Below are 230686 nucleotides of genomic sequence, written 5' to 3'. Positions count from 1 at the left end.
CCATACCCATTACTGAGCCACCCGTGAAAGCAACTTTCAGGGCTCTGTTCAAGCTGGTTCTTGCAGCGTTAGTTGTTCTGACGTTCGCTTTTGTAGCGACATTCATTCCGATATTTCCGGCTAAAGCGGAGCAAAGTGCACCGACGATAAAGGAAAGTGCAATTAGCGGCGATGAATCAGGAACATTTGCTCCTTGTACAGCTAATAATATAGCTGCAGCAATAACGAAGAAGAATAACACCTTATATTCTGCTTTTAAAAACGCTTTTGCGCCGTCGGATATGAACAAGGCAATATTTTGCATCTTCGCATTTCCGGGGTCTTGTTTTGTTACCCATTGGGCTTTAATGTAGGTGAAAATCAGGGCTATCAAACCCGTGGCAGGTACTAAGTACAGCAATTCAATCATATTGTTGTTAAATTTGTATTATGGAACATATTTGTAAATTTACTTGCATATTTAATATAAATTCAAAATCTCAATTAAATAAAAATCAAACATTTAACTTGTCAATTGACTATAAACCTATAATTTAGAAAAATATTGTTTAGTGTGGATAATAATTTTCTGTGTTTAATCAAATTCTCAAACTAAGTGCTGCTCTAAGTTGTCTCAAAGCATCTGCACGATGGCTTAGTTTATTCTTAGAAATGCTATCCATTTCAGCAAAAGTTATGTCGTAATTATCGGGGATAAAAATCGGGTCGTAGCCAAATCCCATGCTGCCACGCTCTTCGCTAATGATTTGTCCTTCGACTTTACCGCTCGCAAAAATTGTTTGAGTGCCGTCGAAATAACAAATTACGCATCTGAAGCGTGCTGAAACAAGTTCTGAAAAGTTTAATTCTGAGAGTAATTTCATTCGATTCGCTTTGTCATCGCCGTCAACTCCGGTATATCGAGCGGAATTGATTCCGGGCAAACCATCCAATTGGTCAACTTCTAATCCTGAATCATCGGCAATAACGGGAATTCGGGCAGCTTCATAAAAAGCTCGTGCTTTGATTTCTGCATTTTGTTCAAAGCTTGTTCCGTTTTCTTCAGGATTAATATTTATTCCCAGACTAATTGGAGTTACGATTTCCAATCCGTCAATGTCAGATAAAATGGTTCTGATTTCTGCGATTTTATGCTGATTATTTGTTGCTGCTAATAGTGTCATAAATGATAGTTTTTTAATAATTCTCGAACTGCTTGAGTAGGAGTGATAATGCCATCTAAGACATTCTTTTCAATATCGGGACGCAAATTTGTGATGATTTTATTATTATAAAATTGATTTTTAATTTCTTCTTCAATCATTGCATAAATCCAATCTATAACTTGTTTTTTTCGTCTCGAATCAAAAACACCGGAAGATTTGACATTGATTAGGAACTCGTTAATTGCAGACCAAACTTCGGAAACACCTGTTTTGTTCAATGCAGAACATGTAAAGACTTTGGGTTTCCATCCTTCGGTCGCCGGAGTTAATAGCTGAGTTGCATTTTGGTAAGCACTTTGGGTCAATTGGGCACGCTCAAGATATTTTCCTTCGGCTTTGTTAATTACCAGAATATCGGCTAATTCTACAACACCCTTTTTAATTCCCTGTAATTCATCGCCCGAACCCGGCAAAAGTAAAAGTAAAAAGCAATCCACCATGGAACGAACTGTGATTTCGCTTTGCCCAACTCCAATCGTTTCAATTAGAATAACGTCGAATCCGGCTGCTTCACAAGCTATGATTGATTCTTTTGTTTTGCGAGCAACTCCACCGAGAGTTCCACCCGAAGGAGAAGGGCGGATAAATGCGTTTTCTTGGTTGCTTAGTTCCTCCATTCGAGTTTTGTCGCCCAATATTGCACCCTTAGAAATTGTACTGCTTGGGTCAATTGCCAATACTGCCACTTTGGAACCGTTGCGGCAAAGGTAAGTTCCCAATGCTTCGATAAATGTACTTTTTCCGGCTCCGGGAGGTCCGGTAATGCCGATTCTGACCGATTTTCCTGAATGAGGGAGAAGCTGCTTCAATAATGATTGTGCTTTGTCAATATGTGCTTGAAGATTGCTTTCAATCAAAGTGATAGATTTCGACAATAATACTCTATCGCCACTAATCACACCTTGAGCTAAAGTGTCAATATCAATAGCTTGTTTGCCGAGTCTTTTGTTTGTTTTGGGCGAACTATCAAGTGTAATTCCCGGCATAACCGATGTCGTAAATTCGTCACTACTGTCATCAGGAACCCATTCGGGCTTTACTTTCTTTTTCATCAATTCAATATAAGTTTTTCGCTAATCAGTTTATTTCCGTATCTCAAAATTACGTAATAAATTCCTGAAACGAAATTTTCTTTATCAAGTATGACCGAATGTGAATGATTCAAATCCAAATTAAGATTTGTTGCTTTGTATCTTACATTACCCAAGAAATCAATAATTTCAATATCTGCGTCAGTTACCATATCACTTGGGTTGATTCGTAATTCGTTAGAAGTTGGATTTGGATAAATTCTCAACCATCTAATGCTGCCTGAACTGTTAGGTTTAACAGATTGAACATTTGACAATAACTCAATAATTCTGTCATCTTCGGCTTTGGGAGAACCTCTGCCATCTCTGTTGCTTGTTGAAATGAAAATTCTGCCGTTGGGGGAGACGCAAAGATCTCGCAATCTGCCAAACTGCCCGTCAATTACATATTCTTCACTTGTTATACTTTTACCATCGGGAGATAATTTCAAAAGCACCAATTTTTGTGCTTTTAATGTTGTGAGCAATAAAGAATTTTTCCATGAGGGGAACAAATCGCCATTATAATAATCCAAACCTGCTACTGCTAATGTAGAATTTGGGTAAAGCGATTTAATTGGTTCAACGACATTATTAGCTTCGCAAAATGCAATTTCTTGTGGTGTATCGCAATAACCGTTTACAGTGGGCCAACCGTAATTGCGCCCCTTTTCTATGATGTTTACTTCGTCGTCGGTACTTGGACCATGTTCGGAGGAATATAATATTCCGTTTGCCTTAACTAAGCCCTGTGCGTTACGATGCCCTAAACTCCAAACTAAACTTCCGGCAAATGGATTATCCGCAGGTACGCTACCGTCCAGATTCATCCTCAACACTTTACCATTATTGCTTTCAAGATTTTGAGATAAGACACCATTTCCGGCATCACCAATTGTAGCAAATAATTTCAAATTATCGTCTATCCACAGTCTTGCACCGTCATGAATTGCTGCACCCGGTATATTTTCAAGTAATGTAATCGGAGATTCTAAAGCTGTACCGTTATATGTAAGTCTTATAATTTTAATTCGTGTGGCTGTATTATTATTTACACCATAAGTATAAACAACATATACATAAGGCTCGCTTGTAAAGTTTGGGTGTAATGCCATTCCCATCAATCCTCGCTCACCTCCTTGCAAAACATCACCGATAACATACATAACTTGCAAGTCGCCTGATTCTGGATTGACTCGGCTGATTCTGCCATATCTTTCGGTCATCCAGATGTAGTCATCCGGTCCCCATAATATTTCCCACGGGGTATTCAAATTAGTTACTACATCTCTTGTAGTGAAAGTTTCTTGAGCTTGGTTAGTTTCGCAAGCACAGAATACGACAATTAAACATGCAAACAATAGCGAGTTGTAAGTTTTCATAATTCAAATCTTTATTTGTGTGAACTAAATAAATTCACGTTTTGATTTGGGCATTATTTTTTTTAGGCAACAAAAAAGCCAAAATAACAACAAAAACCCCAATTATACTAATTAATAAAAATGAACTCATGTAGCTTTGAATGCTATTCCCCAGACTTGTAATCAATGCTCCCAGCAGTGCCGCGCTGATGATTTGGCCTGTTCCCGTTGAAACTGTGACTACGCCTTGCCCTGATGCTCTCATGCTACTATCGGTATTGCTATTGACTAAAAATCTGAGAGGTGCGCCCAATAATGCAGCTAAACTAAGCCCTATCAAAATTCCACCCGAATACATCCAATAAAGCTCGTCGCCTTTGAACCCAACAAGTAGGAATCCAAATGAAGTCAACAAACCTGCAATCATTAGCGTTAATCTTGGTCCAATTTTATCTGTGGCTTTCCCGGAAAGTAATGCTCCAAACAACATTGCGACTACCATCGGTATCAACATGAAACTTGCCGTTGATTCAGATACACCGAAGGTTTTAGTCAACATCGAAGGCACAAAAATCACCGCAGCTTCTGCCAGTCCGGCACATAGCCCTAAAAGAAATGTCAGTCTCAGAACCGGATTTTGGAGCAGTTCAATTTTGATTATACCGTCTTCGGCTTTTTCCTCAACTTTGTAAAATATTGGCAAAGCCATAATTGCATATAGCACAAAAGGCAAAACTTGCCAAGATACAATGCTATTCAAAAAATTATCCGATTCGATTCTGTTGATTCCGATTGATAATGCGGCGAGTGCACTAATCAGCAAAAATGTCCCAAGCAGGTCGAATTTCTTCCTGCCTTTTTTGACAAGTGAAGGGACTAAAGTCCTTGAAAAATATATAATAACAATAGCAATGGGAATATTGATCACAAAGATAAATTGCCAATTATACATCAGCAAAAGTCCGCCAACAATTGGTCCAACAATAAAAGCTAAACCAAAAACAGCCCCAATCATCCCGAGAGCGGAGCCTTGCTTTTCTTTGGGGAAAGTATCGCCAATGACTGCAGACGCAACGGGGAATATCCCGCCAGAGCCAAATCCTTGTATTGCCCTACCAATCAAAACCGTCGTGAAATCGGGTGCTAATGCAATTACAATTGAGCCGATTCCGAACAATGCCACATCAATGATATAAATAATTCGTCTGCCATGTATGTCGGATAGTTTTGACATCAGAGGTGCAGAGAGCATGTTCATCAACAAATATATATTGATTACCCAAGATGCATCTCTTGTCGAGATATTGAACGCAGATTTAATCGCCGGAAGAGCCGGTCCGATAATAGCTATATCTAAGGCGCCCATGAGCACTCCTGTAAATAGGAGCGCCATTAACTTATAATTCACCTTCGCTTCAGGTGACTTTTCAGAAAGGGACATCTTCGTTTTCAGGCACAACAATTCCGTCATCAAATGAATTTGAGACTTGGTCTGTGTTGTTTTCGATTCTCCAAGCGTCTAACATATTGAAATACATTGTATTTCCGTCCTTTTCCCATTTTCTGCCTTTTAAATTAAAGTGCACTTTGACAGAAGAACCGACACTAAAATTATCAATCAATGCACATTTGTCCTGTACTAATTGAAATTTGAGGAAATCAGTATAAGTTGAGGCATTATTATAGGAATTGACCTCAATCACGAATTCTCGCTTTTTGAATGTATCATTTACTTGTTGTTCATCAAATTTTTCTACTAATTTACCTGTTACATCAAATGACATAAAACCTCCGAATTAATAATTAATTTTATTACCACCAATCCAAGTTGACTCTACATGGTTGATGCCAAAATGATAAAAAATATCTGTGTATGAATCGCAATTACAAATTATGAAATCGGCATCTTTGCCAATTTCAAGACTTCCCTTTATCGTTGAAAGTTCTAAGGCTCGTGCTCCGTGCAATGTGGCGGCAACAATTGCTTCTTCTGCTGTCATTTTCATATTGATTACTGACAGAGATAAAATCAGTTGCATATTTTCCGTAAAACTCGAACCCGGATTCGTATCGGTAGAAATTGCAACTATAAGTCCCGAATCAATCATTTTTCTCGCATCGGCATAAGGCATTCGGATAAAATAGGCTGTTCCGGGCAACAAACAAGCTACAGTTTGGCTTTGCTTTAATGCTTCGATTGATTCGTCCGAAACAAAAAGCAAATGGTCTGCCGAAACTGCTCCTAATTCTGCCGCTAATTTTGCAGCAGAAACATCGGCAAGCTCATCAGCATGTACTTTCAATTTCATTCCGGCTTCTTTTGCCGCTCTGAGCACTTTTTCGCCTTGCTCGAGAGTATAATAACCTTTGTCAATAAACACATCGCAATATTCTGCAATTCCTTGCTCTACAACTGCCGGAATCATCTCATTGCAAATTAAGTCCACATATCCGTCGCGGTCGTTTTTGAATTCAGGTGCAAAATCATGAGCACCCAAAAATGTCGCTTTGATATTTATCGGAAGTTCATCTGCCAATAATTTAATTGCCGAAAGTTGGTTCAATTCACCAAGCAAATTCAGCGAGTATCCGCTTTTAATTTCAACTGTAGTAGTTCCATGTTTCATTGCCGAAATTGCAAGTTTTTTCCCGTTTTGGAATAATTCTTCGATGCTTGCATTGCGTGTAGCTTTTACTGTGGTTTGAATTCCACCGCCTTCTTCGGCAATTTGTTGATATGTTACACCTCTTAATCTGCGGGCAAATTCCGATGAGCGATTCCCTGCAAAAACTATATGAGTATGTGAATCAACAAATCCGGGAAGAATTGTCTGGCCCTTTGCGTCGAATGATTCAGTAGGGTGAATATTATTCGCTTTAATGAATTCTAATGCAGCTATAGTTGTCCCGACGAATCGAATTTTATCGTCAAATAATATGGCGCCATCGTGGATTTCGCCGATATTATTCATATCCGCACCGATTTTCTCGGTTTTTCCCTGAGCGTCAACAGTAACTAAAGAACTAATATTTTTAATGAATTTCATAGTATTACAAATTTATACTTAATTTCCTAACAGCAAAAATGCTTTTATAAAATCGTCAATATCGCCGTCCATCACCGCGTGAATATCGGTGCGTTTAAATTCAGACCTGTGGTCGTTGACCATAGTATAAGGCTGGAACACATACGAGCGAATTTGACTGCCCCATTCGATTCGCTTTTTGGTTCCTTCAATTGCAGCTTTTGCGGCTTCTTCTTCTTCACGATTCTTTTGATAAATGCGAGATTTGAGCATTTTGATAGCACGTTCACGGTTTTGAAATTGTGAGCGTTCTTCCTGGCAAGCTACAACGATACCTGTCGGCAAATGTCGCAATCGGACTGCAGTTTCAACTTTATTGACATTTTGACCACCTTTGCCACCGGCTCTGAAAGTATCCCAATCCAAATCCGCAGGGTTGATTTCAATTGCAACATCATCATCAACTTCGGGAAATACAAATACTGATGCAAAAGATGTATGTCGTCGGGCATTACTATCGAAAGGGGAGATACGGACTAATCTGTGTACACCGTTTTCAGCTTTAAGATAACCAAAGGCAAATTTCCCCTGAAATTCTAAAGTAGCTGACTTGATTCCTGCGCCATCGCCGTCCAATCTGTCGAGCAATGAAACTTTAAATTTTCTGCGTTCGCCCCATCTGATGTACATTCTCATCAACATTTCAGCCCAATCTTGAGCCTCAGTACCACCGGCACCGGCATTAATATTCAATAGTGCAGTTTTGTCGTCATCTTGTCCACCCAACATATTCCGTATTTCAAGTTCCTCTACAAAATCATTCGCCTTTTTGATTTCATCGTTTATTTCCTGCTCGAGCGAATTATCTTCGGTTTCATTTGCTATTTGCCACATTGTCAAGGCATCTTCAATTGCGTCAGACATTTCCTGCCAAACGTTTACCCATTCATTTAGCTCAGAAGTTTCTTGCATCAGCTTTTTAGCTTTAGCTGTATCATTCCAAAAGTCTTCAGATTCGCTTAGTTCGCGATTTGCTTCAATAATTGATTGTTTGCCGTCAATGTCAAAGGAACCTCCGCAAATTATTCGAGCGAGTTTGCAAATCTTTTATCAGTTCTTTTTGTGGTTCAAACATATCAATACACCATTTTTCATAATTTCACATTTAACATTTTCAAGACGAGAACAAGCAACTTTATTGTGATAATGATTACAATTGTCACTATTTGATATTTTTTGCTTTATTCTATAATTTGTCGGTAAGAAATTCACTTTAAATTGCGAAATATCTCAAAAAATGAGTAATTTTGTATGAATTTATAATAAAAATTGACAGAAAAAAATGATGTCCGAAATAAGAATTCATGAAGTAGGCTTGCGAGACGGATTGCAAAATGAATCAAAAATTCTACCTACACAAAATAAAATCGAATGGGCTGAAAAATTGGCTCAATCAGGCATTGACATTTTGCAAATCGGTTCATTTGTACACCCGACGAAGATGCCTCAAATGGCAGATACAGATGAAATTTTAGAATATTTCAAATTGCATAAACCCGCTATCACTCTATCTGCCCTGGTTCTCAACGAAAAAGGACTTGAGCGTGCCTTCGCTTCACAAGTGGATTTGATATGTATGGGAGTTTCGGCAAGTGAAACTCACTCGCAAAAAAACACGGGAATGAGCGTAAGCAATGCTATAGAACGAATAACCAAGATGGCAATTGATGCAAAAAGCAAGGGCAGCAATGTTCAGGTTTCAGCTCAATCAGCCTTTGGATGTGGATTTGAAGGCAAAATTAGCGAGAAAGTTGTTTTATCAATTATCGAAAGTTATTTCAATAGCGGCTTGAATAATATCTCGTTCGCGGATACAGCAGGACACGCTTATCCGCAGCAGGTTGAGCGAATAATTAAAGAGGTTTACCGAATGAACGCTGATGCAAACATTACTGTGCATTTCCATAATACCTACGGATTGGGTATCGCGAATTGTTATGCTGCTATGAATTGCGGTGTGAAAACTTTCGAGACGGCTTTTGGAGGATTAGGTGGTTGCCCGTTTACAAAGGTTGCAGCAGGCAATGTCTCAACTGAAGATTTTGTGCATTTACTACACAGAAATGGACTGAGAACTTATATTCAAATTGAAAAAATCACTGAAGTGTCGCAATTAGCCGAAGCATTTTTCGAGAAGAAATTGCAAAGCTATGTTTATAATACCGGTATAATTAAATATTAAGAGGCAAAAAAAATGAAAATTTTAGAAGGAATTCGTGTTTTAGATTTAACAAATGTATTGTCGGGACCTTTTGCAACACTTCATCTTGCATGGCTCGGCGCCGAAGTTATCAAAGTCGAAAATCCTGTTGGGGGAGACTTGGCTCGCAATCTCGGATGTGTCAAGGAATACAATGATATGCTCATGGGCACCAGCTTCATAGCCCAAAATTGCAACAAAAAATCAATGACTTTGAACTTGAAAAAAGCGAAAGCGAAAGAAATTTTTATTGAATTAGTCAAAATATCCGATATTGTTGTCGAAAACTTTCGTCCAGGCGTCATGGACAGACTTGGTCTGGGATATGATGAATTGAAAAAACATAATCCGAAGTTGATTTATTGCGCAATTTCCGGCTTTGGTCAAACCGGTCCCGATGCCAACAAACCTGCATATGACCAAATTATCCAAGGTTTGAGTGGCGTGATGGCGATAAATGGCGACGAAACGCTCAATCCATTGCGTGCAGGTTTTCCCGTCTGCGATACTGTCGGCGGACTAAATGCAGCATTTGCAATCATGTCGGCAATGTACCATCGGGAGCGAACAGGCGAGGGGCAGTTAATTGATGTAGCATTGATTGATTCCACAATGCCATTGCTCGGCTGGGTAGCTGCAAACTTAATGATAGGAGGGCAAGAACCGCCATTGTTGGGCAATGACAATTTTTCATCTGCTCCGAGCGGTACTTTCAAAACTAAAGACGGTCACATAAATATTGCTGCAAATAAGCAAGAACAGTGGGAGGATTTGGCTGATATTTTGGAATTATCGGAATTGAAGGATGACCCGAGATTTAAGATTCGTGACCACAGAAAAAAACATCGATTCGAACTCACTCCATATATTAACGATAAACTTCAAGCCAAAGAAACGAAATATTGGGTAGAACTGTTGAATAAATCCGGAATTCCGGCAGGGGAAATCTTAAAACTTGCCGATGCCCTTGACAGCCCACAAATTCGCCATCGAAATACTTTTACAAATGTAGAAATTGAGGGAATCGGAACTGTCGCAGCCTTTAACTCAACAGCAAAATTCAGCAAAACGGAATCGAATGTAACTAAGGCTCCACCGAAACTTTCTGAGCATACTGCAGAGATTTTATCATTAATTGGGCTCAATGACGAAGACGCTTCAAAGCTGAAATCTGAAGATGTAATATAGCTTTACAAGCAATTTATTATCGTTAAAAGCGTGTTCATAGCATTGTTGAAAGTTTAAAAATTGAGAGCGAATATGAAAAAAGCAGTTTTATGTGAATTCGGAGAATCTCATGACGACATATTTTTCGCTCAATTTGAATTTTTGAAGCAATCAGGTTACGAAACTTTTTTCATTGGCAATTCGATTTTTAGCGATAGATTGAAAAGGTATTCCAATATTGACCACGAACATTATTTGGAATTTGGTAAAGGGAAAATTAGCGATTTTAGGCAAATCCGTGAAACTTGGAGAATAATTAAGCAAAATGACATCAATAATATCATTCTGAACACGATTGGCGGTACTCCGGTCAGGAATTTTTGCCTATTTCCATTCGGCAATAGAAACGTTGCCGGTATAATACATAATGCCGGAAATCTGACAAGCAGAAGTTTTACTTATAATCGAATCATTAAGCCTAAAATAAAAAAAATATTCGCCTTGAATAAATATATTTGGGAGAATGTAAAAACGGATGCAAAGCTAAATAAATCATGGATTTATCCTATTTCATATCCCGATTTCACACCTAATATCATCAAGCCGAACGATGAATTTTGGGTAGTCGTGCCGGGCTTAGTCGAATCCGACAGAAGAGATTATTTTCATTTGTTAGATTCGCTCATAGCCAAAAGATTGCCCGAAAATGTTAAATTAGTTTTATTAGGCAAATCTCAGCATTCAAAAGGTTGCGGCGCTGAAATCCGAAAAATAATTGATGAAAATAATTTGCAAAAAAATATAATCATGTTTAATGATTTTGTTGATTGGGATACATTTCGCTCATATGTTACTAACGCCGATTTATTGGCGACGCTTATCCATCCTGAATATGCAAATTTCGCTAATTATTCTACAAACAAAATTAGCGGAACATACCTTTTATCATTTGGACATCAAATCCCGTTACTTAGCCACGAACACTTCATGACATATGATGATATCAAAACATCATCGCTTTTTTACAATCAGCGAAATTTAGCCGAAACGATTGATTTTTTATACCAAAATCGTCAATACATCGAAAAAGTCAAATTGCATATGAAATCCAACCCTAATTTCGATTTTGGATTCAACCAAAAAAAATATATTTCTCTTATCGAAAGTTAAAATATTTCACCTTAAATTCTCAAATTCCACCTCCACCTCACCTCCTCGACATCCCGTTTGCTGGTTTCTTCTGCTTGGTTTTTGATTCATCAGTGATTTTCATGTTTTTCAGCTCTTCCAGATATTGCAAATCTCTGACTCTTGCGGGACTATAGCCCAGAGCTTCGAAGTCCATGATTCCGTTGGGGGCGTGGCAATCTTTGCATTCAAATGCTTTGCCGGTTATTCCGTGGTTGACCATCAATGTGCCGAATTGACGCATCCAATTTGGCTCGACATTGACAAGTTTGCCATCTTTCAGCGGATATTCTGTTTTCCAGCCGTCAACGCCGAAATAGTACATGAATTCATCCATCATATATAGCTTGAAGGGTGTTTCGTACATTCGTTTTACAATTGGATGTTGAATAGCTTTCATAACTGCGTTTCTGGTTTTGCCGGTTTGATAGTATATCGGGTAATCGAATGGCAATATCATAGCTCCGTAAGGTCCTTGATTCGACATATCTTCAAACATCTGGGCATTAAACATTTTGAATGGATATATCTTGCTTTTCCCTTGTCTCATAACTGAGCGAAGGTTTTTCTCTATCATTTCTGCTCGCTTTTTCACAGTTTCGGGTGGCAGAACGCTCAAAGTATTCGTTACTCGCTCCACGTATTGGTCTATATCAATGTCCGGATATTGCTTTTTGAGTTCTATTGCGGCATTTCTGACTGCAAGTATAATTTCAGGGTCCGTGATTTTTGTCAGTTGATTCATCAATGGATTGTACAGCCCCAAACCATTCGGGTTATCGCCTAAAGCATTTGCAAGGAATGTTCCGTTGCCGTTGAACCATAAATATGTGAAGCCTTTGCCGGCTTGACCTGAACGGTAAATATCAGTTGGTGTGTACATACCTTCTTCGGGTTCATAAGTCGGATAGACCCAATCACGTAGCACAACATTTTTATTTTCAAGATGAGTAATATGGCAAGTTTCACAAGCTAAACGATTTACGTGACCGTTCAAAATCACTCTGAATTGTTTGCTGCGAGTGTGCGGAGCGTCGGTATGGCAATTTTCGCAAGCTACTTCTACACCCGGCAAATCATTCGATACGAGGTCTGTACCTTTTGTTCCGCGAGGTAATTTATGGCCCTGAGGCACGTGGCAATCTGTGCATTGCAGACCTGCTTTGTAATGTACATCGTTCTCGTAGCTGAAAGGGTTACCACGCTTTGCTCCGGGATGGAGAATACGTTGATTTTTGTAGCCCAAACTTTTCGCTGAAACGTTATTTTCGTACAAATCACCACCCATATTATGTTGGTGGCAATTCAAGCAGTTGTCGTTTTGTGGCTTACTTACTGTTAATGCGGCGCGCATAGTCCTATCTTGATTCCAACGGGTTCCATTATCATCTTTTATTACATATTTATAATTCATGTCGTAAGATTGGGAATGGCAAATGAGGCAATCAATCCCGTCTTGAACAAATGTGGGTATGTCTCCAATAGGCATCATCAGTTCTGTTGCCGGGTGATAGTTTCCGCCAATGTGACATTGCCCACAACCTTCGCTTCGCCAAACAGTTTTAGACGATTTTGATACTTCTCCATTTACGTTATGATGCTCGGGGTTGGTCTCTATTAATGCTGCCCATCCTGTCCACGAAAAGCTGCCTGGTATGCCGCAAGCTCTGTCAATTTTCCCGACAGGTATTTTAAGCAAACCTTCGTTGACCTTTCTTCCATCGTAACCGTAAGTCGAGAAACCGTCTTCTGAACTCTGGAATTTAAAGTGAACAGTTGAAAGCACGTCTTCCATTGTGTTTACCTTTTTGGTGCTACCATCAGGTAATCGTACATTCATTGTTTCATGGCATTGCAAACATGTTTTGGGTCCTTCGTACTGTCTGATACCGGCATCACGAAAGTATTTGATGTGGCTGTGCTCGTTCTTTTGCTTGTAAGAACGTGTCCGCATCAAAGTATTGATTCTTACGCTTCTCGAAAATTCATCTTCCTCGCTAATTGCCAAATTCGCTCTTTTGAGTCTCAATTCCTTAGTCAAATCTTCGGCTAATGCCTCGAATTCTGAATCTGAAAGTTCGACAGAAGTGTCGAACGTAAGCGGTGCATTGGTAACTCCTGTGTAGGCTTCAAAGATTGGATTGTAAAGAAATGTCATAAAAAGCAAGGCAAATACGCCAATTGCGATTAATGAATATGCTGCCCAAGCTCTTTTGTTTCTCGGTTTCAATGGCGAGAAGAAATTTGATAATTTTTCTGTGAATTTCATTTTATACTCTTTTAATTTTATTTTTATTAGTGATTATTCTTAGTATTATATGGAAGGCGATTCCACTCAAAGTGGCGATTAGGATGATTAAACTCAACATATCGAGTGTTGCATTCCTGGTTGAGCCGATTACATAAGCGCGACTGAGCAATGAACCGTTTACAAAACCGTAACTTTTGCGGTCTTCGCTCAAAGTATAGCGATAGAGTTTATCGAAAAGCTTTGTATCCTTTGTATGGCAATTCTCACAGTTTCTGAGTGCCTTGTCTTTACTCAAAATATTGTGTGAAAGATTTGGTGCATCGTACGAACTATGGCAATCCACGCATCTTACAGTTGCCAAATGTAGATTGATATTCGGCAACCACTCATGCGTAGAATTTATATCGGGCATTGACCTCGCAGTAAGGCTCACAAATTTTTCTGTCTGCGTATGACAATTCAGACACATATTATTGTCCGAGCTGATTTTATCGAAATTTGGCAGACGATTTCTTTCAAAAACATGAGGGTCATGACAACTAAAGCATGAAAACTGGTCGCCTAATTTTGAAAAATGAACAGAGGAATTGAACTCGGATTGAATATCGTTAAAATACAGCTCCGATTTTTTTTGCGAATATTCAGCTTTGTCGGAGAAAAATATTGAACCCGACGAATGGCATGACAAGCACGTTAGCGATTTTGTCGAATCATTTTTATGAGGCCACATACCATATTGACCTTTGTGGCAAACTATGCAATCTAATTTTGCATGATTTGACTTTGAAAATGATGATTTGTCAACGTGATAGCTTTTTTTGTAGCCAAGTTCAGGAGCAAGTACCGACAATGTAGGTGAATTGTGGCATTTGAAGCATTTATCATTTTGAACACTATCTAAAGCTACGACTTTTGTCGTTAAAATCATGAGCATTATAGTTATCAATGCACTTTTCATAAATTTATATTGCTAATCAGTAATATTAACATATGCAATATAATACATGTTACAGAAATGACAATAAAATATTTGAAAAGAATTTGAGAATTATTGCGATAGGTCAAGGTAGATAAAATATTTATATGCAGCTAAAAAATAAATTAGCTAACGAATTTCAGTTGAATACATACAATTTAAAGTGTGTTCTTAAATTTTGATTATTTTTGCTATTGAATTAGTAAAAATTTTGGAGTCTTCGAATGTTAAAAATATTTGCTCTGATAGCTATCGCCTTACTTAATATATCTGTATTATCAGCCCAACAGACAGTTGGAACCGGAGCTATGGTACTGACACGTGGCACTTCTCCAATTATAACGGGCGTGGGCGGCGCCGGAGTTGCTTTCCCGGTTGCAGATGCCACCTCATTTTCATATAATCCTGCTCATCTCGGCTCACTCATGAGAGAGGAAAATTTGTTGTTCACATTTAGCACAAATACTATCAATCTGTCCGATATACCATTTAAAAATATTGCTCTAAATATTGGCTATAATTTAGACGAGCATATCAATTTCCCGGTAACAGTAGGGCTGGCATTAATGTTTCAGGATGCTGATTATGGAGATTTTTCAAAAACTGACTATAATGGGAATATATTGGGTAAATACTTTCTAACGGAATCTGCAAGGTCATTTGCAATAAGTGCTTCGGCTGAGTATTATGCTCTATTCTCGATTGGTATGACTTATAAAATTTTCAATTCCGAATTAGAACCTCTAATATTCGAACAAAGCTATGAATCCGGAATCGGTCATGCTATTGATTTTGGTGCTTCTGTCAGCATCCCGATTATGAAAAAGGCTGAATTGTTGGATAATATTTTTGTAGATATTGGAGCAAATCTTGCTTGGGCAATGCTGAACGTAGGGTCTGAGATTGATTATCTTGATTATACAGAGCCATTTCCGAAGACTTCCTCAACAGGATATAGCTTGTCAGCCGTGCTAAATTATGAAAAGAATGATTTTGAGCTCGAATTACTGAAAATCAATTGGTCGGCTGCAACGATGGAATCGCTAACATACTACGATTCCACAGGTTTTGGGTATGATTATCCCTTTAACGAAATCAGTTTTGTAGATAATTTGATTTTGATGAGGGCAAATTCATATGTAAGAACCGGATTCGGTTGGAATATTTCCTTACTCGAAACAGTTTCAATTTTAAAGGGTTGGTCATACACAAGAAATATTATGTTGCCTTCTGATGGTGTTGTCATTTCGTCATCGGGAATGACAAAACTATTAAAATCTAAATATAATTCCAAGCTTTTGAACTTCATAGCCGAGCATATTAGCATTAATTATTATATGACAAAGATTATAATTCCATTTTCCGATGCAAATGATAAATGGATTTATGATACTTTCCAAGGTATTAATGTAGCATTCCGATTATGAGTAATAATTAACCATTTATTGATAGTATCAACATTCAATTCAAATGATTGACATACTAAGAGCTTAAAGTGATAATTTCACTTGTAAAAATCAGCTTTGAAACATTAAAATTTTGCTAATAATAAAAATATTTTTTGTTCGTGTTAAAATTATTATTAATTTTGCAAATGCAGAATAAAAATGTTTTATTTTTTGTTTCAAAAATATAGGATTCAGAGATGAATAAGCTGGTGATTGCTATTTCATTCGCATTATTAGTTTTGGTATTTAATTCATGCGAAACAAATTTGCCTGTAGATTCCTCATCTACAGATATGTCAAATTTAGATAATAATACTTATCTTGTCATTGTCGAAACTACTGACGAATTACAAGGGAATGACGGACAGAACCCGTTAATGAACATACTGAAAGACAACAATATTGATGCAGCGAATATAACTCAAACTTATACTTCGCTTTTTTTGGGGTTTGCAGCTAAATTGAATCCTGAACAGGTCAATTCCTTAAACCATGACAAAAGAGTTATCAGCATTGAACCCGACCAAGAATATAGACTGATTGATGAACTTCTAAGTGTTGACAATGAAAGCGGTAAAAGTCCGGAATTGCAAGCACAGACAACTCCTTGGGGAATAAATGCGGTTGGTGGATTTGTCACTGCCACCTCAAATACAGGAGTTGCTTGGGTTGTTGATACAGGTATTGACTTAGACCACTTAGACTTGAATGTTGACTTGAATTTAAGCAAAACATTTGTCAATAGAGGTGATGATGCGAATACACCTGACGATTTTCATGGGCATGGCACACATGTCGGCGGTACGATTGCAGCCTTGAACAACAGCTACGGAGTAGTGGGAGTTTGTGCCGGTGCAACTCTTATCGCTGTTAAAGTTTTAGATTACAGAGGCAGTGGATATATATCTGAAATTATTGCAGGATTAGATTATATTGGGACCAATTTGGTGTCAGGAAAAGCGAATGTGGTCAACATGAGTATTGGTGGCAGCGCTTCGACTACACTTGACAATGCTGTTAAATCATTAGCCTCAAAAGGGGCTTATGTTATTATTGCAGCAGGCAATTCCAGAAGACCTGCTGCTAATTATTCTCCTGCCAGAGTTGATGCTGTAAATGTTTTCACTATTTCTGCTTTTGACAATAAAGGTAATTTCGCTTCTTTTTCAAATTATGGCAACCCTCCTATTGATTATTCTGCACCGGGCGTTAGCGTCCAATCAACATATAAGGATGGAAAATATGCTACTATGTCAGGAACGTCAATGTCCACACCACACGTTTCGGGAATTGTACTTGCCAATAACGGTACAATAAATTGGAGCGGTACTGTGAAGAGGGATAGAGATAAAACACCGGATAAAAAAGCTCGTCGTTAATCATTTGTTATTAAAATATATAATGGACTGCTTGAAATTCAAGTAGTCCATTTTTTTTTGTGGAATAATCTGAACTATGATTTATGTGATTAGTATGATTAAGAAGGCTACATAAACAAAATTGTAATCATATAAATCATTCAAATCAAAAAAATCATAGTTCAGACTTTCAAAAAAATCATAGTTCAGACTTGACAAAAATCTGCGTATGCGTGCCAATTCTAATATAATAAATGCCGCGAGGTAGATGCGAAATATCAATTCTTGGTAGAGACACGACATGTCGTGTCTCTACGGTCATTACACATTCACCCAATGTATTGAAGATACGAATCTCTGAACCTTCATCAACCCTACGGTTAACCGTAGGGTTGATATCTACGGCTATTTCAATATACTCCGATGCCGGATTGGGAAAGATTTTCAAATCCGCATATTGAACATCATTTTCAACATCAGAAGCAATATTGATAGTAATTTTTGATTTGATTTCAGGTTGCTCAATTGATGAGGTCAATACAATCAAAGAGAATTCACCTTGAAAAGGAGTATAACTTGTATATAAAATTCTAATTTCTCTTTTGGAATTTGATTCCCCTTTTTTATCTAATTCAAAGTAATTATCAAGGACTTCAAAAGCATGCAAATCTGCACCTACTACCGCATCATCATTTACAACATATACGGCATAAATCAAAAGTTTTTTGGATGAGATGTTTTCAATCACCGGTCTGAGTGTATCAATCTTGTTTAGTTCAATGGTCAAAGAGGCAGAGCTTAAGGTAAAGTCCTGAGCATAGCTATTGGACTGAATTGCATACAGCAAAAGAAAAATTACTGCAAATATCGAAAATATGTAAGATAACTTCATAACACTCTCCAAAAAAATATTTTAAATTTTATTTCCTATACATGTATAAACAATCCAAAAGTCGTTTTGTCACACTTGAGATGAAAAAAAGTAAAAAAAATGCCCGACATTGATTGCCGAGCATGATAATAACTTTTCAACTTTTGACAACAAAAATTTGAAACCCTAATTACAATTTTTAATAAAGTTCAATTGCAGTGGGTTACAGATGAAAGCAAAAATATTTAAATATCGTTATCATCATCTTTTTTAATCGCCATTTCCTTTTGTTTTAATGCTACTTCCTGAACCCAATCTTGTTTGTTTGGGTCTGTAAGAGCCTTATCATAGTAAATGATAGACTGTTCAAAATTCCCAATTCTTCTATACATTTCAGCAATTAGATAGTTTATAGATGCTATAATTGATGAATCCTTGTATTCATCATTTTGTAGTGCTTTGATTAAAAAATCCTTTGTCATTGATTGAAGTTCTTTCCTAAAGTCTATTCTTTCTGAATCCTTTCTGAGTAAATAACTACCAATTAAGAAACAATTAGAAATTTCATCATTTGCCATTCCTAAGAACTCTTTAATATCACCTGCAAGTTTACACTCTAAAGCATCGTCAATTATCAATGTATCATACTTGGAGAGAAATTGCTTTAATTTGTTCTTTTCCTCTTTTGTGAAAGTAGTATCGAAATCTTGCAAATTTCCTGAATAATTGCATTTTGGACATCTGTTTATCAACTCCTCATAGTGAATTCCGATTGCACCTTGCTGCTGAAAATCGAAGTAGTTACCATGTGTTGTCATACTCATAGTAACGCAGAATTCTACCGTAGTCCCGTCGATAGGACATTCTACCTCCATTTTTGAACAAGTATGTCCATATAATACGTTTGATGCTACGATTAAAATGAAAGCCGTTAAAAAGATTATATTTTTCATAATATTTATTTTAGATTGAAAAAATTATTCAATTCTTACTTTCAAATGATAATTCAAATTTACATTTCACTTTTTATGTTACTTATCACGAATAGCTTTTGCAAACATAAAAAAGTTTTTTTTAATATCCAAATTATTTGTTAATTATTTCCCAAAAAAATTTCCAAGCATCTTTGTCTCGAATGCTCCTAAACACAAAAAACCCTTATCAAATCAAGTCTGACAAGGGTTTTTAGAGAGTGGAAAATTTTATGTTTTATCGCTGGATTACAAATCTGCCGGATTCGGGTATGCCGCCGGTGGTGATTGTGTAGTTATATACGCCATTGCCCAGACTTACTCCTGTGATGACGTGATTGATTTTGCCGGCGCTTGATACATTGACATTTTGTTTAGATACCACATTACCCGATACGTCGCTGATTGTCAATTCATATACGCCTTGTGTAGGTGCGTTGAATTCCAGATTGATGGCATCGTTTGCAGGATTGGGGAATACATTTGCATTATATCGTGCAGCAGATTGGTCAGATTTTTGGAAAAGATTGGCTTCGTCCTCAAATGAGCTTCCGTCCCAAAGCATCACTCTCATAAGTTGATGTTGCGGGTTTTTCTCGAATTTGTTACCCTTGCCATGTTTGCCCATTCCTTTGCCATTTTTAGGGCAGTCCGCCGACTTGTTTTCACATTCAAGTTTTTCGACGTTTTCTTGTTTCCAATCGCGTTTCATCGTACGCATATCATTTTGCCATTTTTCCGATTTGGGCTGAATTTCTTCTTTTAGCTTTGAGAAAAAGTCAGAATGGTTCTCGATTATAGGTAGCAGTTGAGTATGCATTTCTTTCATTTGCTCTCTCATAGGATGATTTTTCCCTTTTTTGCCGCCTTTGTTGCCTCTGTCCGGTGTGAAATTTCTCATGTGTTCGAGCCCGTCTTTCTTGAATTCTGATGCCTTTGCTCTCGCACTATTCAAAATCGCCAATTCCTCGCTATTCAATTCTTTGTCAATTTCGCTCTTCCAAATTTTCATTTGAGGGTGAATGTTTTGTTCTGCGTAAGTTCGGATGTCAGCTTTCAAATCGTCGTGATTGATTTGATTCTGCGAAAACAACAAAATTGATGAAAATGCTACAAAAACTGTAATTGCTAAGATGCGTTTCATATTGATACTCCAAGTCTAATTTAAAAATCATTTACAGAAATTAGACAATTGAGCTCAGAAAAGGTTTAATCACTTGGCAACAATCACGTCAATACTCGCTCCGAGCGGTGCCAATTCGGATTGTGAGGGGCTTTGTCCGATGACAGTATTTGAAGTGAAAGTTTCGCTTCCGATGTATTGAACATCGCCCAACACGAAGCCTTTTTCTTCCAAAATCGCTTTGACTTCTTCTAAAGTATGTCCTATAAGCACCGGAACGGGGTTTTGTGCATCCGAACCTTTGCTGACGACCAAATCAATTATTTGCCCATAGGGCATCAACTGACCCGAATTTTTGCTTTGCTTCATGACTGAGTCTTTGGGAATGTAGTCCGAGAAATCATAGGTGATTTCGCCAATTTGGAAGCCGCGTTTCATCAACTCGAATCGTGCCGTGCTTAAGTGCGTCCCTATCAAATGGGGGACGGCAACTGTCTCTTTGCCTTTGCTCACAGTCAGATAAACGGTTCTGCCGACTTTAACTTCAGTTGACGAATTGGGAACCTGCTTGATTACAGTTTCAGGAGGGAATTCCTCGCTATATTGTTGTGTAGAAACGGCGTAGTTCAATCCATTTTGCTTGAGAATGCTGGAAGCATTTCGCAAATTTGAGCCTGTCACTTCCGGCACTTTGACGAGGTCACGGTTATGAACCATCGCCGGCATTAGCCATGCATCAAAAATGAGCAACAAAAGATAGACGGAAACAAGGAAAATCCCGGTCACATATAGATAAGGCAATGCCTTTTTGGAATCAAACTTCATGTTTAATCCGGAAAATTTGTCATCGTCTTTCGGGCGATACTTGCTATATGGCTTATGTTCTCTATTTAATTCCTCGTTCATTTCAATTTAGTCTATCAAATCTCAAAATATTTACAAGTACAAATCTAATAATATTTCGTGTCACTTACGTTAATAATTCAGTTAAGAAGTAAATTTTGGAGATAAATTGCATATACCCGAAAAAGTTCGAAATCTGTTGTATCCGGCATTCGAACAAGCCCGCACAGCCATAGAAAAATCAGGGCGCATTTGGATTTCGACTCACCGCAACCCCGATGGCGACGCAATAGGTTCAGAGCTGGCTCTCTACCATGCTTTGACAGCGATTGGCAAGAAAGTTGAAATCGTAAATTGCGACCCAACACCATATAATTTGATGTTTACCGATAGAAATTCTATTGTCAAAAGTCATGAAAATTACCACTTTGATGCATCGGAAGTGGATTTGATAATAATCGCCGATTTGAACGATTCGTCACGTCTCGGAACACTTGCACCGATTTTTAACGAATCTAAAGCATATAAGCTATTGATTGACCATCATACCGAAGCAAATATAAATGTTGACTTGTCCATAGTGAATACCGAAGCTACTTCCACAGGTGAGTTGGTTTATTACTTTTTGAATTTCCTCGAAATTGAAATGAATAGCGACATAGCACAAAATCTATACTTAGCAATTATGACTGATACGGGCAGTTTCCGCTTCCCCAGAACTGATGCCAGCACTCATCAAATCGTAGCAGATATTATGCAATATGACGTGAATCCGGTCGAAATTTATGAACAAGTCTATAATACGAATTCTATTAATTCCATCCATATACTCGGTTCGGCTCTCAAAAATATCACGCTACATTATGGCGGACAATTGGCAATTATGCGAATAAGTGCCGAGATGTTGAATTCTGCCAATGCTTCAAACGACGATATTGACAATTTCGTCAATCACACCCTTTCAATTGATGGGACAAAAATTGGCGTGATGATAGCAGAGGTAATAGGCAGCGATGAATTGAGGATTTCAATGCGCTCAAAGGGAAAGTATTCAGCGCGGAAAATTAGCTCGCATTTCGGTGGTGGCGGGCATTTGAACGCAGCCGGAGCAAGAGTGAAAAATATTTCCTTAGATGAAGCATATAATCAAATAATTGAATTCGCAGAATCTGTAATCGAAAGTGCAGGAATTGAAAATGAATAAAAAAGCAGAAATCCCGCTTCCTTCCAACCCGGAGGATGCTATATCGCAATTTGAAGCATTTGTCGAAATTGTGAAAATTCTCCGCAGAGATTGCCCTTGGGACAGCACTCAGACTAACCGCTCGATTGCACATTTAATGATTGAGGAAGTTTACGAAGCTATTGATGCGATTTACGAAAATGACGATGCCGAATTTTCGAAAGAATTGGGCGATTTATTGCTACATATCGTGCTCCATGCAGTGATAGCCCAGGAAAGAAAGGCATTCGATTTAAAAGATGTCATCAAAAAAATATCAGCGAAAATGATTCATCGTCATCCGCACGTTTTCGGCGACACGAGTGTTGATGGGGTAGAGCAAGTGATGCAAAATTGGGAAGCCCTGAAGCTGAAGGAATCCGGTAGCGGAGAACGTAAATCTGTACTCGATGGCGTCCCGAGTAATCTTCCGGCTTTGCTAAGAGCGGAACGAATTCAACATAAGGCATCTCGAGTGGGCTTTGATTGGGATAATCCGGACGACGTTTGGGCAAAAGTTTTCGAGGAAATCACAGAATTCAGACATGAACTGAAAAGCGGAAATAATGAAAAAGCTGAACAAGAATTTGGCGACTTGCTGTTTGCATTGGTGAATGCGGCGAGATTTGAAGGCATTGTCGCAGAGCAGGCTTTGCATCTGACGAACAACAAATTCACAAAGCGCTTTTATTATATTGAAAAAATCGCTCGCGAACGTGGACTTGACCTCAATGATATGACTTTGGAGGAGATGGACGAAATTTGGAACGCTGCGAAAAATTTTGATAAATAAACAGATTTCCTTATATTTGTATTGTAACTTTTTGCATTTTTTAGTGTTTATATAGATATGTTGATGATAAAGTACATAATGTCGGTTATTTTGATGGTGACAACCTTAACTGTCACTGTTGGAGTCACGTTGCATGAGCACTTATGTGGCATGTCCGGCGAACTTACTATCAATATCATCGAAAAAGCTGATTGTAAATGTGAAAGCGATGAATCCTCATGTGAAATTTCGCACGTACATTCAGGAAATTGCTGTGGCGTCGAAAACGAAAAAGTCAATTATCCGGTTGAATTAAATCGTGCAAAATGTTGCAAAGAAACTATTACTGTCATTCAGATAGACGAACAGTTTCTTAGCAACACAGTTCATAAATATTTAATTAAATATCCGACTGAGTATATTCGGACTTTTGCTATTGACTTTTACGAAAAACACGAAATCAAAACTTGGGAAAAGCGACTAAAGATGCTTTACTCAGGTTTCAAAGATAATTTAATCAAATTTATTTACCTGCTTTCTAATTTCGAGCGAGAAGAACTCCCCAAGTCCTCATTGTAATTCCTTTTCTTGTATTTACAATACAATCAATTAATTTCTTTTATTAATTAGGATAAAACAATGAGAAATCATATTTTTTTAATTTTATTTTCAATATTTTTTATAAATATTAATCTTTTTTCGCAACAATTCATTACAGGTACTGTATATGGAGTTGGTGCGGATGAAGAAAAAATCCATTTGAGCAAAGCCCGCGTCACATGGATGAATTCTGATGTAGGCACTTTAACCGATGATAGGGGCGCTTTCAAGATCGAAGAAATCGAAGGTGGTCACAATTTAATCGTAAGCTATTTGGGATATATCAGCGACACAATTCACGTGCACGACTATGAAGGTTCGCTGGAAATTGTAATGGATAAATTCACAACTACTGATGAAGTCACAGTTACCGGAAGGATGACTGATGCAACAATTTCAAAATCGGATATTTCCAGCAATTTTAAAATCTCCGAAAAAGGATTGCAAAAAGCGGCATGTTGTAATTTAGCTGAAAGTTTTGTGACAAATGCAGCAGCAGATGTCGAATTTTCAGATGCCGTCACCGGCGCCCGACAGATTAAACTTCTCGGTTTGCAAGGTATTTACAGTCAGTTGATGTTCGAGAATATTCCTTCACTAAGGGGATTGGCTACATCATTTGGCTTGTCTTACGTTCCGGGACCCTGGATGCAATCAATTTCAATTTCAAAAGGGACATCGTCCGTTGTGAATGGGTACGAGTCAATCACAGGGCAAATAAATCTCGATTTCAAAAAACCTGAAGATGATAACCCTATGTTTTTTAATGTATTTGCTGAAGAAATCGGGCGATTTGAAGCCAATGTTGATGCATCCTATAGGTTATCCGATGAAATCAGTACAATGATGTTCTTACATGGTAATAGCAGCAGTTTTGACCATGATTTCAACGGTAACGGATTTACAGACCATCCTTTGGTACAGCAATTCAATTTCATGAACCGCTGGAAACTTCAGTACGACGGCTTCGAATCTGTTTCGGGTGCTCATATTATCGTCGAAGACCGCCAAGGCGGGCAACAGGATTTTCTGCGTGGAATTAATAAGGACGCTTACGGCATTGACATAAAAACTAATCGTTTCCAAGTGTTTTCAAAAAATGGATTTCTATTGGACGAGGACGCAATTTCTACAATTGGGACGATTGTTTCATTTACTCATCATAGCCAGAAATCATTTTTCGGCAAAAGAACTTATGATGGCGAACAAAATTCATTTTATGCGAATTTCATTTTCGACCATAGCTTTGCAGATTACGAAGCAGAAGAAAAATACGCCAAATTGACAAGCGGTTTGAGCTTTCAGTACGATAATTTGAATGAAAATTTAGATTTTAACCCAACAAATCGTCATGAACTTGTTCCCGGCATTTTCACAGAATTTTCTTATTCAGGACTGCAAAACTTCATATTTACTGCAGGTTTGAGAGCGGATAATCATAATTTATATGGAACTTTTATCACGCCACGATTTCACATTAAATATGACCTAACTGAAAGTACAGTTTTCAGAGCTTCAGCCGGCAAGGGTTATCGCTCATCTTATATTTATGCTGAGAATTCTGCAATCCTTGCTTCATCGCGAAATATTATTATCGAAAGTGACTTAAAGCAAGAAGAAGCATGGAATTACGGACTCAATACTACGTCGGAATTTGATTTCGCCGGTGTTTACTTCACACTTAATATAGATTATTTCCATACACAGTTTATAAATCAAGTAGTTATGGATATGGATAGAGATGTGAATTCAATTTATTTCTCAAATCTCGACGGCGAATCATACTCTAACAGCTTCCAAATTGACTTAATCATAGAGCCGTTCAGCGGCTTTACAGCATCAACCGCGTATAGAATTAACGATGTGAAAAGCACCTACAACGGTGTTTTGATGGATAAGCCGTTACAAAGTTTCGCTAAAAGCTTCTTGAATCTTGCATACACATTGCCTGACGAATCCTGGAGTTTCGATTTTACATTCGATTACAACGGCAAAGGCAGATTGCCATCTACTGCAAACAATCCTGAAGAATACCGTCTGGCAGATGAATTTCAGGGTTACTTGATGCTCCACTCGCAAATCACCAAGCGTTTCGGAAAGTTTGAAGTTTATCTCGGTGGCGAAAATCTCAGCAATTTCATTCAGCCGAATCCGATTATTGCAGCAAACGACCCATTCGGACAGTATTTCGATACTTCGATGATTTGGGGACCGATTATGGGTAGAAAAATTTACATGGGCGCAAGATACACTCTCTAATTCTTCTCTTCACTTGAAGCTAAAAAGGGTGATTGCAGTAGCAGTCACCCTTTTATTTTTTTCAAAATATCAATTTATTCTCAAAAATAAAATAATATTTTATCATTTTAATGCAAAAACAACAACTCACGATACTTGGGTAATTGCCAATATTTATCGTCCACCATTAACTCCAACTTATCTGCATGTGAGCGGATTATGTCGAACAGTGGCTTTACCTTTGTGCAAAAATGTTCTGCTTTTTCGCCATCAACACTTTTTTGGGATGCTGCTTTGCGTTCTGTTTCCAAATCATTCAAATGTTTTATCATACCCTCGAGATGATATGAAATTTTAACTAATTGATTTTTATGAGCTTCAGCTTCGGCAATTAATCCAATTTCTTTTAATCCCTGAACATTTTTAATCAATTCATTTTGATATGAAACAACTGAAGGAATTATCATTGTTTGTGCAATTTCATCAACTAATACTGCCTCGATTTCCAATTTATGAATATATTCCAAAATTGCGACATTATAACGAGAAATTATTTCATCACGACTGAAAACTCCCGTTTTTGCAAGAAACTCAATATTATGCTCTTTAATCATTTCATTTAATGCAATTGGAGTCGTCTTGAGATTTGGCAAACCACGTCTTTCAGCTTCTTGAACCCATTCATCACTATAATTATCGCCATTAAAGATTATTGGTTCGCATTCTTTTAACATTTCAATCAAAGTATTTTTAATTGCAGTTTCCTTTTCTTTTCCTTTAGAAATTAATGAATCAACTTTAATTTTAAATTCTGAAAGAGTATCGGCTGCTATAATATTCAATATTGTCATTGGGTTGGAAACATTAACCGATGAACCAACTGCCCGAAATTCAAATTTATTTCCGGTAAAAGGGAATGGCGAAGTACGATTTCTATCAGTTGTATGGAGTTTTTGGAATGGCACTAAAAGATGTTCCAATCCTGAATTTACTTGAACACTTTCATCCTTATATTCAATTCCGCTTTTGAATGCATCTAAAACTTTTTGCACATTATCACCCGTAAATACAGAAATAATTGCCGGTGGTGCTTCATTAGCGCCCAAACGGTGTTCATTTCCTGCATTTGCAATGCTGGCGCGCAATAAATCGGCGTGTTTATACACGGCATAAATCGTATTTATGAAAAAAGTCATAAACATCAAATTAGTTTCGGGGTGGTCGCCGGGTTCGAGCAAATTGACGCCCGTATTCGTGGACATAGACCAATTATTATGTTTGCCGGAGCCATTCAATCCGTTGAAGGGTTTTTCATGCATCAGCACCCTCAATCCGTGTCTTTTCGCAACGCGGTCAATTTTATCCATTAGCAACAAATTATGGTCAGCAGCGATATTTGCATACTCAAAATGCGGTGCACATTCAAATTGATTTGGCGCAACTTCATTATGGCGAGTCTTAATGGGAATTCCTAATCGTAATGCTTCTTGCTCAAAATCAATTATAAAATTGTAAACACGCTCAGGAATCGAAGCGAAATAATGGTCTTCGAGTTGTTGTCCGCGAGCTGAAGCATTTCCGTAAAGAGTCCGACCGCACAAAATTAAATCCGGACGGGCATTGAACAATGATTCATCCACAACGAAATATTCTTGTTCCCATCCGAGAGTTGGAATGACTTTGTTGATGTTGTCATCAAAATATTTACAGACGCCGACTGCAGATTTGTTAAGCATACTCATAGATTTGAGCAAAGGGGCTTTCATATCGAGCGATTCGCCGGAATATGAAATCAAAATAGCCGGAACGCAAAGGGTTTTGCCATATTTCCCGCGACGAATGAAAATCGGAGATTTCGGGTCCCAAATAGTGTAACTACGGGCATTGTGTGTGCTTCGCAAACCTCCGGACGGAAAACTTGAACCATCTGGCTCTTGCACAATCAATTCCAAACCCGACAGCATTTCAATAGCTCGCCAATGCTTGTCAAATTTGAAAAAAGTATCGTGCTTTTCGGAAGTTTTACCGGTGAGTGGTTGGAACCAATGCGTGTAGTGCGTTACTCCATGGTCAATCGCCCAATTCTTGAGTCCAATCGCAATCATATCAGCGGTATCGGAATCTAAAGCGATATCGTTTTCGATGCAATTTTCGAATTTTTCGTAAACATCAATCGCAAGGTACTTTTTCTTGGCTTCAGGACCAAAGACATATTGATTGAAGTACTCTGAAACAGGCTTGTCCATTGGTTTCAAATACGAAGTATCGTAGTTCTTCTTAGCAGCGATATTCTGAATGCTTCCAAGTCTGACGGTCATAAAATTGACTCCATATAAAATGTTTTAAAATTTATGACTTATGACGATATAAAGCAAAAATTTGAAGAGATGTGGAAAAGTTTTTGTTAAGCTAAACTTAATTTAAGGTTAAAAGAAACAATTTTCAAGTTCACCTTTGGCGATTCCTCTAAAGTATGCGTCCAAATCAAATTGATTAAGCAGGGTTGATATTTCGTTGTACTCGTGCTTTACACCAATAAGTGCAGCTTCAATATCCGAAGTTTCGGCAGTATTAAAATAATCACCGTAAATTTTGCTCTCTTTGATGAAACCATTTTCAACATTCAAATGCACTTCGATATTTCCGGCTGAAGTTCTTTCTAATTTTTCAAAATTATACTTTGCTTGATAGCCAAAATTCCAATCCCAAGTGCTATACTTTTCGGCGGCTAATTTCTGAATCGCTTCTTCATCTTCAGCATTGAATTCATACATTGTGGCATCTGAATACATTGACTGGATATGCTTCATAATCAGTTGAGTAAATTGGTCGAGAGCAATTGGATGGGGCAGATGTTCGCTAATATTGGTGACTCGTGAACGAACTGATTTTACGGCTTTATCTTGAAATTTTAAGGGATTGACTTTGAGTGCTTCGGTCAAATCTGATATTTGCGAAGTGAAAAGCAATGTGCCATGTTGGAGAACGCGATTTCGAATCACATGAACTGCATTACCGGAGAATTTTTTACCTTCGATTGTTAAATCGTTTCGCCCTTCAAATATTGCGTTTACACCGAGTGATTGCAGAACGTCTAAAATTGGTTGGGTGTATTTGCGAAAATCAACAAGATTGCTGTCTTCGCCATTGACGATAAATGTGAAATTCAGATTTCCTAAATCGTGGAAAACGGCGCCGCCACCGGACAATCTTCTGACAACTTTGATGTCGTTTTGGCGGACATGCTCAAGATTTATTTCTGCAAGAGTGTTTTGGTGTTTACCGACTACAATAGCGTTGTTATTTCGCCATAGCATGAAAATATCGTCTTGGAAATTTTTGAAAAGATGCTCTTCGGTTGCCATGTTGATATATGGCTCAATCGAAGTATTATATATACAAAGCATAAGTCTGTTTCTATCTGATTTATTGTTTATTTTATAAATGCGAAATACACTAATTTCAGCAAAATCTACTTACTCGGGTTAGCATTTGCGGCTTCTTGAGCAGCTAATCGAAAGGCATCAACCACGCGTTTGTATTTGAGCGATTCAGAGCCCTTCAACTTGGAACGCTCCAAAAATGCTACAAAATTGTTCGCTACTGCAAACGTTATTTCAAATTTGATTGGAGTATTTTCAGTTATATTTTTTTGCAAAATTTCATCAATAAAGGGCTTGAGCGTAGTTTTGACTTCGAGAAAAGAATTAACTTCCACACCGGCAATCTCTACATTATCAATTTGATTATATGCAAATAATAAGTCGCCGGCATTTACTCCGGGCTTTAGTATAACTGCTTTATTGTCGGTTTGACTATATGCAGAATCGGGGTTTATTCCGAAAAAAAGAATCGTTGTAAAAAGAAACATTACGCAAAATTTAAAAGGCACTTTCATTTTCCCTCTTAGAATAATTGTTGTACACCTAAACTAATACTGAATCTATGCAAATTAACGGCTGAACCGTATCGAGTGAAGCCATAGTCGAAATTTATCATGTCGGTTTTGACACCAATGCCACCCGAAAATCCTGTCAAGCCTTTGTCCACTTCTGATGATGTGAGCGAACGAGCTTCGTTATCATATCCAATTCTTGCTTGAATGTATTCGCCCAGATTAATTTCAGCACCTACATTGAATCTTTTGAATCTATCGAAAAAGTTATCTGCTTGGTCTGACAAATGATGCAATGATAAATTGAATAAAATCGGCAAACCTTGCAATCTGTGGTTGAAGCCTACTCTGAAATCCAAAGGCAGTGGTTCGTTTTGATTGCCAATTTTGGTGATTTGAGTGCCGATATGCAAAATTGACATTGCAAGATTTGTTCTGCCATCGGGCAACAAATACAATAAACCTGCATCAAAAGCAAACGCAGAAGTGCTGACTTCTTCAATTCCCGTGAAAATATATTTTAGCGTCAATCCATAATAAAAATCTTTGTCGAGCTCATTTGAATAGGTGACACCGAATAAGAAATCATTTGCCCCAAAAGTACGACCATCACGATTGCCCATCCCATCGGCATATTCAAATGCTCCGTAGCTTGTGTAACCAATTGATGCTGCTAAAGAGCCATTTTCTTTGGTATGATGAGTATAACTTACATTGCCGGAATTAATATCCAATACATGCTTCAAAAATGTCACCGATAGTGGTTTTGTGTGTATCGTACTGACTGTTGCGGGATTGAAATACATTGACGTCGGGTCATCTTCCATAGCAACGAACGAGCCTGAAAGTCCTGATGCACGTGCACTTGAAACATATCTCAAAAAGCTGAACGGCGAGTCAATCGCAATTCCTTCGCTCACGGCAGCTAATAATAATATTACAACGGCAAATTTAAGTTTGTTCATTTTGTCACCATATTGTTATCGAAAACGTAGATATGCGTCATAGGCAAAGTCTTTCCCCTTAATTATTATCGTTAATTATGTCCAAGAAAAATTTTGGCGGCTTCATTGGCTTTCGCGATTTTGAATTCATAAATATATGCTCTGTAAATCCATTTGTTATTATCGTATTATCTTTCAAAATATTATAATTGAACCTTAGCAAAGCACCACCTGTATATTCTAAAGCTGCCTGAATCTCCAACACATCGTCATAATAGGCGGGATTGATGTATTTGGCATATGCCTGAGTAAGCGGTAGCATAAAGCCTTCGTCTTCCATTTTGCGATAATTCATGCCATGAGTTCGCATTAATTCAGTTCTTCCGATTTCGAATAATGTTAAGTAATTTCCGTTATAAAGGAAGCCCATACGGTCAGTATCAGCATACCTTACACGAAAAGTCGCAACATTTTGAAAAGTCTTCATCCTAATACTCTTTCACTTTATCAAACAATTCTATCAATCTTTCCAAATCATCAGACGAATAAAACTCAAATTCGATAATGCCGCTTTCCTTAGATTTTGGAATTACTCTCACGTTTGTTCCGAATGCTACACGAAGCTTGTCAGCCTTATCATTCAAAATTGCTTTGGTTGATTCGGCTATTGGATTTTTTTCGGGGAATTTTGCCTTCGGTTTGTCAAATGCAATTTTACCCGATTCGATTCTCTTGACCAAAGTTTCAGTATCGCGAACATTCAATTTCTTTTCAATTATCTCATTTCCAGCCCAAATCATCTTTGCGGCATCATTCAATCCCAACAAAGCTCTTGCGTGACCCATGCTCAGACGTTTCTCGCGAAGCATTTCCTGCACTTTGAGCGGCAATCGCAACAGTCGCAAAAAGTTTGCAATTGTAGAGCGGTCCTTGTTGAATAATTCGGCAATTTGTTCTTGAGTATAATTGAATTTTTCTATGAATTCGTTGTATCCGTATGCTTCTTCCATCGGATTGAGGTCTTTACGCTGAATGTTCTCTTCCAACGCTATTACAAGCATTTGCGAATCAGATTTGACAGCGAGAACATATGCCGGAATAACCTTCAAATCTGCCTCGATAGACGCTCTGAGACGCCGTTCACCGCTCACTAATTCATAACCGTTAATTGTTTTACGGACGATTATCGGTTGCAATATTCCATGCTTTTTGATAGAATTGGTCAAATCTTCGAGTCCGTCAGGGTCGAAGTTTTTCCTTGGCTGATATGGATTGACTCTTATTTCGTTGACATTTACTTCGGCAAATAATTTGCTTTCAGCCGTTTCTTTGCCACTCAAACTGAATCCCTTATCGGTATCAAATTCAACTGAAGAAATCAAGGCTCCGAGACCTTTGCCCAAACCCGTTTTCTTTTTCGGTAACTTATTCATTATTTCTCAAAAATTTTCTGTTATTATCCACTAATTCAGTTGCAAGGTCTATATAATTTTGTGTTCCGGAGCAAGTCGCATCGTAAAGCAAGACCGGCAACCCGTGACTTGGTGCTTCCGATAGCCTTACATTTCGATTTATCACAGTTTTGAATACTTTTTTTCCAAAATGTTGTTTTACTTCTTCAGCAACTTGGTTGGACAAACGAAGTCTCGAATCAAACATTGTCAGAAGCACTCCTTCTATTTCCAAATCTGTGTTGAGTTGGTATTGAACGATTGATATTGTATTGAGCAATTGTCCCAGTCCTTCGAGTGCATAATACTCGCATTGGACGGGTATTAATACCGAATCCGCCGCGGATAGTGCATTTAAAGTCAATAATCCCAAAGATGGGGGACAATCAATAATCAAAAAGTCATAATCATCACGAATATCCTTCAAAACATTTTTGAGTATAAGCTCGCGATGTTTGATGCTAACCATTTCGATTTCTGCACCTACCAGATTGATATGCGATGGCAACAATGACAAGTAGGGCATCTCCGTTTGCATAATGGTAGAATTGACTTCGATGTCATTGACCAATACTTCGTAAATTGTGTGGTCGGAACGTTTAGTATCAATACCCACTCCGGCTGAAGTATTTGCCTGAGGGTCAATATCTATCAGCAATACTTTATACTCATTTGCCGCAAGTGATGCAGATAAATTGATAGAAGTCGTAGTTTTGCCTACTCCGCCTTTTTGGTTCGCTATTGCTATTACTTTGCCCATTGTCTATAAACCATATTTTAAAGAATAATAAAATAATGCTGTAAGTATTACCGAATGATTCAACTCACCGGATAATATCAAATTTCTAATTTCAGGAATCGGAATCGTTACCACATCAATCACTTCGTGGCTGTCGAGCTTTTGATTGCTTAATTTCTTGCAATCCAACCATACAAAACTTGTGCATTTATTAGTCAAGAAAGCAGGATTGGGGAGACTGACACCAATTTGAATCGGTTCACCTGCGCCAATATAACCCGTTTCTTCGATACATTCACGCTTAGCGGCATCAATTGCAGGCTCGTTTTTTTCTTTCAATCCACCGGGCAATTCTAAGCTGACAGAATCAGACCCATGCCTGTATTGCTTCACAAAAACGATATTTCCGTCATCAGTAATTGGAAGGATGTTTACCCAATCAGGAGAGTCAAGAACCGTAAAAAAACCTCGTTGCATACTAACGGGGTTCAATCTTTCGATGCTTTTAGCCCTGAAAATTCTCAAATCGGCTACCTGAGTTTCCGACAATGTTTCCCATTTACTAATCAATACACGTGCTTATGAATTTATACAAAATACAAATTTAAGAAAAAAATCGCTCAAGTTTTCAACTAAGTTTAAACCTGATTCCAAATCAAGCTGAATTTACACTAAAATTATAGTTTAGGAGAACGAAATTAGTGTATTATCATTTAGTTTGATGATTGCAAATCATGTCTCCGAGAATAAGATTATAATTTTTTTCTATAGTTTTCGTATTGACTAAAATATTAATTACGAGAAAGGAAATATGAAAATAATATCTTGGAATATAAATGGAATCCGCTCCTTACTTGGGCAAAATCCTTCACGAAAATATGACCAAGTCTCACGTGATAACAAGCTCTTCGCCTTCATAGAACAGGAAAACCCCGACATCATAATGTTGCAAGAAACAAAGGCAGAACCGGAACAAATCCATCCCGAGTTAAGATTTCCTCCCGGCTATGTCGGATATTTCAATCATTCACGAGCTCGCAAGGGTTATAGCGGTGTTGTTACTTACTCAAAAATTGAAGCGATTCGCTCTGAAACAAGTATTGGCATTGACATTTTTGATATCGAAGGAAGAGTCGCCGAGACTGAATTTAAGGATTTCGTTCTTTTCAATATATATTTCCCGAATGGCACTTCAGGTATGAATAGGGTAGAGTATAAGCTCGAATTTTACGATGCACTGTTCAATCACGTAGAAAGAGTCAGAGCCACAGGCAAGCCTATCATAATCAGTGGCGATTATAATACGGCACATTTCCCGATTGATTTGGCTCGACCTAAGGAAAATGAAGACGTTTCGGGCTTTTTACCAATCGAAAGAGAAAAATTAGACAAAATTGTAAATATGGGATATGTGGACACATACCGAATGTTTACTCAAGAAGGTGGCAATTACACTTGGTGGAGCCAGCGTGGAAGAGCCAGAGAGAGTAACGTGGGCTGGCGGATTGATTATCATTTTGTGACGGACAATTTCAAAAGTGCTATCCGAAATTCATATCATATGCCCGATGTGCAAGGCTCAGACCATTGTCCTATAGTTTTAGAAGTTGATTTATAAATTTTGGAGAAATCATGACTATTAAAAAAATAAATATATGGGTTATTATTGTTATTGTAGTTCTAGTCGGCATTCAGTTTATTCCCGTTGACCGTTCAAATCCGCCTGTGAATTATGAACCAGATTGGGATTCACCCAAAACTAAAGAGCTTTTTGTTCGGGCTTGTATGGATTGCCATAGCAACGAAACTGTCTGGCCCTGGTATTCTTACGTTGCTCCATTTTCGTTCATGGTGGATTATGACATTAAAAAAGGTCGCGAATATTTTAATATCTCCGAACCTGTTTTGGAACACGCTAATGATGCAGGACGCGAAGTCAAGCGTGGTGATATGCCTGTCAGGTTGTACTCACTTTTTCATTCGAAAGCACGACTAACTGAAGATGAAAAGATAGAATTCATCAAGGGTTTGGAGGCTACATTCGGCACAAGCACAAATCCTCACAAATACGAAAGCATTTACTCGCATCCCGAGGAAGATTAGTCGCTTTATTGAGTGTTTCCAACTTTGCAAGCCTGCAATCCCAATTTTCGGGAAATCATGGCTCTATTTTTTGCGATTAATCTATAAATTGGATTTGCCAATAAGGAACAAAACTTATTGGCAAATATTCCAAATATATTATAAGGGAAACGTAAAGATTTTGCAATTTCGAATATTGCAAGCGATTCTGTAAAAACCACACCTTTTTTGACCAAAATGACAGTTTTTGAGGCTAATTCAACATCTAAGTTCAGTTTTTTGCTAACTTCGTGATTTTCATCAAATGGTAAAATATCAAACTCATGTTCGTCTAATCTACGCGATAGCCAATCAGCGGAATGCGAGCAAATTCCACAATCACCGTCAAAAAATATTATATTTTTCATCAAAAGAATTTCAATCCTTTGAATCCGATGTCCTTCCTGTAAATCATCTTGTAAAAAACGATATGACTGACTGCATCATAGACATTTGCGATAGATTCGGGTAATGAATCTCCCTTTGCGGTGACTCCAAGCACTCTGCCACCATTCGTAAGGATTTTACCGCTTTCGGATTTTGTTCCTGCATGATAAACCTTTGCTCCTAAATTTATCGCATCTTCAATTCCGGTAATTTCAAATCCCTTTTCATATTCATCGGGATAACCTCCTGAAGTAAGAACTACGCAAGTTGAAAAAGTATTATCAATCACTTTAACAGTATTTTTATCAATTTTCCCCGTCGCAGCAGTATAGAGCAGTTTTGCAAAGTCACCTTCGAGCAATTCAAGCACAGCTTGCGTTTCGGGGTCACCGAATCTTACATTGAATTCGACAACACTCGGCTCGCCGTTTTCAATCATCAATCCGCAATAAAGGCAGCCGATAAATGGAGTGCCTTCCTTTTGCATTCCTTCTAAGAGTGGTTTAATTACCTTTTCCTCAACTTTTTGGAGAACAGCTTTTGTGACAATCGGAGCAGGTGCGAATGCACCCATTCCACCTGTATTTTTGCCCTCATCATTGTCGAATTGCCGCTTGTGGTCTTGCGATGCGGGAGTCAAAAAGTAATCAGTACCATCGGTTATTGCAAAAATCGAAGCTTCTTCGCCACGCAAAAATTCTTCGATTACTACTCTATTTCCGGCATTTCCAAACAATCCTGAGAACATTTCATTCAAGGCGTTATGAGCGTCAAAATGATTTTCGGCGATGATTACACCCTTGCCGGCAGCCAGACCGTCAGCTTTGAGTACAATCGGCAAAGTGTGACCGTCAATGTATTGATGTGCCTCATCGTATTGCAAAGCCGTAAAAGTCCGGTATGCCGCAGTTGGTACATTGTATTTGAGCATCATTGCCTTCGCAAAATCTTTTGACGATTCCAATTTTGCTGCTGCGGAAATAGGTCCGAAAACATTGATACCTTCGAGAATCAGCCTATCAGCCAATCCTTCAGCCAAAGGTTGCTCAGGACCAACGACAACGAGGTCAATTGCATTTTGTTTGCAAAATTTGCAAATACTGTTGAAATCTTCAACTCTTGCATTGACATGTTGAAAAGTTTTTAATATACCCGGATTTCCGGGTAAGGCGTACAACATTCCGGCAGAAGGCGATTCCGCAATAGCACGAGCCAAAGCGTGTTCTCTGCCACCGCTTCCAATTAATAGTATGTTCATTTTCATGATTTATTTTTCTGAAATTTAAAAAAAATTCAGATGCAATGTAACATTATTTAAAATAATTATCGAAATTTGCACGAAATATTTTATTTTGCTTATCTGATTTTATACATTTTCAAATAAGAATTATGGCAAAAGAAACACCTCAAACCTCTACGTCCATCAAGTTAATGGACGACAAAATGAAAGCCGTTCAAATTGCAATTGACCAAATTGAACGAGCACATGGCAAAGGCTCTATAATGCGGCTCAACGACCAACACGTCGTAAACGTAGAAGCTATTTCCACCGGATGCCTCTCACTTGATGCTGCAATTGGTATCGGTGGTGTGCCACGCGGCAGAATAATCGAAATTTTCGGTCCGGAATCTTCCGGGAAAACTACTGTTTGCTTGCACGTTATCGCTGAAGCACAAAGGAATGGCGGATTGGCTGCCTTTGTAGATACAGAGCACGCTCTCGATATTAATTATGCCCAAAGGCTTGGAATTGACCTCAACAATTTGCTATTGTCTCAGCCGGAGTTTGGCGAACAAGCACTTGAAATCGTCGAAACCTTGGTCAGAAGCGGTGCAATTGATGTTGTCGTAGTGGACTCTGTCGCCGCACTTACTCCGAGAGTAGAAATTGAAGGCGATATGGGCGATGCTCAAATGGGTTCGCAAGCGAGATTGATGTCCCAAGCTATGCGTAAATTAAATGCTGCTATCGGCAAATCCAAAACTACAGTGATTTTCACTAATCAACTCCGTAGTAAAATCGGCGTTATTTATGGCAATCCCGAAACTACAACAGGTGGTAATGCGCTCAAATTTTATGCTTCTGTCCGAATTGACATCAGACGCAAAGAGGTCATCAAAGAAGGGCAGGACATTATCGGTAACCGCGTTCGGTGCAAAATTGTCAAGAATAAAGTTGCTCCTCCATTCAAGGAAGTCGAATTTGACATAATGTACAATGAAGGTATTTCAAAACTTGGCGATTTGATGGACGTTGCTACCGAATACGGAATCATAGTCAAGAGCGGCTCATGGTACACTTACGGAACTGACAGAGCACAAGGTCGCGAAGGATTAAAGAAAATCCTAAGCGACAACAAGGATTTGCAGAAAAAGCTCGAACAAGACATGAAAGACGTTTGGTCCGGTAAGACTAAGAAAGCAGAATAATTTCAACTTTTCCCGCTTACAATTTACTATAAATAAAAAAAACCGAAGGATAGTCCCTCGGTTTTTTTATTTGAATTTCGATAGCTTAAGGCAAATAATAGGTTGGAGCGCCCGGTCCCAATGGGATGTTGAGCATAATCCAAGCTATAAACATCGGTATTCTGACGATTGCAAATGTTATAGCGAAAGGCAACATCAGCGAAATCAGCGTTCCAATTCCCACATCTTTAACATATTTTTGAGCGAATACTATCACCAATGGGAAGTATGGCAAAAGCGGAGTGAGAATGTTTGAATAAGAATCGCCGATTCTGTATGCCGCTTGAATTGTTTCAGGTGAATATGCAGGGTCCATCAACATGAACATCGGAACAAAAATTGGTGCCAAAATAGCCCATTTTGCAGATGCACTCCCAATTGCCAGATTTATAAATGATGAAACAATTATAAATACAATAAGCAGAGGGATTCCTGTAAATCCGATGTTTTGCAAGAAATCTGCTCCGCTAATAGCGACGATTTGTCCTAAGTTAGACCAATTGAAGTACGCCACAAACTGAGCCGCTGCGAATGCCAAAACAATATAACCACCCATCGACGCCATTGCTTCACTCGACATCTTAGACATTTGTTTATCATTTGTAATACTTTTAGTGACAATGCCATAAACTAATCCCGGTATGAGGAACATGAAAAACATAATTGCAACAATGCTCCTTAAAAATACCTGAATTCCACCGTCTTCATCACGTAAGATACCATTTTCTGGGATAACCATAAACATTAGGATAATTGATGCGGCTACCATAGATAAAATTGCAAAAAGCAAACCCTTTTTTTCTAACTTTGTTAACTCATTTGATTCATCTTCCAAATCTCCTTCGCGGACGTATTTTCCTAATCTTGGCTCAACGATTTTATCGGTTACCCAAGTACCGGCAATTGCCAAAACGGGAACTGAAGCTGCCATAATGTACCAATTGGACGTAGCATCAACTGTATAGCTTGGGTCCATAATGCGTGCAGCCGGTTCGGTAAAAGCTGCAATCAGAGGGTCTAAACTTGTTAAAAATATATTTGCCCCAAACCCTCCTGATACACCTGCAAATGCTGCAGCAAGTCCTGCCAAAGGATGTCTTTTCATTCCGTAAAATATCGCGGCACCAAGAGGAATTAATACAACATAACCTGCATCAGCGGCTACGCTCGAGAGCATTCCTGCAGTAACTACCGAAAAAGTCACCAATTGCTTTGGGACGCTTTTTACGAATGCTTTCAAAGCTGCAGCAATAAAGCCCGAACGTTCTGCAATTCCAATCCCCAACATGACCACCAATACTAACCCCAAGGGAGGGAAATCAGTAAATGTTTTGACCATATCTACAAAAATTCTGCGGATGCCTTCACCGGATAATAAATTAACAGCTTTAACTTCGGAGCCGTTGCCCGGATGAACAACCGTGATATTCATCATCGAAACTATCCAAGAAGCCAATAATACCAAGCCTATCAAGATTAGGAACAGGCTCACGGGTTGTGGCAATTTATTTCCAACTCTCTCAACTTTATCAAGAAAGCGTTGTGTGAAATTCGGTTTTGTACTTTTTTCTGACATATTCTCCCTATTTAATAAATTAGCATTAGCTAAAATAAAGTTTAATATTTAGAAAAACAAATTTTTGTTTAAAAAAAAAGGACTGACCCCTTAGAGTCAGTCCTATAATCAAATCAAAAAATTAATTATACAATACCGTTTCGTTTGATAATATCTCGGGCAATTACAAGTTTCTGAATCTCCGAAGTACCCTCAAATATGCGATTAATGCGCGAATCACGATAAAATCTTTCAATTGGCATTTCGCGTGAAAAGCCCATTCCACCATGAATTTGCATTGCATAATCAACGCATTTATCCAAAGCTTCTGATACAAATAGTTTTACCATCGCAGATTGGCGAGAAAGCATTTCGTGCTTGTCATATAGCACTGCTGTACGATAAACTAATGATTCGGAAGTGTAAATCAAGGTAGCCATTTCGGCAAGCATAAATTGAATTGCTTGGAAATTCGCAATCGGTTCGCCGAATTGCTTGCGTTCTTTAGCATATTTAGTCGAAAGCTCGAGCAATTCTTTGCAAGCACCCAAACAAGCGGCTCCAAGCCCAAGTCTGCCGGCATCTAAAGTTTTCATTGCAAGTAAAAATCCGCGACCTTCGCCACCAAGCATATTTTCTTTTGGAACACGTACATTATCAAAAGTCAATGACGATGTCTTGCTGCCGCGAATACCCATTTTCTTTTCAGGTGCACCGGAAGAGAATCCCGGAGCCTCTTTTTCGACGACGAAAGCAGTAATACCACGTGGAGTACGCGCAAATACCGAAAAAGTATCGGCAAAAGGACCGTTTGTAATCCATTGTTTTTCGCCATTTATTACCCAATCATCGCCATCAGGGACAGCTTTAGTACGCAAATCAAAAGCATCGGAACCTGCACGCTCTTCAGTCAAAGCAAATGCCGCTACTTTTTCACCTGACGCCAAAGGCACGACATATTTTTTGCGAATTTCCTCGCTACCTCCAAGATAAATGGCATTTGTACCAATCGAAACATGCGCACCAATGAAAGTAGCTGTCGAAAGGCAAGCTCTGCCGATTTCCTCTTGGATAATACAGTAACCAACTTCTCCGAAACCACTGCCTCCATATTCGATTGGAAAAGCAGCACCCAATATGCCGAGTTCGCCTATTTTTTGGATAATCTCCATAGGAATAGCCTCGTTTTCATCTATTTGAGATGCTATTGGCTTTAGTTCATTGTCTGCAAAGTCGCGAACCATTTCTCGCAACATCTTTTGTTCTTCAGTGAAATTCAATTCAAACATTAAATCCTCTATATAAAAATGAATAAGTTTTAGTTATTAGCCGTAATAATCGGGTAAATATGTGAAAATACTCTGCCCGCCGTCAACCATAATCGTTTGTCCGGTCAACCAAGCGGATTCCTCCGAAGAGAGTAATGCAATCATTTTTGCAGCATCTTCGGGATATGTGTTGCGTTGATATGGATTGTGTTCGCGTGCAATTTTCAGCATTTTATCAAAATCAGGAATCTTCCCTGATGCCGGAGTGGCTGCGGGACCTGCCATAATCGAATTTGCTGTGATTTTGTATGGAGCTAGCTCAAATGCTAATTGACGCACAATGCTTTCCAATGCAGCTTTTGCAACAGAAACAGTACCGTATTGATTTGTAGCTACTCTTGCACCATTTGACGACATTGCAAATAATCGCGAATTTTCAGCCAATAATTTGGCATTGAACAAATCCTGAGCCCAGTAAATCATGCTGTTAGCCATTACATTGAGCGACATTTCGATGCGTTTTTGCGTGATTTGCTTTTCTACACTTTCGTCTATAAATGGTCCCAAAGTACCAAATGCTATCGAATGAACAAATACGCCCAAATATGAGTCGTTCATGTCAAAATCCGCTCTTAGTGCGTCAACTACCGATTTGCGATTATCTGCATCAGCAGCATTCATATTGAAAAATTTCGCCTTGACGCCCAAAGCCTCAAGTTCTTCTTGGAATTCTTCTGCTTTTTTCCTGGCAGAGCCCAAATCAAGATGAACGCCATAGATATTAAACCCCCGTTTAGCGAGTTCTATTCCGGTTGCTTTGCCAAAACCGCTTGAAATTCCTAATATTAATGCGTTGTTTCTTTTCATAAAATGTATATGATTATTAGTGTGTTTCTATGAAGTTCATTATACTTTCCCCACCGTCAACACCGAGTACCTGTCCGGTTATCCAGTAGAAATTTTCATCTGCGAGTAATGCGACTGCTTTTGCAACATCATCAGGTACGGTATTCCGATTGAAAGGATTGTGCTCTTTAGCGTGAGCCAACATCTTTGCAAATCCCGGAATTTTATTACTTGCAGGAGTATCAGTCAAACCCGCTAATATTGCATTTGCAGTGATTTGGTATGGTGCCAATTCGATAGCAATCTGACGGATATAGGCTTCCAACGCACATTTTGCGGCTGAAATAGCTCCGTAATTGTTCATTGCACGGGTCGAGCCGATTGAAGTTAATCCGAATATTCGGGAGTTTGGTGCTAAAAGTTTATTGAAAAATAAATCTTGTGTCCAATATACTAATGAATTCGCCATTACATCCATCGTCATTTCGATTTGCCTCTTGGAGACACTTCCTTCCTGAGTTTCAGCAAAAAGCGGTTTAATCGCACCAAAAGCGAGCGAATGAATAAGCACTCTGAGTGTATGATTTTCGACTACGTTATAATCCTTCTGAATTTCTTGTACGATTTCCTTACGCACACCGTCATCTGCGGCATTAGCATTGAAAAATATCGCTTTTACTCCGAATGATTCAAGTTCTTGGCGATATTCCTCTGCTTTGTGCTTGGCAGAGCCCATATCAAGGTGAGCACCGTAAATATTGTATCCCATCTTCGCAAGTTCACGGGCACAAGACAAGCCGAAACCGCTCGATACTCCCAATATCAGGGCATATAATTCTCTATCTTTTTTCATCTTTTATCCTAAAAATAGTCCAAATTTGCGTATCTTGAACAAAAAATTGTATTTTTTGTACTCTATAATTCAATTTCGTAACGTAAAGAATATTAAAAATAAGCAAAATTTACATGAATTCAAATATATGAATGAATTCTCAAATAAGATTATAAATATTTATGAATTTTAAATGTCTATAACATATTTTAATAGGCAATTGAAGAACAATTTTATTTTATATAAGACTTAAAAGAGGTTTAGAATTATGAATAATCACGAATGCGACGTTTTAGTTATCGGCTCAGGTCCCGGCGGTTATGTAGCTGCAATCAGAGCTTCACAATTAGGATTGAAAGCGATTTGTGTCGAAAAAGGCGATATCGGCGGAGTGTGTTTGAATATCGGCTGTATCCCTACCAAAGCATTGCTCAAAAGCGCTGAATATATGCACTTCCTTTCCCATGCCTCAGATTTCGGCTTCGGAATTGAAAATATCAATGTTGATTACCCTAAAGTTATTGAACGCTCCCGCAAAGTGGCAGGACAAATGTCTCGTGGCGTCCAATCTCTTTTCAAAAAATATAAAGTCAATACCGTTGTCGGTCATGGCAAAATCGTATCGAAAAATACTGTCGAAGTCAGCGACCCTGAAGGCAAAGCGACTGATACAATCAAAGCAAAACATATAATAATTGCGACCGGTGCACGACCCAGAATTTTTCCGGGAATCGAAGTTGACCGCAAAAAAATCATCACTTCTACTCAAGCATTGCTCGGAACCACTTTGCCAAAATCTATCATCGTGATGGGTGCAGGAGCGATTGGTGTCGAATTTGCGTATTTCTTCAACGCTTTTGGTGCAAAAGTGACTATAGTTGAGTATATGGACAGAATTTTGCCAATCGAAGATGTCGATATTTCAAAAGAATTGGAACGCCATTTCCGCAAATCGGGAATTGAGCTTAAAACTAAAAATATGGTCAAATCTGCCATTGCCAAGGGTGATGGGGTAGAGGTAACAGTCGAAAAAGACGGCAAAACCGAAGTCCTCACTGCCGATATGGCTTTGAACGCTATCGGAATCCAAGCTAACACAGAAAATATCGGCTTGGAAGACGTCGGCGTTCATACTGAAAAAGGCTTTATCAAAGTTGACAAATATTGCAAGACAAACGTTGAGGGCATTTATGCAATCGGCGACGTTGCCGGAGCTCCTTGGCTGGCGCATAAAGCATCTGCAGAAGCTGTGGCATTGGCTGAATATTTGGCGGGTCACGGTGGCGAAGGCATAGATTACAACAATATCCCGGGCTGTACATATTGCAATCCGCAAGTGGCAAGCGTTGGTTTGACTGAGGAAAAAGCGAAAGCCGAAGGCTATGATGTTAAAATCGGCAAATTCCCCTTTACTGCAAGCGGCAAAGCACACGGAATCGGCGAAGCCAAAGGTTTTGTCAAATTGGTATTCGATGCCAAATATGGCGAATTACTCGGTGCACACATGATTGGTCCCGACGTAACAGAAATGATTGCAGAAATGGGATTGGCACGCTCACTCGGAGCTACTGCCGAAACCATCTACAAGACTATTCACGCTCACCCGACTTTGAGCGAAGCAGTCATGGAAGCGGCAGCCCAAGCATACGGCGAAGCAGTGAATATATAAGATTATGTAGAACTAAAATAAGTTGACAAACATAGCCCACGGTTTCAACCGTGGGTAGGAAAATTGATGTTGTAGATGTGCACACCTGCCCAGGTGTGCCACATCTGTATTTATTGGACAGAACGCTGTTCTATCCCTACAATATTGGGTCGGAGTGAGGTGATTTAATTATTTTTTTCACATTTCCCAATTTTTTTCCCCTACTTTTGAGATAAATTACGCTTTCATGTGTCATAGAATATATACGGAACATGTATTTCAGGGAGAATTTTTATGAAAAGAGCATTTTTATTTCTCGCTTTTGCAATGCTGTATTGCAACTTTACACTGGCACAAGAGCCTGAGCCGGACCCAAACTTGATTTGGAAGACAGAGAATTCTTATGACAGTTTTGTTATACACCCCAATGGCAATATTATTGCCTCCAAGGGATTAGAAGTTTATGAATTAAACGGAACTACAGGTGAGATCATCCGTGAATTTCCATTCTATTTTGAGTTTTATGCTTTGAGTAAGGACGGTAAGTATCTGGCAGGTGGTATTGATGGATTGATTCTAATTGATTACGAGACGGGCGAAATAGCTAAAGAACTTGACATTCCTATTACAAACCTAATGGATTTCTTGCCCGACAATAAGAACTTATTGATTAAAACCTCCCTTTTTTCTGACCCAGCAAGTCAATTTTGTCTTTATAATTATATTGACGACACAGTGAAATATTTTACTATCAATTATGAAATAGGCATTTGGAATTTTACTATTTCACCTGATGGCAAATTTTTAGCAATTGGAGGTTTCATTTACAAAACTGGAGAAGAAAATAAGACAATACTTATGCTATGCGATGCGCTGACAGGGAAACCAATTAAAAATTTAGCAACAATAGATGCTGATAAAGAAGTCAACTCAATCAAATTTTCGCCGGATTCGAGATTTGTAGGATTTGGTTTGAATGGAGATCATTTACATGTATATAATATAGAAAAATTAACACTACACAAGTATTATGATTCAGTTTTTGGTTTTGGTTTTTTCACTAATGATTTTATTACAATAGTGGGTGCGACTTTAAAACCTCAATTTTTGAAAATAGTCAAATTGGGTAATAACGAGATTATATATACCAAGAAAAAATTTTCAGGATATCCCGAACATAACGAAACTAATAATTCAATGGTTTTGCTAAATGAAAAAATACATTGCTTTGATTTTGAAAAAATCTTTATAGGTGCAAGTATAGATACCGAAAACTTGGCCCCGTTTACTTTTGAATACAAAGATAAAACGTTGCACATCAATAATCCAAATTTTAAATCTTTACAAATAACCGGTCAAATCGCAGATTTAAACGGCAAAATCATTCGTGAATTGGAATTTAACAAACCAACATGCAACCTTCCCATCCCACTTGAGTTGCTCAGCGGTACATACTTTTTACATTTAAAGGATGGTGACAAGGAGTATGTTGGTAGATTTTGGGTGGTGAATTGAAACCAATCACCTCACCCCGACCCTCACCAAAGGAGAGGGAGTAAGACACGCTCTCAGTCTATGTTTCTGTCTCTACTCAAACCTGCTTTGTGAATCGAAATTTTTCAGAATGTCTTTGATAGCATCTTTATGAACGAGGAAGCAAGTCATTTTGAGCTTGATGTAATCTTCGTGAAATAAGTAATAGCCTTTGAACTTGCCGTTATTGGCGCCACTTCCCGAATCTTTTATCAAATACCAAGTACCGCTTTCATTTTCGAACCAGCCGCAAAGGTGAATGGCGTGGTCGTCGCCTGTGCTGCCATTGCTGAACCGGAATTGACGCGCATTGTCATCAATATAGGCTGCCGGTATGTCAAAACTCGGTACTACGGCAGCATCGGCATAGGAATAAATTCCAGCTTCGGACACATCGCCGCTCAATGTCATTGAATAGCCGTTGCGAATGGCACTTCTGAGCCCCGACATGAAATCGCTGACCGCGACATTGTAGTAATCATGCGATTTCCACCAATTATCCGGCACATCATATATTGTTTTCTTCCCGAAGCCTTGCTCATATAGCGACATCATATCAACATAATCGTCCGGATTCAGCTTCACAACTTCATCGCGGAATGTCTTTGGTGTATATTTTTTCCCGTTCCAAGTGAATTCGGTTGGTGGCTCGCCCATATATTTGTTCAAAATGGATTTGATATTGTCCAAAACTTGTTGTTCGTTCCAAATGTTATTCGTTTTGCAAAATTCGAGATAGGATTTCATTTCGCCAAACATCTTGCTGTGGTTGTGATATTCTTGTCCGGGCAGCATTCCGTTATAAATTTCGTTAGGCACACAACCGTATTCCTTCCACATTGCCATTACAGCATTGGTTTGCGAACCTTCACCAAATTCCGAATCTCCGCGTTCGGTAATGAATCGCCGAGCTTTTTCGACGTACTGATACCAAACGGTGTGCATTTCCGAAAGCTTGATTTCCTTGTTGTGAATGCGTTTCAGTTCTGATTCAAAAAACGAAGTCGCTGCAAAACACCAGCAAGTACCTGTGGAGGCTTGCTTTACCGGTTCATGATGCCACACGCTTTTGAATCCGTCGAGATTATCGGGAACTTTGATATTTGAAAAATCGAGCATGAAACGTTTTTTCTTGGGCTTCTCTTTTTTCTCGAATTTTTCAATATGGACTTTCATACTGTCCCAAGTTTCGTTCTTGTGTTCAATCATCACACCTTTGTCAATTCGTGGTTGCTGATTGAATGCGGCTTGCGAGCCAATTATTACTACGAGAACTATTAAAATATACTTTTTCATTTGTTACCTGAATAGAAATTTGACTTTTCAAATATAATTATTTTTAAAATTATGAAAAAAATCAAGACATGATTATGCAATTCAAAAATTTTTATTGATTATATTTGCATGATTTAGTAATCAAAATTGATATTTTGCAGAATGAAGCAGGAAAATAAAATTTTATACATGTTAAAGCACATAAGCCTTTCAATAATATTCCTTTTGTTGTTCACTTTCAGCAGCCATGCCGATAACGGTGATACAGCTACAGATTCGTCAGCGGACAGCGTAAACTATGAACTTAAACCTCGATTTGGGCTTTATGGTCATTTTTCGTTTAATCTCCACACAGCAAATTTCGCCAAATTACCGAATGTAGCAGGGTGCTGCCCCAATTATAGCTTCGGGACAGGCACCGGGTTTGAATTCGGTGGTTTGTTCGAATATCCTTGGGATGAGAAATTGCATCTTACTATACGTTTGGGCTATTCAAGCTATGACGGAACTTTGTCCGAAGATGAACCAAGAACTATCATTATTGATGGAGTGTCTCAAATCGGAATTTTCGAACATAGCATTCAAGCCAACTACGGCACAATCGGAATAGAACCTATGGCAGGATATTATTTCATGCCTGATTTGATTGCATACGCCGGATTTCGAATCGGATATTTAGCCAATGCTCATTATATTCAAACTGAAAAAATTATCTCGCCTTCAGATAGAGGCACATATAATGATGGCACACGAGAACGGAATTTGTCTTTTGGCGATATTCCCGATGTTTCGGACATTCAATTTGGTATCAAAATCGGAGCGGGATATCATTTCCCGATGAATAAGGACAAATCATTGATTTTATCACCTGAAGTGTTCTTTACATTTAATGCGACTCCGATTGTAAAAGGGGTAAGCTGGAATGCTCATTCGATAAACGGCGGAGTTTCGGTCAAATATAGGGAACCACCACCACCGCCACCGCCACCGCCACCACCGCCATCGCCACCGTTTCCGGAACCGGAACTGCCTATAGCACCACCGGCATTGGATGCGTCAATACTGATTGTAAAAGTTGATTCTGTGGGAAATGTAGATAAAAATTTCAATATTAAAATTGAAGATTTTGTGTCGCTCAATTTGCGTCCACTTTTGACATATGTTTTCTTTGATTCTTTGTCATCGGACATTCCGAGCAGATATAAAAGGCTCAGACCGAATCAAACAGAATCTTATACAAATAAGGATTTGCAAAATTTAGATGCACTCGAAACATATTATCATGTATTGAATATAGTCGGGAGAAGGCTGAGGGATTATCCTGAGGCAACGATAAAAATAACAGGCTGCAACTCCAACATCGGTGAAGAACGCAACAACAAGGATTTGTCGAGAGATAGAGCCGTAACAGTTCGTGATTATTTACGCGATGTTTGGGGAATTGAAGGTACACGTATGCCAATTAATATGCGTAATTTGCCGTCAAAAGCAACTCGTGATGACGAACCCGGAGGTTCGGAAGAAAACCGTCGTGTAGAAATAACTTCAGATGATTGGCGAATCACTGAGCCTGTTGTAACTATTGATACTTTGCGAATAATAAGCGATTATGATTTGAGATTTATCACAGAAACGAAATCTGCCGTTGGCATCAAGGATTGGAAAGTAAATGCCAGCTTTGATGGAAATGAATTAGTTAATTTCAAAGGTTCGGGCAATCCCAAGAAGGAACTCGATTGGGAATTGAACGACAAAACACCGTATTATCCGCGTACTGCAGGAAATATTTTCTATTCAATCCAAGTTACAGATAGTTTGGGTCAGACTTTGGAATCGCCCAAAAACAGATTGCCTATTGAGCAATTAACAATAGACCGTAAGCGACTCGAGCGAATTCAAGATAAGGAATTTGAGTATTACAGCTTAATTCTGTTTGATTTCGGTAAGCATGAATTGCATTCAGAGCACAGAAAAGTATTGGACTTCATCAAAGAACGGGCAACTGCAAAATCGCAAATTTATGTTCGTGGTTATACAGATGCGATGGGCGATGACGATGTGAATAAGCGATTATCCGAACGTAGAGCGAAATCTGTAGCTGACAGGCTCAAACTCAAAAACGCAATCGTCGAAGGCATTGGCGAAGATATGTTGCTTTATAGCAATGACACCCCCGAAGGTAGATTTTACTGCCGTACAGTACAAATTATTATCGAAACACCGGTTGAAGATTAAAATCACTTGTTTTTTTTGATGATAGTGATTATATTGTGTTTGAATTTTTTAACATTAAAAATTATATTCTATGGAATTGACACTTGCTGAAGAATTGCTTTTGCTTGGCATGGATGACAAAACCGGTGAAATACTTTTGTCAGTATCAACCGCACTGCCATTTGGATTAGCAGGAGCCTTATTATTAGACCTATTTATAGCTAAAAAAATCGAGATTCGTAACGAGAAAATTTACTCAATTAGTTCATCACCTACGGGCAATAAATTACTTGATGAAGCACATGGACTGATTCAAGTGAAAGTAGAACCTGAAAATACTTCATTTTGGATAAAGAATTTCAATTCGTCAATTGATGATCTGACCGAAAAAATCATAACAGGACTTGTTGACAGAGGTGTTTTGAAGCGTGAAGAGAAGAAGATTCTTTGGTTGATTCCCGTAGAAAGATTCCCCACCCAAGACCCAATGCCCGAGGTATTGAGCCGAATCGCCATCAGACGCATCGTTTTAGAAAATGAAGAGCCTGACAACCGTACTTTGGCGTTATTGAGTTTGATAAAAGCATCAAATTTGATAGATGAGCTTTTCCTTAAAGAGGAACGTCGCCAAGCCGCGAATATAATCGAAGATTACATCAAAAATGAAAAAATAGGCAAAGTTGTTGCCGATATTAATAACGAAGTAACAGCAATTATTGCATCATCTGTAGCCGGCTCAGTAGCAGCTGCAAGTGTGGTAGGGAACTTCTGATGAAAAATATAGAAAAAGACATATTGCTAAATCCGGAAATGGCTCGTAATTATGACGAGAAATCCTTTTGGTCTAAGATTAAGATGAATGCCGGAAAATGGAGCTATAAAATTTTATCAAAAGTCTTTGTTCTATATCACGTCGTGCGAGATGAAGATACCCCAACATGGGCGAAAACAGTAATATACGGAGCTTTGGGTTATTTCATTTTACCGCTCGATGCAATTCCGGATATAATTCCTATTATAGGTTACAGCGATGACCTTGGTGCTCTCGTAGCCGCTGTATCTATAGTATTGTCTCATATTAAGCCCAAACATGTCGAACTCTCTAAGCAATCATTGAAAATGTTTTTCAAAGACTAAATATTTGAGAATCTTTCTCATTTTTTTGTAAGTATCATTAATTCAGGAGTGTCTTATGGATTATTCAGACAATATGTCCCCCGAAGTAACTGGCGGATTGTTAGCCATTTTAGCCGGCTCTATGGTGATTTGGGTGATTTTGCTTCTTATTGTAATAATCAGTTTATGGAAAATTTTTGAGAAAGCCGGAGAACCTGGTTGGGCTGCTCTGATACCCATTTACAACATAATCATTATGCTTAAGATTGTGGGTCGCCCTATTTGGTGGATAGTTCTCTTATTGATTCCATTTGTAAACATTATTTTTGGTATTATCCTGTACTTGGACTTAGCTAAAGCCTACAATAAAAGCACAGGCTTTGCTGTTGGACTTATCCTACTAGGGTTTATTTTCTTACCGATTTTGGCATTCGACAGTTCGGAATATGTAGGAACGAAAACTCAGTTCTAAATCCTTTACAGTATTAATTTATATCGGAGGGATTCAATTATGAATCCCTTTTTTTTAGTTAATGTCACCGAATTTTCATAATTTTGTAATACAGTAACATGACAAGTTTATGAAAATAAGTTTAAATAAATATTATTATAGTGCCAAAATCACGCTCGAGAAGCATCTTGGATTCGAGCGTCCTAAAAATAGAGCTTGGAAAATAAACCAATTCAAACACTATACAACTGATGCGCCGGTTTAGCGTAGCATCATACCTATTCAAGACTTTGCTTCTAAATATTTTAAAATTTTAATAAATAATATTCAAAAGGTATCATTATGACTAAAGATTTTTTAATGGTTCGTGACTTTACGAACCCGGAAATTCACGAAACTTTCGAGATTGCTCTCGAAATGAAAAAAGACAGAAAAAAATACGCAACAGCGCTACAAGGCGAAACATTGGCTATGATATTCGAAAAGCCATCTCTCAGAACTCGCACAACTTTTGACGTTGGAATCCAACAACTTGGCGGATATTCATTATACTTATCTCCGGCTGAAATCAATCTCGGAAAGCGCGAATCAGTTTACGACGTAGCGAAAAATCTCGAACGCATGGTGCAAGGCATCATGATTCGTACTTTCGGGCACGATATAGTTGAAAATATGTCTAAGTATGCTTCTATTCCGATTATCAACGGTTTGACCGATTATTCACATCCTTGTCAAGCTATGGCAGATTTTTTGACAATCAAAGAATACAAAGGCAGCTTCAAAGGTTTGAAACTTACCTACATGGGTGATGGCAATAATGTGGCTCATTCGTTGATGGATGCAGGTGCAAGACTTGGTGTTGACGTTACAATCGGTTGCCCCAGAGGATATGAACCAAACTTGATGGCATATCAACAAGCTGTTGAAGATGCTAAAGAAACAGGTGCAAAAATTGTTGTCGAGCACGACCCTGCAAAAGCTGTTGCAAATGCAGATGCCGTTTATACTGATGTATGGGCTTCGATGGGACAAGAATCTGAAACTGATTTGCGTAAAGCAATCTTTATGCCTTATCAAGTGAACGAAGATTTGATGTCTAAAGCAAAATCGGATGCAATTTTCATGCACTGCTTGCCTGCACATCGCGGTTGGGAAGTAACTGACGGCGTAATTGATGCTCCAAATTCAGTTGTATTCCCCCAAGCTGAAAACAGGCTTCATGCCCAAAAAGCAATTATGTATCAACTCATGAAGCGTGACTAAAATGCACAAGAAAGCACTAATAGCTGTAGGCGGCAATTCCTTAATCAAAGCCGGCGAACGCGGTACAATCGAAGAACAATATTACAACGCTCACCAAACTGCTAAAAGCATCGTGAAGATGATTAAATCAGGTTGGCACGTTGTTGTTACTCATGGTAATGGACCACAAGCCGGTTCTGCATTGCTCAGGTCGGAACGTGCAGCAAGCGAAGTTTACACTCATACTTTGGATATGTGCGTCGCAACAACTCAAAGCGAAATCGGATATATTATGCATCGTGCCTTAGAGTTTGAGCTACGTCAAAACGGACTCGACCATATTGTGACCACTATACCGACTATGGTAGCGGTTGACCCCGAAGATGCTGCGTTCAAAAATCCAACTAAGCCAATTGGTCCATTTTATACAAAAGAAGTGGCAATGGAAAAGAAGCGAAATCTTGGTTGGGACGTTGTAGAAGATGCGGCGCGTGGTTACAGACGAGTAGTTGCTTCCCCCGAACCGAAAAAAGTGCTTCAACTTGAAATTATAAATAAAGTTATTGAATTCGGCGCTGTAGTTATTGCTCTTGGTGGTGGCGGTATTCCCGTTATTGACAAAGGTAAAGGCGTAATCGTAGGGAGTGAAGCCGTGATTGATAAGGACAGGTCCTCATCATTATTAGCAAACAAACTCGACGTTGATTTGTTCATAATTTCGACTGACGCTGACCAAGTCTATCTTGACTTCAAGAAAAAAACTCAAAAGGGTTTACGTGAAGTCACTAGCGACCAACTCATGGAATACCACAATGCCGGACAATTTCCTGCGGGAAGTATGGGTCCGAAAGTCGAATCTGTTGTAAAATATATTCGCAACGGTGGACGCCATGCTATTATTACATCTTACGAACATTTGATGGATGCATTAGAAGGTAATGCCGGAACACACGTAAAAATGTAATTTGCCATTTTTAATGAATTGAAATTAATTAAATAATTAAGAGAAACAAAAAATGAATCTAAATCATGTAATCGAATCTCAACAGTTTACTTTGCCAAAGATAAAGGAATTGTTTGAACGCACCGAGCTGATGAAAAAAATCGTTGCTCGTGGTGGAACAAAGGATTATGAGAATAAAATTATGGCAAATTTGTTCTACAGACCTTCTACAAGAACTCGATTTTCATTTGCATCGGCAATGTACCGACTTGGTGGTAAAGTTCTGACAACTGAGCAAGCCGGAGAATTTTCTTCTGAAGTTGAAGGCGAAAAGCTCGAAGATACAATTCGAATTATCGCTCACTATTCGGATGTTATTGTTCTTCGTCACAGCGAAGAAGGTGGGGCAGAGCGTGCCGCATCTGTGTCAACAGTTCCGATTATCAATGCAGGTGACGGCTCCGGTGGACAGCACCCAACTCAAGCACTTCTGGACTTATACACCATTTACAGTGAATGCAACACACTCGAAGGTATGTCTGTCGCTTTTATCGGTGCTTTGGATACCGGCAGAACGGTTCGCTCATTGGCATATTTATTATCGAAATATGACAGAACCAAGCTTTATTTTATAGCTCCCGATGAAATGCAAATCAAACCCGACATTTTGGAATATCTCGATAAACGTAATGTAAGCTACGAATTGGCAAATACAACAAAAGGTATTGTAAATAAAGTTGATGTAATTTACCAAACAAGAATCAACCAAGATAGACTGAAATCCAAAAAGATTGATTTATCGGTTTATAATATTGATTCCGATGTTTTGAAAGTAATGAAAAACGACGCCATAATCATGCACCCATTACCGCGTTCAGTCGAAATCAGCCATGAGGTTGATTCAGACCATCGCGCCAAATACTTCCGCCAATCCGAAAACGGTATCTATGTTCGGATGGCACTTCTAACTATGCTATTTGACAATTAATAATATTATAAGGAATTAAATATATGAAAACTCAAGATTATATCAATATCGAAAATGAACTCGGCGCCCATAATTATCATCCGCTCGATGTGGTGATTCACGAAGCAGAAGGTTGCTGGGTCGTTGATGTCGAAGGCAAACGCTTTCTCGATTGTCTCGCTGCATATTCAGCAGTAAACCAAGGTCATTGCCATCCGGCAATCATGGAAACATTCATGGAACAGGCAAAAAAAGTGACTCTCACAAGCCGCGCCTTCAGAAATGACCAATTGCCGAGATTGTACAAAAAATTGAACGAACTTACAGGCTATGAAATGTCATTGCCAATGAATTCTGGTGCAGAAGCAGTCGAATCAGCTATTAAATTAGCTCGTCGTTGGGCTTATGATGTGAAAGGCGTTGCTGAAAATAAGGCTGAAATCATCGTAGCTACGGGCAACTTCCATGGTCGTACAACTACAATTGTAGGCTTCTCGGACGACCCAAGTTCCAACAAAGGTTTCGGACCATATTGCACTAAAGCTTTCCCAATGCATGAATACGGCAATGCCGAAGATTTGAAAAGCAAAATCACTCCAAACACAGCAGCCGTTATGATTGAACCAATTCAAGGCGAAGGCGGTATCGTAATTCCTCCGGACGGCTATTTGAAAGCAGTCGAACAAATTTGTCGCGAAAACAATGTGCTTTTCATTTGTGACGAAATCCAATCAGGATTGGGCAGAAGCGGCAAATTATTCGCACACCAATACGAAAATGTTCGCCCCGATATGGTAATCATCGGGAAAGCTCTTTCGGGTGGTTTCTATCCTGTTTCGGCAGTACTTGCAGACAAAAAAGTAATGCTCGTCATTCATCCCGGAGAACATGGCTCTACTTTCGGCGGTAATCCCCTCGGAGCAGCAGTTGCTGTGAAGGCTCTTGAAGTAATGGTTGACGAAAAATTGATTGAACGTTCAAATGAATTGGGCAACTATTTCATGGATAAACTTCGCGCCATTGACAGTCCGATGATTGAAAATGTACGCGGACGTGGACTATGGATAGGCTTTGTACTCAAAACAAAGGCTCGTCCATATTGCGAAAAGCTCAAAGAAGAAGGGTTATTATGTAAGGAAACTCACGTCAATATCATTCGTTTTGCACCACCACTCGTCATCACTAAAGATGAAATAGATTGGGCAGTTGCAAAAATCGAAAAAGTTGTCAAAAGCTTCGATTAATAGTATTTCAACAATTTCTAAGAAACTCCGCCCTCAAAGCGGAGTTTTTTTGTATGAATACTATTGAACATTATGACACTTATTGCAAATTTAAATAAAAGCCTTATGTTTGTGAATAGGAATATTTGTAAGAGAAAAATTAATAGTGCCATCCATTTAGAATGACACAGTGCTGAAATTTAAATAAATATAAAAAGAGGAGAACATGCAAAAAATTTTGATTATCATCAATGACGCCCCTTATGGGACTGAAAAAGCATACAATGCTTTAAGAATGGCTATGACTTTGCAAAAAGAACATAGCGAGAAAGTAGAAATTAAAATTTTCCTATTGGCGGATGCTGTTTTATGTGGTCTTCCTAATCAGAACACTCCAAATGGTTATTATAATATTGAAAGGATGATAAAATCTGTAATCCAAAAAGGAGGAGAAGTCAAGAGTTGTGGAGGATGTTCCGAAGCTCGTGGGATTGATAAAATTTCATTCATTGAAGGCGTGAAATTAAGCAATATGAAAGAATTTGCCCAATGGACTGTTGATTGCAGCAAAGTATTAACATTTTAAAATTCGTGTACATTGAATTAACCAATTTTTTGACGTTTATTGCTAACTACAAAAAAAAGCTGCCTCATTTCTGAGACAGCTTTTTTAACTTCAAGTGAATATCGTAACTCTATTTGATTTCAATCAAATAAGGCATTGACATTAATACGTTTTCTTTTTCTGACATTTGGTACATATCTAAAGCATGTTTCAAATGTGGTTGGATTGCTTTTGGCATCATTTCCATTACTGATGTGTATTGGTTTTGGCTGAATCCGAGAGCTTCAACAAAATTTGACTTATATTTTAAATCGCTATCGTTATCATCTCCCAAACCTAATAATCTTAAAAATGCGACCATTTCATCTTCGGCTTCGGGGAATGACCTGACATAAACTTTTTTATCAAGTGGAATTCCCAATCTATTTTTCACCATGTCAATTGCATCATCCAATCCACCGAGAGCATCTATGAGATTGTGTTTCATTGCATCTTCGCCTGTCCAAACTCTGCCACGAGCCAATGAGCGTACTTCATCATAAGTCATGTTGCGGCTTTGTGCGACTTTGTTCAAAAAGCGGTCATACATTGCTTTTGAAATTGTATATAATTTTTGCTTTGAAGCATCATCGAATGGATAAAGTGTATTTAAGAATTGTGCTGATTTGTTGGATGCTATTGTGTCTGTTGTGATACCGAGTTTATCCATTGTGCCTGTAAAATTTGGAATAGCGAGAACTACACCGATTGACCCTGTTATTGTTGCAGGATGTGCAATGATTGTATCGCAAGCCATAGCCATGTAATATCCGCCGGATGCAGCTACATCACTCATCGAAGCGTAAACAGGTTTCACCTTACGAGTTTTGATGATTTCTTCCCAAATTTCATCTGAACCTATTACAGAGCCGCCGGGACTATCAATGCGAAGGATAATCGCTTTCACATTTTCGTCTTCCCTGGCTTTGCGGAGTTGGCGAACATAATCACCGGAACGAATCGAATAATCATCGCTGAAAGAATTATCACGACCGGAATTGATTCCACCTACGCCATTGATAATTGCGATATGAATATTTTCGTCATGAATATCATCCTTATTTGATTTTATAGTCGAAATATAAGCCGATGGTGAAATAAATCTGAGTTTCCCTTCATAATCTATATCTGTGTAAGAATCGGCTGATTCATGAACATTCAATGGGAAATTGTATTCGTCGCCATTTGCTCTGTATTTGATAAATTCGAGCACACTCATCTCTTGAGCCATAACATCAATAAATCCTAATGCTTTGAGACTGTCGGCGGTGTAGTAGCCTGTATTTAATGATTGAATGATGAATTCCTTATCCAAATTCCGGTACTTTGCTATGGCATTGACAAAATTATCCATTCTTTGCTTGATTATCACTTCAATTTGGTGACGAGCAGAATCTGTATATTTTTTCTTTGAAAACATATCGCCCAACTGACTTAAATCTTCTTCAAATACTCTGCTGATATTTAATCCCGAGTTTCTCGAACAAACCGGTAAAGAACATAGATGTCACTGCAAAACCGTTCATTTCGACTAAGCCTTCGCTCGGCACGAAAATGGTATCAGCAGGCAAAGTGTGGAAATATTGACCTTCGCCGCCCATTTCCATAAAGGCATAAATAAATTTACCTGAGGATTTGAAATCTTCGAGAGCGTCTTGCATTTCTATTGCTTTTGCCCAACCAATTCCGGTCAAGCCGGGTTTTATATATATCCCTTTTATATTATCATCGGTTTTGGCATTTTCAATAGCGCGCAATGTTTGCAAGAATGAAGCGCCACCTTTATTGCCTGTGAATATACTAAAGGGGCTTTGTTTGCTGTATTCTTGTAATCCGTCATCAAATGTCAAATAAAGAACAGAATTTTCTTTCACTGTGATTTGCTTAGATTCGAACATTGAACCTAAAGAAGCAAACATAATTGCAATAAAAATAAAGAAAACTACTATTAAAGCACCGATTACTACGAGTGGGATTACCCAACCTGAACTACGCTTTCTTTGATATGGCGGGGGAGGATATGGTGGCATAGACGGTTGATTTGGTCTTGTTCCACTTTCTTCATTATTTAGACTCATTTTTTTAACTCCGGAAATATTTGTAAAAACTTTACATTGCATATACGTTTATTGCAAATATAAAGTTTCGTTTTGGATTGAATTGATGTAATATGACATATCAAATCTTGAATCTCAATTGGAATCTCAAATTCAGATTGTTAATTTGAAATAGGTGGAATAACAAGAGGACTTGCTGCGATTTCCTATAAATTATAAATTCTCAGATTATAAGTGAAATTCAGCAAGAAGTATTGCTGCAACACGTTCGAGCGGACGTCATCAATGTAAGAATCGGAAATGTTCCGCGTAATGGCATTATTTTGCTTAAGCACGTCAAAAGCGGTTATACGCAACTCGGCTCTATTGTCCTTGAGGAATTTTCTACCAAAACTCAGATTCCATAGGTAAACATTTGGATTGATAGCTTCAGAAAGCCCTTTGTAATACTGATGCTCGAAATTTGATTCGACTACAAATCCCCCCAAAAATATCCAATTCAATCTTAGTGAAGATTTTTGTATAAAGTAATCCGAGTTCAAATCTTTAACGAGCGAATTTGTCACATAATTTAACATTGAAGTTGTCGAAACCGTGAAATCGAGTTCTGTGCTTATGTTTGAGCTAACGACTGCGTTTAGTGAAATATTCTTGGATTCGGCAACGTTGCGTTGTTCATTTATTATGCTTGGAATCTGGCTGAAATCGAACGAACCCGTCAAATTCACATTGGATTTTAGCAAGCCCACATATTTCCCGTAACTCAAAAATGAACGCATTGAATTGAAGCCGTCAATATTTATAGGGAAAGTAAATTGACCGCCTGCAGGCAAGTTTATACCTTCGTAAAGCATCGTATCGCGAGCCGCAATGAAGGTATTTTTAGAAATGTAGCTGTCGGATTTGCCAAATGCCATCATCGCAAAAAACATGTCTGAATTTTGTTGATTTACTTTAGAATATCGAATCATCAAATCGTGTCGGCTGCTTTCGTTTAAATTTGTATTACCGGTTGATAAATTCATAGGATTACTATTATTCAAGACTACTTGCAATTGGTCTATCGAAGGCAAACTTACTCGGTTACGATAAAACATCCTCAGATTTGATTCCTTGTCGAATTCGTATCGCATGAAAAATCGCGGTAGGATATTGTTGTACTGTCGCTTTTCGTCAAAACTATTCGGATATTGCGAGGCATTCTCCAAAGTATTCCATTCATTATTCATTCGCAGTGATGCCATCAGTCCGGCATTGTTGTATCTAAGCGAAACACCTGCAACGTGAGTCATCAAATCCGATTCGTACATACTTGACAATGTTGGGCTTACGACAGGCATTAACAGAGTTTCGGGGTCATTACTTTCAATATATGTCAATTTGTCGGATTTATCTCGTCGCATAGTGTTTTCATATTCAAATTGTATCGATAAAAATTCAAACAAAGGTTCTGTATATTCGAGTTCGGTTTCTATTTCATAACCGTTTTTATCAAGTTCGCCGAATTGGCTAAGTGAATCTGAAAAAAAGTCGGAATCGTAATATTCTTCAAAAATTGACTTTTGTCTATTGTCTCCGCTGTTCTCATTGTAGGAAGTTGAAAGTTGAACTGAAAATACGCGTCCTTTTTTAGCAAATCTATGTCCGTAAAACAGGTCATTGGATAAATTCATTCCCTTCAGTTGCGAATCAAAATCAGTTTGAGTATTATTTGCTAATTGATTGTCAATCTGCAGTCCTGTATTTGTCAGAGACACTCCATCGTTAGATTGGAAGGACATGCGGGGTCTGATTATCATATAATTTGACGAATCAATATTGTACTTTATTCGCATATTGAAACGATGATTCCAGTTATAGGATAAACTCTCGGAAATTTCTTCAGACCTTTGCGATTCAGGGGTATTCAAAATGTATTCGCGTAAAATATCTTCACGACGGTCATTTTCGGTATGATTCAAAAAGTAGGAGCCAGTCACTTCAAAGTTTTCAGTCCAATTATCCGAATAATTGATACCAAAAGCATTTGTAGTGACAATACCGGATTGTTGAGAGACCATGAAATCGTTGATGTCAGCTCCACCACGTCTTAAGGAGCCACCACCCCCGGGACGACGACCACCGGGTCTGGCACCCGGAGGCAAACCTCTACCTGAAGATGCTCCCATCACGCCTAATAAATCTTCAGAAGCAAAATTTTGGTTATTCAAATTATTTGTTTGGAATAAAATCGCAAAACGCGAATCACCACTAAAAAAATTCACTATACCACCTGCATTATAGCGGTCGTCAGTCCCATAGCCCGCATATACCTTGCCGAAGGAAGCATTTCGCATGTCTGCTCTTGTGATTATATTCAAAGTCTTAGAAGTTTCGCCATCATCGTTTCCAGTGAAGGCGGCTTGGTCGCTACGTCGGTCGAAAACTTGGATTTTATCAATCATTTCAGCGGGTAAATTTTTCAGTGCGGCAGTTGGGTCGTCTCCCATAAAAGGACGCCCGTCAACCAACACCTCTTTAATAGTTTCGCCTTGAGTTTTGGTCTGACCGTCCTCAACGATTACTCCCGGCATTTTCCTCACCAAATCTTCCGCACTTGCATCTTGAGTTGTTTTGAATGCAGAAGCGTTGAATTGGGTAGTATCGCCCATCAATTCCGCAGTAACGGATTGTCCCGTAACTGTAACTTCATCAGTCATCGAGCTTGCGGGGAGCAAGAAAAGATTGCCCATATCGAGTGATTTGCCGTCGAAATCGAAAATCCTCTCTATCGGCATATATGCGACATGAGTAATTCGGATGAGATACTTGCCACGCTTGACTTCGTCGAAGCTGAAATCGCCACTTTGACTAGTTGATTGAGTGCTTCTGCTCGAATCGGGTATAGTTATAATGCTTACTGTCGCATCTCGAATAGCTTTTGATGATTCGGAATCGACCACTTTGCCCGTCAAACTCCCTTCTTGCGAGAAGAGTGACAATTGACAAAATAGAAACACTAATACAATTTTTATGGTAAATTTCATTTTCAATTTATTTAAGTTTAAGTCTCACAACTAATATTAGACAATCGAAAATGAAAAAAAGTTTAACAAAAGTTTATTTTGGGTTTAGTTATTTTTGGGGTAAAAGAATTTGCTTGTTTGGAAAATTTTTAGTATTTTAAGCTATGTTTAACTTGCATCGGTAATAAAGATGAAAACTTTGACTGAATTTGGATTTAACTATGGCACTCCATGCCAAACTTTGCCTATTGAAACAGCAGACAGCAGACAGCAGACAGCAGACAGCAGACAGCAGACAGCAGACAGCAGACAGCAGACAGCAGACATAAAATTTTAAACCTAAAAGTAAATCACTCCGGAGGACTCATGTTTAGCAAAGCACTTTTGAAAATTTTCATCGTGATGTTGATTCTCATTCCTGCATCACTTTCAGCTCAGCAACTCTTCATCAAAAATGTTGGGCAATGGGATTGTGACATAATGTATTCGGGAAGTGGTGAAGGTTACAAGATAGTTATCGCCAGAAGCGGTATATACATTAATCATCAACAAGTTAACAAAGCCGAAGAAAATCAAGATGAATTTGGAAATAAAATAAATGAAGTATTATTTAGTAGTGATAATATACGACTCAATTTTGTTAGTTCAAATATTGAAGATAATATCATGGAGAATATAATATCAGGTAAATTATCAAGTATTACAGCAGAATTTTGGAATTATGGTCCGAATAGTGATTGGTATTGGGATGTGCCTTGCTACGAAGAAATAGTGATTTCTGATATTTATCCCGATATTTCTATGAAATTTTATTACGAGAGCAATAATATTCGTTACGATTTCGAACTTGGAGCATCAGCTAACTCGAATGAAATAAAAATGTTAGTGCAGGGCGCCCAGAGTAGTGAAATAATTGACAATGAATTAATTATCAAAACAAAACTTGGTGAAATCCGAAATGGAAAAATCAAAACATTTATTAATTCAAATGGTGAAGAAATCCCTACGTCTATAAAAATGAATAAAACAGGAGAAATTCAATTTGATTTAGCTCAATATAATAAAGAAGATAAAATCACTATTGACCCTCTTGTTTATGCATCGTATGTTTATAATCCAATTAAATTAGATGCTAATTATTCTAATTATGATTTTGTGAATCATGAAGGCGAATATTGGTTGGTTCCTAATGATTATCTTTATCAGAAGCAAAATCTTTATGATTATACTGATACACTATATCATAATATGATTAATTATGAAATTAATAATTATGGAAATATTTTAGTTTACAATCAAGATTTAAATAAGATAAAGAGGTTAATATTTACAGGGAATAATTATCTTAGCTCATTAGTTTTTAAAGATGATTATTTATTTTACTTTACCGGATTAAGTCGTGAAGCTCAAAGTTTTCATTCTGTAAACAAAGTTTTCGATACTGAATTATGTATTTTAAAAATTAATTATAAAAATAGGACAATTGATAATGGCATAGCACTAAATCGTTTTCCTATAAAAATGGTGATAGATTCAAAGAATCGTATCGTTTTAACTTATGGTTATCAAAATGGTGACGATGTGTTAACAGAAAATGCTTTTTATAGTGGTTGCGATTCAGCATATAGTAAAGATTGTAAGTACCCTCATTTCGCTGTTATAAACGAAAAGATGGATTCAATTTTATACTCTACACTTATTCCCTATTCAAATAAATTAATTGCTTATGATGTTATTGATCCGGGCTTACTAATTGATTCCAAAGATAATATTTATATTATTGGAAGAGTTAATGACCATTTTATTGATAATTATGATAATATAATAGGTGAAATATATTCTAAGAAAGTTGGGATAAATTCTTCGAATATTATAACATCAGTTCATAAATTTGATAAAGATTTTAATTTTATCAAATCAACTGCGATAATATTTTCTTTAACAGCTCATTGTTTAATAAATTCTAATGACGATTTAATATTAATAGGAAATGTTCATTCCGGATATAGAGATTATTTCAAAATACATGAAGATTGTATTAACCAAGAAAATGAAACATGGGATTTCTCACGTGCCGGCTTTATGATGATTGATAAAGATTTGAATTATTTACGTTCAGGAATTATGCCCGGAGATGCAATAAATGATTTTTTTAATATTATTGGTCCTCATTATTTACCTCCCAATGGTGGTTCAGCCGCAACATTAGACAAGCAAGATAATATTTATTTAGTTTCTGAAGTTCCATATTTATACTCTTCAAAATATCCTCTTGTAAATGAAAAAAGCTATAAAGCCGTGCAAACAGGAGAAAATTATTTTCCAGACATAGGAATAACAAAAATTAGTTCAGATTTGACAAAAATATTGTATTCTACTGTTTATGGTGGAAGTTATTTAGATGCATCCGGTCATATAGATGTACAAGATTCTGTTGTTACGATTGTTGGAGTGACAAATTCCTTTGATTTATTTATGACAAATGATGCTAACATATTTTATCGAACTTCTGAAGAATATGAAAATATGTTTGTTCTAAAAATTGTCAATACCCTAACCACAGTCGAAGATTCCCCCAAAGACAAACCATACATTTATCCTAACCCGGCATATTCTTATATCGAATTGCCCGAATCACTCACAAAACGTTACTCACAGTATTCCATACACGATTTACCTGGTAGAACTCTCGTGACCAAGCGTCTCCAGGACTATCGGATTGATATTTCAACTCTTCCCAGAGGCACATACAACTTAGTCCTCACAAATACTACTAATATGGTCTCATACTTGTTTGTAAAAACTGAGTAGGGAAGGGATGAATAGGATTTTACAAAATAACTAAATATGTACACACCACAAAAAAAAGCTGCCTCATTTGAGACAGCTTTTTATCATTAGCGGAAGCTATGCCGGAAATTAATCGTTATCCGGCTTTGCGCGCATCGTCTCCCAAACGAAATAGACGACTAACAAAATGAACATCACCAAACCGAGAACTTCGGAACCAATCGCTCCTTCAGACCATAGTTTGGAGTTCAGGCTGAGATTAATCCAGCCAATGTTGTTCATGAATAGTATCAATGCTCCTAAAACGCCAAATAGTGCTGCACCTGCTATAAAGCCCGATGCAATCAATGTGCCGCGTTGGCTACGTGCGGTAGCGAGTTTTTCGTCCTTGCTACTCTTACCGATGTAGTGAGCCAACAAACCGCCGACTATTAGCGGTGTGTTCAAATCTAATGGAATAAACATACCCAATGCAAAGGCGAGAGGCGAGATTTTGAGCCAATTCACAAGAACTGCTATAATAGCACCTACGACAAATAGCATCCAATGAATTTCGGCGCCTTGCAACATCAATGGCTCAATCACTGCCGCCATAGCATTTGCTTGCGGTGCGACTAATGGGTCTGTGAAAACGTCAGTCTTTACAAAGCCATATGCTTGGCTCAAAATGTAAATTACCACGCCTACAGTCGCCGCTGAAACAAGAGTTCCCAAGAATTTCCATGATTCCTGCTTAGCCGGAGTGGAACCCAACCAATAGCCTATTTTCAAGTCTGTGATAAAACCACCCGCCATTGAAAGTGCTGTACAAACGATACCGCCGATAATCAGTGCACTAACCATGCCTTGAGGTCCTTGCAAACCAGCTTGAGCCAACACTATCGAAGAGACAATTAATGTCATCAGCGTCATACCCGAAACTGGATTCGTACCAACAATCGCGATTGCATTAGCTGCAACGGTTGTGAATAAGAAGGCGATAATCACTAATGTAGCCAAAGCAATCAATGCTTGGGTCATAGTGACAGATGTGCCCAACATTAAGAAAATGAAAATTGCAATAATTGTAAACAATGCTAAAAATATTACAAATGTCATTTTAATATCTTTTTGAGTCCTGAGAACAGCTTCTTCTTTGCCGTCTTTGCCACCAAATAGCCCAACAACGGCTAATTTGAAAGCACTGCCGATTACGCCCGACGATTTAATTATACCGATAACGCCTGCCATTGCAATTGCACCGATACCAATCGGGCGGACATATAATCTGAAAATATCTTCAGCGGACATTGCCGAGAAAAAGCCGACACCTTCGGGACCTGCAATAATATTGCCCATTGCATTCATTAGAGGAATCAAAACCAACCATGAAAGTAAAGAACCAACGACGATAATTGTCGCAAATTTGAGCCCAACAAGATACCCAAAACTGAATATAAGCGCCGACACGTTGAGTTTCATTACTATTTTTGCGTTGTCTGCCAAAGAGGCGCCAATCGGTAAAATTTTCGATGTCACAACTTCTGACCATAGCTTGACTGAATGGAACATGAAATCAAAAAGTCCACCGATAAGCCCGCTGACAATCAAGATACCGGCTTGTTTGCCACCGGATTCGCCCGTCATTAGGATTTCGGTTGTAGCTTTTGCTTCAGGGAATGGAAATTTGCCGTGCATGTCTTTGACAAAGTATTTTCGGAACGGAATCAGAAATAGTATTCCGAGGAAGCCGCCAAATAGCGACGAGAAAAATATTTGGAAGAAATTTACTTCAATTTCGGGATATTTATATTGCAAAATATACAAAGCGGGAATCGTGAAGATAGCACCCGCCACAATCACACCGGAGCTTGCACCGATTGATTGAATGATAACGTTTTGCCCAAGAGCTCCCTTCTTCTTGAAAAAAGATGATGCCCCGACGGCAATAATTGAGATTGGAATTGCGGCTTCGAAAACTTGTCCGATTTTCAAGCCCGAGAATGCAGCAGCAGCAGAAAAGATTACAGCCATCAACAAACCCATACCGACAGAATACGCAGTGACTTCGGGGAAAACTTGTCCCGCAGGCATTACAGGTTTGTACTCTTCGCCGGGATTTAGCTCACGGTAAGCGTTTTCAGGTAGTTCGCTTTTACCGGTGTTAACATGTTCCATAAAACTCCTTCATTTCTAACAAAAAATTAATTTATCAATATTGTTCATTACAAAAATATTAAATTAACTACATTGGAGTTATTAAACAAATGATTTGAAAAAGAAAATGAGGAAATTTATGACCTGAATCAGCTTATCTTAACGGTTGATTTTGGTAAATTCTTGAATGCAAATAAATTAGCAATGTGGAAAAGATTCCGATACCTAAGAAAATGTACCAAATTTTGTTGGGCGAATATAAGTCCCAAAGCATTGAAGTTGACTCTTGAATCGAAGTTTTGGTCAACATAACCACCTTATCCATAGCATTGGAATGTGTGATTTCGGTCATATCCACTTGTTGAGACTCCAAATACCGCATTGCAAGCGAGCTTTTCTCGCTATACTCATTATATAGATAGCCTCCAAGCAAGGAGCCACCCGCAAGACCAATCGCAAAAGAGATGTTGAGATAGCCCAAATATACCGAGCGACGTGATTTGGTGCCGAGCGATGCCATATATTCAAGGTATCGCGGATTTGTAATCATTTCGCCCAAAGTATAAATCAGCATCCCAAGCACTGCCATCGAACCAACTTGAGTCGCTCCCGACACAAATAGCCCAAGACTAGCGGTCGTTATTCCAAACATAATCGCATATCTAAGTTTCACACCGGACATCAGCCATGAAACCGTCACAACTCCAAGTACGATAAAACTCGAATTGAGCGTATAAAGCCATTTGAAATCAATCATAGTCCCGAGTGATGTCGTCATGAGCATATAATCCGGCAAATTTAATGCTATTGCCACTTGCGAAGTGTCCACCCAATCATAGATAAAATTGGGCAATGTTTCGTAAAACTGCATATAAATAATCGCAAAACCACCCATAATTATCACAAAACTCAAAATTTGAGGGCGTAAAACACCGATTAAAATTTCCTTAATTGTGATTGAAGGCTCGTTTTGAATTTTGTCTTTATCATCTTTAATAAAAAATAATAATGGAATAATAATTATTAAAATTGAGCCTGTCACGATAAAGAAAATTTGCCACGATATTTCTTCTAAATATTTCGATAGGGCAGGAGCAAAAAAGAATGCAACATTAATCAGCATAATATTTAATCCCCAGCCGATTGATGTGAATTTATCGCGCATCGAATTGGAAATTAATCCTTGCAAAGCAGGTTTGAAGCTACCCAACCCGATTCCTACAAAAACTGCTGCAGTCATAACTCCGGTAAATTCGCGTTGAAATGCAAATAAATAAAAGCCTATTATTGCAAAAAATATTGATATAAATATCATATTTTTTCTGCCAAACTTATCTGCCAAACCACCCGTCAGAACCGGTATTAAATTCTGCACTAATGCCCACACGAAAAAAATCATACCCTTCGTTGTGTGTTCCCAATGCAATCCGCCGACAATATCTTTTTGGGAAATATAAACTGCCATTTGCAAAACTAATGCCGAATATGCAAGTCGCTCAATCATTTGAATTAAATTAAGCAACCAAAATTCTTTGCTAAAACTGCGAATTTGAGTAAAAATATTTTGCATCGGCAATTTATTAATTAATTTCTAATGGTCGAACAATTGTAATTCCTGTAGCACTTTTACTCTTTTTGAGATATTCGGAAATTGGAGCATCAATAATTACTTTCTTTTGATTTGTGGACGCATGGAATAAATGCGCATCGCCATTTTCGGCTTTGCTGATAATCCCTGTATGCGAATAATCCAAGCCTTTTATCGAAGTTACAATGCAAATAATATCTGAATTTTGTAATTCATTTTCAATCAAATTAACATTATCTTTCGGAATAAAATAATGTTTGCGAGAATTAATTTCATCCTCGAATTTCTTAATTATTTTAACTAATTTAGGATTATTTTTCAAAGCTGCATATTTATCGGGATTTGCTGACATAAAGCCGACTTTTGGTTCAAACTTAATACCGCCCAATGACTTGGTAATATCTGTGACAACATTTTTCTTGACATTATCATGAATCCAATCCGAAGTATAATGCAAACGTGATTCATAGCCGTCAAGAATACCACCGCGATACCTGACAAAAGTCATTTCGTTCACTAAACTTTGGATGTCATAATTCCCTTTTTTGAATGAACGCGCCAGACAAAGCACAAGTTCGTAAAATGTGACACAATCAAGCCCCTCAAAATTAATCCTGCATAATTCTCCATCACCGCCTTCGAGCGTATTCCCCACGTAAGGAGTACCGATGAAGTGGTTTGCAATTTTGAACATCAATTCATTAATCGGAATATTTGTTTGATTTTCAAATTCACCGGCTAAATTCCAGAGTTTTTCGACGCCGATTACCGAGTAATCTTGATTTGCAAAAAGGGGAAAACGATTGCCCACCAACATGAGTGCAGACGCACCCAATATTGATTTTATAAAACCCCGTCGTGTATTTATCTCATTCATTTATAATCAATTTTAATTGTTCATTCAATTTTTTAACTTCTTTTCTGTCCAAAACTATCTCAATGCCACTCTTCTTAATGACGAAATTGTCATCTAAAGATATAACTTTGATTTCATCTTCATTTTTCGATTTAGCTTTCGTTGTAACTTTAGGTGGTTTGATTCCCTCATAAGCGTAATCCGGTGGCAAATTTGGCATCGAAGCCTCCGCTTTGCAAAGTTCGTCGCATCTTTCGTTCTCGGCTTGTCCTGCGTGACCTTTGACCCATTCAAACTTCACGTTTCGCCCTTTAACTGCTTCGAGCAGTTCTTTCCACAAGTCCTGATTGAGCACTTCCTTGTTGTCGCTTTTCCGCCAACCCTTTTTAATCCACGCCTGAAGCCATCTCTTATTGAAAGCATCGCAAATCAGTTTGGAATCCGTATGAATCGTTATGATATATTTCGGGTCGTTCTTCACCGCTTTCAGAGCTTCAATCGTAGCCTTCAGCTCCATCCGGTTGTTGGTCGTAAGGCGAAATCCTCCGCTGACTTCCTTGCGGCGGTTCTTGTGAATCAAAATAGCAGCATATCCACCCGGACCCGGATTGCCTAAACTCGACCCATCTGTATATATTATTACATTTTCCATATTTTCTTATGCGAAATTAAGAAATTTGTTTGTAATTTCGGCAAGAAAGATTATATTAGTCTTGGGGGAATTTAATATTTTGAACATTCTTTTTTTGAATAGCATAAAGAGGAGAATATGGAAGTGATTGAAATTTTTGGTTTCAAATTGAAAGAAAAGCAAAGAATCATGTTGCCATTCTTTGAAACATCGGTTGCGGCTGGGTTGCCGAATCCGATTGAAAGCGACAGTTGTGTCGAAATTGACCTCAACGAATACCTCGTTGACCATCCTGCATCTACATTTTTTGCGAAAGTTCGCGGATTGAACATGGTAACGCAAGGCATCCGCGATGGGGATATTTTAGTTGTGGATACTTCTATCGAGCCTGCGGAGCAGAAGATTGTGCTTGTCACTATCAATAGCTCGTTGACAGTAAAGATTTTTCGCGAAATTGATGGCGAAATCTTTCTTGAATCGCAAAATCATCAGTTTTTACCTGTAATGATGGAACCCTATCTGGAGTTCAAAATCATTGGCGTCGTGACAAAAATCATACACTCTTTATAAGCAAAATATTTTTCAATTTTGATGCTTCGATTACCGAAGTATTTATGGTTTGTACGAATGAAAGTAAACAAAATAGTAGAATTGAAAACGCAGTACAGTTTTGAAGCGCCTGTTTTTGATGCACATGGCAAAGCAGGCACTTCTCAATCTGCCGAACTGAAAAACAAGCTGGATTTGAACAGCTATTTGGCACCTTTCCCCGGAGAGACTTATTTAGTCAAGGTTTCGGGCGAAAGTATGATAAACGAAGGAATTTACGATGGCGATATTCTCGTTGTAAATAAAAAGGACAGGCCCGTGGACGGGAAGGTGGTCATCGCCTCATTGAACGGTGAAATGGCTGTCAAAACGTACCGCGACATCGGCGGTGTAATTTACCTTTTTTCGGCGAACGATAAATTTTTACCGATTGAAATTAAACCATTTTGGGAATTTGAGATTCAGGGAGTCGTCAAGCACGTGATTCATGCTGTCTAATCGTTGATTACACTCCCGAAAGCGTAATCTCCGTGGACTGATTCGACCATAACTTTGACAAAACTTTTTGCTAAGTTTTCGTCACCTTCAAATTTGACTCGGACGTAGTTTTCCGACCAACTTTTCCATGTTCTCGTGCTTTTATCGTAGGATTCGGGGATTACTGTCGCAATTTTCCCGACTCTGCTTGCATAAAATGAGCGCTGCTTGGCTTGTGATAGCTCGCGAAGTAGATTGGTGCGTTCTTTTCGGATATGAATAGGAACGACACCCTCGAAACTTGCTGCAGGTGTATTATCTCGTTCGGAATAGGTGAAAACGTGAAAATAGCTCGCAGGAAGCTCATCCAACAAATCATAAGTTTCGCGGAAATGTTCATCTGTTTCACCCGGAAAGCCGACTATGACATCAATTCCAAGTCCGCAATGGGGGATGTTTTCTTTAATTTTGTAAATCAAATCTTTGTAAAAGGATGCTTTGTAGCGGCGCTTCATATTCTTCAGAATCTCCTGCGAACCGCTTTGCAATGGAATATGAAAATGCGGACAAAATACGTCGGAAGCCGCTACAGCGCGCAAAATTCTGTCATTGAGCAAATTCGGCTCAATTGACGAAATCCTAATTCTCAAATCCGGCTTCATCGAATCCATCAATTCCACTACGTCTGCAAAAGTTTTGCCGTCCGGAGTGCTGTAATCCCCAAGATTAATCCCCGAAATCACCACTTCCTTATAGCCGGAAGCCACAATTTTATTAATTTGCTCAGGTATCAAAGCAAATGGAATACTTCTCGAACTACCGCGCGCATAGGGAATCGTGCAGAAAGTGCAAAAATAATCGCAACCATCCTGAAGCTTCAAAAAAGCACGAGTTCGTAGCTCATTATCGGTTGTGAGTGCGACGTCGAAGGGCAAATCCTCGATACACGAAACGTTTACCTGAGTTTGTTCTTTGCCGATTAGCTGATGCACGAGCGAGGGCACACGGAATTTCTCCCGTTGACCGAAGACTGCGTCCACACCTTCGATTTGCGATACTTCTTCGGGCTTTAGCTGAGCATAACAGCCCATCACACCCAAAAAAGCATTCGGCGATTGTCGTTTGGCGCGGCGAATGAGCTTTCGCGCTTCGACATCGGCATTATTAGTCACCGAACAGGTGTTTATCAAGATTATGTCGGCAGTGGTGCCAAATTCGGTTAACGAATAGCCCAACTGCTCAAACTTATCTTTGATAGCCGCTGTTTCGGCATAATTGACTTTGCAACCTAATGTATGTAACGCTACTTTCATTCAACTCATTCTTTTTCAATACAATTAAATGAAAACGTTTATCTTGTGATTTTATTCCTTTTATCTCTGCACCATCACGACTAAACTTCATTCATTATTTAAATGGATGATTCCCAGAGCATAGATTGAGAGAGTGAAATTCTTATTACTGCTTTTTAATCGTATTATCAACGATTGAATTGCCTGTGTCTGTGACTTTGTCAGGCGGAGGAATGTTGTAGATTTTGCGTCCTTTGTAAATCTGCTCCTGCTCTTCGAGTGGGAATGCAGAAATCAGTCTGGCACGAATAACTGTGGGAGTTTCGCCGGATTGAACAGCTTCAACGCCGTCCATCATCATTTGCAAAAGGTTAATTTCATTATCGTGAATCGTCCGCAGCTTGTCACCCAAAGGCAACCAGACTATGTTTGCCATTAAAATCCCCCACAAAGTAGCTATGAACGCTGTCCCAATGTGGCGAATCAAAAGATTCGGGTCCGAGCCGACTGATGCGAAAGACAGGATGAGTCCCATCACAGTCCCGATGATGCCCATAGTAGGGGAGTAGCCGCCTAATTTATTGAAAAATCCGATATTGACCATGTGGCGTTCGGAAATGTTATGGATTTCGTTGTTGGCTATTCGGTTGAAAGTGTCGGGCGTCGCACCGTCTATACATATTTCGAAGAATTTTTTCAGGTACGGATGTTTTGCATTTTTCAATTTTCCTTCTAATGCTAATATCCCGTCTCGCCGTGCTATTGCTGCATATTGGATGATTTGCTCTAAAATTTCTTTGAAATCATATACGGGTGGATTGAAAGCGATTTTAAATAATCTGGGCAATCTTTTTATCATCGCAAAATCATGCCCGGCAATGCCTGCGGCTAAGGTCCCGACGATGACTATGGTCATACCCGGAATCAGGAACAGCATATCTGGGGTGCCACCTTCGAAGAAGAATGAACCCAATATCGCTGCCAAACCGAGCAGAATTCCAAATAAAGTGCTACCTTTCATAAATCTAATGTAATCATTCTATCTGAGAAAATCAAATAAAGAATTTCGCATAATCGAACTTCCCACTTGGAGCGAGTATCTCAATGCAATTTCTTCCATCTGCAAATTGATGGCAGTACGGGCTACGTCAGTATCTTCCTTGATTGAGCGATATTCTTTCAATCTAATTGTCTCCGAAGTAGTTTGGTCAGCAATTAATTCGAGTCTGTTAATTTTAGCGCCATTTTCGCCATTTGCTTTGTCAATTTTTTCAGTATAGTCTGCTAATTTTTTTTGCAAAATATTTAATTTATCGAAATCATCAGTATTAATATTATCGAATTCTTGACGCGGAGTGCCATCAGCCTTGAATGCCAACAGATTATAAAGCTCGAGAATTGAGTCGAATAATTCAAAATCTTCGCCAAAAATATCATTTGCTTTTGTATTAATTATTTCGGTAGTTTTTCCGTCTTTATTAATTATTCTATCTTTAAAATTGCCATGAAAAACGAGTTCCATACCCGATGGATTCTCGGCAGTTGGCGGAACACTTTTTAATTCAAATGGTACTTTATTATTTTCCGGTGCTTCTGCTAATGATTCGGGTGTTGTTTTTGTCCCCGAAAATAAATATTTGCCGTTAAAATCAATATTGCTTTGTTTAACAATATCTTGCATTATTCCTTTGATGAAAACCGAGAGCGAATGTGCGTTGCCGGAGTTTCCTATTTGAGTGGCGTCCATAGCTAATTCTCTGATTTTGCGTACATTATCGGAAATAAATTCCAAGTTTTCTTCGACTGCTCTTAATTCACTTAATGAATCATGAATAATATTAAAATAATTATCATTTTGTGCTATTTTTGAAGAAAACATTTTCGCATCAACAAAATTTGTTGGATTATCCGAAAGCGACGTTATATCTTTTCCGGTCGAAAGTCTAATTTCCTCTTTGAATTTTCGGTTCTGAATCTCGTCCAAATTTCGTTGATAGGGTATAAATGTTGATTTATGTGTTACGCGCATTTTTACCTTCCTAAATTAACAATTGTGGCAAGTAATTCATTTGTAACCGAAACAATTCGCGATGAGGCTTCGAATGCTTTTTGATATTTAATTAAACTAATTGCTTCTTCATCGAGATTTACGCCCATAATTGATTCACGTTGCGAATTTAATTGGTCATTAATTAATCCCATTGTTTGGTAACCATTTTCGGCTTCGCGAGCCATTTGTCCGATTTTACCCAAAAACCCGTTGAAATATTCAATCGGATTAGCATTGTTGAAAAAATCAGGGGATTGTGCCAAGCGCGCAATTGCTTGTGCAATCGACGAATTGCCCGGCTCACCCGCACTATCTGATAGTGGAATGTCACGGGGATTATTTTTAATATCATCGGAAATTCGAATATTAAATGCGGTTAATTCCATATCGCCCGGGTCAAAAAATCGGCGCATTGGCGGAGCACCACTTGCATCATCCAAGCCATAACCGCCCATCATCATATCGTTCACTTTTTGGGCAAATACCCGAACGAAAGCATGAAAATCTTTTGCTTCCGAAAATTCATTTCCGCTATATTTATCATTCATTTTGACATTATAAATCTGCAAGTTAGCGTTAATTTCGCCGCCTTGAGGAGTAATGTCGGTTTCGAGATTTTTCTCATTATCAAATTTGAATAATCTTACAGTTTGTTCGCCAGTGACATCATTAACAACTATCGAAGCTCGGAGCTCTTTGCTGCTTGTGGAAGTCACCAAATCTATCCCATTGACAAAGACATTGACCGTCCCGTCCTCATTTTTGCCAACATTTATATCAATATATTTGGATAATTCCTCGAGCAAATTCTCTCTCGTGTCAATATACGTCAAAGCCGAATTAGCAGAATCAGTGCCACTCCCGGCGATTTGTTTGTTGATTTCGGTGATTTGTGTCGTCAGACGATTGATTTCGGTAAGATTGGAATTGACCTTTGATAATGCTTCGTTTCGCAAATCTTGCATTCCGTAAGCGATTCTATTAATCCTGTCCGTCAAAGTCTGAGACTGCGTAGTCAGGTAGCTGCGTAAAGAAATGTTCTCGGGTTTGAGAGCCATTTCATCGAAAGTTTTGAAGAAATTTGTAATCAAATCGGCAACGCCATTATCGCCGGGTTCAGCCAAAACGGTTTCGACACGCCTGTAAAAACTTGCTTGGGTGCCGTAGTTAGTGAGTCGAGCCATAGAGTTACGCACTTCACGGTCGTAGTAAGATTCGCGAAAAGACTGCAATTTGTCGAACAAAACACCGGTACCGAGATAGTTTCCGTTGATTTTGAGCGGGTTTGTTTCCTTCAAAATGGCGGCACGACGAGAATAGCCCGGAGTGTTAACATTCGCAATATTATTGCTTGTTACATCAAGCCCCAGGCGTTGGGCTAATAAAGCCCGTTTGCCAATTTCGAGGGAAGAAAAACTCATTAATTAAGGCTTCCGCTGTTTACCATCAGACTTTCAGTAATATTGTCAATTTTGCTTATCGCTTCGGAATAGTCGGCATATTTGATTTTTTGCAGTAATTCAAGATAGTCCTTGCATTCCTGCAAATTGCCAACTATTTCGATAAAACCGCGAATCTTGGCGATTTTAGTCTCTTTTTCAAAGCTCAAAGCCATTTGTTCGGGCAGTACTTCAATTATTTTACCCATTCGCGTTTGTAGCTGGTACAGTTCGCAATCGGGCATCGAAAATATGATAGACTCGATTTGTTGCTTCAAATCGTATGCTTTTTCAATCATACTTCTGTTTAAACCTTGACTTACACTCATATCCATATCCATAATAAAAAAATTATACTCTGACATTACATACATTATTTGTGCCATTTGTGAGTATATCAATCATTTCCTTCACAGAATGCCTTGCACGATTGGTCAGCACACGGTTGCTTGTGTTGATTGAATGTAATTCAGCAATTAGTAAATCCATGCTATCTTTAAGGTTCTCAATTTCTTGGGCTTCGTTTTTGTTGCACATCTTAGCAAGTTCACTTAGCTTTATTTGGGCAGCTTTCTGTTTGGTTATTTTTAGCCAATTGGCGATAATCGTCAAACGATTGTCTTCCGCTTTTCGCAAATTTCCCGAAATTTCATCCTGAAGTGAAGTGATGTCATTTATATCTTCGAGCTTCATTTTTACTAAGGCGTTTTGCTGCCGTTCAGCTAAATTGAACAAATCCTTGAGGAGTTGTTCCTCGTATTTAAGATAAGTGATTAATTTTGAAAGCATAATTGTTGCCTAAAATTGTTTTAAGTATTTATTCACTTTTCGTATGTAATTTTCAGTTTCCTTGAAAGGAGGTATGCCATTGTATTTTTCTACATTTCCGGGTCCGGCATTGTAAGCAGCTAAAGCCAGATTTGTGTCATTATTGAATTTATCTAACATTTGTCGCAAATACCGTGCACCACCCATAATATTTTCTTCAGGGTCGTAGGAATTCGACACGCCCAAATCCCGAGCGGTTCCATCCATCAATTGCATAAGTCCTTTTGCTCCGACATGAGATTTTGCATTTACCTGTCCGGCGGATTCAGCAGTAATGACAGATTTAATCAAGCTTTTATCAAGATTGAACTTATCTGAAGCATTATTGATAATTTCATCGAATTGATTTAATCTTTGTTTTACTCGATTTAAAAAGCTTCCGCCAATTTCATTAGTTGTCTCAACTGCTTTAGAACTAAGTGGTATAGTCACATTTACCGAATTAATTTGATTTAGTTCAGCCGGAACTGATTGTTCAATAATATTTTTAGTTGGAATTTCTTCGTTTGTAAAAAATTTGTAAACTTGCTCTGCGATACCGATTCCTTTGCCCGTCGAAGATACTTTATCAGTCAGCATCAAATAGGAATAATCCATCAAAATATCGCTGCCAAAACCATCATCGCTTTCGTCATCAAGTTGAGCATTGCGGATTTCTTTAAACATCATATTCATAAATATGGCTTCAAAACCGCGGGCGGCTTTTTCCAGACCAAGCTTGTCAGATTCGGTTAAAATTATTTTTGCCGAAGAACGCACACGATTTTTCAACTCATTAATTTGACTTTCGTAAATCTTGCTTGGGTCAACTTTATCAATATTTAATTTGAAATCTTCCATATTATTGAATAATTAATTCTCCTTGTAAGGAACCTGATTCTTTCAGAGCTTGAAAAATTGATATTAAATCGCGTGGATTAACTTGCAATAAATTCAAAGCATTAGCAATATCTTGAACAGTAGGACCTTGCACGACTAAAGTGCGAGATTCTCTAAGTTCTTCGCGTGTGGTAATTTCCGCTGTTTCGGCAATTTGCGGTGGTCTAATCGTAAATGGTGCAGGTTGAGGAACTATAACTTGTTTTTGTATTGAAATTTCGAGCCCTGCATGAGCAATCACAGCGGGGAGTAATTCAACATTTCCACCGACAACGACTGTGCCTGTTCTTTCATTTATTACAACTCTTGCAATTGGGTCGCTAATTACATTAATTACTTCAATTTGAGCAATTAATTCCATTGCCTGATTATTGTTAGTTCCTGCGGGTAAGGTGACTTCCACAGTTCCGGCATCAAAAATTTGTGCCGAATTAGCGAGCCCTGCCACAGAATTAACAGCTTGCGAAATTCGTGATGCAGTCGTGAAATCCGGCTCACGTAAACTAATTCTTATTTTATTATCAATAATTATTTCACGATTAAAACTAATTTCCAGAAATAATCCGTTTGGAACGCGTCCTGTTGTCGAGATATTTTTTCCTAATCTCGAGCCCAGAGCGTTGAAATCGTATCCACCAACTGAGAGCGAACCTTGAGCCATCCCGACAATCGTGCCGTCGGCAGTAGATAGGGGAGTCATCAGCAAAACTCCACCTTGCAATGAATTCGCATCGCCAATTGATGACACAACTACGTCAACTTTGCTGCCTGCTTTCATAAATGCGGGAATTGTTGCCGTCACCATCACAGCCGCTACATTTCTAATTCTTGGGTTTCTTTCGGGAACTGTCAATCCAAATCGTTTCAGCATATTTGAAACTGATTGCACGGTATATGTAGTTTGTTGATTATCGCCGCTTTGGTTCAATCCCGAAACTAAGCCATAACCGACTACTTGCACACCACTTACACCTTCGATTACTGCAATATCTTTAATTCTTGCACCAAATAAATTCGTTGCAATTAAAAAGAATATTATTATTATATTTATTTTTAACATTTTATTTTAGAATAATATTCTTAAAAATTTGGTTAAAAGTCCGGGTTCTTGAATTTCAGAAACGCTACCATCACCTTCGATTAGTAAAGTCAGTTCGAGAATTGAATAGGAAAAAACCGAATTATCAGGACGAACATCTACGGGTCGAACAATTCCTTTAATTACAACAGTTTGCGTCTCGCCGTTTACTTTTGTGGTGCGAGTTCCTTCTATTCGTAAATTACCGTTTTCGACTACTTCAACCACTTTAGCGCTCAAACGTGACCTGATTTTTTCATTTCGCGAAGTTTGCCCACGTCCTTGATGACCTGTGCCGGTGCCAAATGAACCACCCATGGTATTATTTCCCGAGCCTGTGTTATATCCTAAATTGGCATTTACGCTCGTGGAGCGGTCGTTTTGTGTTTTCGCTGAGTTATCCGCCTGAGTATCTTCGATAATCAGCACCATAATCGCGTCACCTTCACGGAATGCTTTCACATCCGAAAATAATGAGCGAGAACTGTTTTGAATAAATTGACTATAAGCATTCACATTGAACGCTAATAAAATAATTACAAAATATAAAATCTTTTTCATTTTAATCACCTTTTTGATAAACTGTTGGCATCTAAATAAACATTTCCGTCATCGCCTACAATCCCTGTTAATGTGCCGCCACTGTCTCTTTTTATTCGTATTTGTTGTCCCACAATTCCGTCTTGTAATGCTGTCCCCATAGTTCTAATTCTAACTGCACCCGAATTAACAATTATATTAACTTTTTCACTTCGTTTAATAATAGTTTCTGCTGCCAATAATGTATTATTAATTATAGTACCTTTTGAGATATTTCTCGAAGCTTGTTTGCCAATTAATTGCTTAATATCTGTAATATTTACGGAACAATTATTATCGGAAATTATTGTTTTATATGTAAAATCAGATTCTGAAAATGTTTGCCCCACCGGAATTGTTTTATCGGCTACTAAAGCATTTATTTCATATTTAATCCGAACGGAATAATCCAAAAATTTTACTATTCTATCATCATTTCTGAATTTTATCATAACGCGATTCAATCCGCAATCTTGAATATCAGCATTTAATTCTGCATGAATTCCGGTTTCGGGGAAAGAAATATCGCTGATATTTTGAAGGATATCAACTTCGGCAATTGCTGTATTTGATGTCATAATATGATTAATAATTGCCTCTTTCAATCGTTCAGCCGAAAAGCTTGATTGCGAATATGTATTTATATTCGTTGCGATAATTAATAATATTATATATATAATTCTACTCATTTTATCTCTTCAAATTAACTGCAGTTGCAAGAATTTCATCGGCAGTGCGCACTGATTTCGAATTCAATTCATATGCTCTTTGAGCATTTATCATATTTACCATTTCTTCAACTATGTCCACATTCGATGCTTCAAGATGAGATTGAATAATTTCACCTGTATTAATGGAAGCAGGTTGCTCAAAAATAGCAGCACCTGAGGCAGGAGTTTCAGCGTAAAGATTATTACCCATCGAACGCAAACCACCCGGATTAATAAATCGTGCAAGCTCTAATTGTCCCAAAACTTGTTCATCAGTAGCGCCCTCAAGCAGCATACTCACAACACCATCACGTGAAATCATTATTTCGAGTGCGTCATTCGGAATCGAAAAACCCGGCTCTAAAAGATAACCTTGACTTGTTGTGATTTCGCCGTTACGATTTAGCTGAAACGAACCGTCGCGTGTAAAGCTATAGGTGCTGTCGGGCTTGCGAATTATGAAAAATCCCTCACCGCTAATAGCCAAATCGAGTGGATTATTAGTCTGTGAAATATCTCCTTGTCTGAAAATCTTTTTCGTTGCAACGAGTTCGGTACCCGAGCCAATTTGGACTTCATTCAGAGGTTCAACTCCTGAACGAGCTACATTACCGGCTGGTCTGAGTGTTTCGTACAACAAATCTTGGAATTCGGGTCTAACTTTCTTGTAACCCGTTGTGTTGACATTCGATAAGTTGTTCGAGATGATTTCTACATATCTCTGCTGGGCTGTCAAGCCCGTAGCTGCTGTTCTTAACGTTTTATCCATTATTTATCCTTTTATATTATTTTCAAATTTTAATAAAATCTGCTCATAGCAATAGATTTTTCAAGAGTGCTGTCGTTTGTTTGAATCACTTTGCTTCCGGCTTCGAAAGCACGTTGCAATTCAATCATCTTCACCATTTCTTGAACAATATTGACATTTGAACTTTCGAGCCATCCTTGGCGGATTACAAATTCGCCATCTTCGAGTTTCATTCCGTCAGATTCCCAAGTAGCTATGAAATCTTGATTTGAAATTCGCTGTAATGTGTTTGTGTCGTCGGGGAGCATCAGCAAAATTTTCCCTACTTCATATTCGTTGAAAAAGACTTCGCCCGTTTCGGAAATCCTCAAATTAGCACTTCTCGAATCGGTGGAAATCTGTGGGTTGGACATGAATTCTTTGTTGATAGCAATCACGCCGTTTTCGCCCATCAGTTTTTTGCCGTCGTTTGTGATGATTTCTCCGGTTTCCGAAAGAGTAAAACTTCCGGCTCTTGTCAGAAATTCTTTGCCTTCGACATCTTGAACCACGAAAAATCCCTTTCCTTCAATCGCAATATCCAATGGATTGCTTGTTTGCTCCATTGCACCGTTTGAGAAATCGTAGTATGAACCGATTGGAGGGTCGTTTTGTTCGACGTCGCCTTTGACGTTGTAAAGATTAGCCCGAGCGTCTATCAAGTTTCGCTCGAAGACTTCGGCTCTTTTGAAACCGGTCGTAGAAGCATTTGCCAAGTTGTTGGCACTTACTTCTAACCTTGTCTGGCTATTCATCATCCCTAATGAAGCCGTAAATAATTCTTTTAGCATCCATGCTCCAGATTTTTATATTAGCTCATCAAGCCTTGTGCCATTTCATTTGGCGAAAAGCTCAAATCTAAAAGGATGCCTTGTAATGCCGATGTGAAGTGCGGTATAAATTGTTAACACATATTTTCGTTCAGAATATATGCATAATTTCATGATGAATATTCACCATTGGACAATATTGTCATGACCCCAAAATTTGGTAGAGGTTTTTATGATTTTGAATGAAGCAAAACGATAAATTTGAAAATTTGCTAATCGCCAATCTTATTCAAAAAATTGAACCAAGTTTGATAGTAAGTGATATTGTTCTCGAGACCTTTGATATCATGCCCCTGACCCTCGAACAAGACCAATTCAAAATCTTTACCGTATTTTTTCAAACTGTCTGCCATCCAAATACTACCTTCGGTAGGCACACGGCTGTCATTTTCACCGTGGGTCAGTAACAATTTCCCGCGTAACTTGTCAGCATGATATAATGGTGACCTATCCTTTAACTTTTCTTCTTCAGTTGCGGGGTCGCCGGCTTCGAGCAACACCCAATCCGGTATATTGCAAGTCTTATAGAAATGAATAATATCTGAAAAACCTGCATTAGACATCCCAAATCCCCAATCAAAATTTGCTTTGTAACCATTTATTTCACCGGGGAAGGTCAATAGTCTCATGACTGCATAACCACCATGCGAACCTCCGAAAGTTCCGATTCTGTTCGGCGGTATTCCCATAGTTTCATTTACATACTTTGCGGCATAAATGACATCCAAAATTTCATTTCCGCCCAAATCTTTGTCGTTCATTGCCTTGAAATCAAAACCCCAACCATCAGAACCTCGCGGAGCTGGACTTAGAACTGTAATTCCCGCTTCAGCAAGTAAATGATTTCTAAAAACGAAATTGTTATAGCCACCATAAAAGGATTGAATCAAAACAATTTGCTTGTCTTTGGGCAAGGGATTTTTTGGTTTGTATAAATATGCATGTATTAATCTTTGTTCACCGGTTTTTTCATCTATGTCAAAAGTAGGATAGTCAATTTTTTCTATCTCAGCGTGGTAAATTTTTTCCTTCAATTCATTTGGCAAATCATACTTGACATCGAATTGAAAATTATCCTCGCTTACCGTAATTTCGGACATGATAAATTTTGTAGTAGCCGATGAACCTGTGGACATGATTTTATTAGCTTTGGAATCAATTATTACATGATTTAAATCAGTCACTTGCTTGTTCAAAATTTGCCCGTCTTTAGGATTAATCAGCATAATGTTTGTGTTAATCGGGTTTGAAGAGGTGAGAGCAAGTAATTTTTTATCAGCTACTTCGACATATTCAAAGGAGGACACATTAGCATCAAGATTAGTCAGCTGAATCGTTTCGTTTGTCAGAATATTATATTTGAAAATGTTGTTTATGTCAGTTTCGTTGGAAGTATAAAGAAATTCATTGTCGCTGTACCATTTTGGGAAAATTACAGGAGTTTTGCGTTTCATAGTTTGGTTTGTTATAACTTTCGATGTCCGCTTCTCCATATCTAACAATAAAAGATTGCCATATGCACGGTCACCGTTTTTGTTAGCGGTAACAATCAATGTTTTCCCATCTTTACTTTGCAAAGGCTTTCCCCATGTGAAGAGCATCTCGGGATTATCTCTGAAGAGTATTTTTTCATTGCCTGTTTTCAAATCAAGTATTCTTACTTCACTCAACCTGTCGTCCTTTGTTCCGAGCCTTGCTACATATATTATTTTCGTTTTTGTGTGGTCGTAATTGAAGCCGAATATATAAGGTACATCGGTTAGTTTTTCAATTTTTCCCGTGTTTATGTGCATTCTATATATATTTAGCACCTCATCATTACGCTCATCACCGTTCCAATAAAAGCAAGAATCTACTTTGTTGTAGCTTAAATCAAAAACGTTACGTTTAGAAAAATCAACATCAGATATAGTTTTACCTGCCCAGAAGTCAACTTCTTCAACGAAATCAAGATATTGAAGTTGTTTGCTTGCCCCATCTTTAAAGAAAAATAATATGCCTGATTCGTAATCAATATTGATAGAAGAAAATGGGAAGCCTTCCAAATATGGTGCAAGGTCAATTATTCTATCTTGGAAATGAATAAGATTTTCATTAGATTTTGCTTTTTCACTTTCCGGTCTTTCGCATGACATAAAACACGACACGAGTATCAAAATCGTCAGTATATATGGTTTTTTCATAATTTTGTTTGATTGAAATTAACATAAAAACAAAATTAAACAAAAATGATTAATCAATAAGATAAATGTGTGATTATGACAATAAATTAATTTTTGAAATGATAAAAATACTTTTAGTTGGGTTGGGTGGTTTTGTCGGAGCAGTTTCAAGGTATTGGATAGGTTCTTATTTTGAAGGACATTCAGAAGTGTTTTCGTTTCCTATTGGTATTTTAGTAGTCAATCTGGTCGGATGTCTGATAATCGGAATGTTAGCCGGTTTGGCAGAAAGCACAACTCTGATTTCTGAAGAAATCAAATTATTGCTTTTCGTTGGTTTGTTAGGTAGTTTTACTACATTTTCAACATTTTCCCATGACACTATGAACTTGATTACCAGCGGCTTATTGCTTCATGCTATGTTGAATGTTTTATTATCGGTTGTTATTGGTATTATTGCGGTGGCAGTAGGTTTCAAAACTATACAACTAATTTTTAACTGATTTGGGTAAACAAAATGAGCGAATTAATAGAAAAATTGAATAGATTAAAAAAAGAACGAAATGCAGTAATTTTGGCGCATTACTATCAAAATGCCGAAATTCAGGATGTTGCTGATTTCATGGGTGATTCACTTGCTTTGGCTCAAGAAGCGAAGAAGGTCTCAGCTGATGTCATTTTGTTTTGCGGCGTGCATTTCATGGCTGAAACAGCAAAGATTTTGAATCCGACTAAAACCGTACTCGTGCCGGATATGGATGCCGGATGCTCTCTCGCAGACAGTGCTCCACCGGATTTATTCCGCAAATGGGTGGATGAGCACCATGACCATGTGGTGATTTCATATATTAATTGTTCGGCTGATGTAAAAGCAATGTCTGATATAATTTGCACATCATCCAATGCTCACAAAATCCTTAATTCAGTGCCTCTCGACACTCCGATTTGTTTTGCTCCCGATAAATATCTCGGACATTATCTTTCCAAAAAATTAGGTCGTGAAATGGTACTTTGGGATGGCTCATGCCAGGTACACGAAATTTTCTCCGAATCTGAAGTCATAAATTTGATGAATCGCTATCCCGATGCGGCTGTCTTGGCTCACCCCGAATGCCCTGAAAATATCCTTGATTATGCCGATTTTATTGGCTCTACAACGGCAATTATCAAAGAGGCAACAACTTCAGTGCATAATGACATCATAGTATTGACCGAATCGGGAATAATTCATCAGCTTCAAAAAATTGCACCGCATAAAAATTATATACCTGTTCCAAGTTTGGAGGGCTGTGCTTGCAATGAGTGCCCGTATATGAAATTGAATACGATAGCTAAAATGGTTTCTGCACTCGAAACACTACAACCGGAAATAATCATGGACGAATCTCTACGTTTGCGTGCCCTTCGTCCCTTAGAAAGAATGTTGGAACTAAGTTAAAATATTATGCTCGAATACCCACAATACAAGACCTTGCCCAAATCATACGTGGATAATAAAATTCGCGAATTCATTGCCGAAGATGTCCCGGAAGGCGATATTACAACGATTTCGACAGTCCCGAGCGATAAAAGAATCAATGCTTATGTTGCTACAAAATCAGACATCGTTTTTGCAGGAGCTGAAATATTAAAGCATATGTTTGAGGAATCATACGGGCTTGAACTCAAAGTTAAGGACGGCGATAAAATACGTGCAGGTACAGTGATAGCAAGAATCGAAGGTTTAGCACGGGAAATTTTGATTTACGAACGCATTATTCTGAATTTGCTACAGCGTTTGTGTGGAATAGCTACCGATACTGCAAAATACGCAGATTTGGCAAAGCCATATGGTGTTAAAATTTTAGACACCAGAAAGACCACTCCGGGTTTACGACTATTTGAAAAATATGCCGTGACTTGTGGTGGCGGATTCAACCACAGACTTAATTTATCGGAAGGAATTTTAATCAAGGATAATCATATTTCCGCAGCACAATCGGTTACAAATGCGCTGATTATGGCAAAAAACACTGCTGCCGGAAAGCCAATAGAGCTTGAAGTGGACACAATCGAACAAATCAAGGAAGCCTTATTGAATCCACCCGATGGATTTTTGTTAGATAATATGAATAGAGAAACGACTATTCAAGCCGTTCAAATTATCCGAAATCACCCTAATGGCAATGATATTTTTATCGAATCATCAGGTGGTATCAATCTAACAAATATTGAAAATTATTTCACAACCGGAATCAATGCTATATCAATCGGGGCTCTGACTCATAGTGCCAAAGCCGTTGATATTCATATGGAATTTGATTAGTCTTAATCAAATTTTATTTTCAACATCGAAAAGTCATCGTCTAAAATTTCCTTGCTCCCAAGAATCTTTACTTTGTTGAGCAATCCGTCTATTTCATCGGCATTATCGTTTTTGGTTTCATTTATAAAATCTGCCATTTCGTCAAGTTCCCAAATAGAGCCGTCATGAAGTTCGATTTCGTAAACACCATCGGAATAGACATAAAGAAGTGAACCTTCGGGAACATTGACTTTTGTTGCTTTAAACGGGAAATCAGGCAAACCTCCAATTATAAAATTATCATTCATAAGTTTGCTCATATTGCCTTGTCTATCAATTAATAGGGCAGGAGGGTGCCCGGCACTGATGTAATCAATAGTTCTTTCCGATTTATTATAAACTCCATACCAAATTGTGAAATAGAGTCCGTTATGGTCTGACATCTGGAAAGCTTTATTTAAAGCTATTGCTACTACTGCAGGGTCATGAAAATTGAGCGTTGACAAGGCATTGCTTTTTAAGAAATTCATAGCCGAAACTGATAATAATGCTGGACCTACCCCATGACCGCAAACATCAAGCAGATAGATTGCAAAGTGATTGTCATCTAACCAATGGTATCCGAATGAATCTCCACCTAATTGAGCAGAAGGGATAAATCTCCAAAATGTCGAAATACCGTCTTTACTGATTGCTTCAGGAAGCATAGAAATCACATATTCGCCCGCTTTATTCAATTCTGAAGCTAAGGCTTTTTGGCTTTTCTCTAAGGATTCGTACGCTTCATTTCTTTGCAATAAATTTATATATGCTTTGGAATGGTAGCGAATACGGGCTAACAATTCGATTTTATCAGGCAACTTTACAATGTAATCGTTTGCACCGGCTTCAAACATCTCAGCCTTTGTCGTGGCTTCTTCTTTAGATGATAAAACTATAATCGGCACATCTTTTAATTCTTGGGAAGCGCGATAAAATTTAACCAAAGTCAGCCCATCAATATCAGGCATTATCAAATCTTGCAATATCAAAGTTGGTTTGATTTCCTTTGCTGTTGGCAGTGCTTTTGCAGGGTCTTGACAAAAATGGTATTCGATATCATCGAATTGTGATAGCATTCGGCGAACTTGCTCTCCGACTATCAATTGGTCGTCAACCAAAAGCACCTTGATTTTATATTCCTTAGGTGTGATTTTTAACGGGTTCTCATTTTGCATAATTTATCCTTATTATATAATAGTTCTCTTTATTTTGTCGGCGATTTCAGCCGGATTTAAAATTTCCATTGCAGCATCTAATTCAGCAGCGACTTTCGGCATACCATAAACGACCGAACTTGACTCATCTTGAGCGATTGTCAGCCAACCGGCTTTTTTCAATTTTAGCAATCCCTTGGCACCATCATTGCCCATTCCGGTCAATACCACAGCAATTCCTGTTCCAACCCAATTATCATTGATGGATTCGAAAAAGCGGTCAACTGAGGGTCTGTAATGGTAATTTATCGGCTCGGGTGTGTATTCGAAATATCCCAACGGGTCAATAATCAAATGGTCGTTTGTTCCTGCTATGTAAACGCGCCCATTGATTGGCTTTGTTTTAGCAACGGCGATTTCGACAGGCAATTCTGAATATTTATTCAACCATTCGGCTAATCCGTCAGCAAATTTGCTATCCACATGTTGAACGATAACGATTGCTGCGTTTAAATTTGCCGGTAAATTGGACAAAATCCCTGTCAGAGCTTTCGGACCGCCTGTTGATGAGCCGATAGCAACCATATTTACTTTATTACCGGAATAGCTTGCACTTTGCTTTTTCTCAAATTGCGAAGTATAGCTGATTAATTTCCTGATTGTTTTGATTTTTTTTACTAAATTATCTCCACCAATCAGATTACCTGCTTCATCCAATACAGGAGTTGCAACAACATCTAAAGCACCGTAACCCATCGCATCGAAAACTTTAGTGCGATTAGTATTCAGCGAGGTAGTCACAATCATAATCGAACATGGATTGCTTTCCATAATGATTTTAGTTGCAGTCGCACCATCCATTACCGGCATCATGAGATTCATCAAAATCAAATCCGGTTTGTCGGCATTGAGTTTTTCAATTGCTTCGGCTCCATTGGTGGCAGTCCAAACAATTTCAGTAGCGTCTATGGATTTTATAACTTTTCGGAGTATTTCAATTTCAATCAATAAGTCATTGACAATGGCTATTCTCATTTCTTAAGGTGTCCCTATCAAATCGTAAACGGCATTAAGTAAAGTGTTATCATGAAAACTGCTTTTGGTCAAATAATATGAAGCTCCCGCAGAAAGCCCGGCTTTTTTATCATCTTCTCGGTCTTTGTATGATACAATCATAATTGGCAAATCGCGATATTTAATATCGTTTTTGATTCTTTTGACCATTTCGATTCCATTCATCCGCGGCATATCAATGTCCGAAATCACCAAGTCGTAGTTATCGCGATGCAAAGTATTCCAACCATCAATGCCATCAACGGCAACAGTAACTTTAAAGCCTTTGTTCTCGAGAAGTTTGCGCTCAACTTCACGAACTGTTATCGAATCATCTACCACGAGAATATGCTTTAGTTTCTTGTCGCCTTTTTGGGGATTGATGTCGGCTTTTTCCAATTTCCCGGATTTGATAATTACATCTATAGACCTGACCAAATCATCAACATCCGTAATCAAAACAGGAGTTCCGTCCTCTAAGATTGCTCCTGAACTGATGTTTTGGATTCGCCCTAACTTTTTGTTGATTGGAATAACCACTAAATCTGTCTGGCTTATGAATCTATCCACAGACATCCCGAATTTGCTCAATCTATCGCTTACAACAACAATTGGATATTTAATTCTTTCGGTTTTGACTCTTTGTATTCCGAAAATTTGCGAAGCATCAACAATCCCGATGTTTTCACCTTCAAGTTCGCAATAATAATGATTTTCCGCTTTTTTCAGTTCAGATGTTGAAAGATGCACTATTCGTTCGATTCTTGAAAGCGGGATAGCATAAGGTTCACCTGAAATTTCCACCAATAATGACCTCAAAACCGACAATGTCAAAGGCAATTGGAGTTGGAAAATGGTTCCTTTGTTTGGCTCCGAATCAACGCGAATCATGCCGCCAACTTCATGAACCATCGAAAACACAACATCGAGCCCGACACCGCGTCCTGAAATTTCGGTAACTTCAGTAGCAGTTGAAAATCCGGGCAAAAACAAGAAGTCGAATAATTCGGATTTTGTCATGAACTGAGCCATTTCAGCTGTTGTAAATCCTTTGTCAACAATTTTTTTGCGGATATACTCGGGGTCCATGCCTTTGCCATCGTCTTCGATAAAGACCATCAACATACCCGACAAATGCCTTGCTTCCAGCGTAATTGTCCCCGTTTCATTTTTAGATTTTGATGCTCTTTCATCCGGCATTTCAATACCATGGTCTATAGCATTTCGGATTAGGTGATTGAGCGGAGCTTCGAGTTTCTCGAGAATATCGCGGTCAACTCTGGTGCTTTCGCCTCGAATTTTAAATTCTACTTTTTTACCAAGCTTTTTGGAAATATCCCGCACAAGTCTCGGAAATCCTGCAAGTCCTTCGGAAAAAGGCTTCATTCGAGTGTCTATCGCTTCATTATAAAGCCTGTCTGTGAGAATTTCCAATCGGCGAGAAAATTGGTCGAAATCATCAATATAATCACGCAATTCACTCAACAACATATCCATTCGTTTTGAAGCGTCACGGAAATTTTCGTTAATCTCTTCGGAAATATTATATGGTTGAAGTTCTTGATAAATTGATTCCTTCAGCGTATTCAACTCAATAATTCCGTTTTTCAATATTTGAAGCTCATTTCCGAATGGGCGGAGCAATTTTGTTTGGACCAATATTTCGCCTGTCAGACCAAGTATTTTGTTCAACCTATCAGACAAAACCCGCACGAATCTATCGTCAGTCTTTTTGGCATTTGCGTCAATCTGTTCATCCTTCGCGGCGGCAGCTTCAATTTCCTCGCTCTGTGTTTGAACAACTTCGATGCTTTTATTTTCGACTATTTCAATTGCTTCTTTTGGTTCAATTTTATTTGAGCCGTTTGTAGGTGCGATGCTATCGTGCGCTTTATGAGAACCGTTTGTTTTGGGCTTTTCGCTACCAAATTCTTTTACAGGCAAGGCATTTAAACTATCAATCAGGCTTTTGATTTTGTTCGTTGAATTATTCAAAACATTAGGAATTTCGGCAATTTCATAATTTAGAAGTGATGTATAAAAATCATTGCATTCCAAAAGGACTTCAATATCGGCGGAATCAATCACACGCTTCTTTTTCATCACTGCATCGAGGATGTCCTCCATCGAATGCGCCAAATCAACAGCTTTATCCAAACCGACAATTCGTGCTGCACCTTTGATTGAGTGTGCTGCGCGCATCAGTGGTTCTACGTTTTGCGGCGAACTGTTCTTTTCGAGATTGATTAATCCAATTTCCAAAGTTTTGGTATGGGATTCCAACTCAAGCCGGAACAAATCCAGCATTTCCATGTCTATTTCATTTGACATTTGTCATCACCATTTCAATTTTGAATTAATCATATCATACAATCTGTTTGTATCAATAATACTGACGGTTTTATCCTCAATTTCAAATGTATTTGATGTCAAAGTTGTTTCCGATTTTGTGATTGTTGCGGGTGCCTTTGTGTAGTGCTGTGTATCGGATTTGAATACCCCGTAATGTTCGTCAACCGGAATCACAAAGCTATCTCCGGAAGTTTCTAAGACCAAAAGCAATTTATATTTTTTGGAATCACCGTTTTCTAAAGGTTTAACTCGATTCAGACTCAAAAACGCAGATAATGAGATGCACAAGAGTAGTTCACCGTTTACGTTAGTCAATCCCAAAAGGTAATCGTTCGTTCTTCCCGGAACGTAATGAACAAATTTAGAATCCACTGCCTCTTTGAAACAAACTGTTTTTACGGCGAGCCATTCATCTGCAATTCTGAACACTATCAATGATTCCTTCGATTCAGACTCGATTTCCTTAGGCGAGCTGATTTGTTCTGTCCATTCGTCAATCAATTCTTCTGGTATTTCACGCTTAAACAGCTTTCTACCACCCTCTGTATAAACGAGGCAGTTTTTGCAATGGTCATAATTTGCTAGCAAATCACACGAATTATCTCCGTAAATACCGATTCTGTTCCAGCATTTTGGTCCCTTGTCCGAAATTATTTTTTCTAAATTTGCCATCACTAAGAATTACTTTGTTTTATAAATACGCGTTCAGCCCGCTCTCTATAAATATTTGCTAGTTCGTGTTCGCCACTGCTTTCGTAAATCAAGCTCGTATGAACTAAGGACTCGTAATGGTCAGGATGCAAATATAGCACTTTATGAAAATAATCTTTTGCTTCGCTGATTTTGCCTGAAGCATTGCTAATTAATCCCATCACATATAAAGCCCGATAGTCTCCATTGTCGCTAATTAGCAGTTCATTGCAAATTTGCTCGGCATCAATGTATGAACCTTGATTTGCTAAAATTTTGAGTTGTTCGTAAAGCTCGTCTTTATTTTCACCCTGACTCTGATGATGTTGTTTTTCAGAAATTTTCGGAATCATTTTAGTTGTTTTAGGCGTCGCTTTTTCAGTAGTTTTGATGTTGGATTTTGTAAATAAAGTCGGCTCGGAAGTATTTGAATGAACGATTTGTTTACAAGCGAAAGCCATGTCATGTTGGACATGCTCGAAGTGATTACGCGTGAAATAAGCAGTTTCAGACAAACCTGCAAACAAAACACCTTCGCTGCGGAGCAACCTATTGATGTTTTGCAAAACTGCATTACGAGCTTCGACATTCAAATATATCAACAAATTTTTACAAAATATATAATCAAATTTTGCTTCGTTTGCTAAGAAATTGCTTTTTACAATATTTGCTTGTCTGAAGTCAGGAATTGATTTGATTCTACTATCAATTGTAAAATTATTATCATTCGTTGGTTCAAAGTACCTTTGTTTGAAATTTGCGAAATCGCTCCGGAATGATGTTCTGCCATAAATTCCGTTTCTTGCTTTATTCAGCGATACAGGATTGATGTCCACAGCTACAATGTCAAATTCCGTAGTTTTGAAGCCAAGGTCTATCAATAGCATTGCAATCGAATAGGGTTCTTCGCCGGTCGAACTCGGGGCGGAAAGTATTCGCAATTTATTGGATGATGTGTATTTGAATCTTTGATTAGATAATTCTTGCTTGAGAAATTTGAAACATTCTGAATCTCGGAAAAACCAAGTCTCTGCTACTGTTAGGTCGTTGATTAAATCTTGAACTCTGTTGCTATCCGACATCAGATGAGCAAACTTTTGATTGTCTAATTCTGCTTGACTGACGTGTTTGTTGATGGCACTTGCTACAGAAATGATACCAATTGAGTCGGTATCAATGCCCATCTCACTTTCTATATATTTGATTATTTCGCCGAAATCAGTCATAATTGTAAAATCGTTTGAAATGAAATAAAATTATAAATAATTTTCAATTGTGGTAATTAACTTTTTCAAATTGACTAAATGCACCATTTCAAAATCTATCAAAAACACCTCATCAATAAATGGATGAGCAGTGTAGCTATTGATTTTTTCCTCTTGATAATTAGAATCAAGACTAAATGTTTCCGAAACTTCCTCCGAAATTATTCCGAATTCGATTTCAGGGATTTCCGTGTCTCTTACGACGATAATTCGAGTGCTCAAGTAGATATTTGTGTAATGCTGTTTGAGATAATATGCCAAATCGAATACAGGAATTAGCGAGCCTCTGAAGTTAATCAACCCTTTAAGATGCTCGGAAGACTTGGGAATAGGGGTTATTTTGACAAAAGGGATAACTTCGACTACATTGTCTATATTGATGCAATACCTCGAATCATCAATTGTGAAAGGCAATATCATCATAAGAATTACCCTTTAATCGTAAATTTTTTCAATTCTTTGTTCAAGCCAACTACAGCGTGATTCAGTTGTCCGGTTGCGTTGTTAAATTCCATTATGGAATCTCGCGTAAATTTTGCTGCATTGTTCAATTCTTTCATTGATGAGTTGATTTCCTTTGAATTTCGTGATTGTTTTGTAGTCGAATCATACACATTTGCTATAACTTCGGGCAATTTATTGGCACTCGAAATCAATTCACCTAATGTAGATATCAATTCGGTAGCTTTATCAGTGCCGCTTTTAGTTTGTTCAGTATATTTGATAATCGAATCGGAACCTTCTTTGACGGCAATTTGCATTTCTGTAATCATATCTTCAATTTCGAGTGCAGCTATTGCAGTTTGGTCTGCGAGACGGCGAATTTCACGTGCTACAACGGCAAACCCGGTTCCGAAAGCGCCTGCTCGCTCGGCTTCAATCGAGGCATTTAGAGATACCAAATTTGTCTGATTTGCCACTTTTGTAATCGTTGTGATTACCGAACTGATGTTTGTAGCTCTGGATTTGATTGTCTCAAGTTTTTCCGAAATATCAGTTGAAGATTCGGTCAGCGATGACATATTTGTTTTCAATTGGTTCAAATTTTCGAATCCTTCTTCAGCAAATTCAGAAGTTTGCTTCGCCATTTTGTTCAAATAATCGGTTTGAACTGTCAAATTTTCAGAAGCATCGGCAATTTCGTTGCTCAATGAACTCACTTGATTAGTCAATGCGGCTTGCTCGGCTACAATCGTTTCAATTTCCTTTGCTGACGACGTAATGTTGCCTGTTGATTCAGACACTAAATCAGCTGAACTTTTAACTTGCGTGAGTAATGAGCCCAAATTGATTGTCATTTGGCGAATTGCACGAAATAATTTTAAAATTTCATCACGGATATCAGCTTTATCTTCTAAATACTTCTTGAACATTCCGATTCGTTTCGGGTCATTAATTTCATACACAGCGGCAGAAATGTCACCTTTGGCAATGAGTTCCGTTATTTCAGTAACTACTTTGATATGGAAAGCAATTTGAAGGGAAATCATCACAACCAACACGATTGCTATTGTTAATGCTAAACCCGTAACTGCAAATGCCACTAATCTCCGCTCTACAAAATAGTCTAAACGTTGCTTGAGCAGTGTGTTCAATTCCACATTTGTCGAATTCCAAAAGACCCAACTTGATTCGGTGACTTTGAGTACCAAATCCATGAAATCATCTTTGTTTACAAGGCTCACAGATTGGTCAGTGTATTGCTCGGTATGTTTGAGCAAAATTTCAAAATTACTGCTGAATTCTAAGTAATTAGGTCGTAAAACATTCGACAAATTCGGGTTAGTACCGTAATATTTGCTATCATTTTGGATTGAAGTGTTCAAAGCGGAAAGCATGTGTTCAGTATCAATAGTTAATGAATTAGCCAAATATCGCAAATAGCCTGAATGTTCTGTATCGGGGTCAGTCAGGAATTCTGAGGCTGATACCACGTAATTTGAAAATCCTGTCTTAAATTTGGGCAATGAAAGAAGAGTTATATCCATCAAATAATAAGAATCGAGGTCAGGGTCGAGTATCAAACCCGATTCATCGCCTACGAATCGTGTTAGTTGATTAATCAGGGCAAATATTGTGTTGTAAAGCTTTGATGTTTCATTGAAATGTGCACTCTTACTAATTTCGCTTAGATTTCGCCATTCAGAATGTATTGATTTCGGCGTATATGTGCGGTGCAAATCGTCATTGAGCAATTTATAAGCAAGTTTATTGTAATTAGCCTGTTCGTGGATTAAATAGTCCAATTTGTTCAGATTTTGGTCAATTTTGTTTGAAAGGGAATCTCGGCGTTTGTTAAGATCTTTTGATATTTCAAGATAGGAGTCATCATTTATTGCCATTGTCAGAATACTATGCTCACTAAGTTGACTTAAGGTCTCGACAACAGGTTCTAATAAAATGTTTCCGGAAATTTCCATTTTGACTTTTTCGATGTTAGTATCGTAAGCTGAAAAGACAAAGAACATGAGCGATGCTATCGGCAATATAAAGACAAGAGTGCTAATGAGCAATTTGACCCAGATTTTCAGATTTTTAAACATACCACTTTTATCCTTATCAACTTATTTTAAATTTTGATACTTCACTTTGCAAGCCTTTTACTGCATCGTTCAAATTTTCTGTCGCTCGTTTGAATTCTGTCAAAGAATCCTTAGTTTGTGTAGCTGTCATACTTAATTGGGACATTGCTTCGCTAATTTGCTCGGCGCTCTTAGATTGATTTTGTGTTCCGGTACTAACATTTTCAAATTCGGGAATCAATTCCTTCACTTTTTCGATTATAGAAGTCATTTGCTCACCGATTTCACCGATGCTACTTGTTCCGCGTTTGACTTCCTGCCCGAATTTGTCCATTTCCATTACACCTGACGAGACCGAGCTTTGCATTTCGCTTACCATGTATTCGATATCCTTTGTTGACACTGCCGTTTGGTCTGCCAACCGGCTTATTTCTCGTGCAACAACCGAAAAGCCCTTGCCGTATTCACCTGCTTTTTCGGCTTCAATCGAAGCATTTAAAGACAGTAAATTCGTTTGCTCGGAAATTTTGTTAATCGTGGTAACAACTGTCGAAATCTTATTTGCTTTATCATTGATTATTGATAGCTTCGAAGTGATTGAATTAGTAGCTTTTGCCAAATCATTCATTGCCTGCTCCATGTTTGTCAAACTTGATTTGCCGTCTTCAGCCAAATCTGCGGTAACATTTGCATTTGTACTGACTTTGATGATTTTGTTTGCCAATAAATATGAAGTTTGAGTGATTTCCTTGCTTGTTGCCGAGACTTCTTTCGTGGATGCAGCTTGTTCGGCGACTGTTGCTTCGAGTTCCCGAGCCGATGCAGCGATTTGAGTTGCCGATGTGGTAACTTGAATTCCAGAACGCTGTACTTGACCGATTAATGAGTCAAGATTGTTTATCATGGATTCAAAAGATTTGTACAGTTTATAAATGTCATCTTTCAGATTGCTACTTTTATCGGAAGCAAATTTTGCAGTGCTTTTGAGTTTTTCCAGATTGATTTTTGCATCGTGGATGTCGCCTGTTGCTATATTTGAAGCTAAAGTAGTCATATATCCCAATGGGCGAGTCATGCGTTTAGCAAAGAACATTGTCAGAATCAATATGATGAGCAAAGTCACAATAATCAGCACCAAATAGATGTTTTGCAAATCAGAAATCGTAGCTTCGATTCTATTTTGCGAATCGTGATAATCATCCTCGAATGCTCCTGCTCCAATAACCCATCCCCAAGGTTTAAAATATGATACAGCCGAAAGCTTCGAACGCGACGAATCGCTTCCCAAATCCTGCCACTCATACTCTTGAATGAAAAGTTCATTCGGATTCAGTTTCATTGCATTCTCAACCATGTCTTTTACAAATTTATCTCCACTTGCGTCCGTAATCTCTATAATGGTTTCGCCATCCCGTTCACCGTTTTTGGATATTATGTATCTTCCGTAATGCGGATTGAGCGCCCCGAGTACGAATACATATCCGGTTTTGCCCACTTTAATATCCATGATTGTTTTTCGGATAGATTCGATTGAGGCAATGCGCTCACCTACATAAATCATACCTTCGATTCGCCCGTTTATGTAATATGGCTCGTATGCTGTGACATACCAATCGTTGACAACAAAAGCAACACCATTGTAAACTTCTCCGTTCATAACTTTGGAAATTACGGGATTTGCTTGTCCGTCAGGATTGACAGCCGGAATGAACGTGCCAATGGCGCGTTTGCCATCGTGAGTTCGGACAGATGTAGCTACGCGAATCATATCGCCTCTTTCATTAATTCGCTGAAAGAGAGTTACAGTTCCCAAAACCTGTTCGGTGACGATATCTACCACATGAGTATTCTCGTCAAATGAGATGTTTTGACCAAGCCATTTAGAGCCTATGTTAACCGAAGGAAGGGACACTTCAGTGATTTCTCCGGTGAATTGATTTAGTGCGTTCCATTTTACAAGTGGGTTAGCGAAATTGAATCCTCCTTCGCTTTTAATCGTTTGCCGAAGGACATTCAAAGCGACCTTGTTTTTTTGCACGAAAAGTTCATTCGCCGTCTCAATAATTCCATAAGCATCTTTTGAAATTTGACTGATATTTACCCTCGATAATGAATCGAGTTCGGTTTTCGTTCTTGATGTCAGTTCAAATTGCAAGCGTGCTGTAAAAATTAAAATCAAAATAACGGGCGATAATGCTGCCGAGACAGTCAGAATCATGAGTTTGCTCTTAAATGTCAATTTCACCGGTACTTCTCCGAAATATTTTCGTCTATTGGTTTTAAAACAATCCACAAATTAACAAGAAAAATTGTTTTTTTCATATAATTACTTAGACTAAATTTGAATATTATGAAATTAATCAAAGAAAAAATGTTTTTTATAAAGATTTTCTGTGTTTTCATTTTTTACTTTTTGTTGAACACAACTCAAGCAATCGCCCAAAAAGACCTTGAATCGAGAAATAGTGTGCTGAAATCGCTCAAAGATAGTATTGATTACTACTATCACACATTTGATACAGCAGCTTTTACGAGGATTTTGAAGAAATGTGAATCGGAAATTGTTCACCACCCCAAAGGTTATTATGCGAACTATTATGCAGGAATGCTCAAACTGATACTGGGAAAAATCAACTATAATATTGATTCGGACTACGCCTACGAGCTTTTCACTGAAGGAGTAGAGAATTTTCATGTTGCTGAAAAAAGCAATCGTACCGGGGAAATTTGTGCTTTGTTATCGGCTACATATGGCAAAAGGTCATCACTTTCGGGGCTTAATGCTATTTTCTTGGGGATGAAAGCTAAATCGTGGATGTACGATGCTGCAGAAATTGAAAAGCAAAGTACTAAAATCAATCTTGTAGCAGCAACACACTTGATGCACTTGCCGGCATTTTACGGAGGTGATAAGAAAAAGGCTCGCAGACTATTAAGTGATGCTTTCGAAATTCAAAAGAAAAATCAGCCAAGCGATTCCTTAGCATTGAATTGGGCTGATGATGCCGAACTTCATGCATATATGGCACAACTCGAGATTTTGGAGAAAAACTATGAAGAAGCCAAATTTCATATGGCGGAAGCTTTGAAAATAAAGCCGAATTATGGATTCGTACTATATGATTTGAGCAATCAACTCAAGAAAATAAAGCCCTAATCTTCGTCTTTGATGTAGATGTCTAATAATTGTCGCCCATACTCGGCATAGTCTAATCCATATCCGACAACAAACAACTCAGGAATTTCGATACCGATATATTTAACGTTAATATCAACTTTTCTCGAGTTAGTTTTGGATAATAGAGTAGCCACTTCAACTGATTTTGGATTAAACGATTTGACAAAGTCCAATAAGGATTTCAAAGTATGACCTGTATCAATAATGTCCTCGACGATTATAATATCTTTGCCTCCGAAATTTTCGCCCAAAGATTTAAGAGTTACATTTCCGGAACTTTCCATCGCGGAGCCGTAACTTTTGGCACTAATCACTTCAATTTGCGATTGGAGATTGACACAGCGAATCAAATCGGCTGCAAAAAAGATAGCACCTTTCATCACTACTAAAAATAGGGGAGATGAGTCTGCATAATCCTTTTCGATTGATGCAGCCATTATTTTCATTGATTCATTAATTTGTTCTTTAGAGAACAAAATCTTGAATTTTACGCCATTTATTTCCATTATATCCATGATTGCCTACTTTAGCTGAACAATTTCAGCTTTTAAGAAAGTTTTAGTTTCACTGTCAATTTTAAATTTCTCTCCGATTCGCTTCCCAACAACCCAAACAGTTTCATATGTATTTCTGACGATGATGATGTTAGGCTTTTCGAGCAAAGAAACCTTCTCATTTGTCAAGAAATCGCTTATTTTCATCTCGCCGGGTGCTCCCAGAGGTTGGAAAGTGTCACCTTGTTCCCAATTTCGTATTTCCACGTAAGTCCCGACTTTATCATAATCAAAGTATTCAATTTCGGGGTTCTCGATAATTTTCACTGCACGTTTATCAACCAATGTGAAAACGATTTTGTAACCATTTACACGATATTCGCTCGGCAAAGAGCCAAATACTTTTACTTTCTTAATGACGGATGATTTGGATATAATTACAATGTTTCTGTCTTTTAAGGCAAAATATCCTGAGCCAATTTCTACCTGAGTGCCACTTTGTTTGTCGAAAATTGACATGATTCTATCCACCGCAGAAAGAGACAAAGGTTGCAATCTGAAATATTTCAGCCATGCAGCTTGAATGATTTCACCTTGCATGAATTCTTCATGAGTTTGCAAAATTGGTACTTTGAGACTGAATCTCTCAGGAGTGACATCCACAACTACCGGAACCATGTGCTTTTTGACCAATTCTCTAATCAAATTATCTGCGCCATAGATTAACCTTGCAGTGCGACTTATGATTTCATCTACCGCCGGATTGTAATCAGCTCTGAGTTTCGGCATCAAATCTAATCGCACCTTATTACGAGTGTAATTCAACAACTGATTGGATTCGTCCTCGCGCCATTTCAGCTTACGAAGTTCTGCATAATTTTTAATCTCTTTTTTAGTGAAAGATAGTAAGGGGCGGATTATAAGAACATTTTTTACAAATTTTCTAACTTCAGGAATTCCACTCAAACCCGTCAAACCGGAACCACGTAACAAATTAAGTATAAATGTCTCGACTGAATCATCGGATGTATGTGCTGTAGCCATCAAATCAGCATCTAAATTTCGAGTTGTACGTTCAAAAAAGTTGTAGCGCAAATTTCGAGCTGCATGTTCGATGCTAATATTATTTTTTTGTGAAAACGCTTTCACATTGCCGGAACTATTCAAAAATTGAATATTGTATTGTTCCGCCAAATTCTTGACTAATTCTGCATCTAAATCGGATTCCTTCTCGCGAAGCATATGATTGAAATGAGCAATATATATTTGCAAACCTAATTTATCGGCTACTAAAGCCATACAATCCAACATGACTACCGAATCTACTCCACCACTAACGGCAAGGACTATTCTGAAGCCCTTTTCGATATAAATTCTTGTTTTCAGAAAATCTTCTATTGCAGCTAAAAATTTTCTGATTACCGGATTTTTTAACAATCGAGGTGCTAACTGCTTCACATCAGGCAATGAGTAGGTAAGAACTTCACGAGCGATAGGCTTAGGTGCTTGTTTTGATTGCAATTCTTGATTATCGGATTCTTTCTTAGCTTTTGAATTTTTAGCCTGTGGCTTTAGTTTAGGCTTTTCAACTTTATCTTGTTGTTTCGTGTTCTGCTTCTGTTGATTCGGATTCTGCTTCTGTTGATTCGGACTCTGCTTTTGCTGTACAACGCTTGCTTGTTGATTTAGATTTGGCTCATCCTGCTCAACTTGTATTTGCTGATTCGGGTTTTGCTTTTGTTGATTCGGGTTTTGCTTAATCTGATTCGGGTTTTGCTTTTGTTGATTCGGGTTTTGCTTTTGTTGATTCGGGTTTTGCTTTTGTTGATTCGGGTTTTGCTTTTGTTGATTCGGGTTTTGCTTAATCTGATTCGGGTTTTGCTTTTGTTGATTCGGGTTTTGCTTTTGTTGATTCGGGTTTTGCTTAATCTGATTCGGGTTTTGCTTTTGTTGATTCGGGTTTTGCTTAATCTGATTCGGGTTTTGCTTTTGTTGATTCGGGTTTTGCTTAATCTGATTCGGGTTTTGCTTAATCTGATTCGGATTTTGTTTTGTTTGTTGTGGGGGAGTAGTTATGTTTTCGATGACATTTTTGATTGGAACTTTTGGCTCATCATCAGCATCTTTAGGCTCCTCGTCGGAATCAAAAGTTATTATCGAACCGAAATTAAGTGATTCAATTTTTGGTGCAGAATCTTCATTTTCCGGTTTTGTATCAACATTTGGTGTGGATTTTGTTGATTTACGTCTTGGCGAACTTGTTTTTGAATTTCGCTTTGTGTTTGTGTCATCAGATTCAACTTTAGGTTCATCAGCAAATATTTGCTCTGCAATCGGCTCCGGTGCCTTCTTTACGTCCACAACTACAGTTTCAGTCTTTGGGCTACTCTTAGCCTTCCGCCGTGTATTCGACTTTTTACGTTGAACTGTAACACCATTAATCTCAGTTTCAGAATTTTCATTAGTTGAAACCGAAGATTCATCAGTTATTTTATCAGCAATTTCTGCTTTGGTTGTTTTAGTTTTAGCCATATTAATATATTATACGAATTATGTGATGTAACATTTCTTACGAAAATGCACAATCATGTAATTCAAATATAATATATTAATCATTGTCTTGGTTCAAAGGTATCGAAAATGCAAAAGTTGAGCCTTTTCCAAGTGTACTTTTTACCCAAACTCTACCGTGATGTGCGTCCACTAATTTTTTGACAATCCAAAGCCCCAAACCGGTAGAATTTTCACCACCTGTTGGTTTTGCACTTAGTCTGGCACCTCTCTCAAATGTATGTTTCAAATCTTCTTGTGATAATCCCAAGCCGTTGTCACTAATCTCGAAAACTACACTTTCTTTATCAAAATACGATTTCAACTTAACACTTCCACCATTTTGGGTGAATTTTATGGAATTCGAGACTAAATTCTCGACTACTTCATCAATTTTGTTGGGGTCGAGCATACATTCAGGTAGGTCGGATTGCAATGCAGTAGTAAAAATAATGGACTTATTCTTTGCTGCTATCTTGTTTCGTAAAAAGACATCATTTATTATATCATTCATATTTACTTGCTCAAAATTAATCATCATTCTGCTACTTTCGAGAGCCATGATTCTTGATACTTCTTGTGATAAATTAACGATTCTTGAAGTTGTCTGGGCTATATCGTTTATGATTTCTTGTTGCTCGCTTGCAGTCAAATCATACGAAGTCAGCAATTCCACTAAGCTTTTGATTAGTGAAGCCGGATTTTTGATGTCGTGGATTATAACTGCAAAAAGGTCATCTTTTTGTTTTTGCAGGTCTTCCAATTCCATTTTGCTCTTAGAGAGCTTTTGAACCATATGTTGCAAATCGCTGTTTTGTTTTGCTAATTCTTGAGCTCGGAGTAAGACCGCATCAATTTGCCCTCGCAATGCAGATATATCAGCTCTCAGTTTGCTATTTTCTTCTAAAACTGCTTCATGTTTTTCTAAATCAACACCTTTTGGTTCGCTAATAATTGTATCCTGCTTTTCTGTGTCATTCTTTTTCCCTTTTGAAATGTAAAGTAGCAATAATATGATTACAAGTGACCCGAGCAGAACAATTACAATCATCTCAAGATTGAAAGATGATTCAGTAACGACCTCTTCAGCGACTAAAGTATCAGGTTTTGCTTCCATACCGGCAATATGTTGATTTAAGGAGTCAATTTTGACATACATCGCAGCTTTTTCATTGTCAACTATAATTTTTAACTGTGTTTCAACTGCATTCCATTGCCTCTGCAAATCGAATGCACCAATAGTCAAAACGTAATTTCTTTCAGACAGATTTTTGTAGGAGACAGATGGAGAACCCGTTGTACGGATAGATGAATCTACTCCGTTGCTGAACTTCACTCTGAAGTAAAATGGAGTAGTATTGTCACTGCTTTGCGGGGTATTTAGCTTGTACTCGACCGAAATGGAGTCCGTATCGCTTATCGTTACTCCATTGGCAAAATCACTGATTTGCGTCCCATTGACATAAATGTTCTCGAGTACTACAGTTTTACTCGAATCAATTGGCTGGCTATACGCTTGTCTGTTAGACAATATGCTGAACAGCACTATAATAGTTAATGTCGCAATAATTTTCATTTTCATTTTACTCATGTTAAAAATTAATTTATAAATATACAAAACAAAAGTTAATTACAAAATTCTATGCCAAACATTAACAATTTCCATATATTTTTAAATTAGGATAACAATAGTCCTATTTACAAATCGTCACTTGCATTGATTATAAATTATTTTGATGAAAAATGTTTCGATTGTCGAAAAAAACTGAATATGCCATACTTGCAATGCAATATCTCGCTGAAAAAAGCGGAGAGCCTGTTTCAGCAAAGGAGATTGCTACAAGTCTCGGAATATCCTTTGAATTTTTATCAAAATCCTTACAAAGTCTAATGAAAAGCGGGCTTGTCAATTCCCAACAAGGAATCAAAGGTGGCTATCATTTGGTAGGCACACCTGATGTGATTTCAGTGATGGATATCATTCAAGCAGTAAGTGAAAATGTAGGAATCGTTGAATGTATGACGGACAGCGATTGCGTCAGAAGTTGCTCATGCGAATTGAAAGACCCAATGTCAGTATTACAATCTAAAGTTAATGAAGTATTTTCGCAGACTTTTCTCGCAGACTTAGCTAACGAAACTCAAAATAGTCAATTTTTAAAAAATGATTTCAAAATTCTCAATGGAATTAATTAGGAGCGTGACGTAATGTCCCAAGATGTTAAAGATGACGACCAACTGTTACTCGAAAACCTTGCAAAAAGTGAATATAAGTATGGATTTTTCTCGGATATAGAACAAGAATTTGCACCCAAAGGCTTAAATGAAGAAATAGTTCGATTCATTTCTCTCAAGAAAAAAGAACCCGAATTTATGCTTAATTGGAGGCTGAAAGCCTTTCGCCATTGGTTGAAAATGAAAGAACCGAAATGGCAAAAAGTCAATTTCCCTCAAATTGATTATCAAGACGCATATTACTATGCGGCTCCGGTTGACAAACCGGGACTAAAAGATTTGAACGAAGTTGACCCTGATATCCTGTCAATATATGAAAAGCTCGGAATTCCGCTCAATGAACAAAAGAAATTGCAAGGAATAGCTGTTGACGCTGTCTTGGATAGTGTCTCCGTAGCTACTACTTTCAAAGATAAACTCAACGAAGCGGGGATAATTTTTTGTCCGATTAGCGAAGCCGTTCATAGCCACCCGGAATTAGTCGAAAAATATCTCGGTAGCGTGGTTCCGCACACAGACAACTTTTTTGCAGCACTAAACTCGGCAGTTTTCTCAGATGGTTCATTTGTATATATTCCCAAAGGCGTACGTTGCCCAATGGAATTATCTACTTATTTCCGAATAAATGCGTCCAATACAGGACAATTTGAGAGAACTCTCATAATTGCCGAAGAAGGCAGTTATGTTAGCTATTTGGAAGGATGTACAGCACCAATGCGTGATGAAAATCAGCTGCACGCCGCAGTGGTAGAGCTTGTTGCTCACAAAAATGCAGAAATCAAGTATTCAACTGTCCAGAATTGGTATCCCGGAGATAAAGAAGGCAAAGGTGGTATCTATAATTTTGTTACTAAACGCGGTATTTGCGAGGGTGCTAATTCCAAAATTTCATGGACTCAAGTCGAGACCGGCTCATCAATTACATGGAAATACCCAAGTTGTATCCTCAAAGGGGATAATTCAATCGGCGAATTCTACTCGGTTGCCATGACAAATAACTATCAGCAAGCTGATACAGGTACAAAGATGATTCATATCGGCAAAAACACCAAAAGTAGAATTGTATCAAAAGGGATTTCGGCAGGATTTAGCGAAAATAGCTATCGCGGATTAGTCAAAATCACCAAAAATGCTTCCAAATCTCGCAATTTTTCACAATGCGATTCGCTACTATTAGGCGATAAATGCGGAGCTCATACATTTCCATATCTCGAAATTCAAAATAAGTCCGCTACGGTCGAACATGAGGCTACAACTTCAAAAATTTCCGAAGACATAATCTTTTATCTTAATCAACGTGGTATCTCGACTGAAGATGCAGTTGCATTGATTGTTAACGGTTATGCTAAAGAAGTGCTGAATCAATTGCCGATGGAATTTGCCGTCGAAGCGCAAAAGTTGCTTGCAATTAGTCTCGAAGGTAGTGTCGGATAATTTTTTTAATCGAAATTTAACAAGAAAATTTAAAATATAGGTAATCTAAATGGCTTTAATTGAAATAAAAAACTTAAAAGCAAATATTTACGGTAATGAAATCCTTCACGGATTGAATCTAACTATTAATGCCGGCGAAATCCATGCAATTATGGGACCGAACGGTTCCGGAAAAAGCACATTAGCTTCAGTTCTTGCAGGTAAAGAAGAGTTTGAAGTTACGGAAGGCACTGTTACTTTTGATGGCATTGACTTGCTCGATATGTCTCCCGAAGACCGAGCACGTGCAGGTGTTTTCCTTGCGTTCCAATATCCGGTAGAAATTCCGGGTGTCTCAAATGCAAACTTTTTGAAAACTGCTATTAATGAAATTAGAAAATTTCGCAATCAAGACCCACTTGATGCAATGGATTTTCTCCAAATGATGAAAGAACGTGCCAAATTAGTCGAAATCGAGACTTCATTCCTTTCTCGCTCAGTCAATGTTGGTTTTTCCGGCGGTGAAAAGAAAAAGAACGAGATTTTCCAAATGGCAATGCTTGAACCAAAATTCGCTGTACTCGACGAAACTGACTCGGGTCTAGATATAGATGCGATGAAAGTTGTGGCAAATGGAGTGAACAAATTAAAAACTGATAATAATGCTTTTTTGATTATTACCCACTATCAGCGTTTGCTTGATTATATCATTCCTGATTATGTCCATGTATTATCCGAAGGGCGAATCATAAAATCAGGTGGAAAGGAATTAGCTTACGAACTCGAAGAAAGAGGATACGATTGGGTAAAAGCAGAAGCTATCGCATAATTATAATTATTACGAAAATAGGTTAAATAAATGTCAACGAATATTTCAACATCAGAATTTAAACAAAAACTTATAAATCAATTTGATTCACTTAATGGCTTGTCCGCCGAATCAAACAGGCGCGACGCTTTGGCGCAATTTGATTCATACGGTATTCCAACACTCAAGCATGAGCATTGGAAATACACGGGATTGACTTTCTTGAATAAGCACAATTTCGATATTATCAAAAAATCAGAAGTGGATTCTTCTGTAGCTGAGAAATTTGCAAATCATCCTTTGAATGAAATTGAGGCGGAAAAAATTGTTCTTGTGAACGGATTTTCAGCTTCGCAAAATTTGAAATCAAATCAAGCCGGAGTTACAATTTCGCGACTTTCAGATTTTGATGATGCTCAAAAAGCTCAGATATCTGATTATTACGGACAAAGCATCAAATTGGAAAATAATCCTTTTATAGCTTTGAATACTGCTTTTGCACAAGATTGTATTGTAATCAAAATTGATAAAAACACAGTTGTCGAAACTCCTTTGCAAATCGTTTATTTGAATTTTGCCGATACTAATGCAATCATAAATAACCCGCGATTACTCGTAATCGCCGAAGAAGGTTCGCAAGCAACTATTATCGAATCTGTTCACAGTTTTGGCAAGTATGCTTCATTGAAGAACTCAGTTTCCGAATATTACATCTCAAAAAATGCATCCTTGGAACACTACAGAGTCCAAGACGACAGCGAATTGTCGCATACTATAGATTTTACACAAGTCAATCAAGAAAGCGATTCGCATTATCACAATGTAAATGTGTCGCTCGGCGGGCAATTTAACCGAAATAATATTCACACTTTGCTCAACGGCGAAAATATCGAATCTAATCTTTCGGGAGTTTTCATTACTTCCGGAAATGAATTGTTCGACATTCATTCCTTGGCTGACCATGCTTTCCCGAATTGCGTAAGCAACGAAAATTATAAGGGTATTTTGCATGGAAACTCGACAGGAATTTTTAATGGCAAAATCCTTGTCAGAAAAGATGCCCAAAAGACTAACGCATATCAATCGAATAAGAATGTTTTGTTGTCTGATAATGCCTCAATTTTTACAAAACCTGAGCTCGAAATTTATGCAGATGACGTCAAATGTAGTCACGGAGCAACTTCCGGTGCATTGGACGAACTCTCGATATTTTATCTTGTGAGTCGTGGAATTGGTAGGAAAAAAGCTGAAGCAATGATTTTGAATGCAATAGCCGATGATATAATCGACCTAATCAAGCACGAGCCATTGCGATTGCATCTACTCGAAAGAGTCGAAAACAAACTAAATCAATAACAAAAACGGTGTCAAATTAGCACCAAATAATAATGCACACTAAAGTTATAAAAAGTATAGATGTCGAATCGGTAAGGAAGCAATTCCCGATTTTGAGTGTTACGGTACATAAAAAGCCTTTGGTTTACCTCGATAATGCTGCGACTACGCAAAAACCTTTGTCTGTGATTGATTCTATGGATAAATTCTACCGTGAATATAATTCAAATATTCATCGTGGAGTCCATAAGCTAAGTCAGCTTTCGACATCAAAATATGAAAAATCTCGTCAGACAATTCAGGGTTTTATCAAAGCTGCCGAGCCGGAGGAAATTATTTTCACAAAGGGTACAACCGAATCAATTAATTTAGTTGCATATTCCTACGGTTTGATTAATCTTACTAAAGACGATGAAATATTAATTTCGCACATGGAACATCACGCCAATATAGTTCCATGGCAAATTTTATGTCAAAAAACCGGTGCTGTACTCAAAGTAATACCGATAAACGACAACGGCGAATTGATAATGGAGGAATTTTACAAACTATTATCGCACAAAACCAAAATCGTTTCCATCGTTCATATATCTAATAGCTTAGGCACAATCAATCCGATTAAGGAAATAATTGATGCAGCTCATGCAGTTGATGCAGTCGTTTTGATTGATGCTGCTCAATCGGTTCATCATGCTTCAATAAATGTTCAAGAATTGAATCCTGATTTTCTTGTATTTTCCGGTCATAAAGTTTATGGTCCAACAGGAATTGGAGTGCTTTACGGCAAAAGAGCAATATTTGATACCATGCCTCCTTACCAAACAGGTGGTGATATGATTAAATCTGTCAGTTTTGAAAAGACGATTTTCAATGATTTGCCACAAAAGTTCGAAGCAGGCACTACAAATATTGCAGGTGCAATCGGATTGGCAAAGTCTTTAGAATTTATAGATTCGCTCGGAATTGAAAATATTGCGGCATACGAAGCGAATTTGTTGAATTATGCTACTGAAAAATTATCGCAAATCGAGCAACTCAAAATAATTGGTACTGCAGCTCATAAATCTGCAGTGCTTTCCTTTGTTTTGGATTGTGCTCACCCGCATGACATCGGAACCCTTTTAGATATGGAAGGTGTCGCTGTCCGGACAGGACAACATTGCACAGAACCTCTGATGAAAAGATTCGGTGTGCCTGCAACAACAAGAGCCTCGTTTGCGGTTTACAATACATATGAAGAAATTGACGTTTTATATAATAGCGTTTTGAAAGTAATAAAACTTTTTAGTTAATGAAATGAGCGAAATAAACGAACTATATCAGCAGGTCATATTAGACCATAACAAAAATCCGCGTAATTTCGGTGTTATGGACGATGCTACAAACACAGCGGAAGGACACAATCCGCTGTGTGGCGACCAAATTGATGTATATGCCAAAGTTGAGAACGGCAAAATTCTCGAAATCAAATTCAAAGGTGCGGGTTGTGCTATTTCTAAAGCATCTGCTTCGATTATGACCACACTGATTGTGGGCAAAACAGTTGCCGAAGCCAAAGGTTTATTTGATGATTTTATCAATATCGTTACTGCTGACCTCAGCGACAAATGCGATACACTCGAGCTCGGCAAATTGGCAGTTTTTTGTGGTGTACGCGAATATCCCGCAAGAGTAAAATGTGCAAGCCTCGCATGGCACACTATGATGAAAGCCATTCAAAAGTCCGAATTAGATAATGCGCCTGTTTCAACCGAAGATATGGAGATTACAATATGAGCGACAAAACTTTCACACCCCAAGAATTAGAAGATGCAGTCGTAGAGTCAATCAAAACAGTTTATGACCCGGAAATTCCGGTTAATGTTTATGATTTGGGATTGATTTACGACATAAGCATTACCGGCGAAAACGAAGCCGTAATTTTGATGACCTTAACAGCACCAAATTGTCCCGAAGCAGGCGTACTGCCGGGTACAGTTGAACAGAAAGCGAAGGAAGTTGAAGGCATCACCGATGCCAAAGTGATTTTGACATTTAATCCGCCTTGGGACAAAAGCATGCTTAGCGATGTTGCCCGATTGGAATTAGGACTATTTTAACTTAACATAAACAGGTAAAAACAATAATGGCATTGAAATTTTATTTGCTTAAAATTAAAAATCTGACAAGAGAAACTCACGACACTGTTTCAATTACCTTTGAAATACCCAACGATTTGAAAAGCACTTTTGCCTATAAGCAAGGTCAATACTTAACTTTGAAAGTGCCTGTTAACGGTGTAGAGAACAGGCGCGCGTATTCCATTTGCTCAAGCCCCTTTAGCGATACCGATTTGACTATTGCTGTCAAAAAAGTTGATGACGGAGTGGTGTCTCGTTATTTGAATGATTCGCTCAAAGTAGGGGATTATTTGGAAATCATGCCTCCTATGGGCAATTTCGTTGTCGAAGTTTCCCCGGATTCGCAAAAGCATTATGTGATGATTGGCGCCGGAAGCGGTATCACGCCATTGATTTCGATGATTAAAACAATACTACATGTTGAATCAAAATCACAAGTTACACTGATATATCAAAATCGAAGTACTGATACAATCATATTTCAAAATGAATTAGAAAAATTGACTGTCAAATATAGCAATCGTTTGGTGATTATTCATATTTTGAGCCGTCCGGAAAGCGATTGGACAGGACTAAGCGGAAGATTGAATGCCGAAAAAATCAAAAGATTGATTAATGATATTGCTGTCAAAAACATTTTTTCAGCACAGTTTTATTTATGCGGTCCACAGGGCATGATGCATGAAGCAGAACTTGCTCTGAAGGAGCTGAATGTTGCCACTCATCAAATTCATAAAGAATCTTTCACCGCACCTTTACCAAAGATTGTAGATGAATCTGAGCATAATATAGTACTCGAACAAGAAGAAGAACTTACAACAAGAACTGTGAAATTGAGACTTTATGGCGAGAATTACGTCTATGAAGTAGAGCCGGACGAAACTGTTCTCACTGCGGCAATGAGAGAAGGCTATGACCCACCCTTTAGTTGCCAAATCGGAGCTTGCTCCACATGCAGGGCAAAATTGGTTTCCGGGAAAGTATTGATGGATGAGCGAGATTCGCTCACAGACGATGAAATCGAGGAAGGATTTATATTAACTTGCCAATCACATCCTCTTACTGATGATGTTTTGATTGATTATGACCAAAATTAATTTGTTTTTTACAAAAATTAACTATATATTTAGAGTAAACTAATTTTCAAATTTTATAAAGGTAAATTTATGACTGCAATAATTGATGGAATCGAAGTAGAAAAAATCAACACCGGAATTTTTGGTGCTGAAGACCAAGATTCAATTTATGTAACTCGCAGAGCAATCGAAAAAGTTTTGCAAATCCGTAGCGATAATAGTGTCCCTGAGGATTATTCACTCAGATTGGGTACTCAGAGCGGTGGATGCTCAGGAATGAACTATATTCTGGGATTTGACTCAGAAATCAGCGACAACGATAGATTGATTGAATCAAGCGAATTCAATTTCCTAATTGACAACAAGAGCCTATTTTATTTGATGGGCATCACGCTTGATTTTGTTGACGATGTTCATGGAAGTGGTTTTGTGTTCAACAACCCCAACAACGCTAAAACCTGTGGTTGCGGTGGTGGCGGACATCACTAATCCCGGCTACAAATGAAAAAAGAGCTTGTCCCGAAAGGATAAGCTCTTTTTTTTTTATATATAAGTAGGGATAGAACAGCGTTCTGTCCAAAACATAGCCCACGGATTCATTCGTGGGTGGCGTTGACAGATGGTTGGGGAGTGTTGTATTTATTTTTTTTGAAATTTTTTTCAACTTTTTTATGTTAGAAATGTAACAAAACGAACTTTGACTTGTTTATTACATATATGAGAGTGTTCAATTTCAAAATGGAAATTTGATGTTGAGAATTTACGACATAGGGCATATATCGAATCCACTCACTGTTGAGAGAGGTAGGATGTGATTGTGCGATGAACACTCGAAGCACGGGGAGCTTTGGGGGTGAGCGGAATACCCAACGCGGGAAACAGTGAAAATGCATTTAGATTTTAATAATAAAATTTATAAACAAAATTGAGTATTAACATGAAAAAATTTATTTTAATAGTAGCTTTTTTATTGATTCAAATTGAATTGATAGCTCAATGTCCTACAGGATTTCAAGGTCCTACAACAGTTACAGTTGAAATTTGCGAAGGTTGTTCTATACAAGCAACATGGTGTTGCGATATACTTGTAACTATATTTGGAAATAAACCAGCGATTCATTTTTCAGATATTTTAATTATTGGTGATTGTGAGTTTTGTTTAGAATGGATGACAACTCCAAGTGGTTGGGGTGTACCGGCAATTCCTTGGGATATGCTCATCGAAGCTGTTTTGGATTCAGATACATTATGTTTTTACCCTGCACTTAGTATTCCACCTTGCGAGCCTGCTCCACCAACGGAATATAATATAATAGTAACAAATGGAGGTTGTTATACTCGTATTGAAACTATGGAAGGTGTCAGATATACACCTTGTGATACCGATGTACAAGCTTATTGTTATGAATACTACAAGATTTGTATGGAAATTGTGAATGGACATATGAAAATGAAAGTTGAAGGACAAAATAAACAACCTGCATTCAATTGCGTTGAACAAGATTGTTATCCTATGTGCGAATGATAACTTAACACGCATGAGGCAGCGACATATAATTAGACTTTTCGTCTGCCTTATGTTCTTTTAAAATTTTAGGAGCTACTATGAAAATCGCAAATATAATTCTAATCAGCTTAATCATTTTGGCGAATGCTTCAATAGTTTTAAGTAAAATGCCAGATTTGAAATTTATTACAAAATTTAATGACATAAGTTTGCAAAACAAGGTTTCAACTTCGCTCAATCTTGGAGATACTCTTTTGTTTACATACGAAGACTCTAAATTAGATGTATCATATTTGAATATTTGTTTTGATAATAAATGTCTTCAATTTACAAATCTTGAAATGGGCATTCCGAACAAAAAAAACATTAAACTTCATGATGCCGTACATGTTAATAAAAACAATAATGAGCTATGGTTTATTACTCATGATGGCTTATTTATTTACGATGGGATTGAAATTGTAAGAAATGAAAACGTGTTTAATGAATTAGATCCTCCTAGTAAAAGTCGTTATAGACATTCTTTATACAAGCATAATAATGGAGATATTTATATTTCAAGCCCATATATTAATTTGATAAAATATGATGGTATTAAATATGATACAATTATAGCTCCCATAAGCGATGAGGAAATGTATATCAAAACAAGGAGTGCTCAAACTAGTTTAGTTTCTATTGGTAACAGATTATACTTTTTTACTCTTCAATTCGATTTAGCATATTTAGATATAGAAACTCAAGAGTATCACTATCCTTTCATAAAGGATACTATAATTAATAATTTCTTAAGTGAAGAAGAACTTTTACCGTTTGTTAAGCCTATGATTAATGGTTTGCTTAAAAATGGGGATAAATTGTTTTTGCATATTGACAAACTTTTAATTTCAAGTTTCTTTTATTATGATGGTGAAAATATTGAAAAAGTAGAACTTGACAGGGATTTGATATTTCCTAATGATTCTTCTTATCAAATATATAGTATTTATATTGATAGCAAACTTAGAAAATGGTGTTATATTCCATCCCAAAGAACGATTTATCATCCCTATGATAAAAAAGAACATTTTTTTATTGTTGATGAAGACAATAATTATTTCAGGATTGACCCGGAAAAATACGGTTTTAATCAATATACTAATTTCTCTGGTCTACATGAATTTAGTAACGGCACGACATATTTGGGCTTAAGCAGTGGTTTTTTAATTGATGACCCATTTGGAGTATCAGTAACGGAAAGTGCTCCATCTTTCTTTTTGAACAAAGTTAGACCAAATCCTTTCAAAGACCGAGCACAAGTAGAATTAACCGCTACACGTGCCGCTATTGATAACATGAAAGTAGAAATATTCGATTATCTTGGTAAAAGCATCAGAGAAATTGAACCATTCATAACATATCAACCATTAAACGGACATGCAGTTCTCGAAATAGAAACCGACGGAATCCGTCCCGGTTACTACTATCTCGTACTCACAGACCATAATGACACACGTACAATGCCGATAATGATTAAGTAATGTGGATATTCGTCCCGTCATCTATAACACATGACGGGAAGATACATTTAGGTCAGAACGCTGTTCTGTCCCTACAAAATTTCATTAATTCTCTTTCTCTTCCGAGAGGGTCTGGGTGATGTGAATTACTCTACAAAAAAAGAGGCAGTTTATGAAACTGCCTCTATATTAAGTAAATATTACGATGCTTTGGTATCGGCAGCGCAAGCACAAGCACTTGTTCCGCAAGCACTCGCAGCGGGTTCACTTTTTTCAGGTGGAGAAGCTGACTTTTTGGTATAATCAGTCTGATAAAATCCGGTTCCTTTGAACACCAGTCCAATATTTTTGCTGAAAACTCTTACAACTTCACTCGGATTTTCGCAACTGCATAAGCCTTTGGGGCTATGAGTTAGCGGAGCGTCAGCGAATTTTTGCTGATACTCGAAAGTCGTTCCGCACGATTTGCATTTATAATCATAAGTTGGCATAAATCATTCAATAATTTGTTTCAAATAATAAAGCTAAGACGATAATTCAAGTACTAATATTTTATATTCCTGATGAGTAATATTACAGCATTGGACTTATGATATGTCTCCAAACAAAATACAAACCAACTGCGATAAACACCCAACCTGTGATTTTTATAGCCCAATTTTGGAATTTATTGACATTGTCGAATGCTTTGGCAATTTTGTTAGCACTGAAAGCCAGCATCACTGCAAAAATCAAAACCGGCAACGCAGTTCCGAGACCATAAACAGTCGGCAAAATAAAAATCGAATTGAATGACATGGAAACGGGTATCAAACTCCCAAAAAACAATCCTGCCGATACGGGACAAAATGTTAGTGCAAATATAAAACCCAAGGCTGTAGCTCCGAAATAGCCTGAATTGACCAATTTCCCTTGCATTTTGTCGCTCAAATTTCCGCTCAAGCTGAAATTCACTTTAAAAACGTTTAAAAGGAATAGCCCAACCAAAATCAGACCGGGACCAATTATCAGATTCATATACTTTTGGAAAAATCGCCCGAGCTCAGGAATCGAGAAGAAACTCCAAAGTATCAGAGCAGCCAAAATCACATAAGCCAAAACACGTCCGAGGGAATAAAATACTCCGGACCAAATTGTTTTGTTGGCGCCTTTGATGTTCTTTCCAATATACGAAACAGCAGCAATATTTGTAGCCAAAGGGCAAGGACTAATTGACGTCAGAATTCCGAGCCACAAGGCAGTACCGATTGCAATTAAAAAATCGGATTCCATTATAATTCCTTCAAATATTCGCGTATCTCTTTTTGAACGTAATTACTGAAATTCTTTTCATTTCGGTTAAGTTGCCAGATTTTATCTGCGGCTTTCCATTTAGTTTCTTTGCCTTTTTTTGTCAAGGAAATGACTAAAGTTTGGTTGAACAAATCATAATCTTTCACAAAATGTTCGTTCGCTTTTTCGTCGAAGTTGACAATTTCAAACTTGACTTTGTTCGACTTAATTTCATTTGCGAATGATTTATTGACAGTTTCTACAATCATTGCTTCCATTTTCGTGCATGTTACGCATCTGAAATCGCCATGGAAATAATATACTTTAACAACATTCTCCGCTTTTTGCGAAGTGCTTGACATTAGCATAACTGCCAATGACAAGATAACGAGTGACATAATCAATTTTTTCATGATAATCTCCATTTTCAATTATTTTAATAAATCCATAAGTTGATTTTTATTTAGTAATTTACCGCTGGAAATTACTTTTTCGTCCAAAACAATCCCCGGAGTCATCATGATACCATAATTCATGATATCATTAATGTCTGTTACTTTCTCCAAAGAGTAGTCTAAGCCCAATTCCTTGAGCGCTTCTCTTGTGTTTTCTTCCAATTTCAGGCATTTTGCACAGCCTGTTCCCAAAATTTTTACTTTTTTCATAAAATTGTTCCTATATTAAACTATAAAAATAACCAATAAAACTTGACATGATTATGACTAAAATCACATAAGTAGCCGTCTTTTTTCCGCCCAATACGCTATAAATCACAAGCATATTTGGCAGCGATAGAGCCGGTCCGGCGAGTAAGAGTGATAGAGCGGGACCTTTCTGCATTCCATTGCCCATGAGCCCTTGGATAATCGGTATTTCCGTCAAAGTAGCGAAATACATGAATGCACCCAAAGTCGAAGCGATGAGATTAGCTACGTAAGAATCTCCACCTACTGCTGAATTAATCCATGCCGAAGGAATGATACCTTCATCACCCGGCATACCGAGTAAAAACCCTGCTATAATAACACCATAGAACAACAAAGGCATAATTTGCTTGGCAAAATCCCAACTATTGTTGAACCAGTTTCTGTTTTCATCGCCACTAAAATAAAGTGATACGCCCAAACCTACAATGCCCAAACCGAATGCAACCGAAGGATTAGGGAAAGCATATGCTGCAATAGTCACTATCAAAGCTGTAACTGCCATATATAACACTTTCACATTGAACCAATAATACAATATCGCTCCGAAAATCAATGATAAAATTGATGTCAAAATCCATTTATATTCATAAACATAACTTGTCCATCCTACGCCCGAATCAGGATTTCCCCAATTTGAAACAAGTATAATCACTATCATTAGTACGAAAAAGATTACGTTTTGTAACATCGGGCGTTCGCTTTCATCGCTTTCTGTATCAGCCATTTGAATAGTTCTCGATTGGGCTTCTTTGATAAAAAGCCAACTCATAATCAACCCTATAACGACACTAAACACGATAGCAGTTATGCCACGAGCTATCCCTAATTCAAATCCTATAACTTTAGCCGTCATTAAGACTGCCATTATATTGATTGCAGGTCCTGAATATAGAAATGTTGTGGCTGGACCTAAACCGGCGCCCATCTTGTAAATACCGGCAAACATAGGCAATACGGTGCAAGAGCATACTGCCAGTACAAAACCTGAAACTGATGCCACTCCATAAGCCATGAATCTATTCGAGTTCGGACCCAAATATTTCAAGACAGCGGCTTGATTGAGAAATGCACCAATTGCTCCGGCGATGAAAAATGCCGGAAGAAGACATAAAATCACATGCTCTTGAGCGTACCATTGGGTCAGCTGCAAAGCTTGGTCTAATGCATTTGTAAACCGAAATTCGTTAATCGGTACAAATACAAATGCCAAAAATACTGCCGCAATCCAAGCAAGTATTTTCCATTCTTTTTTCCATTCCATAAAAACCTCGGTTTTTGTTAGAAACCATTTGTTATTAATTTATTTAACTTTTGAAAAAACATACATCATTTCAATCGAAATCTGGCGAGAACGCTCATCATACTTTTGTGATTCCAACTCAGTGCCGTCAAATGCTTTCGGGTCTTCGAATGGCAGAGCAAATCGTGCATCAACTCCAGGCACAAAAGGACATGCTTCATCAGCTTCCGAGCAAACCATTATAGCTGCAAAATTTTCCGAAGGATTGAATTTGTCGCTGAAAACTTTGGAAAATGCCGTTATCGTATTCGCAGAATTCCCGTATGATACTTTATACACAGGATTTGTGCCTTCTTTCTCGACATTAATCTCAAAACCGCATCGTCGCATCGAATTCACGGCAGTAATATTGAATGCAGTAGCTTCAGTTCCGCCCGAAAAAGTTTCAACATTCGATATACCGTAATATTCAGCTGCTACTGCCGCCCAAATCTGAGCAATGTGACTACGTCGCGAATTATGCGTACAAATAAAATTTAATTTAATTATTTCATTTTTCGAGAATTTATTCCGAATATAATCCGATAATTTTTCGAGTTTCTCTTTGCGTTCAATCGTAAATGTCGAAAAATCTCGTGATTTTTCCAAGTAATTCAATATTTTTTCATTAATTATCATATTTTTCCCTTTTCAAATAGTTTTACGGACACAAATCCGGATTTTCGATTTTTATATCTTTTGTAGATTTGAAATATTTTTCTTTAATTTTAATTGCTACACCAACGAGGGCAATCATAATCGGAACTTCGACAAGCGGACCAATTACAGCCGCAAACGCTTCGCCCGAGTTAATTCCGAAAACTGCAATCGCAACCGCAATCGCCAACTCGAAATTATTACTCGCTGCTGTAAAGGCTAATGTCGTTGATTTTGAATAATCCGCACCTAATTTCTTGCTCATGAAAAATGAAACAAAGAACATGACTACAAAATAAATTATAAGCGGAATTGCGATACGAATCACGTCTAGCGGCAATTCCAAAATCGCATCGCCTTTGAACGAGAACATTACAAATATCGTAAACAACAGTGCAATCAATGTAATAGGCGAAATTGCCGGAATGAATTTATTCGAATACCAATCTTCGCCTTTTCTTTTTTTCAGGAAAAGTCGAGTCAGTAATCCGGCAAAAAACGGAATCCCCAAATAAATCATTACACTTTCGGCAATTTGCCCGATTGTAATATCAATTTCGAGTACTTTCAGCCCGAACCACGATGGTAAAATCGTCAGGAAAATATAGGCATATAATGAGAAAAACAGAATTTGAAAAACGGAATTAAACGCCACAAGCCCCGCGGCGTATTCGGTATCGCCTTTGGCAAGGTCATTCCACACAATTACCATCGCAATGCACCGTGCCAGACCAATTATTATCAATCCGGTCATGTATTCGGGGTAATCTTGCAGGAAAATTACTGCCAATGCAAACATCAAAATCGGACCAATCACCCAGTTTTGGACAAGCGACAAACCCAAAATCTTGACATCGCGGAAAACTTTCCAGAGTTTTTCGTATTTAACTTTTGCAAGTGGGGGATACATCATCAAAATCAGACCAATTGCTATTGGAATATTCGTCGTACCGGATTGGAAAAGCTCCCAAAATGAGGAAATTCCATCGAAAATTCTTCCGCTCAAGAGCCCTAAAGCCATTGCTAAGAAAATCCAAAGCGTCAAGTATCGGTCTAAAAATGATAATCTCTTCTGTTGCATCAGATTTTCACCCCGACTACTGTTATGCTCATGATGACTTCCGGATTTTGCTTGAATGCAATGATTTCGTCCTCATTTAAATAATCTTTCAAAATCGAATCAGGCATCTCGATATTCTTTTGCTTCAAAATTTGTGCAGACGCGAAGCCATTATCGGAAATGATTTTCATGTAATCATCTTTCAACAATGCTCCTGCAACGCATCCGGCATACATTTCAGCCGATTTTTTGACATTTTCGGGCAATTCCGCACCGGTTACAATGTCAGAAACTGAAAATCTGCCACCGGGCTTGAGAATTCGGAAAATTTCCTTAAATGCTTTATCTTTGTCCGGCACAAGGTTGAGTACACAATTGCTAATCACCACATTCACACTGTTGTCGGGGAGAGGGATTTGCTCGATCTCGCCCAAGATAAATTCGATATTGTCCAATCCGATTGCAGCCTTATTTTTTTCAGCTTTGTCAATCATTTCTTGCGTCATGTCCAAACCAATCACTTTGCCTGTCGGACCAACCTCTCTCAGAGCCACGAAGCAATCGTTTCCGGCACCGGAGCCCAAATCAAGGACTGTATCGCCTTCCTTGATGCCTGCAAATTCTGTCGGGATACCGCAACCAAGCCCCAAATCGGCATTCGGATTGTAGCCCGCCAAGTTGGTATAGTTGTCACTCATAATTGTGTAATCTATGTTATCTCCGGCACAGCAACCGCAGCTACCGGGAGCTAAACTGTCGTTGAGAACGGCTATTTGACCGTATTTCTCTTTTACGACATCTTTTATTGAACCACTTTTCATTTTTGAACCCTTTTATATTTAGCAAAATAACGAAATGATTTGCGTTTTTTATGTGCTACAAATCATGTTTCTGTCTGTAGTTTGTAGTCTCAGCCTGTCATTCAACATCGTAATATCCCGTGTAGTATGTTTCTCAATCATCGCCAAACAATCGTCAATCAGCAAGCTGCGTTCTCGATTTATCCGGTAATTGACCCACTTGCCATCTTTCTCGTCCTCGATTAGCCCTGCTTCTTTGAGCAGCGAGAGATGCTTCGAGACGGTGGAAGTAGCGAGTTGGAGTATATCGGTGATTTCGCAAACGCATAGCTCACGCTCCTTCAGCATAGAGATGATTCTCATTCTGTTGCTGTCGCTCAAAGCTTTTAATATTTTCAACATTTCTTTCATATCGTTTCGTTAAATGACGAAACGAAAGTACTGATTATTTTCCACATATGCAAAATATTTTTTTCTTGCACAATAAAAATATTTTTGTATATTGCAAAGTGAATGTGGCAACTTTTGAAAAAAGCAATGAGATTTAAGATATAGTCGCATGTAGCGACAACATGCATTAATTGTCAACAACAATTTGTGGAGGTTCAAATGGCTTTTTTTAGTATTAAAATGGGGGGGGGGTAACTCCCTTAAAAGCAATGACTTACGTCAATCACTTCGCAATAGTGGTGAAAGCCACTCGCCAAAAGATGTTCAATCTTCTACTCAGAGGAGGTGTGATATGAAACGCAAATATATTGCCTTCCTTGTTCTAACTATACTAACATTTATGTTTGTGGGAAAAGGTGAAATGAATGCACAATGTATTGTAGGTTGCGAAGCGGACGAGCAATTACCGACTTTTGAATTTGATTATCCGATGTTTACACACGACCCTATAACAGATAATTACTGTACAGTAAACGTAATCGGAACTATGAAAAAATTCAATTGTCCACCACCTGCTGCTCCTTACTATGAATACGAAGTAACTAAAGTAGAAGTCTATGGTTTTTGTACTTTGACCGATACAGAAATAATGAAAACAGCTGTCAAAGGCATTGTAGCTATGAAGAATAAATATAATACATCACCGAATTATTTGAAGATGCCAAAATGCTTTGAGAAAAGTTTAACATTACCATATTATTATATACCATGTGGTTCTGAAACATGCTGTATTTATTTTGAATCACATTGGGATAGTACCGTAGCCGATTATTATTTGGATTACATTGCATTTTCTTCAGTTTCTCCATTTCATTGTCCAAGTGGAGGAGGGTGTTTTGACTATTGTAATACAAACATTTTTCCTGAAACCGGACGCCTTGACATAAGCACACAAATGCCACCTCCTTGTTTTTCATCATGTACTAAGACAAAGACATGGCCCGAGCCTTATATCGAATACACTTATCCAGACGATGATACATACATAAATGCCCTTTATACTCTCGGTATTTCAGGCTCAAATCCTTGTTTTAGTTTCAATTTCTTCCAAGTCAAGTATGCTTATTTAGACCCTGAAGAAGCATTAGAAAAATTAACCAGAATTGCATTAAGGGATATTTGGGTAACGCATGGAAATCCACAATACATAACTTTAAATTTGAGGCAATGCTGGGCACAAAGATATTATCCTCAACAAATTTACTTCCCATGCGAAGTTTCTGATTGCTGTGAAATAGTATTTGAAATATTCAATAATGGTACTGAAGCCGAAGTTGTTTCTAATTCGACTCCGGGAACTTGCGAAGGAATTTGTTTTGATGTATGTTCAATCTTCCCAAGTGGACGATTTTCAATTCCCAAATTATCAATTGATACTGATGATTTTGAGTTGAATAACGATATTAAAATTATGCCAAATCCGAATACAGGTATATTTAATTTGGAATTTAATTCAGCTAATGATGAGCAACATTCGCTCCAAGTTCTTGATTTATTGGGACAAATAGTGTATTCGAGTGATATAATGACAAATGCAGGCATTAACAATTTGAATCTTGATTTAAGTTCACTGCCGATAGGAGTTTATTATTTGCAAATAGTAAACAAAGGATTAGTTGTCTCGAAAATTAAATTCATCAAGAATTAAGATAATTGAGCTCAACTGAGAAATAGGTGAATAAACCCGAATCCATATTTTCTAAGTATGGATTCAGGAATTTATAAAAATAAATATTATCAATATCATGAAATATATTATTCTAATTATTATATTATTTTTCTCTTTATTCGCAAATCTTCTCTCCCAAAAAGAAGCATACAATTGGGATTATGGAGGAAAATGGGTAATCACATTCGATACTCCCGATGGTGAACCGAAAGTTTTGAGAGAAAGTATAAGTAGTGCAAGCGAGGGATGTTCATCAATTTCTGATTCAAACGGTAGATTTTTATTTTCAACAGGCGGTGTGTCTGCATACTCATATACCGGAATACCGGATTCTATTAAATTGAGCAATGGTTTTTATGAACCTTTTTGTACTTTAGTTGATCTAAAAGATTATGCAAGGGCAGGGCAAACAGGATTAATTGTAAAACAACCGGGAAATAATAATAATTATTATATTTTTGCATCATTGTGCAAATTTGAAAATCATAACTATTTCACAACGAGGTATAGCATAGTTGACATGGACGGAAATAATGGAGTAGGCGAAATGATTGTTACTGATAACGATTTATTCAAAAATACGGGTGAAAAATTAATAGGCATTAAACATGGAAATGGAAAAGATGTTTGGATAATTTCTCATGAACTTAATTCTCGTACTTTTCTTGCTGCTTTATTGACTGAGGATGGTCTTGAGCCCGAAATTGTAAAAAGCACAACAGGAGTATTTCATCCTCTTTATGGTCCTTTCCCAAATGCCAATAAGTTGCATTATTCAGGTCTTATGTCTTCAAATATTGATGGTGACATTATAACTCTTATAGTACGACATACAAAAATGTTGGATATTTTAAGTTTTGATAAAATGACAGGAAAAATTACATCTCTATTAAATTTTAGTATAGATAGTCTTATTAGTAATTCACTTGCATATAGTGTTGCATTTTCTCCAAATTCTAAAAAACTGTATTTAAGCACTGCTAGTGATAATAGCAAACTTATTCAATTTGATATTTCTGTATTAGATTCAAATATTATAAAAAACACATCCGAATTGATTTTATATAGTCATTATGCTGCTGGTGAAGAAATGTCACATGGGGATTTAAAATTAGCACCTAACGGTAAAATTTATATTCATAGGGCTATTCATGAACTTGGTGCGCTCAATACCCTTTCTCTATATGTAATAAATAAACCAAATCTAACTGGAGAAGCATGTGAATTGAGGAATTATGATAAATTTAATTATCTATCTTATAGATGGAATGCCGGTCTTCCCAACTTTGTGCAGGGATTAATTGATTTTTGGGTCAAAATAATTCCTGATTCTGTTTGCGAGGGCGAAGATTTGGTTCTCCGTGTTGACGTCCAACCGGACATAACGACCAATAAATACACATGGTTCGCTCCGGATGGTACGCAATATTCCGGCAAAACACTCACAATTCGCAATGCAAAACTCTCCGATGCAGGGCAGTACAAAGTCACCGTTGATATAAACAGCACAATTCGCTCCGATTCTGTGATGATTACTATTTTACCTAAACCAATTGCAAAAATTATCGGCGATACGCTTCTTTGCGACGGTGCGACATTGCAGCTACGAGCCCAACCCGGAGCTAATTACAAATATAAATGGTCAACCGGTTCCACTTCAGACAGAATTACAATTAATAAAATTGGTCAATATATCTTAACTGTTGAAAATGAAAACGGATGCATCGCTTACGACACAATTAATGTTAAAATAGGCGATAAATTGCTTTTCTCCATCCTCGCACCCGATTATATTTGTTTGGGTGATACAATTGTATTGAAAACGAGTTTGACAGGCGAAGGCTATAAATATAATTGGTCAATAGGCGAAAAAACCCCTGAAATTGTGATTACTCGAGGAGGGGAATATTCCGTTACAGTCGTATCTGATGCTGGTTGCACAGGCACCGAAACAATCACAATCGAAGAATTTGACAAGCCCGAAATTAATTTCGAGAAATATTTGTACGAACTGTGCGAAGGGGAGAGCGTCACGCTGCGCCCACTTGAAATTATTTCCGAAAATATTTACAAATGGAACGACGGGCTAAATTCCTCCGAACGCATTATTAGCGAATCCGGTGATTATTTTCTCGTGGCAATATCGCCCAACGGCTGCACAGACACAGCCTTTGCCGAAGTCACAGTTTTCGCTCTGCCCAAAGCAGAAATTCTCGCATCGTCACTCTCAGCCTGCTTTGGCGAAGAAATCACATTATCAGCGAATAATTTCAATCCCGATTATAATTATTTATGGTCCACAGGCGAAACAAGCGAATCCATCACGGTTTCCACCACCGGAAAGTATAAATTAAAAATCACAAATAATATATGCTCCGACAGCACGGAAATTGACGTAACAATTTATCCCGATTTGGAACTCGAATTAGTCTCATCGCCGCTCTCAATCTGTAATGAGGAACCGGTTGTAATTTCCTCAAAATTGAAATATGATGCATATTTCTGGTCAACAGGCGAAACTACGGAAATAATCACAGTCACTCAAGCGGGACTTTATTCACTCCGCGTCGAAAATGAGTCAGGATGCACAGATTCAGCTACTATTGACATTCGACAAAATAATATTTCTTTAATTCCGGACAAAAATTCCATTGATTTCGGCGAAATTTGCCTTGGTACAAAGGTCACTGAGACATTAAAATTAACCGTCCAAACAGATTCAGATTTATCAATTAGTGAAATAATTTTCCAAAATAATTATTTTGCAATCGAAAATATTAATTCATTTATCCGAACTTATTCTAATGGCGAAGTAATAGAATTATCAATCAATTACACTCCTCAAAATATTGCTGACTTTTCCGATATTTTAATTATTAAATCAAATTCACCTTGCGAATTCACGCTCGAAATTCCGCTCTCAGCAAGCAGCAAGATGCATTACGTATTTTCGTTGCCTGTGATGAAAGTCGAATCAGGTGCTTCAATAGCGATTCCACTTTATGCCAAACTCGCTTGTCCCGATTGGCAGAGCATCACCACCGATTACGAAATCACAATCGCTTTCGATGCCGAATATTTCTATCCCGACAGCGTTAAATATGGTGAAATCGTGAGCAATACTCGTCTCGGAGCGGATAGAATTATCACTATCAAAGCTCCCGAAGCAGAATTTACGCCACAAAATAAAATAATTAATTATATTTATGGTAAAGCCCTCGTCGGTCGCAGCGAAGCCACAGCACTTAAAATAAATTCTGTCACATTTTCCGAACCTAAATATTATTCCGAAACAATTAATGGCGAGCTCACTGTCGAAGGTTGCGTCAACGATTTGAGCGGCGTTCAGATGTTCAAGCCAACTGCCTTGACCGTCGCTCCCAATCCCGCTCGTGACGAAATCACTTTGAGCATCTCAACCCAAGAACAGGGCAATTTCCGCATCGAAATTTACGATATTCACGGAAAAATCGTCCACAAAGGCGACTTCAAACGCGGCTCTAACACATTGGAAATCATAGAGTTCAACGTTAACACAAAATCAATCGGCAACGGCACATACACAATTCAACTCATCACCCCTTGGAACAAATTATCCGAACAAGTAATGATAATGAAGTAAAAAAAAATGGGTGGCTAATCACCACCCATAATTTATTAAATATAAATTTATTCTTTGTCTAACAGGTCGTGCATTAGCTTTTCGGCTGCAAGAGGAATAATTGTACCGGGACCGAAAATCTCGTCGGCTCCGTTTTGATACAAAAATTCATAATCTTGCGGAGGTATCACACCGCCGACGCAGATAATAATATCGTCACGTCCTAAAGTTTTTAACTCGGCAACAAGCTGTGGAACTAAGGTTTTATGCCCGGCAGCGAGCGAACTGACGCCAATAATATGGACATCATTCTCGACGGCTTGTTTGGCAGTTTCTCGCGGAGTCTGGAAAAGTGGACCGACATCAACGTCAAAACCCATATCCGCAAAGGCTGTAGAGATAACTTTCGCGCCTCTGTCGTGACCATCTTGACCCATTTTCGCAACAAGAATTCTCGGACGGCGACCTTCCAAAGCTTCAAATTGGTCAGTCAAATCGCGAACTTTATCAATAGCGCCCGATTCAGCATAGGACGAGCTATAAACACCTGAGATAGTACGAGTTTGCGCATTATGCCTGCCAACTATTTTTTCAATCGCAGAAGAAATCTCACCCAATGAAGCCCGAACCTGTGCGGCTTTGATGGATAATTCGAGCAAATTGCCTTCGCCCGTCTCAATTGATTTTGTGATTGCATCTAATGCCATTTTCACGTCATTCTCGTTACGATTAGCCTTAAGTTCTTCTAATCGCTTGAGTTGCTGGTCTCGAACTGCAGAATTATCAATATTTAATATTTCGAGCGGGTCTTCATGTTCCAAACGATATTTATTTACACCGATAATATATTCTGCACCCGAGTCAATTCTGGCTTGGCGTCGTGCTGCAGCCTCTTCAATTCTCATTTTCGGAATGCCGGATTCGATTGCTTTTGCCATTCCACCAAGATTTTCAATTTCTTGAATATGTGTCCACGCTTTTTTGACTAATTCGTAAGTTAATTTTTCGACATAATAAGAGCCGCCCCATGGGTCAATAACCTTAGTAATTCCGGTTTCTTCTTGCAAATAAATTTGAGTATTTCTTGCAATTCTCGCCGAAAAATCAGTTGGTAAAGCAATTGCTTCATCAAGAGCGTTAGTGTGCAATGACTGAGTATGCCCCAAAACTGCTCCCATAGCCTCCATACAAGTTCTTACGACATTATTATAAGGGTCTTGTTCTGTAAGGCTCCATCCTGAAGTTTGGCTATGTGTACGTAATGCCAATGACTTAGGGTTTTTAGGATTAAATTGCTTAATTATTTTAGCCCATATCAATCTGGCAGCACGCATTTTAGCGACTTCCATGAAATAATTCATACCAATTGCCCAGAAAAACGATAGACGCGGAGCGAATGCATCAATATCGATTCCGGCTTTAATTCCGGTACGCACATATTCCAAGCCGTCGGCTAATGTATATCCCATTTCAATATCGGCAGTAGCTCCGGCTTCTTGCATATGATAACCCGAAATTGAAATACTATTAAATTTCGGCATATTTTTCGATGTAAATTCGAATATATCTGCAATTATTCGTATAGATGGTTCGGGTGGATAAATATAAGTATTCCGAACCATATATTCTTTTAAAATATCATTTTGTATTGTGCCTGTAAGTTGTTCGTATTTAACGCCTTGCTCCAATGCAGCGACAATATAAAATGCCAAAACCGGAAGAACGGCACCGTTCATTGTCATTGAGACAGAAACTTTGTCGAGTGGTATTCCATCGAATAAAACTTTCATATCCAAAATTGAATCTATTGCAACACCGGCTTTACCGACATCGCCCACAACGCGCTCGTGGTCTGAATCATAGCCTCTGTGCGTTGCCAAATCGAATGCTACAGAAAGTCCCTGCTGACCTGCTTCAATATTTCGTCTGTAAAAGGCGTTGCTTTCTTCGGCTGTCGAAAAACCTGCATATTGTCTGATTGTCCAAGGACGAGTAACAAACATAGTTGGGTAGGGACCTCTTAAAAATGGTGCAATTCCGGCTGTAAATTTTGTATGCTCTAATTGATTTTCATCATCAATATTATATAATGGGTCAATCGGAATATTTTCCATTGAATTAATTTTTAATTCCGGAAAATCGGAATTCATATCATTTAAAAATATTTCTTTCCAATCTTCAAATTTATTTTCGACTTTGTCAAAATCCAGTTTAATTTTAGAAAAATCGGGCTTTTTCATATTATAAAGCTCCTTTATCGTCATGTTTTTTAAATTTTGAATGTAGCATATTTAGCGAATCAATAATATTTGATTTAATATGGATAAAATCGTCTATTCCTGCATTTTTGAATTCTTCAATTTTATCTTTTGGATAACCTGCCAAAATTAAAATCGAATTCGGATTATTTTCTTTCATTTTTTTCGCAAAAGTTGGAATAAATTGAGCATATAAATCATCATTTGAGCAAAATACATATGCTTCGCTTTTAGGAATTGTAGTCAAATCAATATTCTCGACATCTTCAAATCCGGAATAAATATCGCAATCAAATCCGCCAACTTTGAAAAAATCATTAGAAAAATCAGCTCTTGGTTTGAATTCTTTTAATTTTCCGATACATATTAAAGGTAATTTCGGCAAAGTTCCATTTTCATATTTGTAAAGAATTGCTTTTTCGCGAATTTCTTCGAATGGAGCCGATGAACGATTCAATTCAAAATGTTCGATTTGCGTATCGAATTCGATATTATGAACTAAACTATTGAATACTTCAGCCATCACAGCACCGGTTTCAAAGGCTTTTACCGCCAAATCAATTGCTTCAACCGAATTTGCTTCCAATAAGTTTTCAAATTCGTCCAAATTTTGGTCAATTATTTCAATATTTCTGCTTAATAATTTTTTATCATAATCATCTACATATTTTTCGATTACTTCTTGGTCGCACAAAACTGAATCGATATCCTTTTGGATTAAAATAGGATATTTATTTGTACCGATAATTACATCTTTACGAATTGCAAGATTGTCATATCTTGCTTTGAAAGTTTTGCGAACACTTTCAATCAGATGATTTGATTTGAGACTTTCAAAAATTCCACCGCTTGATTCAATTTTTTGAAATTCATCCCAAGCTTTCGTTGCCAATTCTTCAGTCAAACATTCAATATAATATGAGCCTGCTGCAGGGTCAATCGAATCTGTCAAGTGCGATTCGTGAAGCAAAACATTTTGAGTATTGCGTGCTATTCGTCGCGAAAAATCAGTTGGTGCTCCGTAAACATTGTCAAATGGAGTCACAGTCAAGATGTCGCAAAGCCCCATAATAGCTGAAAATGCTTGCGAAGTGCCTCGTAAAATATTTACATGAGGGTCGAGAGCAGCAATGTCACGCTCTGATGTTGTGGCGTGAATTGTGATTTTGCAGTTTTCCGGTGCAGCTCCAAATTCATTGAAAATCTTTGCTGCGATTATTCTTGCGGCTCTTAGTTTTGCTAATTCCATGAAATAATTCGTTCCAACCGAAAAGCCTACGATGAATTTATCGGCAAGATTATTAATGTCAATATCGCGAGCTTGCATTTGATTGCAATATTCAGTAAGCACAGATGCCATATACGCAAGCTCATGAACAGCACTTCCGCCTTCGTCATGAATTTGATTGGTCGCTACGCTTATCGTTTTGATTTGCGGAAATTCAGCAACTGCCTTCTTAGTAATTACCGCCATTTCATCGTATAGTCTTTCCAAAGCCACCGGCAAAGTGCCTTCAATACAGAGTTCTTTCAAAGGGTCGCAGACGATTGAAGCTTTTACTTGACTACTATCCTCAGATTTACTCTTCATATATGCTACGAGAAGAGCAAATACCGGCAATGACGCTAATCCCGCATCAATATGAATAGGGTAGAGCTTCAAATCAATTCCGTGGAGCGCTTTTTCCATATCTCCCAAATCCGAAATCATGTTCGCATAGCCCCAAATATCGTCTTCGTTAAAGTCCTCATACATTGCAATTGCTTTGTCGAAGTTCAACCTGATTGAGTTTTGTCCGGTTGCCAAGTCGTTTTTCAGAGCTTTATTAACATTTTCACAGTCGGCGTAGGGAATATTTTGACTTATTTCCCAACTTGATTTTTTGTATCCCGAAGGATTTGCTCCGCGACTGAAAGGGTAAAATCCGGGCAAATTCGCCAAGAACGAAGTGCTTGCTCTGTCTTCCTTATTATAAATCGGTTTTAACCTGATGCCTTCGTATGTATCGGTAAACATCAGCTTATCAAAAGGAGCACCCTTCAGAGCAGCTTCTGCCTCAGACTTCCACTGTTCATAGTTTGCTTCGTCAAATTCGCTAAAAAAATTATCAAAGTTCGTTTCCATTTTTTTTCTCATATTTTCAAAATTATGACAATTCTATAATTCAAAATTACGAAATAAATTATAGATAATGAAAATATTGTCACAAATGTGTTATTAAAACACTACTTTTCGGCTGCAAATAAAAAAAACTGTCATTAAAATCGCTTGATTTCGATGACAGCCTTAAAAATTATGAGGAAAGGGCTTAAATTATCAACATCGCATCGCCATAGGCATGAAATCTATAATCATTTTTCATTGCTTTTTTGTAGGCATTATGCAAATTCTCAGTACCGGCAAACGTTGCAGCTAAGAGAAATGATGGTGTTTCCGATGGATGGAAGTTTGTGATGAATCGTGTTGCAATTTTGAAATCGTAAGGAGGATAGATGAAACGGTCAGTCCAACCTTTGTTGGGTTTGACTGCCCCTGTAGTTAAGACGGATGATTCCATTGCTCTGACTACACTACATCCGGCAGCATAAACATTCTTTTTCGATTTCAAAGTGATGTTGATTTTTTCTGCGGTTTCGCGCGAGATTTCAAAATACTCCGAATACATTCTATGCTTGGTCAAATCTTCTACTTCGATTTTTTCGAAGATACCTTGACCGATATTCATGACTATTTTGGCGATTCTTACGCCCTTGTCTTCGAGTGCTTGGATTAATTCTTCGGAAAAGTGCAACCCTGCAGTAGGTGGAGCGATTGATGACAAATATTTATCATTTGCGAAAACGCATTGATAAGTTTGCTTGTCGTGTTCTTCAGGTGTACGCTTAATGTATTCAGGTAGCGGCATTTCGCCGATTCGTTCAATTACGTCGAAAAGATTGCCGTCGTAGCTGAATCTTACTGTACGTCCACGTGAAGTAGTGTTGTCAATCACTTCGCAATAAAATGCTCCATTGTCGAAATAGATTTTGTTCCCAATTCTCACCTTGCGAGCCGGCTCTACCAAAACATCCCAGATTCTATCTTCACGTTTTAGCTCTCTAAGAAGTAGGACTTCAATTGTAGCATTAGTTTTTTCCTTAGTTCCGAAAAGTCGTGCCGGGAAGACTTTGGTCTCGTTCAACACAATTACGTCACCTTTTTGGAAAATGTCTAATATCTTGTCGAACTTCGTGTCCTCAGTTTCACCTGTTTGACGGTTCAAGACCATCAATTTAGATGAATCTCTTGGGTCTGCGGGAAATTTCGCAACTGCATTTTTCGTAATTGTGTATTTGAATTCTGACAACTTCATAAGTAATTCCCTCTATATATTTTTTAGTTTAGATCCTATTTGTAGCGTGCAACATCATCTCATTAGCACGTTTTGTAAATTCGCTTACCTCTATGGATTGCCCATCGTTCAGCATTGCAATATCAAATATCTGTAAAATCGTAAGTTTCAATATCTCATTATCCGCTTCGGAGCTAAGTTTTTCCGATAAATTTTTCAAAATCGGATGCTCCGTATTCAATTCTAAAATTCTCTTAGAGGCTATAAATTCCTTATCCATCATTTTCATCATCTTTTCCATCTGCGGGTCTAAAGAATTTTTCCCTACAACTAATGACGCTACAGAATCCACTAATCGTTTAGATTGAATGACATCCTCGACTTTATCTCCCAACACTTCTTTAGCGAACGAGATTATAGTTTTAGCATCGTCATTTTCCGGATTCTCGTTTTCAGATTTGGTTTCAGGTATGGAAATATCTGCTTTTTCGATTGATATAAGATTTTTTCCATCATAATCGAAAATATACGGTATGGTGAACAAATCAACAGGGTCGAGCAAATAAAGCACTTCAATGTCGTGCTTTTTGAAATATTCCATATTCGGGTTGCGGTCAACTTCGTTTCGATAATTACCCATTATATAGAATATTTCACTTTGTTCAGTTCTCATATTCGACACATAACGATTAAGAGAAGTGAACTCTCCCGATGCAGTTTTTGAAGATTCAAAGCGCAATAGTTCTACAATTTTGCTTTTGTTGGTGTAATCTTGATTGACGCCCGTTTTGAATAAGGCACCGAATTGCTTGAAGAATTTGTCGTACTTTTCAGGTTCTTTTGATGACATTTCGTCAAGATGAGCCAGCATTTTGCTTGTAATGATTTGCTTGATTTTCGCCATTACCGGGCTTGACTGCGTCACTTCTCGCGACACATTCAAAGGCAAATCTTCAGTATCAACCACACCGCGTATGAAACGCAAATATTCGGGCAATAAATCCTTAGGGTCGTCTTGGATGAATATCTTGTTCGAATATAAATGTAAGTTTTTGTCGGTTATATCGCGAAAAAGGTTTGCCGGAGCTATTTGTGGTATGAAAAGAAGTGCTTTGAAATTTATGTTGCCCTCGAGATTGAGGTGCAAATGGGTAAGAGGTTCTTGGTAATCACCACTTATAAATTTGTAAAATTCATTGAGTTCCTCAGTTGAAATATCATCCTTGCGTTTGTGCCAAAGTGCTTGAACCTTGTTGACTTCTTCATCGTTCACGTAAATCGGGAAATCAACAAAGTTAGAATACTTCTTAAGTAATTGCTTAATGCTCATTTCATCAGCAAAGTGGTGATATTCCTCTTTCAGCTTGAATGTTATACTTGTACCGCGATTCCTGTCTTCAATTGGGTCAATCTCGAAGCCATATTCGCCACTTGATTTCCATCTATAACTTTTGGAATCTTCAGCAGCGTGTCTTGATTCTACTACAACTTCGTCAGTTACCATAAAAACTGAGTAAAAGCCTACACCGAATTGACCAATAAGATTTGCATCAACGCTCTTACCGGATTCTTTTAATTTACTTATTAATTCTGATGTTCCTGACTTTGCGATTGTACCCAAATGTGTGACCATATCTTCATGAGTCATACCGATTCCGGTATCTTCGATTGTCAGACTTTTGGCGTCTTTATCAACATGAATGCTGATTTTCAGTTCGCTTTCAGGATTGATGATGTTCGAATCGGTCAATTTCATGAATCGTACCTTATTAAGTGCGTCAGAGGAGTTTGATACTAATTCACGGAGAAAAACTTCTGGGTTGGTATATAATGAGTGAATGATTATATTGAGCAATTGCTTCATTTCCGCTCTAAATTCAAATGTTCCCGATTGCTCTGTAGATACTTGACTCATAATTGTAATTTCAACAATTTGTTAAACATAACAAAATAATGAAATTCCGAAATCCGAAATTTCATATTGCTTTGTGACGAAATGCTTATATGTATATTGAATTTGGTTTGAAAATTTAATAGTATTTTTGAATCATTGATAAATTTAAAATTTTGTAAATATGTTCAAATTATGTAATTTCATATTTCTGATAATGCTGGTGGGTAATGTTTATACGTCTTGTATATTTGCCCAAGTGAGCGTTGATTCAGTGCCACAGGTCAATCCTTTGCAGGAGCTTAGGAATGATTTGGACGCTTTGATTGAAAGCCCCGACATGTCCAACGCTATTATTGGAGCATGTGTCCAATCAATCGAATCGGGGGAGATGTTTTATAGACTGAACGAATCAAAGAATCTGATACCTGCATCAACTATCAAGATTGTTACTTCTATTGCGGCTCTTGATTACTTCGGACCTGATTTTCGCTTTCAAACTAATATGTATTTGGATGGTGTTATTCACGAAAATGGCGAATACCACGGCAATGTTATAATTCGTGGTTCGGGTGACCCAACCATGTCGGAGTATTTCTATGCCGAACCAATTCAAATTATTGAAGCTTTCGCAAAACAATTGGATTCTCTCGGTATCAGCACCATCAAAGGAAACATTATAGGCGATGATTCATATTTTGATAATATTTATTATGGTCCCGGTTGGTCGTGGGACGATTTTATGTACACATTCTCAGCTCAAATCAGCGCACTTTCGATTAATGACAATTCGATTTCATTAGTGATTACACCGGGTGATTCGGTGAATTCTTTATCTAAATATAGTGTCATACCTGAAAATAACTTGGCTCGTATTTATAATTATGTGATGACAAGTGAACCTGACAAAATCACAGATATAATCACGGCAAGAGATTTCAAAAGCAATTATATCGAAATTTATGGTAATATCACATTTGATTCTACGAAAAAAAGGACTCATATTCAAAAAATCGCTATTGACAATCCGACAATGTTTTTCTTAGAATTGTTTAAATCGTCATTGTCAAAGTTCCGTATAAGGCATAATGGAGCCTTGTTGCCAATTTCGATGTCGCAAAATCCAATTTTATATACGAATCTTGTCCCGGTTTATACTCACGTCTCGCCACCTTTACTTGAAATTCTGAAAGTCGTAAATGCTGAAAGCCATAATTTTTGTGCTGAAATGTTGTTGAAAACACTTGCTAAGGAAACTCAAGGTGAGGGCTCATTTGATAAAGGCACTGATTATTTATTAAAATATCTCAAGTCAAACAGCATAACTTCAGATAATATTAGGATTGTTGATGGTTCGGGCTTGTCAAGGTTTAACCTATTCACTCCAAGAAATTTTGTCACTTTGTTGAACAATATTTACCGTTCAAATTATCGCGAACAATTTGTCAAAACTCTTGCTGAGCCCGGCGAAGAAGGAACTTTGTTGAGGCGAATGAAACGCAGCCGTGCCGAAAATAACGTGAAAGCTAAGACCGGCTCAATGAACAACATATCATCAATCTGTGGATACGTTACTACAAGGGACAATGAAGTGCTTGCATTTTCGATTATGATGCTAAACTTCACTGCCCCGTTGACTACTGCACAAAATTTACAAGACCTGATTCTGATGCGTCTTTCGAGTTTCAGCCGCAAGTAAACGTTTCACTATCAATTCGCAACAATGAATTTGAACGAATAAATTACATTGTTCGTAGTATATCTCAAAACATATGCTCCGTTCGGCAAATCCTTTCCATTCAAATTTAATTGATGAGTGCCCGATTCTGTGAATTCATTTTTCAGATTCATGATTTCAATTCCGGACATATCGTAAATACTTAATTGCACATCACCTGCATTCACAACGAAATATTCAATTGTTGAATTTCCGTTTACAGGATTGGGAAAAATGCTTACATGGCGATTGGCAAGATTTTCGCTTACGCTCGTGCCTCCGGCTTGAGGAACCAAATCTACATTGCCATCATAATCAATCATATATGTTTTGTTGACAAGCAAATCATCGAACAATAGTTCTTGTCCATCAGAAAATTTCACAACTACACTCACAATGCTTTCTGCGTCGCCCAAACCGAAATGCAAATCGTTGCTGCTTTGTGAGGCTCTGGCATTTAGAACTGAACCCGGGAGAAATCTATGGAATTGTTTTGAACCAATATCAACTGTGACTTTGCTGCCGTAACCGGTTGAGTTCACATTAGAGTCGGCAATTCCCTTTATTATGAAATTGATATAATTGGAATTCTGAGCAACCTTATTTTTGAATAACTTAACATAATCATTTGAACTTGCAACAAGTATATCCATTTTGCCGTCTCTATCGTAATCAATCCTGACAGGCGACCATGCCCCATGAATATATGCACCCCATTGCCAAGTATTATCTTCGAGTTGGTGAGAATAATCAGCACCTAAATTTCTGTAAAAACGTGTATTTTTTGCTTTGCCGGCATCTTTTGCATAGTATGCGTATTGGCAATGGACTAAATCTAAATATCCGTCATTATCAATATCAACCCAAACAGCACCGGCATTCATTTCATAATTCTGGAGTCTTGATTTTTCGGTAACATCTTCGAATCTATTATTCTCGTTGATTTTATTTTCTAATATTAATGAACGGTTGGACCACAAAGCTCTTTCGTCAGGATGACTCAAATTGCCAACAACTAAGTCAAGGTCACCGTCATTGTCATAATCGCCCCAATCCGAACCCATACCATGACCGAAATGTTGAGGCGAACTTGTAGCAACACCGCGTGCACCTGTGGTTGCGCTAACTTCTGTAAAAGTACCATCACCATTATTTCGGAAGAGCAAATCGGGTGCTAAGCGATAAGTAGCAACAAAAATATCCGGCAATCCATCGTCATTATAATCAGTTATGCTTGCTCCCCAACAATCATAATAGGGTGCAGGTTCACCGGCAGCAATACCTGCTTTTGCAGTAACATTCTCAAATTTCCTATTTCCCAAGTTTCTGAATAATTGGTCGGGATAAAAAGTTTCAGTCCCGCCTTCCTCTTTCCGACCATAAGCTATGAATAAATCCAACAATCCGTCCATATCATAATCAATCCACATCGGCGATACAGTAGGTGCATTTATTACTACAGTCGGGTCAGTGTCCTCGGTGAAAGTGCCATCGCCATTTCCGTAATAAATTTTGTCATTGCCCCATCCGCGAACTGCGAAAAAATCCAAATAGCCGTCGTTGTCAATATCGCCCCAAATTGTGCCTGAATTCGGTGCATTTATGCTACTCGATACATTTGTGAATGTGCCGTTTCCGTTATTTTTGAAAAAATGTCCTCCGGCAATTGCAATATCGTCCCGACCATCATTATTCCAATCGGCAACACTTGCGATTGCAGATTTAATCGGATTGCCGGCATTATCAACGAGTCCTGCTTCGACTGTAACATCAATTAAACTTGGGCTGGGAGCAGGCAATGGCTTGCCCTCAGAATCAACATTGTCATATTCGATTTGAACACCTGCCATATATGAGCCCGGTGTGGCGCCGGCAATTGTACCGCGCAAATTATAAAACTGAGTATTTGGTCGAAAAACATCGGCTAAAAAGCTTGTTACGTTGTCTGCGGCTTGTGCTTTTGTATCCACACCGAAATAGGGTCCGCCCGGCTTGATTAAGTGTTGAACTCCGATTGAGTTGATACCGCCGGATTTCAGATTCAAATACTCAACATCCAATTCGTACCAACCTTGCGAACCTGTATATTCAACAATAAAGCCTGCAAATGAATTTATGTATCTGCAAAAAATTGATGGCGGAAATGTTGGTCCGTCGGTTGGGTCGCCAACAATCCAAATTGTGTCCTTTTTGGCAACTGAGCCCGTGAGATAAATGAACACTTTTTTGATTTGCCCGGGAGCGGGAGCGCGTATGATAACAGTTTCTTCCCAATTGTCTCGGGTTCCGTCTGCAAAAGAACCTGCTAAGTTTCCGTTATCCACGTGAAAATTGCCCGGCTGTTGGGCTGTCAAATCAACAAATGATGCAAAGCAAAGCAAAAATGAAGTTAGTAATATTTTCATCATAGCAATTCCCCAAGAAGTTTCTAATCACAATCTTAAAAATAGTAAAAAAAATGTCAATTTCCGAAGAAAATCGCAAAATATCAAAAAAAAGGCTCTCAATAGAGAGCCGAATGCTTTAATAGTCTTAGGATAAACGAAAGATTAGATTAATCTCTTTGTCTGGCTTCGTTAACTTTGATGTTTCTTCCATCAAATTCTTTGTCGTTTAATTGGTCAATAGCGGCTTGTCCACCATCATTGTCCATTTCGATAAAGCCGTAGCCTTTGCGTCTGCCGGTTTCACGGTCAGTTATAAGTTTGACTGATTGAACCTCTCCGTATTCTTCGAACAAACGTCTAAGAGACTCTTCACTAGTTCTGTAATTCAAATTACCAACATAAATATTCATAGAAAACCCTTTTGAAAAAAAAATAATACAAAAATAAAAACTTGAGTTTATACTCAAAAAAAATAAAAACAAAATGCTCTAAATGCAAATAGAAATCCTAAAAAGCTATTTAAGCATTACAAATATAATCAATTCTTAGTACAATAAAAAATAAAATTCAATTATTATGACATTTATTAGCATATTTATGCAAAACAATGCAAATATGTACTTGCTTTTACAATATTTATCTAAAAATGAGAATACTCTATCAGCCCAAATCAAGTATTCTTGTGGTTTCTGAATAAAATGCGATTCTTCGGGATATATCAATATTTCAGCAGGTATTCCCTGAGCTTTTGCAGCCGTAAAAGCTTCAAGACTTTGTGTGTAAGGCACTCTGAAATCTTTCATGCCAGTTGAAATCAATATTGGTGTGTCCCATTTGCTTACATAATTATGAGGTGAATTTTTGTCATAATTTGGCTTATGCTTGGGGTCCCAATACGGACCGCCATATTCCCAATTTGAAAAGAACAATTCTTCGGTCGAGCCATACATGCTTTCAAAGTTGAATACACCACAATGCGAGAGAAAGGCACTGAAACGTTTATTGTGGTGTGCTGCAAGCCAAAATGCTGCGTATCCACCGGCACTTGCTCCAATAGCAGCTCTACGGTCGTAATCAATGTATGGTTCAATTGATATATCATCGGTTGCTGCCAATAAGTCATTCATTGCCCATCCGCCCCAATCAAGGCTAATAGCATCATTCCATTCTTGTCCGAATCCCGGAACTCCGCGTCGGTTTGTTGCTAATACAACATAACCTTGCGATGCAAACATATACATATTCCATCGGTAATGGAAGTTCGGGCTCAACATGCTTTGTGGACCACCTTGGCAATAAGTTATCATTGGTTGTGGTTTGGTAGGGTCAAATTGTGGTGGATAAAGCACCCAACAATGGATTTTTTTGCCGTCAAATGAGGTTACCCATCTTTCTTCAACAGCAATTGGATTGATTTTTTCGTATAATTCGGCATTGAAATTTGTCAAAGTAGTGTATTGACCGCTTTGGATGTCTATCGAAACCAAATCTTTAGGCTTTGTAAATGTCTCTCTTGCGGTAATAATATTTTTCCCGTCAGGAGTGATTTGCAACCCACCTCCAAATTTTTCTTTATAGTTAGTAATACGAGTAATATTACCGTTTAAATCAGCATTGAAAATGTTATAACTACCTGAATCTGTTGCTACGAAATACAAAGATTTGCTATCATTTGCCCATATAAATTCACTTACCCATTGGTCGATATTGATGCTTATATCGGTTATTGTACCACTAACCAACTCGAATACAACCAAACGCGGCTTATCGGATTCAAAACCAGGTCTGACTTGTGAAGTATATGCAATGTAAGCTCCATCGGGTGAATATAAGGGCACCTTATCGTATCCCATGTTTTCTTTGCTGATATTGACTGTATTTCCGGTTTCAATATTTACAATATAAATATCTGAATTTGTACTCATGACGAAATTGTCAACTTTCATACAAGTATAGGCAATGTGTTTGCTGTCTTGTCCCCAGCAAATTTCTTCAGCACCACCGTATGGTTTTAGAGGTGTATTGTAAATTTCACCTTCCATCAAATCTTTAGGAGTGCCACCTTCTAAGTTTTGTACAAACAAGTGGCTCTTGTTTTCATCTGTCCATGTGTCCCAATGCCTGATTGGCAATTCATCATAAATTTTGACGTTGGCTTTGTCGTAATCAGGATACATTTCGTTAAGAGTTGGTTTGATTTGCACATCAGCAGTAAAATAAAGGTGTTTGCCGTCCGGCGACCAAGCTGCATTTGCTACGCCTTGTTCCATTGATGTGATTTTTTGGGGTGTTCCCTTTGGGAAATCCATTGCATAAAACTGTTGGCTACCTTCTGAGTTGGATATGAAACCTAATTTGGAACCGTCGGGAGAAAAGATTAAATTTGATTGAGAGAATAAATCCTCTGTTAATCTTATTGTTTCACTACCGTCAAGCTTCATTGCATAAAGGTCGCCATAGATTTTGTTATCGGCAATTGCAGGCATTGACAAGCGATACACAATCCATTGACCGTCGGGTGAGAGTTTGAATTCGCCTAATCTTTTGGTCGAAAATAAGTCTAAAGCAGACATGTTTCGAAACCCGAGATTGCTTTGATTTAATGATAAATCCATTGTCTTGACCTCAATTTTTTCTTGTTCTTTCGGCGAACAAGAAATTACTAAAAATGTTAGAGCAATTATTGATACTATGATTTTAAACATAAAAATTTTCCAAATAGTGTTAATTATAAACAACAAATTTAACAAAAATCTGATTGATGTCATAAATATTGCTTGCTAATTAACAATAAATTGATTCTGAGGTGCTTACTTTCCTTTGGCTGAAATTATAAATTAACTAGCTCTAAAGCAATTCTTCATATACTTTTTCATACTGGGGAATTATGATATTAGTATTGAATTTTTCGACAGAGTGACGCCTTGAATTTTCTGAGAAAAGTTCCCACTTTCTTTTATTGGTGAGTAATTCGATTACATATTTTGACATACGCTTTACATCTCCGAATTCTGCAACGTATCCCGTCTCGCCATGTGCAACAACTTCAGGAATTCCCCCGATATTTGAAGCAACAACCGGCACTCCGCAACTCATTGCTTCCAATGCTGCCAATCCGAAACTTTCAGATTGACTCGGCAACAAGAAAACATCAGCACAAGACAAAAGTTCAATCAAAGCGTGCTGCTTACCCAAAAACTTAACATGTTCGGCGATTCCAAGTTCTCTCGCCAATTTTTCAGCTTCGCCTCTTTCAGGACCATCGCCAACGAGAACTAATCTAGCAGGCATTTCTTTCAAGACTTCATTTAAAATCAACACCGTATCTTTTATTCGTTTTACCGGACGGAAATTGGAGATATGAATCAAAACTTTTTCACCCTTTGGGCAAATTGCAGGTTTAATTTCTGAACAATCTTTGCGTTTGTACAATTCCGGGTCGATGAAATTATGAATTACCGAAATATCTTTGTTGATTTTGAAATGCTGCAGAGTATTATTTTTGAGATAGTTGGAAACGGCTGTAATCCCGTCTGAATTGTCTAAAGAGTACTTTACCAAAGGATGAAAAGCAGGTTCGAGACCAACTAATGTTATATCAGTGCCGTGTAATGTGGTTAAAAGTTTTATTTTTGTATCTGAGAGAACTTGTTTTGAAAGTATTCCACTAATAGCGTGAGGAATTGCATAATGGGCATGGATAATATCCAATTTTTCAAATTTGACGACATCAATAATTTTGCTTGTCAGAGCAAGAGTATAGAGGTTGAACTCGAAAAGAGGGTAGTGCGATACGTCAACTTCGTGGTAGAAAATGTTTTCTCTGAATTTTTCCATACGCATCGGAGCTGCGTAACTAATGAAATGTATCTGATGTCCTCTTTCGGCAAGTTTTTGTCCAAGTTCCGTAGCTACAATTCCGCTTCCACCAAAAGTGGGATAACACACGATTCCAATTTTCATCAATTACTCCAATCACCATCATTATAAAATGAAAAAATATATAGACGATATTGATGTATATTATACTGTAAAGAGTGCGGTAAGAAATGCTATAAAAGTAAAATCGTCCGATTTTATCGCCTCAGTTATTCCGGTAAGTAATGTAGAACAAGCAAACAATGAGCTATCCAAAATCCGAAATGAATTTTACGATGCTTCGCATAATTGTTTTGCTTTTAAGATTGGAGCCAAAGGTGATTTGTACAGATACTCCGATGACGGAGAGCCCTCAGGCTCAGCAGGTAAACCGATTTATTTTGCAATCGGAAAATTCAATTATACGGACATTTTGGTTATTGTAACTCGCTTTTTCGGCGGTACCAAACTTGGAGTAGGTGGATTAGTCCGTGCTTATGGAGAAGCTGCGGAATCCGCTCTCGAACTTTGCTCAAAAGAAGCGGTTTATCTGACCGATACATTTGAAATATGCTGTGAATACACAGATGTATCCACGATTAAAAGATTGATTGCCGATTTGTCTATAGAATCAACCGAAACATACTCGGAAAATGTTATTTTTAAAGCTAAGATTTTTAAATCATCATCCGATACATTTATAGATTATATTTTTTCATCAACTAACGGCAGGATAACGCCTGTCAAACTCAACGAACAGGACTAAACAATGAAAATTATTACAACCGTTGCCGAAATGCAACAAATTTGCGATAAAATTAGGCTCGAAAAGAAAACAATCGGAGTAGTTCCCACAATGGGCTATCTTCACGAAGGGCATACTTCGCTTATAAAAATTGCCAAGAATAATGCTGATGTTGTTATCACAACTTTGTTTGTAAACCCAAAGCAGTTTGCTCCAAACGAAGATTTCGAAAAATATCCGCGTGATTTTGAGCGAGATAGCCATTTAGCCGAAAGCAACGGCACTGATTATATGTTCATTCCTGATGTGAGAGAGATTTACCCGATTGGCTATAACACAAAAGTTGAAGTAGATGGCGTGACCGATAAATTCGAGGGTGTTAGCCGCCCATCTCATTTTAGCGGAGTTGCCACTGTTGTAGCAAAGTTGTTCAATTGTACAAAACCGCATTTTGCAGTGTTTGGTCAGAAAGATTACCAACAATGTTTATTGATTAAGCGTATGACTGTAGATTTGAATTTTGATATAAAAATTATAATTGCCCCTACAATTAGAGAGCACGACGGATTAGCTATGAGTTCGAGAAATTCATATTTATCAGCCGAACATCGAGCCAAAGCGGGAATAATTTTCAAAGCAATCGAGGAAGCCAAAAGAGTGATTTCAATAGGGCAGACAGACCGCAAAATCATCAATTCGCATATGTTGAAAGTGTTGAAAGAAGTGACTGATATTAGGATTGATTATGTTGCATCCGCTCTTTCGGAAACTTTGGAAGAGCCGGAACACTTTTTTCCGGGCGATAAAATTGTACTGCTAATCGCATGTTATCTGGGCAAAACGAGACTTATTGACAATTCTGTTTGCGATATACCTTATTCGGGCAAATTTAACTAATAAAGCGAGAAAGCATTGACAAACAAGTCGCAATCAATTTTATTTGCATTTGCTGCTGTTGCTCTATGGTCAACAGTTGCAACTGCATTCAAGATTGCTTTGGAATATCAATCTCCGGATGATTTGCTCTTTTTGTCGGTATTTTTTTCAACCATTTTCTTTGGCATTTACGTTCTTTTTTCCAAAAAGACCAAATTCGAATTGCCCAAGCCCGTTGATTTAGCCAAATCGGCTTTAGCCGGACTAATTAACCCTTTTTTATACTATCTGGTGCTATTCATAGCATATGATTTGCTGCCGGCGCAACTTGCACAGCCGCTCAATTACAGTTGGGTGATTGTTATTTCGATATTGAGCATAGTTGTACTGAAACAAAAAATCAGAGCCGTAGAATTCTTATCTCTCGGCTTTGGATTGCTTGGCGTTGCAGTTATAGCCTCCGGCGGGAAGTTGATTTACGATACAAATTACAGCACCGTAGGAATATTTTTAGCTATTGGAAGTTCATTGCTTTGGGGCGTGTATTGGATTTTGAATCTAAAAGACAGTAGAGCAGTTGAAATCAAGCTCTTTTGGAGCTTTTTGTTTGGAACTATCTATATTTTCATATACAGAGGTTTTTCAATTCCAACTTTATCACCCGAAATTTTGCTGAGTTCCTGCTATGTCGGATTATTCGAAATGGGAGTCACATTCGTTTTGTGGATGAAAGCTTTACAACTATCGCAAAACAATGCACAAATAGGCATGATAGTCTATTTGTCGCCGTTTTTATCGCTTATCTTGATACACTTAGTGCTTGGCGAATCAATTCAAGCCACATCAATCTTTGGGCTGATTTTAATCATAGGCGGAGTTTTCCTCCGCCGTATTTTTAAATGATACTAAGATTTTAGTTGCTTAAATTCTTTATCAATGGCAGATTCCAAAGTTTTCTTTGCCATCGAGCCAAAGAGAGTGAGCTCTATCAAAATTTCAACTTCATTATCTCGCAAAATTATATGCCCGTCTCCGAGCTTAGAATTAATGTATAAAGTGTTCTCAGACCAAGTAACCTTCTCCAACAAAGGTTTTAGAGCAGGTTGTGGCAAAATTTTCGTGTCAATATAGTGCCTCATTTCCATTGCACTTGCAGTTGTCTGAAAAGTTTTATTAATAGTTGCCATATTTTTTTTTCCTAAATCATTAAATTGTGTATATTCGTTTTGTAATAAAGATTAAATTTGTATTTTTTTATTGTATGAGAAATAAATTATGAAAATTGCTCAAGAAGGTGACAGAATAGTTGTTCATTTGATAGGTATGTTCGATGACGGATTCATTTTTGACAACACAAGCAATTCATCTCCGTATGAATTTTTGTTAATAGACGAGGAGCTGCTTCCGGGTTTGAAAGAAAATATTATAGGTATGAGAATCGGCGAGAAAAGGAATTTTTCGATTGAACCCGAACAGGCTTATGGACTTCATAATCCTGATTTTATATTGCTTGTGGATAGGAAAGACCTTGTGTTCGACATTGAACCCGAGCCCGGAGACATAGTTGAACTGCAATTACCATCGGGCGAATTGATAACTGTCGAAGTAGTTCAGAACCAAGAAGATGGTGTGCTGATTGATGCCAATCATCCTTACGTCGGGAGGTCTTTGTCATTTGAAGTCGAACTTATTGATATCATAGAACACGATTAGATTAATTATGTTTAATAATATTGAAAAATTGAGGCAAGAAATTGATAACATTGACGACAAAATCGTTCAGTTGCTTATTAATAGGAAGGCTCATTCCGACGGCATCATCCAACAAAAAGTCAATGCTCAAATTCCGATTTATGATTCCGACAGAGAGCTGGACATATTGAATAGGCTCAAAACAAAATTTCATAAGCAAATTGACAGTTTTCAGATTGAGCACATCTTTGGCGACATTTTGTTCTATTCAAAAATTGACTATTTCAAGTTTTCAGGCTTGCAAAATCTAAGTCTTGAGAGAATTTTAGCGGAGACTCCCTTTATAATTGCCGGACCATGCACTGTAGAAAATCACGAACAAATGGATAGCGTTGCTCAAAAACTGAGTAATCTTGGAATAAGACTATTAAGAGGTGGTGCCTATAAGCCGCGTACATCGCCAATGTCATTTCAGGGGCTCGAAAACGAAGGAATTCGATTGCTTAAGGAAACGGCTCAAAAGTATGATATGTTTGTAGTCAGCGAATTCACTGATTCAGAGCAATTGGAAAAGCATTATGACGAAGTGGATATAATCCAAATCGGCAGTCGGAATATGACGTCATCGGGTTTTTTGAAACAAGTCGGACGTCGCACGTCAAAGGACAAAAAGCCTGTTATACTAAAGCGAGGTTTCGCTTCCACAATTAATGAATTTTTGCTTGCATCACAATACATCATAAATGAGGGCAATCCGAATGTTATGCTTTGTTTGCGAGGTATTCGTTCTTTTGAACAAATCGAATCAGAATTGCGTTATACTCCCGACTTAGCATCTATTGTCGAGTTGAAACGAAATTCGCCTTTGAAAGTTATTTTTGACCCGTCACATGCAACCGGAAAAGCAAGTTATGTTTATCCTGTTTCTAAAGCGGCTTTGGAGCTTGGTGCAGACGGACTTATGATTGAATGTCATGTTAATCCGGAGGAATCTGTGTCGGATTCGTCACAGACAATTTCTCCACAAGAATTGGAAAGGATTTTGAAACTAATAATTAGATGATTTCATGTTAATAATTGAACACGATGATGATTTCGAGTATCTCCGTCATATTGACGGCGATGTTTTTTTGATTGATGAAAATGCCTACAAACACTTCAAGTCGCATTTTGATTCATACAAAATTATCAAAATACCAAGCGGTGAAGAAAGTAAATCAATGAGCAACTTGGAACCAATCATCAAAAAATTGCTGAAATTCAATTTACGGCGTAATCAAATGATTGTGGGCGTCGGTGGCGGAGTGGTTACCGATATAGCTGCATTTTTGGCATCCGTTTATAAGCGTGGCACTAAGTTGGGACTTGTTCCTACAACTTTGTTGGCTCAAGTTGATGCTTCAATCGGAGGCAAATCGGGAGTGAATTTTCATAATTTAAAAAATCTTATCGGTACATTCAAAACGCCGGAATATATCTATGTTAACAGGTATTTTCTGAACACCCTGCCCCGCGAAGAATTAATCAATGGAATGGCTGAGGTTATCAAATACGGTTTGATATATGATGAGAAATTATTCAATTGGCTTATTGAAAATGATTTGAAATCCATCTTGAAAGATGAAACGCTATTTGAAAAAATCATTTCTCGTTCTGCAAATATCAAAAGTGAAATAGTTGCTCATGACCCATTTGACGTTGGCTTTAGAAAGATTTTGAATTTTGGGCATACTCTGGGTCACGCTATAGAATTGCTCTACAATATTTCGCACGGACAGGCTGTTAGCATTGGTATGAGCTTCGGGATGGAGTTTTCGCATCTCAAAGGGAATATATCAAACGACGAATTAATGGCATTTTACAAAATCGTGAATGCCTATAATATGCAGTATAAGTATGATTTTGCTGTTGATGAAGTGGCAAAAATCGTTAGCCAAGATAAAAAAGCATCATACGATAAGATTGAATTTATTTTGCTGAAAGCAATAGGCGAGCCGTATATTTTCAACACCGATATAATCGAATTTAAGAGTGTATGCCATGAAGTGCTTAAGCTATGGAAAGAACGACCTTGATTTGTTTTTGAAATTATTTGAGCGATTTCCGCTTGTCGAGCTCAGGCAGGACTTAGCTCAATTCAATTACGAACAACTGAATTCTCTACCAATCGAATACAGACGAAAACTTATTTTGACAGACAAAAGTGTTGATGAAACAAATTTGAAAAATTTTGTTAACAATGCAATTGCACTTAAAGTAATGGCTGTTGATTTAGATTTGGAGCTTATCAATCCGAAAACTATTGAATCTGTTTCAAAATTGAGAAGTAATGAAGTCCAATTGATTTTATCAAAGCACGATGTGGATTTGTCCCAAAAAGCTGAATTAGAGAATGTCTTCGGCATGTTTCAACAAGTTGATTGCGACTTCATCAAAATCGTGTATTCTGAGAGTGAGCGGAGGTACATCGTGGATTATATCTCAACTTTCAAGCTTTTTCATCGTAAATTGATTTCGTTTATAGCCGGAGATTCGATGAAATTTACACGAATGTTGTGCTTAGTACTTGGTTCGCCATTTACGTATGTAGCCCTTGATGAAACAGTAAAAACGGGTGCCGGGCAACTGACTATTGATGAATATGATACATTGTCGAAAGTAATGGGTTTATGATTAGAGCTGCAGTAATAGGCAATCCAATTTTGCACAGTTTAAGTCCTGTGCTGGCTCATCAACTTTTTCAAGTTTGCGAGTTGGATGGTCATTATTCGCGAATATGCGGTTCGGATTTTGATGATGTTATCAATCTTGTAAATTATCTGGAACTTGATTACATCAACATTACATCTCCATTCAAAAGCGAAGCAACAAAACTCGGTCATATAATGCAATCTACAGCATTTGAAACTAAATTGGTAAATACGATTTTGTTCAATTCATCTCAAGCAATCGCTCTGAATACCGATACATATGCAATTTCGACAATATTGAAGCAAATGCCTCAAACAAAATTCAAAAGAGCGCTCATAATTGGTGGTGGTGACACAGCATTAATCAGTTACCATGTCCTCAAAAATTTTGCTGAAGAAGTTTTCGGATTATCAATACGTGATTCTATTAACCAATATTATCAAGTATTTAAGTTTGATGAATTGATAAATTTAGATTGCCAATTTGATTTAATTATCAACACTCATCCCAAAAAAGCTTTCAACTATCCTGCTAACTTTTTTAAAGATTCGATTGTAATTGATGCCATATATCATAAACCTTGGTTGAATCAATTTCAAAGCAAACTTTATATAGACGGACTCGAATGGTTGAAGCAACAAGGCTTGAAATCATTTGAATATGCAATTGATATTGATATTCTCGATTTTGAATTCATTAATGAGTCTGCATTCAACGAAAAAAGCAATTTTTACCTAAGCGGGTTTATGAAATCCGGCAAGACTACAATTGGCAAAGAGTTGGCGATTCGACTTAACTATGATTTTATAGATTTGGACGAATACATTGAAAGGATTACGGGGATGAATATCTCCAATATTTTCAATTCCATTGGAGAGAGTGGATTCAGAGAAATCGAAAGTAAATCGCTCAAAGAAATTTCGTTGCGAGCTAAAACAATAATTTCACTTGGAGGTGGCACTGTACTTAATTCTGCGAATGTTGATATCATTAACTCAAACGGGTATAGTATTTGGATTTTCAATTACTTACGTGATATTTTGGAACGAACTGACAACATGGAACGACCACTCTTTACCGGGAACGTCGCAGAACTTTACGAAAGTAGGATTGATACTTATTTTGAGTCATCTGATATGATTATTCATAACAATCAGCTTGATGAAACATTAGATTTGCTCGAAAATGAAATTCGTAACACGCTCTAATATTCAAGGTATCTTAACTGCACCGCCTTCCAAGAGCCATTCACAAAGGCTTTTGCTAAATTCTATTTTAACAAGCTCGGAGATAATAATCAAAAATCTATCGGATTGTGAAGATTCAATACTGCTGATTTATGCTTTGAAACAATGGGGCAAGTCTCTTGAATTTGATAGTGAAAGTGCTATCTTAAGTGGAGAAATTAAACGAACCGACAGATTAATCCATCTTGGTGAATCAGGTTTTTGTGCAAGAGTTTTGCCATTAGTGGCGCTTTGCTTTGAAGGAAAGACTGTCTTCAGCGGGACAAAAAGTTTATTTCAAAGACCGCTTAGCGATTTGACTGCAATTGCAAATCAGCTGAATGCTTCGATTGAAATCGATTACCATAGTTGTAATATAACTTCTCACGGACAGGCAGTAGGTGCAGATATAAGCCTTGATGGAAGTGTAAGTTCGCAATATCTTAGCGGAATTTTGTACCTATTTTCAAAGCTGGAAATTTTCAAAACTATTAATGTTAAATCATTGAAAAGTAAAGGATATATAGATTATACCTTAGATACTTTACAATCCATGGATATTAGTTTTGCAAATGTTGATTATTCAAAATTCAAACTCTTGAATATCAGTCATAATCCAACCAATGAATTCATCGTTGAGGGAGATTGGAGTGCGGCTGCTTTTTTAATGGTCTTAGGAGCTATAACCGGTCGAATTGAAATTAAGGGATTGAACCATGATTCAGTCCAACCTGATAGAGCAATTTTAGATTTATTACAAAAGATTGGAGCAGAAATCTTCTTAACAAAGGATAGCATTGTTGTTGAAAAATCAGAACTTAAAGCATTCGATTATGATTCAACTCATACACCGGATTTGGTACCTGCATTGATTCCATTGGCAATGTCAATTTCGGGTAAATCAACTATAAAAGGCGTTGAACGTCTGAAATTCAAGGAAAGTGACAGGCTGGCAAATTTAGTCAATCAATTTAAGCACATGGGCTCTGAGATTGAAATTATTGATGGAGTTATTGAAATCAATGGTGGAAAAATAATCGGCGGAACTGCTCAAACTTTCAATGACCACAGATTGGTTATGTCTTTTGCTGTTGCAGGAGCGATATCTGAACGTGGAGTTACGATTGATGAAGAAGGCTGCGTCAGCAAATCTTATCCTGAATTTTGGAATGATATGAAGAAAATAAATTTGGACTCAAAATGAATACATTTGGCAGAATATTTAGAGTAAGCATTTTCGGCGAATCGCACGGACCTATTGTTGGAGTTTTGATTGACGGTTGTCCACCCGGAATAGCGCTGAATGTTGATGATTTCCATGCAGATTTGGACCGACGCAAACCCGGAATTACAGGCACAACTACTCGAATTGAGGATGATATTCCTAAATTGTTGTCAGGTGTTTATGAAGGCAAGACCACCGGGTCGCCATTAACGATAACATTTGAGAATAATCAGCAACGAAGCGGAGATTATGAAAAAAATCAATTCATTCCTCGCCCGGGACATTCAGATTATACTGCACATATCAAATTCAAAGGTTTCAATGATTTTCGAGGTGGTGGGCACTTTTCAGGGAGATTGACGGCACCCTTAGTAGCAGCAGGCGTTGTGGCTAAAAAGTTGATTGGCTCAATCAAAATCCAAGCTCAAATAATTGAAATTGGCGGTGAAAAAAATTATGATGAAGTGCTCAATAATGCTATTCAATCCGGTGATTCACTTGGTGGAATTGTCGAATGCGTTATTTCCGGCGTTCCGATTGGATTAGGCGAACCATTTTTCGATTCTGTTGAATCTGTCATTTCACATGCAGTATTTTCAATTCCTGCTATAAAAGCGATTGAATTCGGCAGAGGATTTGAATCTGCCAAAATTAGCGGTAGTGCTATGAATGACGAGATAATTGATTCTGATGGTAAGACATCCACTAATAATGCCGGAGGAGTGAATGGTGGCATCTCAAATGGCAACGATATAGTTTTTCGGATTGCAGTTAAACCGACTTCCTCAATATCGAAAACTCAAAATACGATTGATATCAGAACCGGAGAGCAAACTAAATTGAGCACACAAGGGCGTCATGATGCCTGTATAGCACTACGTGTACCGCCAGTTTTAGAAGCTGTTGCAGCTATATGTATTGCAGACATGGTGATGCTAAATAAATCTTATTGACTATATTTGTAAGATTATAAATATTAATGATTTAATGATTGGAAAATTGCTAAATATTGTCTTGGATTCAACAAGTCAAGGAATGATAGTGACTGATGAAGATTTTTCAGTCATTTATTGCAATACATCTGCATCACAAATCATTGATAATTCAGTGTATTCCAAAGATTTTATAAGAGAGTTGTTAAGTGATTCGTACAATGAATTGAAATCGGATAACAACCAGAGAGCTTTACAGATTTATTTGAATGATAAACAATCGATAGCTCGAACTATACAAGTGAAATCTAAGGATATATCCCAAAATGGCAGCAAATTCATTCTTTTTGAAATTTGTGACTTGAACGATTTAGATGACAACCAAAGCGATATTTCTCGGAGTGCTAAGATAGATTTTATTTCAAATATCAGCCATGAATTCCGAACTCCGCTTAATGCAATTTCAGGGTTATTCGGATATTCTGATTAACGAAATTGGTGATGAAAATCAAATTTCAAGATTGAATATAATCAAACAAAATAGTAATAATCTTCTTTCATTAATCAATGACTTACTGAGTTTATCTAAACTACAATCGGGATTAGTTGAAGTAGTTGTGGATGAAATTGATTTGAAACAAGTTTTTGATGAAATTTACGACATTTTCAGCTTTCAAATCAATATGAAGGGACTTGATTTTAATGTTAATTTCAATCAAGATGTCAATGTAAGATTGAGATTAGATGAAATTATGCTACGCCAAATCCTATTCAATCTGATTGGTAACGCCATCAAATTTACTCACGAAGGCTCAGTTACTGTAAAAGTTGAATTTCAGAATCTACGAAGTAACATATTAGACCTTGAGTTTCAAGTGATTGATACAGGAATGGGCATTTCCGATGAATATAAGGCTCATCTATACGATATATTTTCACAAGCAAACGAGCATAATAGCAAGAGTTTTGGAGGAGCAGGCTTGGGTTTGGCAATTGTCTCGCGATTAGTCAAAAAGCTTAATGGTGAATTGAAAATTGATTCAAAAGTTGGTGTCGGTTCAACATTTACCTTGAAACTTGTAGATATACCTTTCATCAAATTGAAGAAAGCTTCAGAGACAAAGTACGTACATAGTGAGGGATTTATCTTGAAAAACATCAAATCAATTCTTGTGGTGAATGACCAAAAATTAGATAGAGAAAAGCTCAAACAGATGTTCAGGTCGTATAATGCAAGCTATTATGAAGCTGATAAAGCTGAAAGTGCTATTGTATTAGCATCTGAAATCAAACCCGACTTAATTTTTATGAATCTGAGAATGTCAGGAATGAATGGGATTGAAGCTGCAAGGCACATCAAGCTTAACAAAAGCACACGCGATATTCCAATTATTGCCATAAGCAATGTTCATTCCGGTTTAAAAATTGACGAAGAAATGCATTTGTTTTATTCCACGATAAAAAAACCAATACAAAGCGATGAACTTAACTCAGTTTTGAGACGTATTGATAAAAATTTCAAAGAAATTCTATAAATATATTTTGTATAACAATGTTAGCATATAATGAATAATCCTAAAACTCCTTTTAATGAAACATTTATTCCGAAAGTAATTGTAATTGACGACAATGACCAAAACCTAGAAATTGCACGAACTTACTTAAATAGCTTAAAGTATAATGTTAGCATAGCAAGCTCGGGGAGAAAGGCACTTTCGATGATTGAAGCGGATAAGCCCGACCTCATAATCTTAGACATTATGATGCCTGTTATGGACGGTTTTGAATTTTGTTCTATCGTTAAATCCAAGAAATCTACTAAGGACATACCGATTATTTTTCTGACAGCACTGTCGGAAACGCGAGATATTGTGAAAGCGTTCAATTACGGCGCTGTTGATTATATCACCAAACCTTTTACCAGAGAGGAATTCATTTTACGAGTCAAAAACCATATCAATATTATAAACCAAACTCGAATCATTAAAGAACAAAATCAAAAACTAAATTTTTTAAATCAAGAGAAAGACGGTCTTTTGCAAATCACGGTTCATGATTTGAAAAATCCATTGCAAACAGTTTTGGGATATTCGGATTTGATTATCCGCAGACTTACAAAAAGCGACGAGCACGACCTAATGAAATTCGTCAATCCATTGCGCCAATCAACGTTGCAAGCGATAAATATAATACAGGACCTGCTTGAAGTTAATCGCTTAGAAGAAGGGAATTTCATCCTCGATATGGCAAAGATTGATTTTAGAGATGTGCTGATGAGAGCTGTTGACTCATTCACTCATAAAGCCTCAGACAAACAGATTTCGATAATTTACAACGAGACCGACGAAGATTGTTTCGTAGAAGCAGATGGGGTCAAACTTGAAAGAGTTTTTGATAATTTGATTTCGAATGCTTTGAAATTTTCTCCACCCAATACGAAAATTACTAAATTGCAAAATTGTTCAATCTGGAAGTCCATCGTTATCGCTACGGAAATTATAGACCAGGGACCAGGTTTTAAAGAGGAAGACATTCCGATGATGTTCAAAAAATTTGCTAAATTATCAGCTAAACCAACAGGCGACGAAAGCACGACCGGGTTGGGTTTGTCCATCGTGAAGAAACTAACTGAAGCAATGGGTGGAAGTATTTCATTCGAAACGGTTCAAAATAAAGGTACGAAATTCACAGTAAATTTTGAATTGATAAAAGCTTAAAATGATGCATTTGTGAATGTTAGAATGAATTGTGGTTTGCTTCTTTGCGAAAGTCTCGCTGTTAAGTCAATTCGGAAAAAAATCAAGATTTTGTTTAATCCGATTCCTGTTTCGTAGTAATATTTGTCTGAAGTTGATGCTGTGGTAGGCGGTATAAAGGAACTCACGCTGTCAGAAGCAAAAATCGCATCTTTGCCAAAATCCGTAAATGCTAATCGCCCAAAGGCAATGAATTCAATCCCAAATGCTGCCACACTTGGAATCCTCAAAATACCGGGTATTAGTTCTCCGAAATTATGTTCAAAGGACGCAATGAAAAATTCTGAACCATAAAATTCTTTCACATTCATAGCACGGAGAGATATTGCACTTGCTATTCCGGAGGTAGATGATTCGAGACTGAAGAACTTTTGTGGAGGCACTTTGCCAATCGAATATCCACCAATAATTCTGAAATCAGCGAGCCACGACGGCATTGTTTGGAATCGGACAAAAAAAGCGCCGTGAAATCTCGTGAAATCAAAATCGCTTCCGATTGCTTTATTTGAAATTTCAGCTGCTAATTGGAAACCACTTTCGGAAAATCTCCTCCGAGAATGATAATCCCAATTCATTTCCATTCCGATTGAATTCATATTTCCTTCGATTATCCTTGGGTTGTCCCTGCTGACACCTTTACCGAAAATTGAAAAAGTGCTGTTGATATCGGCATTCATTTGTTTATCCGATTTGAAATACAATTTGATTCTTTTGGGGCGGAAAAAATTGTCACGCCGCAAGAAAACCAATTGACCAATTCCGGCTTCAACGCCGAATTCAAAACCTTGGGAGTAATAGTAATCACCATAATCTCTTCCGCTGAATAATGTTACCAAACTCATTGTAGGCTTTCGTAATTGCGACAGTTCATCAGACCTGTTCAAGCTTTTATGCACTAATGAATAAACCGAAAATTGCTCTAATTCATCAAAATAATATTGTAACTGAGACTGCCCGTAGAGTTCATCATCGGCGAATCCATATCCAACCTTATTTTGCATTACAAGTCTGTCTGTAAGCGGTGTTCGAAGTCCCATACCGAGATATAATCCTTGTACTCGATTATAAGAGATTACATCCTCAAATCCGGTGAATGGTTTGCGGTCTAATCTCGAAATCGTCCGAGCCACAACTCCGAAATATTCATTGAAAAGATTTTGTCTCAAAGCCGAGTCCGGATTTTCCATGTTCAATCTTATGGATTCATACGCTTGAATTTCCTTTGGGGATAAAAGCCCGAAATCATTTTGTTTCCAATATATTGAATCAAATTCAGATGCTGTAGCCGCTGCTTCGACTCTCCGACGGTTAAAGTATGAATTGGGAATTGGCTGATTAATCTCGTAATCATAGGCTCGAGTTGTAATTCTGATGTCTAATCGGGGCGTCATGAGCCACAGAATATTGGCTTCAGCAGAACCGAAAATGTCCAATTCTTTTGGCATGACAAAACTTGAATCAATTAAAGTAAATGTTTGCTTGAATCGCAAAATTGCCGAAAAAGGCAACTGAACGGCTTGAGTAGGGGATAACTCTACATATTTCGGAATCAGATTCAAAGTATCAATCAACAAAATCCCTGTGAACATTTTTCTCGTCTTGCTATCGGGATAGGCGAGTATCCTCGCTATCATTCGATTATCAGGGTCAAAGTACTTTTCATCAAGAATAAATTCGTAAAATTCATGTGCATCGGGATAAAATGGTGTCGCAATTTTTTCGCCGAGTATAGTTACAAAATCTTCGTATGAATTGGTGTTTGTGCCGAAAGTGACAAAATTTGAACTTGCGGGTATATTTTGGCTTTGCCGTCTTTGGATAATTTCATTATAATAGCTGTCCGGCGCTCTGAAGTAGCCTTTTGAATATGATTCGAATATGGATACTATTGTGGTATCGGTTCTATCCTCGCTTCTGCCGGCTGTTGACGAATCAGTTGCCGCAGAAAACTTCGTATAAAGCATATAAGTATAAGTTTGGAGCGAATCTTTGAAGCTTTGTTTCCGTTCATTTACCTTCCTCATTATTCTTTCGCCCGGGTCTTCGGCTATTACCACGACAGCTTCAGTCATGGACGAACTGCTCTTGAGAAAGATTTCGTTTGTATATGAATCTTTTGTTAAATCAATATCCATGATAAATTTCTCTCTGCCGACCATGGAAAACATAAGCGTGTGTTTGCCGGGCATCAATCTCAGATTAAACGAGCCGTCGCTTTTGGTAAATGTGCCAACGTGCAAAGCCGCAACCCGAACAGTCACGCTCTGCAAGGCTTTACCTTCTTCGCGGTCATATACATAGCCCGAAAACACAAAAGTTGTATCTTTCATAAAAAGATTTTCTTTTGCATTGCTTTCCGTCGTACTAAACAATATCAAAAGCAAGAATATTAACATTGAATGCTTCAGTTTAAATTTTCGTTTCGTTGTATTTTTGAATATAATTACTCAGGATTTCAAATAATCCAATCATAATATAAACGGAATCATTGATAGGTATAGTGTATCGTGATTTTTAGGCGTTGGAAAGGGAATTCTAAGGGTAGAATTATTCGAACTTGACAAGTTTTAGTTGGATTGTCTCATTTTCCGAAAAAATTCTCAAAAAATAAATTCCGCGTGGGGCTTTGGTGAATCTTTCATCTCTCACTTCAATTGATTCACTATTGATAACTTCAAATTTGACATCTTCAATCACGATTTGTCCGAGTAAATCCGTAATCGAAATGCTTCCTGCAACGAACTCTGTGGATTTTGATGTTATGATGAATGCTCCACCGGTGGGGTTGGGGTGCAATAATACCGTGGGATTTACGGGATTATACCTTTCGCTTACATTAGTTCCTGAATCCGCTTTGTTCCATGCTGGACGCTCAAATCCCTGTATTTTGCAATTATCCGATTCCTCAGCGAAGCAATTCGCAAAGGTGAAAATAAAGGCTATAATATATATTAAACTTTTCATGATTGTTTGATAATTTCGATATACTTAACCACGACTTAATCGCTCTTCCATTGCTTCTACGGCAAATCGCAAGTGGGGAATTACAATCGAGCCACCAATTACGAGTGAAATATTCATTGTCTCATTCAGTTCTTCGCGAGTAGCACCAAATTCGATAGCTTTGTCAATGTGATAAAGTACGCAATCATTACATCGCAAGACTAATGAACAAGCCAATCCCATCAATTCCTTAGATTTCGATGAGAGTGCACCTTCCGAATAAGCGGTGGTATCAAGGTTGTAAAATCGCTTATAGGGTAAAAAGTCCTGCGAATTGACTAACTCATTTCCGCGAGTTCGTCTATTTTGGAAGTCTTCAAATAAACTCATCTTTACTTTTGCTCTGCATAAATTTGTTCATAAATTTTGTTTTATCACCAATTTCAAATTAAGTTAAAATAAATTGAATTCAAACACATTATTTAAACTAACAGCTGTAAAAGTTTGAAATTTCAATTTTCAAATTACAAATTTTTTTGCTACTTTGCATTGTAATATAAATTGGAGAATACAAATGTTCGTAAAAAATTCAAGCCAAAACGGTTATCTTGTACTGTTGATAGCCGAACAGAAGCTAACAGTAAACATTTCTAACGAATTTAGAGAAGGGTTGATTCAATTAATCAATGAAGGTCATTACAAAATTGTACTTGATTTGTCAAAGGTTACTTTCATGGATAGTTCGGCTTTAGGCTCGGTGATCGCGGGGTATAATCATTTGCTGGAAGTATCTAAAAAAATGAACGAAGAAGCATCATTTCGCATTTGCTGTTTGACACAAAATGTTCAATCTTTGTTTAATTTGCTCAGAATTACTGACATCATTGGAGTTTACGATAACGTAGAAGATGCAACAACAAAAATCTAACCCGTCCAAATTACTCGAATCTGAACGGGATTATTGATTATTTTGCTTTGCCTTGGTTAGCTACGCTTTCCATAGCTTTTTTGAGGGTTTCTTCATCTGCGAGAAACTCTCTTTTTATTGGTTGCAAGTTTTCGTCCAAATCATATACAAGCGGTATCCCGGTTGGGACATTAAATTTCAAAATTTCGTCATCGGGCATTTTATCCAACATTTTTACCATTGCTCTTAAAGAATTTCCATGAGCAGCGATGATTAAGCGTTTACCGGACTTGATTTCCGGAACTAATATATCATTCCAAAGTGGCAACACGCGTTCGACTGTGTCTTTGAGGCATTCACCTTTTGGGAGCAGATTTTGCGGAACATTAGCATAGCGGCGGTCGTGACCCGGATAATACTCGTGACTTTCGTCGAGTGCAGGCGGAGGAGTATCATAGCTGCGACGCCATATCAAAACTTGCTCTTCACCATATTGTTTTGCCATATCGGATTTGTTCAATCCTTGCAAAGCGCCGTAATGACGTTCGTTCAATCTCCAATCCCTGATTACCGGAAGCCACAGCAAATCCATCTCGTCCAAAATTGTCCAAAGTGTGCGGACAGCTCTTTTGAGTACCGATGTGTAAGCCACATCGAATGTTAATCCAGATTCTTTCAGCATATGGGCTGCAGTGAGGGCTTCTGTCCGACCTTTTTCGGTCAAATCCACATCAACCCAACCGGTAAATCTGTTTTCCTGATTCCAGGTGCTTTCGCCGTGTCGTACTAATACTAACTTATACATTGTCGTTTTCCATTGTTTGTTTTAAATGTTGTAAAATTTGTTCGGCGCGAAGCAAATCTTCCAAAGTATTGATACCTTGCAATTCTGCAAAATCCGAACAATTTATTGCATGAACCGATTCGCCCTCATCTCGCAAAATTTGGATGATATCGGTCAAATAATATTCATTTTGGGCATTTTTGTTGCCAATTTTTTGGAGCGCGTCGAATAGCAATTTGCTGTCCACGAGGAAGATTCCGCTATTTATCTCTTTAACGAGTTTTTGCTCAGTGTCGGCGTCTTTTTCTTCGACGATTTTGATAAAACTATCTGCCGAATCTCTTATTATGCGTCCATATCCTGTCGGATTTGGGGCATCTGTAGAAAGAACCGAAACTCTTGAAGCGGCTTCAGTGTGCAGATTAATAAATTTCCGAATCGTAGAAGTACGCATCATAGGTACATCTCCGGCAAGAATAAGCACATCGCCGTTGAAATCGACAAGATTGTCATATGCTGACATTACTGCGTGACCTGTGCCGAGTTGCTCTTTTTGTTCGGCAAATTCAATATTCGGGAAGTTTAAATTTTTGATGTGTTCGATGACTTGGTCTTTTTGGAAACCAACCACAATCACAGATTTTTCGGGATTGAGGTCTTGGATTAACTCAAGCACATAATCAATCAATGCTTTGTTTTGTAGTTTGGTCAGAACTTTGGGTAATTCGGGATTGAGCATACGCTTGCCCTTACCTGCAGCAAGCACAATGGTAGATAGATTCCTTGTCATTCGCCTAATTCGTTTGTGATTAAATGCGAAATTTGCTTGATGTGGTTTTCTCTGTCTAACAATACCACAAGTGGCTTATAGTTTTCGATTTCTTCGGCATTCAACTGGCAGTAGCTCATGACGATAATCAAATCACCGACAGATACTAAGCGGGCTGCTGCACCATTGACACACATTACACCCGTGCCGCGTTTGCCCGGAATCACGTAAGTTTCGAATCTTTCGCCATTATTTATATCAACCACCGCAACCTTCTCGTAAGGGCGGATGTCGGCTGTTTCCATCAATTCAATATCAATTGTCAAACTACCTTCGTAATATAATTCCGCTTGGGTTATAGTAGCTTGGTGAATCTTCGATTTTAAAAAATTTCTTAACAATTCAATACCTTTTTTAATTTGTTATGGTACGAGAAACAAAAGTAACTCTATTTTGCATCTTGAGCAAAAGTTAATATAAAGACGTAGGAGGGACTGAGGTATTTAGAATTTGTAAGAATAAGCTACTTAACCGATAAGACATCAACATGAATTTTGATATTCTCTTTATTATCATTAAAATCATAATCCGAGCAAGCCCAAACATCATTAGCGAGATTGAACGTTCTGCATGTACCAACTTCTCCATGAGCTAAATCTATACTTACAGTGTGTTTTTTCTTATAAATCACATTTTCGTTACATTCGATTGTTAACATTAAAGTAATGCTTGAAATGTGAGAAAACGATTTATTTTCAAAAGTAAAACGAACACTTTCAATACATCTATTATCATTATAATCATTACAGAACCACCACTGTGTTAGTTTGTGACTTATTAAGAAAGCTCTGTTTGCTCCTTTTTGCAACAAAAGCTTGACAATTTCTAAACGTCCTGCCTTACTCGCCTCATGGAGCGGTGTATTACCATAATCATCTTTAGCATTCACATCAGCTCCTTTTTCTATCAATAGCTTCGCTATATAAATATTACCACTCTTAATTCCCCAATGGAGTATAGTTTTGCCGAAATGATTTCTAGCATTCACATCAGCACCTTTTTGTATTAAAAGCTTCATAATATCCAAATGTCCATTCAAGATTGCAGCATAGAGAGGAGTACCACCAGTACCACCATCACCTTTAGCATTTATATTAGCTCCTTTTAGCAGTAATAGCTTAACAGTTTCTATACGTCCCCAGTTGCTTGCCTCATGGAGCGGTGTCCAACCCAAATTAGTTGAAGTATTCACTTCGGCTCCATTTTTTATCAAAAACTTGACAATTTCTAAATTTAGATGTCTACATGCCTTAAAAAGCGATGTCACTCCATCATTATCGGTAGAGTTAACATCTGCACCTTTTTCCAAAAGAAGTTTTACTATTTCAGTGTTTCCAAACTTGCTTGCCTTCATTAGGGCAGTCTCGCCCATTTTATCTTTAGAATGAACATCAGCACCTAAATCAATCAATCTTTCGACTTCGATTAAATTACCTTCATAGGCTGCTTCTACAAGTTTTTGATTCAAATCAGAACTGAGCAGTGGAGTAAATAAAATGAAAAAGGATGCCAAGTATAGGCAGATTTTGCAAAACATTTTCAGTTTCATAATTTTCCTTTTTAATGTGAATATACAAATATAACAAGATGTACAAAATAAACAAACTCAAAAGATTTATACTACAAGCAATGGCATAAGTAGAAATAATATTTCTTAATTTTGTAATTGTACTTTTTAACAAAATGGAAAAAATCAATGAAAAAAATAATCGAATGTGTTCCGAATTTTTCTGAAGGACGAAATAAAGAAATAATTGAAGCTATTGCTGAAGCTATCAGGCAAACTGAGGGCGTCACACTGCTCGATGTTGACCCGGGCTATTCCACAAATCGCACTGTCTATACTTTCGTAGGTGATGAAGTCAGCGTTGTCGAAGGTGCATTGGCAGCTGCAAGAGTTGCACATAAACTAATTGACATGAGCAAACAAACAGGCGAGCATCCGCGAATGGGTGCATTGGACGTTTGTCCATTCATTCCGGTTCGTGGTGCCACGATGGAAGATTGTGTTGATTGTGCCAAGCGTTTTGCTGAAAATGCTTCTACAGAGCTCGGAATCCCGATTTATTTGTACGAATATGCCTCAACTCAAGAACACCGCAAAACTTTGCCACAAATACGTCAGGGAGAATACGAAGGCTTTGCGAAGAAAATCAAATTGCCCGAATGGAAGCCGGATTACGGACCTGCGGAATTTATCCCCAAATGGGGCGCAACAGTCACAGGTGCGAGATTTTTCCTGATTGCTTACAATGTGAACGTACTCGGCACACACAATCAGGCTCACCGCATTGCACTCAATCTTCGTGAAGCAGGCAGGGGAGAAGGCGAACCCGGCAAATTGAAAGAAGTGAAGGCTTTGGGCTGGTTTGTTGAGGAATACGGCATGGCTCAAATTTCGATTAATCTCACAAATTACAAAGTCACGCCGATTCATATAGCATTTGAGGAAGCCAAAAAAGAAGCAGAAATCCTCAAAGTCGGCATTGCAGGCTCGGAAATGGTCGGGCTTGTTCCCTTGGAGGCTATGTTGATGTCAGCTGAATATTACATCGAAAAGGAAAACCTCTTCATACTCGAAGATGAGCAAAAAATCAAGCTCGTGATTGACAGATTGGGACTGAATTCCATTGCTCAATTCGACCCTAAAAAGCGCGTAATAGAGTACATGATTGATGAGAAAAAAGATGAACCTTTGGCAAATTTGAGCGTCCGCGATTTCGTGGAATCAATTGCGGCAAGAACTTCTGCTCCGGGCGGTGGTTCGGCATCTGCGGCAATTGCTGCTATTGGTGCCGCTTTGGGTTGTATGGTTGCACAGTTGACTTACGGTTTCAGAAAATTTGAGCATCTCGACGACAAAATGAGGGAGATTATTCCAAATCTTCTGAAAGTAAGCCGCGAACTTATTCCAATGATTGATGCTGATACAAACGCTTTTGGCGATTACATGGAAGCGCTCAGAATGCCTAAAGGCACTGATGAAGAAAAAGCCGAACGAATTGCAGCTATGCAAAAAGGTTTGAAATCGGCTATCGAAGTGCCTTTGAATACTATGAGATTTGCCGATTCAGCTTGGGAAGCAATGCTCGAAACAGCAAAATATGGCAATATTAGCTCGAAATCTGACATAGAAGTTGGCGCCAAAGCCCTCGAAACAGGCATTTGGGGTGCATGGAGAAACGTTATGATAAATATGGACGGCATCAAAGATGCTGAGTTTAAAGCCATAAAAACGAAAGAAGCCGATGAACTCGTCCAACGTGCATCGCTCAAATCCAAAGAAATAATAGATTTGTTAGCAGCCAGAAAAAGCTAATTTTCGAAAACGCCGATTTCGATACTTACACGTCGTTTGAGTTCGTTTGCCAAATCTGTGGTATCAATGCCTCTGCCTTCGATACCCCAATTTATATTGCTGCGGATTTCATTATATTTCGGGTTTTCGCTTAATTTATCATCAAGATATTTTGCAGTATAGTAGGCTCTCAATTTGGATAGCAATTCGTTATCCATTTGAGTGCCTCTTTCGATTTGGAGCTCGTATTCCTCGTCATCAATGTTGCTTTCTACATAAGTAGCGATTGGTGATAGCGGTCTCGGGTCTGCAAATCCAATAATTTTGATTGACAATCCGCCAACGTTTTGTTGCTTACATTCATCATCAATGCTGTTAAGGATGTTATTTATGAAATCAATGGCATCGTCTAAGGCATTATCAACCACTTTTGCGTAACCATCGTAAATTTCGCCCGGATTTTCAATATAATTCGTACTATCGTTCTTGCCAATACTTTTTTTTGCAAATTTCTTGCGTAGCATTTCCAAATTTTCGATAGTATTCGGGTGATAGTAGCCCGTGACAAAGAACGGTACATCGTACTGTCCGAAATCAAATTCCGTGCTCGTTCGCGGAATGATAAATTGGGCTCTCAATCTAACGATTGAAGAGTCCGAACACGGAGCTATAATGCGTTGCTCCGGAATATATTGAGGGATACATTTGTTGAAATATTGAATTATATATTGCTTATTCGGGAAAATTTCCAATTTCAAAGCTTTTGATGATTCGATTACATCGCTCATAATAAAATTTCTATCTTTATCCAGCAATCGAACGAATCCGTCAGTAGGAAATGCCGGACTTTCAGGATTGATGACAACGTCTAAAATCACAGCTCCACAGTATTTGAATAGAAAAATATCTCCGTTACCACAACTTGGCAATCGGTCTGAAACAACATAAATCATATCTTCATGCACATATGCACCAAATTCGTTGTCTATTGAATTCATAGGGCTTTTCAATCTCGTAGGTCCCGTGAAATTCATTTGGTTGAGCAAATCAGCACTATACAAATTAAAATATCCGTCACGATTTGAAGCATAAATCACTTTTTCCGAATTTTGAAATGTTGGGTTAATTTCGTTTGCTTCGCTATTTATCATCGCTCCGGCATTTCTGGGAGAAAACCACGAGCCATCATCATTTCTGGTGCTGATGTAAATATCCAATCCACCGTATGAATCGGGGCGGTCAGATACAAACACGAGATAATCACCATTTTCCGAAACGAATGGCATTGACTCGAAATATTCTGTGTTCAATTCCGAAATCGCAGACGGTCTCGACCATTTGCCATTGATAAATGTTGATTTGAACAAGTCGCTGTTGTAATTTTTATTGCTTATTGTAGCTGAAAAATAAAGTTCGATATCACCGGTTTTGGGATTACGCGAAATAAAATGCGAACCAAGAACTTCAAATCCTTCATTTGGGAAATTGCTTACAAGTTCAGGTTCACTCAAGACACCATCAATAATTTGGGCTTTGTTGATTTGAAATAATTCCGCTTTTTGAGGGTCAACTCTATGATAATAAAAATTTCCGTCAAAAATAAATGGCGAAAACTCATGCATAGAGGAGTTGAATGTTGCACCTATGTTTCCGTCTGTTGTATCAACTGTGCAAATTTTGGGACTCGAACATGAAGCTAACACAATGAAAGTTGATAAAACGATGCATATAGTTAATGTTTTAAACATTTTTTATAAATTCCTGAATATTTATTATTCTTAAGTTTGTAAAAATATAATTATCAATTTAGATAATCGGTAAATAAAGTAAAAAATTTATAATGAGATCTACAATAGCTAAGATAAATGTTGCAAATTTGAAGCATAACCTGCAAATGATGCGCCAAGTTGCTCAAAAAATGGAAATAATGCCTGTAGTCAAAGCAGATGCTTACGGACACGGTATAGTTGAAATTTCCAGAATATTACGAAGTGAAAAAGTGCGTATAATCGGCGTAGCTTTTGCAGACGAAGCCGTAAAATTAAGAGAATCGGGAGACACAGGCGAGATTTTTGTGCTAATCCCGGGAACAGAATACGATACAGATTTGTATTGTGCATATAATCTCCAAGCGTCCGTTGAAGATTTTGATGTGCTGAAAAAGCTCTCGCACGAAGCACATTCGCGAAATATGACAATCAAAACGCATTTATTCATCAACACAGGAATGAATCGCGATGGAATCAAACCTGAAATGGCATTAGATTTCATGAACCGTGCAGTTGAATTGGAGGGGATTGATATGTTCGGGATATTGACACATTTGGCAGGTTCTGAATTGGAGGACAGAACATTTTCCGACCATCAATTGGATTTGTTTGATAGTGTTCTTGCAGAGTTGCAAAATGCGGGACATAGTTTCAAATATATTCATGCTTTGAATAGCGCCGGAACATTGAATTTTTCTGATAGACCCTACAATTTGGCTCGTTGTGGCATATCACTTTACGGATATATGGATTATAAGCAATTGTCGGATAAGCTAAATTTGAAACCTATACTTGAGCTTGTTTCCAAAGTGATTAACATCAATACTGTTGACGCCGGCGATACTGTGGGCTACAGCTTAAATTATATCTCGGATGCTAGACGCAGAATTGCAGTTGTGCCGTTGGGTTATGGAGATGGCTACCATCGAGTTTTGGCAAACAAAGCTCATTGCCTGATTAATGGAAAGAAATTCCCAATAGTCGGTACAATTTGTATGGACCAATGCTTGATTGATATTGGCGACGAAAATGTCCATATTGGCGATGACGTTGTGTTTATTGGTAATCAGGGCGAAGAATCCGTTGATGCCTACGATTTGGCAAATGCAATGGGTACAATTCCGTATGAAATTACAACAGCTTTGAAATGGCGAATCCCAAGAATTTACCTTTGATGTGGAAAACTTGTAAACAAATAAGTCTCTTTTATGCTTATTTTTATTGATTTTTAAATTCATACTTATAAGATGTACAAAATAAGATTACCGAATTTTGAGGGTCCTTTCGACTTGTTGCTCTATTTCATCAAGCGGGACGAGCTCAATATATATGACATTCCGATTGCGCGTGTCACATCGGAATTTTTGGAATATATCAGAATCATTCGCTTTTTCGACCTCGAATTAGCCGGAGAATTCATACTGATGGCTTCCACATTGATGTACATCAAAGCCCAACTTTTGCTCCCAAAACCCAAATCTGATTCCGATAGTGAGGTAGAAGACCCACGAACTGCATTGGTTCAGAAATTATTAGAATACAAGCAAATGAAAGATGCAGCACATGAACTAAGTCTGAAAGCTGACGATAACAAATACATTTTTTATAGAAATCTTTTCGATGCGGATAAAGAAGTTATCGAAGCAAGTGCCGAATACAAAAATGCCACTCTTTTTGAATTAATAAAAGCATTTCAAAAAGTAATGGAAAAAGCTAAAGAGGTGAGTTTCGACCACATTGTCGAGATGCACAATATCTCCGCCGAAGAAAAAGCCAATGAAATAATCTCGCAATTGAAAACTAAATCGAGATTGAGTTTTTTCACGCTAACGCAAAATCAATCCGTATCTCATCTAATCGTCACTTTTTTGGCGATTCTTGATTTGATGAAATCACAAATCATCATGATTTACCAAGATGAACACTTCGATGATATTATTATTACAGACAGGACAATATTGAATTGAAAGAATCAAACGAAATAAAGCAAGTTGCACCATTTTTGCAATTGAATTATGATGAACAAAAGTTAGCTCTCGAAGCAATCATTTTTTCATCCGAAGTGCCCTTGAATACAGCCACAATGCGTAAATTATTGGTGACCGATTATTTATCATCGAAAAAGCAAAATAATGATGATGAAATTGACCAAGTTACTCTCAATGACGAGATTGCTGAATCTATGGCTGACGATTTGTATTTTGAAAATTTGATTGAGGAAATCAACTCCGAACTTGACAATTCCGGACGTCCATTCAGGATAATCAAATCGGGTGGTGGATGGCTCTATTCGGTCAAAGCGGAATATGGCGAACTCATAAACAGCGTGTTGAAGACTAAATTGCGTAAAAGACTTTCGCAGGCATCCCTCGAAGTTCTTGCTATTATTGCCTACAAGCAACCTGTTTCCAAACCTGAGATTGAACAAATCAGAGGCGTAAATTCTAATGAAGTTGTCAATTCGCTAATCGAAAAGAATCTAATAAAAATTGCAGGTAGGAGCGAGGCTCTCGGTAAGCCAATTTTATATGCCACAACAAATGATTTCCTTCGTACATTCGGTTTGAATTCACTCCAAGAATTGCCAAAATTGAAGGAAATTGAAGAAATTGCCTCATCTGACATTCATGAACCTGTCGAATCTGAAAATGAAGTTGAAAAAGACTTCAATTTCAACGGATTTATACTTCCTATGGATAATGAATTGAAATAATTTTCAATCTGACAAAATATTAAAAATATTCTTTCGTTTATAAATATGTCAATATGTTCATATTTAAGGAAAGTAAAATGCAATTTTTATCAAAACAAGAATTTATCGAAAAAATTTTTGATTTCGAAACGAAAACAGAATGGGAATTTTCAGGAAGCCGTCCGGTTGTAATCGATTTTTATGCTGATTGGTGTGGTCCATGCAAGGTGCTCTCACCTGTAATGGAAGCATTGTCAAAAGAATACGATGGCAAGATTGATATTTACAAAATTGATACAGAACAAGAAAATGAATTGGCGGCTGCTTTCGGTATCAGAAGCATACCTTCAGTATTGTTCATCCCATTGAATGATAAACCGCGTATGTCGGTTGGTGCAATGCAAAAAGACGATTACAAACGTGCATTCAACGAAATATTTGGAATTCCCGAACCGGAAGTTAACTAAGATGCAAGCCAAGTATATCAAGTTTATTGCCTTGACAGTTTTGGGCGGAGCTATCGGTTATGCATACTACTACTTCGTAGGATGCAATACCGGTACATGCCCGATAACGTCAAATTGGCACGTTTCAACTCTCTATGGTGCAGTTATCGGATTTATTGCAGCTTTTCCAAGTAGCAAAAAAACGAAATAAGAAAATTAAAAATCTCCCATAAAATTAAAGTCGTTTTATTTGATAATTTGCATATTTTTTTATATGTTGAATTTTTAAAATAGGACGGCTTTAATTATGATATACGAAATCAATCAAGGAAATATCCCAATCAAGTTGTGGCTTGACGATGCAGACATAGATTCGATGAATCAAGCTATCAATTTGTCAAACTTCCCTTACGCTTTCAAGCACATTGCATTAATGCCCGATGCACATGTTGGGTACGGAATGCCGATTGGCGGAGTGATGGCAACTAAGGATGTCATAGTCCCAAATGCTGTCGGCGTGGATATTGGTTGCGGTATGTGTGCAGTTAAAACTTCATTCACTCATATTGATACTGCAAATTTGAAACGAATTCTTGGAAAAATCCGCGAATTTGTCCCACTTGGCTTCAATCATCACAAGGCAATGCAAGACATTGCAATTATGCCAAGTCCTGATTCAGTGTCAGATTTTGACTCAATAACAAATCGCCAATTTAATAGTGCTCGTCGCCAATTAGGCACTCTCGGAGGAGGCAATCACTTTATCGAAATCCAAAAGGGTTCTGATGGATTCATCTATTTGATGATTCATAGCGGCAGTAGGAATATTGGGAAAACTGTTGCCGAACATTACAACAGTCTTGCAAAAAAACTAAACGAAAAATATAAGGAAATCCCGGACAAATGGGATTTGGCGTTTTTGCATCTGGATAGCGATGACGGTCGCAAATATCTGAGCGAAATGGAATATTGTGTCAAATTTGCTCTGGCAAATAGATTGCTGATGATGGAAACTGTTCAGGAAATTGTCGTTGATATAGCCGGAGACTGCGAATTTGATGAATCAATAAATATTCCGCACAATTTCGCTTCGCTCGAAGAGCATTTTGGTGAACAAGTTTGGGTGCACAGAAAAGGAGCAACACCGGCTTATAAAGGCTGCATCGGCATTATTCCCGGTTCGCAAGGAACGTTTTCATATATCGTAGAGGGCTTGGGCAATCCCGAAAGCTTCGAATCAAGCTCCCATGGTGCCGGTAGAAAAATTGGAAGAAATAGAGCCATAAAGGAACTTGATTTTGAAGAAGAAGTTGCCAAGATGAATAAACGTGGCATTCTTCATGGTATCCGCTCTTCCAAGCAATTGGACGAAGCCCCGGGAGCTTATAAAGACATTTACCAAGTAATGCAAAACCAAAGTGATTTGGTCAAAATTTTGATTGAACTATCGCCATTAGCAGTTGTAAAGGCTTAATTCGATTTCTATTTATGCGTTTTGCCCGATTCATCATTTCAGTCTAATTCTAAAAAAACATCTTCAGGTAAGCTTTTTTGGAATTTTTCCAAATTATGCCTGAGTAAGTTTACATCATCAATATCATCCGAGCAGGAAAGAAAAGTTACTTCATCAAAAGCACATCCAATATTATCTCGTATTTTCAACTTTGCAACAGGAACCCATGAAACAGGTAGAAAATCTTGAAATCCTTGTACATAAAGAATAGCAATTTCAGCATCACGTTTGCGAGTTAATTTTGCAATCGAATTTTGGTTGAAATTTTTCTGAATTCGCATCCGGATAATATCTCTATCCGCTAAACCAATAAAATCTGTCAATCGAATTGACGTGAAATAGCAACAAGCCCCAATATCATTCAATACCACAGATGATTCATCATAATAGGTATGCAAAAATTTGCTCATCTGAATTTGCTGGTCATAAATATTTTTTGACATTTGTGGAATATTTTGAAGTGATTCGACATACCTCATGACCGACGGAATCGAAAATAAGATGAATATAGAAGCCAAAATTATGCGATGTAAATTTTTCGGATGTTGTTTAAACAAAATTTTCAGACTAAAGATGAAAGTTAAGCAATATATTGCCATAAGATATGATTCGTATCTGTAAACCCAGCCGGTTTTAGCAAAGGCAATATGCATTAATGCTGTTAGTGTGCATAAAATATGCAATTTTAAAAGTAGGGTTGAACGATTCTTAGCAAAATATTGAAAAATAAGATAAATAATTGACAAGCTGATTAATGCTGCGAAATGTGGTGCATTTATGAATTTTCCAATTATCTTCATTGGGAAATTCAGTGCAGCACTAATATTTCGCGGAGCGTCGCCCTTCAATAGAATTGAATTTGGCAAAAACATGTCCCCATTCATAAGCGAAATGATACCGTAAATGATGATTGGTAGCACTCCCACAGCCATAATGATTGCAACTTTTCGGTACTTTTTTTCATATAGTTCAATCAATGAAAACGCAATGATAATAAAAATACTTTCATACCTGACGCAAACTAAAGCAAAAGCCAAAACAGCAATATATTTGAAATGAGATTCATCTCTATTGTATATGATGTATGATGTTATGAATAGTATTGAAACTAAAATATGAAGTAAATGTTCCATTCCATTGTATATATTAGCACTTATAGGTGATAATATGAAAATTCCGCTTATCAAGATTATTCCCCAAACATGACTTTGCATCTCTTTTTCGGAAAATCTATATAGCACGTAGATTAGCAAGAGAGCAAAAATTGTATTCAGTATTAATGGAATGTAAATATCCCAGTCAGTAAGGATGATTAAAGCGCTTATGAGAATTGGATAAATTGGAGATGATGAGGACGAGGTAAAACCATGCTTGGTAACGCCCCAAACGCCATGATTAGCGAAATTATCCGCTGTAGCTAAATGTATATATGTATCATCAAGAGGGTAAACATATTCGCCAAATTTTTCATCAATTTGAATAATATGCAGGATCGTAATTGCAAGAAATAAAATGGAAATGACAAGTAGAATAAGGTACTTATTCATTATCCTAACCGGTGATTGAGCCAAAATTATCTGCGTTTAGTCTGTGCAATATCCAATCATTCAGCCCTTTGGCACCGAGTTTCTCGTAAAATTCGCGTGCAGGATTCCAATCTAAGACGCTCCATTCCATTCGTCCGCAAGACTTTTCAGATGCAATTTTTGTACATTCCCGGAAAAGTTTGAAACCAATGCCCTTGCCTCTGTAATCTTCTTTTACGAACAAATCCTCAATATATAAACCGGGTTTTCCTTCAAAAGTTGAAAAATTGAAGAAATAGATTACAAATCCGGCGGCTTCATTGTCGTAATCTGCAATTAAGCAATGTGCATATCGAATTTCGCCAAATAAATTTTTTGATATAGTATCTTTATCAAACACTACTGCATCGCTTAATTTCTCGAATTCAGCCAAATCTTTGATAAATTGCATTATCAAATCAATGTCGTTAATATTTGCTTTTCGAATAGTTATCATTTTGAGACCGCTTTTTCTTTCGCCCATTTGAATACTTTGAGGTAATCGAGAGCAGATTGTGCTGAAGAATAGTTTCTTGCCATTCCGTTTTTACGTATCAAATCCCAATGTGGCTCTTGTCTATATACAGACAAAGCACGGCGTATTGCATAAGTAAAATCGTCTGCGTTATATTGCCAAAATGTAAAACCCCAACCTTGACCACTATCGGGTATGTATTCGGTCACTGTATCTGCCAATCCGCCGGTGTTGCGGACAATTGGAATAGTACCATATTTGAGTGCATACATTTGAGTCAGTCCGCAGGGTTCAAATCGCGATGGCATCAAAAGAAAATCCGAAGCTGCAAATATCCTATGAGACAAATTTTCATTGTAACCAATCGTAATAAAACAATTTTTGGGATATTTTTCTTTTAGATAGTTGAAATAATCAACATATGGCGATTCACCATTACCAAGCAAAGTAAATCGTAGAGCGTTATTTGCCAAATAATGCTCTAATTTTATGCGAATCAAATCAATGCCTTTTTGTTCGGTCAATCGCGAAACCATGCCAATGAGAGGCATATCGAGATTGTCAGATTCGTCCAAACCAAATGATTTGAGATACTCAATTTTGTTAGCTTGCTTCAAATGCAAAGAATCGGCATTATAATTATGAGTTATGTATTTGTCGCTTTCAGGATTCCAAACATCGTAATAAACTCCGTTCAAAATGCCTACCAAATCAGCGCCGCGAATATTCAGTTCGTCACGCAAGCCTTCGCTATAGTAATCATAGCGAATTTCTTTTGCATAAGTAGGGCTGACCGTCGTGATTTTATCTGCAAACATGATACCTGTTTTCATCGAATTAACAGCACCAAATTGTTCAAACCACGAACCGGGAAAAATTTCTTTCATTCCGAATCCTGAGTATAACATTGCTGTATGTGGATTGAATTTGCCTTGATAAGCTAAATTATGAATCGTATAAACACCGGCTGTGTCCGAAAAGTGAGGGTCAGTGTTGTAATATGACTTGAGGAATGCCATAGTAAAGGCAGTATGAAAATCATGAGCATGAATAATATGAGGCGAAAAATTTAGAGCCTTTGCCGCCTCGAAAACAGCTCGACTAAAAAAGATGAAACGTCTGTCATTATCATCATATTCCTTAGGGTCACCATATATTCCCTGTCTATCAAAATACTCATTATGTTCGACCAAATACACCGGAACTCTCGAGCCATTGAGGTAACCAAGCCATAATCGAGCAAATTCTGTCCAATATCCCATCGGGACAATCAAGGTTTTATCAAGAGGTGTGAAGCCGTACTTATGGACATCTATGAAACCATATTTGGGCATAATGATAATCGGATTTTGTCCGTATTTCTGCCATTCAATGGGCAAAGATGCCGTTATATCGGCAAGTCCGCCAGCTTTGGCATAGGGTGCTACTTCTGTAGATGCTAATAGTATATTCATCAAATCAATTTATTTCGTTGCAACAAAATAAGCTACAAATCTAACGATAAAATTCATAGAAATTAAACATATTATTAAAAACCCGGGTAGCTGATATGTGTAAAGTAGCTGCTAAACATGGATTCAGCCGATTTTACTTCGGGAAATTTAGTGAACAATCCAAATAGTGAAGAACCCGAACCGGACATTGAAGCATATATTGCTCCATTTTTGTATAGTTCGTCTTTTATGCTTGATAATTCTGGATGACTTTCAAAAACGAAAGGCTCAAAGTCATTCACTAAATTTTTTTTCAACTCTTCAGAATCAAAAATTGAAGTTTTCAACAATTCTGGCAAATCAGTCATTTCACGGTTGAAATTTTCATCTCGTCCTAATGATTGGTAAGCCTCTTTTGTTGATACGTGAATTGCAGGATGCACGAGCAGAATATAATATGGCATATAGAAGCTGAAGTATTTCAGCTTCTCTCCTCGCGATTTGCCTTCAGCAGCACCGTATTTCAAAAAATAGGGCACATCAGCACCGATAGTTTGGGCAATATCAAATAAGTCTTCATAACTTAATCTTAAGTCACAAAGTATGTTCAAAGCCTGCAAAGTGCTTGCAGCATCAGCACTGCCACCGCCAAGACCTGCACCTTGGGGTATGATTTTCTTGACATCAACTCGGACACCACCTTCGTAGCCTGCTATATCGAAAATTTTGTGTGCCGCAATGTAAATCAGATTAGATTCTAAAGGAATAATTGAATCCAAATTTGTTTCAATTTCTTTTTCACTTAATCGGAAAGTCATTTCATCAAATAAATCAATGCTTTTGAATACAGTATTTATGTTATGGTATCCGTCATTATTCTTATTTAAAATTTCGAGACCTAAATTTATTTTGGCTCGTGCGTATTTTTTTAATATTTTCATATTCTTAGTTTTTACTGATTCACATATTTGTTATTAAGGATTGATGGAAGAAATTATAAAAGAACAGTTTCTGAGAGAGAATGACGAAAGTATAGAAAAGTCATCAAAGAAAAAAGAGAAAAAATTGAAGGAGAATATTCCATTCGAGCAAGAATTGCTCAGAAAGGGTATTCACTTGGTGTCCTTGAATATTCCAATTCTATACATATTTGTTTCTAAAACATTTGCCTTATCAATATTGATACCTTTGTGTATATTGTTTGTAGCGATTGATATAATTAGCAAAAAAAATCAAGCTGTTTCGGAGTTGATGCACAAATATTTTGGGGGTATGCTCAGAAAGCACGAAAAAAAGAAAAAAAGATTGATACTAAATGGTGCTTCATGGGTTTTGATATCCGCCGTTATTACCGTATTAGTGTTCCCGAAAATTGTAGCTGTTGTGGCGTTTGCTATTTTGATAATTTCCGATATGTCTGCTGCGTTGATAGGCAGGAAGTTTGGCAAAACAAAATTATTCAATAAGTCGCTCGAAGGGACTATGGCTTTTATAGTGTCGGCGCTTATAGTTGTATCGATAATCGGATTCTTTTTTGATGGTAATTGGCTTTATTATCTGGCTGGTGGGACTGCTGCCATTGTTGGCGGAATAGTCGAAGCGTACTCCAAAAAAATGAAAGTTGATGATAACATGTCAATACCTGCTTCGGTTGGGATTGTAATGCTGTTGATTGATTTTATTTTTAACGGTCACGGCGCCAGTTTCTTAAATATGATGTAAAATGAAACAAACAATAGTATTATTATTATTCGCAATCGCTCTGCTTGGCTCATGCTCGAAGCATTCAGAGTACAAGATTGTTGATTATTTCACAGACAGTACAGACAGAGGCAAATTTGTATTCCTTTTTGTCGAGACTGATACTATAATTCAAGACGACATTTTGAATTGGACAAAAGAATTCAAATCGAAAGACACGATTATGAGAGTTGAACACGATTCCATACTTCATGTGTTGATTTCATATTTTTATATTCCTGATGTCTATGATGAAATTCCCGAAGAGCAAGCTGTAATACTCAGAGAGAAATATAAAAACCCTGAGATTACCAATAAGTTGCTATTAGCAAAGAACGGTGCCGTTTATACCGGTTTTTCAAAAATTACAGAAGGGATGCCTTTTCCAAAGGATACTGTGATTTTGACTTCAGTTTTTGTCCCGAAAAAAGGGTATAAAGCAGTTGACATTTTAAAGCAAAGAGATGAAAATGATTGATTTAAGAAGTGATACTTTCACAAAGCCAACACCCGAAATGTTGCAAGCAATGGTTAATGCAGATGTTGGTGATGATGTTTATGGGGAAGACCCTACTGTAAATTTACTTCAGGACAAAATTGCCAGACTATTCGGAAAAGAAGCTGCATTATTTGTGCCTTCCAGTACTATGAGCAATCAACTTTCGCTCAGAGTACTTACCGAGCCGGGAAACGAAGTCATAACCGATGCCGATGCTCATATTTTCTACTACGAAACTGCTGCACCTGCAATATTGTCCAATCTTCAATTCCGAACTATTCCATCCGAATCCGGTCAAATTCTAATTGATGAAATCGAGAAGCATATTCGCCCCAAAATATATTATTTTGCGGATACAAAAATCATCGCACTTGAAAACACGCACAACCGCCACGGTGGTACAGTAATAGACCTCGACTATATCAAAGACGTCAAGGCGCTTGCCGATAAGCATGGAATTTATACTCATCTCGACGGAGCAAGAATTTGGAATGCTCATATTGCTTCAGGAGTATCATTTGAAGAATACGGAAAATATTTCGATACAATTTCAGTTTGTTTGTCGAAAGGTATGGGGGCTCCAATTGGGTCGCTAATTATTTCGGATAAAGCGCGAATTCAAAAAGCACTGAAATGGCGCAAAATCTTTGGTGGGGGAATGCGACAAGTTGGTTATATCGCCGCATGTGGTTTGTATGCCTTAGAAAATAATTTGCCGCTCTTGAAAATTGACCACGAGAATGCACGGAATTTTGCCAATGAGATTGCGAATCTTGACGGAATAAGAATAGATTTGCGGAAAGTACAAACAAATATCGTTATTTTTGAACTTGATAAAAGAATCAATTCAGAAGATTTTGTTGCAAATTGTAAAGAACGCAACTTGCTTTTGAGCAATGTTGGCGATAACAAAATTAGAATTGTGACTTATCACCAAATTTCTAAAGCAGACATTCAAAATGCAGTAGAAATAGTTGCAGAAATAATGAAAAAAATGATGAGGAATTGAAAATGAGCAACCGAATTACCGAGCAAGATATACTCAAAGATATAGATAAATACAAGCATACAACAAATGCTCAAGTCAAATTTCATGAAGTTGATTCCTTTGGAGTGGTCCACAATATTCAGTATTTTTATTTTTTAGAGTGGGCGAGAACCAAATATTTCGAGTTTATTGGGATGCCGCTCAATCATCGCACCTATACTGCTGAAAATCCAATTATGACAGTTCGCCATGTGATGGATTATTTCAATCCACTCTATTTTACCGATTACTATGATGTTTTGACTCGTACCAAAACGATAGGAAATTCATCAATTGTTATGGAAAATGTTATTCGAATGAATTCGGGCAAAATTGCGATAAAAGCTGAAGTGACGCTCGTTTATATGAGCAATACAGATTACCGCCCGACACGTTTGCCGGACTACATGCGGAATGCCATTATGATGGTCGAGGGAGATGATTTGGAAATTATTGAAAGTGAGCCAAAATAGATGAGTAATCCGATGAATTGGACAAAGCAACAAATCGTAGCTCAATGTCTATTTCCCAAGCTATCTACAGAAGATTTTTTTACAAATCCCGATTACAAGCGTGAAATTATTCGTTTTGTTGAATTGGGAGTTGGGGGATTTTGTATTTTCGGCGGAGATACTGTTCAGGTAGAGCTAATGACCAATTCGCTTCAAAATATCGCTGCTGTACCATTGCTTTTTGCAGGGGATTTTGAATTTGGCTTACCAATGCGACTTTCCGAAGGGACCGAGTTTCCTCATGCAATGGCATTAGGTCAGAATTCAGATTCGGATACGAGTTTCAAAATTTCTACTGCAATTTCCAAAGAAGTCAAATCAGTTGGTGTTAAATGGAATCTTGCTCCTGTTTGCGATATTAATTCAAACCAATCGAACCCGATAATCAATATTCGTTCATTTGGCGAGACACCGGAATTAGTCTCCGATAATGTTGTGAAATTTATCGAAGGTTCACGAACGGTAAATGTTTTGACTTGTGCAAAGCATTTTCCCGGGCATGGAGATACGCTGTCTGACTCGCATATCGAATTACCTGCGGTTTCAAAAACGCTGGAGGATTTGGAAAAATTTGAATTGTTACCATTCAAAGCGGCTATTGATGCAGGTGTGGATTCAATTATGGTGGGACATTTGTACGTGCCGGCTATGAGTAATAATCTGCTTCCGACATCACTTTCACCAAAAGTTTACAGCTATATTCGCGATGAAATGAAGTTCAGAGGGCTTATAGTTACTGATGCTTTGGATATGAAAAGTATCACGAAACTTCGTAACTCCTCAGATGCAACTATTGATTGTCTTCTTGCAGGGGCTGATATTGCACTTATGCCCGAAAATGCAAGTGAAGCAATGGCAGGATTAATCGAAAGAGCCGAAAGTGATGAAAAACTAGTCGAAAATTGTTTCGAATCATCTAAGCGGATTATCACTGCAAAACGAAATGCGAAATTGATTCCTCTATTTGCGACACTCGAAAGCACGAAACAAATCTTTACCGACCATTTGAATTTAGCTTTAAATGTTGCTTATAAAGCATTGCAAATAAAGATAGATAAGCCAATTATACCTATAACTGATGATGTGAATTTTGCCGGAATTGCATTTTTGCAACAAGACAAGGATTTGCGAACAGCAACACGCTTTTTCACAATGTTATCCCAAGCAATTGAAAACGACTGTGACTTTGCTTTTGTAAGTGAAACTATCACTGATAGTGACCTGTCGGCAATCAAAGACGGTATCAAAGATGCCAAAATTCTTATTTTCGCTGTCTTTATCAAAGCTGTCGCTTATGATGGCAGAACCGATTTAATCACCAAAGCTAAAGAAATATTTGATAAACTTAGTGCGGGTAAAGACACGATAGTTATTTTTCTTGGAAATCCGTATTTTGGTGAAATTTTTGATTCATCTGTAAAAATTTGGACTTATTCTGATTCTTTTCCGTCATTAGCATCTGTAGTAATAGAGCTAAGCGGTAGAAAGGAAGCATTAAAGCTTCTTTAGTTATTTATTAACAATTGGTTATGAACGATGTATCGTAATATTGCAGTTTGCATCTTTGTTTTTTTAATGGTGATTGCAAATCACTCAAATCTTCAAGCTCAAATCAAAGGCTTATCCGGAATGAGTGGCGATGAGCTTCTGAAAATGGAGCTCGAAAGCCAATTTTCTGATGATGCCATGCGGATGGAATCTATGCCGGTTGGCAATATCATTGACCCCGAGTTATATTTTCTGGGTCCCGAAGATATTCTAACAATCCAAATTGTGCCCATTATGAATAATCCCAGAAGTATCAAATTATCGCCGGATATGTCCATAATGATTCCGCGAGTCGGCAAAATTGATATGCGAGGGCTTACTTTGAAACAAGCTCAAGATAGCATTGAATCGTTTTTTAAAGCATTCAATCCTAAATTTGAAGTTTCAACAAATTTACGTGCAGCAAGGCAATGTATAGTGAAAATTGGCGGCAATGTTCTCTATCCTTCAATTTATACGATGCCCTCGAGCTATCAGGTATCAACGGCAATACTTTTCGCCAATCAACTCCAAAAAAATACTGCAATCGCCTTACCACAAATGGAAGCATTGCTACAAGTACAAGAGGCAGAACGAGAAACTGAACGTCGTTTTTCGGAAAGCGGGCTGAGCACAAAACCATTCTATTCATCTAGAAATATAATTTTACTTCGTAAAGATGGCACTTCGTTGACGATTGACCTCGAAAAAGCAGCTGCTACAAATGATGCATCATACGACCCATATGTTAAGGAAGGTGATGAAATTATCGTCCCGTTCGATAGAGATAATTTCCCAATGATTTCGATTTCCGGTGGTGTTACCAGACCGATAATTTTGCCATACAAACCCGGCGATAAAGCATCCTTATTATTAAAATTTGGCTATGGACTGACTGATGATGCCGATATAAATAATATAAAAATCTACATGCCATCGCAAAACAAGCAAATTTTACTCAAAACAGACAAAAGTTTGAATCTGATTGGAGAAGATTTTGAGATTGAACCGGGTGCAGTAATAATTGTTGGACAAAATATTACGCCACAAAGCCAGAGTACAGGTACTGTTTCAATCAAAGGGCAAGTCCGCAACCCGGGCAATTATCTGATTACACTGAGAAACACACGCCTTCGGGATTTGATAGACATGGCAGGTGGCTTTACCCAAGATGCTTATTTGCCGCTTGCGAATATCGTTCGACGTGAATCGAAACTGAAATCACTTACGGACCCTCGCCAAGAAACTTATGAAGTAATGCAATACAGCGATTTGACAATGGACGACACTACTCGATATTATATTGATATGAAGTACAAACAGCCGTTAGTTGCGACCGATTTTGTAGAACTTTTTGAAAAGAATAACAATATCAACGATGTGCTTTTGTATGACGGCGATATTATTCATATACCAACCAATCCGGGATTAGTTTTCGTGAACGGTCAAGTCAAAAATCCGGGATATGTAGAATTTGAAGAAGGTAGAAATATGAGTTGGTACATAGAGCGTGCAGGCGGTTTTGCAGAAGGTTCTGAACCCGAAAGAGCAAGGATTATTCGTGGCAGAACAAATGTTTGGATTGCAGGCACCGATGACGTTGTAGTTTATGCAGGTGACCAAATTTATGCACCAAGAGTACCTGATGAACCAACAACGCTGAAATTGCAACGTTTTGCTGTATATGCCAGTCTGATAGCTACAGTCTCAATATTGATAACCACAGTTTTCACATTATTAACTCGATGAAAAAAACAAGCGTAATCATCCTATTTTTTATTGCGAATATTTTTATAGCATACTCGCAATCTGAGCACGTACATATCTACCATTCTGTGTATCCTTTTTTGGAGAGAATGTATAATCAAGGGCATTACGAAGGCTATCCTTTGAATGATTTGCCAATGAGACTTTCCCATATCACAAAAGCCTTAAATGAAATTGAAAAAAATAAAACCGAACTTGGAAATGCAGATAAAAAACTGCTCGAAAAATTCAAGCAAGAGTTTTTCATCAATGATTCAAAAACATATACCTTGATTACAAGCGAAACAGATTCAAACCAAATCTTATTCAGTGGACTTTTTTCGAATGATGAAAAATTCTTCTATCGCAATTCAAACGATGAAACTAATGTTCAGATAATGCCACTTGCTTCAATTGACTACATGAGAAACGATGAAAATTGTGCTTTGATTGGGAATTTGGGATTTCGTTTGTATGGGACAATTGAAAGTAATTTCGGATATAATTTGCAAGTCACTAACGGAACTTTGTTCTCAGGCGAGAGAAGTGTTGCTAATACGATTAGAAAGTATTCGCAAAATATAAAATTCAACGTTTATCAGGACGATATAGATTTTACCGAATCACATATAAATTATGTGTCTCGATGGTTCCATTTTAATATTGGTCGCGAATCCAGATTATTGGGCGCAGGATTTGGTCAAAGATTAATCATGTCCGATAACTCACCTGCAATGGACGTCATTTCAGCAGGTGCAGAGTTTGAAAGTTTCAGATATAAATTTGTTCATGCCTCATTGCTTGCCCAACCCAATATCGGCGTATCAGGTTCACACATTGATATACCAAGCAAATATCTTGTCACGCATAGATTTGCTTTAACTCCGAGTTGGGGAGAATTTGCTTTTTGGGAATCTTTAGTTTATTCCAATCGTCATCCTGATATTGCATATTTGAATCCACTCAGTTTCCTAAAGTCTTTAGAACATGCTTTAAGAGATAGAGATAATGCCTTGATGGGCATGGACTTAACAGTCAAACCAATGACAGGATTATTAGTCAAAGGTTCCTTCTTATTGGATGATATCCGATTTGAAAAGATTGGAACAGATTATTGGGGTAACAAAACTGCTTATAATTTGGGAGCAATGCTGTCGCTAATCCCAAACATTGACTTGATTGCAGAATATGCACGAGTTCAACCTTACACTTTCTCCCATTTCAACCAAAATAATTCCGCTGTCAATGATGGATTTGTAGTCTCATCGTATATTTTGCCAAATTCGGAAAAATACTCCTTTACCACTCGTTATTGGTGGGGCAGCCGTTATCCGTTTGAATTGGAACTTTCATATTTCAGACACGGTGATAATATTTACTCTGAATCAGGTGAATTAATTAGAAATGTTGGCGGTAATCATCTTGAAGGATTCAGATTTGATGTTGATAGCCAAGAAGTCAAATTTCTTGACGGGAATTTGGAAGAATATTTTTCATTTGCATTATCATCCGGGGTGGAACTATCGCGTGGTTTCAACCTTCAGCTTTATTATAGATTCATAAACACTGACAATTCGGGGGAGCATTTTATACGAGCTATGCTACGATTTGATGAATTTTGATATTTTTGTAGTTTGTAAATTAATCAGCAAGATAAATTGATTTTTACTGATGTAATATTACTTGTTATTGGCATAGCAATAATTTTTAATTATACTTTCTATCCGTTGATATTGAAGGTTGTAAGCCTGTTTGTACCCAAAATTTACAATAGCGACCTTGAATTTCAGCCCGAAATCACTGTAATCATAGCTGCATACAATGAGGAAGAACTGATTGCCGATGCTATTGATTCGGTTTTCGAAGGTGATTATCCCAAAGAAAAAATTCGCGTTCTCGTTGGTTCTGATGGCTCAACTGATAGGACTAATCAGATTTTAGCTGAGCTTTCCGCCAAATATTCCAGCCTATCATTTCATTGCTTCGGACGTGGCGGCAAAAACAACACGCTCAACAAAATTATTCCACTTGCGGAAACTGAAATCATCGTCATGATGGATGCAGACATCCGATTGAATGAAAATGCTTTGAGCATCATTATTTCGCATTTCGCCGACCGGAATGTCGGTGGAGTAATCGCCACTCAAAATATCGAAAATGAGAAAAATGAAAATAGCGGTAGTGCCGGAGTATTGATATATCAACAATATGAAAACTTCCTGAAATACTACGAATCCGCAATTGATTCCTGCGTGAATGCCTTCGGTTATTTTTATGCTATACGCAGCAAATTTTTCAAACCAATTGCAAGCGATTTGCTTTGCGATGATATGTTTACGATTTACACCGTTTTGGAAAACAAAAGCAAGGTGAAATTTGCTCCTGAAGCTATGGTGAATGAAGTTCGCGAAAAATCTTTAGAAAATGAAAAGCATCGCAGATTGAGAGCTTCTGCCGGTGGAATGGCTACAGTCTTTCATTTTAGGCATTTATTGAATATTTTCGAGTACGGTTGGGTCTCATTTTTTATCTGGTCGCACAAAGTAACAAGATGGACTACTCCATATTTGATGATTCTTTTAGTACTTTTAACAATAATGATGAATAGTGGTACGATTACTTTTCGAGTTATTTTGGTAACACAATTAGTTTTATATGTCGGTGCATTATTGGGATTCTTAGTCGAGAAAGCAAAAATAAATTTTTCTTTGTTCAGACCTTTTCTTTTTTTCGTAGTAATCAACTTTGCGATATTACTTGGTTCATTTCGATTCTTGAAGGGTGCGCAAAATGCAATTTGGGACAGACAGGGATTCAGTTCTTCTTAGAAATAAAATGATAGAAACACAAAAAGGACATATAGCCGAAATAAGCAATTTGCTTGCTACTTTTAAGCCCCAAAGACTGATTAAGTCCGGGCATTGGCGATTTGTCATCCAATTATTCGTTGACAATCTTGCAATCATATCAGCATATCTGCTATTCTTTTTTATCAGATTCGGTTCAGGGATTTATCCATCTGCTGTCAAACCCGGTGCACTTGAAATCACTATAGGCACTTTCATTTTCCTGATTTTTTGGTTGCTTATGTTCTTTTTTTCTGGTATGTATAAAAATTGGTACGAACGCTCACCTTTCGAAGAGTTTTGGTCAATAATCAAAGTAACTTTAATCGGTTGCGTAATCATAATTTTTGCAGTAAAAATAGATAGCCAATCATCGCCACGGCAGTTGTTCCTGATATATTTTGTGCTGCATTCAACCTTGCTGATTAGCGGTAGAATAACAGCTAGATTCATCGAAAGATATATGCGGATTAAAGGGCTGCTAAGTATTCCGGTTGTAATTGTGGGTGATTATGAAAAAGTAATCAATTATTTCAAGAAATTTAGAAGAGTCAAAACTTGGGGTTATCAACCTTTGGCAGTTTTACTGATTTCCGGCGATGAGTTGAAGGAGAAGTCCGGTGATATTGTAGTTGAAAGCGGAACATACTTAGGAACAGTTGACCAATTAGGAGATGTACTCAGGCATACCAAACCCGAAGAAGTAGTAATCGCAACTGAAAAACCTGACCATATACTTCTTGTAGATATTGTTAATCAATGTGCTGATGAAAAGGTTCGTGTCAAAATTGAACCCGATTTGTATGATGTATTTGCCGGACAAACCAAAACTTACTACCTTTACGGCTTACCTTTAATTGAAGTTTCTACGCAGCTTTTAAAGCCTTGGCAGGAAACTATCAAGAGAATTTTTGATTTTGTTTTTAGCTTTGTTGTATTATTGGCAGGTTTGCCAATTTGGTTATTGATAGCTCTTGGGGTGAGAATAGATTCTCGTGGTCCGGTTTTCTATACTCAAAAAAGGGTAGGCAAAGACGGTAGAATCTTTGAGATTTATAAATTCAGGTCAATGGTTTTCCAGCCGGAACGCAATGACCAAACTTGGACAACTATGAATGACCCGAGAGTCACGACCTTTGGGCGATTTATCAGGAAAACACACTTAGACGAAATCCCACAATTTCTGAATGTATTACTCGGTCATATGAGCATCGTTGGTCCGAGACCCGAGCAACCAAAATTTGTAGATGATTTTTCAAAAGATTTTCCGCATTATAAACGTCGCTTGAAAGTTCGCCCGGGAATCACAGGTTGGCATCAGGTCACAAGCTACGGTTATGAATTATCTGCCGAAGAAATTCGAGACAGATTGAGAAATGATTTTCATTATATAGAAAATATGTCACTAAAATTAGATATAGAAATTATTGTTCGAACCCTCTGGTGTATGATTATGGGAAGAGGGCAAGCTTAAGAATTTGATTAAGGAAAAACTATGAAAGCAATTGTTGTAATACCTACATATAACGAACTTGAAAACATCGAACACATTGTTACCGAAGTTTTGAAGGTGATTGATGGATTAAACGTATTAGTCGTAGATGATAATTCACCCGATGGCACTGCGGATGTAGTCCGAAAAATGATGGCTAATGACAACAGAATCCATTTGATAGTCCGAGCAGGTAAAATGGGTTTGGGAACAGCTTATTGCGAGGGCTTCCAATATGCCTTGGATAGAGATTTCGAGGCTATTTTCGAAATGGACGCAGATTTTTCACATGACCCTGCCGATTTGCCAAGATTTCTTGTTGAATTGGAAAATCACGACCTTGTAATTGGTTCTCGCTATATTAAGGGCGTCAATGTGATAAATTGGCCCCTGAGCAGGCTGATTCTCAGCTATGGTGCTAATCTATACACAAGAGTGATAACAGGAATGCCTGTTAAAGATGCAACCGGTGGTTTCAAATGCTTCAGAGCCTCGAAATTATCTCAAATTGATTTGAAATCAGTCAAGACAAATGGTTACGGATTTCAAATCGAAATGAATTACCGCATGTGGAAAAATGGTGCTCGAATCAAAGAAATTCCAATCATATTCATTGACCGTAGAAGCGGAACTTCCAAGATGAACAAAAGCATTATTTACGAAGCCATTTTCTTAGTCTGGAAACTGAAATTATTTTCATGGACCTTCAAAAACAAGAAAAAATGATTTTGAATAATCCCTCACATACAGATATTTCGATTGTAATTGTAAATTATAATGTGAAGGATTATCTCTATAGTTGTATCGAATCTGTCAATCAAGCATCAAAGAATTTAAAAGTTGAAATTATAGTTGTTGACAACAATTCCGAAGATGGTTCAGTCGAATTTATTTCTAGAGCATTCCCAAATGTAGAAATTATCGCATTAAGCGAGAATATCGGATTTGGCAAAGCAAACAATCTCGGTTTTGAAAAAGCTGCGGGCAAGTACATCTTAATCTTGAACCCTGATACATTACTCCAACCGGATACACTTGATGAAATGTACAAGTATATGGAGAATCACTCCGAAGTTGGAATCTCAGTCTGCAAAGTATTGAATACCGACGGCACATTCCAAGCATCATGTCGCAGAGGTTTTCCCGGACCATGGTCTGCATTTAGCAAACTTTTCGGAATGCAATCTTTGTTCCCAAAGTCTAAGGTTTTCGGCAAATATAATCTAACATACATGCCAACTGATAATACTTACTATGTAGATGCAGTTACCGGGGCTTTCATGTTTGCACGTACAGATGTAATCAAACAAGTCAATGGATTTGACCCCGATTTCTTTATGTATGGGGAAGATTTGGATTTATGCTATCGTGTGGTCAAAGCCGGATACAAAAATGCTTACGTACATACTACAAGCATCATTCATCATAAGGGTGAAAGTTCGAAACGCAGCAGTTTGAACGAAATCAATTTGTTTTACGAAGCAATGGAAATATTTGTTTCAAAACATTATTCGAACTCTCGGTTTTTCCTTGCACTATTGAAATTAGGTATTTTGACACGAGCATCGATTTCATATCTATACAAATACAAACTTGATGTAAAGTTGATGGCAATGGATGCTATTTTCATTATCATCGGCATTTTGCTCGGTACTTATATGGCACTTGGTTCGCCATTTGGACTGCAACCATATGCCTACCCGACTGTTTTCGTAGCAGTAATTTTTGTTACTATTATGGCAAATATTACAGCCGGTGGATTTTTTGAATCTACCTTTTCGCCAACAAAGACCATATTCGGATATGCGATTAGTTTTCTTGTGCTGTCCACATTGATATATTTTTTCCCCGGCTATAGATTTAGTCGTGGAGCATTACTTGTCACTATTGGTTTCGGAATGACAGGTTCAACCTTGCTTCGGATAGTCATTTCGGCTGCAGCAAGTATAAAAAACAATTATAGCGACAAACAAATCGTAATCGTCAGTAATCCTGAAGACGCTTTGAATTTGTACAAACTTATCTCGGAAAATTTACCTCAATTGAAAATTCTTGGCTTCATTCACTCTAAACCGGCTCAAGATGATGCGTTTCCCTTAAAATGGTTAGGTACTATCAATCATCTCAATTCAATCATCGAAAATGAAAAAATCAGCGACGTAATCGTTACCGATGAACAAACCTATAATAATGAGATTTCGTTTGTGACGAGCAAATACAAAAATCCGAGAGTAAATTTTCATGTGGCTAATCAATTAGAAGATTTCATTGTATCGAAGTTGATTTCCGAAATCACGGAAAACAAAAACGAAGTTCTAAAGTATAGGGCTAATCTGATTCGGTACAGAATCATAAAGCGGACAACAGATATAGTTCTATCATTCTTATTGCTAACCGTTGGGCTTGTATTCATACTTTTGATTAACAACAGAGAAAATAAAATAATCTCAAAAATTTTCAACGTTTTGAACGGGAAATACTCTTTTATTGGTATTTTTGAGTTGCCTGGTAGGAAGAATTTCGGCAAACCCGGTTTGACGGGATTAGCCCATTTGAATCAGGCAAATGCTTTGAGCGAAAAAGCTATTTTGAAATTAAATGAATATTATTTGAAGCATTATTCCGTCTCGTTAGATTTTGATATATTGTTGAAATTATTTTATAGGGAAAAATGGCAAAGGTAATCTTAGAGTTTGAAAAGCCGATTGTTGAATTGGAACAAAAAATTGCTGAGATGCGTGAACTCGGACAACAGATTGATATAAGTAAAGAAATCTCAGACCTTGAATTAAAGATTGACGATTTACGAATTGATATCTACAAAAATCTCACTCGTTGGCAACGCGTCCAATTAGCCAGACATCCCGAGCGACCAATTACATCGGACTATATTAAAAATGTCTTTACAGATTTTGTAGAGCTTCATGGCGATAGAAAATATAAAGACGACCCCGCAATAATAGGCGGTTTTGCTAAATTGAACGGAAAATCAGTGATGGTGGTTGGTCACCAAAAAGGTCGCGATACAAAATCTAATTTGTATCGTAATTTTGGTATGGCAAATCCCGAAGGATATCGCAAAGCAGCGAGACTTTTTCAGTTAGCTGAAAAATTCAATAAGCCAATTATCACATTGCTCGATACTCCCGGTGCATTTCCCGGGATTGAAGCCGAAGAGCGAGGGCAAGCCGAAGCAATTGCATCTAATCTAATGCTTATGAGCAAAATCAGAACACCAATCATTGTTGTTGTGATAGGCGAAGGGGCTTCAGGTGGAGCTATTGGTATTGGTGTGGGCGATAGGATTTTGATGCTGGAAAATGCATGGTATTCGGTGATTTCACCCGAATCATGCTCAAGTATTTTATGGAGAAGTTGGGATTACAAGGAACAAGCCGCAGAAGCTTTACAACTTACTGCCGAAGATTTAAAACGACACAAAATCATTGATGAAATTGTTAGCGAACCATTAGGTGGTGCCCACAATAATACAACTGTAATGTATCAAAATTTGAAAAATGTTTTGGACAAAGAAATCAGCAAATTGACCAAGATAGACATTTCAAAATTGATAAAAGCACGACGTGAAAAATTTTACGCAATGGGCGTATGGCAAGAATAATTATTAAAACAAGGTCATTCTAAAATAATTATATGCTCAAAAAGCTTAGAAGTCTCAAACACAGGCTTGTATCTTGGGTTTCCCTATTTGCCGAAAAACCCTATGCGCGTACTACACTGTTTCTGCACTCGTTTGCGGATTCATCTGTTTTCCCGATAACAATAGATATAACTTTCATTCCGATAGCGATTGCATCGCCAAAGCGAGCATTTCAGTTTGCTCTTTGGGCAACTTTAGGTTCCATACTTGGAGGTATGTTTGCTTATTATATTGGGATGGAATTCATGTCATCTGTCGGAGAATCTATAGTTACAATGTATGGCTCGAGTAATACATGGGAATCACTTCTCGAAACTTTCAGGGGTGATTTAGCAGAGTGGACTCTCATCTTTGCTTCAGTAACTCCATTACCATTCGCAATAGCAACTTTAGCCGCCGGTGTAGCTGAGATGGATTTGGGAAATTTTATACTCATTTGTATTCTTGGACGCTCATTCAGATTTTTTGCATTGGCATTGCTAATTTATTTATTTGGTCCGGCAGTCCAAGTTTTTCTTGATAAATATTCACGAGTGATAGCGATTGTATTCTTTATAAGCTTAGTTTTGTTTTTCTTATTTTTGTTAATTTATAAATTCTAATATGATTGATTTTATCTCTACCTTCCTAAAAGGTGTATTGATTGGTATAGCAAATATTATCCCGGGTGTTAGCGGTGGCACAATGGCTTTCATTCTCGGAATTTACAAAGAGTTGACAGAAGCTGTAGGATTCTACTTTCAAAATAGAGAAAAACGAAAGCAATACACTATTCTTTTGCTTAAGATTGGATTGGGAGCCGTCGTTGGGGTAGTGCTTTTTGCCAGACTGTTTACATTCCTGCTCGAAGATACCACAAGCGCCCAATATACTTATATTTTCTTCATTGGATTGATTGTTGGTGCAGTGCCATTTATTCTAAATTTGCATCATGACATGAAAGTCAATCCGAAACGATTAAGCATTTTTGTAGTTGCAATTGCTGCTGTTATTATCACCTCTTACTTTGGTCAAAAGAGTGGGGGCGAGGGTAACATGAAACCGGAAATTGTTTACCAAGTAGGCGATTTATTTACTATCACAACCATAGACTTTTTCTACTCATTATGGTTAATATTTTGTGGTTTTATTGGTGCTGTATCAATGGTCTTACCCGGTTTTTCGGGTTCTGCATTATTGATAAGTCTCGGCGAATATTACAATATTCTTCATTTTGTAGATAATAGAATGCTTGTCCAACTTGCATTGATGGGAATTGGTATCTTGCCCGGCTTGATTGTAGCCTCGAAAGTAATTAATAAATTGATGGTAAAATATCCGCCAGAAACATACTATTTTATACTCGGATTGATTGCTGCATCAGTGATTCAAGTGTCGCTCCAAGTTATGGTAGAACCGGTTTTGGGATTAATACCGATTATTTTCAGCTTATTTTTCCTTTTGCTCGGATTTGCGGCATCTTATTTTATGAGTGGAGTTAAAAAGTGAGATTTCAACGAATTTTATATGTTTTCTTTAGCCATTATCCCTACGAACCACGAATCAAGAAGATGTTCCAAACATTTAAGGAGAACGGTGCAAAAGCCAGACTTTTGGTTCGTTGTTTTAGTGACAACATCGAAGCAGAAAGCGATGAAGATTTTGAATTCAGAGCATTAGATAGCTCAGGTAGGTCCTGGCAATCAACGCCTTTGGATATGAACCCGAAATGGAAAAAATTTATTGCGCAAAATATTAAAGAATTCAAATCGGATTTGATTATAGTCAGAGAAATGTTCTTATCCTCTTTGGTAGCGGATTTGGTAAAGGATACAAATATCCCGGTTTTGATGGATATGGCGGAAAATTATCCTGCTGCTATGAAAAGCTGGAAAAAGTATAATTCGAGCGCTTTGAAAAAATTTATTATTCATAAATTGAATTTTCCCAGCCGTAAGGAAAAAAATGCAGTCGGTAAAGTGGATGGAATTATCGTAGTTTGCAAGGAGCAAATCGAAAGATTAGCCCAAGAATATCAATTCGATAAAGATAGGATTGTTTGTATTTATAATTCTCCCACAAAGGATTTGCATCCTTCGGTTTGCGATAAAGAACCTAATGAAACACCCATTTTCATTCATCATGGCATGATGACCTCAGAAAAAAGTTTGACGAGCTTCTTTTACGCTTGTAAAATTTTGTTCGATAAAGGGTTGAATTTCGAAGTAATTTTACCCGGATTTGGCGATTGCGAAGATGATTACAAAGAATTGTGCAACGAATTAGGTATCTATCATCACATTATCTTTTATGGGGAGTATTCCGGCGAAGAATTGGGCGAATTGCTGTTTGAAGCTGATTATGGTATCATTCCTTACGAATTGAATGATTTCAATGATTATACAATCCATAATAAACTTTTTGAGTATTTTGCTTTGGGATTGCCCGTTGTCGTTACGCCTATGATACCTACTGCGAGAATAGTCGAATCAACCGGTTCGGGAATCGTTGCAAAATCAGCAGCTCCAACTGACATCGCCGAAGCTATGGAAAAAATGCTAATTGCTGATACTAATGATATGATGGAGGCTTCTTTAAAGGCACATTCGACATATAATTGGGAAGTGGAAGCAGAGCGATTAATGAACTTCATCAATAAACTTGAAAAACGCAATGCAAGAAGCTAATCTCACAACTGTCCAAGTTCATATTGCGCGATATAATCCAGCTACTCAAGAATATGAATACTTAGTACTCAAACGTGCTGATAAAATGAGAGTTTATCCGGGGATTTGGCAAACAGTAACAGGAGGAATTTGGAAGAATGAGACGGCTCTCGACGCTGCACTCCGTGAATTGAAGGAGGAAACAGATTTAGTTTCAGATACAATTTGGTGTTTGCCATATGTGACAACTTTTTTCGATTATCATGCAAATCAAGTAAATTTCGCTCCCGTATTCGGTGTTTTGGTAAATTTTACCGATATTGTCAAAATTTCGGATGAACATCAAGAATTCAAATGGACAAACTTTGACGAGTCTCACGAATTGATGGTCTTGCCTTCGCATCGTGATGGTTTACGGATATTCAGAGATTATTGCTTGAGCGACTTAGGAACTCATTACAAGGTGAGATTATGAATTACAAAGTAACAGCAGCCGTTGTAACCTTCAATAGACTTGACTTGCTAAAAAAAGTAATCGGTGCACTGCGTGAACAATCTTACAAAATTGATAATATCATAATAATCAATAACTCATCTACTGATGGAACCGAAGATTGGTTGTCATTGCAAAAAGATTTGATTGTTATAAAGCAATCGAATCTGGGTAGTTCCGGTGGTCAATACAGAGCATTCAAAGAATCTGAGTCAAGCGATTGCGATTTGATTTGGATTATGGACGATGACGTTGTCCCCGAAAAGGATTGCTTAGAAAAATTAATCAAGCATTACAAAGCGGGTTATGTGCTCTTTCCGCTTAGGCTATACAGAGACAAAAGACCCTATCTGAACGATTGTATCAAACTAAATCTGACGAATCCATTCAAACATATTTGGAAGCGAGTAGTTGCCGAAAGCGACTTCACTAATGAGACAATCGAAGTGCAAGGACCAACATTTGAAGGACCATTGTTCGCTAAAGAAGTAATAAGCAAAGTAGGACTACCTGAGAAGAAATTTTTCATTTTTGCTGATGACACAGAATATTTCCTCAGAGCCCAAAGAGCGGGATATAAAATGCTATTGGTGCGTGATGCCAATTTAGTGCGAATGATTGACCCACCCGAGAACGTTGCAGATTTTACATGGAAAAGTTTTTATTCAATTAGAAATTTAGTCGTGATAGACCGCTTATACGGGAATATTTTTGTGAAATTGTTGCGACCTATCGCCTATACATTTTTATTTCTGAAAAACAGCCGGTCACTCGCAGATATAAAAACCACTGTCAAAGCCATTTGGGCAGGGCTCACATATCGCAGCGAGAATTGAGGGGGGGAACGGTGAAAATCTCCGTCTCGTTTGTCTGAACTATGATTTGTGTGATTTTTGTGATTAAGATGATTTTTGAGTTAGACTTCGGAAGTCTGTATAATTAACATCAATAAGCTTATTATATTCATATACTTTAGAAAATTAGACTTCCGAAGTCTTCATCTGTCACATCTTCACAAACATCTCCGTCCGATTACCCATACGGACATAATACACACCACGAGGGAGATGCGAAATATTAATTCTTTGTAGAGACTCGACATGCCGTGTCTCTACGGTCATCACACATTCACCAAGCATATTGAAAATTTTGACTTCTGAACCTTCCGAAGGTTCGAAACCTTCCGAAGGTTTCGTAATTGTGATATATTCCATTGTGGGGTTGGGGTAGAGGGAAAGCCCCTTCCCTGCTTCTTTGCTTTCATTTACTGATGACGGTGTGTATGTGCCACGCCAGAGACCATCACTAAAAGTACTTAGGATAGGGTGTTCTCCCGCAAATGCAATTTTCTGAACTACTCGCATGTTTTGAGAATAGTTGTCCAAAAAAGCATCACGGAACCAAGTATAACCACCATCTGTTGTACGTAATAACTTCCCGTATTTACCAACAACAATTCCATTTAATTCATCATAAAAAGCAATGTCCCACAATCCAAATGTTGGTTCAGTCTCGTCAACATGAATTAAGTCCCAAGTTATACCACTATCATATGTTTTATACACAAGTCCGTGAGTTAATCTACCTCCATTATCAGTATCATATATAACCTGACCTGAAGCCCAGCCAATTTTTGAGTCCAAGAAAAACAAGGAAGTAATTTGAACTGAACGTGCATTGAAATCTTTGAGAATATCTCTCAAATACCATGTTTCACCACTATTAATAGAGGTGATAAGTCCTTTATATAATACATGATAATTGTTTTTAGATATTTCTTTAGAAACTCTGAAATAAACAGTTATTTGATTTTTACCTGAATAAATGAAACTATGCGCAATGATTTGATAATCATCCGGTATAAATTCAGCTTCAATTGATAAGTTTTTTGAAGTTTTCCATCCATCATCAGTTATATAAAGATGTGAATTTGATATAGCCCCACCTACTAATGAATCATACATATCTAAACTATAAAGGCCGCTCGGGTTTTTCCCCTCGATAGATTCAACTACTTGAATTGTATCAAAAGTAATTCCCCCATCTGTACTTTTAAATAATTTACCTCTGCTTCGGGAAATATAAATTTGTTTTTCTGATAAATAGTCAATCGAATTCATGTACATAGGATTTGGAAATATTGGCATACCGGTATCATCATTATATATTTTTTCATGATAATGAGTAAACCAAGTTTTGCCACCGTCAGTTGTCTTAACAATCCTATCGCAACATGTATCAGTATTTTCAACAATTCCTATGCAATTCAAATTATCAAAACATCTGACATCTTGAAATCTGGCAAATTGCCCCATAAATGGATTAACTTTTTCCCATACAGTTTGAGAATTTATATGAATGAATGAAAAAGCAAAAACAATAAGAATTAATAAAATTTTCATATAGTTTATCCTTTATTAAATTAATAAAATCTAGCAGTACTCCTGCTTTTCAGCAGGAGTACTGCTCATAATTATTTCAGATATATGAACTTATCCGATTTTATCAATTTACTACCTATTACAACTGAATAAATATAAGTTCCACTTTGAAATTGTGTTAAGTCAATTTTATGTTCAGATAATCTTGTTGAAGTTCTAGTAGTTTTTGCTATAATCAAGTTCCCTAATAAATCATAAATTCTTATATCAACATCAGTAGATTTTTGTGATTGAATTTCAAAGACTATATTTTCATTCAAAGTGTATGAATTTATAATAAATTCACTTGAGGGATTAGTGTCTTCAAAAATATTTTCTTTCCCAAGTATATATTGGTATTCACCTTCTAAACTATCTAACCAATTGCACGCAGGAGTACAAAAAACAAACAAACCTGAGTAAGTCAGTTTTGATTGAAAATCACAATTCACAAATCGATTCGAAACGGAATCAATACTAATATCAATTGCATCTTCCGATAATCTGCATACTGTAACTATATCAAAGCAACACTGAACGCTATCGCATACTTCACGTACTACTATAGTATCAAGTACTGATACCCAACCCGGACCGGAGGGACCATTATCTTGCCATTTCATTATATATTGGTAATATTCCCAAGTAGCCCAACAACTCCCTACACCTACTCGCCAGGTTGTATCACAATCTTCTTCCTCTCTAGGTTCAAAATTCATAGCATTTTTATTAATTATATATTTTATTGCTTCTGAATAAATAACGTCATCCGGACATCCAATACAATTAGGAAGATGGGGAGTAAAAAATCGTACGATTTGCAATTCCTGTTTACCATTGCATCTCCTTGCAACATATTCAACATATATAAGACAGGCTGAACATGGGGAACCCATACTAAAAACATCAGTATAAGTAGTCCAAGCACTGTCCGGGCATTCCTCAGAACATGGTGGGTCAATTTCAGGGAATTCAATAATGGGTACTGTGTCACATGAAAAACTGGAATAAACTTTGCACCCAGCCAAAGGACTAAGCAAATATTCTTCAGGACTTGCTAATAAAAATAATTGAATTGAAGTAGATTCACCTGGTCCTAGACATCTATAGAAGTTTTCAATGTTTTCAGTATTAATTTCCAGCGGTTCATTATACGGGGCTTCTTGATTTTGGGGAATGAAGTATTTTAAACATGTTAGTGAATCCGGTATATCTAAATCCATTCTGATAGTACATGAATCAGGGCATAGAGTATCCGCGTGCATTGATGCAGTTAACCATGTGTTTGAACCTTCACAATTGCAACATTGACTTCTATCAACATTAAATGTGAATTGGTTTACTCCTTCAACCAAAAAACTCTCATCGCAATGTGGTGCTCCATTAGCATATTGAATTATTACCTTGAACTGTACTGTAGTGGAAACTACGGTAGGGCAAAGTTTATAGCTAACAGTTGTTGCTGGTGCAGATTCAACATGTTTTATTTGCCATAAATGATGATAAGGGTCTCTATATAAAATTGATATTTTGGCATCTTCGCAACTTGGATTGTCAATATCAATTTGAATACAACAATCCTCTGTAACATAGTAGTCAATATCAATTTGTTCGCAACATGAAGTAAGCAATTGTTCGGGAAATAGTTCTTTACCGGTTTGTGCTTCCATCACCGTAGAATTAGTTAAGTATAGTATGCAAAAAGCTGCTGTCAATAGCCCAAAGGCTCTCGTGGAGGGGGGGTACATTGTTTTCATAAACCACTCCTTAATAACAATTTATAAAAATGTGAAAACCTAATTTCCAAAATAATAAAACTTTTGTCATTTCCAAATGAAATATCAAAATTTTTTTCTTTTTTTTCTTACACTCCCAACCCACCCCCAAAAAAAAAGCTGCCCTTGTGGGACAGCTTCTTGATTGATTCTTTGTGAGAAGAAAGAATTATTCGGCGCCTTCGGCTGCTTTTTCTTTTGCTTTCTTTTCTGCTGCGATTTTGGCAGCTTTACGTTGTGACCTTTTGTCTTTTTGGCGGAAGTATCTGTCGTGAACATTCTTGCGATGTTTTTCGACAGCTTCGTTGATTTCCTCGAGAGGTTTGTCTTTGAATGACATTGCTCTGCGAAGCAAAACACCATCATAGCTCAAAAGCTTTTCAGTCACGTCAGTAGGCTGAGCACCCACGCTGAGCCAATAAATAGCTCTGTCGTGGTCAACACTGATAGTGGTAGGTGATGTGTTTGGGTCGTAGTAGCCCAATCTTTCCAAAAAAGCACCGTCGCGTCTTGCTTTCGAATCTACTGCAACGATGTCATAAACGGGATGATGAATTCTCCCTTTTCTTCTTAATCTTAACTTTACCATTTCTAAAAACCTTTAAATAAATTAGAGAAAAACTATTGTTGTCATTCTTTTGGTGCTTGTCCTAACAAGCGTGAATGCTCGAATCTCCATGAGATATTAACCCATGCCGGGGAATTTTGGCATGAAGCGGGATTTTTTACCTCTTGTCATATTCTTCATCATTTTTTGCATATCGTCAAATTGTTTGAGCAATCTATTGACATCTTGCACTTGTGTGCCGCTGCCTTTGGCAATTCTCATACGTCTGGAACCATTCAATATCTTAGGGCTTTTGCGTTCTTCCCTTGTCATCGAATATATTATTGCTTCAACTTTTTTGAAAGCTTTGTCATCAATATTTACATTTTTGAGTTGCTTATCCATTCCGGGTATCATTCCGAGCAAATCTTTGAGTGAACCCATCTTTTGGATAATTTTGAGTTGGTCGAGAAAATCATCAAAAGTGAATTGATTTTTTCTGATTTTTTCTTCGAGTGCTTCGGCTTCTTTTTGGTCGTATTGTTGTTCAGCTTTTTCAACTAAGGTCAACACGTCGCCCATACCAAGGATACGGGATGCGATACGTTCGGGATGGAATGGCTCGAGAGCTTCCAATTTTTCGCCTGTACCGACAAATTTTACGGGTTTACCTACGACTTGAAGCACTGATAATGCTGCTCCACCACGTGTATCACCGTCCAATTTTGTTAGTACGACACCGGTAAGTGATAATTTATCGTGAAAAGCTCTTGCAGTGGTGACGGCGTCTTGACCAATCATCGCATCGCAAACGAACAAGGTTTCGGTAGGTTTTACCGAATCGGAAATGTTCTTGACTTCCGTCATCATTTCTTCATCAATTGTCAATCTACCGGCTGTATCAATAATTACTACGTCGCGACCGAATTTTTTTGCATATGCGATAGCATTGTTTGCTATGGCAACGGCATCTTTAGTTTCTTCTTTATAAATTGGAATTTTTACTTGCGAAGCTAACTGCTCTAATTGCAAAATCGCCGCAGGACGATAAATATCGCAAGCGACTAAGAGCGGTTGTCTGCCTTTTTTGCGCAAACTTTTTGCTAATTTGCCGCAAAAAGTAGTTTTACCCGAACCTTGCAATCCGGCAACAAGTATTACTGTCGGTGCTTGAGATGAGAATTGTAATTCGCTCATCTTATTGCCCATGATAGCAACTAATTCGTCGCGAACAATTTTGACAATTAATTGCTCAGGCATCAACTTACCTTTGACTTCCTGCCCGAGTGCCTTTTCTTTGACATCTTCGACAAATTGCTTTGCTACATTGAAGTTCACGTCGGCATCTATCAACGCACGGCGAATCTCAACTAAAGCTTCGGCGATATTCTCTTCGGTTATAGTTGACTGACCTCTGAATCTTTTCAGAGCTAATTCTAATTTTTCTTGTAAATTCTCAAACATAATTATTGTAATTTCGATTTAAACGAACTACAAATATAATACAAAGATACCGATTGACAAAGATTTTAGATAAATTTATTAAAATGCTTCATCTGTTTGAGCAGGTAAATTTTCGGGCTCAGGGAAAGCCGAATCTGTTGCCAAATTTTCAAATCTTGCATAATTCTTTTGGAATGCTAACCTGATAGTCCCAACAGGTCCGTTTCTTTGCTTACCGACGATGATTTCGGCAGTTCCTTGTGTAGGTGTTTTATTGGCATCGTCATAGTGCATTTGTCCGTATTGTTCGGGACGATTGACAAACATTACAACGTCTGCGTCTTGTTCGATTGAGCCTGATTCTCTTAAATCCGAGAGCATCGGACGCTTATCGGTACGGGATTCGACTGAACGATTCAACTGAGCTAAAGCAACTACTGGAATGTTCAATTCTTTGGCAATTTGCTTCAGCGATGCCGAAATCAACGAAATTTCGCGTTCGCGACTTTCGGCTTTAGGAGCTGCCAATAATTGCAAATAATCCACAAAAACAAGTTGGATGTCGTGCTCGGATTTCAGCCTTCTGCACTTTGCCCTAAGTTCGAGTATTGATAACATCGGGCTGTCATCTACATAGATAGGAGCATGTGACAACACATTCAAACCTTTGACAATTCTTTGGTCGTCCTCTTGATTGATAGAACCTGTACGGACTTTTTGTTGGTCAACTTTAGATTCCGAACTAATCAGACGGATTACAAGTTGCAACGAGGACATTTCTATGGAGAAAAATGCAACTGCTGCTTTGTGTAGTACAGCGGCATTTCGAGCCATACTCAACGCAAGAGCAGTTTTACCCATCGATGGTCGGGCAGCAATTATTATCAAGTCTGATTTTTGAAATCCACCGAGAAGATGGTCTAACTCGGAATATCCTGAGGGAACTCCTGTCAATTTAGATTTGTCTCTATGTGAAAGTTGGGAAATCAATTCATAAGCATCTTTCAAAAGTGCATTCATTGACATATAACTTTTCTTGAGACGCTTTTCGGCAATTTCGAAAATTAATCTTTCAGCAACATCAACTTCGTCAAGTGCGTCTGTCGAATCATCATAAGCTGAATTGAGTATTTCTCTTGCAGTGGAGATAAGCTGTCGTTTCAGGTATTTTTCCTGAACAATTCGAGCATGTTGCTCAATGAATGCAGAAGTCGGGGTCAAGTGGTTTATTTCGCTCAGATATGCAATACCACCAACGATTTCTAACTCACCTCTTGATTTCAGGTCTTCAGTAACAGTGATGATATCGGGTGTTTGACCGGTATTACTTAGCTTTGTGATTGTGGAAAATATCTTTTGGTGTCCGATTTGGTAAAAACTATCCTCGCTCAACATTTCAACAGCTTGAGGTATAGCCAATCTATCAATCATCATAGCACCGAGAACTGCTTTTTCGGCTTCTAATGAATGTGGTGGCATCTTGCCACCCATTAAGTAGGCATTGGATTCGTTTTTTTTATTATCTTTGTAAAATTGCTTTTCGTTGTTCATTTGGAAAGTTTTAAAGTTAAGTTTTGGTAAATTTTCATAATGCTAATGAAGGCTTTATTTTTAAACCGTTATCTACAATTTATAAACAATTTTAATTTGTTATCTTTGTAAAAATATTTGGGGATGAAATGAAAAAGATACTCGTAATAGATGATGCTGAATTTATTTTGGAAAGCACTTCAACGCTTTTGGGATTTGAAGGTTATGAAATCCTGACTGCGCCGGATGGATTGTCCGGTTTTGAATTAGCAATTCAATCTCCACCTGATTTGATATTGTGCGATATATCAATGCCCGGACTTGACGGATATGGCGTGCTCGAAAGGGTGAGAACGCACACAAGCACACGAACTCTGCCATTTATTTTTCTGACTGCATTTACAGACAAGGCAAACATGCGAGCAGGCATGGAAAAAGGTGCCGATGACTATTTGGTCAAACCATTTACTCGTGAAGAATTGCTTAGTGCGATCGAAGCCCAATGGAAAAAAAGTTCAATCGTGGAGCAACATCTACAACAGAAAGTAGAAGAGGTCAGCAAAAATATTAGCAGCGCATTACCCCACGAATTTCGCACTGTGCTCAACCAAATCAGTGGCTCTGCAAAGTATATGCTATCAAATGCCACTTCAATAGAAGCTGAAGATATAAGTGAAATTTCCAACGACATCATTCAATCGTCCCAACGTTTGTTGAAAATCACTGAGAACTATTTGATTTATGCACGGATTGAAGCTATAACAGGCAATCCGGCAAAACGTGATTTATTGCGAACATTCCACACTGATGAGCCTTTTGCCGTAATGATTGATATAGCGAGTAACATTGCTGCTAAATATGACAGATTGTTAGATTTATCAATCGAATCAGACCTCACAGATTTATATATCGAAATGTCAACAGAAAGTTTTTACAAAGTTGTTGATGAATTGATTGATAATGCTTTTAAATTTTCAAATGAAGGGACTAAAGTTAGCATCAATGCCGAATTGGTTGACGGATATGTAAAATTCACAATTATTGATTTGGGAAGGGGAATGTCAACTGAACAAATCAATAGTATAGGAGCTTATATCCAATTCGAAAGACAAATTTATGAGCAACAAGGCGTAGGGCTTGGTTTAATGATTTCTAAGAAAATCGTAGAGATTCATTCGGGTACATTTTTTATTGAAAGCTCGAACAACGAAGGTACGAAAGTAGAGTTCACTATTCCCGGTGTTTCAATAGGTACTACCTATAGTTAGTGAGATAAACAAGCCTCCGAAATTTTTGATAGGAAGCCCGGCAACGCTTTCTAATCCTGCGTCGCCGAAAGGAACGTAGTAATATTTGATATTTACACCGAACAAGGATTTGGAAATATCTCCAAAATATGCTCCTATTCCTACGAATCCACCCATTCGTGTATGCCATTGACTATAATTAAATGCTTCGAACCAGCCGATAATTTCGCCATTTGGTACTTTATTGTATGTGTAGGGATTTTCGAGTATAAAAGTTGGTCCCAATCCGAAAGTGACAAATGGCTTGAGTGATTCGTCGAGAGATTGCTGAAATACCAATTGTTGTACCCCGAACATCAAGGGGAATCTGAATAAACGATTGATTTTATTTTGTACATGCCAAGTGTTATTTGTATCACTGTAATTGTCAAATTCATCTGAATTTCGAGCACCTGAAATATACAATGATGAGAAAAGCACAGTACTGTTGCTCAAAAATCTATGATAAAAAAATCCAATCCCAAATCCGCTATCCGAAATCAAAAGGTCACCACCCAAAGCATAATTTATACTACTTTCAGTCTTCAAAGCTTCCACTAATGGACGGGGAGATTCAAAAATAATAACCGAATCCGGATTGAATGATTTCGATTCTCCACCTTTTTGTTGAGAAAAAGTGATTTGATGAAAAATAATAAAAATGATAGTTGTAGCTAAAAATAGTTTTGTCATTGTACATCCAATAAGTGTTTCAAAAGATAAAACGTAAAGCAAACAAAGTTATTTGTAAGGAATATTTCATATTAACTGATAATTGTAATTGTTTAGCAATCATAACTTTCGTAATTTTACATGAACAAAATTTGCATAAATGAAAAAAGTTTTGATGAACTATCAAAGTTTCATAACGATAATTGATGAATGTTATCCTCCAAATAGCAGTATGGATGGGGATAGGATAGGGTTGCAGGTGCAAAGTTCGGTTGAGGAAGTTTCTAAAATATTAGTAGCTTACGAATTAACTGATGATGTGATTGACGAAGCTTGCAAAAATGATATAAACTGTATCTTAACTTTTCATCCGCTGATTTACAAGCCTTTGCAAGCTATTACGAATGACGAAAGGGTTGGAAAACTGGCATCTAAACTGATTAAGAACGACATTATGCACTTTGTGGTACATACAAATTTTGATTCACATAAAAACGGTACAAACACATTGATTGCGGATAATCTTGGTTTGATGAACAGAAAATTTATAGTTTCTGACCCAAATTATGCTGAAAAAGGCATGGGATTAGTTGGCATATTACCAAAACCAACTAGTGTAGAAAATTTTGTTGAATTATGTAGTCAAGTTTTCAAATCTCCCTTACGTTACAATATGGGGAATGGTTCTGAAGTACAGAAAGTTGCAGTAATCGGCGGTAGTGGTACATCATTTTTAAACGATGTGGCAAAAACTAAGGCTGATGTTTTAATCACAAGTGACATCAGTTATCATACTTTTCATGCCTTTGTAGGCAAAATGATGTTGATAGACCCGGGACATTACGAGACAGAACAATTTGTTTCGGAAGCACTCTATAATCAATTAAAAGTAGTCTTCAGAGATTACGATGTTGAATTTGAGCTTTCAAAAACTTACACTAATCCTGTGAAATATTATCCGAATACTTCGCAGTACATCGAAAAACAGAGTAACAATTTAAAAATAAATAATGGTTAGGATTGATGGAATCTCACATCTATAATATCGCTTTACTTGCCGCAATTGATGAACGGCTTGATGAACTAATTGAAGATTACGGTGATTTGCCCGAACAAATCAAGAAAAAAGAAGCAAAATTGAATGATAAAAAGCTTCTCGTAAACGAAACCGAAACTATTGTCGAAGAAATTCGTGATTTTATCAAGAAGGCTAAAAGAACCTTGGTAGAACTAAAAGACAAAGAGGACAAACTCACTCAACAACAGTTCAAAGTTCGGAACAACAAAGAGTTTGATGCAATAACTAACGAAATTAATCATCTTAAAACTGAGCACGAAAAGTTAGCTGACAGAATGCGTACAGAAGGAATCAAAGAAGAAAATTTGATGAACATCCTGAACCAACAAACTGCAGAAATGAACGAAGCACAAAAAGAACTTGATGACAAATTTGAAGAAGTTCAACGTTTGGCTGGAGACCAAGACAGAGAGCTCAGCTCACTGAGAGAAAAAAGAGGTACAGTATTGAATACTATTCCTAAAAAATTCATTTCAGATTATGAACGAATTAGAATAATGCACCGCGATGCAGCAGTACTTATTAGAAAAAACAGTTGTTCGGGATGTTTCAACGCAATTCCTGCGCAAATTATTGTTGAAGTTAGAAATAATCTGAATACTTTGTATTTTTGTGAAAGTTGTGGAAGATTGTTAGTTCCGGAAGATTGTGTTATTGAATTTGAAGAAATTGCATAATTTATATTAATGGGGAAAGCGGGCAGTCGCGTTGTGCATAATGCACGATGAGGAAAGTCCGAACTCCGGGAAACAGGGCGCTTCGTAACGCGAAGGCGACGATTTTTGATTTATCAGAGAAAGTTGACGGAAAGTGCCGCAGAAAATAACCGCCAATCCGCTCTCGAAAGAGAGGTCATGGAGGTAAGGGTGAAAAGATAGAACTAAGAAGCTATCGGCATCGTAGGTGACTACAATGTCGGGTAAACCCCGCTCGGAGCAAGGTCAAATAGGGATATCGGGCGTAAGCCGTCGAAGTTTCCTCGATTTTAATTACGATATTCGGGTAGACCGCTTGAAGCTGACGGTGACGTTAGTTCTAGATAAATGACTGCCTCCGATTCCAGAATCGAAGACAGAATTCGGCTTATAGCTTTCTTCATTATAATTTTTTTTACGAAATAATTTGTTTGATAGCAAAATTTCCATTAAATTTACACTTATTGAAGTGGAGGATAATTTGAATATTCCTGAAGACCCGTTTGTTAGAGAATTGTTGCCTGAATTTGTTGATACTTGGATTGACGATTTGAAAAGTCAATACAAAAAATTGATAGATGAACAGAAATCCGAAGAGTTGTACCGAATGGCACATACTCTGAAAGGGTCTTGTTACCAATTCGGTATGAACGAGGTGGGAGATTTGGGTATTCAGATTATGGGATTTGCAAAAGAAAAGAACTGGGAAAAAGCCGCTGAAATGGAACCAATTCTTATATCACATTTCGAGAAACTTAAAGAATATTTAATCGTCAATAATTTATACGTACAATAATAGGTGAAAAACTATGAAAAAGATATCCACCTTCGCGTTTATGGCTATAATGTTGGTTTTAACTGTATCATCGACTTTAGCACAAACTCGAATAGCTGTTCTGCCTTTTCAGAACAACGACGGTAAATATGAGTATAATGTATGGTGTTATAGCCTGCAAGACTCGTTGACTCAAGCACTCAAAGCTGCTGACCCTGATGAATCAAACTACAGGGTCGTGCCGATAGATTCACTTGAGATTGCACTCGCCGAATACAATTTAGACCCATCAAACCCACAGTACTTTACTGATATGTGGAAAGCTATAACTAAACTTAATATCAAACAGGTGATTTCAGGTTCTTTTGTAATAGAAGGGGGCAGTATTTTGATAAAGGCTGCATTGTATGATGTCAGGCTCAAATTGCCACACCCTAAGTATCAAGCACCGAATCTGTTCAAAAATATTGACGAAGCCTACGAAGCAATTGATGAAATCGTAAGTATCGTGCGTCCGGGTATTATGTAGTCAATATTTACATTTTTTGAAAAGCGGAGATAAACTATTTGAAAAGATTGTCTTCGCTTTTTTTATAGATTTCAAGGTGTTCGTAAGCTCTTTTGGTAGCGATTCTACCTTTGGGTGTTCTCTGCAAAAATCCTTGTTGAATCAAAAATGGCTCATAAACTTCTTCGATTGCTCCGGAATCTTCGCCAACTGCTGCTGAAATTGAATTAAGTCCGACCGGTCCGCCATCAAATTTATTGATTATAGTCAGCAAGATTCTTTTGTCCATATCATCAAGTCCAAAATCATCAACGTCTAATCTTGCAAGAGATATTTCAGCAATTTTCAAATCAATCTTGCCATCGGCTAAAATTTGTGCAAAATCGCGGGTTCTTTTGAGCAGTCTATTTGCGATTCTCGGAGTACCACGCGAACGACGAGCTAATTCAAATGCGGCTTCTTCGGTGATGGGTACATCTAAAATTTGAGCGCTCCGCAGCACAACGATTGTCAATTCCTTCGGTTCGTAATAATCTAATCGGTTCACAATCCCAAATCGAGACAATAGGGGCGAAGTTAGCAATCCTGCTCTTGTAGTCGCTCCAATAAGAGTGAACGGTGGCACTGTGATTTGAATAGAGCGTGCCGAAGGTCCTGAATCTATCATGATATCAATCTTGTAATCTTCCATTGCCGAATATAAATATTCTTCGACTACATTACTTAATCTATGTATTTCGTCTATGAATAAAACATCACCTTCACCAAGGTTTGTCAACAATCCGGCTAAATCGCCGGCTTTTTCGAGGACAGGACCTGACGTGATTTTGAGTTCAGCATTCATTTCTCTGGAAATAATATGACTTAATGTCGTCTTGCCCAACCCTGGAGGTCCTGTAAGCAAAACGTGGTCTAATGGTTCAGAACGCTTCAATGCTGCAGCAATGAAAACTTTTAGATTTTCGACAATTTTGTTTTGCCCCGTAAAGTCATCAAAAGAAACTGGTCTTAATTTATTATCTGAATCGTCATTATGTTTGATAGGATTCGTGATTTCTGATTTTCTGGTTTCCATATTATGATAGTGTTAAGAAAATTACACATATGTTGATTATTCTAAACATGTTGAACTTGAAATTTATGCTTTAGGGAATAAAAAGTTATTCAATTACAAATATTTCAACTCATTCTAAAATAATGTTATTATATTAGATAATGAAAAAATATTTTGAAAATATACTTTTAAGTTAGTTTGTTTCTACTTTTTTATTAATTTTGTATGATAGAAAAAGTATAATTTGTTGAAGAAATTATTGAAAATTGCTTTTTTATGTGTAATGTTGATAATTCATTCTGCCGGAATGGATAGATTGGCATGTTTTTTTACTTGGATTATGAGATTGAATAGAATAATTTATTATTAATTGTATTTGGAGGTTTGTAGTGAGAACAAACAATATACTCAAGAGTTTCTTGCTGGTAAGCATATTTTACTTATCGGTAGCATCAATGAGTGCACAGTTGATCCTTAATTCTACTATCCGTGAGGAAGCAGAAATATGGACACCCCTTGTTGACCCTGTATTAATCGGCAATGGAGATAACCCATGGAGACAAATACCCATGCCATTCACCTTTCAATATGACGGTACAAATGTATCGAATTTATACGTGTATGGTGACGGCTACCTAAGAATTAATGCCGCTCAGGCTAATTTGCCTAACTTTCCTCAAACAACAAATATCATATCTTGGTATAAGAGAGATTTGTTTACGGAAGGTATGTTGTCTTATAAAGTTACCGGTGCGGCTCCGTTCAGAGTTCTGACTATCGAACACCTCGGTTTCCGAATTGTGACAGACTTTTCAGGTGCTCTTATAGATGCACAGATTAAATTCTACGAAACAACAAATGAAGTAAAAATCATTTATAATAGAGTTTCGGGATTTGGTGGTACAGGTCAAGATGGGTTCTTATATTTTGAAGGCGCAGGTACAACACGCTATATCAATATTCAACCTAATGCTCCATATCAGCCTTCTACATTTTACTATGGCAATAGTAACCCAAATGTTAATTCATGGTTGACAAAAGATGCTATTAAATATTTCTATAGTGGTCGTTCGTTTACTTTGACATCTTTACCGCGTATTTCAGGTATTTATCCTGACCAAAATGCTGTCCTTGCTAACGGTAAAGTTTATACCGGAGAACAACATCCATTTGTACGTATAAGTCGTTCCGCCGAACACAAGGCTATTACTGTACGTTATAGCATTATAGGTCCATTGGGCACACCTGATGAAAAAGTAATTTACACCGCTGTAAATGAAAATGACGCTTTGAGTAGTGAGCAAGTCGTACCTAATCCACAACCTATAGGAACAGGTATCAGATATTTCATGCCACATGCTAAAGGTATTGCAGGAAGACTTTCCGATGGTGCATTGGATATGACGAATATCAGTGAATTGCCAAGTGGTGAGTACAGAGTAACTGCAATTTTGGAATATCTTGATGGTACTCCTTACAACCATACAGTTTCTTCAGTATTTACAGTTGCTTTCCCGAGTGACTTAGCTATACTTAATGTCATCGAGCCAATCAATACACCGGGTTCTATTTACCAATTATTTGGTAGTGGTGTTCCAATAAGAATCAGAGTCAAGAATCAAGGTGCTGATGATATTACTAAATTTACTGCAACAGCATATATTTATAATGAAAGTGGTCAGTTAGTCGGAAATCCTATGGCAAAACCATTTGATTTGGGAAGTAACCCTATAAAATATCTTGAAGAACGCGAATTAGCTATGAATGCTTTTTTCCCATCAGAAGTTGGGAAATATTCTATCCGTGTACGAGTTAACTTTGATAATCTTGATTTAGATAAATTCATGGCTAACAATGTTTTCCCGAGAGACGGTGACCCCGCTAAGCCTTTTGAAGTCGGTTATGCAATTGAAGCTCAAGTTGGTCAATTATTATCTCCTATCGGTCAAATCTATTTACAAAGACCTGTAAGAGTGGGTGTTAAACTAATAAATAATGGTGTATCTGATGTTTCAGACACATGGGCTTCTGTTGAAATTAAAGACCCTAATGGCGAAGTAGTTTTCGTTGACACTGTTCCGGTTGGTAATATACCGAGTGGTATTGTAAATACGCTTGATGTATTTTGGCCCAATTCATTTATACCTGAATTAACAGGTAATTATACAGTTACATTTTATATTCATGCTCCCGGAGATGAAGTACCCGGTAACAACACACTAATCACTTCTTTCGCTGTTACAGCAGGTATGCGGGGAACTTATACAATTTCTCAAGCAGCAGGCAGTAACTTCAAAACTATCACAGAAGCGGTTAGCGCCATGTACCAACAAGGTATAAGCGGTCCTGTGATATTCTGGATGAATGATGAAAATTATTATGAAGGTAATCTGCTTATGGATGACCCGGCAATTGATTTATCATCTACGATAATCGGATTGAGTGCCGAAAATCCTGTTACTTTCACCGTCAATCCTCTCGAATCTGCAAGAGGAGCAGTAACAATCAATTTGTCATCTGCAAGCGGTATAGGTATTTTTATTGCACAAAATATTATCCCTGCTAATGTAAACGCACCTATTGTGGGTGTTACACAATCAATGGTAAAAAGATATGCAAATCCATCAGGATACATCACTTTTGACGGTGGTGTTAAAAAATCGCTCAGATTTACTTTAAATACACCAAGCCAATTTAGAGCTGTATTCTATCTCGGAACAGGTGCACACAACATCACAATCAAGGACTGCTTGATTGAAGACGGAATAAATCAAACACCGTCATACTTGTGTCGTATTCCTCTGACAACATATAGTTCATTCTTATCAAAATTTTCATTCGAAGCTGACAGAAGTGCCTTAGGTACCTATTCAGCCGGTATTGTTGTGCGTAACGTACCTCCGATAGACAGAACCCTTGGTTCTAATCCATTTAATTTGGATACAATATCAATCCATAACATTAAGATTCATAACAATGAAATTACTCGTTTCGGGTATGGTATTGTTTCGCTTGGTATCGGACCTTTGCAAATAGCAGGTAGATTCATTTACAGCCCATTTTACAACTTTGATAACTCCTATACAAGTAACACGATTTCAAGTGTTTCAAGAGCAGGTATCTTCCTTGGATATGAAAAAAATACTGAAGTATTCGGAAACAGAATCTACAATATAAACGGTGCTTGTTCACATGATGCTGCCGGTATAATTGCAGGTGGCGACGGAACTGCTACACTGTTCCCATATCATAACATTGGTTTAGAGCTTTCCGGTAATGAAATATCCAATATTAAGGCTTCCGGTACTGCTTATGGTATCAAAGTTGAACAATCAAGATTAGATTTCTTTGACTTAGGTGAAGAATTCTCATTCCCTAATGAAGATGAAAATATTTTGATTGTCAATAATATGGTTTGGGGATTTGAACCAATTAGTCCGGCAACTAATTTTATCGGATTAGGTTTGTTTACTCAACGCGTTACAAATGTTGTTGATTGGTCAGGATTGAATCTAACTCCAAAATTCGCTGATTATTATTCACGTAATGACTTAATTACCAACAATACTATCTTCATGAACGATGACGGATTAGTAAATACCGGTGCATTAGCTGCAATTGCTGTTATGAATACCAAAGGTATGGTTTTGATGAATAACGCAATTGGTATTGACGACAGTCAGGTATCTTCTGAAAGTCCATTTACTACAGCTTTATTCTATTATGGTCTGCATCCTAAGAAAGGTGGCATGACTTCGGATAGAAATGCTTATTGGATAGATACTCCATTGGGTTCGATAATCAGATTTATCGAAACAGATGAAGAAAATAGAATACTCGAATTCGGTCACAAAACTGAGTTTACTACCCTCGCGCAATGGCAACAATGGACAGGTGAAGATTTCTATTCGGTATTTGGTAACTTTACTTTAGATTACAAACGTTTTGGTTTAGCTCCATACACAATGAGAATCAATGACAATCCTGTACCAAGAGGCTCGATTTTAAATAATCGCGGCATAAACCTTGAAGTAAATGCCAGAGATATCGACGGCAAATTACGAGGTATGGCAGGCGAAAGATATGACATTGGTGCGGTAGAATTTGATGGAAGAATTTTTGGAAAGGATTTGGAAGTAACAGCAATTGTTGCTCCGGGTAGATATAAAGCTACGCCACCATTACCATTCAGTGATTCAGAATATATTATGACAACATCACCTGTTGGTGTCAAAGCAATTGTCAGAAGCAATGGCTTGTTACCTGTTGGTGCTTCAAGTGTAGTTTTGAAAATCTTTAGAGAGTCACCTTCAGGAACTTATATTCAAGAAGGTGCTGATATTGTTGCACCTATTGATAAACTTTTATTTGCTGATGATTTATTAATTGACTTCAGAACTGATGATGGTATCAACACACCTGATAACCCTGAATTTTTCCCATCTACATACGGACAATTAAGAGGTTCGGGATATGTTATACCTGACCAATTCAAGTCTATGGAAGCAAATGTTACTCCATTATATAAAATTATGGTAACATTCCCTGCTGATGAATATAATGCAAATAATAGTATTGAAAAATTAGTCAGATTTTACATCAAAAAATCACCAATTGAATTGATGGTTTCTGCTGAAAATATTCAAAATATTGATTCGGATTCACCAATTGACAGAATTGCAGGCAATCTCAATCTTGACAGTATAATGGCTGCATTCTTCAGACTTGGTTGGTATATCAATCTTGAATTGGAAGACCCAAGAATTGACGTTGACGTTTTCGACCGTCGTGCTTGGGAACCAAGGTCAATTGATTATACGATTTATCGTTCATTAGTATGGGTAGATGCACATGACCAAATTGATGGTGCTACTTACAGATTAACTCGTTACGACAGAGATAATATTGAAGATTACCTCAATTCAGGTACTTTCAATAGTAAGAAAAATCTACTTATCGGTAGTCAGGAAATGGTCAGAAATGAAAGCATGGACATGGCTGCTTGGGTTAGAACCAATCTCAATGCGAAAGTCGGAGTTCCGAATAATCCATTGGGCAGTGGTGCAAGTTATGACGGTAAATTTGTAAACGGTGTTATTTTGGGAAGAGATCTTAAATTTAAAGTAATTTCTACTAAATTTTTCGGTGACGATGCCCCCCGTGCCGGTTTGTTTACAATAGACAATGCAGGTGTTGGTATATCAAGAATCGGTATGAAATACGCTTCGCATATAAATGATGTTCCTGCCAATAACTTCTATGTTGCTGATGGTCAAAGAGTAGCTGTTATCGCCACAACTTCGGTTAAATATAATACTATTTTGGCTGGTTTGGATTGGCGACATTGGGAAGATTTATCGAGCGTATTGCGCGGAATGTTTGATTTTATTGAAATGCAAGGTGGAAATATCATTCCTGTCGAACTTTACGATTTCGTAGCCGTTCCATCAGGTAAGAGAGTTGATATTTCTTGGAAAACTGCAAGTGAAATTGATTCAGATAAATTCGAAATCGAAAAATCAGAATTCTCTGAAGCAGGTCGTTCATTCAATATGATTGAATCAGTCAAAGCAATTGGTCAATCATCAGTATCAGCACAATACGGACCTTTCATTGACAATGATGTACAATATGGCAAAACTTATGTTTACAGATTGAAAATGATTGACAGAAATGGTGAATTCACTTATAGTGATGAAAAATTCGTTGAAATTCAAGGCACTTATGGTGCAGTTGAATTGAATTCGATTCAGCCAAATCCTGTTTCAACTACTGCTGATGTATCTTACAATGTTTCTGAAGGTATGAACATCAGTCTTGTTGTTTATGATGCACTTGGAAACGAAATTCAAACATTATTTAACGGATTCCAAAATGCCGGCGAACACAAAGTGAACGTAAACGTTGCCAACATGGCTAACGGTTCTTACAGTATTGTGTTGAAAGGTGGAAACGATATTTACTTGACAACTAAACTTACTGTAGTAAAATAAACTCAGTATCTAAGTATTAATTTTAAGAGGATTGCAGTGCAATCCTCTTTTTTTTGTTCTTATCTGTATTTGGTTGTTAGTTAGAAAGTGGTATATTAAGAAATGAAGCCAAAAAAAAAGCCGACCAAACATTAGTTTAATCGGCTTATTAAAATTATATCTTAAGATGCTTATTCATCTCTCGGTTTATTTTTTCTTCTAAATAAAAATGAAATTGGTGTTCCACGGAAATCAAAATGCTCCCGTATCTTACGCTCAATGAATCTTTTGTAAGAGTCGGGTATATGTTGTGGATAGTTGCAAAAGAATGCAAACAAAGGAGGTGCAACGCCTACTTGCGTTATATAATTGATTCTCAAGTCATGTCCGCGAAAGGCAGGAGGTGGAGTTTTTTCTAATTCAGCTAAAATAACGTCGTTAAGTTCAGAAGTTTTGATTCTTGTGGTTCGTCTATCAAAAATTTCTTTCGATAATTCGATTATTTTTACAATCCTTTGCTTAGTCAATGCTGAAATAAACATAACTGGAATATAATCGAAAGTACGAATTTGTTCGTGAATGTCAGTTGTCAATTTGTCGGCTGTCTTGTGGTCTTTTTCGACCAAATCCCATTTGTTAAATGCTATAATCATACCTTTTCGTTCTTCGTTTACAAGGTTAATGATTTTTTTGTCCTGGTCTTCTAAACCTCGTGTAGCATCAATTAGCACAACTGCGATATCGCAACGTTGAATTGCACGTGAAGTACGCATATTGCTGTACATTTCGATGTTCTCTTTGACTTGACTGCGTTTTCGCAAACCTGCAGTATCAATTAAGACAATATCTTCACCATGAAACTTCATTACGGTATCAAATGAATCACGTGTTGTTCCCGGAATATCAGTTACGATAGCACGATTATAACCAAGCAATGAATTAGTCAGGCTTGATTTCCCTGAATTAGGTCTTCCGACGATGGCAATTTTAAGCCGAGCATCTTCCTCGTCCGGGTCAAAATCTTTTAAATGGTCAGCAACTACATCCAAGAAATCGCCTGTGTTATGCCCGCTCAAGGCTGAAATAGGGAAGGGGTCTCCCAAACCTAATCGGAAAAATTCATAAGATAAATCATCTTGATTTGAACTATCGCATTTGTTGACTACAAGTACGACATTTTTGTCTGAACTTCGCAAAATATTTGCAATGTCCAAATCGAAAGCTGTGACACCGTCTCGAGCATCAGTCACAAAGACAATAACATCAGCTTCATCAATTGCAATCATCGCTTGTTCGCGGACAGCAGCTTCCATGTCATCTTCACTACCGGGAATGAAACCACCGGTATCTATAACGAGGAATTTTTTTCCGTTCCAATCGGAGTTGCCATAGATTCTATCTCGAGTCACTCCCGGAGTGTTCTCGACTATCGCATTAGTCGTACCTGTTAATCTGTTAAACAGGGTTGACTTCCCTACATTCGGTCTCCCGACAATTGCTACTAAGTTCATATTTGGATATTATTAAAAATTTGTTAATAATGATACTTCAAAGATAAATATTTTTTACAAGATAGTCTTCATTTAGCACTTTTTATTATTTTTAAAGTTGGCTATTTTACATTAATTGAGTATAAAATGACAAACAATCTAAATAAGAAAAAAATCCTACTCGGTATTACCGGTTCAATCGCTGCTTATAAAGCTCCCTTGTTAGTACGTGAATTTGTCAAAAGTGGGGCAGATGTCACTGTTTTGATGACCCAATCGGCAAAGGAGTTCGTTTCACCGCTGACACTTGCCAATCTTAGTAGAAATGATGTAATAATAAATATGTTCGATGAGAGCTCTCAGACTTCGGGTGCTTGGCACATAGAATTAGCTCATTCTTGCGATATAATGCTAATTGCACCGTGTTCGGCAACTACACTCGGCAAATTAGCAAATGCGATTTGTGATTCACCTCTTATATCCGTTGCGACCGCTTTACCTCCTGAAATCCCGCTCATTGTGTCACCTGCTATGGATTCGACAATGTGGCTTCATCCTGCAACCCAAAGGTCAGTAAAGCTAATTCAGTCAGATGGTGCACTCATTTTGCCACCGGTTGATGGCGATTTATCGAGTGGATTTGTCGGTCCGGGCAGATTTCCTGATATTGAGGATGTTGTTAATTTTACTTCATATGCTTTAGAATATTTTCGAAATCGTACCAGATATACAGTTGTAGATGATGTGTATAAAAAGGGGCAAAACATTTCCGATACCGATGATGACACTGCCGAGTTGATTAATAAGCCGCTTGAAACTTTGCAAGATGCAATCGAAAAAGATAAGTGGAATGCCGAAATGGATTTAGAAAAAATGAAGAAAAGAAATGATGAAAAAGCCTAAAGTTCTGATTACGGCAGGACCAACTTTGGAAAGAATTGACGATGTTCGTTACATTTCAAACTTTTCATCGGGCAAAATGGGATTTGCATTGGCTGAAGTGTTCAACCAAAATGGATATGATGTAACATTAGTAAGCGGTCCTGTCCATTTGGATTGCTCAGATTCAATCAAACGAATAAATGTTGAATCTGCTCAAAATATGTATGAGGCTGTTTCTGAGAGCTACCAAACGCAAGATATTATAATTATGTCTGCTGCTGTTGCAGATTTCACACCTAAAGCTCCTTATCAGGGCAAAATCAAAAAGACTTCGATGGATTCTCTAAATATTGAACTGAAACCTACGATTGATATTTTGGCTTATGTCGGTCAACACAAATCTGACAAGCAAATTTTGGTCGGCTTTGCTTTAGAATCTGAAAATGAAATCGAATATGGCAAGGAAAAACTCGCAAGAAAGAATTGCGATATGATTGTAGTGAATTCAGCTAACAAAACCAATAGTGGTTTCGGGGGAGATGATAATACTATTACGATTATCACAAAATCCAAGCAATTGTTTACATTTCCGACAATGTCTAAGCTGAAATGCGCTGAAATAATTCTTGAAAAAACAGAAGAAATTTTGATTCAAATTAATGGATAAATCTATATGAAAACGTTTATTTCAATTATGATACTGTTGATTCTGATGTCTTGTAATTCGGATTTCAATAATGGCGAAGACGAAATTATCGAAGATGAAGACTTGAATTTATTGCCGCCAACGCAAGTATTTTGGGACAATTTAAGTGCCATGTGCGGAAAATCTTTTGAAGGCAGATTGGATTCAGATTCGGCATCGGACCCGGATGTAGCCGGTAAAGTGTTGATTATGAACGTTAGAAAATGTAGTGAAAATGAAATCAAGGTTCCGTTCGTAGTAGGCGATGATAAATCTCGGACATGGATTTTTACCAAAATTGGAGATAGGCTCCAGCTCAAACATGACCATCGCCACGAAGACGGCACTGAAGACGATACAAATTTCTACGGTGGAATGACGAGTAACGCCGGTAGAGACACGCTCCAAATGTTCATAGCTGACCAAGAGACTTTGGATATGTTTGATTTTGCGGCATTCAATGTTTGGATGGTGGAGCTTCTCCCAAACAATCATTTTGCTTATTCATTGAGGCGGATTGGCACAGACCGCCATTTCAGAGTTTTGTTTGATTTGACTAAGGAAGTGCCTGCTCCGGAATCTCTCTGGGGATGGGATGACTAATTTGTTATTTGCTTTTTGAGTTTGTATTTTTCAATTAATTTTTGAGAAATCAAATAGATTCCGTAAGAAGATACCGGAAGCAAAACAGTCAGAAAGTAAATTTGATAGCGGATGATAAAATTCACAGTTAAGATTAGAACTGTGTAAAATAGTGCAAACAACAAAAAAACAAGAATCGGATTTCTAAGAAGTCCATCTTTTCTAATTGAGTAAGCGAATGCATAAAGAGCCGGAATTGTGATAATAAAGACGTAGAAAAAATAGATAGGATTATGAATTTCGGGAGAAGTATAATCAATCGCCCAAAGCGAAACCACTCGAAGCAATGAATTAAGGATAGCTTTTTCAGGATTGTTTTTCCAGTAATGAATAGTTTCATCTCGGAAAATCGAATCAGCTGCAATTTCAAATCTTGTATCAAGCGGTAAACTGTCCAATCTATGAGCAACTGAGTAATCATTATGACCATCGAGCCATACATGCCTTCCATCAGCGTTTCTGGCGCCTCCACTTGCGAAAATATTGTTCCCCCGCCATATTTCGTGCCAAGGATGAGTCACAACAGGTATGAATTTATCGTACAATTGATAATTTCGATATGTCCAAGGACCAACTACAGCAGCAAATGCAACAAAAGCAAGAATCAGATTGAAAATAGACTTTTTGTTAGCTGTCCTTAAGTAATTTGCAAGTACAGCGCCGAATATTAAAGCAAATGATAATGCAAAAAACTCGCTCCGAACGAGGGTCTGTAAGCCGCATAGCAATCCGGCAATCAAAATATCATGGGACTTTGAGAATTTGATATATTTGATTAAGTAATATATTGCTGCCAATGCCAACATCTGATACAACTGAGAACCACTAAATGTAACAGTACCTACAATTGCAGGTAAGAAAATTGCCGCTAAAATTGCAGCAAATTTCGCCGTATCGTCATTGAAAAGTAATCGGGCAATCAGGAATGATAAATACACTGCAATAGTGCCAAACAAGACATTAAAAAGCATTAGCGATGTATAAGCTTTCGTGTTATCACCAAGGACCTTAAAATTGAGGTAGATGAAATAGGGATTCAAGGGCGGCATGAAAGAACCAACATAAGGTGGTGGGTCTTGTTTTAATTCATGCCTTGCTTCGTCAATAGCTCGATAGGGCCAATGCATCGTATAACCGTGCCCAGCCAACATATATCTGGCTGTATCTCCATGCTCCCACATTTCAGGGTCTTCAAAGTCACCTTTGGACAATACAAATGCAACTCTTATCAAAAAAGAAAAAATACACACATATAGTATAAATCGCTTCAAATCCAGCTTTTGATAATAATCTATTAACTTTCCCATTTCAATCAAATTTTTAAAATCTAAATTTATAAAGATTGTTCTGACAAGTACAAATATAATAAGCCCCTCAAAATTTGAAGGGCTTATTTTTTAATAAATCTATGATACCTCTATTCTTTTGAAACCGGAGGCATTTGATTTTTTTGTTCATTTTGTTGTTGCGTATTTTGGTTACTTGGTGCCTGTGAACTACTTTGTTCGTAATCTCTCCGAGCTTCGTCATCAGTACGAACAATTCCCACAATGCCACTAACAATCAACCATCTGTCATCTTTCTTTCTCAAAATACGTGCAATTCGTAAGTAATATTCTACATCAACTCCACCTTTGGTGATTACAGCATTGGTTCCATAAATAATGGAAGCCAAAGTAGCATTATCGTCCATCTGTATTGATACGTCGCGTAATTCTCCGTAATCAATATGATCATAATCTTTCCATTGCTGGTCTATCGCCATTTTGAAATCAGCAAAAGTTTTGATGATTTCTGAAGAATCAGTTCCAAAAAAGATAACTTCGTCTGCTAAGGTTTCAACAAGTTTTCCAAAATTTTTATCCTCGAGAGCCGTATGGAAATCGACTATAACTTTTTGGACTTTTTCTTTCTCATTCTGTATTTCAAGCGGCGACAAAAACTTAGGCTTGGGTTGGCAAGCCAAGAAGAAAGATGCGATAAGAATCAATATTATTTGTAAAGAAAATCTCATACATACTCCTCTAATTTATATATTTTAAACAATTGGTATATATTTTGTCCAATACTTTATGTAAAATATGAAAAAAAACTTGAAAATCAAATTTTTTTCTGAAAAAAAATGAATAAAAGGGAAAAATAATGAAAATATCATCTATTGGAAATTCGCCATTCGAGCCTTTCAGTCCTATTGAACTGAGCAAAGATGAGGTAAACACAATTAATAAAAAAATTGGGGACACTTTGTCAATTTCCGGCAAAAATGCTGATTGGTATAACGAAACTATTAACTCTGCCTTGAATAAGCTGGAGAATAGTATTCAATTGGACAATAGTATGCCTTTGGACAAAGCCGAAAACCAACCTATTGAATCAATCGAAGAAGCGCGCATTGTTTTAGGATATGTAAACACTCCTTTTTTCAAAGCTCAAGCGTTCAAAGCTCAAGCTAATCTATCACCTCAGGATGTTGTACACCTTTTCACCGAAGCTTAAAGCATAATAAAATTGTGTTATCGTTTAAAGCGGTTTTTATTTGAAACCGCTTTTCTGTATTTTTGAAAACTTTGTTTTACTAATTTGGAGTTTCAATGTTTAAGATTGCTATGATTTTAGCACTTTTTGTTGTTTTAGTATCATGTGAGAAGGAAGATATGTTTGTAGAAACAAAACCGGCAACCGGTGGACCAATAGTCTCAGATGAATTGGTCAACCAAATTACATCTGAACTAAAAGCTAAATTTTCGGAAGAACACGCTTTCCGAATTGAACGCGGTGTCAAGCAAGTTGCAGTCTTTTGGAGAGATTCTGACGGTACTGCTGATGATTTCAAAAATTTCTGCAATGAGAATTTCGTAAGTGACTCTGTAGAGTTAGAGAATATCTTTGTCACGATTAATGATAATCAAGAATCTATGAGTGGTCATTTCAACAAAATGATTTTGGACTTCAAATTTCCATTGCATGTAGAAATGGGACCTATTAACAAGCTTCAAATGCTTTTTGGAGCTTATAATCCTGCGGCACATACTGCCGATGATTTGTTCTCGAATAAAATTGCTTTTTTTATAGCTCTTAATTTCCCTTATTATACACTTGAAGAAAAAAACAATCTTGGTAAAAATTGGAATCGCAAACAATGGGCTTATGCAAGAGTTGGCGACATCATCAGTTCGAGAGTACCGGGAGAAATATCTCTTAAAGCTTCTGAAATTTCGACTAAATCAGGTCAATATATCACAGAATACAACATTTTCATGGGCAATTTGCTTGACCCAAGCGGTAAAGTCAGCTTCCCGAAAGAGATGAAGTTGATTTCGCATTGGAATCTTCGCGACGAACTCAAATCTAACTATTCCAACCCCGAAGGTATTGATAAACAAAACATGATTTACAGCATCATGCTTAGAATTATCAATCAAGAAATTCCTCAAGTTGTAGTCAATAGCGACAAGTACAATTGGGACCCGGTTGCGAACAAAGTATTTGAAAACGGTAATGAAATCACTGCCGAACGTGAGCCCGACACAAGATACGCAATGCTATTAGAAAATTTCAATATAACTAAGGAAATGGACGAGTATTCACCTCATTACCCAACTTATATCGAAAGGGCTTTCGACCAAGGCATGGAAATGCCTGTAGAGAGAATTGAACAAATGTTTAAAGATTTCATCAGCTCTCCACTAAAAAAAGACATTGCCGAGATTATCAAATCAAGATTAGGCAGAGATTTGATGCCATTTGATATTTGGTATGACGGATTCAAAGCGCGCAGTTCGATTTCCGAAGGCGGGCTTGACAAAATGACCAAAACTAAATATCCAAATGCAGAAACATTTTGGAAAGATTTCCCGAGCATACTAACTAAACTTGGATTTTCGAAAGATAAAGCAGTATTTTTGTCAACCAAAATTGATGTTGATGCCTCTCGTGGTGCAGGTCATGCTTGGGGTGCACAAATGAGAGGCGAAAAAGCAAGATTGCGTACCAGAGTTGGTGCAGATGGCATGAATTACAAGGGTTACAATATTGCTATGCACGAGCTTGGTCACAACGTTGAACAAACATTTTCGCTCTACAACATAGATTACTATATGATGAGTGGTGTCCCGAATACTGCATTTACCGAAGCGATGGCATTTATGTTCCAACAACGTGATTTGGACGTACTCGGCATCAAAAATACAAGTGCCGAAAAGCAATATGTTCATGCTCTTGATATTTATTGGTCATCATACGAAATTATGGGTGTATCGTTGGTTGATATTGCAACATGGAAATGGCTGTATGCAAATCCAAATGCCACACCTGCCGAACTTCGCGAAGCAGTCACAAGAATTGCAAAAGAAGTTTGGAACGAGTATTTTGCTGATGTTTTCGGACATAAAGATTCACCAATCTTGGCAATTTATTCACACATGATTAGCTATCCTCTGTATTTATCGGCTTACCCTGTCGGGCATTTGATTGAATTCCAAATCGAACAATACATCAAGGACAAAAATTTCGGTTCCGAAGTTGAACGCATGTGCTCATTGGGCAGATTATCTCCCGATATTTGGATGCAAACTGCTACACAGCAAGATGTATCCATCAAACCTACTTTGGATGTAGTTCAACAAGCTGTCGAATATTTTAAAGCCGGCATCACCAAAAAATAAATGCTTTCTAAATAAAAAAACTCATCCCTTGAATTTTCAAAGGATGAGTTTTTTTTGTGCTGCAAATTAATATTCCTTGCTGAATTCCATTATAATTTCCGGATTGAGTTTTTCATTTTTTCTGAGTTCGGCAAATTTATCCAACAAATCGTCAGCTGTAAGGTTTTGCTTATCTTTCATAGATAATGATTCGATAATTTCACCACGATACATCATAATCGTTTTATTGCCTAAAGCTAATGCTTGTTGCATCGAATGAGTAACCATGACCGTAGTGAGGTTATACTGTTCGACAAATTTCTTAGTCAAATTGATAATCAATGATGCGGATTTTGGGTCTAATGCAGCGGTATGTTCGTCCAATAAAAGCACGTTCGGCTTTGTCATCACAGCCATCAGCAAAGTTATTGCTTGCCTTTGACCACCCGAAAGCGAACCGATGAAATTATCCAACCTGTCTTCCAATTGCATTTCCAAATCTTTAACGATAGCCTTGTATTCGTCCAATTTTGATGTACCAAGTCCCAAAATTGGCATTCTCGTTTTCCCTCGCAAAGCTGCCAAATGCAAATTCTCGGCAATGCTCATTCCGGGAGCTGTGCCGGAAAATGGATTCTGAAAAACACGTGCGATATGTTTCGCTCTGCTATGTTCGGGCATAAAAGTGACATCAACATCTGCGATTTTTACACTGCCTTCATCGCCGATAAAAGTCCCGGAAATAGCATTCAACAAAGTTGATTTCCCTGAGCCATTGGTGCCGATAATAGTTATGAAATCACCATCTTCAACTTCGAGATTGATGTTTTTCAGGGCATAAACTTCGTTTATTGTGCCACGATTAAAAACTTTATGAAAATCCTTGATTTGTATCATTTTTTTATCTCCTTCGAATCCTTTATGACCATTTCGGCACGATTTATCAAAGCATCGTTCAGTTTAATACCCAATTTTTCAGCAACATCCAAATTCAAGAAGAAACTCGTCATAGTCGTTTGCATAATTGGCATTTTTGCCGGACTTTCACCATTCAAAACTCTGACTGCGTAGGTTCCTCCGTCAAAACCTGTTCGGTGATAATTAGGTCCCAATATCGCAATAGTTTTATTAGTAATGAATTCAGCATCAACCGAAAATACCGGAATGTTCTTAGCTTCAGCCACTTTTACAAAGCTGTCATAACTTACATTCAATGTATTGTCGCCGCCATTCATAAATATTTGAGCACCTTTATTCACCAAAGCATTTGATGCATCTAAAACCTCTGATGGATTAGTCACGGTTGATTCAATCACTTCAAGTCCAATCTTAGGTGCATATTGCCTAATCTTACTAACGACAGATTCCGAATTTGCTTCGGACGAATTCCAGACTAAGCCCAATTTTGTACGGTTTGGCAGCATTTCCTTAATTAAATCCAACATTCGTTCGATAGGAGGGAAGCACGCATAACCCGTGAAATTCGGCAGGTGGTCAGTTGGAGATTTTGCAGCTCCGATTTTGTATGGGTCGTATATGTAAGTAAACACCACAACCGGTTTGGCTCTATTTCCTACCATTTGTACAGCTGCTTGCACTACAGGAGTTGACAAGGGCACGATAATATCAACTTCGCGTGAAATCAAATCTTGCATAATCGAATTTATCATCGAAAAATCGGCGTTGGCATTTCGATAAATTATTTCAACATTAACGCCATCGAAAAAGCCGTTGCTGTTCAGAGCTTTGATGAAACCTTCTTTTGCAAGTTCAACATTCGGCTCCATTGCGAATTGAACCATGCCGATTTTCATCATTTTTTTGACATCTTTCTTTCCGACAAATTTATTTGCTTTGAATTTCAATTCATCGGAAAAAGTGATTTTTAACTTTTCGGCAACCTCATTGTTCAATCCGAAAGTTAGTTTTGTGTATCGGCTGAATGGTATATCAGCAGGTTTTTCGCCATTTAGCACACGATTAACAATGTGAGCAGCATCTTGACCACTTGATTTGTAATCATATCCCAAAGCAGCTAATGCCCCATCGTTAAGCCTTTCAACGTCATTTATGAAAATCGGGATTTTGTTCATCTCGGCAACTTTTGCTACTGCATCAAATGCAGCAAATACAGTATTTTCGGGTACCAAAACAAAAGCATCAATTTTTTTCTGAACCAATGATGTGGCAGCTTCGCGAACTTCAGAAGTAGAAGTGATTGTTGCTCCTTCGAAGCTCATATCGGGATATTTCGTTAATTCATGCTTAAGATTGTCCACATTGAATTCTGAGTTTGCCTGTCCGGCGTTCCAAATAGTGCCGATTTTCAATTCGCGAGGGAAGATTTCTCTAACTAATTCGAGAGTTTTATCCATTGGCGCCCATCCATAAACGCCTGTGACATTTGGCAAATGGTTCGAATCCGATGTGCCGGCATTGATAATGAATGGATTCGCCACAGTCGCAAACACTACCGGAATATCTTTCACTTTGTTGATTGCCACTTGTGTCGCCGGAGTGGAAATTGTTAAAATCAAACACACTTCGCTCATTATAAAATTATCAATAATCGAATTTAGTGTAGCCAAATCGCCATTTGCATCTTGAATTTTGAATTCAATATTATTACCGTCCTCATATCCGAGCTTTTTCATTTCCTCCAAAAAGCCTTCCTTAGTCATATCTAAAATCGGGTTGCTGTCAATTTGGACAATTCCGACTACATGCTTAATATCCGAACTAACCTTTTGCGAATCGAACAATTTGTTCAAACCATATATAGTCAGCATACCAAGAATTGATATTACTACAACATAAACAACTTTTTTGTTTAATTTTATGCTCATGGGTTTCTTGCGATTTTTATCATTTTTCGCAAGTTTCAGCCCGATAAATAAAGTGCCGAGTACAAATAGTGAAGTCAGCAATTTCAAATCAATTGGATTCATTCCTGCAAATAGGGCAAGGGCAATCATCAATCTGAAAATAATCGAACCAACAACAGCGCTTGCAATTTTCACAAAAATTGACCTTGATTTGAAAATTGATTCGCCAATAATCACAGCTGCCAGCCCGTTTATAATCATACCGATGCCCATTCCAATATCTGCAAAACCCTGATACTGGGCTATCATACCACCCGAAAATGCAATCATACCATTTGAAAGTGCAATCCCGAATATTTTCATCGAATCAACATTCACGCCCAGTGCTGAACTCATTATTGGGTTGTTTCCCGTAGCAATTAATGACATTCCCAAATCGGATTTGAAAAATAATGCAACTTTAATCGAAAAGAGCCCAACAATAACTATCATACATATTGCTAACCAAAATTCAATGCCTATTCCGGGATTGAAGCTGTCCAAGATATTTGTAAAGCTCGGGCTGTTCAACAGTGGCACGTTGCTTCGTCCCATGATATGCAAATTGATTGAATAAAGCCCAATCATCACCAAAATACCCGAAAGCAGCCCGTTCACTCGCATTTTTGTATGAATAATCCCCGTGACCGAACCTGCCAACATACCTCCAAACGAGGCTATTATCAGTGCAATCACAGGATTTGTTCCGCCTACAATTAACACTGATGTAATTGCAGCGCCGAAAGTAAAACTTCCGTCCACGGTTATATCAGGGAAATCGAGAAATTTGTACGTCAGGTAAATCCCAATTGTCATAAATCCGTAAATCAACCCTAAATTAATCGCACCTATCCATAGTTCCATTTTTATGCCTCCAACTTAATTATACCCAAACAACCAAAGCTGAAACGCGATTTGCCCAACAAATGTTTAAGTCGGAGCGGATTCAATTCTTGTTGCACTTTTTTGAGCTCATCGTCGAAAAAGTGAATCTTATAGCTCAAAACATCTCTATCAAAAATTCCGATATGCAAGTGATAGTTTAGCTCAGCCGGGAAAGCGGACGAATTTTTATTGAAAAACTGACTTCCCTTATCAGCATAAATCCCCACTCCTGCAGCAATCAAGTTCACATCCTCAGCTTCGATTGGGTAATTGAACCAATTGGAAAAATTATCAGGATGGAAAATATCTTGCGAATTTGCAGGTTTGTTCTCGTTCGTCGGAACTTTTTTGATGCTTATTCCACGAATTCCTTTACTTTCAGCCAAAAAAACGATTCCAAATGATTTCAATCCCGTAAGTTCGCTAACTCCGGCTAAAATTTCTTCAAAATCAGCACCATCAGTCGTGGCATCGAAAGAAAGCTTTGCATAAAAATCACCTGAAAACGAGAATCCGTCAGCAAAGTTGTATTTAATATCATCAGCAACAGGGTCAAATTGCATAAAATCAACCGCAGGGCGATTCACTGCAGGATAGTAGAAAAGTGAGTTTTGGAGTACAAGAGCCTCGCCGAAATAATTTTTATAATCTTCAAAATTATCGCCCAAAGCAGCATTGCCAACACCATATTGAATTTCTTTCGGCGATAAAGACCTAACATCAGCCGCAGTAATTGCGGAATTTCTAATTTTATCGTTATTCGTGAAATTTGCAAACTTTCCGCTCGGAACGTCAAATTGCTGATATTCATACTTAATTCCGTCACGAGTAGAGCTGACAAGTTCGGACTCAACTTTTTGGGTCGAAATCAAGGGGAGAAGCTTCGCCTCAGTCGCCACAATCTTGAAAACCCGGTCAAAACCGCTCATCTTGAAGATTTTAAAGATGCTGTCGTTCATCCGATACATCACCATCATACCGCCCGCTCCTGCGAGCTTTTGCTGGCTTACAAGCAAGACCCGTAAGCCCGCAGAACTCACAAAATTCACCCCACCGCAATCCATCACAATAATGCGTTCACCCGAAGCAATAATTTGCGACAATTTATTTGCGAGCTCCGACGAAGTAACGCCGTCAATTCTGCCATCCACAGCCAAAACGTCGCGTCCGGCAATCTTATAATCCCGAAATTCAATCATTTTGCACATCCCCATTGATACATAATTCAAAAATAGTAATTCTTCGCATGTGGACATCAGCATAACCAAAAAAAAGAAAAAGATTGACTATCAATCAATCTTTCTCTTAATTTTATGTTCAGTACCCACTATTTAACTAACATCACTTTCTCCGTCTTTATATTCCAAGGTGAAATCATAATGACATTGTAAATGCCGGAACTATGAACCTTTAGTAAAGGTTATTGTAAGGAACCAGCCAATCTTTTCTTTTCCGAGAAGAGCTGAGATGATTTTGGAAATTTTCCTGAATATGACATTGAATCTTGCTAATTTGTCATAGTATGTGAAAATTGTAGATACTTTGGATACCGAAAGATTGTAGTTTTCCAAAATCTTTTGGAATTCTTTGATTGTATATCCTTTTGTCCCTATACTTTCCATATGATTCCACAAGACCCAAGATATTGATTTCCAAGGTCTAAGTTTTAGTAAGGCATGTTTGAACCAAAAGAAAAAAGCGAGAAGTGATTTACGATTGTAAATCATGATTTTTGCTTTTCCGCCGGGTTTGAGAACTCTTATAATCTCTTCCAAAGCTTTGATTGTATTTGGGGAGTGGTGAATCACGCCCCAACTATAAACAATATCAAAATAATTGTCAACATACGGTAGGTTTTCTGCATCAGCAACTCTTAAATCTTTACATGTCAATTCATATAATTCTAATCTTCTTTGGACATGTTCAATTGCTTCAGGGGTTAAATCAATACCGTAACATTCTGCTCCGGCTCTAACCCATTGGAGAAAATCAGTACCAGCTCCGACACCGACTTCAAGTAATCGTTTATTATGAAATCGAGTAAATTGGGCGAAATTGAAAATTTCAGGTTGTAAGTCGTATCTATGCTCCTCAATGTCTTCAAAGTATTCTAAAGTAAATTTCTCTTTGTCAATTGTAGCAGTCCCACAAGTCTGTGAATTCCAAAAATTCTTAAGTTCCTCTTTCAAATAGTTTTGTGTTTCATTTTGCATTTTTCAATCTAACTTGATGTCTTAAAATATTATTCAATGACTTTTTTAAGAATCTTTTATTATTTTGTTGTTAAATCAATTGATTTTTGTATATTTACAAAAAATTTCTTACAAGACTCATAAGGTGCAATTATGAAAGCTAAAATTTCATCAAAGCTCATAATATTTTTATGGTTTGTGTCAACTGTCTTATTGCTTTCGGAAGAAAATCTAATTTATAACGGAGATTTTAGCTTAGGTAATGTCGGTTTTAATACCGATTATACATATAGCACCGGAATACCATTTGGACCAGGATATTATACAATTGGGACGAACCCGCAGTTAATACACCCCGGCTTTGCACCATGCAAAGATCATACTCAAGACTCAGCAAAGTTGATGATGTTTTTCGATTCATATACAGTACCCAACAAATTAGTATGGTCGCAGGAAGTTGATGTTAAGAAGTCCTCAGTATATAAATTTTCGATGTGGGCTACAAAACTTGTATATTATGATGATTCCGATTTCCAGATTAAAATTAATGGAAAAGCACTCGAACCTGATTTTCATATTGGTAAAGCATCTTGTACTTGGTCTTACTTTGAATCGAAATGGAATTCAAATTCAGATTCAAAAGCTCTCATTGAAATATACAATTTATCAACTTTCTCAAAAGGAAATGATATAGCAATTGATGATTTAGCTTTTGTTTTGGATTCCGTTTGTGTGGAAGAAATAAATTTAGCAGATGATATTGAAATATGTATCGGCGATACTGTTGTACTTGGTAATGAAAACGGAAAAAGAAGTGATTTACGATTCATATGGTCTCCAAATTTATATTTAGATAATCCATATGTAGGAAACCCAAAATGTCATGCTCGAGAAAACATAACATATTATATTCAAGCTGAAAATTTGGAAACCGGTTGTATGTCTTACGATACAATTAATGTCGTTATTAAAATGACGGAAAATTTGGATGTGGCAGATGATATCGAAATTTGTTTTGGAGATACTGTTGTACTTGGAAATGAAAACGGAAAAAGACGTGAATTACGATTTGTATGGCATCCAAATTTATATTTAGATAATCCTTATGCAGGAAATCCAAAGTGTCATGCACATGAAAACATAAGATATTATATTCAAGTTGAAAATTTGGAAACCGGTTGTATGTCCTACGATACAATTGATGTCGTTATTAAAATTCCTGAAAATTTCGAATTGGGAGAAGATGTTTCAATATGTTTAGGTGAGACTATTGTTCTTGGTAATGAAAACTGGAAAAGACCTGAATTACAATACGTTTGGCATCCACCATTATATTTAGATAATTCATTTGTCGGTAATCCACGATGTGATGCGCGAGAAAACATTACATATTTTATTCAAGTTAAAAATTTGGATGATGGTTGCACAACATACGATACTATAGATGTAGTTGTTAACATTCCGGAAAATATTGATATTACTGCGAGTAGCTTAACAATTTGCAATGACCCTGTGACATTAACGGCATCAGAAGGTTTTACAGACTATAAATGGTCAAATGGTGCTAAAGAGAGCGTTATTCAAATCACAAAACAAGGTGTATATATAGTACAGGCTCGAGATAAGAATGGGTGTATAAGTGTAGATTCAATAAAAATAATCCTAGAACTCGAACTTGATTTACCTGAAACGATTGATTTGGGTATTATGTGTGTAGGAGATGAAAAAGACACAACAATAAATTTAACCAATTTAGGTAACTTGCCAATTCTTATCTCAGCGGTGGAATATGACAAGAAAAATGGTTTCTTTGAGCTTGATTATACCGGTTTGTTAGACAAGGAAATTGTTAAGAATTTTTCTCATCCAATCAAAATTCATATAAAAGCTCGAAAAGAAGGTTCTTATTCTGAAAAAGTGACATTATTCTTTGAAACTCCATGTAAAGTTGAATTCGAAATTGGAATTAAATTCTCTATATACGATTTACCTGTTTATGAAGCCGGTGAAGATATAATCAAATGTCCCGATGAATCAATAACCCTTGGTGGAATTAACGGGAAAAATCCTGATTGGATATATAGTTGGAGTCCGGCTGAATATTTGAATAATCCAAATATTGGAAACCCAATATGTAATGCTATTGTTGATACGAAATATACTGTTATAGTCAGACACAAAACCAGTGGATGTTTAGCTTATGATACTATCAATGTTTTTGTTCATGAGCCTGAACCAATATCAATCGAAGCTTCCAGCTTAGTGATTTGTGATAATTCAGTAACTTTAAGAGCTTCCGATGGATTCCCGGGTTATGTTTGGTCCAATGGTGATTCAACTCAGGTAATTCAAGTGAATGAAGCCGGTGTTTATACAGTAAGTGCCATTGATTCTAATGGATGTTTGACAACAGCTTCAATTGAAATAATCAATGCCAATATTAAATTGGTCATCCCTACTTTTATTGAGTTTGAACCAATATGCTTTGGTAATGATAGTGAAAAGTCAATTGAAATTAAAAACATAGGAAATGTTAATGTCAAAGTTAAAATTATCAAACTCATTGGTAGCGATTTGATTACACCCGAAAAAATAAGTTTTGAGGATTCTGTTCTAACTATTAATGAATCTGGTCATTTAATATTCAAAATAAGAGCTATTCAAGTTGGAATGATTACAGCGAAAATACTTATAGAAATAGATTATCCTTGTCCAGCTTCATATGAAATTGAAATAAGTTGTTTGATTCTGGATTCTGAAATAATTGATTTGGGTACTAATTACACAATCTGTCAAGGTAGTTCAGTACAATTGGGTAATGAAAATGGAAAAAATAGCAGACTGAAATTTAAATGGATTCCTGAAGATTTTCTTGATAATCCATTCATTGGGAATCCTATTTGTAACAGTCCGTCTGATATTGAATATATAGTTGAAATCACAGATATTGAGACCGGATGTGTATCATATGACACAATCAATGTTTTTTATGTAATTCCTGAAGTCTTAGAAATAATTGTCAGCTCAGATTACTTTTGTGATGGCTCCGTTTTGCTTACAGCAACTGAAGGATTTAACAATTTTAAATGGTCAACAGGAGATACTACACAATCAATAGAGACTGTAGGTTCCGGTAAATATACACTTTCGGCTTATGATAAAAATGGTTGTCTTTCAATAGCCGAAATTACAATTACAGATTTTGATTTAGAATTTGATATACCTGATTTGATTGAAATTTATGCCGCTTGTTATGGTGAAGTTGTTGAAAGTTTATTGGATGTTGTAAACAAAGGAAAAGAAACGCTTAGAATAAGTGAAATCTTAATTGAAGGCGATACTGCGATTTTTAAGTCAAATGCTGATTTGCTTATCGGGCAAAGAATTAAACCCGGTGAATCGCTAAAGCTGTTAATAAACTCTTTACCGCCTACTTTGGATACCTTTGCTGCTAATTTGCTTATAAAAATTGATGAACCTTGCACAAAATCATTTAATGTTGATTTGAGACTCATTGTAAAACCACCTATAGTTCATATTATTGTTCCTGATACTGTTGTAATAATCGGTGAAGAGTTGTGTATCCCAATTATGGGTAATATTAATTGTGATATTCCGGGTCTACCTGTTTCGTATAGATTGGTTCTATCATTAAACAAAACACTATTTAAGCCTGACCACATTGTATCGGGCAATATTGTTTCTATAAAAGAATCCGGAGACAAATTTATTATTGAAATTGAAGATTTTGATGTTTTGCTTTATGATTATCCTACAGTAATAAACCATTTGTGCGGATTAGTTCTTCTTGGTAATAAAACTTACGACTCTATTGAGATCATAGAATTTGAATCAAATAGCGGAAATGAATATACCAGCACACCAGGTAGTATTAAAACTGATGTTTGTGCTCCTCAAATACGACCGATTCAAATGTACATACCAACTTATATGACGATAAATGAAAATCCTACAAATTCTTCTGTAAATTTACAGATTGGTTCAAGTGAAGAAGGCGAATTTGAGTTGGAGATTCTTGATTTGGTAGGTATATCAGTATATAAGCATCAATGGAGCAAACATAATCGCGAACATATCGAAACAAACATGACGATTGATTGTTCAAGTTTGAATCAAGGTTTATATATTATTAAATTAATAACGCCTTGGAATTTAAAGACTGAAAAGCTTTTAATTGTGAAATAGAAATTACTTTTGAGCGAAAATGGTACCTCGAATATCATCCACCTCTCTCAATAATTTGTAGCCGAGGGATTGAAGGGGTGGGACTATGGATTTGAATGCGGCTTCGCCATTGACTTCGTGGAGGGCTTCGATGAGTAGTTTGGGTGATTGGGTAGTGAGAAATTTTGTCGCTCCTTTGATGGCTTCTATTTCGGCGCCTTCGATGTCCATTTTTAGGTAGCTGACATTGTCGTAGCCTTGTCGTTGGATGATTTCGTCTAATGTTTCGCAGTGGATTGTGACTACTTGCTTGTTGGTGAATAATTCGTTGTCATAGTCAATCAAGGTGTGCTCGCCCGGTCGATTGCTGATGTGGAATTCTTTTGTGCATTTTTCAGACCATAGCGCTAATGGTATGATTTCGACATTTTGCAGATTGTTGTTGTCGAGATTTCGCTGGAGTGTGATGCGGTTTTGCTCGTCGGGTTCGATTGCGATTACTTTACCTGTAGAGCCGACTTTTTTTGCTGCTTGGACAGTGAATCCGCCGATGTTTGCTCCGGCATCTATTACGGTGTCGCCTTCGTTGATGTCGAAATAGGTGAAGTACTCGCTGTGGATGAAGAGTTCGCTGAGTATTTCGTATAGGAAGTAATATTTATTGACGTCAAGGATTTTGTCCATTTTTGATTTTGTGCCGTAGTTGTAGCGCTCGGTGAAGTTGATTTCAGCCGGAATCTGCGATGGGGGAGATTCTAAGATTATGCCGCTTTTCAGCGTCACTTTCAGACTGCCGTCATCGGTAATTTGGCTACGGGAAATTATATCATTTACTTGGTAGTATTTGTTGAAAAATCGGTAATAAAGCAACTTCACAGGTGTGAGCAAAGCTGAGTTTGAATCTGCAATTTTATTTTTGAAAGACATTTTTCTCAAATCATATTTTGAACATCTTACTAAAATAAGCAAATTCGACAACAATTTCATTTGTTCAGCATTTTTTCGTGCTTTCTTATATTAACTGTTTATTTATTCGCAAATATCTGTATTTTTGCTTTTTCAAAGTGCTATGATTAAATCGGATGTGATTATGAGCAAGAAAATTTTGGATAGTAGCCAACAAGTAAGGCGAATTCTACGAATATTGAGACTTTTGTCATCAAATAATAATATGACTTCTACTGAAATTTTCGACCATTTGATTGAAGATTGTAAAGAGGTTTCGATTCGGAGTATCCAACGAGATTTGAAGGTGTTGCTTGATGACGGGTATTTGGATAAACGTAAATCAGGCAAGGTAACGTTGTGGAAACTTAAGAAACTTTCCAACATTGATTTCAGTCCCAAAAATATTCGCGAGAGCGAAATGATTTCTTTCTATATTTTGAAAGCGTATATCAGCACTTTTCGAGGCACGACAATTGAAAAAGATTTGAACGAATTGGCGAATAAGTTAGAATCTATGGTGCCCGGCTCAGTTTTTCTTGAAGACCCTTTCTATGGGGACCAAAACATCGGTGCTTACGATTACTCGAACAAGCATGAAATCTTAAGACTTTGCATCAAGCACATTAACGAGAAAAATTGGATTAAGATTAAATACGAACGCTTGACTGACGATATGGTCAAAGATTATACGATTTTCCCTCAATTTTTATATACCTATTTGGGAACAATCTATCTTATAGCTTATAATCCTGCACACAAAAGGTCAACCAATTTCGCTATCCAAAACATCAAATCAATCGAAGAAATTTATAACATAAGGAAAACTGAGCCCAAATTTGACTATGACAAATTCAGAACTGAAAGGTTTGCTGTCATAGATGGTGATGTAGAAATGGTAAAAATCGTAATCAAAAAGGCATTTGTCAAATATTTCGAGAATCGCCATATCCACATTTCGCAAAATGTCAGTAAAAGCAATTCTGGCAATCTAAATATAGAAATGATGGTTCCGATTTCGCCCGATTTCATCTCGTGGTTGTCACGATGGTGCAATGCAATAGCAGATATTGAGCCCAAAAAGCTAAAAGATGAAGTCATCAAACAGCTCAAAGACGCTGTTAAGTGCTTGGAACAAGACAAATATTGAACTATTGATTAAGTTATCATTTAACCAAATTGTTTCATCTACAAAGTTTTTTACTTCTTATCTTCATTACTATTGTTGTATTAAAATTTCAATTATTGAATTTTTGATGGCTAATTTGTGGAAAAATGTCAAGAAGGAGGAGCAAATCTAAAATTAGTCTCATAGAATAATTAATTAAAGGTATGCTAATTCACAATTTAATTAATATTTATGCTACAAACATCCCATAAACGATGTTGATTTAACAATTTCGAGCTTTTGAAATACACGTAACTTATTGATATATAATTAAGATAAAATAATTCTTTTAATTTAAGTTTTATTTGTATTTTATAAATTAATTTATTACGTTTACATTGCTTGTCTCTATAAGTAACTAAAAATTATTATAATTGGAGTCTGCTATGTTACGTTGTTTCTTCACCATATTTATTGCAATAGCAATAATGACCACATCAACCTTGTCACAAATCCCCCGTCAAATTAGTTGGCAAGGAGTAATAACTGACGATTTAGGCGCTCCCTTGAACGGTAATTACACTATTACAATGAAAATATTCAACACTGACAATCCAAACGTTATTATTCCACTATGGTCCGAAGTATTCCTTGAAAGTATTGACGATGGAATGCTCAACATAACAATGGGGCTTGACCTAATGAATCCCTTGAATCTTGATTTTGACCAACCATATTGGTTGGAAATCAAGGTAGGCGAGGCTTTGCCTATGTCTCGAGTTAGATTGACATCATCACCCTATAGTATGATGGCTCGTACCGTTGAAGACAATGCTATAACAACACAAAAGATACTTGACGATGCCGTTACAAATGATAAGATTTTAAGTGTTGATTGGCTTAAAATCACGAATGCGCCAGTTTCACTACCACCTTCAGGACCTGCCGGTGGAGATCTCACAGGGAATTACCCGTCACCTTCAATAGCACCCGGTGCTGTAATAAATACGAAGATAGCAAACGGGACCGTTGTGAGAAGCATCGGAAGTGCGAGCAAATTAACTGATGATGTAAGATTAGTTGCCGGAACAAATGTAACAATCACGGATAATTTTCCAAGCATAAATGATATTACAATTACTTCGGTAATGGGTGGTCCCGCTGGAGGTGATTTGACAGGTATATATCCAGACCCTTCAATAGGTCCATTGAAAGTTACAACGGATAAAATAGCTCCATTGGCTGTGACTACGGTAAAAATTGCTCCATTAGCGGTTACTACCAGTGAGTTGGGCAATTCTGCAGTTACAGGGATAAAGATTGCCCCTAATACAGTTGTTCGTAGTATTGGCAAAGAAGCAGGTCTACGTGACAATGTCAGATTAGTAGAGGGTGCAAATATTAAAATTGAAGACAATACACCACTTGATAACCAGATTAGAATTTCATCTTTAATGCCGGATGTTATTGTTCTTGAGGATGGAGAAGGAAACAAAACAGAAATTTCTGGAAAAGAAGTTAAACAGACTAAATCAGGCTCTATTAAAACTACAATTATTCAAGTTGGAAACGGTGTATTCCAAGATGAATCGGGCAATGAAACGACAGTATCTCCAACCGGAACAACTACAACTGACCCAAACGGAAACGAAACAACAACGACTGCCAAAGGAAGCAAATCTACCGATAATGCCGGAAATTCATCCGAAACTACTGCTAAAGGGACAAAAAATACTGATAAAGATGGTAACTCTACGGAATCAACAGCTGAAGGTACCAAATCTAAAAAAACAAATCCCGATAACGGTGAAGTCTCAACCACTTCAACAACAGCAGAAGGGACAACTTCACGACGAGAGGATGAAGATGGAAATATGATTGGCGAATCCGAGCTAAGTCCTGATGGATTGACTATTGAGGATGGTGATGGCAATACAATGGAAATAGGCGCTGACGGAATTTCTATGAAAGATGCTTCAGGTGCTCCAATTTTTGAAGTTAAACCGGACGGGACATCCTATCATAAAGGTAAAGAGGTCTTTGCAGGTGGAATAGAAGTTGTTGCTGATAGTGTAAATGCTGATAGTGTAAGTATTAATCCCGGCAAGATCGTTTTAACATCACCGACCACGGGTGATGTCAAAACGATTACACCAAGTGGAAATTCTCACGCAAGCATGGTAGGGAATTTCAACAATGCAACCCCTAATGGCAATATAATCGGTGATAGCGATAATAATTTGAACGAGTCGAATTCGGAGGGTAACTCCATTTCAAATTCTGCCGAAGATAGAACAAATATTTCGGCAGGTGAAGCTGAATACTCTGATTTTGATGGTAATATAACTCGAACACATTCGGGAGGTATAAAAACTGAAAATAGTGATGATATTTTTGTTAATATCACTCCCGGTCAGATTGATATGGAAACAACAGTTTCAGCTATAAATATCGAAAAACCCGATGGAGAAGTCTTAATGCATTTAGACCCGTCCGGAAACTTAAATGTGCCAC

General features: G+C 37.5%; 200 protein-coding genes, 1 other RNA gene and 4 pseudogenes (1 of these 205 cut by a window edge). 99 read left to right on the top strand and 106 right to left on the bottom strand.

The window, feature by feature from the left end:
* The 8 genes from M9949_04480 to prfB form a co-directional block, all read right to left on the bottom strand.
* On the bottom strand, positions 1-409 hold the start of the coding sequence (locus tag M9949_04480; GenBank protein ID MCO5250661.1) for a sodium-translocating pyrophosphatase. 1781 nt of this gene lie to the left of the window's left edge; the window shows 409 of its 2190 coding nt (coding positions 1-409); its start codon is at positions 407-409; its stop codon lies off the left edge, out of view.
* A 169-nt stretch (positions 410-578) separates the two neighbouring features.
* Positions 579-1163 (bottom strand): RdgB/HAM1 family non-canonical purine NTP pyrophosphatase, encoded by a 585-nt coding sequence (rdgB, locus tag M9949_04475; GenBank protein ID MCO5250660.1) that lies wholly within the window; start codon positions 1161-1163, stop codon positions 579-581.
* Entirely contained in the window at positions 1160-2257 is a 1098-nt protein-coding gene (gene meaB, locus M9949_04470; GenBank protein MCO5250659.1) for a methylmalonyl Co-A mutase-associated GTPase MeaB, read from the bottom strand. Before meaB ends, rdgB begins: the two co-directional genes overlap by 4 nt.
* Positions 2257-3657 carry a PQQ-dependent sugar dehydrogenase gene (locus tag M9949_04465; protein ID MCO5250658.1) on the bottom strand — a complete coding sequence of 467 codons (1401 nt, stop codon included), beginning with the start codon at positions 3655-3657 and terminating at the stop codon, positions 2257-2259. The genes meaB and M9949_04465 overlap by 1 nt, the downstream gene beginning before the upstream one ends.
* Positions 3658-3691: 34 nt before the next feature.
* Positions 3692-5077: an MFS transporter gene (locus M9949_04460; GenBank protein MCO5250657.1), complete on the bottom strand. Its 1386-nt coding sequence runs from the start codon at positions 5075-5077 to the stop codon at positions 3692-3694.
* On the bottom strand, positions 5064-5420 hold the full coding sequence (locus M9949_04455; protein MCO5250656.1) for a DUF3127 domain-containing protein: 357 nt from the start codon (positions 5418-5420) through the stop codon (positions 5064-5066). The genes M9949_04460 and M9949_04455 overlap by 14 nt, the downstream gene beginning before the upstream one ends.
* Before the next feature lie 12 nt (positions 5421-5432).
* Entirely contained in the window at positions 5433-6683 is a 1251-nt protein-coding gene (gene hutI, locus M9949_04450; GenBank protein ID MCO5250655.1) for an imidazolonepropionase, read from the bottom strand.
* Positions 6684-6701: 18 nt separating this feature from the next.
* A protein-coding gene (prfB, locus tag M9949_04445; GenBank protein ID MCO5250654.1) for a peptide chain release factor 2 occupies positions 6702-7797 on the bottom strand; the annotation gives its coding sequence in 2 pieces (ribosomal slippage) (positions 6702-7727 and positions 7729-7797; 1095 coding nt in all).
* Positions 7798-8004: 207 nt separating this feature from the next.
* On the opposite strand from prfB, the gene M9949_04440 reads away from it, so the two are divergent.
* The 3 genes from M9949_04440 (at position 8005) to M9949_04430 (ending at position 11259) form a co-directional block, all read left to right on the top strand.
* A complete protein-coding gene (locus M9949_04440) occupies positions 8005-8904 on the top strand; it encodes a hydroxymethylglutaryl-CoA lyase (protein MCO5250653.1) in 900 nt (299 codons plus the stop codon).
* A 12-nt stretch (positions 8905-8916) separates the two neighbouring features.
* Positions 8917-10110, top strand: coding sequence for a CoA transferase (locus M9949_04435; protein ID MCO5250652.1), 1194 nt, complete (start codon positions 8917-8919; stop codon positions 10108-10110).
* Between the two features lie 72 nt (positions 10111-10182).
* Positions 10183-11259 carry a hypothetical protein gene (locus M9949_04430; GenBank protein MCO5250651.1) on the top strand — a complete coding sequence of 359 codons (1077 nt, stop codon included), beginning with the start codon at positions 10183-10185 and terminating at the stop codon, positions 11257-11259.
* A 37-nt stretch (positions 11260-11296) separates the two neighbouring features.
* Here the strand turns inward: M9949_04430 and M9949_04425 are convergent, their stop codons facing one another.
* On the bottom strand, positions 11297-13546 hold the full coding sequence (locus M9949_04425; GenBank protein ID MCO5250650.1) for a cytochrome c3 family protein: 2250 nt from the start codon (positions 13544-13546) through the stop codon (positions 11297-11299).
* A gap of 1 nt (position 13547) precedes the next feature.
* Positions 13548-14486, bottom strand: a complete 939-nt coding sequence (locus tag M9949_04420; protein ID MCO5250649.1) for a hypothetical protein — start codon at positions 14484-14486, stop codon at positions 13548-13550.
* Between the two features lie 242 nt (positions 14487-14728).
* Here M9949_04420 and M9949_04415 point away from each other — a divergent pair, with 242 nt between their 5' ends.
* On the top strand, positions 14729-15931 hold the full coding sequence (locus tag M9949_04415) for a hypothetical protein (protein ID MCO5250648.1): 1203 nt from the start codon (positions 14729-14731) through the stop codon (positions 15929-15931).
* Positions 15932-16149: 218 nt separating this feature from the next.
* Entirely contained in the window at positions 16150-17331 is a 1182-nt protein-coding gene (locus M9949_04410; GenBank protein MCO5250647.1) for a S8 family serine peptidase, read from the top strand.
* Positions 17332-17509: 178 nt separating this feature from the next.
* On the opposite strand, the gene M9949_04405 is transcribed toward M9949_04410, so the two are convergent.
* From M9949_04405 to M9949_04390, 4 genes are all read right to left on the bottom strand, one after another.
* On the bottom strand, positions 17510-18202 hold the full coding sequence (locus tag M9949_04405; GenBank protein MCO5250646.1) for a T9SS type A sorting domain-containing protein: 693 nt from the start codon (positions 18200-18202) through the stop codon (positions 17510-17512).
* 224 nt (positions 18203-18426) lie between these two features.
* Complete coding sequence (locus tag M9949_04400) at positions 18427-19134, bottom strand: DUF2225 domain-containing protein (protein ID MCO5250645.1); 708 nt, start codon at positions 19132-19134, stop codon at positions 18427-18429.
* A 256-nt stretch (positions 19135-19390) separates the two neighbouring features.
* A complete protein-coding gene (locus M9949_04395; protein MCO5250644.1) occupies positions 19391-20296 on the bottom strand; it encodes a T9SS type A sorting domain-containing protein in 906 nt (301 codons plus the stop codon).
* A 69-nt stretch (positions 20297-20365) separates the two neighbouring features.
* Positions 20366-21181, bottom strand: coding sequence for a PASTA domain-containing protein (locus M9949_04390; GenBank protein ID MCO5250643.1), 816 nt, complete (start codon positions 21179-21181; stop codon positions 20366-20368).
* Positions 21182-21287: 106 nt separating this feature from the next.
* Between M9949_04390 and M9949_04385 the strand changes: the two genes are divergently transcribed.
* The 4 genes from M9949_04385 (at position 21288) to M9949_04370 (ending at position 25971) form a co-directional block, all read left to right on the top strand.
* Complete coding sequence (locus M9949_04385; protein ID MCO5250642.1) at positions 21288-22322, top strand: bifunctional oligoribonuclease/PAP phosphatase NrnA; 1035 nt, start codon at positions 21288-21290, stop codon at positions 22320-22322.
* A complete protein-coding gene (gene mazG, locus M9949_04380; GenBank protein MCO5250641.1) occupies positions 22315-23133 on the top strand; it encodes a nucleoside triphosphate pyrophosphohydrolase in 819 nt (272 codons plus the stop codon). Before M9949_04385 ends, mazG begins: the two co-directional genes overlap by 8 nt.
* Positions 23134-23196: 63 nt before the next feature.
* On the top strand, positions 23197-23691 hold the full coding sequence (locus tag M9949_04375) for a hypothetical protein (protein MCO5250640.1): 495 nt from the start codon (positions 23197-23199) through the stop codon (positions 23689-23691).
* A gap of 60 nt (positions 23692-23751) precedes the next feature.
* Complete coding sequence (locus tag M9949_04370; GenBank protein MCO5250639.1) at positions 23752-25971, top strand: TonB-dependent receptor; 2220 nt, start codon at positions 23752-23754, stop codon at positions 25969-25971.
* 107 nt (positions 25972-26078) lie between these two features.
* On the opposite strand, the gene M9949_04365 is transcribed toward M9949_04370, so the two are convergent.
* The 8 genes from M9949_04365 to M9949_04330 all read right to left on the bottom strand — a co-directional run bounded on the left by M9949_04365 (position 26079) and on the right by M9949_04330 (position 33528).
* Complete coding sequence (locus M9949_04365) at positions 26079-28268, bottom strand: glutamine synthetase III (GenBank protein MCO5250638.1); 2190 nt, start codon at positions 28266-28268, stop codon at positions 26079-26081.
* Between the two features lie 108 nt (positions 28269-28376).
* A complete protein-coding gene (locus M9949_04360) occupies positions 28377-29357 on the bottom strand; it encodes a lipoate--protein ligase (protein MCO5250637.1) in 981 nt (326 codons plus the stop codon).
* A gap of 65 nt (positions 29358-29422) precedes the next feature.
* Positions 29423-29848 (bottom strand): hypothetical protein, encoded by a 426-nt coding sequence (locus M9949_04355; protein ID MCO5250636.1) that lies wholly within the window; start codon positions 29846-29848, stop codon positions 29423-29425.
* A gap of 8 nt (positions 29849-29856) precedes the next feature.
* A complete protein-coding gene (locus tag M9949_04350; GenBank protein ID MCO5250635.1) occupies positions 29857-30810 on the bottom strand; it encodes a PorV/PorQ family protein in 954 nt (317 codons plus the stop codon).
* A gap of 58 nt (positions 30811-30868) precedes the next feature.
* Positions 30869-31276, bottom strand: coding sequence for an acyl-CoA thioesterase (locus M9949_04345; protein ID MCO5250634.1), 408 nt, complete (start codon positions 31274-31276; stop codon positions 30869-30871).
* A gap of 1 nt (position 31277) precedes the next feature.
* Positions 31278-32222, bottom strand: a complete 945-nt coding sequence (locus M9949_04340) for a ParB/RepB/Spo0J family partition protein (GenBank protein MCO5250633.1) — start codon at positions 32220-32222, stop codon at positions 31278-31280.
* Entirely contained in the window at positions 32215-33000 is a 786-nt protein-coding gene (locus tag M9949_04335; protein ID MCO5250632.1) for an AAA family ATPase, read from the bottom strand. The genes M9949_04340 and M9949_04335 overlap by 8 nt, the downstream gene beginning before the upstream one ends.
* 3 nt (positions 33001-33003) lie before the next feature.
* On the bottom strand, positions 33004-33528 hold the full coding sequence (locus tag M9949_04330) for an NUDIX hydrolase (GenBank protein ID MCO5250631.1): 525 nt from the start codon (positions 33526-33528) through the stop codon (positions 33004-33006).
* Positions 33529-33790: 262 nt separating this feature from the next.
* Here M9949_04330 and M9949_04325 point away from each other — a divergent pair, with 262 nt between their 5' ends.
* Positions 33791-34597 carry an exodeoxyribonuclease III gene (locus tag M9949_04325; protein ID MCO5250630.1) on the top strand — a complete coding sequence of 269 codons (807 nt, stop codon included), beginning with the start codon at positions 33791-33793 and terminating at the stop codon, positions 34595-34597.
* 14 nt (positions 34598-34611) lie between these two features.
* Positions 34612-35082 (top strand): heme-binding domain-containing protein, encoded by a 471-nt coding sequence (locus M9949_04320; protein MCO5250629.1) that lies wholly within the window; start codon positions 34612-34614, stop codon positions 35080-35082.
* Positions 35083-35087: 5 nt separating this feature from the next.
* On the opposite strand, the gene M9949_04315 is transcribed toward M9949_04320, so the two are convergent.
* Positions 35088-35468: a DUF393 domain-containing protein gene (locus tag M9949_04315; GenBank protein MCO5250628.1), complete on the bottom strand. Its 381-nt coding sequence runs from the start codon at positions 35466-35468 to the stop codon at positions 35088-35090.
* Positions 35468-36745, bottom strand: coding sequence for a phosphoribosylamine--glycine ligase (gene purD / locus M9949_04310; GenBank protein MCO5250627.1), 1278 nt, complete (start codon positions 36743-36745; stop codon positions 35468-35470). The genes M9949_04315 and purD overlap by 1 nt, the downstream gene beginning before the upstream one ends.
* Before the next feature lie 173 nt (positions 36746-36918).
* On the opposite strand from purD, the gene recA reads away from it, so the two are divergent.
* On the top strand, positions 36919-37917 hold the full coding sequence (gene recA / locus M9949_04305; GenBank protein ID MCO5250626.1) for a recombinase RecA: 999 nt from the start codon (positions 36919-36921) through the stop codon (positions 37915-37917).
* An 85-nt stretch (positions 37918-38002) separates the two neighbouring features.
* Here the strand turns inward: recA and M9949_04300 are convergent, their stop codons facing one another.
* The 4 genes from M9949_04300 to M9949_04285 form a co-directional block, all read right to left on the bottom strand.
* Positions 38003-39532, bottom strand: coding sequence for an AbgT family transporter (locus M9949_04300; GenBank protein MCO5250625.1), 1530 nt, complete (start codon positions 39530-39532; stop codon positions 38003-38005).
* Between the two features lie 125 nt (positions 39533-39657).
* Positions 39658-40800, bottom strand: a complete 1143-nt coding sequence (locus tag M9949_04295) for an acyl-CoA dehydrogenase family protein (protein MCO5250624.1) — start codon at positions 40798-40800, stop codon at positions 39658-39660.
* Positions 40801-40836: 36 nt separating this feature from the next.
* Positions 40837-41646 carry an SDR family oxidoreductase gene (locus M9949_04290; GenBank protein MCO5250623.1) on the bottom strand — a complete coding sequence of 270 codons (810 nt, stop codon included), beginning with the start codon at positions 41644-41646 and terminating at the stop codon, positions 40837-40839.
* A 16-nt stretch (positions 41647-41662) separates the two neighbouring features.
* A complete protein-coding gene (locus M9949_04285; protein ID MCO5250622.1) occupies positions 41663-42478 on the bottom strand; it encodes an SDR family oxidoreductase in 816 nt (271 codons plus the stop codon).
* A gap of 247 nt (positions 42479-42725) precedes the next feature.
* On the opposite strand from M9949_04285, the gene lpdA reads away from it, so the two are divergent.
* Both lpdA and M9949_04275 read left to right on the top strand, forming a co-directional pair.
* Positions 42726-44126, top strand: coding sequence for a dihydrolipoyl dehydrogenase (gene lpdA, locus M9949_04280; protein ID MCO5250621.1), 1401 nt, complete (start codon positions 42726-42728; stop codon positions 44124-44126).
* Positions 44127-44399: 273 nt separating this feature from the next.
* Positions 44400-45620, top strand: a complete 1221-nt coding sequence (locus M9949_04275; protein ID MCO5250620.1) for a hypothetical protein — start codon at positions 44400-44402, stop codon at positions 45618-45620.
* Between the two features lie 72 nt (positions 45621-45692).
* Here M9949_04275 and M9949_04270 read toward each other — a convergent pair whose 3' ends face one another.
* Complete coding sequence (locus M9949_04270; GenBank protein ID MCO5250619.1) at positions 45693-46934, bottom strand: peptidase C1; 1242 nt, start codon at positions 46932-46934, stop codon at positions 45693-45695.
* 168 nt (positions 46935-47102) lie between these two features.
* Here M9949_04270 and M9949_04265 point away from each other — a divergent pair, with 168 nt between their 5' ends.
* The 9 genes from M9949_04265 (at position 47103) to M9949_04225 (ending at position 55655) form a co-directional block, all read left to right on the top strand.
* On the top strand, positions 47103-49148 hold the full coding sequence (locus M9949_04265) for an OmpA family protein (protein ID MCO5250618.1): 2046 nt from the start codon (positions 47103-47105) through the stop codon (positions 49146-49148).
* A gap of 70 nt (positions 49149-49218) precedes the next feature.
* Positions 49219-49899 carry a GPP34 family phosphoprotein gene (locus tag M9949_04260; protein MCO5250617.1) on the top strand — a complete coding sequence of 227 codons (681 nt, stop codon included), beginning with the start codon at positions 49219-49221 and terminating at the stop codon, positions 49897-49899.
* The gene (locus tag M9949_04255) at positions 49899-50264 is read left to right on the top strand and encodes a DUF1232 domain-containing protein (GenBank protein ID MCO5250616.1); all 366 of its coding nucleotides are present in this window, start codon (positions 49899-49901) and stop codon (positions 50262-50264) included. Before M9949_04260 ends, M9949_04255 begins: the two co-directional genes overlap by 1 nt.
* A gap of 55 nt (positions 50265-50319) precedes the next feature.
* Positions 50320-50715 carry a DUF5684 domain-containing protein gene (locus tag M9949_04250; protein MCO5250615.1) on the top strand — a complete coding sequence of 132 codons (396 nt, stop codon included), beginning with the start codon at positions 50320-50322 and terminating at the stop codon, positions 50713-50715.
* A gap of 315 nt (positions 50716-51030) precedes the next feature.
* The gene (gene argF, locus M9949_04245) at positions 51031-51957 is read left to right on the top strand and encodes an ornithine carbamoyltransferase (protein MCO5250614.1); all 927 of its coding nucleotides are present in this window, start codon (positions 51031-51033) and stop codon (positions 51955-51957) included.
* 1 nt (position 51958) lies between these two features.
* Positions 51959-52900, top strand: coding sequence for a carbamate kinase (gene arcC / locus M9949_04240; protein MCO5250613.1), 942 nt, complete (start codon positions 51959-51961; stop codon positions 52898-52900).
* 52 nt (positions 52901-52952) lie between these two features.
* Entirely contained in the window at positions 52953-53867 is a 915-nt protein-coding gene (gene pyrB, locus M9949_04235) for an aspartate carbamoyltransferase (protein MCO5250612.1), read from the top strand.
* Between the two features lie 23 nt (positions 53868-53890).
* A complete protein-coding gene (rocD, locus tag M9949_04230) occupies positions 53891-55090 on the top strand; it encodes an ornithine--oxo-acid transaminase (GenBank protein MCO5250611.1) in 1200 nt (399 codons plus the stop codon).
* Between the two features lie 205 nt (positions 55091-55295).
* Positions 55296-55655 carry a DsrE family protein gene (locus tag M9949_04225; protein MCO5250610.1) on the top strand — a complete coding sequence of 120 codons (360 nt, stop codon included), beginning with the start codon at positions 55296-55298 and terminating at the stop codon, positions 55653-55655.
* 109 nt (positions 55656-55764) lie between these two features.
* Here M9949_04225 and sppA read toward each other — a convergent pair whose 3' ends face one another.
* The 3 genes from sppA to M9949_04210 all read right to left on the bottom strand — a co-directional run bounded on the left by sppA (position 55765) and on the right by M9949_04210 (position 60756).
* Positions 55765-57093: a signal peptide peptidase SppA gene (gene sppA, locus M9949_04220; protein ID MCO5250609.1), complete on the bottom strand. Its 1329-nt coding sequence runs from the start codon at positions 57091-57093 to the stop codon at positions 55765-55767.
* Between the two features lie 25 nt (positions 57094-57118).
* Positions 57119-57751, bottom strand: coding sequence for a S49 family peptidase (locus M9949_04215; protein MCO5250608.1), 633 nt, complete (start codon positions 57749-57751; stop codon positions 57119-57121).
* A gap of 185 nt (positions 57752-57936) precedes the next feature.
* On the bottom strand, positions 57937-60756 hold the full coding sequence (locus M9949_04210; protein ID MCO5250607.1) for a TonB dependent receptor: 2820 nt from the start codon (positions 60754-60756) through the stop codon (positions 57937-57939).
* 169 nt (positions 60757-60925) lie between these two features.
* Here M9949_04210 and M9949_04205 point away from each other — a divergent pair, with 169 nt between their 5' ends.
* Together M9949_04205 and M9949_04200 are read left to right on the top strand one after the other, a co-directional pair.
* Positions 60926-61072, top strand: coding sequence for a hypothetical protein (locus M9949_04205; protein ID MCO5250606.1), 147 nt, complete (start codon positions 60926-60928; stop codon positions 61070-61072).
* Between the two features lie 29 nt (positions 61073-61101).
* Positions 61102-63546, top strand: a complete 2445-nt coding sequence (locus M9949_04200; protein ID MCO5250605.1) for a T9SS type A sorting domain-containing protein — start codon at positions 61102-61104, stop codon at positions 63544-63546.
* A gap of 108 nt (positions 63547-63654) precedes the next feature.
* Here M9949_04200 and M9949_04195 read toward each other — a convergent pair whose 3' ends face one another.
* From M9949_04195 to rnhA, 4 genes and pseudogenes are all read right to left on the bottom strand, one after another.
* Complete coding sequence (locus tag M9949_04195) at positions 63655-65682, bottom strand: oligopeptide transporter, OPT family (protein MCO5250604.1); 2028 nt, start codon at positions 65680-65682, stop codon at positions 63655-63657.
* Positions 65683-65815: 133 nt separating this feature from the next.
* Positions 65816-67183: an MFS transporter gene (locus tag M9949_04190; protein ID MCO5250603.1), complete on the bottom strand. Its 1368-nt coding sequence runs from the start codon at positions 67181-67183 to the stop codon at positions 65816-65818.
* A 58-nt stretch (positions 67184-67241) separates the two neighbouring features.
* Positions 67242-68126: a DUF1460 domain-containing protein gene (locus M9949_04185; protein ID MCO5250602.1), complete on the bottom strand. Its 885-nt coding sequence runs from the start codon at positions 68124-68126 to the stop codon at positions 67242-67244.
* A gap of 178 nt (positions 68127-68304) precedes the next feature.
* Positions 68305-68757: pseudogene (rnhA, locus tag M9949_04180) on the bottom strand (ribonuclease HI).
* A 117-nt stretch (positions 68758-68874) separates the two neighbouring features.
* On the opposite strand from rnhA, the gene M9949_04175 reads away from it, so the two are divergent.
* Positions 68875-69306: a LexA family transcriptional regulator gene (locus M9949_04175; protein MCO5250601.1), complete on the top strand. Its 432-nt coding sequence runs from the start codon at positions 68875-68877 to the stop codon at positions 69304-69306.
* A gap of 57 nt (positions 69307-69363) precedes the next feature.
* Positions 69364-69783 (top strand): hypothetical protein, encoded by a 420-nt coding sequence (locus M9949_04170; GenBank protein MCO5250600.1) that lies wholly within the window; start codon positions 69364-69366, stop codon positions 69781-69783.
* On the opposite strand, the gene mtaB is transcribed toward M9949_04170, so the two are convergent.
* The 13 genes and pseudogenes from mtaB to M9949_04105 all read right to left on the bottom strand — a co-directional run bounded on the left by mtaB (position 69780) and on the right by M9949_04105 (position 82417).
* Positions 69780-71075, bottom strand: coding sequence for a tRNA (N(6)-L-threonylcarbamoyladenosine(37)-C(2))-methylthiotransferase MtaB (gene mtaB / locus M9949_04165; GenBank protein MCO5250599.1), 1296 nt, complete (start codon positions 71073-71075; stop codon positions 69780-69782). The two genes, M9949_04170 and mtaB, sit on opposite strands and share 4 nt — an antisense overlap.
* A gap of 145 nt (positions 71076-71220) precedes the next feature.
* Positions 71221-72075: a MotA/TolQ/ExbB proton channel family protein gene (locus tag M9949_04160; GenBank protein ID MCO5250598.1), complete on the bottom strand. Its 855-nt coding sequence runs from the start codon at positions 72073-72075 to the stop codon at positions 71221-71223.
* 18 nt (positions 72076-72093) lie between these two features.
* Complete coding sequence (locus M9949_04155) at positions 72094-73083, bottom strand: hypothetical protein (protein ID MCO5250597.1); 990 nt, start codon at positions 73081-73083, stop codon at positions 72094-72096.
* Positions 73084-73085: 2 nt separating this feature from the next.
* Positions 73086-74525 (bottom strand): flagellar hook-associated protein FlgK, encoded by a 1440-nt coding sequence (flgK, locus tag M9949_04150; protein MCO5250596.1) that lies wholly within the window; start codon positions 74523-74525, stop codon positions 73086-73088.
* Complete coding sequence (locus M9949_04145; protein MCO5250595.1) at positions 74525-74872, bottom strand: four helix bundle protein; 348 nt, start codon at positions 74870-74872, stop codon at positions 74525-74527. The genes flgK and M9949_04145 overlap by 1 nt, the downstream gene beginning before the upstream one ends.
* 22 nt (positions 74873-74894) lie before the next feature.
* Positions 74895-75332, bottom strand: coding sequence for a flagellar protein FlgN (locus tag M9949_04140; GenBank protein MCO5250594.1), 438 nt, complete (start codon positions 75330-75332; stop codon positions 74895-74897).
* A 9-nt stretch (positions 75333-75341) separates the two neighbouring features.
* A pseudogene (locus M9949_04135) lies at positions 75342-75713 on the bottom strand (lytic transglycosylase domain-containing protein).
* Between the two features lie 499 nt (positions 75714-76212).
* Positions 76213-77310, bottom strand: coding sequence for a flagellar basal body P-ring protein FlgI (locus M9949_04130; protein ID MCO5250593.1), 1098 nt, complete (start codon positions 77308-77310; stop codon positions 76213-76215).
* A 6-nt stretch (positions 77311-77316) separates the two neighbouring features.
* Positions 77317-77889, bottom strand: coding sequence for a flagellar basal body L-ring protein FlgH (locus M9949_04125; protein MCO5250592.1), 573 nt, complete (start codon positions 77887-77889; stop codon positions 77317-77319).
* A gap of 5 nt (positions 77890-77894) precedes the next feature.
* Complete coding sequence (flgA, locus tag M9949_04120) at positions 77895-78596, bottom strand: flagellar basal body P-ring formation chaperone FlgA (GenBank protein MCO5250591.1); 702 nt, start codon at positions 78594-78596, stop codon at positions 77895-77897.
* Position 78597: 1 nt separating this feature from the next.
* Positions 78598-79386 (bottom strand): flagellar basal-body rod protein FlgG, encoded by a 789-nt coding sequence (flgG, locus tag M9949_04115; GenBank protein MCO5250590.1) that lies wholly within the window; start codon positions 79384-79386, stop codon positions 78598-78600.
* 29 nt (positions 79387-79415) lie between these two features.
* Complete coding sequence (locus M9949_04110; protein MCO5250589.1) at positions 79416-80195, bottom strand: flagellar hook basal-body protein; 780 nt, start codon at positions 80193-80195, stop codon at positions 79416-79418.
* A gap of 251 nt (positions 80196-80446) precedes the next feature.
* The gene (locus tag M9949_04105; protein MCO5250588.1) at positions 80447-82417 is read right to left on the bottom strand and encodes a prolyl oligopeptidase family serine peptidase; all 1971 of its coding nucleotides are present in this window, start codon (positions 82415-82417) and stop codon (positions 80447-80449) included.
* 98 nt (positions 82418-82515) lie between these two features.
* On the opposite strand from M9949_04105, the gene crcB reads away from it, so the two are divergent.
* The 3 genes from crcB to nadC are packed head-to-tail and all read left to right on the top strand — an operon-like array spanning position 82516 to position 84701.
* A complete protein-coding gene (gene crcB, locus M9949_04100; GenBank protein MCO5250587.1) occupies positions 82516-82899 on the top strand; it encodes a fluoride efflux transporter CrcB in 384 nt (127 codons plus the stop codon).
* Between the two features lie 14 nt (positions 82900-82913).
* Positions 82914-83834, top strand: a complete 921-nt coding sequence (gene nadA, locus M9949_04095; GenBank protein MCO5250586.1) for a quinolinate synthase NadA — start codon at positions 82914-82916, stop codon at positions 83832-83834.
* A gap of 6 nt (positions 83835-83840) precedes the next feature.
* Complete coding sequence (gene nadC / locus M9949_04090; protein ID MCO5250585.1) at positions 83841-84701, top strand: carboxylating nicotinate-nucleotide diphosphorylase; 861 nt, start codon at positions 83841-83843, stop codon at positions 84699-84701.
* A 2-nt stretch (positions 84702-84703) separates the two neighbouring features.
* Here the strand turns inward: nadC and M9949_04085 are convergent, their stop codons facing one another.
* From M9949_04085 to M9949_04045, 9 genes and pseudogenes are all read right to left on the bottom strand, one after another.
* Positions 84704-85387 (bottom strand): serine/threonine-protein phosphatase, encoded by a 684-nt coding sequence (locus M9949_04085; protein MCO5250584.1) that lies wholly within the window; start codon positions 85385-85387, stop codon positions 84704-84706.
* Positions 85388-85426: 39 nt separating this feature from the next.
* Positions 85427-85897, bottom strand: a pseudogene (locus tag M9949_04080) (response regulator).
* A gap of 12 nt (positions 85898-85909) precedes the next feature.
* The gene (gene cheB, locus M9949_04075) at positions 85910-86911 is read right to left on the bottom strand and encodes a chemotaxis-specific protein-glutamate methyltransferase CheB (GenBank protein MCO5250583.1); all 1002 of its coding nucleotides are present in this window, start codon (positions 86909-86911) and stop codon (positions 85910-85912) included.
* A 3-nt stretch (positions 86912-86914) separates the two neighbouring features.
* A complete protein-coding gene (locus M9949_04070) occupies positions 86915-89260 on the bottom strand; it encodes a hybrid sensor histidine kinase/response regulator (GenBank protein ID MCO5250582.1) in 2346 nt (781 codons plus the stop codon).
* Positions 89261-89266: 6 nt separating this feature from the next.
* Positions 89267-89953, bottom strand: a complete 687-nt coding sequence (locus M9949_04065; GenBank protein ID MCO5250581.1) for a chemotaxis protein CheW — start codon at positions 89951-89953, stop codon at positions 89267-89269.
* A 2-nt stretch (positions 89954-89955) separates the two neighbouring features.
* Complete coding sequence (locus M9949_04060; GenBank protein MCO5250580.1) at positions 89956-91197, bottom strand: methyltransferase domain-containing protein; 1242 nt, start codon at positions 91195-91197, stop codon at positions 89956-89958.
* A 30-nt stretch (positions 91198-91227) separates the two neighbouring features.
* Positions 91228-91659, bottom strand: coding sequence for a chemotaxis protein CheW (locus M9949_04055; GenBank protein ID MCO5250579.1), 432 nt, complete (start codon positions 91657-91659; stop codon positions 91228-91230).
* A 5-nt stretch (positions 91660-91664) separates the two neighbouring features.
* Complete coding sequence (locus M9949_04050; GenBank protein ID MCO5250578.1) at positions 91665-93779, bottom strand: methyl-accepting chemotaxis protein; 2115 nt, start codon at positions 93777-93779, stop codon at positions 91665-91667.
* A 16-nt stretch (positions 93780-93795) separates the two neighbouring features.
* Positions 93796-96003, bottom strand: a complete 2208-nt coding sequence (locus M9949_04045; protein MCO5250577.1) for a methyl-accepting chemotaxis protein — start codon at positions 96001-96003, stop codon at positions 93796-93798.
* Positions 96004-96108: 105 nt separating this feature from the next.
* Between M9949_04045 and M9949_04040 the strand changes: the two genes are divergently transcribed.
* Positions 96109-96915 (top strand): hypothetical protein, encoded by an 807-nt coding sequence (locus M9949_04040; protein ID MCO5250576.1) that lies wholly within the window; start codon positions 96109-96111, stop codon positions 96913-96915.
* On the opposite strand, the gene hpt is transcribed toward M9949_04040, so the two are convergent.
* The 3 genes from hpt to M9949_04025 all read right to left on the bottom strand — a co-directional run bounded on the left by hpt (position 96912) and on the right by M9949_04025 (position 101562).
* Positions 96912-97451: a hypoxanthine phosphoribosyltransferase gene (hpt, locus tag M9949_04035; GenBank protein ID MCO5250575.1), complete on the bottom strand. Its 540-nt coding sequence runs from the start codon at positions 97449-97451 to the stop codon at positions 96912-96914. The genes M9949_04040 and hpt overlap by 4 nt on opposite strands.
* Positions 97452-97457: 6 nt before the next feature.
* The gene (gene tilS / locus M9949_04030) at positions 97458-99962 is read right to left on the bottom strand and encodes a tRNA lysidine(34) synthetase TilS (protein MCO5250574.1); all 2505 of its coding nucleotides are present in this window, start codon (positions 99960-99962) and stop codon (positions 97458-97460) included.
* A 76-nt stretch (positions 99963-100038) separates the two neighbouring features.
* Complete coding sequence (locus tag M9949_04025) at positions 100039-101562, bottom strand: HAMP domain-containing histidine kinase (protein ID MCO5250573.1); 1524 nt, start codon at positions 101560-101562, stop codon at positions 100039-100041.
* A gap of 170 nt (positions 101563-101732) precedes the next feature.
* On the opposite strand from M9949_04025, the gene M9949_04020 reads away from it, so the two are divergent.
* The 12 genes and pseudogenes from M9949_04020 (at position 101733) to M9949_03965 (ending at position 111994) form a co-directional block, all read left to right on the top strand.
* Positions 101733-102176 carry an Rrf2 family transcriptional regulator gene (locus tag M9949_04020; GenBank protein ID MCO5250572.1) on the top strand — a complete coding sequence of 148 codons (444 nt, stop codon included), beginning with the start codon at positions 101733-101735 and terminating at the stop codon, positions 102174-102176.
* 12 nt (positions 102177-102188) lie between these two features.
* Entirely contained in the window at positions 102189-103649 is a 1461-nt protein-coding gene (gene sufB, locus M9949_04015; GenBank protein ID MCO5250571.1) for a Fe-S cluster assembly protein SufB, read from the top strand.
* A 49-nt stretch (positions 103650-103698) separates the two neighbouring features.
* A complete protein-coding gene (gene sufC / locus M9949_04010) occupies positions 103699-104457 on the top strand; it encodes a Fe-S cluster assembly ATPase SufC (protein MCO5250570.1) in 759 nt (252 codons plus the stop codon).
* Between the two features lie 30 nt (positions 104458-104487).
* Positions 104488-105792, top strand: coding sequence for a Fe-S cluster assembly protein SufD (sufD, locus tag M9949_04005; protein ID MCO5250569.1), 1305 nt, complete (start codon positions 104488-104490; stop codon positions 105790-105792).
* 32 nt (positions 105793-105824) lie between these two features.
* Complete coding sequence (locus M9949_04000) at positions 105825-107063, top strand: cysteine desulfurase (GenBank protein ID MCO5250568.1); 1239 nt, start codon at positions 105825-105827, stop codon at positions 107061-107063.
* Positions 107064-107067: 4 nt separating this feature from the next.
* Positions 107068-107547: an SUF system NifU family Fe-S cluster assembly protein gene (locus M9949_03995; protein MCO5250567.1), complete on the top strand. Its 480-nt coding sequence runs from the start codon at positions 107068-107070 to the stop codon at positions 107545-107547.
* The gene (locus M9949_03990; GenBank protein MCO5250566.1) at positions 107544-107870 is read left to right on the top strand and encodes a DUF59 domain-containing protein; all 327 of its coding nucleotides are present in this window, start codon (positions 107544-107546) and stop codon (positions 107868-107870) included. The genes M9949_03995 and M9949_03990 overlap by 4 nt, the downstream gene beginning before the upstream one ends.
* 26 nt (positions 107871-107896) lie before the next feature.
* A pseudogene (locus M9949_03985) lies at positions 107897-108520 on the top strand (FAD-binding oxidoreductase).
* 198 nt (positions 108521-108718) lie between these two features.
* Positions 108719-108988 (top strand): 2Fe-2S iron-sulfur cluster-binding protein, encoded by a 270-nt coding sequence (locus M9949_03980; GenBank protein MCO5250565.1) that lies wholly within the window; start codon positions 108719-108721, stop codon positions 108986-108988.
* A 69-nt stretch (positions 108989-109057) separates the two neighbouring features.
* A complete protein-coding gene (locus M9949_03975) occupies positions 109058-109456 on the top strand; it encodes an iron-sulfur cluster assembly accessory protein (protein MCO5250564.1) in 399 nt (132 codons plus the stop codon).
* A 448-nt stretch (positions 109457-109904) separates the two neighbouring features.
* Positions 109905-110492: a hypothetical protein gene (locus tag M9949_03970; GenBank protein MCO5250563.1), complete on the top strand. Its 588-nt coding sequence runs from the start codon at positions 109905-109907 to the stop codon at positions 110490-110492.
* Positions 110493-110572: 80 nt separating this feature from the next.
* Positions 110573-111994: a hypothetical protein gene (locus M9949_03965; protein MCO5250562.1), complete on the top strand. Its 1422-nt coding sequence runs from the start codon at positions 110573-110575 to the stop codon at positions 111992-111994.
* Positions 111995-112173: 179 nt separating this feature from the next.
* Here the strand turns inward: M9949_03965 and M9949_03960 are convergent, their stop codons facing one another.
* From M9949_03960 to M9949_03920, 9 genes are all read right to left on the bottom strand, one after another.
* Complete coding sequence (locus M9949_03960) at positions 112174-112464, bottom strand: zinc ribbon domain-containing protein (protein ID MCO5250561.1); 291 nt, start codon at positions 112462-112464, stop codon at positions 112174-112176.
* An 82-nt stretch (positions 112465-112546) separates the two neighbouring features.
* Positions 112547-113245, bottom strand: a complete 699-nt coding sequence (locus M9949_03955; GenBank protein ID MCO5250560.1) for an aromatic aminobenezylarsenical efflux permease ArsG family transporter — start codon at positions 113243-113245, stop codon at positions 112547-112549.
* Positions 113245-113658: a nitrophenyl compound nitroreductase subunit ArsF family protein gene (locus tag M9949_03950; GenBank protein MCO5250559.1), complete on the bottom strand. Its 414-nt coding sequence runs from the start codon at positions 113656-113658 to the stop codon at positions 113245-113247. Before M9949_03950 ends, M9949_03955 begins: the two co-directional genes overlap by 1 nt.
* A gap of 18 nt (positions 113659-113676) precedes the next feature.
* Positions 113677-113910: a thioredoxin family protein gene (locus tag M9949_03945; protein MCO5250558.1), complete on the bottom strand. Its 234-nt coding sequence runs from the start codon at positions 113908-113910 to the stop codon at positions 113677-113679.
* Between the two features lie 10 nt (positions 113911-113920).
* Complete coding sequence (locus tag M9949_03940; protein ID MCO5250557.1) at positions 113921-115213, bottom strand: permease; 1293 nt, start codon at positions 115211-115213, stop codon at positions 113921-113923.
* A gap of 39 nt (positions 115214-115252) precedes the next feature.
* Entirely contained in the window at positions 115253-115870 is a 618-nt protein-coding gene (locus M9949_03935; protein ID MCO5250556.1) for a protein-tyrosine-phosphatase, read from the bottom strand.
* Positions 115871-115892: 22 nt separating this feature from the next.
* A complete protein-coding gene (gene arsB, locus M9949_03930; GenBank protein ID MCO5250555.1) occupies positions 115893-116969 on the bottom strand; it encodes an ACR3 family arsenite efflux transporter in 1077 nt (358 codons plus the stop codon).
* Positions 116969-117769, bottom strand: a complete 801-nt coding sequence (locus M9949_03925; GenBank protein MCO5250554.1) for an arsenite methyltransferase — start codon at positions 117767-117769, stop codon at positions 116969-116971. Before M9949_03925 ends, arsB begins: the two co-directional genes overlap by 1 nt.
* Positions 117770-117817: 48 nt before the next feature.
* Positions 117818-118150 (bottom strand): metalloregulator ArsR/SmtB family transcription factor, encoded by a 333-nt coding sequence (locus M9949_03920; protein MCO5250553.1) that lies wholly within the window; start codon positions 118148-118150, stop codon positions 117818-117820.
* 340 nt (positions 118151-118490) lie between these two features.
* On the opposite strand from M9949_03920, the gene M9949_03915 reads away from it, so the two are divergent.
* A complete protein-coding gene (locus M9949_03915) occupies positions 118491-119846 on the top strand; it encodes a T9SS type A sorting domain-containing protein (protein ID MCO5250552.1) in 1356 nt (451 codons plus the stop codon).
* Positions 119847-119943: 97 nt separating this feature from the next.
* Positions 119944-123489 carry a T9SS type A sorting domain-containing protein gene (locus M9949_03910; protein ID MCO5250551.1) on the top strand — a complete coding sequence of 1182 codons (3546 nt, stop codon included), beginning with the start codon at positions 119944-119946 and terminating at the stop codon, positions 123487-123489.
* Positions 123490-123536: 47 nt separating this feature from the next.
* Here the strand turns inward: M9949_03910 and scpA are convergent, their stop codons facing one another.
* The 4 genes from scpA to htpG all read right to left on the bottom strand — a co-directional run bounded on the left by scpA (position 123537) and on the right by htpG (position 130973).
* A complete protein-coding gene (gene scpA / locus M9949_03905) occupies positions 123537-125708 on the bottom strand; it encodes a methylmalonyl-CoA mutase (GenBank protein MCO5250550.1) in 2172 nt (723 codons plus the stop codon).
* A 1-nt stretch (position 125709) separates the two neighbouring features.
* Positions 125710-127851: a methylmalonyl-CoA mutase subunit beta gene (locus M9949_03900; protein ID MCO5250549.1), complete on the bottom strand. Its 2142-nt coding sequence runs from the start codon at positions 127849-127851 to the stop codon at positions 125710-125712.
* Between the two features lie 184 nt (positions 127852-128035).
* On the bottom strand, positions 128036-129079 hold the full coding sequence (queA, locus tag M9949_03895; GenBank protein ID MCO5250548.1) for a tRNA preQ1(34) S-adenosylmethionine ribosyltransferase-isomerase QueA: 1044 nt from the start codon (positions 129077-129079) through the stop codon (positions 128036-128038).
* 28 nt (positions 129080-129107) lie between these two features.
* Positions 129108-130973 carry a molecular chaperone HtpG gene (gene htpG / locus M9949_03890; GenBank protein MCO5250547.1) on the bottom strand — a complete coding sequence of 622 codons (1866 nt, stop codon included), beginning with the start codon at positions 130971-130973 and terminating at the stop codon, positions 129108-129110.
* Between the two features lie 235 nt (positions 130974-131208).
* Between htpG and dacB the strand changes: the two genes are divergently transcribed.
* On the top strand, positions 131209-132648 hold the full coding sequence (gene dacB, locus M9949_03885; GenBank protein ID MCO5250546.1) for a D-alanyl-D-alanine carboxypeptidase/D-alanyl-D-alanine-endopeptidase: 1440 nt from the start codon (positions 131209-131211) through the stop codon (positions 132646-132648).
* An 11-nt stretch (positions 132649-132659) separates the two neighbouring features.
* Here dacB and M9949_03880 read toward each other — a convergent pair whose 3' ends face one another.
* The 4 genes from M9949_03880 to bshA form a co-directional block, all read right to left on the bottom strand.
* The gene (locus M9949_03880; GenBank protein ID MCO5250545.1) at positions 132660-135074 is read right to left on the bottom strand and encodes an FG-GAP-like repeat-containing protein; all 2415 of its coding nucleotides are present in this window, start codon (positions 135072-135074) and stop codon (positions 132660-132662) included.
* Between the two features lie 146 nt (positions 135075-135220).
* Positions 135221-135463 (bottom strand): RNA-binding protein, encoded by a 243-nt coding sequence (locus M9949_03875; GenBank protein MCO5250544.1) that lies wholly within the window; start codon positions 135461-135463, stop codon positions 135221-135223.
* Positions 135464-135598: 135 nt separating this feature from the next.
* A complete protein-coding gene (locus M9949_03870) occupies positions 135599-137758 on the bottom strand; it encodes a S9 family peptidase (protein MCO5250543.1) in 2160 nt (719 codons plus the stop codon).
* Positions 137759-137900: 142 nt separating this feature from the next.
* A complete protein-coding gene (gene bshA, locus M9949_03865; GenBank protein ID MCO5250542.1) occupies positions 137901-139016 on the bottom strand; it encodes an N-acetyl-alpha-D-glucosaminyl L-malate synthase BshA in 1116 nt (371 codons plus the stop codon).
* A gap of 28 nt (positions 139017-139044) precedes the next feature.
* On the opposite strand from bshA, the gene M9949_03860 reads away from it, so the two are divergent.
* The 3 genes from M9949_03860 to M9949_03850 are packed head-to-tail and all read left to right on the top strand — an operon-like array spanning position 139045 to position 141435.
* A complete protein-coding gene (locus tag M9949_03860) occupies positions 139045-139677 on the top strand; it encodes a YigZ family protein (protein ID MCO5250541.1) in 633 nt (210 codons plus the stop codon).
* Between the two features lie 3 nt (positions 139678-139680).
* A complete protein-coding gene (panC, locus tag M9949_03855) occupies positions 139681-140553 on the top strand; it encodes a pantoate--beta-alanine ligase (protein MCO5250540.1) in 873 nt (290 codons plus the stop codon).
* A 15-nt stretch (positions 140554-140568) separates the two neighbouring features.
* Complete coding sequence (locus tag M9949_03850; GenBank protein ID MCO5250539.1) at positions 140569-141435, top strand: DMT family transporter; 867 nt, start codon at positions 140569-140571, stop codon at positions 141433-141435.
* A 2-nt stretch (positions 141436-141437) separates the two neighbouring features.
* On the opposite strand, the gene M9949_03845 is transcribed toward M9949_03850, so the two are convergent.
* Entirely contained in the window at positions 141438-141719 is a 282-nt protein-coding gene (locus M9949_03845; GenBank protein MCO5250538.1) for a polyhydroxyalkanoic acid system family protein, read from the bottom strand.
* A gap of 88 nt (positions 141720-141807) precedes the next feature.
* Between M9949_03845 and M9949_03840 the strand changes: the two genes are divergently transcribed.
* The 10 genes from M9949_03840 to M9949_03795 are packed head-to-tail and all read left to right on the top strand — an operon-like array spanning position 141808 to position 151015.
* Positions 141808-142245: an FKBP-type peptidyl-prolyl cis-trans isomerase gene (locus tag M9949_03840; protein MCO5250537.1), complete on the top strand. Its 438-nt coding sequence runs from the start codon at positions 141808-141810 to the stop codon at positions 142243-142245.
* Positions 142246-142252: 7 nt separating this feature from the next.
* A complete protein-coding gene (locus M9949_03835) occupies positions 142253-143287 on the top strand; it encodes a bifunctional 3-deoxy-7-phosphoheptulonate synthase/chorismate mutase (protein MCO5250536.1) in 1035 nt (344 codons plus the stop codon).
* Positions 143288-143291: 4 nt separating this feature from the next.
* The gene (gene aroB / locus M9949_03830) at positions 143292-144299 is read left to right on the top strand and encodes a 3-dehydroquinate synthase (GenBank protein ID MCO5250535.1); all 1008 of its coding nucleotides are present in this window, start codon (positions 143292-143294) and stop codon (positions 144297-144299) included.
* Complete coding sequence (locus M9949_03825; GenBank protein ID MCO5250534.1) at positions 144265-144897, top strand: type I 3-dehydroquinate dehydratase; 633 nt, start codon at positions 144265-144267, stop codon at positions 144895-144897. The genes aroB and M9949_03825 overlap by 35 nt, the downstream gene beginning before the upstream one ends.
* Positions 144894-146123: a hypothetical protein gene (locus M9949_03820; protein MCO5250533.1), complete on the top strand. Its 1230-nt coding sequence runs from the start codon at positions 144894-144896 to the stop codon at positions 146121-146123. Before M9949_03825 ends, M9949_03820 begins: the two co-directional genes overlap by 4 nt.
* On the top strand, positions 146101-147345 hold the full coding sequence (aroA, locus tag M9949_03815; protein ID MCO5250532.1) for a 3-phosphoshikimate 1-carboxyvinyltransferase: 1245 nt from the start codon (positions 146101-146103) through the stop codon (positions 147343-147345). The genes M9949_03820 and aroA overlap by 23 nt, the downstream gene beginning before the upstream one ends.
* On the top strand, positions 147342-148319 hold the full coding sequence (locus M9949_03810; GenBank protein ID MCO5250531.1) for a chorismate synthase: 978 nt from the start codon (positions 147342-147344) through the stop codon (positions 148317-148319). The genes aroA and M9949_03810 overlap by 4 nt, the downstream gene beginning before the upstream one ends.
* Before the next feature lie 34 nt (positions 148320-148353).
* A complete protein-coding gene (locus tag M9949_03805; protein ID MCO5250530.1) occupies positions 148354-148788 on the top strand; it encodes a hypothetical protein in 435 nt (144 codons plus the stop codon).
* Positions 148733-149833: an ATP-binding protein gene (locus tag M9949_03800; GenBank protein ID MCO5250529.1), complete on the top strand. Its 1101-nt coding sequence runs from the start codon at positions 148733-148735 to the stop codon at positions 149831-149833. The genes M9949_03805 and M9949_03800 overlap by 56 nt, the downstream gene beginning before the upstream one ends.
* 30 nt (positions 149834-149863) lie before the next feature.
* A complete protein-coding gene (locus M9949_03795; protein ID MCO5250528.1) occupies positions 149864-151015 on the top strand; it encodes a hybrid sensor histidine kinase/response regulator in 1152 nt (383 codons plus the stop codon).
* On the opposite strand, the gene M9949_03790 is transcribed toward M9949_03795, so the two are convergent.
* The 3 genes from M9949_03790 to M9949_03780 all read right to left on the bottom strand — a co-directional run bounded on the left by M9949_03790 (position 151012) and on the right by M9949_03780 (position 154387).
* Complete coding sequence (locus M9949_03790; protein ID MCO5250527.1) at positions 151012-153384, bottom strand: DUF5686 and carboxypeptidase regulatory-like domain-containing protein; 2373 nt, start codon at positions 153382-153384, stop codon at positions 151012-151014. The two genes, M9949_03795 and M9949_03790, sit on opposite strands and share 4 nt — an antisense overlap.
* A 217-nt stretch (positions 153385-153601) precedes the next feature.
* Positions 153602-154018 (bottom strand): T9SS type A sorting domain-containing protein, encoded by a 417-nt coding sequence (locus M9949_03785; GenBank protein MCO5250526.1) that lies wholly within the window; start codon positions 154016-154018, stop codon positions 153602-153604.
* A gap of 24 nt (positions 154019-154042) precedes the next feature.
* The gene (locus M9949_03780; protein MCO5250525.1) at positions 154043-154387 is read right to left on the bottom strand and encodes a carboxymuconolactone decarboxylase family protein; all 345 of its coding nucleotides are present in this window, start codon (positions 154385-154387) and stop codon (positions 154043-154045) included.
* A gap of 184 nt (positions 154388-154571) precedes the next feature.
* Between M9949_03780 and M9949_03775 the strand changes: the two genes are divergently transcribed.
* Positions 154572-154925 carry an STAS domain-containing protein gene (locus M9949_03775; protein MCO5250524.1) on the top strand — a complete coding sequence of 118 codons (354 nt, stop codon included), beginning with the start codon at positions 154572-154574 and terminating at the stop codon, positions 154923-154925.
* 37 nt (positions 154926-154962) lie between these two features.
* Here M9949_03775 and gpmA read toward each other — a convergent pair whose 3' ends face one another.
* From gpmA to M9949_03755, 4 genes are all read right to left on the bottom strand, one after another.
* A complete protein-coding gene (gene gpmA / locus M9949_03770) occupies positions 154963-155709 on the bottom strand; it encodes a 2,3-diphosphoglycerate-dependent phosphoglycerate mutase (protein MCO5250523.1) in 747 nt (248 codons plus the stop codon).
* Positions 155702-156478, bottom strand: coding sequence for a sugar phosphate nucleotidyltransferase (locus M9949_03765; protein ID MCO5250522.1), 777 nt, complete (start codon positions 156476-156478; stop codon positions 155702-155704). Before M9949_03765 ends, gpmA begins: the two co-directional genes overlap by 8 nt.
* Positions 156475-156858: an aspartate 1-decarboxylase gene (locus tag M9949_03760; GenBank protein MCO5250521.1), complete on the bottom strand. Its 384-nt coding sequence runs from the start codon at positions 156856-156858 to the stop codon at positions 156475-156477. Before M9949_03760 ends, M9949_03765 begins: the two co-directional genes overlap by 4 nt.
* Before the next feature lie 122 nt (positions 156859-156980).
* Positions 156981-158066, bottom strand: a complete 1086-nt coding sequence (locus M9949_03755) for an ankyrin repeat domain-containing protein (protein MCO5250520.1) — start codon at positions 158064-158066, stop codon at positions 156981-156983.
* A gap of 147 nt (positions 158067-158213) precedes the next feature.
* On the opposite strand from M9949_03755, the gene ftcD reads away from it, so the two are divergent.
* Positions 158214-159836, top strand: coding sequence for a glutamate formimidoyltransferase (ftcD, locus tag M9949_03750; GenBank protein ID MCO5250519.1), 1623 nt, complete (start codon positions 158214-158216; stop codon positions 159834-159836).
* On the opposite strand, the gene M9949_03745 is transcribed toward ftcD, so the two are convergent.
* Positions 159833-161563 carry a hypothetical protein gene (locus tag M9949_03745; GenBank protein ID MCO5250518.1) on the bottom strand — a complete coding sequence of 577 codons (1731 nt, stop codon included), beginning with the start codon at positions 161561-161563 and terminating at the stop codon, positions 159833-159835. The genes ftcD and M9949_03745 overlap by 4 nt on opposite strands.
* Positions 161564-161655: 92 nt before the next feature.
* On the opposite strand from M9949_03745, the gene alr reads away from it, so the two are divergent.
* The 6 genes from alr (at position 161656) to M9949_03715 (ending at position 166196) form a co-directional block, all read left to right on the top strand.
* Entirely contained in the window at positions 161656-162759 is a 1104-nt protein-coding gene (alr, locus tag M9949_03740) for an alanine racemase (GenBank protein ID MCO5250517.1), read from the top strand.
* Between the two features lie 72 nt (positions 162760-162831).
* Positions 162832-163551 carry a segregation/condensation protein A gene (locus tag M9949_03735; protein ID MCO5250516.1) on the top strand — a complete coding sequence of 240 codons (720 nt, stop codon included), beginning with the start codon at positions 162832-162834 and terminating at the stop codon, positions 163549-163551.
* Positions 163548-164297, top strand: coding sequence for an SMC-Scp complex subunit ScpB (gene scpB / locus M9949_03730; GenBank protein ID MCO5250515.1), 750 nt, complete (start codon positions 163548-163550; stop codon positions 164295-164297). The genes M9949_03735 and scpB overlap by 4 nt, the downstream gene beginning before the upstream one ends.
* A 77-nt stretch (positions 164298-164374) precedes the next feature.
* Positions 164375-164743, top strand: a complete 369-nt coding sequence (gene trxA / locus M9949_03725; protein MCO5250514.1) for a thioredoxin — start codon at positions 164375-164377, stop codon at positions 164741-164743.
* A 1-nt stretch (position 164744) separates the two neighbouring features.
* Positions 164745-164933 carry a DUF6132 family protein gene (locus M9949_03720; GenBank protein MCO5250513.1) on the top strand — a complete coding sequence of 63 codons (189 nt, stop codon included), beginning with the start codon at positions 164745-164747 and terminating at the stop codon, positions 164931-164933.
* Between the two features lie 96 nt (positions 164934-165029).
* The gene (locus tag M9949_03715; GenBank protein MCO5250512.1) at positions 165030-166196 is read left to right on the top strand and encodes an RtcB family protein; all 1167 of its coding nucleotides are present in this window, start codon (positions 165030-165032) and stop codon (positions 166194-166196) included.
* A gap of 38 nt (positions 166197-166234) precedes the next feature.
* Here M9949_03715 and M9949_03710 read toward each other — a convergent pair whose 3' ends face one another.
* The 4 genes from M9949_03710 to ispE form a co-directional block, all read right to left on the bottom strand.
* Positions 166235-167782: a hypothetical protein gene (locus M9949_03710; protein MCO5250511.1), complete on the bottom strand. Its 1548-nt coding sequence runs from the start codon at positions 167780-167782 to the stop codon at positions 166235-166237.
* Between the two features lie 4 nt (positions 167783-167786).
* Positions 167787-168257 carry a GNAT family N-acetyltransferase gene (locus M9949_03705; protein MCO5250510.1) on the bottom strand — a complete coding sequence of 157 codons (471 nt, stop codon included), beginning with the start codon at positions 168255-168257 and terminating at the stop codon, positions 167787-167789.
* Positions 168254-169729: a glycogen synthase gene (locus tag M9949_03700; GenBank protein ID MCO5250509.1), complete on the bottom strand. Its 1476-nt coding sequence runs from the start codon at positions 169727-169729 to the stop codon at positions 168254-168256. The genes M9949_03705 and M9949_03700 overlap by 4 nt, the downstream gene beginning before the upstream one ends.
* Before the next feature lie 74 nt (positions 169730-169803).
* A complete protein-coding gene (ispE, locus tag M9949_03695) occupies positions 169804-170649 on the bottom strand; it encodes a 4-(cytidine 5'-diphospho)-2-C-methyl-D-erythritol kinase (GenBank protein MCO5250508.1) in 846 nt (281 codons plus the stop codon).
* Positions 170650-170692: 43 nt separating this feature from the next.
* On the opposite strand from ispE, the gene M9949_03690 reads away from it, so the two are divergent.
* The 17 genes from M9949_03690 to M9949_03610 all read left to right on the top strand — a co-directional run bounded on the left by M9949_03690 (position 170693) and on the right by M9949_03610 (position 188732).
* Complete coding sequence (locus M9949_03690; GenBank protein MCO5250507.1) at positions 170693-171430, top strand: SEC59/DGK1/VTE5 family protein; 738 nt, start codon at positions 170693-170695, stop codon at positions 171428-171430.
* A gap of 1 nt (position 171431) precedes the next feature.
* A complete protein-coding gene (locus M9949_03685; GenBank protein MCO5250506.1) occupies positions 171432-171926 on the top strand; it encodes a hypothetical protein in 495 nt (164 codons plus the stop codon).
* Positions 171919-172956 carry an aminotransferase class I/II-fold pyridoxal phosphate-dependent enzyme gene (locus tag M9949_03680; protein MCO5250505.1) on the top strand — a complete coding sequence of 346 codons (1038 nt, stop codon included), beginning with the start codon at positions 171919-171921 and terminating at the stop codon, positions 172954-172956. The genes M9949_03685 and M9949_03680 overlap by 8 nt, the downstream gene beginning before the upstream one ends.
* 2 nt (positions 172957-172958) lie before the next feature.
* A complete protein-coding gene (locus tag M9949_03675) occupies positions 172959-173447 on the top strand; it encodes an acyl-CoA thioesterase (protein MCO5250504.1) in 489 nt (162 codons plus the stop codon).
* Positions 173448-173459: 12 nt separating this feature from the next.
* Entirely contained in the window at positions 173460-174995 is a 1536-nt protein-coding gene (locus M9949_03670) for a hypothetical protein (GenBank protein MCO5250503.1), read from the top strand.
* 27 nt (positions 174996-175022) lie between these two features.
* Positions 175023-176762, top strand: coding sequence for an SLBB domain-containing protein (locus M9949_03665; GenBank protein MCO5250502.1), 1740 nt, complete (start codon positions 175023-175025; stop codon positions 176760-176762).
* 107 nt (positions 176763-176869) lie between these two features.
* Positions 176870-178381 (top strand): capsule assembly Wzi family protein, encoded by a 1512-nt coding sequence (locus M9949_03660; protein ID MCO5250501.1) that lies wholly within the window; start codon positions 176870-176872, stop codon positions 178379-178381.
* Between the two features lie 36 nt (positions 178382-178417).
* Entirely contained in the window at positions 178418-179587 is a 1170-nt protein-coding gene (locus tag M9949_03655; GenBank protein ID MCO5250500.1) for a glycosyltransferase, read from the top strand.
* Positions 179588-179594: 7 nt separating this feature from the next.
* Complete coding sequence (locus M9949_03650) at positions 179595-181079, top strand: sugar transferase (protein ID MCO5250499.1); 1485 nt, start codon at positions 179595-179597, stop codon at positions 181077-181079.
* 21 nt (positions 181080-181100) lie between these two features.
* The gene (locus tag M9949_03645; protein ID MCO5250498.1) at positions 181101-181823 is read left to right on the top strand and encodes a polyprenol monophosphomannose synthase; all 723 of its coding nucleotides are present in this window, start codon (positions 181101-181103) and stop codon (positions 181821-181823) included.
* On the top strand, positions 181796-183781 hold the full coding sequence (locus tag M9949_03640) for a glycosyltransferase family 2 protein (protein ID MCO5250497.1): 1986 nt from the start codon (positions 181796-181798) through the stop codon (positions 183779-183781). The genes M9949_03645 and M9949_03640 overlap by 28 nt, the downstream gene beginning before the upstream one ends.
* Complete coding sequence (locus tag M9949_03635; protein MCO5250496.1) at positions 183769-184719, top strand: acetyl-CoA carboxylase carboxyltransferase subunit alpha; 951 nt, start codon at positions 183769-183771, stop codon at positions 184717-184719. Before M9949_03640 ends, M9949_03635 begins: the two co-directional genes overlap by 13 nt.
* Positions 184720-184751: 32 nt before the next feature.
* On the top strand, positions 184752-185360 hold the full coding sequence (locus M9949_03630) for a VTT domain-containing protein (protein ID MCO5250495.1): 609 nt from the start codon (positions 184752-184754) through the stop codon (positions 185358-185360).
* 1 nt (position 185361) lies between these two features.
* A complete protein-coding gene (locus M9949_03625; GenBank protein MCO5250494.1) occupies positions 185362-186246 on the top strand; it encodes a DUF368 domain-containing protein in 885 nt (294 codons plus the stop codon).
* Positions 186243-187424: a glycosyltransferase family 4 protein gene (locus tag M9949_03620; protein MCO5250493.1), complete on the top strand. Its 1182-nt coding sequence runs from the start codon at positions 186243-186245 to the stop codon at positions 187422-187424. The genes M9949_03625 and M9949_03620 overlap by 4 nt, the downstream gene beginning before the upstream one ends.
* Positions 187411-187878, top strand: a complete 468-nt coding sequence (locus M9949_03615) for an NUDIX domain-containing protein (protein ID MCO5250492.1) — start codon at positions 187411-187413, stop codon at positions 187876-187878. The genes M9949_03620 and M9949_03615 overlap by 14 nt, the downstream gene beginning before the upstream one ends.
* Positions 187875-188732 carry a glycosyltransferase gene (locus M9949_03610; protein ID MCO5250491.1) on the top strand — a complete coding sequence of 286 codons (858 nt, stop codon included), beginning with the start codon at positions 187875-187877 and terminating at the stop codon, positions 188730-188732. Before M9949_03615 ends, M9949_03610 begins: the two co-directional genes overlap by 4 nt.
* Positions 188733-188900: 168 nt before the next feature.
* Here M9949_03610 and M9949_03605 read toward each other — a convergent pair whose 3' ends face one another.
* The 5 genes from M9949_03605 to dnaB form a co-directional block, all read right to left on the bottom strand.
* On the bottom strand, positions 188901-190298 hold the full coding sequence (locus M9949_03605) for a YCF48-related protein (GenBank protein MCO5250490.1): 1398 nt from the start codon (positions 190296-190298) through the stop codon (positions 188901-188903).
* A gap of 71 nt (positions 190299-190369) precedes the next feature.
* Positions 190370-192073: a T9SS type A sorting domain-containing protein gene (locus tag M9949_03600; GenBank protein ID MCO5250489.1), complete on the bottom strand. Its 1704-nt coding sequence runs from the start codon at positions 192071-192073 to the stop codon at positions 190370-190372.
* Between the two features lie 187 nt (positions 192074-192260).
* Positions 192261-192680 (bottom strand): 30S ribosomal protein S16, encoded by a 420-nt coding sequence (gene rpsP / locus M9949_03595; protein MCO5250488.1) that lies wholly within the window; start codon positions 192678-192680, stop codon positions 192261-192263.
* 96 nt (positions 192681-192776) lie between these two features.
* Complete coding sequence (gene ffh, locus M9949_03590; GenBank protein MCO5250487.1) at positions 192777-194102, bottom strand: signal recognition particle protein; 1326 nt, start codon at positions 194100-194102, stop codon at positions 192777-192779.
* A 78-nt stretch (positions 194103-194180) separates the two neighbouring features.
* The gene (dnaB, locus tag M9949_03585) at positions 194181-195632 is read right to left on the bottom strand and encodes a replicative DNA helicase (protein MCO5250486.1); all 1452 of its coding nucleotides are present in this window, start codon (positions 195630-195632) and stop codon (positions 194181-194183) included.
* 128 nt (positions 195633-195760) lie between these two features.
* Here dnaB and M9949_03580 point away from each other — a divergent pair, with 128 nt between their 5' ends.
* The gene (locus tag M9949_03580; GenBank protein MCO5250485.1) at positions 195761-196879 is read left to right on the top strand and encodes a response regulator; all 1119 of its coding nucleotides are present in this window, start codon (positions 195761-195763) and stop codon (positions 196877-196879) included.
* On the opposite strand, the gene M9949_03575 is transcribed toward M9949_03580, so the two are convergent.
* Complete coding sequence (locus M9949_03575; GenBank protein MCO5250484.1) at positions 196856-197590, bottom strand: hypothetical protein; 735 nt, start codon at positions 197588-197590, stop codon at positions 196856-196858. The genes M9949_03580 and M9949_03575 overlap by 24 nt on opposite strands.
* A gap of 154 nt (positions 197591-197744) precedes the next feature.
* On the opposite strand from M9949_03575, the gene M9949_03570 reads away from it, so the two are divergent.
* From M9949_03570 to M9949_03550, 5 genes are all read left to right on the top strand, one after another.
* Positions 197745-198587 carry a Nif3-like dinuclear metal center hexameric protein gene (locus M9949_03570; GenBank protein MCO5250483.1) on the top strand — a complete coding sequence of 281 codons (843 nt, stop codon included), beginning with the start codon at positions 197745-197747 and terminating at the stop codon, positions 198585-198587.
* A 5-nt stretch (positions 198588-198592) separates the two neighbouring features.
* Positions 198593-199324 (top strand): C4-type zinc ribbon domain-containing protein, encoded by a 732-nt coding sequence (locus M9949_03565; GenBank protein MCO5250482.1) that lies wholly within the window; start codon positions 198593-198595, stop codon positions 199322-199324.
* A gap of 10 nt (positions 199325-199334) precedes the next feature.
* Positions 199335-199749, top strand: an RNA gene (gene rnpB / locus M9949_03560) — RNase P RNA component class A.
* Between the two features lie 20 nt (positions 199750-199769).
* Positions 199770-200138, top strand: coding sequence for an Hpt domain-containing protein (locus tag M9949_03555; protein MCO5250481.1), 369 nt, complete (start codon positions 199770-199772; stop codon positions 200136-200138).
* Positions 200139-200151: 13 nt separating this feature from the next.
* Positions 200152-200646 (top strand): hypothetical protein, encoded by a 495-nt coding sequence (locus tag M9949_03550; GenBank protein MCO5250480.1) that lies wholly within the window; start codon positions 200152-200154, stop codon positions 200644-200646.
* A 34-nt stretch (positions 200647-200680) separates the two neighbouring features.
* Here M9949_03550 and ruvB read toward each other — a convergent pair whose 3' ends face one another.
* Positions 200681-201700, bottom strand: a complete 1020-nt coding sequence (gene ruvB, locus M9949_03545) for a Holliday junction branch migration DNA helicase RuvB (GenBank protein ID MCO5250479.1) — start codon at positions 201698-201700, stop codon at positions 200681-200683.
* 368 nt (positions 201701-202068) lie between these two features.
* Between ruvB and M9949_03540 the strand changes: the two genes are divergently transcribed.
* Positions 202069-207672 carry a hypothetical protein gene (locus tag M9949_03540; GenBank protein ID MCO5250478.1) on the top strand — a complete coding sequence of 1868 codons (5604 nt, stop codon included), beginning with the start codon at positions 202069-202071 and terminating at the stop codon, positions 207670-207672.
* 170 nt (positions 207673-207842) lie between these two features.
* Here M9949_03540 and der read toward each other — a convergent pair whose 3' ends face one another.
* Positions 207843-209162, bottom strand: coding sequence for a ribosome biogenesis GTPase Der (gene der, locus M9949_03535; GenBank protein MCO5250477.1), 1320 nt, complete (start codon positions 209160-209162; stop codon positions 207843-207845).
* A gap of 126 nt (positions 209163-209288) precedes the next feature.
* Here der and M9949_03530 point away from each other — a divergent pair, with 126 nt between their 5' ends.
* From M9949_03530 to M9949_03520, 3 genes are read left to right on the top strand one after another with little or no spacing between them, the layout of a single operon-like run.
* On the top strand, positions 209289-210044 hold the full coding sequence (locus M9949_03530; GenBank protein MCO5250476.1) for a hypothetical protein: 756 nt from the start codon (positions 209289-209291) through the stop codon (positions 210042-210044).
* Positions 210028-210690 carry a phosphopantothenoylcysteine decarboxylase gene (locus tag M9949_03525; GenBank protein MCO5250475.1) on the top strand — a complete coding sequence of 221 codons (663 nt, stop codon included), beginning with the start codon at positions 210028-210030 and terminating at the stop codon, positions 210688-210690. Before M9949_03530 ends, M9949_03525 begins: the two co-directional genes overlap by 17 nt.
* Positions 210691-210696: 6 nt before the next feature.
* On the top strand, positions 210697-211311 hold the full coding sequence (locus M9949_03520) for a hypothetical protein (GenBank protein ID MCO5250474.1): 615 nt from the start codon (positions 210697-210699) through the stop codon (positions 211309-211311).
* Here the strand turns inward: M9949_03520 and M9949_03515 are convergent.
* Together M9949_03515 and M9949_03510 are read right to left on the bottom strand one after the other, a co-directional pair.
* Positions 211308-212657 (bottom strand): glycosyltransferase family 39 protein, encoded by a 1350-nt coding sequence (locus M9949_03515; protein ID MCO5250473.1) that lies wholly within the window; start codon positions 212655-212657, stop codon positions 211308-211310. The two genes, M9949_03520 and M9949_03515, sit on opposite strands and share 4 nt — an antisense overlap.
* Positions 212658-212767: 110 nt before the next feature.
* Positions 212768-213364: a nuclear transport factor 2 family protein gene (locus M9949_03510; protein MCO5250472.1), complete on the bottom strand. Its 597-nt coding sequence runs from the start codon at positions 213362-213364 to the stop codon at positions 212768-212770.
* Positions 213365-213492: 128 nt separating this feature from the next.
* On the opposite strand from M9949_03510, the gene M9949_03505 reads away from it, so the two are divergent.
* Both M9949_03505 and M9949_03500 read left to right on the top strand, forming a co-directional pair.
* Positions 213493-213846, top strand: coding sequence for a hypothetical protein (locus M9949_03505; GenBank protein ID MCO5250471.1), 354 nt, complete (start codon positions 213493-213495; stop codon positions 213844-213846).
* A gap of 95 nt (positions 213847-213941) precedes the next feature.
* A complete protein-coding gene (locus M9949_03500) occupies positions 213942-216014 on the top strand; it encodes a hypothetical protein (protein ID MCO5250470.1) in 2073 nt (690 codons plus the stop codon).
* Between the two features lie 66 nt (positions 216015-216080).
* Here the strand turns inward: M9949_03500 and M9949_03495 are convergent, their stop codons facing one another.
* The 4 genes from M9949_03495 to M9949_03480 form a co-directional block, all read right to left on the bottom strand.
* Complete coding sequence (locus M9949_03495; GenBank protein ID MCO5250469.1) at positions 216081-216890, bottom strand: ATP-binding cassette domain-containing protein; 810 nt, start codon at positions 216888-216890, stop codon at positions 216081-216083.
* Positions 216887-219721, bottom strand: coding sequence for a hypothetical protein (locus M9949_03490; protein ID MCO5250468.1), 2835 nt, complete (start codon positions 219719-219721; stop codon positions 216887-216889). Before M9949_03490 ends, M9949_03495 begins: the two co-directional genes overlap by 4 nt.
* A gap of 2 nt (positions 219722-219723) precedes the next feature.
* The gene (locus M9949_03485) at positions 219724-220941 is read right to left on the bottom strand and encodes an STAS domain-containing protein (GenBank protein ID MCO5250467.1); all 1218 of its coding nucleotides are present in this window, start codon (positions 220939-220941) and stop codon (positions 219724-219726) included.
* A 201-nt stretch (positions 220942-221142) separates the two neighbouring features.
* Positions 221143-221955 carry a class I SAM-dependent methyltransferase gene (locus M9949_03480; GenBank protein ID MCO5250466.1) on the bottom strand — a complete coding sequence of 271 codons (813 nt, stop codon included), beginning with the start codon at positions 221953-221955 and terminating at the stop codon, positions 221143-221145.
* 132 nt (positions 221956-222087) lie between these two features.
* On the opposite strand from M9949_03480, the gene M9949_03475 reads away from it, so the two are divergent.
* Positions 222088-226140, top strand: coding sequence for a T9SS type A sorting domain-containing protein (locus M9949_03475; GenBank protein ID MCO5250465.1), 4053 nt, complete (start codon positions 222088-222090; stop codon positions 226138-226140).
* A 3-nt stretch (positions 226141-226143) separates the two neighbouring features.
* Here M9949_03475 and M9949_03470 read toward each other — a convergent pair whose 3' ends face one another.
* On the bottom strand, positions 226144-227046 hold the full coding sequence (locus tag M9949_03470; GenBank protein ID MCO5250464.1) for an FkbM family methyltransferase: 903 nt from the start codon (positions 227044-227046) through the stop codon (positions 226144-226146).
* 163 nt (positions 227047-227209) lie between these two features.
* Between M9949_03470 and M9949_03465 the strand changes: the two genes are divergently transcribed.
* Both M9949_03465 and M9949_03460 read left to right on the top strand, forming a co-directional pair.
* Positions 227210-228214: a WYL domain-containing protein gene (locus tag M9949_03465; protein ID MCO5250463.1), complete on the top strand. Its 1005-nt coding sequence runs from the start codon at positions 227210-227212 to the stop codon at positions 228212-228214.
* A gap of 404 nt (positions 228215-228618) precedes the next feature.
* Positions 228619-230686 (top strand): hypothetical protein (locus tag M9949_03460; GenBank protein MCO5250462.1); only part of this gene is annotated, 2068 nt, incomplete at its 3' end.

It is taken from the genome of Candidatus Kapaibacterium sp., from assembly GCA_023957315.1.
In the GTDB taxonomy this organism is placed as follows: Bacteria; Bacteroidota; Ignavibacteria; order Kapaibacteriales; family UBA2268; genus PGYU01.
Note: the sequence above shows the minus strand (reverse complement) of the source record. Positions and strands in the feature narration are given on the sequence as shown.

Coding starts and splice junctions, on each gene's coding strand:
- M9949_03505 (MCO5250471.1), top strand. CDS start 213,493: ATGAAAATATCATCTATTGGAAATTCGCCATTCGAGCCTTTCAGTCCT.
- alr (MCO5250517.1), top strand. CDS start 161,656: ATGAGATCTACAATAGCTAAGATAAATGTTGCAAATTTGAAGCATAAC.
- M9949_03700 (MCO5250509.1), bottom strand. CDS start 169,729: ATGAATATACTATTAGCATCTACAGAAGTAGCACCCTATGCCAAAGCT.
- M9949_04350 (MCO5250635.1), bottom strand. CDS start 30,810: ATGAACAAACTTAAATTTGCCGTTGTAATATTATTATTAGCTGCCGTG.
- M9949_03475 (MCO5250465.1), top strand. CDS start 222,088: ATGAAAGCTAAAATTTCATCAAAGCTCATAATATTTTTATGGTTTGTG.
- M9949_03720 (MCO5250513.1), top strand. CDS start 164,745: ATGCAAGCCAAGTATATCAAGTTTATTGCCTTGACAGTTTTGGGCGGA.
- M9949_03920 (MCO5250553.1), bottom strand. CDS start 118,150: ATGTTGAAAATATTAAAAGCTTTGAGCGACAGCAACAGAATGAGAATC.
- M9949_04415 (MCO5250648.1), top strand. CDS start 14,729: ATGTTAAAAATATTTGCTCTGATAGCTATCGCCTTACTTAATATATCT.
- M9949_04125 (MCO5250592.1), bottom strand. CDS start 77,889: ATGAAAAAGATTTTATATTTTGTAATTATTTTATTAGCGTTCAATGTG.
- M9949_03580 (MCO5250485.1), top strand. CDS start 195,761: ATGAAAAAGATACTCGTAATAGATGATGCTGAATTTATTTTGGAAAGC.
- M9949_04070 (MCO5250582.1), bottom strand. CDS start 89,260: ATGTCAAATGAAATAGACATGGAAATGCTGGATTTGTTCCGGCTTGAG.
- M9949_03790 (MCO5250527.1), bottom strand. CDS start 153,384: ATGAAAGATACAACTTTTGTGTTTTCGGGCTATGTATATGACCGCGAA.
- M9949_03875 (MCO5250544.1), bottom strand. CDS start 135,463: ATGAATATTTATGTTGGTAATTTGAATTACAGAACTAGTGAAGAGTCT.
- M9949_04040 (MCO5250576.1), top strand. CDS start 96,109: ATGAAATTAATCAAAGAAAAAATGTTTTTTATAAAGATTTTCTGTGTT.
- sufB (MCO5250571.1), top strand. CDS start 102,189: ATGTCCCAAGATGTTAAAGATGACGACCAACTGTTACTCGAAAACCTT.
- M9949_03860 (MCO5250541.1), top strand. CDS start 139,045: ATGAAAAAATATATAGACGATATTGATGTATATTATACTGTAAAGAGT.
- M9949_04435 (MCO5250652.1), top strand. CDS start 8,917: ATGAAAATTTTAGAAGGAATTCGTGTTTTAGATTTAACAAATGTATTG.
- meaB (MCO5250659.1), bottom strand. CDS start 2,257: ATGAAAAAGAAAGTAAAGCCCGAATGGGTTCCTGATGACAGTAGTGAC.
- M9949_04170 (MCO5250600.1), top strand. CDS start 69,364: ATGAAAGTAAACAAAATAGTAGAATTGAAAACGCAGTACAGTTTTGAA.
- M9949_04140 (MCO5250594.1), bottom strand. CDS start 75,332: ATGCTTTCAAAATTAATCACTTATCTTAAATACGAGGAACAACTCCTC.
- rocD (MCO5250611.1), top strand. CDS start 53,891: ATGAAAACTCAAGATTATATCAATATCGAAAATGAACTCGGCGCCCAT.
- M9949_04335 (MCO5250632.1), bottom strand. CDS start 33,000: ATGGGCAAAGTAATAGCAATAGCGAACCAAAAAGGCGGAGTAGGCAAA.
- M9949_03735 (MCO5250516.1), top strand. CDS start 162,832: ATGTACAAAATAAGATTACCGAATTTTGAGGGTCCTTTCGACTTGTTG.
- M9949_03810 (MCO5250531.1), top strand. CDS start 147,342: ATGAATACATTTGGCAGAATATTTAGAGTAAGCATTTTCGGCGAATCG.
- lpdA (MCO5250621.1), top strand. CDS start 42,726: ATGAATAATCACGAATGCGACGTTTTAGTTATCGGCTCAGGTCCCGGC.
- rdgB (MCO5250660.1), bottom strand. CDS start 1,163: ATGACACTATTAGCAGCAACAAATAATCAGCATAAAATCGCAGAAATC.
- M9949_04200 (MCO5250605.1), top strand. CDS start 61,102: ATGTTTAGCAAAGCACTTTTGAAAATTTTCATCGTGATGTTGATTCTC.
- aroA (MCO5250532.1), top strand. CDS start 146,101: ATGAAATTCGTAACACGCTCTAATATTCAAGGTATCTTAACTGCACCG.
- M9949_04155 (MCO5250597.1), bottom strand. CDS start 73,083: ATGCGCGTAACACATAAATCAACATTTATACCCTATCAACGAAATTTG.
- M9949_04110 (MCO5250589.1), bottom strand. CDS start 80,195: ATGCTAAAAGAATTATTTACGGCTTCATTAGGGATGATGAATAGCCAG.
- M9949_04225 (MCO5250610.1), top strand. CDS start 55,296: ATGCAAAAAATTTTGATTATCATCAATGACGCCCCTTATGGGACTGAA.
- M9949_03940 (MCO5250557.1), bottom strand. CDS start 115,213: ATGGAATGGAAAAAAGAATGGAAAATACTTGCTTGGATTGCGGCAGTA.
- M9949_04085 (MCO5250584.1), bottom strand. CDS start 85,387: ATGCTTCCTGAAGCAATCAGTAAAGACGGTATTTCGACATTTTGGAGA.
- M9949_03495 (MCO5250469.1), bottom strand. CDS start 216,890: ATGATACAAATCAAGGATTTTCATAAAGTTTTTAATCGTGGCACAATA.
- M9949_04290 (MCO5250623.1), bottom strand. CDS start 41,646: ATGAAAAGAAACAACGCATTAATATTAGGAATTTCAAGCGGTTTTGGC.
- M9949_03640 (MCO5250497.1), top strand. CDS start 181,796: ATGGACCTTCAAAAACAAGAAAAAATGATTTTGAATAATCCCTCACAT.
- M9949_03970 (MCO5250563.1), top strand. CDS start 109,905: ATGAAAAAATTTATTTTAATAGTAGCTTTTTTATTGATTCAAATTGAA.
- tilS (MCO5250574.1), bottom strand. CDS start 99,962: ATGGCTAAAACTAAAACAACCAAAGCAGAAATTGCTGATAAAATAACT.
- M9949_03915 (MCO5250552.1), top strand. CDS start 118,491: ATGAAACGCAAATATATTGCCTTCCTTGTTCTAACTATACTAACATTT.
- panC (MCO5250540.1), top strand. CDS start 139,681: ATGAAAATTATTACAACCGTTGCCGAAATGCAACAAATTTGCGATAAA.
- flgK (MCO5250596.1), bottom strand. CDS start 74,525: ATGAGTTTTTCTTCCCTCGAAATTGGCAAACGGGCTTTATTAGCCCAA.
- M9949_04375 (MCO5250640.1), top strand. CDS start 23,197: ATGATAAAGTACATAATGTCGGTTATTTTGATGGTGACAACCTTAACT.
- M9949_03660 (MCO5250501.1), top strand. CDS start 176,870: ATGTATAATCAAGGGCATTACGAAGGCTATCCTTTGAATGATTTGCCA.
- M9949_04315 (MCO5250628.1), bottom strand. CDS start 35,468: ATGAAAAATATAATATTTTTTGACGGTGATTGTGGAATTTGCTCGCAT.
- M9949_04000 (MCO5250568.1), top strand. CDS start 105,825: ATGCACACTAAAGTTATAAAAAGTATAGATGTCGAATCGGTAAGGAAG.
- hutI (MCO5250655.1), bottom strand. CDS start 6,683: ATGAAATTCATTAAAAATATTAGTTCTTTAGTTACTGTTGACGCTCAG.
- M9949_03630 (MCO5250495.1), top strand. CDS start 184,752: ATGCTCAAAAAGCTTAGAAGTCTCAAACACAGGCTTGTATCTTGGGTT.
- M9949_04420 (MCO5250649.1), bottom strand. CDS start 14,486: ATGAAAAGTGCATTGATAACTATAATGCTCATGATTTTAACGACAAAA.
- M9949_04065 (MCO5250581.1), bottom strand. CDS start 89,953: ATGGCAAATTTAGAAAAAATAATTTCGGACAAGGGACCAAAATGCTGG.
- M9949_03485 (MCO5250467.1), bottom strand. CDS start 220,941: ATGATTGAATTTCGGGATTATAAGATTGCCGGACGCGACGTTTTGGCT.
- M9949_03745 (MCO5250518.1), bottom strand. CDS start 161,563: ATGTTTAAAACATTAACTATATGCATCGTTTTATCAACTTTCATTGTG.
- sufD (MCO5250569.1), top strand. CDS start 104,488: ATGTCAACGAATATTTCAACATCAGAATTTAAACAAAAACTTATAAAT.
- mazG (MCO5250641.1), top strand. CDS start 22,315: ATGAATAAAAAAGCAGAAATCCCGCTTCCTTCCAACCCGGAGGATGCT.
- M9949_04185 (MCO5250602.1), bottom strand. CDS start 68,126: ATGAATGAGATAAATACACGACGGGGTTTTATAAAATCAATATTGGGT.
- M9949_04455 (MCO5250656.1), bottom strand. CDS start 5,420: ATGTCATTTGATGTAACAGGTAAATTAGTAGAAAAATTTGATGAACAA.
- M9949_04460 (MCO5250657.1), bottom strand. CDS start 5,077: ATGTCCCTTTCTGAAAAGTCACCTGAAGCGAAGGTGAATTATAAGTTA.
- purD (MCO5250627.1), bottom strand. CDS start 36,745: ATGAACATACTATTAATTGGAAGCGGTGGCAGAGAACACGCTTTGGCT.
- M9949_04425 (MCO5250650.1), bottom strand. CDS start 13,546: ATGAAATTCACAGAAAAATTATCAAATTTCTTCTCGCCATTGAAACCG.
- M9949_03520 (MCO5250474.1), top strand. CDS start 210,697: ATGAAAACGTTTATTTCAATTATGATACTGTTGATTCTGATGTCTTGT.
- M9949_04320 (MCO5250629.1), top strand. CDS start 34,612: ATGACTATTAAAAAAATAAATATATGGGTTATTATTGTTATTGTAGTT.
- M9949_04130 (MCO5250593.1), bottom strand. CDS start 77,310: ATGTTAAAAATAAATATAATAATAATATTCTTTTTAATTGCAACGAAT.
- M9949_04410 (MCO5250647.1), top strand. CDS start 16,150: ATGAATAAGCTGGTGATTGCTATTTCATTCGCATTATTAGTTTTGGTA.
- M9949_04260 (MCO5250617.1), top strand. CDS start 49,219: ATGGAATTGACACTTGCTGAAGAATTGCTTTTGCTTGGCATGGATGAC.
- M9949_03530 (MCO5250476.1), top strand. CDS start 209,289: ATGACAAACAATCTAAATAAGAAAAAAATCCTACTCGGTATTACCGGT.
- M9949_03625 (MCO5250494.1), top strand. CDS start 185,362: ATGATTGATTTTATCTCTACCTTCCTAAAAGGTGTATTGATTGGTATA.
- M9949_04215 (MCO5250608.1), bottom strand. CDS start 57,751: ATGAGTCTAAATAATGAAGAAAGTGGAACAAGACCAAATCAACCGTCT.
- M9949_04145 (MCO5250595.1), bottom strand. CDS start 74,872: ATGAGTGTAAGTCAAGGTTTAAACAGAAGTATGATTGAAAAAGCATAC.
- M9949_03990 (MCO5250566.1), top strand. CDS start 107,544: ATGAGCGACAAAACTTTCACACCCCAAGAATTAGAAGATGCAGTCGTA.
- M9949_03705 (MCO5250510.1), bottom strand. CDS start 168,257: ATGATAACTATTCGAAAAGCAAATATTAACGACATTGATTTGATAATG.
- M9949_03835 (MCO5250536.1), top strand. CDS start 142,253: ATGTTTAATAATATTGAAAAATTGAGGCAAGAAATTGATAACATTGAC.
- M9949_04440 (MCO5250653.1), top strand. CDS start 8,005: ATGATGTCCGAAATAAGAATTCATGAAGTAGGCTTGCGAGACGGATTG.
- M9949_03490 (MCO5250468.1), bottom strand. CDS start 219,721: ATGGAACTATGGATAGGTGCGATTAATTTAGGGTTGATTTACGGATTT.
- M9949_04395 (MCO5250644.1), bottom strand. CDS start 20,296: ATGAAACGCATCTTAGCAATTACAGTTTTTGTAGCATTTTCATCAATT.
- nadA (MCO5250586.1), top strand. CDS start 82,914: ATGAGCGAATTAATAGAAAAATTGAATAGATTAAAAAAAGAACGAAAT.
- M9949_04325 (MCO5250630.1), top strand. CDS start 33,791: ATGAAAATAATATCTTGGAATATAAATGGAATCCGCTCCTTACTTGGG.
- M9949_03645 (MCO5250498.1), top strand. CDS start 181,101: ATGAAAGCAATTGTTGTAATACCTACATATAACGAACTTGAAAACATC.
- gpmA (MCO5250523.1), bottom strand. CDS start 155,709: ATGTATAAGTTAGTATTAGTACGACACGGCGAAAGCACCTGGAATCAG.
- M9949_04400 (MCO5250645.1), bottom strand. CDS start 19,134: ATGAAAAATATAATCTTTTTAACGGCTTTCATTTTAATCGTAGCATCA.
- ffh (MCO5250487.1), bottom strand. CDS start 194,102: ATGTTTGAGAATTTACAAGAAAAATTAGAATTAGCTCTGAAAAGATTC.
- M9949_04205 (MCO5250606.1), top strand. CDS start 60,926: ATGAAAACTTTGACTGAATTTGGATTTAACTATGGCACTCCATGCCAA.
- M9949_03650 (MCO5250499.1), top strand. CDS start 179,595: ATGATAGAAACACAAAAAGGACATATAGCCGAAATAAGCAATTTGCTT.
- M9949_03785 (MCO5250526.1), bottom strand. CDS start 154,018: ATGAAAAGTTTAATATATATTATAGCCTTTATTTTCACCTTTGCGAAT.
- M9949_03880 (MCO5250545.1), bottom strand. CDS start 135,074: ATGATGAAAATATTACTAACTTCATTTTTGCTTTGCTTTGCATCATTT.
- flgG (MCO5250590.1), bottom strand. CDS start 79,386: ATGGATAAAACGTTAAGAACAGCAGCTACGGGCTTGACAGCCCAGCAG.
- M9949_03910 (MCO5250551.1), top strand. CDS start 119,944: ATGAAATATATTATTCTAATTATTATATTATTTTTCTCTTTATTCGCA.
- M9949_03795 (MCO5250528.1), top strand. CDS start 149,864: ATGAATAATCCTAAAACTCCTTTTAATGAAACATTTATTCCGAAAGTA.
- M9949_03690 (MCO5250507.1), top strand. CDS start 170,693: ATGGAAGAAATTATAAAAGAACAGTTTCTGAGAGAGAATGACGAAAGT.
- M9949_04345 (MCO5250634.1), bottom strand. CDS start 31,276: ATGAAGACTTTTCAAAATGTTGCGACTTTTCGTGTAAGGTATGCTGAT.
- M9949_04365 (MCO5250638.1), bottom strand. CDS start 28,268: ATGACCGTCAGACTTGGAAGCATTCAGAATATCGCTGCTAAGAAGAAC.
- M9949_03935 (MCO5250556.1), bottom strand. CDS start 115,870: ATGATAATTAATGAAAAAATATTGAATTACTTGGAAAAATCACGAGAT.
- queA (MCO5250548.1), bottom strand. CDS start 129,079: ATGAAGTTGTCAGAATTCAAATACACAATTACGAAAAATGCAGTTGCG.
- M9949_03800 (MCO5250529.1), top strand. CDS start 148,733: ATGAATTCCGAACTCCGCTTAATGCAATTTCAGGGTTATTCGGATATT.
- M9949_03845 (MCO5250538.1), bottom strand. CDS start 141,719: ATGGCAACTATTAATAAAACTTTTCAGACAACTGCAAGTGCAATGGAA.
- M9949_04275 (MCO5250620.1), top strand. CDS start 44,400: ATGAAAAGAGCATTTTTATTTCTCGCTTTTGCAATGCTGTATTGCAAC.
- arcC (MCO5250613.1), top strand. CDS start 51,959: ATGCACAAGAAAGCACTAATAGCTGTAGGCGGCAATTCCTTAATCAAA.
- M9949_03710 (MCO5250511.1), bottom strand. CDS start 167,782: ATGAATAAGTACCTTATTCTACTTGTCATTTCCATTTTATTTCTTGCA.
- M9949_03765 (MCO5250522.1), bottom strand. CDS start 156,478: ATGACAAGGAATCTATCTACCATTGTGCTTGCTGCAGGTAAGGGCAAG.
- M9949_03780 (MCO5250525.1), bottom strand. CDS start 154,387: ATGAGTTTATTTGAAGACTTCCAAAATAGACGAACTCGCGGAAATGAG.
- M9949_04360 (MCO5250637.1), bottom strand. CDS start 29,357: ATGCTTTGTATATATAATACTTCGATTGAGCCATATATCAACATGGCA.
- M9949_04175 (MCO5250601.1), top strand. CDS start 68,875: ATGGAAGTGATTGAAATTTTTGGTTTCAAATTGAAAGAAAAGCAAAGA.
- M9949_04405 (MCO5250646.1), bottom strand. CDS start 18,202: ATGAAGTTATCTTACATATTTTCGATATTTGCAGTAATTTTTCTTTTG.
- M9949_04105 (MCO5250588.1), bottom strand. CDS start 82,417: ATGAAAAAACCATATATACTGACGATTTTGATACTCGTGTCGTGTTTT.
- M9949_03975 (MCO5250564.1), top strand. CDS start 109,058: ATGACTGCAATAATTGATGGAATCGAAGTAGAAAAAATCAACACCGGA.
- scpA (MCO5250550.1), bottom strand. CDS start 125,708: ATGAAAAAGCCCGATTTTTCTAAAATTAAACTGGATTTTGACAAAGTC.
- M9949_03950 (MCO5250559.1), bottom strand. CDS start 113,658: ATGAAAAAATTGATTATGTCACTCGTTATCTTGTCATTGGCAGTTATG.
- M9949_03605 (MCO5250490.1), bottom strand. CDS start 190,298: ATGAAAATTTTATTAATTCTTATTGTTTTTGCTTTTTCATTCATTCAT.
- M9949_03480 (MCO5250466.1), bottom strand. CDS start 221,955: ATGCAAAATGAAACACAAAACTATTTGAAAGAGGAACTTAAGAATTTT.
- M9949_03715 (MCO5250512.1), top strand. CDS start 165,030: ATGATATACGAAATCAATCAAGGAAATATCCCAATCAAGTTGTGGCTT.
- M9949_03550 (MCO5250480.1), top strand. CDS start 200,152: ATGAAAAAGATATCCACCTTCGCGTTTATGGCTATAATGTTGGTTTTA.
- ftcD (MCO5250519.1), top strand. CDS start 158,214: ATGAAAAAAATAATCGAATGTGTTCCGAATTTTTCTGAAGGACGAAAT.
- der (MCO5250477.1), bottom strand. CDS start 209,162: ATGAACTTAGTAGCAATTGTCGGGAGACCGAATGTAGGGAAGTCAACC.
- htpG (MCO5250547.1), bottom strand. CDS start 130,973: ATGAGTCAAGTATCTACAGAGCAATCGGGAACATTTGAATTTAGAGCG.
- cheB (MCO5250583.1), bottom strand. CDS start 86,911: ATGAGAATAGCCATTGTCAATGACTTATTGATTGAAATTGAAATACTC.
- M9949_04265 (MCO5250618.1), top strand. CDS start 47,103: ATGTTAAAGCACATAAGCCTTTCAATAATATTCCTTTTGTTGTTCACT.
- M9949_04465 (MCO5250658.1), bottom strand. CDS start 3,657: ATGAAAACTTACAACTCGCTATTGTTTGCATGTTTAATTGTCGTATTC.
- pyrB (MCO5250612.1), top strand. CDS start 52,953: ATGAATCTAAATCATGTAATCGAATCTCAACAGTTTACTTTGCCAAAG.
- M9949_03820 (MCO5250533.1), top strand. CDS start 144,894: ATGATTAGAGCTGCAGTAATAGGCAATCCAATTTTGCACAGTTTAAGT.
- M9949_04270 (MCO5250619.1), bottom strand. CDS start 46,934: ATGAAAAAGTATATTTTAATAGTTCTCGTAGTAATAATTGGCTCGCAA.
- M9949_03570 (MCO5250483.1), top strand. CDS start 197,745: ATGAACTATCAAAGTTTCATAACGATAATTGATGAATGTTATCCTCCA.
- sppA (MCO5250609.1), bottom strand. CDS start 57,093: ATGTTTTCAAAGAAAAAATATACAGATTCTGCTCGTCACCAAATTGAA.
- M9949_03665 (MCO5250502.1), top strand. CDS start 175,023: ATGTATCGTAATATTGCAGTTTGCATCTTTGTTTTTTTAATGGTGATT.
- M9949_03575 (MCO5250484.1), bottom strand. CDS start 197,590: ATGACAAAACTATTTTTAGCTACAACTATCATTTTTATTATTTTTCAT.
- M9949_04195 (MCO5250604.1), bottom strand. CDS start 65,682: ATGGAACATGTTAACACCGGTAAAAGCGAACTACCTGAAAACGCTTAC.
- M9949_03600 (MCO5250489.1), bottom strand. CDS start 192,073: ATGAAAACAATGTACCCCCCCTCCACGAGAGCCTTTGGGCTATTGACA.
- ispE (MCO5250508.1), bottom strand. CDS start 170,649: ATGAAAATATTAAAAAAATACGCACGAGCCAAAATAAATTTAGGTCTC.
- M9949_04285 (MCO5250622.1), bottom strand. CDS start 42,478: ATGAAAAAAGATAGAGAATTATATGCCCTGATATTGGGAGTATCGAGC.
- dnaB (MCO5250486.1), bottom strand. CDS start 195,632: ATGAACAACGAAAAGCAATTTTACAAAGATAATAAAAAAAACGAATCC.
- M9949_03900 (MCO5250549.1), bottom strand. CDS start 127,851: ATGGAAACGAACTTTGATAATTTTTTTAGCGAATTTGACGAAGCAAAC.
- M9949_04340 (MCO5250633.1), bottom strand. CDS start 32,222: ATGAATAAGTTACCGAAAAAGAAAACGGGTTTGGGCAAAGGTCTCGGA.
- trxA (MCO5250514.1), top strand. CDS start 164,375: ATGCAATTTTTATCAAAACAAGAATTTATCGAAAAAATTTTTGATTTC.
- M9949_03510 (MCO5250472.1), bottom strand. CDS start 213,364: ATGAGATTTTCTTTACAAATAATATTGATTCTTATCGCATCTTTCTTC.
- M9949_03955 (MCO5250560.1), bottom strand. CDS start 113,245: ATGGAATCCGATTTTTTAATTGCAATCGGTACTGCCTTGTGGCTCGGA.
- flgA (MCO5250591.1), bottom strand. CDS start 78,596: ATGAGTAGAATTATATATATAATATTATTAATTATCGCAACGAATATA.
- recA (MCO5250626.1), top strand. CDS start 36,919: ATGGACGACAAAATGAAAGCCGTTCAAATTGCAATTGACCAAATTGAA.
- M9949_03610 (MCO5250491.1), top strand. CDS start 187,875: ATGAATTACAAAGTAACAGCAGCCGTTGTAACCTTCAATAGACTTGAC.
- M9949_04390 (MCO5250643.1), bottom strand. CDS start 21,181: ATGAACGAGGAATTAAATAGAGAACATAAGCCATATAGCAAGTATCGC.
- M9949_03965 (MCO5250562.1), top strand. CDS start 110,573: ATGAAAATCGCAAATATAATTCTAATCAGCTTAATCATTTTGGCGAAT.
- mtaB (MCO5250599.1), bottom strand. CDS start 71,075: ATGAAAGTAGCGTTACATACATTAGGTTGCAAAGTCAATTATGCCGAA.
- M9949_03635 (MCO5250496.1), top strand. CDS start 183,769: ATGGCAAAGGTAATCTTAGAGTTTGAAAAGCCGATTGTTGAATTGGAA.
- M9949_04060 (MCO5250580.1), bottom strand. CDS start 91,197: ATGACTGATTTCGGCGAAATAATCAAATATATAGAAAGTGAGATGGGC.
- M9949_03565 (MCO5250482.1), top strand. CDS start 198,593: ATGGAATCTCACATCTATAATATCGCTTTACTTGCCGCAATTGATGAA.
- M9949_03775 (MCO5250524.1), top strand. CDS start 154,572: ATGTTCGTAAAAAATTCAAGCCAAAACGGTTATCTTGTACTGTTGATA.
- M9949_03840 (MCO5250537.1), top strand. CDS start 141,808: ATGAAAATTGCTCAAGAAGGTGACAGAATAGTTGTTCATTTGATAGGT.
- M9949_04050 (MCO5250578.1), bottom strand. CDS start 93,779: ATGTTTAAAAATCTGAAAATCTGGGTCAAATTGCTCATTAGCACTCTT.
- M9949_03870 (MCO5250543.1), bottom strand. CDS start 137,758: ATGTTTAAAATCATAGTATCAATAATTGCTCTAACATTTTTAGTAATT.
- M9949_04430 (MCO5250651.1), top strand. CDS start 10,183: ATGAAAAAAGCAGTTTTATGTGAATTCGGAGAATCTCATGACGACATA.
- arsB (MCO5250555.1), bottom strand. CDS start 116,969: ATGCAACAGAAGAGATTATCATTTTTAGACCGATACTTGACGCTTTGG.
- sufC (MCO5250570.1), top strand. CDS start 103,699: ATGGCTTTAATTGAAATAAAAAACTTAAAAGCAAATATTTACGGTAAT.
- nadC (MCO5250585.1), top strand. CDS start 83,841: ATGCTCGAATACCCACAATACAAGACCTTGCCCAAATCATACGTGGAT.
- M9949_03515 (MCO5250473.1), bottom strand. CDS start 212,657: ATGGGAAAGTTAATAGATTATTATCAAAAGCTGGATTTGAAGCGATTT.
- M9949_03525 (MCO5250475.1), top strand. CDS start 210,028: ATGATGAAAAAGCCTAAAGTTCTGATTACGGCAGGACCAACTTTGGAA.
- M9949_03670 (MCO5250503.1), top strand. CDS start 173,460: ATGAATTGGACAAAGCAACAAATCGTAGCTCAATGTCTATTTCCCAAG.
- M9949_04255 (MCO5250616.1), top strand. CDS start 49,899: ATGAAAAATATAGAAAAAGACATATTGCTAAATCCGGAAATGGCTCGT.
- M9949_04250 (MCO5250615.1), top strand. CDS start 50,320: ATGGATTATTCAGACAATATGTCCCCCGAAGTAACTGGCGGATTGTTA.
- ruvB (MCO5250479.1), bottom strand. CDS start 201,700: ATGGAAACCAGAAAATCAGAAATCACGAATCCTATCAAACATAATGAC.
- M9949_04370 (MCO5250639.1), top strand. CDS start 23,752: ATGAGAAATCATATTTTTTTAATTTTATTTTCAATATTTTTTATAAAT.
- M9949_03685 (MCO5250506.1), top strand. CDS start 171,432: ATGAAACAAACAATAGTATTATTATTATTCGCAATCGCTCTGCTTGGC.
- M9949_03755 (MCO5250520.1), bottom strand. CDS start 158,066: ATGAAACTGAAAATGTTTTGCAAAATCTGCCTATACTTGGCATCCTTT.
- M9949_04160 (MCO5250598.1), bottom strand. CDS start 72,075: ATGAAAGGTAGCACTTTATTTGGAATTCTGCTCGGTTTGGCAGCGATA.
- aroB (MCO5250535.1), top strand. CDS start 143,292: ATGTTAATAATTGAACACGATGATGATTTCGAGTATCTCCGTCATATT.
- bshA (MCO5250542.1), bottom strand. CDS start 139,016: ATGAAAATTGGAATCGTGTGTTATCCCACTTTTGGTGGAAGCGGAATT.
- M9949_04210 (MCO5250607.1), bottom strand. CDS start 60,756: ATGAAATTTACCATAAAAATTGTATTAGTGTTTCTATTTTGTCAATTG.
- M9949_03805 (MCO5250530.1), top strand. CDS start 148,354: ATGATTGGAAAATTGCTAAATATTGTCTTGGATTCAACAAGTCAAGGA.
- M9949_03960 (MCO5250561.1), bottom strand. CDS start 112,464: ATGCCAACTTATGATTATAAATGCAAATCGTGCGGAACGACTTTCGAG.
- M9949_03995 (MCO5250567.1), top strand. CDS start 107,068: ATGAGCGAAATAAACGAACTATATCAGCAGGTCATATTAGACCATAAC.
- M9949_03925 (MCO5250554.1), bottom strand. CDS start 117,769: ATGAAAAGTGGTTCAATAAAAGATGTCGTAAAAGAGAAATACGGTCAA.
- M9949_04025 (MCO5250573.1), bottom strand. CDS start 101,562: ATGAAAATGAAAATTATTGCGACATTAACTATTATAGTGCTGTTCAGC.
- M9949_04295 (MCO5250624.1), bottom strand. CDS start 40,800: ATGTTTGAATTGAATTTCACTGAAGAACAAAAGATGTTGCGAGAAATG.
- crcB (MCO5250587.1), top strand. CDS start 82,516: ATGATAAAAATACTTTTAGTTGGGTTGGGTGGTTTTGTCGGAGCAGTT.
- rpsP (MCO5250488.1), bottom strand. CDS start 192,680: ATGGTAAAGTTAAGATTAAGAAGAAAAGGGAGAATTCATCATCCCGTT.
- M9949_03500 (MCO5250470.1), top strand. CDS start 213,942: ATGTTTAAGATTGCTATGATTTTAGCACTTTTTGTTGTTTTAGTATCA.
- M9949_04055 (MCO5250579.1), bottom strand. CDS start 91,659: ATGATGATATTGCCTTTCACAATTGATGATTCGAGGTATTGCATCAAT.
- M9949_03680 (MCO5250505.1), top strand. CDS start 171,919: ATGATTGATTTAAGAAGTGATACTTTCACAAAGCCAACACCCGAAATG.
- M9949_04355 (MCO5250636.1), bottom strand. CDS start 29,848: ATGAAAGTGCCTTTTAAATTTTGCGTAATGTTTCTTTTTACAACGATT.
- hpt (MCO5250575.1), bottom strand. CDS start 97,451: ATGGATATAATGGAAATAAATGGCGTAAAATTCAAGATTTTGTTCTCT.
- M9949_03945 (MCO5250558.1), bottom strand. CDS start 113,910: ATGAAAAAAGTAAAAATTTTGGGAACAGGCTGTGCAAAATGCCTGAAA.
- M9949_03675 (MCO5250504.1), top strand. CDS start 172,959: ATGAGCAACCGAATTACCGAGCAAGATATACTCAAAGATATAGATAAA.
- M9949_03825 (MCO5250534.1), top strand. CDS start 144,265: ATGAAGTGCTTAAGCTATGGAAAGAACGACCTTGATTTGTTTTTGAAA.
- M9949_03470 (MCO5250464.1), bottom strand. CDS start 227,046: ATGTCTTTCAAAAATAAAATTGCAGATTCAAACTCAGCTTTGCTCACA.
- M9949_03615 (MCO5250492.1), top strand. CDS start 187,411: ATGCAAGAAGCTAATCTCACAACTGTCCAAGTTCATATTGCGCGATAT.
- M9949_03465 (MCO5250463.1), top strand. CDS start 227,210: ATGAGCAAGAAAATTTTGGATAGTAGCCAACAAGTAAGGCGAATTCTA.
- M9949_04300 (MCO5250625.1), bottom strand. CDS start 39,532: ATGTCAGAAAAAAGTACAAAACCGAATTTCACACAACGCTTTCTTGAT.